Raw genomic sequence first — 230686 nt, 5'->3', positions numbered from 1 at the left:
GATCCGACCGCGTGGGGGCTTTACCGCTTGACCACAGGGGCGATTTGCGAAGCGGTTCCTACGGGAATCGCCGCTGTCAGGGCTTCTTCTAGCTCGGCGCGGCCAAGCCGCTGTTCCAAAATCCGCATCACCTCGCGCCCAAAGTCGTTGGGGTTTTGCCGCCACGCTTGCAGGCACACCTCACCAAAGAAGGAGCCGAGCGGTTCCGGGTTCCACAGCAGCTTTTTCGCCACCCAGGGCAGGTGGATCGCCAGCGGGTCATAGCCCTTTTTCAAAATGCCGTGGTCAAAGGCGTATTGCTCTAGGTGTGTGTGGGGCTGGAGGCCGATGAAGAAAATGGCGGGTTCTACCTTGTCTGCGCCAAAGATGTCTTCTAGAGCGCGATGGTAGGCGATGGTTTGGCGAATCGTGTCAAAGGTTTCGTCGATCACGTTAAAGGAATAGTTGACCGATACCAAGCTGTTAAACCCGGCTGCCTTCAAATCGCGGCAGTTTTGCAGCACCGTCCGCAGGTTATAGCCCATCCGCATTTTGCGGACGAGTTCCTGAGAGCCGCTGGTGATGCCGATTTCAAAGTAGTTCATGCCCGTCTGCACCATTAGCTCGCAGAGGCGTGGGGTCAGGTTGTCGGCGCGAATGTAGGCGGCCCAGTGGATATCGGTCATGCCCGCATCGACGATTTTTTGCAGCAGTTCCTCCGCGTCGTCGATGAATTTGCGAGCAGGAATAAACTGCGCGTCGGTAAACCAGAAGTTGCGAACGCCGCGCCGATAGAGCTGCTGCATTTCTGCCACCACTTCATCCGCCGGGTTAATCCGCACCTGCTTGCCTTCGACGACGGTGTAGATGCAATAGCAACAGTTGTGGGGGCAGCCGCGCTTGGTCTGCACGCCCACGTAAAAATCCTGGTCTTGCAGGTAGTAGCTAAATTCGGGCCAAATCTCGGCGATGTAGTCGTAGTCGCACGCGCCTTTTTCCAGGGGAGCAGGCTGTTCGTGAATCAGGCGATCGCGCGGTTTCGTTTCGCCTACCACGTAGCACCGCTCATCCGAAAAATCCTGCCCCCGCAGCAGCTTTTCTAGCAGCGCCTCACCCTCCCCCACGGAGATAATGCTGCCTTTGGGAAGCATATTGCCCAACTGTTCATAAAACACGCTGACGGCCCCGCCGCCCACCACCAGTCGAACCTCTGGGCAGTAGCGCCGTGCCCGCTTTAGCCCGCGCTTGATCAGACCTTCGTTGCGCCAGAGTTCTGTGAGATAGGACGTGGCCATGCGGAGTCCACCGAGCGCTCCCCGCAGCTTGACCAGCGGGTTGCGAGCATAGTAGAACTCGAAAGCATTTTGCAACGGGTTGCCGCCGCGCCCGCCAACCGGGGCGTAGATTTGAATGTCGCGCCAGGAAAACACCAGCAGCGTTGGGCGAAACTCGTCGATGCAGCGGTCGAGCGCGGGGCCAAAATCCAGCGGTGGCACGGCTCCTAGGTCAAAAATGCGCTGCTGCACGTCGGGAAAGACTTTGTGGACGTGGTCAGACAGGTAGACGACACCGATGGGGAAGATGGGATTGCACGGAAGGCGCACATAAAGTACCCGCTCAGACGAGAGGCGATCGCGGCGGGTGAGCGGTGTCGGTGGAGACATCAACTGCGCTGTCATGCTGATTGATTCCGGTAAATCTGGGGTCGGAAAGCGTCGATTTGTCGGTCTGTCGATCCGTCGATCTGTCGGTCTGGCGATCGCTCTATAAGAAACCACATTTTGGCGAGTACAGGTTGACGCGACCTATATCGATCTGTCGGTCTGGCGATCGCTCTATAAGAAACAGCCCTATAGAAACCGCTCTATACAAACCGATAGAAGGAGAAACCGATAAGAGGCGGGTATCGAATCTGAGACAACTGTTTATATGTCTTTACAATACCATCGACTTTCTTGGCGTGCATCGAAGTTTCGTATCCAGAGAGATTGAAAGCCCCAAAAACACGATAGCCTTCCTGAAGAGCGGTTCTGTTGGCCTGGTTTTATCGAAGGTTTGCGTGGGTTGACGCGACCTCACTCTATACCTGGATGTTCGACGAATATCCGATGGTAGAGCGCTAGCCTGCCAGAATGCTGAAACAGAGCCAGAGGCAGCGTTGGCAGCCGTTGACTTCATGCGGGGATCACACTCCCGTGAATTTTTGCGTACAGATCGTTGGTAGTTGAGTTTACAGCCTTTGGGATCGTGGGATGTTAGGGTTAAAACACCCACGCAATTACACGAGGCTCCTCACGGCTATGGCGCAAATTATCGATCCCGTCCCCACCGATAAGTTGGTTCACATTCTCTGCTGCTACGTGAACGCGACAAGCAAAATCCAGATTGCTCGCATCACCAACGTTCCTGGCTGGTATTTTGAGCGCGTGGTGTTTCCGGGGCAACGGCTCATTTTTGAGGCTGTGCCCGACGCAATGCTAGAAATCCACTGCGGCATGATGGCCAGTGCCATTCTGTCTGACACGATCCCGTGCGATCGCCTCCTGATTGAAGACGAGCTAGACGCGACGTTTGAATCTTCGGAAGCTGGGTTTAACAGCGTTCAAGTTCGCCAAGCCTTCGCAGCGGCCACGTCTGCAGAATAGCTCGGCTGCGTTCGAGCGCTCGGTTGCGGGTTTGATCTCCGAGATTGAGAAGCAAGTTAGGAGGGAGCGCAGACGCTCCCTTTTTTTGCGTCGGGTTTTGTATTCCTGAATGACTGAACCGTTACACCGAACTGTTACAGCGTCAGCGATTGCGCGTCGGTTTCGATCAGCTTGGCCAGGTCTTGGAGGAACGCTGCGGCGTGGGCACCGTAGATAATCCGGTGATCGGCAGTCAGGTTGACCTGCATTTGCGTCCGCACGCCGAATAGTCCGTCTGCGGTCGCCACCACCTGCGGGCGGGATGTGCCGATCGCCAGAATCGCGCCCTGGCCGGGCGGCAAGATAGCATCAAAGCGATCAACGCCGAACATTCCCAGGTTGGAGAGCGTAAACGTTCCTGTGCTGTATTCTGCAGGCTGGAGCTGCTTCGAGCGGGCGCGATCGACCAAGTCCTTCCAGGTGCGCGACAGGGTGTAGATATCCATTTGGTCAGCGGCTTGCAGAACGGGCGTAATCAGTCCGCCATCGTCCATCGCCACCGCCACCGCCACATTGATGCCGCTGTTGTACTGAATGCCTTGGTCGGTGTAGGCCGCGTAGAGTAGCGGATGCTTCTTCAGGGTCACGGCAATTGCCTTAGCCAGCAGTGCTGTCATCGTTACGCCCTTGGATTTGATCTGCTTGTAGAGTTTGTCCAGGTTGTCGGTGGTGATGGTATAGCCGACGTGGAAGGTGGGCACCTCTAGGCTGGCGACCATGTTCCGCACAACGGCATTTTGCAGCGTGGTCAGGGGCACGACCTGGCCGGGTGTGACGGGGGCCGCCGGAGCCGGGGTGGGTTTAGGAGTTGCCGCAGCCGGAGCCGGAGCAGACGCAGCCACCGGAGCAGCAACCGCAGCCGGAGCCGGAGTCACAGCCGGAGTTGCAGGCTCAGACACTCTGCCAACAGCGGCTTCCACATCTTCGGCGACGATGCGTCCGTGGGGACCACTGCCTTTGAGCGTGGCTAGGTCAACCTTGAGTTCTTTGGCCAGCTTGCGAGCGCGGGGCGACACGACGAGCCGCCCAGAACTGCCGTTGCTGCTGGCGATCGCCTCTTCCACGGTCGCAGCGACGGGTTCCGGTTCGGTAGTAGCAGGCGCAGGAGTCGGGGCAGCCGGAGCGGGAGCCGAGGCGCTGGCAGCCTTCTGCTTTGCGGTCTCGATCTCTGCCTCAGTTTCGGCAATCAGGGCGATCGCCTCGCCCACCGGAGCCGTGCTGCCTGCGTCCACAATAATCGTTGCCAAATAGCCTTCATAGAACGACTCCACGTCCATGTCTGCCTTATCGGACTCCACCACCACCACGGTTTCGCCCTTTTCGATTTTGTCGCCCGGTGCTTTTACCCAGGAAACGATTTTTCCCTCGGTCATCGTAGAACTGAGCGCAGGCATGAAAACTTCGTGGATCATGGAGCGGCTTCCCAAATCGTGAGTAAAGGTGAAATGCAGGCTGGGTCGTTCAGTAAACCGTTATGGATTGACTGCTATGAACAGTGACTATCAGTGACTATCGACCCTCAGATCTTTGCAGCCAAGCCCAACCCCAAAACAATGGAGACTCAGCAGATCGAATTGTAACGCGATACGAAGCAGATTTTTGGCGAGGGGGTTAGGGTTTGGAGATGAGGAGGCAGGAATCGATTTTTGGGTTTTGGGTTTTGGATTTTGGGTTTTGGATTTTGGGGAGCATCGGGTCGCTGCCCTCATGCTCCAACTCTCCACCCCGCCTGTCTAAAGCTCTCCCCGAATTTCCTCCACGATGCCGTCCCGCAGCAGCACCTCGATCTGCATTTTGCGGATTAGGTTATCGCCCATTTCGACGCGACAGAAACCTTCCACCAGCCCTTCGCTGACTTCTTGATCCATGTCCAAAAGCTGCACCTGCTGGAGTTGCAGCAACACCTGATTACGCCGCTCCAGGATTTCGCTTTTGCGCTGGTTGACCTGGAGTTGGAAGTTGTTCATTTGCTGGGCGATCGCTGGGTCGTCAGGGCGAATAATTTGCTTTCGCATTTCCGCCATCATGCGCTGCTCTTGGGTTTCAAGCTGCTGCTTTTGTTCATCAAGCTGGTCGATCTGGAGTTGGAGCTGCTGCTGTTTCTCTTCTTTCCAGCGGGGGGTGACCACAGCCTTGACGTTCACAGCGCGTTTGAGGAGCAAATAGGATTGGGAGGGGTCCATGAGGAAGTTGAAATCGTCCATTGAATAAAGGTTTGAAGTGTTTGTGCCACGATCTGGTGCAACACTCTGGCGATCGCCCTCACGCCGCCCCCGAACCATACAACATGCGGGAACGGCCTCAGGCAAACATCGATTCGATCATACTGCTATAGCGTTCCATCACAACGTTGCGGCGCACTTTTAGCGTCTGGGTCAGCAACCCATTGTCCACCGTAAACGGCTCGCTGAGGATGCGGAACGGCCCAACCCGCTCATCGGGGCGGAAGCCCGGTCGATTTTGCACTGCCTGGGTCAATTCCTGACGAATCAAGTCCTGCACGGGCTTCGACCCTAGGTTGATCGTGCCGTCAGCGTTTCGCACCCCATCGCCCTGCGTCGCCGCCCAAGACTCCAGCGTTTCTAGGTTAGGCACCACCAGCGCCCCAATCATCCGCTGATCCTGTCCCACCAGCATCACCTGGTCGATATACACGCTGCGAATGATGGCGTTTTCAATGGGCTGCGGCTCAATGTTTTCGCCATTCGTGAGAACGATCGTGTCCTTGGCGCGGCCGGTAATAATCAGGTCGCCCCACTGCGTCATCCAGCCCAGGTCGCCCGTGTCAAACCAGCCGTCCGGGTCGATTGCCTTGCGGGTGGCTTCGGGGTTCTTGTAATAGCCCTGCATCACCTGGGGACCGCGAATCAGGATCAAGCCTTGCTGTCCCTGGGGCAAATCCTGGCGAGTTTCCGGGTTGACGATGCGCGTCTCGGTGTAGGGTAGCGCCTGCCCATCGGCTCCGCGCATATTATGCCGGACGCGGCGGACATGGGTAATGGGCGAGGTTTCCGTCAGTCCGTAGCCGCCCAAGATTTGAATGCCTGCCATCTCAAAGAAGTCTTCCAGATGCTCGGCAATAGAACCGCCGCCACTGACGACGAACTTGATCTGTCCGCCGATGCCGTCGCGCACCTTTTGGAACACCAGCCGATCCGCCAGCAGGTAGACCGGGGAGGTGATTGCCACTTCGCCCATGGCCTTCAGCTTGTCCAAGGGCGAGGGGTTGAGGTTGTCTAGGTTCAGCCCTTGCAGGGTGCGGTTTGCTTTGACGTAGCGATCGCTCTGCTTGAGCAAGAAATTCACCAGCTTTTGCTTTTTCTCTGGCTGGTCGCGGAACTGTTTCTGAATCCCTTCGTAAATCGACTCCCACAGGCGCGGCACGCCCACCATAAACTGCGGGCGAAACTCCTTCAGGTCTTTCTTAACGAAGCGAATATTGGTGTAAACCTGCGTGCAGCCGTGGGCGAAGATAAAGTATTCAAACGTGCGCTCGTAGCAGTGCCAGATCGGGAGAATGCTGAGGACGCGATCGCCCGGTTGCGGTTCGACCACTGTCGCCGCGCCTTCGACCTGCGACAGCAAGTTGCCGTGGCTCAGCATCACGCCCTTGGGCACGCCAGAAGTTCCTGAGGTATACATCAGCGTGGCCAGTGTGTCACGGGTGCGGTGGGTGGGCGGCTGCACGGCGCGGTTTTTGCCCATCTCCAGCACTTGCGAAAAGTTAAGAATCTTTAGCCCCGGCGCGTCCAGCGTTTCGTCCGTTAGCAGGATCACCGTTTGCAGCGGCAGGTCATCCAGATTGGGCGAGACTTTCTTGAGCGTGGCCGCATCTTCGGTAATCAGCGCCACGGCTTCGCTGTTGTCGAGAATAAACCGCAGCTCGCCCCGGTCTGCCTGGGAGCCACGCACTGCGTCGATGGCCCCGGCGGTCATGATGCCCTGGTCGGCAATCAGCCAGCGGGGGCGATTATCGGAAAACAAGGCGACGCGATCGCCCTCTTGGATGCCCAGCGCCTGCAACCCTGCGGCAAATTGCAATATCTGCTGATATAGCTCGGCGTAGGTCAGCTTGATCTCCGGCGTGCTGTGGGGATCATGCACAGCAGTTAGATTAGCAATCTCCGGTCGCTGGGCGCAGCGGGCAAACAGTTCAGGAACCGCTTGCATCTGGCTAAAGGGCGATTTGCTCAGTGGGGCAGCAGTAGACACGGCAGCAGTCATAGGGGTTCCCTCAGCGCTAGACGGCTCAACAAACGCCCAAAAAACGCCCAATGGGTGTCTCTGGCGTTTTGTTTCTGGCTCTAGTTTATGCAGCATCGTGCCGCGCGACACCCCTCTCCCTGCCACTCGCGCCAAAATCGCTAACTGTCCGCCTCCCTGCCCCCAACCCCTGCCTTGCTTTCAGGTGAATCTTGTGCCGATCTTTAAGATTGGTAAGCTCACGCGCTAGAATTGGCGGTTGGGACTCTTTTACGAGAGTTTCTTTTACAAGAGTTACGAGTTACAGTTCAGGATTTCAGCGTTCCCCAGTTTTCGGCATTATGCTCAGTACTAGTTTTCATTGAAGGTGGAATTCCATCAAAGCCCCGCATCATCAAAGCCCCGCACGGTTTAAGTTATCTGCCCAACTTAGCCCAATTTAACTGCCCGATTCTTAGAGCTAATTTATGAGGCAAATCTTAAGAAGCCTGAAACTCTTGGCACGTGTGGCTTTGAGGTCATGCTTGCCCAGGAAAAGCGGTTTCTCGGAAATCCTTGATTAACAAGGCTTTCAGGCTCCTTTACAAATTAGCTCTTAGCTGCTCGTTCTTCAGCGATCTGTACAACTCCTTGTCAGGTATTAACAGGTATTCATCAGGACAAACCCATGCCCAAAGCAACTTGGAACGGAGCCGTGCTAGCCGAGAGCGATCGCTGCGTGGTGGTCGAAGGCAACCAATACTTCCCGCCCGATGCCATCCAGTCTGAATATTTCCAGCCCAGCGACACCCACACAACCTGCCCTTGGAAAGGCGTTGCCAGCTACTACAACATCGTGGTTGATGGCCGGGTCAACAAAGATGCCGCCTGGTATTACCCGGCGCCGAAGGATGCTGCTAAAGAAATTACAGGGCATATTGCCTTTTGGCGCGGCGTGAAGGTCGAAGTTTAAGTCGAAGCTTAAAATGCGGGCAACCTAAAGTCGAATCCTCCAGTCATAAAGTTCTGGTTGTATCGGTTTGCCCCGATCAATCTGTCCGTCCGAATTTGGGAACCAAAGCGCTGACAGATTGGCGTTTGGGGCAGCCGCAGATGAGTTCACCGCACGAGAAGTAATGCAAGTACCGTAATGCAAGTACAAACCCCGCCCGACCAATCCATTCCCCCTATCTTGGGAACCCTGCCTGACATTGAGGTTCCCGGTGAAACCGTTCCCCGGCGGGCGCGGGTGCAGCTCGACTTGCTGCTGCTGGCGATCGAAGCGCTGGACCTGGGCGGCTCCGAAGCGCTGCTGATCACCGCCAGCGACCTGAATCTGCAAAGCATCGTGAAAAATCGCGTCGGGCTGTGGCGGCTCCGCAGCGCCAACCCGCTGCGACGCTATGGCAGCCAGCGCAAAACGTTGACCCAGGCAGAGGGCAAGGCAATGGTTCTGGTGATTTGCAACCTGGCACGGCGGCTGACGGGCGTGATTCGGCAGCTTCTGCTGGCGCACCAGCAATTGAGCGATCGCAACCTTTCGGTGGAGCATCACTTCCGCTTATCGGAATACCTGGAGCGCTTTCGGGCCCACTTTCGCTCTCGCATGAACCCGCGCCGCGCCGCTGTGCTGCTCTACGACACCGACGAAAAGCTGAATGACCTGGCGCTGGGGCTGCTGCGTCAGCTTCTCTTCTGCACGGGCACGGCTGGCCCCCAGCGACTTTGGACGAGCTTGTTTGATGGAGAAGTGGCATGACGATTCAGCGGCAATATACCCTGCCCAACTGCAAGCTGGTGGTTGAAGGACTGAGCGACGGGGCGACTGCCACAGCACCGCGTCCCGTCGTGTCGATGGTGACCAATGCCGAGTGCCACTTTGCCGGCCAGCCAAAACCAATTAGCGGCGGCCGGGCGTTTTTGGAAGATCTGGCGATTACAGCCAGCAACTATGCCCAGGGGATTCTCAGCGGCGTGCCCCATCCCCACACCCAACCCGGCCAAGGGGAATTGGTGTCTTTGGAGCGAGTTGAGCCGGATCTGCATCGGCTGACGGTCAAGCCAGATTCGTTTGTGGGCGAGGCAAACGGCGGCGGGTCTGCGGCTCCCGTGCAGATTGATTTGCGGACGGTGCAGCTTTTTGACCTAGTGGAGGCGATTGACCAGTTTTTGGCCGATAGTCAGACCTTGCCAGAGTTTGCTCCCCAGCTTGCGCCCGTGTCGCGCCGCTATGCAGTGACCCATGAACCCATGACCAAGCAGGTTGTGCCCGCTGCGATTGGGCTGGTGGGTCTAGCGGCGGCGGCGGCGGCGCTGTTCTTCTTGCCCATTCCGGAGCGTCGTCCTGAGGCTGCGGCTGAGGACGCGACCACGCCCGCACCTTTGGTCAGCCCTGCGTCTCCCGCAGCTAGCCCGCCGACGGATTCGCCCACGCCGCTGGCTTCGCCCAGCCCGGTCGCCAGTCCCAGCCCGGTTCAAAGTCCAGACACCACGGTTTCGGAAAGCCCTACTGCTGAAGATCCCAGCCCTGCCGCTAGCCCTGAAAATGCTCCTCCGGAGACGGGTGGCTCAGTAGGCGAAGCCCTGGTTAATGCAAATGAGATTACCGAGCCAGAGCAACTGGATCGGCTGAAGACCCAACTGCGCGATCGCCTCGATGCTGCCTGGTCGCAGCGGCCAACCTTTACCGAAGATTTGGTTTATCAAGTCTCGGTGGCAGAGAACGGCGACATCTTGGGCTTCCGCTATATGAACAATGCCGCTGTGCAAAACGCCAACCAAACGCCGCTGCCTGACCTGCAATATCAGCAGGCCGATCGCTCCGCAGAACCCAACGCCCTCTTTCGCGTGGTGTTTACGCCGGGCGGCGTGGTGCAGGTGAGTCCCTGGCACGGACGGCCGCCCGAATAGGGTCGTGGCGCTTGATTGGCGCTTGATTGGCGATTAACTGGCGGTTGATAGAGATAACCGCTGGAGCAGTAGAGCCGACTCCTGATCCGCGTTACAGCTTCGGCTTCATGTAGACGATTGCGCTGCGCCAGATGACCGTTTGCTGGTCGTAATGATCGACCACGCAAATGCAGTGCTGATCCTGCCAGCGCATTTTGCCTGTGATCAGGTCATTGGTAATCAGTTTGAGTTCTACTTCGCGCTCTTCGCGGATTAGGGTTTGGATCTGACGGACGCTGGGCAGACCAGTTTCTAGTTCGATGCTCATGGGTTAAAGTCTCAGGGTTTTGGATTTTGGATTTTGGGGTGATTCAGGAAGCGAACAATCCAGACGCGGCGGGTTCTTTCAGTTTAGGCCTCTAGTTTAGGAGATGTCCGGCGGCGATGGGGGCGATCGCCCGCTCCGATAGTCTGTAACAGCTCGCAGCAGCCTGCGACGGTTCGCAAGCGACTGCGATATCTGCGATATTCAGAATGCCCAATCGGAGCCTATGATGATTCAAGCAAGCGGCTCAAAGCATCTTCCCAAGTCCTTGGGTTACTGGCACTGAGTTATTGGCACTGAGTCCCCGTTAGACCTCTCTGACACATCACAACTATGGCGATCGCATTTACGAAATATCACGGGCTGGGCAACGACTTTATCCTGGTAGACAATCGGCAGCAGGCAGAGCCGTGCATTACCCCAGAGCAAGCGGTGGACTGGTGCGATCGCCACTTTGGGATTGGTGCAGACGGCGTGATCTTCGCGCTGCCAGGGCAAGACGGCACCGACTACACTATGCGGATTTTCAACTCTGACGGGTCAGAGCCGGAGATGTGTGGCAATGGCATCCGCTGCCTGGCCCGCTTTATTGCCGACCTAGAAGCTGCCGAAACCGGATCGCCGCGCCCAGTCTACAAAATTCACACGCTAGCGGGACTGATCACGCCACGCCTAGAGGCAGACGGACAGATCACGGTCGATATGGGGCTGCCCCGGCTGCTGGCGGGCGAAATTCCCACAACGCTGGCCGCTCCAGAGGAAAAAGTCGTGAACCTGCCGCTGGAGGTGGCTGGGCAAACCTGGCAGGTCACCTGCGTCAGCATGGGCAATCCCCACTGCATCACGTTTGTAGAGGATGTGGCGACGATTCCGCTGGCGGCGATTGGGCCCCAGTTCGAGCATCATCCCGCTTTCCCCAAGCGGATTAATGCTGAGTTCATTCAGGTGGTGCGCCCGGACTATCTGAAGATGCGGGTGTGGGAGCGGGGCGCGGGTATTACGCTGGCCTGCGGCACAGGGGCCTGTGCGTCGCTGGTGGCGGCGGTGCTAAACGGCAAGAGCGATCGCCGTGCGACGGTGGAGCTTCCTGGCGGGCCGCTGCTGATCGAGTGGTCAGAGGCCGATCGGCACCTCTATATGACCGGGCCCGCGCAGAAAGTGTTTAGCGGCACGGCGCTATAGCGTCTTGGATTAACCTCTCAAAACCTTGAAAATAGGGGCACTGACCCGGCTCACCCAATTTTGCGGCGATCCCTTATCCTTGAGGTTCAACCGCGTAGTGATGGTTTGGCATGAAGCTACTGTGTCTGAGCAATGGTCATGGAGAAGATGCGATCGCCCTCCGCATTCTCCGGGCCCTGCGGCATCGGGCAGACCTAGAAGGCCGTGTGGCAGATATCGTGGCGCTGCCGCTGGTGGGCGAAGGTCATGCCTATTCCCAGAGCGGCATCCCGGTGATTGGCCCAGTCAAACAGCTTCCCTCCGGTGGCTTTGTCTATATGGACGGTCGGCAGTTTGCCAAGGATCTGCGCGGCGGGCTGCTGCAACTCACCCTCAGCCAGCTTCGCGTGGTGCGCGAGTGGGCCAAGCAGGGCGACCTGATTTTGGCCGTGGGTGACTTGGTGCCGCTGCTGTTTGCCTGGTGGAGCGGTGCGCCCTACGCCTTTGTGGGCACGGCCAAATCGGAATATTACTTGCGCGATGAAGCCGGACTCTTGCCCCGCGCCTCCTGGTTTGAGCAGCTAGAAAGCTGGTCAGGATCGGTCTATTTGCCCTGGGAGCGCTGGCTAATGGGGCGGCGGCGCTGTCGGGCGGTGTTTCCTCGCGACAGCCTCACCAGCGAGGTGCTAAGCCGCTGGAAGCTGCCCGTGTATGACCTGGGCAACCCGATGATGGATGATCTGGAACCGATGGGGATTGACTTTGCGATTCCCGACGAGGCGCTGGTGGCCACGCTGCTGCCGGGGTCGCGGGTGCCCGAAGCCTATCGAAATTGGGAAACGCTGCTGGATGCGGCGCAATCGCTGGTGACGGGACTCGATCGCCCCGTGACCTTTCTGGCGGCGATCGCCCCCTATCTTGATTTAGCCTTGCTGCACCAAGCATTGCAGGCTCGCGGCTGGCAGTTGACCAATCCTGCTCCCGTGCCGCCCCTGGCCTATCGCCAAGACCAGGCGACGCTGCTGCTGACCACGGCCTTTAACGGCTGCGTCAACCGGGGCGACGTGGCGATGGCGATGGCGGGCACGGCTACGGAACAGGTGGTGGGATTGGGCAAGCCCGCGCTGATCTTTCCGGGCGAAGGGCCACAGTTTACCTACGCCTTTGCCGAAGCCCAAACGCGCCTGCTGGGGCCGTCGGTGATCCTGGTCGAACAGCCCGACCAGGCAGCCAAAGTCGTGCGATCGCTGCTGAAAGACCCCGATCGCCTGCAAATCATTGCCGAAAACGGTCGCCGCCGCATGGGACTACCTGGTGCGAGCGATCGCATTGCCGCCTGTCTGCTGAGTCAGGGGTGATGTTAGATGTTGGATTTTAGATTTTGGGCAGAAAGTCTATCAATCCTCACCAATCCAAAGTCAAAAATTTCTAGATTTCTAGCTCAATCACCACCAGGCAATGGTCAGACGCTTTGGGATAGCTGCTGCCTACGCCGTTGAACCGCTGGATTGCGGTGCGTTCGGCTCGTTTGGGCAAACCGCGCCGCTCGATGTAGGGAAGCGCTTGGGGATTGGCTTCGGCGAGCGATCGCGACAGCAGGATGTAGTCCAACTGGTGATATTCCTCGCCCCGCGAAAAGAAATGCGTCCAGCGCTGATCAGGACGCAGCCGTTCGATCACGTTCTCCAGCCAGGGCTGGCCGAGCAGCGGCTCTAGCCCCAGCGACGGCAGATAGTCGTTGAAATCGCCCAAAATTACCCAGGTTGCCGCACCCGGATCGGCTCCAAACCGCTCATGCAAAATCTGCACAACGCGCTGGGTCTGGATCTTGCGGATATGCATGGTTTCCTCGCGCCCCTCATGCATAGATTTGAAATGATTAACAAACACCGTCAGCGGCTTGCCGTCGGGCAGTTCGAGGTCTACCTCTAGGCAGTCGCGGGAAAAGATCAGGTGGCCGCTGGGAGCGCGATCGAACTGGTGCGTGCGGATGTGGCGAAAGGGAAAGCGGCTGAGCAATCCCACGTCGATCAATCGGCGATCGTTGCCGTCGATGACCAGCTTGTAGGGATAGTCGGGCATCAGCGAACGAAACTGGCGCACAAACTGCTTCAGCGTGTCCATACTCTCGACTTCTTGCAGTCCGAGAGTATCTGCCCGCAGCGCCCCGATGGCTTCCGCCGTGATCCGATCTTTCCCTTCCGAAAACGGAATGCACTGCGTCACGCTGGCAGTCCACTTTTCGGGAAGCTCATCGTAGGGAAGGTCTTCCTTAAACTGAAACCGGGCAAACAGGTTTTCAGCATTGAACGTACCGATGCGGACGCGCATAAGCCAGGCCAGAGCGACAACCCTGAGACCATTGCAGCGTCGGGGTGACGCAGCAACGTGTCCCTATCATATCGACATAATATCGACTGAGAGGAGCCGCCACAGATCGCGTCCAATACCTGTAGATAAAATCTCGATGATCGGTTCCCAAGATCAGTTCCCAAGATCAGTTCCAAGCGACCTGATCTCGGTTTCCTCGGTTGTCCCGCTTGTCCCGCCTCAATCGCCCAGGAGTGCCTGAAACTCCGGACTATGGCGCACATTGTCAAAGCTGGTATCCGTCTGCGCCATCACGCGGTAGAGATTGGGGCTGAGAACCACGGCCCGATGCAGATTTCTCAGGGTGCGCTCCAGATCGCCCTGGAGGCTGCGGGCGCAGGCTTTGCCATACCAGGCTTCGGGATTGTCGTCTTTGCATTGCAGCGATTGGTCGAAACTGGCGATCGCCTCTTCAAACCGCTCCAGCTTGACCAGAATAATACCGCGATAGCTCCAGGCATAATGGCAGGTGGGCTTAATGGTCACCGCCGTCTCTAGGCTGGTCAGTGCTTCCTCGTAGCGGCGCAGCGCCCCCAGGGCCAGACCCCGGTTATACCAGGCGCGGTAGTTGTTGGGGCGCAGTTCCACCACTTTGTCAAAACTGGCGATCGCCTCTCGATAGCGATACAGCCGATTTTGGGCGTAGCCCCGGTTATACCAGGCCTTGGCATCGGCGGGGTCAAACTTCACCGCTTTGTCAAAACTGGCGATTGCCTCTTCGTAGCGCTCCAGCCGGGCCAGCGCAATGCCCTTGCCGTGCCAGGCCAGCGCGTTTTTGGGCTTGAGCTTCAGGGCCCGCTCAAAACTAGCGATCGCCTCTTCGTCATACTCCAGCGCGTGCAGCGCAAAGCCCCGCTTCATCCACGCCTCCGGATGGTCGGGCTGCTGTTGCAATAAACGGTCAAATCGAGCTACTGCACCCTCATACCGGCCAACCCCGTAGAGTGCCATGCCCTGGTCGAGCCAGGTGCTTAAATCTTGTGTATGCTCTTGAGCCTGATCTGGAATCTCTGGGTCTTGCACTCGGTCTTGAATGTAATCAATCTGATCTTTTGTCTGACTCTCTTTTGTCTGACTCATAGCACTACTTAGTCATCGCGCCACCTGGCAGAGAAGCGAATGAAAAAGCAAAAACCCTGCTTTCTCTAAGTTAATCGAGAATGCAGAACTAGCCACTTATCAACATCCCGTGAGATAGGCGTTTAGTTTCCCGGAGTGTTTCATTCATAATGATGAAGTCCCAATCTCGCCATGCACCCTCCTGAAAGCTAGTATGCCCAGGTTGAATAGGGGTTTCATAGCGGGAAATTACGTGAAACGACGGGTGATATGGCGGATTTTCGGATAGAGCGCGACTCGATGGGAGAAAAGCAGATTCCCAACGCGGTGTATTACGGGATTCAAACCCTGCGGGCGGTCGAAAATTTCCCCATCAGCGGGCTAAAGCCATTGCCAACCTATGTCGATGCTTGCCTGCTGATTAAAAAAGCAACGGCGATCGCCAATGGAGAACTGGGCTGCATTTCTGAAGACCTCAGTCGGGCGATTGTGCAGGCAGCAGACGAGATTCTGGCGGGCAGCCTGCGGGATCAGTTTGTGGTGGATGTGTATCAGGCGGGCGCAGGCACGTCGCACCACATGAACGTGAACGAAGTGTTGGCCAATCGGGCGCTGGAAATTTTGGGCGATGAAAAGGGCAATTACAGCCGCGTCAGCCCGAATGATCACGTCAACTATGGGCAATCGACCAATGATGTGATTCCGACCGCCATTCGCATCGGCGGGCTGCTGGCGCTGGAGCGGACGCTGTATCCTGCCCTGAAGGGGGCGATCGCCGCGCTCCAGGCAAAGGCCGGGGAATATCAAGATGTGGTGAAATCCGGTCGGACGCACCTGCAAGATGCCGTCCCGGTTCGCATGGGCGACACCTTTGGCGCATGGGCGCAGATCTTGGCAGATCATCTAGCGCGGCTCCAGTTTGCCGAAAAAGACCTGACAGTGCTGGGGCTGGGCGGCAGCGCGGCGGGCACAGGTATGAACACGCATCCCAAATACCGCTTCCGGGCAGCAGAGATTCTCTCCACGCTGATCGATAAGCCGCTCACCTCTGCCCCGCATCTGATGGCGGCTATGCAGAGTATGGCTCCTTTTGTGGCAGTCTCCAGCGCAATTCGCAACCTGGCCCAAGACTTGGTGAAGATTTCCCACGACCTGCGGCTGATGGATTCTGGCCCCAAGACGGGGTTCAATGAAATCCAACTTCCGCCGGTGCAGCCCGGTTCCTCCATCATGCCGGGGAAATACAACCCCGTGATGGCGGAGATGATTTCCCAGGTCTGTTTTCAGGTGATGGGCTACGACGCGGCGATCGCCCTGGCCGCCCAGGCAGGACAGCTTGAACTGAACGTGATGATGCCGATGATTGCCTACAGCCTGATCCAGAGCCTTGAAATCTTGGGAAATGCGATCGCCGCGCTGACGGAAAAGGGGCTGAAGGGCATCGTGGTGAATGGCGATCGCTGTCGGCAATACGCTGAAGGCAGCCTCGCCCTGGTAACGGCGCTCAACCCGCACATCGGCTATCTCAACGCGGCAGCGGTGGCCAAAGAATCGCTAGAAACCGGAAAATCCCTGCGGCAAATCGTGCTGGAGAAGGGATTGATGAGCGAAGCAGATCTGGCGAACGTCCTCAATCTGGAGCAAATGAGCGCCATGACCCCGGCCCAGACCGAAGGGTAGCAGTGGGAATTAGCCGTGGGAAGTAGTAGAAAGTAGCAGCGGGAAGCAGCAGGAAGTAGCAGCAGTGGGAAGCTGCTGCGGGAAGTAGCTGTGGGAAGTAGCTGTGGGAAGTAGCTGTGGGAAATGGACGAATTTTTAGTCTTGCCAGGAAAACCGGGCGGGCGATCGCTCACCTAAAGTCTTGAGAAGATTCCTTAAAATCGCGTACCCATTTCCCAGAAACCATCGCAATATTGAAGCATTCGCGCCTTTCGAGACGCAGATTCACCGAACGCCCGCGCACACCCGCATCCCCACTACTGGAAGGTCATGGAATATCAAGAATCCCTCTACACCCAGCTCACGTTTCACTACGTCAACGGCACCAGCGAATCCTTCAACCTGTATGCCCCGATTGAAAGCGATGGCACGCACCAAACCACCCAACTCGAAGTGCGCCATCTGCTGAAAAAAGACTGGTGGATCGTCAACCTGCCAGAGCAAACCGTGTTCATCAACGTAGACAACGTGCTGAAAATGGAGATGAAACCTGCTCTGTCCCAGCTTCAGGGCGAAGATGTCTTCTCCAACGCAGAGCGCGTGACGGCTCTCAATCGTTCTCGATAGCGTTCTCGATAGCGGGTTGAATGCGGTGATGGAGTTGCCAATATTCGACGCTCTGCCACCTTCGTCCTCCCGTCATTTCTGTTCCCATGTCGCTTGGTTCTTCCCCTTCATGACCCTTGAACTCTACCTGATTCGTCACGGACTGGCGGGCGAGCATGGCAGCTATGCCAACGACGACGAACGCCCGCTGACCGAAGAAGGTCAGCGAAAAACCCGGCAGGTGGCCGATCGGCTGCACAAGCTGGACATTCGGTTTGACCATGTGCTGACCAGTCCGCTGGTGCGGGCGCGGCAGACGGCGGAGATTCTCTGTGCTGCAGGGCTGAGCCAGTCGCTCGAAGCGTCGCGCCATCTCGCGTTTGATGGGTCGCTGCTCGACTGGCTGCCCTGGTTTGATCAGTGGCGGCAGACGGGAGCCAAGACGCTGGCGCTGGTGGGGCACGAACCCTGTCTGAGTGAATGGACGGAACGCCTAGTGTGGGGCGATGTGAAGCACCATGTCGTTTTCAAGAAGGCGGGTGTGGTGGGGCTGCTGGTGCCCCAGAGCGGAACGCCCGTGGGCAATAGTCAGATTTTCTGGCTAACGCCGCCGCGATTTTTGATTTAGTGGACTCTATCGCAGCGGGATCTGACTAGGACTGTCGGCGGGCGATCGCCCCTTGCAGCAGCCACAGCAGCCCCAAGCTCAGCGCCCCGCTCAGCAGCCCGAAGCTCACCTGCGGCTTTCCCAAAAACACGCACACCCCGCCCGCGCCCGCCAGCACAATGCCTAGCCCACGCCCCAGATTCAGCATTGTGGCGATGGTTTCTGTGGCGTGCGTATATCTGGCAATCACGTCACCATCGGCGGTCAGCGGCGCAGAGGCTTCTACCAAGTGCTGGAGCGACTGATACTTCGCCAGATCTAGCTGATAATACGTGCCCAATTCGGCATCGCGCAGGCTAGGAACCGAATGTAGCCCAAAATGCTTGGCATGGGCGATCGCCGCTCGAATTTGCCGCTGCGTTGCCACGGGTCCCAGCGCCTCAAAGAGAGAAGCTCGGTAGACCCCCGTTTTGCCCATGTCCAGGATTCGCTGGCTCAGTTCCGCCACCGAAAGCCGCCGGGCGATTTCAGGGCTAGCGCCATGACGAGTTGCGCTTGTCTTTTGCCTTGTCTCTTGCATAGATCTGCCGAAATTGCCAGAATCGAGTTTCTCAGGCAATCCCCAGCATAATACAAGCGAACCAAAGCCGCTGGAATCAGACGCAAACTTTTTGATACTTCGTCCAAGTTCACCCTTCAGCCAGGCTGATTGAAGTCTGTTGTTCCAGGGTCTACTCTTCTGGGCGAGGCACCAGCAGCGTGGCGACGGAAGGCAGCAGGGCCGCAGCGCGATCGCTCGTTTCTCTGGCGATCGCCCCCCAAGCGGCGCTGACCAGGCGACCCGGCTGGAAGTCGTGTTTTACCAGTTCCCAGAGGCGCTGTACGTCGTCGGTGTGGAGGCGATCGTCTTCTGTGAGGGCAAGGATGATTTCGCGGCGGAGAAACGCGCCCTCGTCCGACATGAGGTATTGCAGACCCAGTTGGGCGGTGGGCAGCAGGTCAAAGTTGTTGTCACTGCGGGCGATCGCAATCAGGTTTTCCAGCCGCTTCCAGTTCAGCTTGCCGTCTTTGAACAGAACTTCGAGCAGGCGGCGGCGCAGGGCAGGCGTTTCTCCCTTCAGCAAACGCTGTGCCACGTAGGGATAGGCCACTTCCACAATCTTGAAATCGGGATTGAGGCTGAGAGCCAGCCCTTCTTGGGTAATCAGCGATCGGATAATCAGCGCAAACTTGGCAGGTAGCCGGAACGGATACTCGTACATCAGCGCCGAAAACTCGTCGGTGACGGTTCTAAAGTTAAAGTTGCCCACGCTCGCGCCGACGGCGTTTTGAAACACCGCTTGCAGCGCCGGAATAATCGGGCGGATGTCAGTATCAGGCGTGAGGAACCCCAGCTTTACAAAGTCCCGCGCCATCTCTGCATAGTCTTCGTTGATCAGATGCACCACGGAATCCACCAGCGTTTCCTTAGTGGACTGATCCAGCTGATCCATCATGCCAAAGTCGATATAAGCCATCCGCCCATCGGCCATGGCAAACAGGTTGCCGGGGTGGGGGTCGGCATGGAAAAAGCCAAACTCCAGCAATTGGCGCAGACCCGACGTAACCCCGATTTTGATTACAGCGTCGGGGTCAAGGCTCATGGCGCATAGCCCCGCCTCGTCGTTGAGCTTGCAGCCGTCGATCCACTCCAGCGTCAGCACATGCGGGCTGCTATAACGCCAGTAAATTGAGGGCACTTTGACCGTAGGATCGTCCTGAAAATTGGCGGCAAAGGCTTCGGCGTTGCGCCCTTCGTTGAGGTAGTCGATTTCCTCAAACAGCTTTGTCCCAAATTCATCCACAATCAGCGTCAGATCGTGCCCCAGATTCAGCGGCAGAAACGGCTCCATCCAGCTGGCGGCCCAGCGCATCAGGTACAGATCCAGCGTGATTACGGGCATCAGGCGGGGGCGCTGCACTTTTACTGCAACGGTTTCGCCTGTATAAAGTTTGGCCTTGTAAACCTGACCGAGGCTGGCGGCGGCGACAGGTTCTGACGAGATCTCTTGATACAGCTCGGAAACCGGGCGCTCTAGCTCAGACTCAATGATGCTAAAGGCGATGTCGTTGGAAAACGGCGGCAGCTTGTCTTGCAGCTTGACCAGTTCATCCAGGAAGTCTTTGCGGATCAGGTCAGGGCGAGTCGAGAGGGCCTGTCCAACTTTGATAAAGGTGGGGCCGAGGCGGGTCAAAATGTGGCGAAGCTGGGCGGCACGCCGGGGTTGATGATCCCCAGCCTGTCCACGCCACTGGTCTATTTGCAGACCCAGAAGAAACCCGGCAAACATCCAGACGATGGAAACAGCACGCCAAAGGGACTGCCAGGGGCGAGTGCGGTAATGTTGAGCGATCGCCTCTGGGTCGTAGCGCCGCATCTGACCCAGAGAAGGCTGACGAGAAAGCTGACTCACGCTTGCGTATCCTCTCAAACCAAAGGAGTGCGACTCAAAACCTGCCATTGCCTGCCAGCAACAGGGTTTGGGTGTGAGGTCGCAGGGGGAAGTGGAAAACCCCAACTTCCCAACGGTAGCACTCAGGCAGGTCTGGGCGGGTTTGAGATGGTTCGGGATTAGGATTCCCGATAGAGCATCTAAGGCTGCTCTATTTACCATCGTATAAGAAACTACATCGAATGAAATGGCGATCGCCCATCTCAGTAAACTTTCTGAATATTTTATTCCAATACATTAAATAGATGTTATCGATTTGTAATTCTGAAACCTGCTATTCTCAGCACTTCACGCTGCGTTAAGTGAATGTTAAGCCTTGCGGCTCAAGTGTAAAGAATTTCAAACAGAGTACATACTTCTTAATGAATTTGCGAGGCGTGGGATCAACCCTGGGAGGGGGCGATCGCCCTTCTTGGTACAGTTCAGGCTAAGGGCGATCGCCCTCTATGCATCCTGGCAAAGCTCTTAACCAAACCCTAACCCGCCTAGGGCAAGCCAGCACCGGGCTAAATCTCTAGATTTTTCAAAGGCATTTGATCCAAAGCCTTAACGAAGGCATTACAGACTCTTAATCCAAACTCTGTAGATTTTTAAGCTATGTCAGTTATTTCCTCAGTTTCTCCTCATCCAACGCGCCCTAGTCTGGTTCGCTTGTGTCCCAAGCTCATACTGAATTTCTGATTGATTTCTGACTAGCTGGACTTGACTCGATGGCTCTAGTTTGACGGTTCTAACTTGTCTTAGAAGGGGCGCGATGGAGCAGGCGAGGCTGAGCATACAAACAACTCTGACGATCCAACGCACTTTTTGAGAGAACACTACTGAAATATGAGTCTCAAACGCAGACACTTTCTGATGTTTATGGGTGCAAGTGCTGGCTCTCTGGCGCTGCAACCCTTGGTGCAAAATGGGCAAAAGCTGTCTCCCGCGCTGGAAGGTACGCCCGCCTCAGCGCAGACTGCAACGCTCCCCTTTACCCCGGTCAAGGGGCCTATGCCTGTCGAAACGGACGGCGTTTCGCTGACGAACCAGATCTCCCAATACAGCACCTTCGCTGTGAAAGATGACGTGGTGCTGCCTCCTGGCTATACCTATGACGTGGTAGCTGCCTGGGGCGATCGCGTAGGCGATTCTCGCTTTGGTTACAACAACGACTACATTTCGCTGATCGAGACGGCACCGGGCGAAGGCTTTTTGGTAGTCAACCACGAGTACATTAGCTCTGTGCCCTGGAACGAAACCTTCCAGCAGGTTATTGGCAAGCCTCTGCCCGTTGCAGAAATTCAAGCGGCTCTGGCATCCGCCGGGGATGCTGGCATTAACGCCTTCGCGCTGCCAGATGGCGAACCCCTAAAGGCAACTATTGCTCAGTACTGCGAAGAGGCCATGATTGACCTGGGCATGTCGGTTCTTTCGGTACGGCGAGATGCTAGTGGCAAGTGGGTTCGCACCAACTCTCGCAATGATCGCCGCATCACGGGCGTGTCTGGTCTAAAAGATGGTCGCTACCTGAAGACGACTGGCCCCGCTGTAGCCATTTTCCGGAAGCGCAGCGGACAGGGCTATGTGGATACTCTGGGCGACAAGGTGATCGGCACGTTTAACAACTGCTCCGGTGGAACCACTCCCTGGGGTACGGTATTTAGCGGCGAAGAAAACATTCAGGACTTCGTGCCTGAGGCCGTCTTCGCGGATGGCACTTCTTTTGACCCTGGCAAGAAGGCTTTCATTGTCAATAGCGAGGGCGTAGACGGCACAGGCAATGTGTTTGGACTAGCCGGCAACAAATATGGTTGGGCAGTTGAAGTAGACCCGTCTAACCCCAACGACTATGGCACCAAGCACACTTGGTTGGGTCGCTATCGCCATGAGGGCTTTGGCATCCGGGCTGTTGCAGGACAAAAGCTGGCGGTTTACTCGGGCTGCGATCGCCGGGGTGGACATCTCTACAAGTTTGTAAGTGACGGCACCGTGCGTGATCCCAAGAGCAAGTCCAACTCGCGCCTGATGGAAAACGGGATGCTCTATGCCGCTAAGTTTAACCCCGATGGCACTGGCCGCTGGATTGCGCTGAAGGCAGATACGCCCGTTGATCCCGAACTGCCCAGCGTCCATGTGGGTGGCATGATTAACCTGCCGAATCGTCCTGATGGTGGATTTAGCAAGGTGACCGATGATGGGGCGATCGCCGCTTACAAGTCCCGGTTTAAAACGCTGGGCGACTTATACGTTGGAAATGCCGAGGAAAAGCAGGGTGCAATCCTGATTGACGCACACTATGCTGCCAATGCTGCTGGAGCCACCTGCACCGCTCGTCCCGAAGATACAGATTTGGCCGCCGACGGCACGTTGTTTATCGCCTTCACCTCTGGTTCACCCAGCGGTAGCGATGGCAGCCCCAACAAGTTTGTCTTCAAGGCACCCGCTGGGGAATCTCAGTGGGAGTACGGCTGGATCGTTAAGCTAATGGAAGACGGCAACAACACTGCTTCGATGACGTTCAAGTGGGATGTGATGGCCCTGGGTGGAGAACCCGCTGACGGTGGATTTGGCTTCGCCAACCCCGACAACCTGGAGTTCGATGCGAAGGGCAATCTGTGGATGGTCACGGACATGTCCACCGACAAACACAACAAAGAGGTTGCCAGCCGCATCAAGTCCGATGGTTCCAAAGTGAGCCAGTCTGACCTGCGGGGTCTATACGGCAACAACTCGGTTTGGTACTTCCCCATGTCGGGAGCAAACGTTGGGGAAGCCTATATGTTTGCTTACGGTCCAGTGGAGTGTGAAATGACCGGGCCCTTCGTAACCTCGGATATGAAGAGCTTCTTCCTGTCGGTTCAGCACCCTGGAGAAATTGGAGGGGTTCGTAAGCAAATGAAGTCTGAGACTCGCAGGTTTGCAATGCGAACCACCGATGGTAAGGAGTTTGAGCAAACTCGCGAAGTGCCCATCGGTTCCAATTGGCCGGGAAAACAGCCCAACGATCCGCCCAAGCCCAGTGTGATTGCAATCCGTCGCATCAGTGACGCACCGCTCGTATAGGTTAGGTTCTGAGTTGGCTTGAGTGATCAGAACGCCCCCTCACCTTGACTTTGTTGAGACTCTGTTGAGGTGGGGGGTGTTTTTATGCTCAGCGCTTACTTACTCATTTGCCAGAAGAAGAACTGCTGGGTGGGCTGAATGGCCGCGCCTTTGACTGTATTTTGCACGAAGATGTAGTCCTTGTTCTGCCACAGGGGAATGTAGGGCACATCTTCGACCAGCAGGGTTTGCAGGTCTTTGAACATCTTGGCGCGGGCAGCAGGGTCTTGCTCAGCCCGTTGCTTGGTCACAAGTTCGTTGGCCTTGGGGCTGTAGTAGAAAGATCCATTGCCCTGGCTAGCCCCTCGCTGGCAGAGGGTTTCGGGAGAACCCTGGTCGCAACTTAGGAACGGATGTACAAAGTTGTCGGGATCAAAGAAGTCGGGATACCAGTTCAGCAGCACTGTTTGGTATAGCCCGTTGTCCACGCCCTGGGATAAGGTAGCGCGTTCGGCGCTGTTGACGGTGACGGTGACGAGGCCTGGCAGACCGCGCTCGATGGACTGCTTCATGGTGTTGGCAACGTTGGCGCGGATGGTAGAGGCAGAGGGATACCAGACCTCGAAGTTCAGCGGATTTGCCTCGGAATAGCCAGCGGCGGTGAGGAACTCGCGGGCTTTGTCGAAGTTGCCGTCGCCGTAGGCCTCTTTGAATACGGGGACAGAATCTTCAAAGGCAGGGGGAATGATGGTGTAGAGCGGGGCGGCCTGACCTTGAAAGACGCGCTCGTTGATCAGGTTACGGTCGATCATGGCGGCGATCGCCTTCCGCACGTTCAGATTATTGGTCGGCTCCACCTTCTGATTCAGCGTCATGTAGTTAACGACGGTCGTGCCCGCTTCGATCACTTCCCAGCCGCCGCTGCTGGTTTCCCGCTTGAGGCTGGTAATTTGTTCAGGATCAAGCGTTTGATAGGCGACATCCAGCCCTTTGGTGCGGAAGGTGTTGTAGAGGTTAGCAGGGCTGGCGTAGATCTGGATGTCGATGCCGTCGTTGGCGGGCTTTTCGCCCCAGTAATCGGGGTTTACGTCCAGCTTGATGGAGTCGGGCGTGAGCGAGGCCACTTTGTAGGGGCCGCTGCCGATGAAGCTATCGGGCTTGAATTTGCCTTCTCCAATTTCATAGCTGCTGGGGGAGACGGGCGTGACACCCCAGAATGTGAGCAGGGCGGGAAAGGCGGCAAAAGGCGACTTGAGCTTGATGGTGAGTTCGTAGTCGCCGCTGGCAGTGACAGACTCGACTTGATCGGACAACAGGAAAGACGGGCCGCCGCCATTTTGCATGAAGCGATCGATGGAAAATTTCATCACTTCGGCGTTGAAGTCGGTGCCGTCGTGCAGCTTTACGCCTTGGCGCAGGGGGATTACGTAGGTTAGCCCGTCTTCGCTGACGGTGGGCATTTCGGTAGCAAGCTGGGGCACGATGTCGGTGGTGCCTGGTTCGTAGGTGTAGAGGCGATCGCCCAGGTTATACAGCAAAATGCCGCCGAAAATCGTGTAGGCATCGGCGGGATCGAGGGTTTCGATCTTTTGCGTTGTGCCCATTGCGATGCGGCCACCGGACGTAGAACCCGTCGTCCCTGTTGCGTCGGGAGCGGGTGCGTTGCCCGTCTGCGAGCCACCGCAGCCGACAATGAGCGCCACGCACAGACAAAATAGTGCGGCAAATTGGGCGATTCGCATCCTGCCCCGCTCTGGCATTGTCCATTGCCCGCGACCCCGTTTTACCAATCCCTTCATCATGCGTCCCATTGCGTCCTAAATCTCTCTACTCTTTCAGCAAGCCCGCTTAGCGAGCCGCCAATCGCATTAAAGCCGATCGCATTAAAACTGTAATACACCACCTGCCTTCTTGGCGCAGCAGTCAGAGTTTGAGGATGAATTTGAGGGTGAATTTGGAGGGTGGATTTGAGGGCAGGGCGATCGCCCCTTCGATCCACGCTCTGCCAACGATCTGGTTTTGCCCGTCTTTGCCTCGTTTCATCAAGCAAAAATAAACCCTGTCTCAGTAATATTGCGGATTTCTGGCACTTATGCTTTGCTGAGGATACTCCGTAGATTCACAGAGTTTTAGACCAAAATTTAGACGGGGTTTAACAGGAGTCTGAAGGTATGACTGAGGCGGATTTGGCTTTGGCGAAGGCTTTCCTGCTGTTTTCGGTGGCAGGGTATACGATCACGGCGGTCAATGCTCATCCCCAGCCCTGCTCCGTTTCGCAGGTGGTGGCGGGTTGGGCAGATGCGATGGTGATAGGCATGACGGGCGATCGCACAACCGAGGCTCTGTCATCGGCTACATCATCGATGCCGACCAACCCGCATGGCGATGTTTCCTTATCGTTTCCGCTATACCTGAGTCAGCGCCCTACGCTGTTCTCAGATCGTGTAAGTTTGGCCAGTCCTCCCAAAACGAGTCCGGCAGTCTGGCAGAATGCTGCCCAGTTCACCCAGGGTTTTTCTGGTCTTCGCTCCGACCAGCCGCTGACCTTGCCGCCTGTGCTAACGGAGGCCGGGTTTCAGTTTCAGCTTTAGTACCCCTGGGTTCAGGGCGAACGTTCCGCCGATCTCCCGTGAACGTAAAGGTTTAGACCCCAGGCTAAATCGAGTAATACAAGGGAAATGCCTTGGCATCCTTGGGTTTGACGTAGACGCGCTGGTTGGGCTGAAGCTGTAGCTCATCGAAGCGATCGCGCGTTAGGTGGGCCGTCAGCACTTGCCCGTCGTCCAGCGTCAGTTCTGCCTGAATCTCCCAGCCCAGATGAATGATCCGGCTAACGCGGGCGGGAACCGTCGTGCCATTGGGCTGCACCTCCACCATCACGTCCTGCGGTCGCAGAAACACTTCTGGATGGGGTGAATCGAAGCCGTTGCCCTGAAAAATGTGGGAGGTGCTGGGCAGCACGTTCACCGGGCCGATAAAGCTCATTACAAAGGCGCTGGCGGGATGGTCGTAGATTTCCGCAGGCGTGCCCATCTGCTCTACCCGTCCCTGATTCATGACCACGATTTCATCAGAGACTTCCATCGCCTCTTCCTGGTCGTGCGTGACGAAGACCGTAGTGACGTGAACCTCGTCGTGGAGCCGCCGCAGCCAAGCCCGCAGGTCTTTCCGCACCTTGGCATCCAGTGCCCCAAAAGGCTCATCAAGTAATAGCACCTTGGGTTCCACCGCTAGGGCCCGGGCCAGGGCGACGCGCTGCCGCTGTCCGCCTGAAAGCTGAGATGGGTAGCGATCGCCCAGCCCGTTTAACTGCACCAGATCCAGCAGTTCCTCAACCCGCTTTTTCACCTTGTCTTTGGGGACTTTTTGGAGTTCTAGCCCAAAGGCAATATTCTTCCGCACCGTCATGTGCTTGAACAGAGCGTAGTGCTGAAACACAAAGCCAATGTTGCGGTCCTGCACGCTGGCATAGGTAGCATCTTTGCCCGTTAGCAAGATGCGCCCCGTATCGGGCATTTCCAATCCTGAAATCAGCCGCAGCAGCGTGGACTTCCCAGACCCCGACGGCCCCAGCAGCGCCACCAGCGATCCCGTCTTGATCTCCAAGCTGACCTGATCGACCGCGCAAAAGCTGCCAAAGCGCTTTGATACGTTTTCAACAACAATCCCCATTGTTCAGAAATCCCCAAGAACTGGTGAAGCGGAGTGCAGCCGGGTGGTAGGTTAAGGACGCTGGGCGATCGCCCCATAACTCGTCAGAATATCACCCTAAACGGTGCTTCGGTGAACGTAACTCAATGCTCAACTCAACACTCCTCAACTCAACACCCAATAACGAATGAAAGACGGATGAAAGTCCGGTTTTCAGATGTACTTTCTGTAGATTACAGCACTCCCCGAAAGACTGCAACGATTTTAGGGTGCGATCCCAGCGCAACGGTTCGGTAGACTATATGAACTTTATGAACTTTTCTCGATGGAAAACCGTCTAGGGAAAGCCTGAAAAAATTTTGGGGAGAATCGAATGAACGGATTAAAAATGAACGGATTAAAAATGAACGGACTGAAAAGGATTTTGCGACAGATTCCTTTGGGGGGAATTGCATCTGCCGCGCTGTTGGTAGGGTTGGCAAGTTGCTCAGGTGGGGCTGATCCAACGAATACAGCCCGTGCGCCCGAAGTGGCCGCTGCGGAGGGGCAACCTGCCGCTTCATCGGACTCTAGCCTGACGACCGCTGCCGCATCAGGGCAGGATCTGACAGTTTTGTTTAGTCGGGTGTGGCGGATGACGCAAGCCCCGTCAGAACCTGCACTAGGCAGCATCTATGTATTTCTGGCAAACGGCACCTTTTTGCAGACCTCCTGTGTCGAAACCTATGCCCTGTCGGGCTGGACGATTGATAAAGACGCGCCGAATGTGCTGCGGGTGAGCGAGAATGGACAGGTCGCCCTAACTGCCGAAATCTTGGAACTGACGGACACGACCTTGAGGCTGCGGCAAACCCTGGTTCGCAGTGGAGACACGCAGGAGGTGACGCTGAGTGCGCTGGAGGACGAGTTTATCTGTCCCGATTTGCCCCGATAGCGTCCAAGGGCGATCGCCCCACGATTTAGTCTGGGGCTATGTTTTCTGGGGCTATGTTTTCTGGGGCGACGTTTTCTGGAGCGACGTTTTCTGGGGCGACGTTTTCGGCATTTTCTCAAACCAACCCATGACAAGAGGATTGCTGTGGCTGCCGCTGCTGGCGGTGTTTTGCTGGCTGGCGTGGGCTGGCTGGAATGAGTATCAAAAACTGGAAGCCTACCGCCAGTGGGCGGCTCAGTTTGAGCGAGCAAAGTATGACATTCTGGCGGCCCTGGGGCAGCGGGGCGATGAACTGGTGTGGGGCAAGCCGACGCGCCGGGGCCCCGTGGCGCTGCAAACGGTGAAGCTGAGCGACGTGAGGGCGATCGCCCTACAAGTTGATGACAAGACCCTGCCGCTGGATGCGCCCCCCGAAACGGGACGAAACCTGGCGATCGCCCTGGAATTGCCCAACAGCAAAGTCGCCATTCCCTTTACCGATTTGTCCCTGGCCGTGGAATGGGGACGGTTCCTCCAGCGCCATCAGCAAACCCTGCTGGAGCAATAATCCAGCGCATTCGCCTACCCTGGCTGGCGCTGACCCATTCTCTTAGGCAAATGCGCTGAGACGAATGTGCTGCTCAGAATAGTCTCCATAAAGCCTTAATCTCGTCTTGAGATCCTGTGGCAATTTTGCAAAAACAGGATATACCAGGGAAAGCAGCGGGGTGTATCCCACTTTTGTAACCCTCACCCTAAATCCCTCTCCCAAAGCGGGAGAGGGACTGCCAATCCGGCTCCCCTTCTCCCGCTTTGGGAGAAGGGGTTGGGGGATGAGGGCAAACTTGCATAACTGGGATGCGCCCAAGCAGCGGGGCTTTGCCTGGAATCGGTCTTCATCGGCAGGCCTCAAGTTCAGTGAATTAAGTTTAAGTGAATTAAGTGGCAGGGGTTCACGACCAAGATTCATGGCGGATATTGTTTCAGTCTCACGGACAGAGCTAGCCAATCGGCGCAGGCGGCTGCGGCAACAGCGGCGCTGGCGGGCGTTGCAGGGAATCTGGCGGCTGTCGATGGTGGTGGGCATGGCGGGCGGCGCGGTGTGGCTGCTGAGGCATCCTGCCTGGGTTATCGCGTCACCCCAGCAGGTAGAGGTGGAAGGGAATCGGCTGCTGTCGGATGATACGGTGAAGTCGATGCTGGAGATTGACTATCCCAAAGCGCTGTGGCAGCTTAGCTCCGAGGCGATCGCCCGCCAGCTAGAGTCCCAGGGCATTATTGCTCAGGCATCGGTGACGCGCCACCTGTTTCCGCCCAGCCTGACGCTTGCTGTGCAGGAGCGTGACCCCGTGGCGATCGCCATCTTGGCTCCCCCTATCGCCGGAAACGAGACTGCGATCCCCCATGATTCCACCGCGAACGCACCCAGCCCCTCGCCCACTACTGGGCTGCTGGATGCCACAGGTTTCCTCGTGCCGATGGATGAATACACTGCGCTAGAGGCAGGGCTAACGCTGCCTACGTTGCGGGTCATCGGCTTTCGCGCTGAACAGCAGTTGGAATGGGCCAGCTTCTACCGGGATCTGAGCCAGCACCAGCAGCAGACCCCAGGGTCGATCGCCATTCAGGAAATCAACTGGAGCAACCCATCCAACCTCATCCTCACCACCGAACTGGGATCGGTTCACCTGGGCGGCTACAGTTCTCGCTTTCCGGCCCAACTCCGCGCCCTCGACCAGCTTCGACAACTGCCCACCAAGCTCGATCTCAGCCAGGTCGTCTATATTGATCTGCAAAATCCCGACAATCCCCTCATCCAAACGCGAGACATGCGCCTCCCTAGTCCGTCATCATCCAATCCCGACGATGAGGCTGGCTGGGATCAAGAGACTGGGGCTGGGTCAAACGCTGAGACAGGGAGCTTGACCGATCCGACCAGTCCTGACGCAATTTCCGATCCGGCGATCGCCCCACCCGCCGCCTGGTAGAGTCAGCGCCCCTGCCCCAGTCGGTTCAAATCGGCTCAACGCTCTCACCCAGAACTTTCGTTTGTTTTCCAATCAAGTTGCACTATATTTAGTTAGAATTAGGCCTCACATTCCCTCCTGAGAAATCGTCTAGAAATCTCTTGGATCACGCTAACGGATCACGCTAATAGAACGCCGATAGCGATTGGCTCTGATTTCCACTGGTTTTGAGCGTTCGGCTGGTTTGGGTTTCCATCATGAATAATCGGGGTGTTCTGCGATCGCTCTCGAATGACCAGAGCCACTGCTCATAGCCCCACTCCCAGTCCCGGTCAATTGGATCGTGTCCAAGTTGATAGTTCCAGTCGACCGTTTCAGTGAACCGTTCCAATGAACCGTTCAAGTTGACCGTTCAAACTAAATGTCCAAATCCGCCGAGCCTGAGGCTGCATCAGGCATTTCCGCTGCTCCGTAGCCTCTTTGCGTTAGCGAACGTTAGAGAATTGCCATCAAAGGTGGAATTTGGAGATGTGGATGCGGACTGCGCGTGTAGTATTGATGTAAATATAATGCCTGGGCTTTCCTGCCTGGTTAACGAATTAAGCCACTTTTTTGACCAATGAATAATGCGAACCCTTTTGCCAATGCAGGCGCGAACTCTGGGCTTCATCTAAGCCAGAGCCACGACACGAAACCGTCCCTCTCAGACGACTCTGGATATAGCGACATCGTGCCGAGCAGCCTGGCCCGGATTAAGGTCATTGGCGTAGGGGGAGGCGGCTGCAACGCGATTAACCGCATGATTGCCAGCCAAGTCTCTGGAGTCGAGTTTTGGTCGGTCAATACCGATGCTCAGGCGTTGACCAATGCCGCCACGCCGAACCGCCTCCAGGTTGGCAAGAAGCTGACCCGTGGGCTGGGGGCAGGCGGGCACCCGCCAGTGGGTGAAAAGGCTGCCGAAGAATCGCGGGATGAAATCGCCACCGCGCTGGAAGGCGCTGACCTCGTATTTATCACCGCAGGCATGGGCGGCGGCACGGGCACGGGCGCGGCTCCCATCGTGGCGGAAGTCGCGAAGGAAGTCGGCGCTCTGACGGTCGGCGTAGTGACTCGCCCCTTTACCTTTGAGGGCAAGCGCCGCACCTCCCAGGCAGAAGAGGGCATCGGGGCGTTGCAAAGCCGGGTAGACACGCTCATCGTCATCCCCAATGACAAGCTTTTAACCGTTATCTCAGCCGAAACGCCTGTACAAGATGCCTTTCGTGTAGCAGACGACATCCTGCGCCAGGGCGTTCAGGGCATTTCCGACATCATCACCATTCCCGGTTTAGTGAATGTGGACTTTGCAGACGTGCGGGCGGTGATGGCCGATGCGGGGTCTGCCCTAATGGGCATCGGCATCGGCACGGGCAAGTCGCGGGCGCGGGAGGCGGCTACGGCTGCCATTTCGTCACCGCTGCTGGAGTCCTCCATCGATGGCGCACGCGGCGTAGTGTTCAATATTCGCGGCGGCTCTGACCTGACGCTGCATGAGGTGAATGCGGCGGCCGAAATCATCTACGAAGCGGTTGATCCCAATGCCAACATCATCTTTGGCGCGGTGATTGACGATCGCCTCCAGGGAGAAGTTCAGATTACGGTCATCGCGACGGGCTTTGCGCCAGGGGAAGTGGCGGCATTGCAGTCTAGCCGGGTGGCTCCGCTCAAGCGCACGGTCACTGCTCCACCCATCGGCACGATGCCCACTGCGCCTTCCGCTGATCCGCGCCTGCGGCCGGGGCTGGATATTCCCGAATTCCTACAACGTCGCCGTCCGCCGACCCGCTAGATTTTTGGGGTTCATTTTTGGGTTCACTCATTTTTGGGTTCACTCAATGGACTGTTCTTGGAGCGATCGCCAGCCTGCCTGCCAGAGCGATCGCTCCTTGAGCTGTTTTGCATTAATCCAAAACCGCACGCTGAGATCACACGATGCCACCATTTCAGCGAATACCCACTCGCCTTCATTCTTGCGGTTGACCACCTGAAAATGTCGCCAACCCCAAGTGGTTTGCAGCGAAGTCCACTTAGACCCTACTAAATGGGGAAACTTTTGCTTTTTGGGCATGGCCACCTCCCATGTCGATTCTCGATTTTGGATTTGCGATTTTGGATTTGCTGCGATTTTGGATTGCCCGTCGAGCGTCTACAGGCTTCCAGCAATTCTATTCGCCGCTTTACCCGCTGCTTTATTCGCCGCTTCGCCTCGGAGCATGGATCTCACACCCAAGCAGTCGTCCAAAGCAATTCTGTGGCGCAATTTCTGTGAAAAAACGTTGATATGATAATCCAGATTGCAGACTTGCATCCCTTTTGCTCCGGCCGATGAAATCAAGCAAGCCGATCAGGAATACTCCGTTTCGGAGCTTTTTGAACCATCGATCACGCTCTTTCTGCTGTTCTTTTAGCTGCTCTTTTAACTGTAAACCGCCTGTACCCTGCTGCTAGCATTGCACCTGACCGATGAGCCAAATCTAAAATCTACACCAAGACGCTGCGATCGCCCCTTCTTCCGTAAACCCCCTCTTCCGTAAATACCTGAAAGTCAAGACTAGAAGCCAGACCAAGCCTCAGATCGCCAGGATTGCCAATCTAAAACCGCCAATCCAAAATCCATAGGACTTACGCAGTTGGACGATTTCTCGCGGGCGCAGCCCGCGAGAAATCGTCCAGAACCCAAAGCGCCTATCGCAAGTGCGTAAGTCCTGATCCAAAATCGATACAACTCTAACCCCCAACCCCCCATGTCCCTGACCCTCCGCGTTTACGTCCCCTCCCATCCGCTCATCAAGCACTGGCTCTCGGTTGCCCGCGACGAATCTACGCCTACGGTTCTGTTTCGCAGCGCCATGACCGAGTTGGGGCGCTGGCTAACCTACGAAGCCACCCGCGACTGGCTGCCCACCACTGAAAGCGAAGTGCAAACGCCTCTGGCTCCCTGCCCTGCTACTTTTATTGACCCAGAAGTGCCGATTGTGGTGGTGCCAATTTTGCGGGCGGGTCTGGCGCTGCTGGATGGAGCGCAGGCGTTGCTGCCGCTGGCCTCGATTTATCATGTGGGGCTGGTGCGAAATGAAGAGACCCTGGAAGCCAGTTGCTACCTGAACAAGCTACCAGAACAGATGCCGCCGGGGACGCGGGTGCTGGTGACAGACCCGATGCTGGCCACGGGTGGCTCTAGTCATTCGCTGCTGAAGCTGCTGGTGGAGCGGGGAGTTGACCCAGCGCTGATTCGGATTGTGGCGGTGGTGGCGGCTCCCCAAGCCCTGCAACTGCTGGGGGCAGACTTCCCGGCGCTGTCAATCTTCACGGCGGCCATTGACGAAGGGCTGAACGATCGGGGCTACATTGTGCCGGGGCTGGGCGATGCGGGCGATCGCACGTTTGGCACTTGAGGACGGGCACTGAAAAAACAGTGCTGAAAAAGGGGCGCGTGAGATGGGGACTTGAGAAACCCACAGAGCGATCACACGCCCACGAATCGACTTAACGGTAGACTAAAGGGTATCTGAAATAACCGCTCGTGGCGATCGCGGAGAGAAAGGGTATGAGTCAGCAAGATAACTTCTTTGGCGGGTTTTGGGTCGGCGCAATTGTGGGCGGCGTAGTAGGCGGCGTGCTGGGCGTGCTGGTTGCGCCCCGCCTCTCGCGGCAAGACTCGCTAGAGAGCAAAAAGGGAGACCGTCACTTGCCCCTGTCTGAGCAAAACAGCGAGGATTCTCGTCGGGGGCTAGAGGACAAAATTGCCCAACTCAACGACGCGATCGATGATGTGCGCCAGCAGTTGGGCGGGGTGAACGGCGGCAACCGAGTCGAAGGGATGGAACGGGTGCGGGGCGATCGCCCTTACTAGCCCCCTTGGAAAGCTTGTGAAAAGCCCATCTCTGAAAGGCCCATCTCTGAAAAGCCCCCTCAAAGCCTCATTCAAACTAGCCTCATCCTGTAGAAATCCTGGAAGTCGTTAAGCGCCCGCTGGCTTCCAGGTCGTGTAGGTTAAACTGAGTGTTAAATGAGTTTAGTTCGCCATTATTCATCCAAACGCCCATGAGTGGTTCTACTATGCTGGTTGCCCAGTCCCTCTCCACCTTCATCTCGATCTACACGACAATCCTGATCATCCGCATCCTGCTTACCTGGTTTCCCAGCGTCAACTGGTATAGCCAGCCCTTCGCCGCCCTCAGCCAAATCACCGACCCCTACCTCGACATCTTTCGTCGCGTGATTCCGCCACTGGGGGGCTTTGATTTTTCGCCGATCTTGGCAATTTTTCTCCTGCAATTTTTGGGACGCTTTCTGGAAAGCGCCGCCTATGCCGCCTTCTAAGCCTTCTAAACGGTGACCCAAGCGGCTATCGGCGGACAGTCCCTGCAAATCCTGCTGCCTTGAACTGCTCCAGCTTTAGCGGCGTGGGCTGGTTTTCGGACACGCTGATGCGGAGTTCAAAATCGCTAACACCGGGCGGAACTTCGTCGATTGATCCCAGTCGAGTCCGGTTTTGCATCACCGGATTATCGTTGGCATCGTAAATACGACCGAAAATGTCGGCGTTGTAGATGTCCTTGTTGGTTGGATTTTCGGCTTTGCCCGTAATGATGTAGCAACTCGCGGGCATACTCGTGCCGCCAGGGGTGACAGCGCCTTCGCCCAGTTCTTCTGGGCAGACTTGATAGGACAGGTCAAATAACCGAATCTGCACGAGCGCTAGGGCTGTGGGCGCGTAGAACCAAGGGGCGATCGCCATACAGACGGCCAGGAAAATTACGAAAACGCGCTGGAGGCGGAAGTTAAACCAGTTCATCATTGCAGGGAGTAGCGTAGACAGTAGCAGAATCCAGGTCGAAATCTGGGGAGTAGGCATGGAAAAATTGCTACCCTCAGCGTACCTGAATCTGGGGGCACAGGGGGTTAGCCAGCCTATTTTTCTAGATGACTTCGCAGATGACTCTACAGATGTAGTGGCATAATGCAAAGTTAACTTGCAGAGTTAACGGTTGCGAAGCAGAGTGAACCGCGCATGACCCCTGCCGAGATTGAAGCTGCTTTGAGGGTCGCTTTCGATGCCTGTGATGCCGAAGGCTATCCTCTGAGTTTGGAACAGCAGAGCCTGTTGTTGCAGCTTGTGGCGCAACAGTTAGACAACGGAGATGCATGGTCTACGTCCTACTCTGCTGTCTCTGATAGAGACAAGCCAAGGGACAAGCCAGAGGATAGCCTGAACAATCCGCTGGAGGCGCTCACGATAGATCAGCGGCGGGCGTTTTTGGACTATGTGCAGGAGGCTCAAGCGAGCGGGCGATCGTGGAAGGCGCAGTTGCTCAATGACTGGCTGCGAGGAAATGATTCTGGCCCGGTGCAGTTTGTCCGCGATCAGTTTGGGCTGAATTGGTTAGAACAGGTGCGTCCTATGCATCTGGCGGCCTATGCAGAGGCAGCGCTGCGGCTGAAGGCGGGCGATCGCATCGAGGTGGCGAATAGCCTCTGGGAATGGGTGCAAGACGACGGCCCATGCAGCCGCGAGTGGTTTCCCTGTACCGTTATCTCCGTTAATGAACCAGCCCCGCGAGAATCCGCCAATAGCGAATCTGCCAGCAGTGAACCAGAAACCACAGGCACGTCAGAGGCTTCCGAAACCCGACAGGCAAGCTGCTGCGTCCGATTTGACAACGGCATGGAATACGAAATTCAGGGTATTTATGAGTGGAATCGCTATAACTGGCGCTGGGCTGCAGAAGAATCCCGGTTCTGAGTAGTTTTGACGAAAATCCCGCCCATTCTCCTGCTTTAAGGCGTTCCCGTTATAGAAATCTAAAAGATTTGTGAAGCCTAAGTGGGTATTATTCTCAATAAGCAGGTTTTCTTGCAAATACTCGATTTATTGTGTATCCTTCTCAATAAAGCAACCTTATTGAAAAGGTGCCTATGACTGCCTACACTGCGACCTCACTAAAGGCTGAACTTAACGAGCGGGGCTGGCGTTTGACCCCTCAGCGCGAGACGATCCTGACGATCTTTCAGAACTTGCCCAAGGGCAATCATCTCAGCGCTGAGGACTTGTATAACCTGTTGAACGAGGAGGGGCATCATATTAGCCTCTCGACGATTTATCGCACGCTCAAGCTGATGGCCCGCATGGGCATTCTGCGGGAGCTAGAGCTGGCCGAGGGTCATAAGCACTACGAAATCAACCAGCCCGCGCCTTATCATCACCATCACCTGATCTGCGTCCGCTGCAACAAGACGATTGAGTTCAAGAACGACTCAATCCTGAAAACGGGCAGCCGCACGGCTCAGAAAGAAGGCTATCACCTGCTCGACTGTCAGCTTATTATTCACGCCGTTTGCCCAACCTGTCAGCGATCGCTCCTTCCGATTTAGCTTCTTCTTCGATTTGGTTCAGGGCGGACTGATCTGCCGGTTTTGACGGCTTCTGCTATAGCTCTCCTGATTTAGCTCTCATAAAAGCCAAAAAGCCCAGAGTTGAAAGACTCCGGGCTTTCCTGTTAACGGCTATCGGCGTGACAGATCAGGCTAGAGATTGGACGAAATCTCAGGAGCCTTGAGCAACGCCTGCTTTGAAAGCGTCGCGGTTTCTTTCTCCGCAGCGGCGATCGCAAAGGATTCCTGAAGCTGGGCTGTCACCTGCTCAGTCGTAGAATCATACATCTGCGTAATCAGCTTGGGATAGAACCCGATGCCAATAATCGGGATCAGCAGCGACGCAATGATAAACACTTCGCGAGGTTCGGCATCCACCAGCACCTCATGCTCTACGAGTTCCTGGTTTTCTGGGCCATAGAAAATCTCCCGAAGCATGGACAGCAGATAGATCGGTGTCAGGATCACGCCCACCGCCATTAGCGTAATCACGATAATTTTGAACGTCTGGTCATAGGCATCGCTGGTGGCAAAGCCCACAAATACCATCAGTTCTGCGACGAATCCGCTCATTCCCGGCAGGGCCAGCGAGGCCATCGAGCAGGCTGTAAACATGGCGAAGATCTTGGGCATTTTTTTGCCTACGCCGCCCATCTCGTCCAGGATGAGGGTGTGTGTCCGGTCATAGGTTGCGCCTACTAGGAAGAACAGGCTGGCTCCAATCAGCCCGTGGGACACCATTTGCAGCATGGCTCCGCTCAGGCCCAGGTTGGTGAAGGAGGCTAAGCCAATTAGCACGAAGCCCATGTGGGAAATCGAGGAGTAGGCAATTTTTCGCTTCAGGTTTCGCTGGGCAAAGGAGGTCAGCGCGGCGTAGATAATATTAACCACGCCCAAAATTACCAGAATCGGCGCAAAACGGACATGGGCATCCGGCAGCATCTGCACATTCATCCGCAGCAGCGCGTAGCCGCCCATTTTTAGCAGAATGCCCGCCAGCAGCATGTGAACCGGAGCCGTCGCCTCGCCGTGGGCATCGGGCAGCCAGGTATGGAGCGGAAAAATCGGCAGCTTGACGGCGTAGGCGATCAGGAAGCCTGCGTAGACCAAAAGCTGGAACTTCAGCGGGAAGTCCTTATCCATGAGCGATCGCATGTCAAAGGTGACCGTATCGCCATAGAATGCCATCGCCAGCGCCGCCACCAGGATGAACAGCGACCCACCCGCCGTATACAGAATGAACTTAGTGGCTGCGTAGAGCCGCTTCTTGCCGCCCCAAATAGACAGCAGCAAGTACACCGGGATTAGCTCCAGTTCCCACACCAGGAAGAACAGCAGCATATCCTGCACGGCAAACACCGCAATCTGTCCGCCGTACATCGCCAGCATCAGAAAGTAAAACAGGCGCGGCTTCAGCGTTACGGGCCAGGATGCCAGAATCGCCAGCGTGGTGATAAAGCTGGTCAGTAGAATTAGCGGCATCGAGAGTCCGTCTGCCCCCACTGACCAGCGCAGGTCTAGCGAAGACACCCAGGAATAGCTCTCGACCAGTTGCAACTCAGAACGGCTGAAGTCGTATTGGGTATAGAAGGCGTAGACCGTCAGCGCAAAGTCGATCAGTCCGATGATGAGGGCGTACCAGCGGACGGTTTTTCCGTCTTTATCGGGAAGAACCGGGATCGCTAGTGATGCGAGGACAGGCAATAGGATGATGGTTGTTAGCCAGGGAAATTCAGCAGTATTCATGTAGAAATTTAGATTTCAAACGTTCGGAGCAGGTTTCTGAGTAAGTTTCCTGGAAAAATCTGAAAGAATCTGAAAGGATTAGCTTTTAACTTGCAATCTCGCTTGCAACCCAACTGCGATTAATGATCGAAGATTGGACGATTCACTCAAGTAACTTGGGCGGCTCACTCAGGCGGCAGATTTCCCAAAAAGGGATAAGGCAGAAGCGGAGAGCGATCGCCCTCCGCCCTGTGTCAACTTCAGGTAATCCCGGAAACCAGCACTAGCCCCAGCACCGCGCCAAAGACGATCAGCGCGTAGAACTGCACCCTGCCGCTTTCCAGATATTTCAGCGCTTCGCCCGTGACCAGCGTGACAAAGCCCGTCAGGTTTACCAGCCCATCCACAATCCGCACGTCTACTTCTAGCACCTGCCGGGCCAGACGACGGCTGCCCTGCACGAACACAGCGTTGTAGATGTCGTCGATGTACCACTTATTGAGTGAAAGCTGATAGAGCGGCTGGATCTTGTCGGCGATCGCCGATGGGTCGATTTTCTTGAGCAGGTACATGGCTGTCGCTAGGGCAATGCCGCCGAGGGCGATCGCCACTGAGCTACCGCCCATCGTCAGAAATTCGCCCCAGTCCACTGCCTCGGCTTCGTGGATCACCTCACCAGGGGCATGGATGAATTCCTCGAAGTAATTCTTGAACGGCGTGCCTACCAGCCCGATCAGCATCGACGGAATGGCCAGCACCATCAGCGGCAGCGTCATCGTAATTGGCGACTCGTGCGGCTCGCTGGCGTGGTGTCCGTGGTCGTCGTGAGCCTCGTGATCTTCGGCATGAGTCTCCGCCGTTAGCTCCAGCGGGTTCATTGCACCGGGGCCAAAAGCCAGACCCAGCTTTTGAAGCTGCTCGTTTTTTAGCTTGCGCTTGATCTCCGTGCTAGTACCGCGAAACTCGCCCTCAAAGGTGCTGAAGTACATGCGGAACATGTAGAACGCTGTGATCCCCGCCGTCAGAAATCCAACGGCCCACAGCGCCGGGTTTGCCCGGAAGGTGGCTCCTAGAATTTCGTCCTTTGACCAGAAGCCAGCCAACGGGGGAATTCCGGCGATCGCCAGCGTGCCAATCAAGAAGGTCGTGGCGGTAATCGGCATATACTTCCGCAGACCGCCCATCAGTCGCATATCCTGCGCCAGCACGGGGTCGTGTCCTACCACCCCCTCCATGCCGTGGATCACAGAACCAGAGCCGAGGAACAGCATTGCTTTGAAGTAGGCATGGGTCATCAGGTGAAAGAGTCCGGCTGTGTAGGCTCCCACGCCCATGCCCATGACCATATAGCCAAGCTGGGACATCGTGGAATAAGCCAGACCCTTCTTGATATCGTTTTGCGTGATGGCGATGCTGGCTCCTAAAAATGCCGTGACTGCGCCCGTATAGGCAATCACGTTCATGGCGGTGGGGATATGCTCAAACACGGGGAACATGCGAGCAATCAGGAAGACACCCGCCGCCACCATCGTTGCTGCGTGGATCAGTGCCGAAATGGGGGTGGGGCCTTCCATCGCGTCCGGCAGCCAAACGTGCAGCGGAAACTGGGCCGACTTTGCCACTGGGCCAAGGAACACCAGCACCGCAAACAGCGCTGCGATCGCCCCGCTGAGCGCACCCGACTGGACGAGATCCTGGAGGCGATCGCCAATCACCTCAAACTCAAAGCTGCCTGTCGCCCAGTATAAGCCCAGTATCCCCAGCAGCAGCCCAAAGTCGCCCACCCGGTTCGTCACAAACGCCTTCTGGCAGGCATCGGCAGCCGCTTTACGGTCATACCAGAAGCCGATCAGCAGGTAGGAACACATCCCCACCAGCTCCCAGAAGATGTAAATCTGCACCAAGTTTGGGCTAATCACCAGCCCCAGCATCGACGAGCTAAACAGGCTGAGGTAGGCATAGAACCGGACATAGCCTGGATCATGAGCCATATAGCCATCGGTGTAGATCATCACCAAAAAGGCCACCGTCGTCACAATCACCAGCATCAGCGCCGTCAGGTGATCAACGATATAGCCCATCGATAGGTGAAAATCGCCCGCCGATGCCCACTCAATCGAGCGTTCGTAGGTCGGGTGTCCTTGAATCTGGCTCCACAGCAGGGCAAAGGAGAGAACCATTGCAGTGCCCGTCAGCGAGACAATGAACACCGAACTGGGCTTGCGAAACTGCTTGGCGAAACCGCTGGAAGAAATTAGACCTAGCCCCAAAATCATCGCCCCTGCCAGGGGCAACACTGGGATAAGCCAGGCATATGCGTAGAGGGATTCCATGATGAAGCCTACTTCAAGCTTTTTTTCAAATCGGGCAAAACCGCTTACATTTTGACACAGACTGGCGGAGTGGAGGTGTTTCTGAAGGTTTTGTCAAGAATGGGGCTGCGATGGTGTCAGACTCGATTCCTCACCCAATTCCGAATGAGCTACCTGACTTCGCATCATCCACTGCATTCAGTCACAGTTGCATTCAGTTAATCTCTCGGATAGTCTGTCCAGATCACCTGTCAGAACCTAATCGTCATAGATCACATACTGCCCCATTCTTCCCTGTATTGTTCGACACGCTATTAAAATTTCTCCCGTTTTTATTCGACAGCCGTACGACTTGATGAAGACTGGCTGAAACCTTGCTATAGACGACTCAGAATTGCGAGCGATACAGCGCATTAGGGCAAATTTACAGGTTGGCATGGAATTTTAGGGGCGATCGCCCGTCTGCACGCGCTCAGGCTTCGTTAAATTTCCTCAAAGGATGCTGGAAGATCGGGGGGAACTAGGGTTAAAGTAGCGGAAACCCAGTATATTTGGTGCGGAATATTTGGTGCGGATATATTTTTTCCATTGCGTCTGGTAAATGCATTCGGCTAGGTGGGTCTGAGTCTTCTAAATATGCTCAGTATTCGGTGCTTCTACCCGTTTTGTGCAGGAGTATTAATGAAAACTGTACTGTTCTGAGGCAGGTTTCTCTGAGGTAGGGTGGTTGCAGGACTGGCGCGATCTTAGGGTTGTTGTGTTCTTTGCAACCGACGGCTCTAAGGGCGATCGCCCATGTTGATTTGGAAATTTCTTCAGGTGAGGGCGCATCTGACATAATCTACTGCGTACAAGGTTGTGTGCGTGGCGGGTTGTGTCTAAAAGTTGTATTCAAAACCGCATGGGCTGTGTTTTGTGCATATCGTTGGCACTGACTCAGGGATAGCTTGGCTCGGTGCCTGATTTACTGAAGCTATCTAGTGATTTTTGTTACTCCCAAAATTTTCCAAACGAGCTACCTTTAGATAGATGAAGAAATGGCTTAAATCGTCTACAGCCACTATCCTCGACAGGACTCTGGACTGGGAGCAACTGGATGTATGCAGTGGTATGAGGCAATGCGGTTCGGGGCTGGCTGCCGTCGCCTGCAACCGCAGTCTCGATGAACCCGTCTATAGGGTTTGCCCAAGAAGTTATGGAGGGAGCAGCGTTTTCTGTTTCACCATTCCTGTTTCGCCCTTGTTTTACCCAGGTATTCAACAGGGCACCTCGAAAGATTCAGATCCTCTTGAGAATGGCTACGAGAAAACAAGGGTTTCAGGCTCCTAAAGTTCTCAATAAGGCAATTAATCGAGGTGCCCAACCGTTTGTTCCGGAGGTTTAAGCATCTGTGGTTTAAGCATCTGTCCTGTCTAAGCCAGTCCCAAGCTAAGCCAGACTCCAAACTAAACCAGGCTTCAAAACTGAATTAGCACACGCATCCTGCCGTGCTGGCGAATCCAGCGTGTGGCCGCGTATTGAATCCCTACGCTTTCCTGTCCCCCTCTATCCCGGTTACTGCCCATGCGCCGCTTTTTCAACCGCTCTCGTTTGCTCAATGCCGCTCTTTTTGGTGGAACTGTTGCCGCAGCCGCTACGGTTTCGCTGCTGACCCCCGTGTTCAGTTCGGCTGTGAACGCTACGCTTCAGGACAGCCCCAAGGCCCTGCTTGATGAGGCGTGGCAAATCGTGAATCGGGAGTATGTAGACAGCACGTTTAACCAGGTGGACTGGCTGGCAGTGCGCCACGAACTGCTCAGCGCCTCCTACAGTTCGCGGGAAGAGGCTTACAATGCATTGCGCCGCGCCCTCCAGCGACTACGAGATCCCTATACCCGTTTCATGGACCCGCGCCAGTTTGAAGTGCTAACGAGTCAGACCTCTGGAGAACTGTCAGGTGTGGGCATTCGGCTTCAGGCAGACGAGCAAACGGGCGCGATTACTGTGGTAGAGCCAATCCCCAACTCTCCGGCGGCGCGAGCGGGCATACAGGTGGGCGATCGCATTTTGTCGATTGATGGCGTTTCGACCGAGGGGATGACGCTGGAAGAAGCCTCGAATCGCATTCGGGGTGAGGTCGGCACGCGCATCGTTTTGCGGCTGCAACGACAGTCGGAAGAGGCGACCGACCTGACGCTAACGCGGGCCCGCATTGAGCTTCCCAATGTCCACTACACCTTGAAACAAGAGCAGGGCACTCGCGTAGGGTATATCCGCCTGACTGAATTCAGCGCCCACTCGGCAGAACAAATGCATCGGGCGATTGAGGACTTGCTGAGCCAGCAGGTGCAGGGCTTTGTGCTGGATCTGCGGGGCAATCCAGGAGGGTTGCTGCAGGCCAGTATCGACATCTCGCGTCAGTGGTTGGGCAATGGACTGATTGTCCGCACGGTGGATCGGTACGGGGCGAACGAGCGGATTCGGGCCAATCGCACGGCGCTGACGGACTTGCCGCTGGTCGTGTTGGTGGACGGCAGTTCTGCCAGTTCCAGCGAAATCCTGACGGGGGCGCTGATGGACAATCGGCGGGCCACGATCGTCGGCACCAAGACCTTTGGCAAAGCGCTGGTGCAGTCGGTGCATTCGCTGTCGGATGGGTCTGGTCTGGCGGTGACGATCGCCCATTACTACACCCCCAACGGCACGGACATCAGCCAGCGCGGGATCACGCCCAATGTGCAGGTCAACCTGACCGATAGCCAGCGCCAGCAGCTTGCCGCAAACCCCACCTCGGTTGGCAGCCAGAGCGATCCCCAGTATGTGCGGGCGATCGCCGTTCTCCGGTCTACGATTGCAGCCCAGCCTGCCCGTCCGATTCCCGCTCAGCGGGCCAGTGCCCCCCGCGCCCCCCGCATGAGCAACTAAACGCAGCACCTCGCAAATGCAAAAGGCACGGCGCATCGCGCCGTGCCTCTTATGCGCTTTTATAGGCTGGCTTCAGACCCGCATCAAGCGAACGTCTCTGCGGTCGCAAACGTGGTCACAAAGTCGGTGCGGTTGAGCGCACTGGCTCGCACGCCTAGCAACTCCGCCAGCAGGTCATTACCAGCCCGGATCTGAACACCGCGAGTGGTATCGGTAAAGCGCAGATTGCCGAAGCGCAAATTGCCCGACAGACCGATCTTGTCTACGCCGTCTTTGTAGTCCACGATTGTGTCGAACCCAGCGCCGCGCGTCAGCACAAAGGTATCTGCGCCCGCTCCGCCAATGCAGGTATCGCGGCCTAGCCCGCCAACCAGCACATCTTTGCCAGGGCCACCGTTGAGGCGATCGCCCCCACGTCCACCCTCCAACAAATCGTCGCCCTGCCGCCCGTTTAGCACGTCGGCTCCACCCAGCCCTTGCAGCAGGTCGTTGGCAAATCTGCCGACAAGACGGTTGCGGCCGTTGGTGCCCACAAGCTGAACCCCAAACACGTTGTCGCCTCGAACGCCGAGGTTCTGAATGCGGCGATCGCGCTCTGCGGGCGTGTCTGCCTTGGTAAACGTGCCGCTCTGAGCCAGAAACTCTGCAAACGCATCTTGCTCACTACCTGCATCTGTAAACGTCGCCACCCCATCCGGCAGGCTCACTGGTCCGTCGATCACGCCATTCCGGTTCAGGTCAATACTCGTCTCGCCTAATAAATCCACCCGATTCGCCAGGGTTGGGTTTTCTCGCACAAACCGGAAGAACGGATAGCCATCCCCGCTGGAATCTAGCGAACTCGTTCCCAGCAAAAAGCTGAGCGTCACCAATCGGAAGGTGCGGTTCGGATCGCCCACAAGCTGACCGTTCCGAACAATGATTTGCGTAAAGTTGCCATTGGCATCCGTCAGCGCCGCCGACTGGATGCGCTCTCCGGCCGTGGTCACGGTGCCATCGCTCGCGAGTCGCTGGGCCGTCTTGCTGGCATCGAAGCTAAAGGAGATGCCGCCAATTTGAGGAAACGCGCCAGGGGTTCGTCCCGGCCCAACGCCCGAAACACCATGCTCTAGCACTTCCTTCAACTGTGCCGCTGTGACGGTAATCAGGCTCAAGCCATTGTTAAAGCGCAGCGAATTTTCGATGTCCAGTTGCGACAAATCCCCTTCTTGTTTATTTGCCTCCGGGTTAGCTGGTGGAGGGAGAGTCACGATATCGCTGGGGTCGGTTGCGCCCGGAGTGGGGGACACTGCGCCGATGTTGTCGCGGATGCCGCCGCCATTCTTCAGCGAGATCACCACAGAGGAATCCACCTGCCTTGCTACGAACAAGTTGGCATCCGCCGTCAGGTTGCCCAGGTTCGTCTCCTCCGTCCGCACCGAATTGCGCGTGCCGTTGAGAAATACTGTAGTCTTCCCAAAAATATTGCTGTCTTTGGTGTTGATGATGGTTCGTAGCTTGCCAAGCAAATCCACCACTTCTGGATCGGGTTCACCGGGGTTGACGGCCGTCAGCGCAGCCACGCTGGCTGTATCTGTGGCATAGGCCCCATTGACATTGGGATCGAGCTTTGACAGGTCAATTTTGCCGTCGTTGTCAAATTCCACCACCAGCCGCCCGACATACTTCCAGTTGCTGTCGGTGTTGACCACCAGCACAGGCCCAGTTGGAGAGTCCTCCACCAAGGGGTAAATGCCGCCTGCCGTATCGCCAGGGCGCAGTCGGTCGGTGCTGTCTGCCAGCAGGGTGTGGGAACCCCCCGCAATAATCACGTCTACATCGCGCAGCCGTCTGGCCAGTTCCCGCTCGATGAACAACTGCTGCATGTGCGCCACAATCACAATCTTGTTAATGCCAGCAGCAGTCAACCCATCGACCGATTTTTGAATTTCTACGGCGAGGGCATCTAGCTCAGCCGCACTGGGGTTTGCGCCAAAGGGCTGCGGCAGAATTTCAACATTTGGGCCGGGTGAGGAGATGACCCCTAATGTCGGAGTCGTTGCGCCGACAACCCCAATCCGTTCGCCGTTGACTGTCAACACGGTGCTTTTTGCAATGCTGTTGGGGGCTGCGGGCTGTCCATCCGCAACGACCAAATCTTCTAGCACAAAGTCTTGGCTGGGAGTGCCATCGTCTCCCGGATTGGGATCGGTGAAGTTCAGGTTGCTGCTGAGGTAGGGAAAAACCGTGCCCCGATATTCGCGATCGCGCCGAATTAGAGATACAACGGTCGATTCACCCAGGTCAAATTCGTGGTTGCCCAAGGCAGAAGCCTGAAATCCCATCTGGTTGAGGATTTCAATATCGACGCGCCCGACTCCCTCGCGGAACGTATAGTCATCGCCGGGAGCAGGGGATGAGGTGGTTTTTCGGAGAGCGCGATCGCTCCCAGAAGAGAAGAAGGGGCCAGGAATGTAGTTATCACCCGAAGACAAGATTATGGTGTTGGTGTAGTCATCCTTCAGCGCGTTAATCACTGTAGAGAAATTAACCGCATCGGTGAAAGCCGGGAGACCGCTTTCCATGTCGGAAGCGTGCAGAATTTGCAGTTGAAAAGCCATAGGTTTTGTTGAAGCGATTTGGAGGCGCTCGATGATAAATGAATGCCTCACAAACGATCCCACGGCGAGATTAAGCGAGTTTAATCTCGTTATTAACGTCTCGTAATTGGATGATTAACCTTCCTTAAGGTGACCCTAGACACGACATCTGGGCTTTTTCCTAACAGCCTGTGGGCGACTGTTCGCACGCGCCAATGCTGACCCAACTGGTGGAGCCGTCTGCCCAGTGTTCCTTTTTCCAGATGGGGGCGTTGTGTTTCAGCGTGTCGATGGCGTACTGGCAGGCGGCGAAGGCTTCGGCACGATGGGGACAGCCCACGGCAACCAGCACGCTGATTTCGCCAACGACCAGCTTGCCTGTGCGGTGATGGATGATGACATGACTCACATCGGGCCAGGTGGCGCGAATTTCGGCGGCGATTTGCTGAAACACCTTCAGCGCCATCGGCTCATAGGCCTGGTATTCCAGCGCGATGACGGGCTTACCGTCGGTTTCCTGACGCACCATGCCGCTCATGACCACCACTGCGCCATTGGCCGGGTCATCGGCCAGGTCATAAATCTCTGGCAGCGACAGGGGCGCAAACGTAATTGCGAAGTGGTCGCTGGGGTGGGGAGCGGCGGGGCGGCTGGCAAAGGCACTGGCAGAAGGGGCGATCGCACTCATATTGGCGCACTCATTCAGAAAAGTCACTCAGAAAAGTCGTTTTAGGACAGCCGCCTCAAGAAATTGCAAGCATTACTCGCTATTATGCCGTGGGGCGTTCGCGTCGGGATACATCGCAAACTGGGCGGCGTTTTTGCCCCTGTGCTTAACCTGATACATAAGCTGGTCAGCATAGTGAATCAGCATGGTCTGGGAAGAGGGCGGCTGGGTACAAACTACAACGCCAATACTAACGGTGATAGGGCTTTGCTCTGCCTGCATGGTGATTGCAAGCTGTGTCTGAATTCGGGAAATGGCAGTCTTGGCAGCGCTGAGATCGGTTTCAGGAAGCAGCAGGGCAAATTCGTCCCCGCCGAGTCTGGCAAGCAGGTCGGTCTTGCGGATGCTGTCTCGAACCACCTGAGACACGAGCTTTAGAATGCGATCGCCCTCCAGATGCCCCCCCTGATCGTTGACCTGCTTGAAGTTATCCAGATCGAGATAGGCAATGGCGAACGGGCGAGCATAGCGGCGCGATCGCTCGATTTTCTGCGCCAGCTTCTCGGTAAACACGCGAACATTGATTGCATGGGTTAGCTCGTCCATGCTAGACAGCCAGCGGAGCCGATCCTGTGTTTTGCGAAGTTTCGTGATCAGCGTGCTGGTGACAAGAAAAAACCCGAGTTCCGTGACGCTCCGCCAGAGGGAACTAATTGTTTCAGTGTAGACAAATCCACTGGAATACTCGGCTACAAGGAAGATTACCAGAAAACTAAGTAACGTGGTATAGAGAGCAACGGGTTGCGGCGAACACCAAGCTGCCCAGGCGATGGGAATTAGGTAGAACAGGGACAGCACGATATCTGAACCCAGGAGATGATCTAGCCGACCAATCGTCAGCACGGTCAGCGTGTAAACTGCAACCTGAACCCAGATTGGTTGATGCGCGATCTGCTCAATCCAATTGCCCTGCTCAATTCTCATGGGTTGAGATGTTTTCTGGAGTCATTGTCAAGTCTTTAAGGCAAGTCTCTAAAGCTAGTCCACCGAGTTCAGTTCGGTCAGCAAAGGCGGTCAAGAATGCAAGCAGCTTTCGATTCAACGCATTTAGAACTGTAGGTGGCCACTTCTGTCATCTGGTGTTCGTCGGGTCGTTGCCCTATTGGATCGAGTATTATCTCATTCGGTCAGAGCCTATGCAGAGTAAGTTTGCAATTCCAATTGTGGTGCTGAGCGTGTTGGGAGCGATCGCCTTTGCGGCCCAGTGGACGATCGAGCGGCAGCGGGTCTATTCGCTCACCATTGCCACGGGCAACGCAGACGGAGAATACTACGCCTTTGCTACGGCGCTGTCGAGCGTGGTCGCTGCCCACGAACCCAAGATTCAGATTCGCGTGCTGGAAACCGACGGCTCCCTGCAAAATGCGAAACTGCTGGCTGAGAGCGAAGCGGATTTAGGCATTATCCAAGGCGACACGTCGCTAGACCCGTCTGTGCAGGCGATCGCCTACCTGTTTCCCGAAATCTGCCACCTAATTGCCGCGCCCAGCGCCAACATTCGCCAGTTCACCGACCTGCGCGGCAAGCGGGTCGCTGTTCCGCCCCAGGGCAGCGGCTCCTACCCCATCTTCAAGCACTTCCAGACCCACTACAACCTTATGGACAGCGACTTTCGCCCGCTGCCCATGACTACCGCCGAATCTTACGAAAAGCTGCAAGCGGGCGAGATCGACGCGCTGTTTCGTGTGATTGCATTGGGTAGCCCTTCGGTGCGGGGTCTGCTCCAGCGCACCCAGGCGCAGCTCGTGCCGATCGACCAGGCGGAATCCATGCGGCTGACGCTGCCCGTGCTGGAAGCCAGCGAAATTCCCAAAGGCACCTACGACGGGGCGCTGCCGATTCCTGACGAAGATATTCCCGCTGTGGGGCTGCGAGCGATTTTGGTAACGCGGCGGGATCTGGAACCAGCGATCGCCAAAGTGATTACCCAAACCCTGTTTGAATTTCGCAACGAACTGGTCAGCCAGTATCCCCGTGCTGCGCTCATGCGCCTGCCCGATGCCCGCGAAAATCTGGGTCTGTCGCTGCATCCTGGCGCTCGCGATTATTACAACCAGGACGAACCCGCCTTTTTGGTGGAATATGCCGAGGTCATGGGCTTTCTGCTGTCCTTTGCGGTGCTAGCTGCGTCTAGTCTGTGGCAATTTCGCCGCTGGCTGGATGAACGCCAGAAAAATCGTGCTGATATGTACAACCTCAAGGTGCTGGCGCTGCTCGAAAAAGTAGAACAGGCAAGCACCCCGGAGGAACTGGAATCTCTGCGCCAGGCTCTATTTGAAATGTTTCACAAAGTCGTGACCGACCTTGACACCGACCGCATCTCCCAGGCTTCGTTTCAGTCTTTTACCTTTCCCTGGGATGTGGTCCTCAGCACGATTCGCCATCGAGAATTGTTGATGAGTCGTGCGATGGATTACAAAGATCAGAAACCAGAAATGCGACGATGATAGATTTGGGTGGGAGCGAAGAGCGAAGAACGAAAAAAGAAGAACGAAGAACGAAAAAAGAAGAACGAAGAACGAAAAAAGAAGAACGAAAAAAGAAGAACGAAGAGCGATAAAAGAGACTCTGATGAATACTTTTCGTGTTGGTATTGCTGGCCCTGTGGGTTCTGGAAAGACGGCTTTGGTTGATCGCTTGTGTAAGGCGATGCGGGAGACGTATAGCCTAGCGGTGGTGACGAATGATATCTATACGAAGGAAGACGCGCAGTTTTTGGTGCGGAGTGAGGCGCTGACGGGCGATCGCATCGTGGGCGTGGAAACGGGCGGCTGTCCCCACACGGCGATTCGCGAAGATGCCTCGATTAACTTGGTGGCGATCGAACAGCTAGAGCGGCAGTTTCAGCCTGATTTAATCTTTGTGGAAAGCGGCGGCGACAACCTCGCGTCTACCTTCAGCCCGGAACTGGTGGATTTGACGATCTACGTGATCGATGTGGCCGCTGGGGACAAGATTCCCCGAAAGGGCGGCCCGGGCATTACGAAATCTGACCTGCTGGTGATTAACAAAATCGACCTAGCTCCGCTGGTGGGGGCAGACTTGGGCGTGATGGAGCGCGATGCCCGCAAGATGCGCGGCAACAAGCCGTTTGTCTTTACAAATCTGAAGATCAATCAGGAGCTAGAAACTATTGTGCAGTTTATTGAGCTGCACATGGGCAAACCGTCTTTGCAACCGTCGGCTTGAACGGAATGAGGATGAGGGCGATCGCTCCCCAAGAACGGAATTTGAACCAGAATTCCGCAATAATAGCAACAAGCAGAAGGCACTGTATCTCGAACGCAAGCAAGAACGTGGTGACAAGTCTCAAAGCAGATCTCAAAAACTCGCAAAAAGATGCGCTCCGGTAAACCAGCGAAATTCCTATCAGCGATCTGCGGAATCCTTCTGGCGATGACAGGGATGACCTGTTCCACCCAGCCGCCAGAGCAACTGCCAGCGACGATCGTTCAGCAAGAGGCAACGCTTCAACCCGTCTTTCTAAATCCTGAGAAAATCATCGACGGACAGACGGTTTATGTTCCGGTCTATTCGCACATCTATCATCATAACAACCCGCGCAATGCGGTCAACCTGTCGGCCACGCTGAGCATTCGCAATACCGATGCAGAACACGCCATTATCATTACTGCCGTGCGCTACTTCGACTCTGAGGGTGAGATGATTCGTCAGGATATTACGGAGCCATCGAAACTGGGGCCGCTGGCTTCGGTCAGCTTTTTTGTGGCAGCAAACGATGTGAGCGGCGGCGCGGGCGCAAACTTTTTGGTGGACTGGGTAGCAGAAACGGCTGTTTCAGAACCCGTGATTGAAGCGGTCATGATCAGCACTTCGTCTTCTCAGGGCATTTCTTTTGTCAGCCCTGGGCGAGTGGTGAAACAGCGGGACGTTGCGCCGTAGTGCTAATTCGGCTGCCGCAATGCTGCATCAAACGAAGCCGTTTCTTCTTAAGATTATCTTTGGGATTGATGAGACTTACGCACTTGCAATAAGCTTTCTGGGGTCTGGACAATTTCTCGCGGGCTACGCCCGCGAGAAATTGTCCAACTGCGTAAGTCCTAATTAAGAATGCCCTAGAATCGATAGCGTTCCTCAATCAAGCGCATGGGCAACCCAAACCGTATCCTTGATCTTGTTTGGGCGATCGCCGCCATGCCTACGAACTCATCCGCAACAGCGTAGACGTGATCCAGCGGGAAACCTTTAGCTCCGCACTAGATCTGGGTGTAGAAGCGCTCAAACTGATGGGCGTGCGCTCCTATCGGGCGCATCGGACCGCGAAAATTTTCAAACAGCACGATGAAGAGGTGCTGCGTGATGTAGCTGCGATGGAAGACGATGACACCGCTCTGATTGCGCGATCGCGCCAGTTGGCCCAAGACCTGGAGCGCATTTTGCAGGCAGACGCAGAAGATCGACGAGCCGAGGGCGATCGCGCCTGGGACATTTCCAACCTTAGAAAAGAAGCGGTCGAAAAAGACGCATAAAGCTGGCTAGAACTAGACTAAAGCGGTCTAAAGAGGTCTAGAGAGGCAAAGCTCGCCGCGCCAACTCAGCCAAACGCCAACTCAGCCAAACGACAGGGATGACTCCGCCAAAGTGCAGAAATAAGGTCTGAAAGCAGATTTATAAAAACTTAAGAACTTTAGTTTTGTAGCCTAAAGCACAAATGACAAGGGTCTACAGACCTAACATCACACCCTAGTATGATTAATCGTTCATTTCGCCCCCTCGCGATGAGGAGACGTGTTGCATGACAAGGCTATTTGGTCGTCGGAAATTTATGGTCTATGGCTCCGCCGCACTCGGAGCTAGCATGTTGCTCAAGGCCTGTGCTCCCTCTACTACCACTACGGCAAGTTCCCCTGCTGCGGATGCATCTTCGCCAACGACTCCTGCTTCAGGGGATGGCATCAAGGTGGGTGTCCTCCACTCGCTCAGCGGCACGATGGCCATCTCTGAGAAGTCGGTGGTCGATTCTACGCTGCTTGCCATCGATGAAATTAACGCATCAGGCGGCGTGCTGGGTAAGCAGATTATCCCTATCGTTGAAGACGGCGCGTCGGATTGGCCCACCTTTGCCGAAAAAGCCCGCAAGCTGATTGATCAAGATCAGGTCGTCGTTATCTTTGGCTGCTGGACTTCTGCTAGCCGCAAAGCGGTGCTGCCCGTGTTTGAAGAAAAGAACCACATGCTGTTCTACCCGGTGCAGTATGAAGGGCAGGAATGCTCCAAGAACATTTTCTATACGGGTGCTGCGCCTAACCAGCAAATCGAGCCGTCGGTGGACTGGCTGCTGGAAAACAAGGGCAAGGAATTCTATCTGGTCGGCTCGGACTACGTGTTCCCCCGTACCGCCAACACGATTATCAAAGCCCAAGTGGCTGCCAAGGGCGGCACGGTGGTTGGCGAAGACTACCTACCCCTGGGCAACACTGAAGTTGCGCCGATTATCGCCAAGATTCGTTCGGCTCTGCCCAACGGCGGTGTCATCTACAACACGCTGAACGGCGACAGCAACGTGGCCTTCTTCAAGCAACTGCAAGGCGCAGGCCTCACACCGGACAAGTATCCCACCATGTCGGTGAGTATCGCAGAAGAAGAAGTGCAGGCCATCGGCAAGGAATACTTGCTTGGCCATGCTGCTGCCTGGAACTACTTTATGACGGTCGATTCGCCCGAAAACAAGAAGTTTGTGGATGCCTTCAAAGCCAAGTATGGCGACAATCGTGTGACCAACGACCCGATGGAAGCGGGCTACATCTCTGTCAACATCTGGAAGCAGGCAGTTGAAAAAGCTGGCGCAGAGGGCACACCGACTGACCTAGAAGCAGTGCGCTCTGCTGCCTACGGTCAAGAATTTGCCGCGCCCCACGGCCCGGTGAAGATGTTCCCCAATCACCACATTTCCAAGACGGTTCGGATTGGTGAAGTGCGGGATGACGGCCTGTTTGAAATTGTCTATTCCACGCCCGCCCCGGTCGATCCGGTGCCTTGGAACCAATACGTTGCAGAAACCAAGGGCTTTGCCTGCGATTGGACGAGAACCGATGTCAGCGATCCGGGCAAGTTCCAGATCTAGAGATAGGTCACTGGTTTCTTAGATTTCTCGCGGGCGTGGCCCGCGAGAGTTTCTTTACCTAGCTCGGCTATAGCTGAGCTATAGGTAACGGGTTGCCTATTGCTGACTCATTGGGAGAGGGCCTGTGGTTGCGAGTATTTTGGACGGTATTTTTAACGGAGTCAGCATTGGCTCGATCCTGCTGCTGGCGGCGCTGGGGCTGGCAATCGTGTTTGGCTTGATGGGCGTGATCAACATGGCCCACGGCGAGCTGATGATGCTTGGCGCTTATACGACCTTCGTGGTGCAGAATGCGTTCAGGGCAATCGGTGGGCCGCTGTTTGAGGCTTATATCTTTTTTGCGCTGATAGCGGCGTTTATTGTCGCGGCGCTGGTGGGGCTGCTGCTGGAGCGGGGCGTGATTCGCTATCTCTACGGGCGACCGCTAGAAACGCTCCTGGCAACTTGGGGCGTGAGCCTGATTTTGCAGCAGTTCGTCCGCAGTGTGAACTGGGTACTGGTGTTTGGTCTAATTCTGTTTTGTGTTTTGTATTTTGGCGGACAGTGGATTGCCAAGCGTCGTCCTGATTTTGAGCGGATTCAGGGCTGGGCAACGGCTCTGCTGCTGGCGCTGTCGGGGGCGATCGCCCTTGTCGCGAGCAACCTCCTTGCCAGAACCTACGGGCTAGCCGTGACACAACCCTGGTTTGGCGCACAAAACAAAGACGTGACCGCACCCGCTTGGCTGCGCGGTGGTATTCCCCTGGGCAACTACCAGCTTCCCTACACACGCCTATTCATCATGGTGCTGACGGTGCTGTGTGTGCTGGGGGTCTACTGGTTTCTGAACCGCACGGCTTGGGGGCTGCGGATTCGCGCTGTCACCCAAAACCGCAACATGAGCGCCTGTCTGGGCATTCCCACCCGCACTGTGGACGCGCTCACGTTTGCCTTGGGGTCGGGGCTGGCGGGTATCGCTGGGTGCGCCCTCAGCCTGCTGGGTTCTGTTGGCCCCAACACGGGGCAAAACTACATCGTGAATACGTTCATGGTGGTGGTTGTGGGCGGCGTAGGCAAGCTGATTGGCACGATTGTCGGCGCGATGGCAATTGGCATTACGGACTACATTATTGGCACGGGGATGCTGGCAAACTTGACCAATATCCCGTTTATCAAGGACTTTTTCACCTTTTTCGCCACCACCAGCATGGCAAAGGTAATGGTGTTTGCGCTAATCGTCCTGTTTCTCCAGTTTCGTCCGGCAGGGATGTTCCCGCAGAAAGGACGCACGGTGGATGCCTAGCCATGCAATCTGGTCTGGCTCTGCACCAATTCTCGTTGCCGTTACCTGAGCAATGTTTGTCTGCCTCTGCACCGATTCTTGTTGCCGTTACCTGAGCAATCCTCATGGCCGTTGACACTTTTGTTCCCAATCGCACCGTAAACCTGGCAAAGCGGCGATCGCTCTTGATAGAAATTGCCATCGTCGCGGCGATCGCCCTGTTCCTCATCTTCGCGCTGCCGTGGATGATTTCTGCCTTTCGCCTTAACCTGATGGGTCGATTCTTGGCGCTGGCGATTGTTGCCCTCGGTATTGACCTAATCTGGGGCTTCACCGGGCTGCTCAGCTTGGGTCACGGCATTTTCTTCACGCTGGGCGGCTATGCCCTGGCCATGCACCTAAAGCTGCCCCAGCCGCCAGGAAGCGGGCTTCCAGATTTCATGTCGCTTTACGGAGTCAGCGAGTTGCCCTGGTTCTGGCGACCGTTTTACTCTGCGCCTTTTTCCATGATGGCGATCGCCGTCATTCCCGCCATCATTGCCGGACTGCTGGGCTACGTCATCTTCCGAAACCGGATTCGCGGCGTGTATTTTTCCATCCTGACGCAAGCCGCCACGATTATCTTTTTCAACTTCTTCAACGGTCAGCAAAAGCTGTTCAACGGAACCAACGGCTTGACCGATTTTCGGTCGGTTTTTGGATTGCCTGTGAAGGACAACCGGACGCAGTACATTCTCTACATCATCACCATCCTGTTCGTTGTGGCGGCCTACGCCCTGTGTCGATGGCTGACCAGCGGCCGGTTTGGTCGCCTTCTGGTGGCCATCCGTGACGATGAAAGTCGCGTTCGATTTACGGGCTATAACCCAACGGGGTTCAAGATCCTGGTGTTTGCTGTGTCTGGTGCGCTGGCCGGAATCGCGGGTGCTCTGTTCACGCTGCAATCGGGCATTGTGTCGCCAAACACGATGAACATTGCCTTCTCGATTGAAATGGTGATTTGGGTCGCAGTCGGCGGCCGCGCAACGCTGGTGGGCGCAATTTTGGGCGCAGTGGTTGTGAACCTAGCCAAAAGCCTGCTGAGCGAAAAGTTTCCCGATTTTTGGCTATTTTTCCAGGGCGGTTTGTTTTTGCTGGTGGTGCTGCTGTTGCCCAGCGGCATTATCGGCTGGCTCCGCACCAGCGGCGTGAACCTTTACAAGCAGCTCACCGGGCAAACTCGCCTATCTACCTACCCAAGCCTAGAGGAAGACCCAGAGGTTGAATATGAACGAAAAAATCTTGGAGATTGACGACCTTACCGTTAGCTTCGACGGCTTTAAGGCACTCAATCATCTTAACTTCAGCCTCGACAAGGGCGAACTGCGCGTCATCATCGGCCCTAACGGTGCAGGCAAGACGACCTTTCTCGACATCATTACGGGAAAAACCAAGCCCACCGAAGGACAGGTGCGCTTCAAAGGTCGGAATCTGCGTCCCTACGCTGAGCATGAAATCGCGCAAATGGGCGTGGGGCGGAAGTTTCAAACGCCACGAGTGTACCTGAACCTGTCCACCCGCGAAAACCTAGAGCTAGCCGCCAACCGCCAAAAGTCCGTCATTCACACCCTGTTTCGCAAGACGCTAAACGTTGAGCGGCGAACGGTCGCGGAACTGCTGGAAACCATTGGCCTGTCACACAAAGCGGATATGAAAGCGAATCTGCTGTCGCACGGCGAAAAGCAGTGGCTAGAAATTGGCATGTTGGTGGCTCAATCCCCCGATTTGCTGCTAGTAGACGAACCCGTGGCCGGGCTGACGGACGAAGAAACGGAACGCACGGGTGAACTGCTGCTGTCCTTGGCCGAGAGCCATTCGATCATCGTAATCGAACATGACATGGAATTCGTTCGCCAAATTGCCAGAGGCACAGTCACCGTGCTGCACCAGGGTTCCGTCCTCTGTGAAGGCACCATCGACGAAGTGCAGTCTGACCCCCGCGTGATCGAAGTTTATCTGGGTCAAGAAATCCATGCCGATGGCCCCATCAGCCTGCAAGACACCGAAGAACTGCTAGAAGTCGTCGAAGGCGTGTAGGGCAGGAATCAGGCCTCCGAAGTCAGAAATGCGGCTCGGAATCTGCCCTGTTCCACCACACCAATCCGCCATCGCGCCAATACTCCCTTATCCCTTTCCCTCTGCCATCATGAGCCAAACCAACTCTGCTGTCGCCTACGAAGCGCCTGCCGTTTCCGATGACGCTATGCTCCGCGTATCGGGGCTGAATGTGTATTATGGCGAGAGCCACATCTTGCGGAATGTGGATCTCACCGTGCCACGGGGACAGATGGTGTGCTTGATTGGGCGCAACGGCGTGGGCAAGACGACCCTGCTGAAGACCATCATGGGCCTGCTAAAGCCGCGCAGTGGGAATATCACATTCGATGGGCGATCGCTCTTAGAACGGACTCCTGACCAGCGGGCGCGACTGGGCATTGGCTACGTTCCGCAGGGGCGCGAGGTGATTCCCCGGTTGACGGTGCAGGAAAACCTGCTGCTGGGGCGCGAAGCAAGGGCAGAAAAAGCTGGGCGCAGTACCAACCAGGTTCCCGACTATATCTACGATCTGTTTCCTGTGCTAAAGACCATGCTGGATCGGATGGGCGGCGACCTGTCAGGCGGGCAGCAGCAACAGTTGGCGATCGCCCGCGCCCTCATGGGTAAGCCCAAACTCCTGGTGCTGGACGAACCCACCGAAGGCATTCAGCCCTCTATCATCCTGGATATCGAAAACGCCGTGCGCCAGATCGTTGCCTCCACAGGGATTTCGGTTCTTTTAGTGGAGCAGCATTTGCATTTTGTGCGTCAGGCCGACCGCTACTACGCCATGCAAAAGGGCGGCATCGTCGCCTCTGGCCCGACTAGCGAACTGAGCAACGACGTGATCCAGCAATTCCTGGCCGTGTAATGGCGTGTCGTGTCACGGCGCGATGTCTAACGTTCAATCTGCCGCCATCCCCCAACCCCTGCTCCCAGGTCGGGAGGCGGGGAGCAAGAGGGGCTGGAAGTCCCTACGCAAACCCAAACGCTCAGCGGCTAATCGACTCGCTCTAGCTGCCAGAGAATCTGGTTCCCTTCGCGGCGCACGCGAGAGACGACCCAGTTGCGCCAGACCCAGTGATCGCCCCGCCCGGTAACAGCGCTGGCGTTGACATCCATCAGGTCGGCCAGTTCGGCGCTGGTAATCAGATATCCACTGCTGGCGATCGCATCGGCCATTTGCAGCGTTTCGACAGTATTGCGAAGCTGAGCAACCCGCACCTCGCGGGGCAAATTGTCGCTGGTATCTACGCTGGAGGAAATCGACGAAAGATTAGAGTCCACGGTGAGTTCAGCGGAATGCGTTAGGACAGCCAACATGCACAGCAAAGCAACAGTTCAATTCACAGCACAACAGTTCAATTCACAGCAATTCACAGATTCATTAAAGCACTCTCCTAGAAAAACAGATTGCAAACTGTAATGCAATGTTGAGTTTCGCTGCGAATCTAGAATACAAACCTTCAGAAAAGCGTCCCATCTAGAGAAAGCATCCCATCCAGAGCCACACATCGAGCGATTTCGAGCCAAAAAGCAGATGCCAGATTCCTTTACACTCCGTAGCAAATTTCTGCTTGCGCCGATCAGGGGTATCCACTACAATCGCCCATCAAGCTGTGATTTTTCCAACTTCCGCAGCTTGCTTCACTCCCCGAAAATTTGGCCGGTTCGTCGTTTACGGCATTGGTAGATGTTGACGCACCTACCAACGCCTGACCCCAGGACAGTAGGGGCTGTCTCAGGGCTTTGCCTATTGTATGGCCGCCTTGAAACCTGCTTTGCGTCGTTTGGGCGGCCATCTTTTCGGGGTTTCCCTACCTCGTTTCCTGGAGGAAACCCCAAATGCTGACAATTCAATACACCTGGTCGTCCCCATTCTCGGAGGCGACCCAGTTTTCGCTGCCCCCGCTCACCTGCGAACTGCCCCACCGTCGCCGTCTGCGCCACTGCATCATCGGCCTGCCCGAAGATGCCCAGATGGCGATTGACCGTCTGCACCTGCTCCGCTACGCCGAACGCTTCGAGTGGACTCGTGCCCTCGACCTTCCACCCCACGGCATCGTCCTCGACGGTCGCCCCGGCGAAGTGCTGCGCTACCTCCACCGTGAAGTACGGAGCAATTCTGGCGCAAACGAGTAAGAACAGGTAAGGAGGATTTTGGGTTTTGGATTTTAGCAGGGTATCTCCTCAATCCAAAATCCAAAATCCCCAATCTAAAATTCCCCCATTCGATGGCGCGATGGATCTAATAAGCCTAATAAGCGTCCATCGGCAGGCAGGAGCAGACTAAGTTGCGATCGCCATAGGCGTTGTCAATCCGTCCTACTGCGGGCCAGAACTTGTTCTCCCGTGTCCAGGCGGTGGGGTAGGCAGCCCGCTCCCGCGAGTAGGGGCGGTTCCATTCGTCGCTGAGCAAGATGGCAGCGGGGTGGGGCGCGTTTTTCAGCAGGTTATTGTCTTGGGGAACCTTGCCGTCTTCAATCTCGCGGATTTCTTCGCGGATAGCGATCATCGCATCGCAGAAGCGATCCAGTTCCGCCAGCGACTCGCTCTCGGTCGGCTCTACCATGATCGTCCCCCCCACGGGCCAGGACATGGTGGGCGGGTGAAACCCGTAGTCGATCAGCCGCTTGGCAACGTCTTCCACCTCCACGCCAGCCGTCTTCTTGAACTGGCGCAGGTCAAGGATGCACTCGTGGGCCACCAGCCCGTTTTCGCCCTTATACAGCACGGAGTAATGTCCCTCCAGCCGCTTGGCGATGTAGTTGGCGCTGAGGATGGCGACCTGGGTGGCGCGAGTCAAGCCAGCCGTGCCCATCAGGCGGATATAGACCCAGGAAATGGGCAGGATGCTGCTGCTGCCCCAGGGTGCGGCGGAAACCGAACCGACGCTGCTGGAGCCACCCATCGGCACGACGGGATGGCTGGGCAAGAAAGGAACCAGATGCGCCGCTACGCCAATCGGGCCCATGCCGGGGCCGCCGCCGCCGTGGGGAATGCAGAAGGTCTTGTGCAGGTTCAAATGGCATACGTCTGCGCCAAAGTCGGCTGGACGGCACAATCCCACCTGGGCGTTCATGTTGGCTCCGTCCATGTAGACCTGGCCGCCGTAGGCATGAACAATGTCGCAGATTTCCCGAATCGCCGCCTCAAAGACCCCGTGGGTAGAGGGATACGTCACCATCAGCGCTGCCAGATCGGCCTGGTGCTTCTCTGCCTTGGTTCGCAAATCCGCCACGTCGATGTTGCCTTCGCTGTCGCAGGCGACGGGCACCACCTTCATGCCAGACATGACGGCGCTGGCGGGGTTGGTGCCGTGGGCCGATTCGGGAATCAGGCAGACCGTGCGATGTGCATCTCCCCGGCTGAGGTGATATTGGCGAATGACTAGCAGCCCTGCATATTCGCCTTGGGACCCAGCGTTGGGCTGGAGTGAGATGCCCGCAAAACCCGTAATTTCCTTGAGCATGTCCTCAAGCTGCTGGAACAGGACTTGATAGCCCTGGGCCTGATCCAGCGGCACAAAGGGATGAAGCTGGCCAAACTCCGCCCAGGTGACGGGCAGCATTTCGGAGGTGGCGTTCAGCTTCATGGTGCAGGAGCCGAGGGGAATCATCGCCGTGGCTAGGGACAAGTCCTTGAGCTGGAGGCGATACATATAACGGAGGAGTTCGGTTTCGGAGTGGTAGCGGTGGAAAACGGGATGGGTGAGGTAAGGGCTGGTGCGGGAGAGGGGGCTGGGGATCTGAGGGTTTTGCTCCGCAGCGCTGACGTGAGGGGGATTCGGCAGGGAAGGTGTTGGGGAACTGGGGGCGAAGACTTGGAGGAGATCCTGGAGGTCGGCGGGGGTGGTGGTTTCGTCGAGGCTGATGCCGAGGGTGGTGGGGTCGATGCGGCGGAGGTTAATCCGGTGGGCGATCGCCCTTTCCAGAATCACTCCAGCATCCGGCACCGTCACCCGCAGCGTGTCGAAAAAGGGTTCGCTGCCCAGTTCATAGCCCTGTGCTTTCAGACCTTCTGCTAACGCAGCGGTGAACTGGTGAATGCGCGTGGCGATACGCTTCAGTCCGTCGGGGCCGTGGTAGACGGCGTACATGCTGGCAATGATGGCCAGCAGCACTTGGGCAGTGCAGATGTTGCTGGTGGCTTTGTCGCGGCGGATATGCTGCTCGCGGGTTTGCAGGGCGAGACGCAGGGCGGGCTGGCCCGTCGCGTCTTTGGATACGCCGACGAGACGACCCGGAATCTGCCGCTTGAAGGCTTCTTTGGTGGCGAAGTAGGCCGCGTGGGGGCCGCCATAGCCGAGGGGCACACCAAAGCGCTGGGTGCTGCCGACGGCGATATCTGCGCCAAATTCTCCCGGCGGTTTCAGCAGCGTCAGGCTGAGCAGGTCGGCGGCCACAGTGGCGATCGCCCCTTCTGCGTGGGCCCGCTCAATAAACGCTGTGTAGTCGTAAATCGCGCCGTCCGTCGCCGGATATTGCAGCAGCACGCCAAAGACGGGTGTGGAGAAATCGAACGTGCGGTGGTCGCCCACCAAAACGTCGATGCCCAGCGGCCGGGCGCGGGTCTGCACCACTTCAATCGTCTGGGGATGGCAGGCTTGCGACACCCAAAATGTCTTGCTCTTGCCCTTGTGCTGCCCATAGCTGAGGGTCATCGCCTCGGCAGCGGCCGTGCCCTCATCCAGCAGCGAGGCATTGGCAATTTCCAGCCCCGTCAGGTCGATCACCATTGTCTGAAAGTTCAGCAGCGCCTCCAGGCGACCCTGGGCAATTTCGGGCTGGTAGGGCGTGTATTGCGTATACCAGCCGGGGTTTTCCAGAATATTGCGCTGAATGACTGGCGGCGTGATGGTGTTGGCATAGCCCATGCCGATGAAGGAGCGGAAAAGCTGATTTTGAGCGGCGATCGCCCTCAGTTCCTTTAGCAACTCGTACTCGCTCTGCCCTGCGCCCAGGTTCAGCGGCTGCTGGAGCCGGATAGCTGTGGGTACGGCCCGATCGATTAGTTCTTCCAAAGACCCCAAGCCCAGCGTCGCCAGCATGGATTGCACCTCTGTGTCCGACGGCCCAATATGCCGCTGCACAAAGTCATCCGCAGCCGTAAACCCATCGACCTCTGCGTTCCCCGCACGATTCGCGAAGCGATCCCTGCGGAAATCGCCCGATTGCCCGCCATCTGCCTCTGCTCTGTTCTCAATCCCTGTGGACAGAGTTCCGGCGACCTCGCCGTTGGAAATTGAGCCAGCGTTATCCATCGACACTTGAGAATTGGTCAAAGTTTCAGGCGACATAGACAGCAGCAGAGGGTGAGTTTGAGGATAAAAATCGAAGAGAGCTTGGGAAAACAGACTAGATAAACAGACCGACAGACCTTACCGATTCGTTCAGGAGGATTCAGAAGCGCCGCCTCATGGATAGACAGTCGATAGATAGTCGCCCGAAGACAGTTGCCTAGAGACAGCCGCCTAGAGACAGTCGCCTAAAGACAGTCACCTGAAGACAGCCGCCCAAACAGACGAGGCACTGGGGTTATGACGCTGCTACTTATGACGCTGCTACTCCTGAGTTCCCATTTCTCTAAGACGTATTCTAGTAATCTTAAGGGATGTTAAGAAAATCGCCCATCGCTCCGTCGGGTCGCGGCCTGGTTCATCCGGCCTCTGGCTCTGGGTCATCCGATCGGATGATGTATTTTTCCTGGACTTGCCGATTAAATCGGTTTGGGTGAACATAGGAAGAATTCATAGGAAGAACTCACAACCTCAAGTCAGGAAAGCCGAACTCTGGCTGGCTCTTTCTAGTCGGCTGATATCACATAGGCTGATATCGTACTGGCTGATGTCGCATTGGTCGATGTCGCACCAAAGCAGCAGACATAAGGGCCCGTCAGCACTAGGTTATGAGGCACTTGGAGCAAACTGTGAACATGGCAAGTGAACATGGCAAATAGACGGGCAAGCGGGCAATTCCCCCAGGCATGGCTTCGCGAATCGCACTGGATGGGTGTTGGTGCAAAAGCAGGGTTGAGCGTGGGTCTGGTTGCAGGGTTGATGGGTGGGGCGATCGCCGTCCATGCAGTTCCCCAGTCCGACGCGCCCGCAGCAACCCGCACAGCAGCGGCCGCCTCCGACGACATGACCCGTCTGCTGCTGAGCGAACCCCCGGATTTATCGCTAGCGCAACCGGGCGCGATTTTGCCCGATCCGGAAATGATTACCGCAAACACCATTTCCCAAGAAGGACTGACGCTGCCTAGCCTGTGGTGGGTGCGTGACCAGTTTGGAGAACAGCTTTTGGAAACTTGGTTGGTCTATCCTGCCCGCGAAGACTCGCCCCAGCGAGTGGAGCTAGTCGTTAACCCGCAAGTGTGGAGCATCTATAACTATATGGAGCGCTACACGTTTGTAAACCAATTTGGCGCGTCTGCCAGCACCTATGGCTACAGCACCCGCGTCTTTGACCGCCAGGGTAACCTGCTGGCGGCTTATCTGTGCGATTTTTCGGGTGTGGCATTGGGCCAGGCAGAGGGACGGCGAGACTGCGACATCATGCTGCGCTCCGACGGGATTGCTGGGCTGACGGGTCGGCCCACGCCTGCCGCGGCAACGCCGACCACGCCTGCCGAAATTGGGCAGCGCTAGCGGGCGACAGCGGCAAGAGAAATTCGCTTTTCTGCAAAATGGACTCGGCAGGCAGCCGTAGCTCACGGTTTCGCAAGTCCGCAGGCAAGTCCGACGCATCTAGCGCAAAAATGGGCGATGCAGCGGCCGTTTGCAGCGACAGGCGGGTTGCGGTTTCTGGCTGCCAGCAAAAGTCGATCCACTGGGCCAGTGCAGATTCGGCGATCGCCCCCGGATCGGACTCTGTGGAGGGCGATCGCGCCGGACGCACCCACAAATCGCTAAACAGCATCGTGCCCGACGCGGGAATCACCGCCCCAATGCGCGGGTCGCCCTGCATCACGGGCAGAATGTCGGTCGTCCAGCCCACGGCGGCCCAGGTGTCGTCGATCAGCAGCGGCTGCAAATAATCGGTAGAACTGTAGAACTTGGTCTGGTCATCGAGGGCAGCCAGTTCATTCTGCAAATTCGGAACAGCCGCTAGGTTTGCTTCATTGACCGATCGACCCAGTTTCTTTAGCACCAGCCCCAGCACCGTGCGGGGGCTATCGGGCAGCGACAGCATTCCGGCTAGCTCTGGCCGCCATAGGTCTGCCCAGTCTCGCGGTTGCCAGCCCAGGGGGTCTAGCTTGTCCCTGCGAAAGGCGATCGCCACGCTGCCCCAGCGGTAGGGCGCACCCCACACCAGACCCGCAGCGCTCAGCGCACCCTGGCGATCGCGGGTTACCAAATCCTGCCAGGGCTTGGGCACTCGCTCCCAGCCAGGAATGGACGACACCTCCAGCGGCTGAATCAGCTTTTGCTGAATGGCCTCCGTCAGCCACGCATCACCCAGCGTCACCAGGTCGGCCGTCTGCGGCGACTCCGCCGTTTGCCAGGTTTCCAACTGCTCAACAATGCTGGCAAGCTGGGGGCGCGGCACAAAGCTCAGCGGTAGGGGCTGGCTGAGGGCGCTGCGGAATGCCTTCAAGACCTGCGGCGGCACCGAGTCTTCGAGAAACAACACCCGCAGCCCGTTGTCGCGGCGGCGGCATCCGCCCACTAGGGCCGCAAGCGCTACACTGCTGGAGCCAATGAGGAGCGATCGCCGCTTCATGCTAATCAGGGGTAAGAGGATAGAGAGAGGGTTGGACTCAGGGTACCAGTTGTTTCAGGATGTTAGCAGAATGTTAGGTCTCGTCGCTTCTCCACAAGTCAGAGAGCGATCGCCCCTTTTATCGTGTTGAGCAAGGATTGCAGCCCACCGCTGCCAATGTAGCGTTCCGAGTAGCGTTCCGACAGCGCTAATTCTTATAAATCTGGTTATGAATCTGGCAGAATCTTGCAGGCAATTCTTAGACATCAGGTGGACTGCAAAACACAAGTCAGATCAATCCTCCCGATTGCGCCAATAGATAAAATAGAAAGGAGTAGGGAATAAGAAAAGGACAGTCTTGAATTTCGGAGGAATGCCTGCGTCCTCTAAACCAACTGGCGTACCTTTTACTTATACGTTTCATAAGATTTCCATCCTTCTATTCTCTTGCGTTAGATGGATGATTCGTAGACGATTGCGGCCTTTCATTTCGGGAACAAAATGTAAGTTTATTCGTCTTTTGGTAAGACTTTTAAGCTGTCAGTTTTAGTTGTTTATATCTTTGAATAGATGCACCTAACTGATGGTCGCAAGGCTTGGAAGCTAATTTTCGTTTGGCGATCGCGCTCAGACTTGTGACAGTTTAATTAGCGAAACATAGATGGGGCGATCGCTCATTTTCTGGTTTTATAACTAAGATAGTTCAGACGCTAAAGGATTCTTTCTAAGTCTAAGGAACTTTTAAGACACAGACGAATTCTTTAAACCAGAACCTGCAATTCACCTGCTCTTGATGCCATCAGACTGAGATTGAAAGAGGTACAAAAGCGCCTTTTTGAGAAATCTTTCATCTCACGTTCTATGGTCGAGCATGAAGCGACTCTGATTCGATTACCTGGTCTGAATTCACCATAAGTGCAGTTTGCATTTATGCCGGATTGTTGCGCTCTCTTGTACGTTTTTGGGATGGAAAAACCTATGAAACTCTCTCTGAAATCGATTGCTACCGTTTCTGCTCTGTCGGCTGTTGCTGCGGTTCCCATGCTGCTCTCTGCCAGCCCTGCTTCGGCCCAAATGGCTGGCAACTACATCGGCGCGGGTATTGCTGCGGGCGTGACCGAAGATGCCGCTGGCGACACCTCCTTCGGGGCAAACGTTCAAGGACGCTTTGACGTGCCTGTAGCGCCTATCTCGGTGCGTGGTGCAGCGCTGATCAGTGATTCTGTGGCGCTCATGCCCCTGGTGACGTATGACATCGGCATTGCTCCTGGCGCTAACCTCTACGTCGGCGGCGGCTACTCTTTCGTGACGGATGAGGGCCGGTCTACCCCGCTGGGCGATCGCAGCGCTCCGGTGGCCACGGTGGGCGTGGAAGCCGCGATTCGTCGCAACATCGTCCTCTACGGTGACGCGAAGGTAGGCTTTGATGCATATCGAAACAGCAATGACGCTGCTGTCAGCCTGCAAGTTGGTGCAGCTTATCGGTTCTAGACTGCTGCATCGGGCACCGCTTGATTTGTAGCGTTGCAGCGACTAAGGCTAGAAACCATGACGCAGTGTGATGTTTAGGTTGAGATCTTAAGGTTGAGATCTAGTTGAGATCTAGCGGGATAGCTAGCAGTATTAGCGAACCGTGTCTGGTCGGGATCTCGCCTGAAGCTGAACTAAATCCTCCGGATATCCCCCCGAATTCCTATCGCACTGGGAAACGGGGGAATTTTCTTAATCATTGACACCCTCTCCGGCTTAAGTAAAGATCAAAAGGGTGTTCGTAAATCTTTGTGAAGGCTTCCCTCATGTCGCTTGAGCTGTTATCGCTAGAGGCCCTGGAAAATCTTGCACATGAGTATGGCTATTGGGTCGTGTTTTTGGGCATCATGCTCGAAAATACAGGTGTGCCGCTGCCAGGGGAGACAATTACGCTGGTGGGCGGGTTTTTGGCAGGCAGCGATGAGCTAAATTACTGGCTGGTCTTGGCCAGCGCAACGGCCGGGGCTGTGCTAGGCGACAATTTTGGCTACTGGATTGGATATTTTGGGGGCTGGCCGCTGCTGGTGCGGGCGGGTCGCGTGTTTCGCATTGAGGAATCCAGGCTGCTAGCAGTCCGCACGCAGTTTAGCGAGAATGCCGCTAGAGCCGTGATCTTTGGGCGATTTCTGGCGCTGCTGCGAATTTTTGCCGGGCCCCTAGCAGGCATTGCACAAATGCCCTATCCCCAGTTTTTGCTGTGCAACCTGATCGGGGCGCTGTCCTGGGCTTCGGTGATGGTGACGCTGGCTTTCTTTGTGGGGAAGCTGATTCCCCTGGAGCAATTGGTAACCATAGTGGGGCAGTTTGCGGTGGTGGCGCTGCTGCTGTTCTGTGCGGCGATCGCCCTCCCCATCTGGCTAGAACACCGCGCCAACCAGGAGCTTGAAGGCTAAGCCCAATCCATTCAGCCAGGTTTGGATTAGACAAGCCTGGATTAGACAAGTTTGGATCAGACAAGCCTGGATTAGACAAGCCTGGGTTAAAACAGTCTGGATTAGACATGCCTGAAGCTAGCTTGCAGAGCCGACGCTTTGCCGCGCCCAGGCCGACTGGACTAGCGACATCAGCACATCGGCCGTCAGCGGTTTAACCAGAAACCCATCAAAGCCCGGATTTTCTTCTTGATGTAGCCAACTGGGTGCGTGGTGATCGGTCAGCGTGACGATGGTGGTGTGGCGGGCGTTGGCGTTGTTGCGGAGTTGTTTCACCAACACTTCAGACCAGCGGCGATCGCCCCCCACCAAAATCACCAGAGACGGCGGCGATTGGCTGACCCGTAGCATCATCTGCACGGCTGAGTTCGTCACCACAACGGGACAGTGCAACCGAGCAAGCTGAGATTCCAGTCTGCGGAGTTCGTCGGACGGCTTATCCAACACCAAGACATAGCTCTGGTTGAGTTGCAGTTGCATGATTTTCCTCGGATACCCAAGCTTGGGATATCGGGTGTTGTCAAGTAACTATACTCCAGACTACAGTTCACGCAAAATCAGGCTCAAGCTCTTACCAGCAGGACGATGTAGTGATTAGTTTCTATCAGCGGCCTTCAATTTTTTTTAGGCTTTGACAATAGAAACTTGGCGATAGTTTTCAAGCCTTAACACAGCATTATCAAAAGACTTACAAGTTAACACCGATTTGACTACAGCGTTTTTGAAGCTAGTGAGGCATGAGATGGGGCAAAAGTCCTCGCCTGTCTGAGTTAGCACAGGCCTCACATCGCAAGAAAATGCTGTAACGGAGCTTTGAAGGGGATTAGATGAACGTCTTAGAGAGAATTTTAGGCGCTTTTTGTCTTGTTTCAAAGAGAGTTTCCTTAAAGGAAAATAGCAAAAGAAAAATGGTAATGATTCCTTCGCAATATTCTCCAAGAGTTGAATGATTTCTCACCCGTTTTATGGCGTTAGCCCCTTAGACGATTTCTCGCGAGACGATTTCTCGCGGACGCAGCCCAGGAGAAATCGTCTAGAACCCAGAGAGGTTATTGCAAGTGCGTATTGCAAGTTCGTATTGCAAGTGCGTAAGTCCCGGCCCGTTTTAATGACAAGCGTGCTTGGGCTCAGAGGGCGGCACGTCCAGCGCTGGGTTGCAATCAAAAAAGCCGACGGGCTTTAGCATAAAGCCAGAGTAGGCCGTGGGCATGACGGGCCAATCTTCAGGGCGGGGAATGTGGTGGTGTCCAAAGTTATACCAAACCACCACGTCGGTATTTTCGATCGAGCGATTGGCCTGCGTCCATTGGGGCAAGCCCTGGCTGCCGGGGTGCTGGTTGGGATAGTCGCCAGCGGGATAGCGCTCGGCCGGGTCGTAGGGCGTGACCCACAGGTGCTTGCCCATAAAGCCAGCCCGCTTCATGATAGGCGAGTCAGGATGGGCAAAGGGCAGCACGTTTTCTCCGGGCGCAAGCTTAAAGCCGACGGGTTGCCCCAGGCGGTTTGTGACGTTGGGGTTCACCACTTTCCAGTAGCGGGCAGTGAAGGGGTCGATCAGGCGTTGGGCCTGCTGCTCGGTTGCCAGCAGCGTTGAGACAGCATAGAACGCATTGCCCATTGGATTTTCGGGGCCCATCGGCTCGGCTTCGGTGTTGACTTCGTAAACAGAGTTGGCTGTGCCATCCAGGTCAAAGTCCAGCCGCATACAGAAAAAGTGCTGATGGTTGGTAGCGTTTAGCTCTGGGGCAACCAGCGTGCCATATTTCGGGGTATTCGCCAGCGCCGCGCAAAGCAGAATGCCCGTTAGCTTGACCTCAAACTGAATGCTGCCGTCCTGATAGAAGTACCAGAAAAAGGCGTATTCGTAGTTGTCTACCGTGGCGATGAAGGAAATGGCCAGACGGCGCGATCGCCGCACTTCCACGCTCTCCCTCCGCCAGTCGGTATGCTTCCAGAGCATTCCAAAGTCTTCTTCGTGCAAGCAGATGGCGTTTTCAATCACCGACACCTCGCCCCGGCTATTGGTCAGCACGCCGTCAAAATAGTAAATCTCGCCCACACAGTCGCAGCCCAGCTTGAGGGAATTGGCCAGCAGTCCCACGCCATGTTCGCCCACGTCAAAGGCGTTTTTGCGATAGTGCTGCGGGCGCGGGTCGCCATAGGGCACAACCATTTCTGCCATCGAAGCGCGATGGAGAATCGGCCGCAGCCGCCCCTGATCTTCGTAGCTGACGCAATACAGCACCAGCCCCTCGCGGGGGGTAAAGCCAATGCGAAAGTCCCATTTTTGCCAGCGGATGTGGTGCCCGTTGACCTGAAAGCTGGGCCCTTCGGGCTGAGTAATGTGCAGCGGCTTAATATCTTTGCGAAACTCTGGCATGAAGCGGGCTTCGTATTCCCCCGGCTCTGGCGGCACAGACACCACGCCCAGATCCTCGATGCGGATTAGCGCCATCTTGTTCAAATCCACCACGGGAATTAGCCCATCGATGGGGCGGGCGTAGGCATTGCTGTCGGGTGTGGCGCGGAGATAGCAGATGCAGCGTGAAAAGCGGATGCCCTTTTCGTGTTCAAAGCCAAAGTTGCCCGGTGCCCACGGATCGACCATCACCAGATCCAAGTCAGTGATGCCCCGCTTTGCCAGCGCTGCGTGAAAGTCGGGATGGGCCTTGACCACCGCTTCGCACTCCACCAGTTCGTCGGCCATGATGTTAGGCTGCACTCCCGGCACCTGCCTCCAGGAGGTGACATGCCCCTGGGTGAGGGAAACGATGGCCTCGTAGGTTTGCCCCGTGGCATTGTCCAGCAAGATAACGGCGACTTCTCGCTCAAAGCGATCGCCCGGTTGATAGGCCTGCACCAACGCCTTGGGCGGTTCATGTAGCGTCACCGAGGGAAACCGAAAACCGTCGCCCACGTTTTTTTGCTGCCGAAGCAGGGAAACCGCCTGGTTAATTTCAGCAGCGGTCAGCGGTTCTAAGGGATGCAATGCCCCTGCCTGAGGGTTAGGAGAAGTCAGCGTTTCGCGGGTTGTCGTCATACAAAGTTTGAAAGGGATTGAGAGTTCTAGATAGGGCTTTTCGCCTGAGCAAGCCATTGCTCGATAGCTCTATGGAAAGAAAGCGGCGGAAAGGACGCGCCTGGATGGCTATGCTCAATCTCTGAAGATAGCGAATCTGATTGAACCTTGTGGTGTGCGTTGTTGCGGAGCAGGGGGAGGTTTTGGGTTGGGGTCAATTCTTGAGCCACACGCCCCATACCCTCCAAAATTGCCAATCCAAACTCTAAAATCCAAAATCTAAAATCCCTCCAATGCGGCGGACAAAAATGCAAAAGAGCCAGACTGATGCAGGTCAACTGGCTCTTTTCGGAAGGTGAGGAATTGCTGAGTCTGGCTATCGGCTTCGCTTTTCGCGGTCTTGGCGACGGCGATCGCGCCATTCCACAGCCGTCAAATAAATCACCCCGCCCGTCACGCCGACCAGCAGCAGCGCCGCTAGCACCGCCAACACATTTAGCGGGGACAAACTCAGGGCAGACAGATCAAGCGTATCAAGGGTCATTGCAAAAATTGCAAAAATTGTGAATCTGGACGGAAGTCCTGGTCAATCCGGTTAGACCAGTTAGAAACCGTTGCGCCCCCAAACCACCAGCGAGATTGAAAACGTGAATAGAACCAGCAAAGAAACCCATCCCAACGTCAAAATATCCATAGCAAAATCTCAAACACAGCGGGTGCAAATGATTTCAAGCTCCTATTTTACGGCAAAAGGCCAGCATTCCTGAAGCCCCCTGCCAGCCAGGATGCAATCGGAAATTGGGGCGGTAACGGTCTGAACAGCGATTCCCCGTTCTCGATCGTGCTGCGTGATCTAGAAAAATTGGGTATTTCTGCGGAAAAAAGCCGTCAGATCGGCCGCATCCTGTGGTTTGATTACAGTAACTCGCAGATTTACAGGGCTTGCGCCTGGGCGGGGTGAGGAGCAGCATGAGCCGACTAAGGCGCTATCGGTCGCGGGTGATGACGCGCCAACGCAAGCATTTGGTCTTATACGTCACGGCGGCGGCGGCGTTTCATGCGGGTGCGGTGACCGCAGGCTGGGTCGCGTGGCAACTGCCGGAGCCGCCACAGGTCGAGCCGCCCAGCCCTGCCCAGCCGATCGAGTTTGTTTACCTGGATGCTCCTGAAACGGGAGCGGTAGAAGCTGCGCTGCGCCGCGCCCAAGTGTCTCAGAAAGCGACTGGCGAAAAGGTGGACGTTTTACCTACCAATGCGGGCAAGGCTGTGGAGTTTCAGAAGGATGCGGTGACGCTGGCAGGCAGCAAGGGGACTGCGCTGGATGAAGGAACTGCGGCGATCGCCCCCGCGGAAGATCAGTCCGAAAAAGCCCTGCTGCAACCCGCTGCCCATGCCAGCCGCCCAGCGATCGCTCCTGCCGCGCCTGCCCCGGCTCCCAGCCCGATTCGTGAAGCGATCCCTGCGGAAATTGCCCCATCCGCTGCTCCGGCTCCCCGCCCGCCCACCCCTCCCCCGCCCGTTGCCTCTCCCAGCCCTGCGGCTACGCCAGTGGCGGCGACTCCGGCGGCTCCGCCCCCCAACGGTTTGCCCGCGCTGAGTCCGGCTCCCTTTGTGCCGCCAGAACCGATTCCCGCGCCCCTGGCCCGGCCGCCATTGCCGCCACCCCAGCCGCTCTGGGAAGCCGCACTGCCGCCCCCGCCAGACTTTTCGCCTGTCTCGCCTCAGCCGCCCCAGCCCTTGCCGGAAGTGGTCGTTGCTGGCAACCCTGCGGCTGCACCGCCTCCACCAGGTCAGGGACTAGACGGCATCGCCAACCCAGACCGCACGACGGCCAATCCGCTTGCCAATCCGCCCGGACTCTCCGCCCAGCGCGACCCTGCGTGGGGCGAGTACGTTAACCAACTCAACCGGGACGTGCAGGAAGTTTGGCAGCAAGTGCCCATCGATCGCCCCTACCGCGTGATTGTTCGGCTCACCCTAGATCGCGCAGGCAACCTGCTCGACTTGCAGCTTGCGGAACCCTCTGGCTTTGCCGATGCCGATGCTGCTGCGATCGCCGCTGTGCAGCAGTCCGCCCCGTTTGAGCCGTTTCCTGTCACCGCCACGCGCGATCGCATCCGCGTCAACCTCACGTTTAACTACAATTTGGTGGAACCAGGAGCGGCGGCCCGCGATCCAGGCGCTAAAGAATGAGTCTATTTGCCGCCTGAAGCCCGAAAGCCGCCGCCTAAAAACCTAAAAACCTGACACTCGCTAAGATTCAAAGCATGAATCCTAAATCGCTGCGGGTGACGACCGCGATTAAATCCGAGCATCTGGAAGGGGCGATCGCCGATCTGGCGGGGCGCTATTTGCGGGCGACCAAAAGTGGGGCGCGAGTGGTGACGCAGCCGACGGAGTTTCCCGTTTCGTCCTACTGTGTGCCACTGTTGGACGATTGGCACAGCGGCAAGGTGGGCTATACGCCAGGCAGCATCACGCTGGTCTTTAGCGGCGGAAGGCTAGACGAGGCAGCCGACCTGCTGATTTACAAGCCGGAGGGGGGCGATCGCCTGCTCTATGGCAACCCGTCTGCCAGCCGCCGCGAGTCGCAATTGCCGCTGCCACTGGGCAGTGTGACTGACAACCCCGCACAAGCCAGTGCAGGAAAGGGCGATCGCCCCCGATCGGGAGCAGCCTCCGATGACCTGGGACGGCAAGTGCAGGCCCTCAGCGATATTTTGGTGGAATTGACCGAACATCAGCGGGCGGTAGAAAGTCGCTTGCGGGAGAGGGCAGGCAGCGTCGTAGACAGCGCTTCAAACAGTGCTTCAAACAGTGCTTCAAACAGTGTTTCAAACAGCGCTTCAAACGGTTCCGCCGACGGACTTTCTGCCTCGCAAATTCAAAAACTGCTGGAGGCCCAGGCAGCCAGCTTTGCCCAGATGCTTGCTAGCCAGATAGCCGCCACCACGCGCCACATTGGGCAACGGCTCGACCAGATTCAGACGCAGCTTGAGCAAATCCAGGCCCAGCTTGACCTGCCCGAAGAGTTGGCCGACCCGCAGACCGAGGCAGACTGGCAGCAGCGCATCCAGGTGACTTGGGGCACAGTGGGTGACTATGAGCAATACAGCGCTAGCCACCGTGAAGCCAACGCCGAAACGCCCCTGTTCCACACGCCGGATTGGGTAGCGTTGTGCGAGTTGGACTGGGCTCGGCGGCTGCATCCCGTGTTGGCACAACTGCACCAGATGATCCACGGTGAGGAGGGCATTGGCTATGCTGGGGCGGACGTGTTGCAGCAGTTTGGCTGTCATGTTGATGCACGCACGGGCGATCGCTATTACATCTACAAGCTGGGCGGGTTCAGCGCCTACGACGCGCTCTGGCAAACGGCGACACACCCCCAGCAATCCTGGCTGCCCGCATTGCAGCGCCTCCGCAAAAAAGCCGCCCGCTTCCCCGATGTGTTTCACTTGTTTGGCTGGGAACCAGAGGCGATCGCCGCCCTCGATACCGTGGTCGAGCGGCTGTTGCGAGAAAAACAGTCGGCGGGGCAACACTCGGCCGGTTCGAGCTATGGCAGTCCCAACTATGCCAAGCGCCCCGGCAACACGATTCCTGACTATTTAGCGCTGCTGAATCTGGGCCCGTTTACGCCGCTCACCCCCGAATCGCTCAAACGCGCCTACAAACAGGCGATGAAAACGGCACACCCCGACACGGGGGGCAGCAAGGAACTGGCCCAGCGGGTGAATGAAGCCTACGAAGCGGTGCTGCGGCATTACTTTCCTAGTGCTTGAACCCGGTGTTAGAGGTATTTACCTGTTGCATTCGGAGTGCCCGTTGGGAGAATTGGCCTGGCTCCGTTGGGCGAAATTGCTGACACGCTCTAGATCCTTGATAATTGGGAATAGTCTCCAGCCCTGAGCCGCAATTGATCCAAGCTGAAACCCTCAATCTGTTGGAATGGCCGCGCCTGTGCCAGCATCTCGCCACCTTTGCGGCGACGAAGTTGGGCGCGAGAGTCGCGCAAGATCTGCGAATTCCCGATACCCTGGTCGAGAGTGAGGCGCTGCTGGCGCAAACCCGCGAGGTCTATCAGCTTGAAACCACGCTGCCAGTTTCGCTCAGCTTTGAGGGCATTCAGGACATTGGCGACGCGCTGGAGCGGGCTGCACTGCAAGGCATCTTGAGCGGAGACGACTTGTTGGCGATCGCCACTACGCTTTCTGGCGCACGCACCCTCCGCCGCACGATTGACCAATATCCCGACCTGACCACGCTCAATGCCCTGGTTGCAGACCTCCGCACCTATCCCGAACTGGAGCAGGACATCCACCGCTGCATCGACGAGCGCGGCCGGGTTATGGACCGCGCCAGTGCCAAATTGGGCGGCATCCGCGAGCAGCTTAAGCAGCAGCGCGATCGCATTTATCAAATCTTGCAAGGCATTTTGCAGCGCCACGGCAACGCCGTGCAGGAAGCGCTGATTACTCAGCGGGGCGATCGCTTTGTGCTGCCTGTCAAATCCTCCCACAAGGACATCATCCCCGGCATCGTCCACGACACCTCCACCAGCGGCGCAACGCTTTATGTAGAGCCAAACGCCATCGTCAGCCACGGCAACCAGCTTCGGCAGCTTCTTAAACAAGAGCAGGTGGAAGAAGAAGCCGTCCGCCGCGCCCTCAGCGAACAGGTTGCAGACGTTCACGAAGATTTAGAAAGACTGCTGGCGATCGCCACCACCCTTGACCTGGCCACCGCCCGCACCCGCTATTCCCTCTGGCTCGGCGCAAATCCCCCGCGTTTTGTGGAATTCGGGAGCCAGGAATCTGGGGCCTCCGCCAACGGCTCTGCGTCTGCGGTTGCCCCAATTACCCTCCGCCAACTCCGCCACCCGCTCCTCATCTGGCAGCATCAGCACGAGCAGGGGCCGGCCGTCGTGCCGATCGATCTGGTCATTCAGCCCCAGATCCGCGTCGTCGCCATCACCGGCCCCAACACGGGCGGCAAAACCGTGACGCTGAAAACGCTCGGACTGGCGGCGCTGATGGCAAAAGTGGGGCTATTCGTTCCTGCCCGCGAACCCGTGGAATTGCCCTGGTTTCACCAAGTCTTGGCCGACATCGGCGACGAACAATCGCTTCAGCAGAGCCTTTCGACCTTTTCCGGACACATTCGCCGGATTGGGCGGATTCTGGCGGCGTTGCAGCAGGATGAGGCGGAGAGCGATGGTGGGATAACGCCGTTGAGTGAGGACGAGCCGTTCCCCCATGCCCCAACGCCCTCCCTCGTCCTCCTCGACGAAGTGGGCGCAGGGACTGACCCCTCAGAAGGCAGCGCGCTGGCGATCGCCCTCCTCCGCTACTTAGCCGATCACGCCGCCTTAACCGTTGCCACGACCCACTACGGCGAACTGAAGGCGCTGAAGTATCAAGACGAGCGCTTCGAGAATGCCTCGGTGGAATTTGACGATGTGACGCTATCTCCCACCTATCGGCTGCTGTGGGGCATTCCTGGTCGTTCAAATGCACTGGCGATCGCCCAGCGGCTCGGCCTCAACCCGGCAATCGTGGAGGCGGCCCGGGCGCAGATCGGCGCAGGCTCCGAGAGCGACGTAAACCGCGTGATTGCCGGACTGGAGCAGCAGCGCCGCCAGCAGGAGGAAAAGACCCAATCCGCAGAGCAACTGATTCGGGAAACCGAGCGGCTGCACCAGGAGATCTTGCGGCGGGCGGAGACGCTGCGGCAGCGCGAACGGGAACTGCAACAGCAGCAGGAAGAGGCAGTGCAGGCGGCGATCGCCCAGGCTAAAGCTGAAATTGCTAGGGTAATTCGCCAACTCCAGCGCGGCCCCGAAACGGCCCAGACCGCCCAGCAGGCCACCGAAGCCCTGAACGAGCTGGCCGAGCGTCACTTGCCCTCGCGTCAGGCCCCGCCCAAGCCGAAGCCTGGGTTTCGCCCCAAGGTGGGCGATCGCGTCCGCATTCCCCGGTTGGGCCAGGTTGCCGAAGTGCTGACCCATCCCGACGACAGCGGCGAATTCACCGTCCGCTTTGGGCTGATGAAGATGACCGTTTCTCTGGCGGATGTGGAATCGCTGCAAGGGGAAAAAGCAGAACTGCCCGCCAGGGAGCAGGGGGCGGCCGCCAAGGCCCAGAGCGCAGAAAAGAAGCGACCGCCAGAGAAATCTGCGGAAGAAAAGCCGACCGAAGCCCCCGCGATTCGCACGTCAAAGAACACCCTCGACCTGCGGGGCAGCCGGGTGGCAGATGCAGAAATTGAGCTAGAACGGGCGATCGCCAGCGCCCAGCCGGGCCCCCTGTGGATTATCCACGGCCACGGCACGGGCAAGCTGCGGCAGGGGGTTCATGCATTTCTGAAAGAGCATCCCCAGGTGTCGCGCTTTGAGGCGGCAGAGCAGGCAGACGGCGGCTCTGGCGTGACGGTCGCCTATATAGAATGAAGACGAGCCTGGAACTCACTGAACGCCAAGGAGTTGCCGATGTCTCTGACGGTGAAAGACCTAGAAGCCTTACAAGCCAAACTGGGCAGTGACTATCGGATGGAGCTTGTAGACGGGAAGATTACGGTCATGAGTCCGTCGGGCTATGAGTCGGATGAAGTTGCCTTTCGGTTTGGTCGTCGTCTGGCAGATTGGGTAGAGCCAAATCGCCTAGGTCGGGTGACGGGTTCTAGCGCTGGGTTTACGCTGCCCGATTCCAACACCCGCGCCCCGGATGTGTCGTTTGTCAGGGCTGAGCGACTGCGCCGTGCCCCGCGCAACTTTGCCCCGGTTGCCCCTGACCTAATGGTAGAGGTCAAGTCACCCAGCGATACGGTGGAAGAGTTGGAACGTAAGATTGCAAATTTTTTGGCCCAGGGAACGCAGGTTGGAATTTTGATTAACCCTGAAGACTCGACGGTGAGGGTGTTTCAGTCTGGCAAGGAGCCGATAATCCTGCGGAATGGAGATGTGCTGACGCTGCCAGATTTGCTGCCGGGATGGTCGGTGGCGATCGCCGAACTCTGGTCGCCCGTGTTTGACGAGGAACCGTAGCGGTGCCGATTTTGCTAATATGACCCAATGCGATCGCCCTTTGCCTTGCTACAACACCTTTTCCAGCCCATAGACCAGTGACTTCAACTCCAGCACCTTGCGGATACAGAGCAGCACACCGGGCATATAGGACGCGCGATCGCTCGTGTCGTGGCGCAGGGTATAAAGCTGGCCGGGTGCGCCAAAGATGACTTCTTGATGGGCAATTAAACCGGGGAGCCGGACGCTGTGGATGCGGATGCCGTCTTCGGTTTGACTGCCGCGTGCGCCGGGCAGTTTCTCGGTTTCATCAACAGTTGGCGGATTGAAGGCTTTGCCAAATTCTGCTAAAAGCTGCGCCGTTTGAATCGCTGTGCCGCTGGGCGCGTCGGCTTTTTGGTTGTGATGCAGCTCGATAATTTCCACATGGTCGAAATAGCGCGATGCCTGCACGGCCGCCTGCTGCATCAGCACCACCCCAATCGAGAAATTGGGAATCACCAGACAGCCGATGCTGGCTTTGTCGGCAAAGTCTGCCAGATCGTTAAGTTGCTCCACGCTCAGCCCCGTCGTGCCAATTACCGGACGCACCCCGTAGGCGATCGCCGCCCGCGCATTTTCGTACACCACATCAGGATGGGTAAAATCCACCATCACAGCGGGCTGCTTTTCCTGCGATGCCAGTGCCAGCGTCCCCTGCATGTCGTTGAGAATTGGCACCTCCAGCGGGCCGCAGCCTGCCACCTCGCCCACGTCCTGCCCAATCCGGTCTGGGTTGCGGGCCAGCGCCCCCACCAGGGTCATGTCTTTGCTAGCGGCGATCGCCTTGATGGTTTCGCGCCCCATCTTGCCCGTCGCGCCATTTACCACGACCGGAATCGGAGCCTGTGTCATCGGAGCCTGCGTCATAGCCAAACGGTTCTCTGCTCAACATTTGGCATTGTATAGCGGTTAGGGATTTCTCGCTGCGGTGCGCGTTGACTCTGGGGCAACGAATGACTGTCTTAGCGGAATCTGAATTAAGAAAGTTGTGCCCTGCCCTGTGTCGGACTGGCAAATCAGTTGCCCACGATGTTTTTCTGTGACGATTTGATGGCTAATGGCCAACCCCAGTCCGGTTCCTTTGCCGAGTGGCTTGGTGGTATAAAACGCTTCATAAATTTGGGCTTGCACCGCTTTGGGAATGCCGGGGCCATTGTCCGCAATGCAGATTTCAACCTGCTTCGCAGCATTGTCCGGTTCAATCAGGCGTGTGCAGATCTTGATGACAGGTGCTTTGTCTTGAAGCGTTCGCTCTAGCGTGCTTGATTGATTGGCTTGATGAGTCTCATAGACTTCTTCTAGCGCGTCGATTGCGTTGCTCAAGATGTTCATAAACACTTGATTGAGCTGTCCCGCATAGCATTCCACTTTGGGCAGATCGCCATACTCGCGCACCACCTGAATGCAGGGGCGATCGCCCTTTGGTTTGAGGCGATGCTGCAAGATCATCAGCGTACTGTCGATGCCGTCGTGAAGATTCACGGGCTTCATTTCCGCTTCGTCTACGCGAGAAAAGTTCCGCAGCGACAGCACAATCTGGCGAATCCGGTCTGCGCCAATCTGCATCGAGGAAAGGGTCTTGGGCAGGTCGCCCTCGATAAACTCCAGATCGCTCTCGGCTAAGACCTCTGCCACAGCGGGCGCAGGTTGGGGAACCGTTTCTCGATACAGCGCCAGCAAATTGAGCAATTCCTGCGTATAGCTGCTGACGTGATTGATGTTGCCGTAGATAAAATTAACGGGATTGTTGATTTCGTGAGCAATGCCCGACACAAGCTGTCCGAGGTTAGAAAGCTTTTCCGCCTGGATGAGGCGCGACTGGGTACTCTGAAGCTCTCGCAGCGCCCGTTCTAGCTCTCGATTCGCCGCTTCTAGCTTGGCTGGACTGGGCAGCGCCAACGCCTGAGGAATCAGCGGCACTAGCTCTATCGCCGTATAAATCGAAATGATAGCCGTGAACGCTTTCACCACACCCGACAGCCAGTAGTTTGGATGCCAAATCGTCCAGATATCCATCAGATGTCCTATGCCGCAAGCGATGATGAACGCTCCAAACAACACAAACATCCAGTTAAACGGAACATCTCTGCGCTTGGCGATGAAGTAAAGGAGCAAGGCGGGAATCGAGAAATAAGCTAGGGCGATCGCCGCATTCGACGCAACATGTAACCACACCAGCCAGGGTTGCCACAGATAACAGTGCCCGTGGGGAATATAGCCCTGCGAACCGAAAAGCGTATGCATCAGGTTGGTCATACGTTTGGATGATTGGGTCAGGTGAGAGGCGAAGTTTGAAGCAATCTTCAAGAGCGCTACTTGAGAATGCCCACCCCTCCATCTGAGCTAACATCCTGTCGTTATCAGGGCAAAACATGAATTTACCCTGTCTGAGAGGGATTTCTGCTTTGGGATTGCACTGCTTTGGGATTGCACGGAGGGGGCGATCGCCATCTCAAAAGCAAGGCTACAAAACACGACTGGTTGCAGAATTGCGCTCGTGACCTACAGGAACCTCATTGAAAGAGGGTCGGAGTTGTGACTCACCCCCGACCCTCTAGTTCAAGCTTGTGATCTCCTAGGCCCTGTTTTAAAGCTTTTTAGGTCATTGATTGCTCTGAGTCGATCCCCCTCCTTAAAAAGGGGGACTTCCGGAGTGGCTCGGTTCGGTTCCCCCCTTGTTAAGGGGGGCTAGGGGGGATCAAAGGGTTTTAAAACTGGGTCTGGAAGACTCTCTGTACGATGTCTGGGAGCCTCCGACCCTCCAGTTCAAGCGTGTGATCTCCTAGCTCATCTCTCTTAGCGCATCTGTAGATCACCTGCTGTGCGTATCCTCTACTCGCTGGTCGACTTTTAATCGGCGACCCGGAGCAAGCCCATTTGCAGGCGATCCAGCACGATGCGGATATGACGGAGATCTTCCATGCCCAGATACAGATCCGACATCATCACCTGATGCAGCATTTGCTCGTCTTCACGGGTGATTTTGCCCGTCGCCACAATCCGGTTGGCAACATCCCCAATCCCATGTTCTGTGGAGAACCCTGCTTGCGTCTTCATGGAAACTCAACAAAAGTAACTACATTTAGGGTCATAAATTTACAAAGGTTTCGCCATCCCCCGATGGCATCACCCAATGGTTCCAGCGTTCAACCGCTGGACTGAATTCGGCCTGCAAGTCGCAAAACCCGAATCTGGATGTCCATCGGCGGTGTATCGTGCCATTTCGCTCCTAAATCGCTGCGGAAAATGCGGAATCAAACACCTGGTTCAGCGCTCTATGAGGGGCGATCGCCCAAGTTTCGCATCCGGTTTCGAGGGCTGTCAAAGGCGTGCCAAATCAAGCGTTTTGGCAAAAAGCTGCTTTTAGCTTTCCCAGAAACTTAAAGGAAATATAAAAATCTCATAAAAATTTCATGACATTTCTGCGGACTGGAAAAAGCACTGAAAAAGCTCAGTATCCTTACACAGGAGGTTTCTGCGCTCAGTCCATCCTGTTTCTGACTTGCCTTACTCTGGCTTGCCGTACTGTGATGAGTTCGATGAATTCCATGAATTCGTATGTCCAATGTCATCGGATTGCTGCCTGCTGGCGGACAGGCGACCCGGCTTTCGCCCCTGCCGATGAGTAAAGAGCTTTACCCTTTGGGCTTTCGCACAAGTGCCGATGGGCGCACTGTTCCCAAAGTCGTCAGCCACTATCTGCTGGAGAAAATGCAGCGGGCGGGGATTGCCAAAGCCTTTTTTATCTTGCGGCCGGGCAAGTGGGATATTCCCGCCTACTATGGCGACGGCGCACTGGTGCAGATGCGTCTGGGCTATCTGACGGTGCATGTGCCCTACGGCGTGCCCTACACGCTGGATCAGGCTTACCCGTTTTTGCAGGGGGCAACCGTGGCGATTGGGTTTCCCGACATCCTGTTTCAGCCGGAAAACGCCTACGCCGCACTGCTAGAGCGGCTGGCGCGAGGGGGCGCGGATGTGGTGCTGGGGCTATTTCCGACCAAAAACTTTCGCAAAGCGGGCATGGTGCAGTTTGATGAAATCGGGCGTGTGCAGCAAATTGTTGAAAAACCCCAGCAGACAGACTTGACCTATATGTGGGCGATCGCCGTTTGGTCGCCCCGCTTTACCGAGTTTTTGCACGAGTTCGCCAGCGGCCCCATTCCCGAAACAGAAGTTCCCATCGGCGATGTAATCCAGGCTGGAATCAATGCGGGGTTGCGAGTGGAAGCAGAAGCCTTTCCCGACGGCTCCTATCTGGATGTCGGCACGCCAGACGACTTGGCACGGGCGATTCGGCAACTTACGCCGCCGGAGGGATAGTGCTGAAGATGGAAGACGGAAGATGGAAGATTGAAGATGGAAAACTGAAGACTGAAGGCTAGAGAGCATTGGGGTCAATGCCGAGTGATCGTAGGCGCTCTGCCAGTTTTTCGGCCCGTTCGCGTTTCGACTCAGCTCGTTCGCGTTCGGCTTCGGCTTGCTGCTGCACTTGCTGGAGTTGCTCTTGCGTGAGGGCGATCGCCCCCACACGCTGTCCCCCCGTGACGCTGCTCCCACAATCCTTGTATCCTGTGAAATGCCACAGCAAGTAAAAAATACGGCGGGGAAAAACGGTGCTGGATATCAAGCAAATTCGGGAGAATCCGGAGCAGGTGCAGGCAAAGCTGGATCTGCGGGGCGGCGGGTATGACCTGAAACCAATTTTGGCGCTAGACCAGCAGCAGCGTGAGCTAGAAGTGGGGCGATCGCAGCTTCAGGCCCGCAGCAACGAAATCGGCAAGCTAGTCGGGCAAAAGATGAAATCGGGAGCCAAGCCTGATGATTCTGAAGTGCTGGCGCTCAAGGAAGAGGGCAACCAGATCAAGGCGCAACTGAGCGATTTGGAGCCGAAAGAGAAGGAGATCAAAGAACAACTGCAAGCGCTCTTGCTCACGTTTCCTAACCTGCCCAGCGAGGAAACCCCGATTGGCAAAAGCGAAGATGAAAACGTCGAAATTCGCCGCTGGGGAGACGAGTATATTCCCACCAATCCCGACATTCTGCCGCACTATGAAATTGGCGAGAAGCTAGGGATTTTGAACTTTGAGCGATCGGTGAAAATTGCCCAGAGTCGCTTTGTGACGTTGCTGGGAGCGGGCGCAGCGCTGGAGCGGGCGCTAATCCAGTTCATGCTCGATCGCCACACCCAGGCGGGCTTTGTGGAGGTGCTGCCGCCGATTTTGATTAACACGGCCTCGCTGACGGCTTCGGGGCAACTGCCGAAGTTTGCGGATGAAAGCTTTAAGTGCGATCGCGACGATCTCTGGCTCACGCCCACGGCCGAAGTGCCCATCACCAGCCTCTATCGCGACGAAATCCTAGAAGCCGACGCACTGCCGATTTATCACTGTGCCTACACGCCCTGCTTCCGACGCGAGGCAGGCAGCTACGGGCGAGATACACGGGGGCTAATCCGCCTGCACCAGTTCAACAAGGTGGAAATGTTCAAGTTTGTGCATCCAGATACCTCGATGGATGAACTGGAGAGCCTCACCCAGGCGGCCGAGGGGGTGCTGCAAGCGCTGAAGCTGCCCTATCGCGTGATTGCCCTCTGCACGGGCGATCTGGGCTTTGCCTCGGTAAAAACCTACGATCTGGAAGTGTGGCTGCCCAGCCAGGGCAAATATCGGGAAATCTCAAGCTGCTCAAACTGCACCGATTTTCAGGCTCGTCGTGCCAGCCTCCGCTTCAAAGAAGCCGGTAAGAAAGGAACCCAGTTTCTCCACACGTTGAACGGCTCTGGGCTTGCCGTGGGGCGCACCATGGCTGCCATTCTGGAAAACTATCAGCAGCCGGATGGAACCGTTGCCATTCCCGAAGCGCTGCGACCTTATCTAGGACGCGACGTGCTGTAGCGCAAATCGCTGCCCTATATCAGCCCTATATCAGTCCTACATCAGCCCTGATCTCTGGCTCTGGGCAATCGGGGCTGGGAACTCAGTGCTGGAAACTCAGGACTGGAGATTTTTCAGGCTGGAGTTTCAGATTTGCAGTCAACTTGTGGCTAAGCTCTGGCTAAATTCTTCAGATTTGCAGTCAACTTGTGGCTAAATTCTTCAGATTTGCAGTCAACTTGTGGCTAAACTCTGGCTAAATTCTCCTGATGGGCGGGCGATCGCCTGCAAGTAGGAAAAAGGTACTGTGCAGGATGATTGAGCCATGAGTGAGTTGCTGTTGCTGGCGGCAGGGCTACTGAGTCGAGCAAATGCGGGATCGCTGCCCACTGCAAACCTGCTGCCCGTGCTGCCACCGCCTGCCGATGCGGCAGGAGTGCCCGACGCAAAAGCCGCTGTTGTTCCCGTGCAGGCTGCGACAGATCAGGTGGTGCAGCCAGAATTTAGCCAGCCTTCGCAGCGGGCCTCGGCGGAAAACCTGCGGACTGCTGAAACGGGGGGAGCCTGGACGGGCAGACGGCGATCGCTCCGAATCTCGCGCCTGCCCCGGCTCCAGCGGACAGCCCAGGCGCAGCCTGTTACTGCACAGCCTGTTACCGCACAGCCTTCCACCCCAGCGCCCAGGTTCAACACGCTGCAAACCACTGCTCAGAACGCTGCTTCCCAGAGCGATGGGTCTCAAGCCCGCCCACCCCAAGCCAGCGCCGTTCGGAGCATGACAGCAGGGCGATCGCCCGTACAGGTTGCCGTTGCGTCATCCTCTGCGCCTGCGCCAACGCTGACAGCCCCAACACTGACAGCCCCAGTCCTGACAGACGTTGTGCCGACTAGCCGCGTCCGTCCCCAAAGCGGGGCCCAGCAGTATCAGCAGCGGTGGGCGGCGCTGCGGCAGGGGCGAACCTACACGCGCATTGCGGCCGACAGTTTTGCAGAGCAGTGGATCAACGCGACCGAACAGCCAACCTATGAACAGTGGGTCACTCTGCTGGGCTACGAAGCGCGGGCGATGGCCGCAGGCCAGGGCAACAACCGACTGTCGGTGCTGGTGGGCGATTCCATTAGCCAGTGGTTTCCCGTAGAGCAACTCAGCCGCGATCGCTTCTGGCTGAATCAGGGAATTTCGGGCGACACCACGGCGGGCGTGCTGCGGCGGCTGTCGCTGTTTCAAGACACGCGCCCAGCAGATATTCATGTGATGGTCGGTATCAACGACCTGCGGCGCGGCGTGTCCAATGCCGAGGTGTTGAATAACCTTAGCCAAATTATGCAAAACCTCCGCCAGACGCACCCCCAGGCCCGCATTTGGATTTATTCCATCTTGCCGACGCGGCTGCCTGCCCTGCCGCCAGAGCGAATCTTTGCGCTAAACCAAAACCTGGAGGCGATCGCCCGCCAGCAACAAGTCGCCTATGTTGATCTCCAGCGCTTCTTTGCCGAGGAGCCTTCGGGCATTTTGCGCCGCGACCTGACCACCGACGGCATTCACCTCAGCCGCACGGGCTACGCGCTCTGGCAGTGGGCGATTGGCTATTTGATTTGATTGATTTGAGGCATGAGCGTCCGCTGCTGTACAACTGCTGCAAAACGTCGAGGTTAGCCGTCAGCACTCCGATTCTGTCAGCTTTTAAGCTAAGTGAGCGATCGCCCAAGATGCCTGTGCCGTGGGGAATAAGAACGCTCGCTGGAAAATAAGGGCGATCGCCCCTCAGGAAGCAAGTTAGTGATCTGGTGATCAGTGATCTAGTGATTTAAGACTTTATCTTAGCTCGTCCAGTAGACAAGATCTGATTGTAATACGCTTCTAGCATTGGGTTATCGCCTCGCAGCCCGTTGATGATTTTTTCTGTCCAGTCTAGATATTCCAGTCGTCGTTCCAGCGTCCAATGGGTTGGCGGTGTTTCGGTGACAGAGCGGACGTTGGAGATTTTGTCGGCAATCTTGACCTGCTTGGCCCGCTCGGAAAGGTACGGCGCGCGTTCAATCTGGCGCTGTTTGCGTTCCGGCTTGGGCAGTTGTCGGTCATCGGTGACTTCTTCCACGACCTGCCGCACTTCTACGCCAAAGGCTGCGTCCAGTTCTGCTGGCGTGGTTTCAGTATCTTCCAGCGTGTCGTGCAGGATTGCCGCTTGCAGGGTAATTACGTCGCTCACGCCGCCAACCCGTGCCAAAATTTCTGCCACTTCGATCGGGTGGTTGATGTAGGGCGAAGTGTCCACGTCTTTACGGCGCTGATCGCGGTGCTTATTTGCCGCAAAGTGGATTGCTGAGAGCAGCGCGGCCGCTGGGTTTTGTTCTTTCATCTACAAGTCTCCCTGGTTGTAATCAGTCACGGTCAATTAGTCACGGTCAGTCAGTCACGGTCAATCAGTCACGGTCAATCAGTCACGGTCAATCAGTCACGGTCAATTAGTCACGGTCAATCAGTCAGAGTAAAACACGCTTCCTTCCACAGAATGCCCAGCTTTTTGGGTCAGGCTGCATGGGCATCAGGGCGATCGCCCAACGGCTCAACTCAGCGAAACCAGGCATCCTGCATGACTCGTTACTTGGCAGCGCCGTGTTCAGTCGGTATTATTTCCTCACTAGAACACTTCACTGGAACACTTCGCCAGGATTGCTCGGGTTTGGGCGAGATTTAAACTACGGTTCTTCGGTCGGGTTTGTGGACAATTCGGCAAGATTCCCGGTATTCTGGAGAATTGGGAGGGAAAATGTCAACCAGGTTTCTGCAAACTGCGCGGCGATTTAGTAAACTCTCACTTTAACGAATAGGACTTACGCAGTTGGACGATTTCTCGCGGCCTGCGCCCGCGAGAAATCGTCCAAAACCCAGAAACCCTATCGCAAGTGCGTAAATCCTGCGAAAGTCAAAAAGCTAAAGTGAGGGCGCTTTGAGTGCCTTGCAGCCGAACCGATCCCCCTGAAGTTCCCTTAATAAGGGGGGACTGCCGGACAGTAGAGACTTCATTTCCGTTCAAGAGTGCTATGAACCTTGCCGATCGCCCACTTCATCTTGCCCCTGAGTCCGTTGAACCCTCATTTCTATACTTTGCCTACGGCTCTTGCATGTGTCCGGTGGACTTGAAGCGATCGCTTGGTGAGCCGACGCACGCCTACGTCATGGGTCATGCCACGCTGCGGGGCTATCGACTGGGCTTTTTCTGCTATTCCAAGTTTCGCGACTGCGGCGTGCTGGATGTTGTACCCGATGAGCAGTCGTCGGTCGAAGGCGTGCTGTATCGGCTGCCGCTGCGGTTGAGCGATCGCCTCGATGCCCGCGAGGTCAGCTATCGCCACGAAATCATCACCGTGCAGGCTAACGGGCGCACCTACGACAACGTTCGCACCTACACCGCGCTGCACAAGCTGCCCGAAGAAAAAGCCCCCAACGACTGGTACTTTAATGTAGTGCTGCGCGGAGCCGTGACCTGTCGCCTGCCCGAAGCGTACTGCTGGCACCTCTGCCACCACATGCACCAGCTTCAGGAATTTGGACGGGGCGATCGCCTCAAAACGGCCTAATCTCGCTGCTAAAAAGTCTGGTCAGAACTGTTTTCAAAAGCCCCGTCTAAAACGCTCCAAAAGTCAAGAAAACTGAGCACCAAATTCCACCTTTATGGGCAAATAAAAATGGCTCAACCTTGAGGAAATAGTATGGAAACCCTAGAGTTTATCAAAAGCTTTTAGGGTTTCTTCGTGGTTTGCATTTTGTCCCCATGTTTCTGTAGGCTTAAGAGTAGACGTGATGGGTGTCGTGTTTGTAATTCAGCACCTCACCTAAGCCAACACATCACTTCAGATACACTGATAGGCAAAATAAGCTGACTCAAACTATCAGTCGAGAGTCATCTTAGAGTTTGCCTGTCCTCTTTGAAGGCTTCAGATTCTGTATCCTTCGGAGATTTTTAATCAAGTATGAAGGTGGACTGAATATGCCATTCACAATTGATTCCGCTCGTGGGATCTTCTCAAATACCCTGGCCGCTGATGTCGTTCCGGCAACCATTGCCCGATTCAATCAGCTCAGCACCGAAGACCAGCTTGCCTGGATCTGGTTTGCCTATTTGGAAATGGGAAAAACCGTCACCGTTGCGGCTCCTGGTGCTGCCCGGATGCAGTTTGCAGAACCAACCCTGAATGAGATTCGCCAGATGAGTTTTGCAGAGCAAACTCAGGTGATGTTCGATCTGGCAAATCATGCAGATACGCCAATCTGCCGCACCTATGCATCCTGGTCGCCCAACATCAAGCTGGGTTTTTGGTATCAGTTGGGTGAGTGGATGGAGCAGGGCGTGGTTGCCCCGATTCCGCCTAATTATGAGTTGTCGGCTAACGCATCAGCAGTGCTGCAAACGCTACGAGAACTCGATTCGGGACAGCAAATTACCATTCTGCGAAATGCAGTGGTGGATATGGGCTTTGATCCCAATAAATTGGGAGAGTACGAGCGGGTTGCTGAACCCCTAGAGGTTCCCAAAGAAGCATCTCAACGCACCAAAGTCAGCATTGAGGGCGTTGACAACCCGACCGTTCTTGCTTATATGGACAACCTGAATGCGAATGATTTTGGGTCGCTGATTGCGCTGTTTGTTCCCGATGGTGCGTTGCAGCCGCCATTCCAGCGTCCGATTGTAGGCCGAGATGCAATTCTGCGGTTCTTTCGAGAAGAATGCCAAAACCTGGTTCTGATGCCAGAGCGGGGTATTTCTGAACCTGCCGAAGACGGCTATACCCAGGTCAAAGTGACGGGCAAAGTGCAAACGCCTTGGTTTGGTGCGAGCGTCGGTATGAATATTGCATGGCGCTTTTTGCTGAATCCTGAAAACAAGATTTTCTTCGTGGCGATTGATCTTTTGGCTTCTCCAAAAGAGTTGCTCAATCTCGCTCGATGAGTCTATCTAGGTGAAATGGGTTCATGGAACAGGGTTAGTTTGCACTGAGTGGACAGAGCGCATCCCAGTTCTGCAAATTTGCCCTCATCCCCCAGCCCCTTCTCCCAAAGAGGGAGAAGGGGAGCCGGATCGGAAGGGAAGCATCCCACTTTCGCGAAAACAGTGCGAAGGGTGAGAATGGGAGGGTAGCCCCAGGGATGACTCACCATGACACCTGAAGACCAAAAGCGATTGGAAGCTTGTACAGCAGAGATCGCCGAGATTTTGTATCGCAATAGCAACCGAGAGGGCTCGATAGTCTAGAAGGCATCGAGCAGACTGTACGACGGCAAATGCTAGAGGAGGTGAGCCCTCGAGTTGCCCTTTTTTTGTCAACCAGAAAGCCTACCCCGCCCGAGGCCGGGTTCGCCGATTGAAGAGTTTGGTAGGGGTCCTTGAGATTCGTCAAAGTCAGGCAGAACGGTTAGGCGTAAAGGCTTACAGCCGTCTCAGTGGTGGCCTAGAGAAAGCCAACCTACGCTTAAGTGCCAACGAATCGTTTCAAGATGCAGAGGATGACATCGTAGCCCTGACCGGGATGCGGGTCGGGCACTCGACCCAACAACGTCTGGTGGGGCGTCAGTCGTTCGAGTCTGCCGAGGCTAAACAAGGCGTCAGTGAGGTCAGCATTGATGGCGGCAAAGTCCGTCTGCGTGACCTGCTAGAGTCCGATAGCCCGTGGCGAGACTACAAAGCGGTGCGGGTGGAGGGGATTGATTACAACGCCTTCTTCCAAGACAATGACAGCTTGATTGATTATCTCAGCGCTCAACGCTTGCTCTCCCCACTGGTCTGTCTGGGCGATGGTCACGCTGGGGTGTGGAATCTGTTTGCTCAACTCACCACCGTTGAGACCCGTTGGGAAATCCTCGATTGGTACCATCTCAAAGAAAACCTCTACAAAGTCGGTGGGTCGCTCAAGCGCTTAGCAGCGGCGGAAATGCTGTTATGGCAAGGTCAAGTGGAAGCCGCCAGGGCCCTCTTTGCCGACTGTCGGCGCAAGCAAGCCCGCAATTTTGAAGCCTATCTGAGCACCCATCGCTCTCGCATCGTGAATTATGGGTTCTACCAGGCTGAGCAACTCTGTTCTATTGGATCAGGAGCCGTAGAATCGGCTGTCAAACAGATTGGGCGACGCCTCCAAATTTCGGGTGCTCGCTGGAATACGGCCTCCGTTAATGCCATGTTGAGTCTGCGCTGTGCCTACCTCAATGGACAGCTCGCCAGTTGACTGTTTCATCGAAAGTGGGATGCTCCTGATCGGAAGTCTCTCTCCCAAGGCGGGAGAGGAATTTAGGGTGAGGGTTACAAAAGTGGGATGCATCTAGTGGATAGGCATCATTAAACGGCTCTGAGCCTGCGATTTTTAGTGCGCTCTCTTCGACAGAGGGCGCTTTTCGGTATGGGCGATTTTTAGAGTGGTTATCGCACTGTGACTGGGATATTTCTTGCGGCTGTGATTTTCGCAGGCTGGGTCGTCAGTTTGCTTTTGTTTCTATCAGTAGACTCTGCCAGTTTTTCGGTTTCCGGCGTTATTTTCGCAGTTCTCCTTCGCACGTTTTTGCACACGGGTCTGTTTGTAATTGGCCACGATGCCATGCATCAGAATCTGCTGCCCAATCACCGACGCATCAATCACTGGATAGGGGCGATCGCCGTTGGGTTATACGCCGCTATTTCCTACTCAAGCTGCTGTGCAAATCATCATCAGCATCATCGCTATCCCGAACAAACACGCGATCCTGACTTTCATGACGGTACGCACACCCATCCCTTCTGCTGGTATGTGAAATTTATTCGGGAATATATCGCGGTTTCGTCGATTTTGGGATTGCTGGGCGGCTGGGGACTGCTGCTTTGGGGGATGAGCCAAGTGGTTCCGATGGCTTGGAGCTGGGTCGTTCTGTTCGTGCTGCTGCCGTTTGTGCTGAGTTCGGTGCAACTGTTCGTATTTGGCACCTATCTTCCCCATCGTGGCAAGCTGGGGCCTCAAGTGCCGGAGTTGCTGCGGCCGGGCGATCGCACTCTCAATCCTTCACAAACCCAGTGGGGGCAGTGGCTCTGGTCGTTTTTCACCTGCTATCACTTTGGGCAGTATCACCCACGACATCATCGGTTTCCCAGGGTTCCGTGGTATCGGTTGCCAAGCTTCAGAGAAAAATGCTGATCTCAACCTAATGGAACCTAATGGATGAAATTTTGGCAAACTGCCTCCCCGAATTCTGAGAATTTATGAGATTATACGTACCATAGGTTTACATTATGATACGTGTCGCATTAAGAATTGCTGCATAGGTTCTTGCTGCTGCGGGGGGTTTGGCTTTTAAGATGCAAGCTACTGATATCCAATGGTCTAAGGCTGAGAAAGAGATAGCGCGGGCAGCCTTCGAGCGAGCCTATGAGCGTGAAATTCAGGCGTTGGTGAAGGAAGTGCGAGAGCGGGCCCACAGGGTCGGCGAAGTGGATGACCTGTGGACGCTTCATGACTTCCTCAGTGCGCGACGACACGCCCTGGAAGGGAAGTATGACTATCGGTATTCAGTGTTGATTTTTGTGTTTGCCCAGTTGGTTCAAGAGGGTTGGCTAGAACTGCACGAGCTAGAAGGGCTTGCGACAGACAAGTTGACCAAAGTTTCAGCGCTAACGCGAATGGGCTGTCATTTCTAAGCTGTCATTTCTAAACGGGTTGCAAAAAACCAAGAGGCGGGTAAGCGGTCACTTCTCAGATTTCATACTGCTGCCACTCGTTTCTCATTTATGTCTCATTTATGGGACGGATGTGGAACTGTTATGGGGCTGGAATGAGGCGATAGCGCTAGACGGGATGGGTGAGTTGGCGTTTCTCGTCTGCTGTTTCGTCGAGCCATCATTTGGTTACTCTATGCTTTGCACAAAGTCGTAGAGCCGATGCGCCATTAGGAGTTTGCTGCATGGCGCGATCGCCCTTTTTCTGCCCGTCTTATCCAGAAACACGGCCTGATTGTGGTCGCTGCCAAAGCCGCTATCTGGCAGATCGATGGGGTTAGCGACGATCGCATCTAACCGCTTGCGCTCCAGTTTTTCGACCGCTGGGGTTACGATGTCACCCGTTTGCGCGGCGAACCCAATCAATCGCTGGCTGGGCTGTTTGCGCTGGCCCAGGTCGGCGGCGATGTCGGGCGCGGGAACCAGGGGCAGGGCAGCGGGCAAGTCGGCTTTGGGCAGTTTGTGGGGATAGGTGGTGGCGGGCTGCACATCGGCAACGGCGGCAGACAGCAGAATCCAGTCGGCGGTGGGCAGTTCTTGCAGCATGACCTGGTGCATTTCGGCGGCGCTGGTGACGGCAATGCGGCGATCGCCCGCATCTAGCTTCAGCAAATCCGCGCTCATTGGCCCATGAACCAGCGTCACCGTTGCGCCCCGATGCTGAGCCGCTTGGGCCAGCGCCAGCCCCATTTTTCCCGTCGAGGGATTGCCGATAAACCGCACCGGATCAAGAAATTCCCGCGTGCCGCCCGTGTTGATTAGCACCTGCTTTCCTGCCAGGTCGCGCTGTCCCTGGGTATGCCGCAGCGATTCCAACTGAGCGACCAGATCGGGGGGTTCCGCCATGCGCCCCGCACCTAAGCGATCGCACGCCAGTCTTCCTGCCCCTGGCCCCGCCGTGTGAAATCGTGAGTCTTCCTGCACCAAGCGCCAGTTGCGCTGCACAGACGGCTGCTCCCACATGTCGGTATTCATTGCCGGAGCTAGCAGCACGGGACAGGTCGAGGCCAGCACCGTGTTGGTGAGCAAATTGTCCGCCAGTCCGTAGGCTAGCTTGCCCAGCGTGTTGGCCGTCAGTGGCGCAATCAGCATCACATCGGCCCATTCGCCTAGTTCGATATGCAAGGGTCGTCCGTGGCTGGGCTGCCAAAAGTCGGCATCGGTGTAGGCGGCATGGCGGGCCAAGGTTGCAAAAGTAAGCGGTGTCACAAACTGCTGTGCGCCGTCCGTCAGCACCACGCGCACCGCCGCGCCAGATTTTGCCAGCGTGGACACCACCTCGCACACTTTGTAGGCTGCAATGCCGCCGCCTATGCCAATGAGAATTTTGGGAGCGTCCATCTATCGATTTTGGATTTTGGATTTGCGATTTTGGATTTTGGATTTGCGGTTTTGGGCAACTCGTCAGGCGGTTGGAGAGCTTCCAGCGCGTTGATTCATCGTGGCACTCAGGAGATGGTGGCACTCAGGAGGCTTGAGATAGCCGCTGATAGGCTTGGGCGACGGCGGTGCGATCGCCCACGTTGCCGGGAAACAGCACCACGGGCAGATTGGGAAACTGGGGATGGTCGGGCGGGGTGCGAACTACGGACACACCGGGGAGAATCTGGCCTAGGAGGCGGGCGCTAGTGAGGGCAAGGCCGTCGCTCAGCGTGTCGTTGGAGGTGATGCCGCCCTTGCTGATCAAGAAGCCCACGTCGGCGGGCAGCCCCCGTACAATGTCCATCAGCAGCCGCGACACCGCCATGCCAAAGTCTAGCCGGGTCTGCGCGTCGGCGAAGGTCAACTCTTGGCGACTGGTGAACACAACGGGGGTCTGTCCTGCTGTGTGGGCTGCGTGAACTTGGTGCAGCAGGTTGGCCAGCAGCACGTCGCGGGACATTGGGGAATCGGGCAATAACTTGGCGACATCCACCTCGACGGGCACAACTCCCGGCGCTTGCAGCAACACCTCAAGCTGCTCTGTCGTTTTTTTCACATGGGAGCCAACGATGATTGCGCCGGGTTTGCCGTCGCGCACGTAGGTTGCCATGTCTGCCGGGGCAACGGGCTGGGGCGGCAGGTTGGCCAGGGCCGTCAGCAAACTGGCCGCGCTGCGAAACAGGAAGCGTTTGCCCTGGGAGGCAGCCGCCAGCACATCTGCCGCAAAGCGGTTCAAGTCGTCCTGGGTTTCGGCATCCACCACGCCGCAGGTGTTTCCGCTCAGCGCCAGCAGCCGCGCCGCCACGCCCGCCCGCACGTCCGCCAGCAAGAACCGCTCGACCTGTTCGGCGGCAATCCGCCCCTGGGTCTTTTCTTCGACGTAATCGGGCAGGTAGCTGTGGTGATAGGCAAACACCGAATCGCGGGCAAATTCCGTTTCGTGAACGGGAGTGGGCACGCCGTTGATGACCAGATAGTGAACGCTGTCGCGGGTGAAGCGGCCGCCCTCGAAAAAAGCAGGCGTAAGGAAGTGGGCATCGAAGGGGCCCAACACTTCGGCGATCGCATCGGTTTCCACGGGATAATGCCCGCGCAGCGTCGAGTCCGAACGGCTGACGATGAGAAAATCCTGAAGGCCCTCTAGGGCGATCGCCTGTTTTAGATTGCGACACACCTCCCGCGTCACCGCATCCGCTTGGGTCGGTGTCAGGGCGCGGGTGTTGGTTAGCACAAAGAAAATGGGCGACTCGTCCGCCAGCCCCAGCCTCAGCGTGTCTACGTCCCATCGCGTCAGCAGCAGACAGGAGTGAACCGTTTGCGACCCGGTGGGGTCGTCGTCGAGGACGATGATCTTGGGCTGCATGGGGGATTGGAAATTTGGGGTCAGGGGATGATTTTCTCAGATTTTGGTGCGCGATCGCCCTGCTGCGGGTACACTCAATCAGGCCGAATTCATACGCATTTCTCCAGAGCGATCGCCCCTTTTTACAGCACTTTCGTAAAATTTGGGCTAACCTCTGAGAGCAGGGCAGTGCATCGTAGCCGCCATCTTACCAAGCCTGGGGTCGCAAACCGATGGGGGAATTGGAACATCAGCCTGATCAGGGCAGCGAAATGTCAAACACCGAGACCAACCCTGGAAACGGAACGCCTCATTCCAAAGGGGTGGAACAGATTTTGCAGGACGTGACGCAGGATTTGCGATCGCTCCAGCAGGATGTGGTGTCTAGCCTGAGTCAGGATATTTCGCGTCTCCAGGCAGAGCGATCGCGCCTGCAAAACGAAATTGAAAAGCTGCAAAGCCAGCAGCAAACCCTGCAAAGCCAGCACCAGATTTTCTTGACCCAGCAGCAGATCGCTCAGCAAAAACTCTGGGCCAAGCAGCTTGCCCAAACAATGGCGGGCTATCTCTATAACCTGCTGGCTCAACGGCTTAGCCAGCTTCCGGGCGAGGCGGCCGCCCCCAACTTGCCGCCTGCTGCCCAATCTGCTAACTCGCAGCAGGCCTTGTCCCTGCTCGACGCGACGCTGAGCCAAACGCTAGCCTCACTGCAAAGCGACTTAAATGTCTATCACAGCGGGCTGTTGCAGCAAATCGACCGGATGCAAACCCTGGAGCAGCAAGGCGAGGCGCTGCTTGAGGCCCTAGTCAGCCGCCTGAATCAGCAGCTTCAAGCCGTGGGAACCGTTTCGCCGAGCCAGCCTGCTGCCTATTCCACGCTCACGTCGGAACCCGTTGCGCCGCCTGCCCGCCCAGGCTTGCCAGAACCGAGCCTGTTCAGTCCACCCGCTCCATCCCCCAGCGGCTCGACGGCTACGGGTGGCGAGTCTGCTCCGAATGGTTATGCTAGGCGAGGGTTCGAGCCGCCAGCGCCGCTGAATGTATCGCCTGATCCTGTATCGCTTGATAACGGTTCTCCCCCGACTGCGCCGACTCCCCGGCCCACGCCAACGGTTACCGTTTCGTCAAGTTCCTTTAGCGTCTCGACGCTGGCAGGGATTGTGCTGGCAGGGCTGCTGATTTTGGCGGGTGTGGCCATGCTGGGCAAGCTGATTGCGGCGCTGCTGGGCGGCGGCACGGGACTGTCGGTGGGAACCATGCCGCTGCTGCTGTTGACGCTGGCGGCGGGGCTGTCCTACTGGGTCTGGCAACAGGGCAGAGCGCCCCGACGACTTTCTGGACGAGCTGCTGGGCGATTTTCAAAGGGATCGCTACGCGAATCGCCCGCGTCTGGTTCTCCCGCAGGCGGACTGCCCAATCTGGCACAGCCGCAGGTGGGGCTGGTGCTAATTTTGCTCTCAACGCTTGCCCTGTCTCTACACAACGTGGTGGTGGGCATCATCGGCGGACAGACTAGTATTTTTGGGCTATTTAGCCTGCCGCGCTCGATCACGCTGGACAGCTTCAACGACTCGCTGCTGGTGTTGTGGCTGCGGATGGTGGTGGTGGTGCCTGTGATGGTGGCGATCGCCCGCTGGCTCTATCCCAACGCCTGGCGCGATATTCGCAGCTTTGCCCTGAGCCGCGATCGCGCTCTGCAAGGCTATGTTGTGGGTAGCGGAGCCTGTCTGTTTCTCTCGCAGGTGTTTATCTACATTGCGATCGCCGCGACGGGGCCAGGGGTCGCCGTGACGATTTTGTTCATGTATCCGCTGATCCTAGTGCCGCTGGCGTGGCTGCTATTCCGCGATCGCCCCACGCCGCTGCGGTGGGTGGTGTTGTTTGGGATTTTGTCGGGGGTCGTGCTGACGGCGCTGCCTCGGTTGATGCAGGCTACCAACGTGTCCACCAATGGCATTTTCTTTGCCATTTTGTCGGGCATCTTTTTCGCGCTGTACCTGATTACGATGCAGATCAGCTTTGGCAAAAAGCTCCATCCAGTGCCCGTCAGTGTCGTGCAGTTCTTCACGATCTTTGTGCTGGCGAATATCATGCTGCTGATGATGGGCGTTGAGGAGCCGCCGGATCATCTGATGGGGCTGCTGCTGGGCGGGCTGGTGCTGGGCACGCTCACGCTGCTGGGGTATCTGCTCAATAACCTGGGTGTGCGCCTGCTGGGGGCCGCCCGCGCCTCGATTATTTCTGCCAGCGGCCCGGTGGTGACGGCGCTGCTGGCCTATCTGATTACGCCGAGCGAACGCACCCAGCTTCAGCCTGTGCAGTGGATTGGCATTGTGGTCGTGACGCTGGGCGTGCTGGGCCTCAGCTTCGAGCGGATGCGGATGCAGAATAAAACCACCTCCGCTGCGAAGTAGCGCTCAGCGGCAGGAAGCCAGATGCCAGAAGCCCAAATAGCCAAAGAATTAAGGACTGAGAGCTAATTTGTAAAGGAGCCTGAAAGCCTTGTTAATCAAGGATTTCCGAGAAACCGCTTTTCCTGGGCAAGCATGACCTCAAAGCCACACATGCCAAGAGTTTCAGGCTTCTTAAGATTTGCTTCATAAATTAGCTCTGAGGCCGAGTAATTCGGATTCAACCACGGAGAACGGAGAGAGAGGGATTCGAACCCTCGTTAGAGTTACCCCTAAACAGCATTTCCAGTGCTGCGCCTTCAACCACTCGGCCATCTCTCCATACGCTTGCTGATTCGGCTTACTTGCTGCCAAGTCTCAACATAATTTTCAGCCCAACGGCCGCCAGTGATGAATGGAGAATTCATCCACAGAATCTCTATATTACCAGACCTTGGCACCAGTTAATCCCGAAACATGATTCTAACCCGACGAACTGCCTGATTCCTGCGACCCAATCCCTACCCGAATCTTTGGCAAGGAGGGGGCGATCGCCGTATGATCTCCAAGGCAGTCGCGTCCTACTTCCATCACCCAATATGCCTCGTTCCCATACGGTTCACATCTGCGATCGCCAGACTGGCACCCAGCACACCGTCGAAGTGCCTGAAGATCGCTACATCCTGCACACCGCCGAACAGCAAGGCGTACGTCTGCCCTTTGCCTGCCGCAACGGAGCCTGCACCACCTGCGCCGTCCGCGTGCGATCGGGCGATATCTACCAGCCCGAAGCAATGGGCCTGTCGCCCGAACTCCGCGCCCAGGGCTACGCGCTCCTCTGCGTCAGCTATCCCCTCACCGATCTGGAAGTGGAAACCCAGGATGAAGATGAGGTCTATGAACTCCAGTTCGGTCGCTACTTTGGCAAAGGTCGCGTCCGCCGCGCCCTGCCGCTAGAGGAGGACTAGGGTCTGGCTTGCAACGCCTGCTGTGCTAGCCTGACACCCTCGAAAAACTCGAAACATTCGTGCTTTCGGCTCTTTCGGCTCTTTCGGTTCGGCTCTTTCGGTTCGGCGCTTTCGGCTAGTTTTGAAGCCAGCGCTGACCCCCTGCCCTTTCAATTCCTAATCTCCAACATGCCTGACCTCCAACTGTTTCTCGACATCGCCACCGAAGCCGCCCTCGCAGCCGGAGCCGTCCTCCAAAGCTACTGGGGCAAGCTGGATTCGGTGCAGGAAAAGGGGCGACCCGGCGACCTGTTGACCGAGGCAGACAAGGCTTCGGAGGCGGTGGTGCTGGAGATTTTGACGCGGCATTTTCCGAATCACGGCATTCTGGCGGAAGAGTCGGGAAACGTCGGCCTGAGCGAAAGCGAGTTTCTCTGGGCGATCGACCCGCTGGACGGCACGACCAACTATGCCCATCAATACCCCATGTATTCAGTCTCCATTGGGCTACTGATCCAGGGACAGCCGCAGGTCGGCGTGGTCTATTGCCCTTTCTTTAACGAACTGTTTCGGGCGGCGAAAGGACTGGGGGCAACGCGCGATCGCCAGCCCATTCGCGTTTCCCACACAGCGGAACTGTCAAAAAGCCTCCTGGTCACAGGCTTTGCCTACGATCGCCGCGAAACCATCGACACCAACTACGCCGAGTTTTGCCAACTGACCCATCTCACCCAGGGCGTGCGTCGGGGCGGTTCTGCCTCGGTCGATCTGGCCTATGTCGCCTGCGGACGACTGGATGGCTACTGGGAGCGGGGGCTGAGTCCGTGGGATTTGGCAGCGGGCATCGTGCTAGTGGAAGAAGCGGGCGGACGGGTGACCGCCTACGACGGTGGCCCTTTCGACTTTGCCAGCGGGCGAATCCTGGCGACCAACGGACGGGTTCACACGGCCCTCAGTCAGGCCTTGCAAACCGTTCGCCCCCTACCAGAATTTGACCCGGCCACCTGGCAGGCTTAGCCGTTTTCTTGCAAACAATTTCCTTGCAAACATCTGGTAAACCATGACCCACCTGGAGAGCAATGCAGCTACACTAGAGGGAACTTTGGCTAGGGAATGAGTTGAGAAGCGCTGATGTCGTTTAACCTCGAATCGGGCTTGTTTGGCTTGGGTTGCTCAGATTACCACGCGGTGCTGGGTGTACCTGTGGATGCTGACCCAAAAGACATTCGCAAAAAGTACCTGCGGCTGGCGCAGCGCCTCCACCCAGATAGCTCAGGTCGCGAGTCAGAGGAGGATCGCAAACGAGCGGCAGAGTTTTTGTCCAAGCTGGTGAATCCAGCCTACGAAGAGCTTTCAAAAGAAAAGAAGTTCAACGAGCATTTGGTGGTGCTGAAGCTGAAGGGGCAGCAGGCGCTGAACCAGCAGGAAACGATCTTGCTGCAAAGTGACGCGGCCCGCAGCCTGGCCAGCGCCTACGGTGAATTAGACAGTGCCTATCGTCAGGCAATCAAGCGGCTGGCCGACGAGCAATACGCCCATCTGGATAAAACTGAAGAGATCACTGGGCAGATTAGTGAGCTAAATCTGGTGTATTTAATGCGGAAGGCAGGCAAGGGCGAGTTCCCCACGCCCGCCACCAGTCCAGCAAAATCTGCGGCAGCCAGCACCCCCGCAGCCAGCCCCACCCCCGCAGCCAGCTCTACCCCCGCTACGGGCGCTCGTCCGACCCCGACACCTCCCGCCGCCAAAGCGCCGCCCAGTCGGGAATCGGTCTTGGCCTCCTATTTGCGACGGGCGGAGGAGTTTGAAACCAAGCAAGATTATCCCAGCGCGGTCAAAGAGTTGCGGGATGCGCTCCAGATTGCCCCGAAGAACGGCAGCATTCACAGCCGACTGGGGGCAGTGTATCTGCGGGCAAACCAGCCCACGATGGCCAAGATTCATTTCCGCAAGGCGCTGGAGCTAAATCCAAAAGATGCCGCAGCGGAGGAGGGGTTGCGCCGAGTGGACCCTGCGTTTGCCGCTGCGAACGCCCAAGCTGCAAAAGCCGATGCCAAAGCCGCCAAGCCCACGCCGGGCAAGCCTGCGCCCAAGGGCAAGCCTGCTCCCAAGGGCAAGCCTGAGTCGGGCGGCGGGTTGTTTGGTCTGTTTGGTGGTAAGAAGAAATAGGCGGCAACCGGGATTTGACCCAGATGTTCCGCCGATCACCCACTCATTACAAATTCATCGATGGTGTACCAACCCCCCACAGGAGCCAGGGATCTGTTTCCGCTGGACGTGGCTCAGAAGCGCTGGATTGAGGATCGGGTGCAGCAGGTGTTTCACCGCTGGGGCTATCATCGCATCATTACCTCGACCCTGGAACGAATCGACACGCTGATGGCAGGCGGCGCGGTGCAGCGTTCGACCGTGATTTTGGTGCAGGATCGCGACGAGGAAGAACTGGGACTGCGCCCAGAGTTAACGGCCTCCATTGCCCGTGCTGCGGCCACGCGCCTAGCCGGAATGACCTATCCGCAGCGGCTCTACTACAATGCCAATGTCTTTCGGCGATCGCCCCGCAGCGGCATGGGCAGCCAGCACGAGTTCTATCAGGCAGGTGTGGAACTGCTGGGGGCAGGCGGTAGCGCAGCGGATGCTGAGGTGCTGCTGCTGCTGAGTGACTGCGTTGCCAATTTGGGACTGACAGACTGGCACCTGATCCTGGGCGAGGCGGGGCTGACGCGATCGCTCCTTTCGGTGTTTCCAGACTCCGTGCGAGAATCGGTGCGACGGGCGATCGCCTATCTCGACCGACTCCAACTGGAGTCTCTACCCCTCAGCCCAGACCTGCGGGAGCGGGCGCTGCTGCTGCTAGATCTGCGGGGCCGGCCTGCGGACGTGATTCAGCGGGTGTCTGCGCTGGATCTGGACAACCAGCAGCGCGATACCGTGAACGCGCTCAAGTCCTTGCTGGAACTGCTGCACGACAGCTTTAGCCGCGAACACCGCTCGCCCCCCAATCTGGTGCTAGACCTCAGCCTGGTGCAGACCTTTGACTATTACACGGGCATCGTGTTTGAAGTCGTCAGCAGCGGCGACAGCGGCCAGCGGGTGCTGGGGCAGGGCGGCCGCTATGACCAACTGTTGTCGCTTTATCATCCCCAGCAGCAGACCTGCCCGGGTATTGGCTTCACCTTCAACATCGAAGACCTGCATCAAGTCCTATTGCCCACTGGGCAACTGCCCGCCCAAACGCCGCCCAGCGATTGGCTCGTTGTGCCCAAAACTCCAGAGGCGATCGCCGCTGCCTTTGCCTATGCCCAGATGATCCGCGACTCGACCCATCTGGTGCGCGTGGAGGTAGACCTGATGCCCCGCGACAGCCTGGAGGCAACCCGCCACTATGCCCGCGATCGCCGCATTGGGCAAATCGCCTGGATCGCCGCCGACGGCACGCCAGAGGTTGAGCCGCTATTGGGGCGATCGCCCTAAAAACAACCTGATAGGCCTTACGCAGTTGGACACTTTCTCGCGGGCGCAACCCGTGAGAAAGTGTCCAAAACCCACAAAGCTGATCGCAAGTGCGTAAGTCCTGCCTGAGAAATAACCTGTACAATGGTGCTGTAAAGTCTTGCCAGATCTGGCTTTCATGACCTGGGATGAATTCCCTGAATCAGCCAAAGCGAGATCATAAAGGCGAGATTGTAATTCTATTGGGCCACTCAGTTAGACCTAAATGCTAGCCTCAAGCCCACCTGCCTGCGATCTGTCTGAGAGGAGAACACTGTGCCGCATACGATTGTGACCCACGTCTGCGAAGGCGTTGCTGACTGTGTAGATGCCTGCCCTGTTGCCTGCATCAACCCTGGCCCCGGCAAAAACAACAAGGGAACTGAATGGTACTGGATTGACTTTAGTACCTGCATCGACTGCGGCATTTGTCTGCAAGTGTGCCCCGTGGAAGGGGCAATCGTGCCTGAAGAAAGGCCCGATCTCCAGGAAACTCCTTGATTCTCCCCTGGTTCCCTTGATGTTTGCGTTGCAGCGTCTTAAACGCTAACCCCCAAGAAAACAAAAAAACAAGCCCCATGTCCACGGCTCCCTTGCTCACCGTCGAATCGGTCTATGCAGGCTACATCCAGGATCTCGATATTCTCCAGGGCGTAAATTTTCGTGTATACCCTGGCGAAATCGTGGTGGTCGTGGGCCCCAACGGCGCAGGCAAATCGACCCTAGCAAAGGCCATCTTTGGGCTGCTAACGCCCCATAGCGGTCGGATTCACTTTCGCAACGAAGACATCACTGGGCTGAAATCGGATCAGATTGTGCAACGTGGCATGTGCTACGTGCCGCAAATCGCCAATGTGTTTCCGTCGCTGACGATTGAGGAAAACCTGGAGATGGGCGCGTTCACGCGCTCCGGCTCGGTGCAAAACCTGAAGCAGAAAATTTTTGACGCATTCCCCAGGCTGGCTGAGCGGCGGCGACAACGGGCAGGAACGCTATCGGGTGGAGAACGGCAAATGCTGGCGATGGGGCGGGCGCTGATGCTCGATCCGGAGCTGCTGATCTTGGATGAGCCGTCGGCGGCGCTCTCGCCTATTCTGGTGAATGACGTGTTTGAGCGCATTCGGCAGATTAACCAAATGGGCATGGCGATTATGCTGGTGGAGCAAAATGCCCGCAAAGCCCTGGCAATGGCCCATCGGGGTTACGTGCTGGATACTGGGCGCGATCGCATCGAAGGACCGGGTCCCGAACTGCTCAATAATCCTCGTGTCAGCGAACTCTATCTCGGCGTGCGCCCCGCGTCCTGAACCGATCTGCAACCGTTATCTGTCTGAAAACTTCTCGCGGAGGAAATCTCATGGCCCCGAAACCCGGCATCCTGCTCACTACGGCCAGCCAAATCGGTGACCTCCAGATTGTCGATCATCTCGGCATTGTCAGCGGGGAGGCCATTTTGGGCGCGAATATCTTCAAGGACTTCTTTGCGGGCATCCGCGACATTGTGGGTGGGCGATCGGCCGCCTACGAGCGATCGCTCCGCGAAGCCAAAGACACCGCTATGCGCGAAATGGTGGAACAGGCTGAGCGCTTGGGTGCAAACGCCGTGATCGCCATTGATATCGACTACGAAACCATCGCCATCAGCAACGGTGGCAGTATGCTGATGGTCGCCGTCAGCGGCACAGCCGTCCGCTACGTCTAGTTAACGCCCAGCAGCCTGCGGCCTCAGTCAATTTGGCAACGCGCCCCCCCATGATGAAACGTCGCGTTGTCAAGGACGACCCACTGCCCAGAGCGCAGTTGGGGAATCTAGCAGGTTGCGAGCCAAACTGCAAACACGGTTCGATTGCACGCCCCTTCAATCGTGTTCTTGAGCTGGTTGCCTGACACAAGTCCCGAAAGCCCAGAAAATTCGTTGTCTTGGGATCGAAGCCCATAGCTCCTGAGTTGGAGCCGGAGGGCTTGGTCAGAGGAGCTTTTGGGCCAGCGTCCCCTACGAGAAATCAGGGGTTTCCAGAGATGTGTCAGGCAGTCAGGTTCTTGAGTCCATTCAGATCGATCGGCTGCATCACTTTTTACCGAAAGTCATCGCTGCAAGGTTTAGCCATTGTATTGCCAGGGGAAGACGCATCAGCATTTCTCTAGGCTATGTCTTAACCTGCCCGAATGCAGCTATGACACCAGCGCAATCTGCTGCTATTCTCGCAAACCTAGGACTTACGCAGTTGGACGATTTCTCGCGAGCGCAGCCCGCGAGAAATCGTTCAAAACCCAGAAAACTTGTTGCAAGTACACAAGTCCTGAAACCGTTCAAGATTGCTATTGCAAGAGAAATAAAGAGAGCTTAAAGAAGTATTAGTTGTATTTAAAGAGATTGAGTTTAAAGAGGTCGAATCTAGGCAGGTTCAATGGTTGGCTGACTCTGTAATTTAACGTAAAGCCTAAGCTGTTTTTTCTCTGCCTTTACTAGAGCTTTATTAGAAGTTCAGAAAACCAGGGAGGCACTGTTAAGACGCGATAAAGATAGATATTTTTACTAGCGTAATTGCCACAAGCCAATGAATTATGAGGATATTCAGAGGTGGGGTGAGAGTTTCCGGACGGCTTGGATGAGGCTTGGTTAAAGTCAGTCTCCTGAGCATCTACAGGTGAGCTTTAGGCAAGCTCTAGCAGACTCGAAAGGGTGAGTGTCGCGCCCCTGATGTCTGGTTTCTGAGGAATAGATGCTCTCTGACAGCAGGTGACTTTGCGCTCAGCGGACATTTAGGAGTGGGACGGTTTCTAGTCAGAACTTCGGTCTTTGTAGAAGGTACTTTTTTATGTCTCTAGCTTCCCAAGACTATTACGAGGAAATAGATTTTCAGAAGTATTGGAACGTGTTGAAACGGCGCTGGCTGCCAGCGACCACTGTGTTCCTGACGCTTACTGCGCTGTCTACGGCGATCGCCCTACGTCAAAAACCTTCCTACGAGGCCGAGACCTTGCTTCAAGTCCGGTCGAGCGCCGCCTCAAGGCTGACAGGCGTGGGCGAAGGGCTGGGCGAACTGGAAAGGTTGACCCTACAGAGCAACCCGGTCGATAGTCAGGCGCAAATTATCCAATCTGCTCCCATCGTTTCTGAGGTTATTCAGTCGCTCGACCTCCGCGACGAAAACGGGGACCCCATGCTGGTCAAAGACGTGGTCAGCAAATTGACTGCCCGATCAATCCCAGCGACCGATCTGTTGCGAGTCACCTATGCTTCTGATGACCCCGAGGAGGCCGCAGCCGTACTCAACCGCTTGGTCGAGGTTTATACCAAGAACAACGTTCTGGTGAACCGTGCTGAGGCAGCCGCCGCTCGAGAATTTATCGCCAAAGAGCTACCCAAAACCGAAGCTGCTGTGAGGGCTGCCGACTCTGACCTGCGTCGCTTTAAGGAAGAGAATGGGGTAGTGTTGCTGGAAAGCGAGGCACAAGAAGCTGTCAATATCATCTCCAAGCTTGAAGATCAGGTGACCCAGGCGCGGGCTGAACTCTCGGACACTTCTGCGCGTCTTGCCCAGTTGCAGGGGCGCGTCGGCGCAGATCCCCGCCGAGCAACCGTAATTGCTGCTCTAAGCCAGTCTGCCGGTGTCCAGGAAGCACTGACTCAGTTGCAGGCGGCTCAGCAAGAATTGGCTGTTGAGCGGACTCGCTACACCGAAGACCACCCGGCGATCGCCAATCTCCAGCGCCGGGTGCAATCCCTGGAAGAGCTATTAAGGAATCGAGCCGTCAGTGTTGCTCGATCCGACTGGAATAACATTCGGAATGATCTCCAGGCAGGGGCACTTCAGCAGGATTTGATTGGTGAACTAGTCAGACTGGAAGTGCAGCGCCAGGGGATTGTGCTTCGCCTAGAAACTCTGGCACAAGCCAGCAATGCTTATCGGCAACGAGCAGGGGCACTGCCTCGCCTAGAGCAGCAGCAGCGTGAGCTAGAGCGTCGCCTCAATGCTGCCCAAACGACCTACGAAGCCCTATTGGTCAGGCTCCAAGAAATTCAGGTTGCAGAGAACCAGAATGTCGGCAATGTCCGCGTTGTGTCATCTGCTACCATACCCGACGAGCCACTTCCCTCCAAGAAGAAGCTTTTCCTGGTTGCCGGCGCGCTCTCAGGAATGCTCTTAGGAGTTGCGACGGCCTTCGGCATCGACCTATTTGATCGCTCAATCAAGACCGTGAAGGAGGCCAGAGAAGCCCTTGGCTATACCCTCCTGGGCGTGATTCCTGTCTTTCCCCGATCTGGCAAGTCCAGTTCAGCCCTGGGTGCTTTGGATCATCCTGCACCCCGCGTTGTGGTTCAGGATATGCCGCAGTCTCCAATTGCTGCGTCCTACCAAATGCTGCAAGCCAATCTCAAGTTTTTGAGTTCTGACAAAGCAGTGCGATCGTTCGTCATTACTAGCTCAGTCGCTCAAGAAGGGAAATCCGAAATCGCGGCCAATCTGGCAGCAACGCTGGCTCAGCTAGGTCGCAAGGTACTTTTGGTCGATGCTGACCTGCGCCGACCTGCACAGCACCATACCTGGAATCTAGTCAATGCTGCGGGCTTGAGTAATCTCCTGGTTGATCAGGTTTCCAGCGATTCGGTGATTCAGGAAGTCATGCCGAATCTATATGTCCTGCCCAGCGGCGTTGTACCTCCTAACCCAGTTGCGCTATTAGACTCCAAACGTATGGCCGCCCTGGTTGACGACTTCCTCAAAGAGTATGACTTTGTTCTCTTTGACACGCCTCCCCTTGCAGGCATCGCCGATGCAGCAGTTCTTGGGAAGATGACTGATGGCATGGTTTTAGTCGTTCGCCCAGGAGTTGTCGATTCATCGCGTGCCCTTGCAGCCAGGGAATTTCTGAAGCAGTCTGGTCAGCAAGTTTTGGGCATGGTACTCAACTGCGTTGATGTTCGCAATGAGCCTGATAGCTACTTCTACTATGCAGGCAGCCAGTACCACTTCAGCACTTCTTCTACGGCTCTATCTGGAGCTACCCAGATCGGCGCTGGAGTTGGATCTTCCTCTGCAAAGTCGCAATAAAGTTGAAAAAGCGTCTATCTTATTTGATTCATTGAGATAGACGCTCTTCGGGATGTTGCTAGCCAGTTATCTGGTTGCCTTTATTTATCGCCCGTGTTTATAGAATTTACATCAGGAGTGGTTGAAGCAATGCAATACCATATCGTACTTAGTGGGACGCGCTGGGCACAGACCAATGAAGAGATAAAGCTCGGCAAGCGTCCGCGAAACTACATTGCGCTGCTTCAGGAAGAACTGGGTGCCTGTATAGACATGCCTAATGTAGAAGCAAGCAGTGCAGATAAAGTGCGATCGAAGCTATTCGCAGGGCGGCCAGAAAACTGGGCTTTGGCCAGACAGCTTGTTAAACAGCTCACTTCTGATGATGTTGTCTTCTGCAGTGCCGAAGATTCATCCATACCCTTCTCTGCTTACTGTGTTGGCAAGAAGGATCGCCCTAAGGTTGTTTCGCTGTTTCAGAACTTTGATCGCCCACGGAACCGGCTCACAGCTAGATGGCTGAGGATTGCTAAATCTACAGATCTGTTTGTAGTCGGTTCTAAGTTCCAGCAGGATCTGGTTTGCAGGGATCTCAATCTCCCGAAATCTAGAGTGCTGTATCTGCCACAGTTCGTGGATACAAACTTCTTCACGCCGGGACTCCCTTCTCCAGATAAGAAACGTCCTATTATCGCCAGTGCAGGTCTAGAAAATCGAGATTATCGCCTGGTTGCGGCAGCAACTCAGGATATGGATTTAGATGTCAAGGTGTGTGATGCGTCTCGGTTTGCAAAGCGCTTGAAGAAGTCTTTCCCAGATGTGGTTCCTGCCAACATGGAATTTCGCTATTACGAGATGGGAGAGTTGGTTCAGCTTTATCGAGATGCAGATATTTTTGTAATGAGCGTGTTTGAGAGCGATTATCATGCTGGCTCTACCTCATTGATTGAGGCAATGGCCTGCAAGCGCCCCATCATTGCAACTGCCACAAAAGGACTGTCTTCTTATCTCGATCCAGATGCAATCCTCACAGTCCGTCCGGGCGACGCTGAAGGTTTGCGGAACGCAATATCCTATTTATTCAACAACCCCGACGAAGCAAAGAAACGAGCGGAGCGAGCCTATCAGATTGTGATGGAGCGCCATTCTTTGGAAGTCTATGCAAACACAATTGCTGCCCGCATGAGGGAACTTGGAGGGGGCGATCGCCCTGATGAAAGCATCATCATCGAGCCTGCAAGGCAGCCTGCAAACTTGGTGTAGACAGTGTTGTTCGCCTAAAGGACTCTCAACGCAGAATCAGGCTCAAGGTTTCTACTGGATGTAAGCGGCATAGACATGAAACATCGACGTAAGCTACTCAGCAACTCAGCCTCAATGCTCGTTAATCGAGTTGTGCAAAGTGTTGCGACTTTTGTGCTATCTGCATCCATTTCGCGATTTCTGGGTGCTGATGAACTAGGAAGATATCTGCTTGCCTTCAGCTTTTACTACATTTTTGTCGGGATTGCATCTCACGGACTAAAAAACCTGATGATCCGGATGATTGCTCAAGGAGCAGAGTCCACCAGAAATGAGTCATTTTATTTGCTGAACTGCACGATTCTTCAGCTAATCATTAGCATCTTGGGCTATATTTGCCTGCTTGCAATTGTCACCATCCTTCCATACGAGCCTGGAACGAAACTGACCTGTTACATCATTGGTGCCGCTGTTATCCCCTTCTCTCTTTCCAACATGACTGAGGCCTTCTTTCAGTCACAAGAAAGAATGCATCTAATTGCTACTGCAAACGTACCTGTTTACGTTTCTCGCATCTTGGCAATGATTGCGGCAATGCAGCAGGGCTATGGAGTGAACACGATTGCTTTGCTGTTTGTAGTTTCAGAAACGCTGATTTTTCTGATTCAGTGGGTTCTGTTGACACGAGAGATGCAGATGGACTGGAGGCTTGACCCAAGTTTCATGGTTGCAAAGTTCAAGTCTGCTGCCAGCTTCTTCGCAATTGATAGTCTGGGAATTGTTAACGCCAAGCTCGAATTCTTGATTCTATCTGTGGCAGGGAGTGAGCTTCTCGTCGGGCTGTATGGTGGTATTATCCAGCTCATGCAGCCTTTTTTAATTATGACAGATAGCCTGATGCAGGCGGCCTATCCAGGCATGGTCAAGTCTGTTCAGGAGGGGACAGATAAGCAGCGCAAGATTGCTCAAAGTATGGTTGGAATTCTCCTGTCAATTGCGCTGCCAACCTGTGTCGGCTTCTTCTTTTTTGGAGGAGATTTGCTACAGTTCGTCTACGGTGACGAGCGATTTCGAGATGCAGCTATCATCCTGACTGTGTATTCCTTTTCAAGAGTCTTGGCATCGTTTAACCGACCGTTTGGATTTGTCTTGATGGCAAACGGATTGGAAAGAATCAATATGCGCGAGGGTTCTGTAACAATGGCTGTCAAAGCCTTGTTTGGATTTTTCCTGGTGCCAAGATACCAACTCGCTGGCGCAGTTTCGGTTGCGCTCTTGGTCAGTGTTTCGACATTCTTACAATTTCTGTTTGCTCTTCGTCGTTTGTTCTCAATCAACTTTCTGGAAGTGTTCTATTATCCAGGCTTGATTTGCGCCCTGATGATTCCTATTTTCGTAGGTCTTCAAAGGCTCAATCCAGGCTTCATGATTGTGCTAACCGTCTCTACGCTGATCTATTTCATTATTGTGGGACTGCTTGGTGTCTACGCACTGGGAGGACCAAGGTACGTTTGGTCTAAAGTCGCCAACCGCAGTTCTGGCTAGCTAGTCCCCCGCAGGATGTGTCTATAGACTGATCGTTTTACATTCTGACTCGAATCTTGACGAAGGAGTAAGTGCTGTGAAGGGGCTGTGGCGATTCCTTGAGCTTGCATTTGTTATCGCTTATCTAACTCTTTATGCTGGCGGCATTCTTGCGCTTTTCCTGTCGGGAGGCTTTAGCGAGGGGGATGCAGGTTCTCTGAGGGATGTCGATTTTGCCTTGATTCGACAATTGCTTCTTGTAAACTATGGCATTTCCTTCCTGCTTTTACTATGGCGATGGAAGTATGTTGTTCAACGGCTATTTAGGAGTCCGTTCCTCCTGATTCTCCTGGGGCTTGTGGTGTGTTCAGTTCTCTGGTCTGCTCAGCCAAGCCTTACGCAGACAAGGGCGATCGCGCTTCTTGGCACCACGCTATTTGGAGTCTATTTTGGAACGCGATTTAGTCCGAAAGAGCAACTCAACCTTTTAGCAATTACATTTGGCATCATTTTATTTCTGAACCTTGCCTTTGTGATAGCCCTTCCTCAATATGGCAGGATGAGTGGTATTCATGCGGGCGCATGGCGGGGAGTTTTTATTCATAAAAATCCCTTCGGCCAAATGATGGTTTTGAGTTCTCTGATCTTTCTATCTCTATCTTCTACAAAAGGTAGAAACTCGTGGATGCCAATGCTGGGGCTTGCTGTTTCAGCGCTCATGATTGTCATGTCTGCCTCTAGCTCCTCACTGATTAACTTTGTTACGTTAATCCTGATTTTTATGGTCATCAAGGTCGCGCTTTGGCCAGACCGAATCATGATTCCGGTCATTTGCACTCTTTCGGCGGTCGGTTCTTTAGCTTCCCTCTTCTTGGTAGATTTGCTGGAACTAGTCGTTGGTTCTGTGGGCAAGGATCTAACCCTGACTGGGCGAGCAGATATTTGGCCAATTGTCATTCGTCAGGGTTTGCAACAACCGATCTTGGGCTATGGGTATAGCGGATTTTGGGGGGACTGGAATAGTCCTGGTGCAGCCGTCTGGAAGGATTATGGATGGCTTGCTCCCAATGCCCACAATGGATTCATTGATCTCTGGATTCAGCTTGGATTTGTGGGTGCCGCAATTTTCTTGGTTTGTTTCTTGCAAATGTTTGTACGAGGCGTTCAGCTATCTAGAGGTGCGGAACCCTCGCTGTACTTGTGGTCAGTTATTTATCTTATCTTTACATGCTTGATTAATTCTACGGAATCATCGTTGATGGTCAATAACAGCTTAAATTGGGTTCTTTTTGTCTCACTTAACATGTCTCTACAGCCCAACAGGTTGCGATCGCGACAAACTGAAGAACCTGTTGAGGTTTATATGGGAGCGCTAACACCTTCTGTTGAATAGCTAAGTATTCTGGTGGGATCATTGGGGGAGCATAATTATGAAGATTCTAATGCTGGGAGAAGGACTTTCGAGGAAGGGAGGAATAGTCTCAGTCCAGCAGTTGATCTTGGAGCAGGCTGATGATTCGGGCGTAGAGATTGAGCATATTGCAACGCTGGTTGACGGTTCTTCAATAGAGAAGCTTCGAGCATTTTTCAAAGCTCTCTTTGACTTATCAGGTAGGCTACTTTTTGGCAATATTGACCTGATCCATATTCATGTTTCTGAAAGAGGTAGTGCCTTTCGACAGTCCGTCACCACACTAGTATCCAAGTTATTTGGAAAGCCCGTGGTGATGCATACTCATGGCTCGGAGTTTCATGAGTTTTATGATCATTTACCCATCTTTTTAAGAGCCGCTCTAGGTTGGGTTTATCGTCAGTGCGATCGCTTCATTGTGCTGTCTGAAAGTTGGCAGCAATTTTATGTGGAAGCGCTGAATCTTAAGGAGCAGAACGTATCGGTACTGCCCAACGCAGTCAGAATTCCCAATCAAGTTCCTCGGCGAACTGACGGTCAGGAGGGAGAGGTTCTATTCGTCTTCTTTGGACGTATTGGCCAGCGGAAAGGTGCGTTTGATTTGGTGCGATCGCTGCTTCATCTTTCTGAGCGCGATCGCACTCGATTGCGGCTCGTAATGGCTGGTGATGGCGAAACAGAAAAACTACGTGAGCTTGTTTCAGAACTTGGGCTAGATCACATTGTCACTGTCAGAGATTGGGTCAGCCCTCAAGAACGCGAAGCCCTTTCCAGAGAAGCCAGCGTTTTTATCCTCCCTTCCTATAACGAGGGTCTGCCTATGGCCTTGCTGGAGGCTATGAGCTGGGGACTGGCAATCATTACTACCCCTGTAGGGGGTATTCCTGGACTCATCAAGCATAAAGAGAACGGAATTTTAGTGGAACCTGGAGATATCTATCAAATTGCGGATGCAATTCGGTTGCTGATTGAGAATAACGCCCTCCGAACTAGCCTTGGACATGCTGCTCGCGAGAGTGTGCTTCCATTTGGCGCAGATAGCTATTGGAAAGCGCTAACCGATATTTATTCGTCTACTGCCACAAAGCGTACTGCCACAAAGCGGTGATCATCATGGTTCTTAGCAATACTCTATTCGAGGAGATTCGCATCTTCGGCACAAAGTTTCACAAGATTACAGTTTGTGATCTTCTCAACTCCATTGTTGAATATGCAAAGCAAGATAGGAAGACGGTCATTGGCAACGTTAATACTCGTGGTATGAATTTTGCCTATGACCTGCCTTGGTATCGTGATTTTATTAATCGTTCAGAGCTGGTTTTTTGCGATGGATTTGGGGTTCTTTTAGGCGCAAAGATGCTGGGCTATTCTGTTAAGAGCAGTCACCGCATGACTTGTCCAGACTATATCGAAAGCCTGGTTCTTTTGTGTGAACAGCACAATCTTTCGCTGTATCTTCTTGCAGGAAAGCCAGGGGTAGTGGACAAGGCGATGGCTCAGATGAAGGCGATCGCCCCCAACCTCCGAGTTGCAGGTCATCATGGGCACTTTGCGAAGACTGGCCCAGAAAATGATGCAGTCATTGCAGACATCAACCGATTCCAGCCAGACGTGTTTTATGTGGGCTTCGGAATGCCGCTGCAAGAGAGATGGATTGTAGATAACTTTGACCGCATCGATGCGCGAGTTTTCTTACCGTTGGGAGCCTGTCTGGACTTCTATACGGGAACCGTCTATCGAGGCCCTCAATGGATGACCGATCGCGGGCTGGAATGGCTATCTAGGCTGCTGGTGGAACCGGGGCGGTTGTGGAGGCGATACATTGTAGGCAACCCACTGTTCTTTTACCGAATCTTCAAGCAGCGCATCCAGCAACGTTTCAAGGCTCTGAAACGGTAGCGTTGACCTTTCAGCCCTAGGGAATTATGGCAATAGGGAATTATGGCAATACAATCCCGGCTCGGTCGTCGCCGATTGCTGCAAATCGGAATTGGGGCAGCGATTGCGGGCTGTTCGTCGATTCGGCAAAGGAGTCGCCAGGGCTTTGGCTCTCACAGTCTATCGCCCAGCGCTTTGGCTACAGCAGGCTTCAACTCTCTGGCACAGGTTGCATCCCGGAAAGGGTTTTTCTATGGAGCAGCTTCAGACTATGCCATGCTGTCCTCGGATGCTCAGTTTGCTGCGAGATATGTTGAGAATTGCAGAATTCTTGTTCCAGAAAATGGTCTGAAGTGGCGAGCTTTGCGTCCTTCTCCAACTGAGTTTGACTTTACTAAAACCGACTGGCTATTTGATTTTGCAGTAAAATACAGCTTACAAATGCGTGGCCATACATTGGTATGGCACTTGTCTCTGCCTCGATGGTTTTCAGAAACGGTGAATTCGCGCAATGCGGAGCGCCATCTGGTTCATCATATCGAGTCTGTTGCCGGCCGCTATGCCGGAAAGGTGCATTCTTGGGATGTGGTGAATGAGGCAATCGAAGTTCCAGACGGCCGCCCCGATGGGCTTCGCAAGAGTCCGTGGCTTGAGTTCTTAGGCGAAGAATATATCGATCTGTCATTTCGTGTTGCGGCCCAAGCCGACCCAGAGGCTTTACGGGTCTACAACGATTATGGGCTACAGTATGACACGTCTAGCCATGCGGCAAAACGTCACGCTGCCTTGCGCTTGCTAGAACGGCTACAGGCAAAAGGGACACCGATTCAAGCATTTGGTATTCAGTCTCATTTACGAGCGAGTGAAACTCGATTTAACGCCGAAAAGCTAAGGCAATTTTTGCGGGATATTGCCAGTATGGGCCTTAAAATCCTGATCACAGAACTAGACGTGAGCGATCAGGGTTTGCCTGCTGATATTGAACAGCGCGATCGCCTAGTGGCGGATGCCTATCGAGAATATCTGGATGTGGTGCTGGATGAACCAGCCGTCATTGCAGTGCTGACTTGGGGGCTGAGCGATCGCTATACCTGGCTGTCGGAGTTCAAGCCCCGCGAAGACGGGCTACCTGTCCGTCCTCTACCGCTGGACGAAAACCTGGAGCGCAAGCCTGCATGGTGGGCGATCGCCCAAGCCTTTGATAATGCTCCCCTTCGCTAGATCCTGCCCGCTACTAGCGAGGTATCTCGCAGCGAGGCACTTCATAGTGACTTCATAGCTACACTTCCTTCATAGCTAAACTTCGTAGCTATCGATGATGAACATAGCTATCGGTGACGAATATATTCGTACACACCCAAGTAGGCCGCGCCTGGATCTTTCCACGAGTAATCATAGGCCATGCCTTGCAGGACGAGCTTCTCAAACTCTTCAGGATAATAGCGCCACAGCCCGATCGCCCGATCCATCGCCGACTCTAGCGCCTGAAAATCGGTATGTTGAAAAACGTAGCCGTTGCGCTTTTCGGGCGGGTGGTTTTCGTCATAGTCCCGGTCAAACACGGTGTTCACCAAGCCACCCACGCCGCGCACAATGGGAACCGTGCCGTACTTCAGACCAATCATCTGGGTCAGCCCACAGGGTTCAAAGTTGCTGGGAACGACGATCATGTCTGCCCCTGCGTAGATGAGGTGAGAGAGTTCTTCGTTAAAGCCAAGCTCCAGGTGAGCGTCTGGATTGCTGTAGAGGAAGTTCTTTTCGTGCCAGAACCAGTCGTTGATACCGCGCTCGGTGGCCGACCCCAGCAGCACAAACTGGACACCCCGCAGCAGCGCATGATAAATCGCATGGTGAACTAGATGCACGCCCTTTTGCTCATCCAGCCGACCAATGTAGCAGATGAGGGGCTTTTCAGGGTCATGGCGCAAACCCAGGCGATCGCGCAGTGCTTTTTTATTCTTAACCTTGTTCTCTAGCGTTTCGGCGGTATATTTTGCCGGAATGTATTTGTCAATTTCTGGGTTCCAAATGTCGTAATCCACACCGTTTAGGATGCCACTGAACTTGTAGCTGTGGGTGTGCAGCGTGTGTCCCAAACCATAGCCCTCGCTGCCATAGTGGGCTTCCCAGGCATGGTGAGGCGAAACCGTGTTGACATGATTGGCGTAGACGATGCCACCCTTCATGAAGTTGAGGACGAAAGGATTGAAGTTATCTTGCAGGCGATCGTACTGAAAGTAATATTCCTCGTTGTTTAGCCCCGTCGCCCAGAGAATATCTACGCCGCCAATGCCCTGGTGCTTAAAGTTGTGGATGGTGAACAGCACGCGCTGATTAGCCATGCCGTGCCATTTGTAAATCTCATACAGCATGACGGGCACTAGCCCAGTCTGCCAGTCGTGACAGTGAATCACGTCGGGGCGCTTGTTGGTGCGAAGCAGAAATTCCAGCGCTGCCTTGCTAAAGAAGGCAAAGCGCATGTTGTCATCCGATGCACCGTAGTAAATGCCCCGGTTGAAAAAATTATCCTGGGATTTGGGCTGAATGAAGAAGCAGAGGCGACCATGCACCCAGCCGCAAAACACATCGCACCTGATCGCTGCGCCGTACCAGGGCACCGACAAATCTCGATAGGCCTCGTGCAGCCCCCAGATGTGGTCGTACCTCATGCAGTCATACATGGGCAGGATGATTTCGACCGTGTTGCCGCGAATCTCTAGCTCGCGGCTCAGCCCGTAGACCACATCGCCCAGTCCCCCAGCTTTGATCACTGGCGCACACTCAGAGGCAACTTGCACAATATACATGGACGGCTCCTTGCTGAAGGGAAACTGGCTAATGGCTACGTTGGACGCTGGGCTGGATGCCCCTCAGAAACGCTCTGAGAAACATCTAAAAGCACTTTGAAGGCACTTTCAGAAGAGACACATCAAGAGAGAGCAGCTTAGCTAACGCTTCACATGCGATGCTTCACAAAAGTATAAAACCATATTTTGGGGGACTCGTGGGTAGTCTGGGGCGATCGCCCTCAAGAGATTTTCCCAAAGCCAGACTCGACCGTCAGCCTGACTCTTCTTTTTGAGCAGCGTCCCGCCAGAAACCCTTTGATCGCTCTTGTGACCAAGACTTTCGTAATGTAGGTGTAATTGTAGTGTAGGTGTAATGCAGGGCTGATGCCGTCAGACGCACGCTCGCCCATCAGGAATGAAGCGAAGGAGACAGACTACAGACGAGCAGCAGCAGCCCGAACAGATCGGCGTTCATATTGGGCAAAGCGCGGCGAGACGATCGGGGACAGGCCGCCCGTTCCAAATCTTGCTCAGCGGCATGGGCTAGCTCAGTGGCCACGCGAGCAGCATAGGGGCGAATAAACGACCAGATCAGCGGCGACAGCCAGCCCTTGAGCGTGACAGAATAGGACACTCGCGTACCGCAGAGCGTAGATTCAACGCGATAGGTGACTCGCTCCTCTATCCCCGGCAGCGCTAGGATACGGACGCTCAGCAACTCGCGGGGCGACACCCGCTCAACAAAAATCCGAATCGGAATCGGCAGAAACAGGCGCGAAACCGCTTGATAAATCAGTCCTGGTTTGGGGATGAGTCCTTTGGGAACGTTGGTGCGGGCAATTAGCGGATGCCAGGAAACGTCAGCCAGGTTAATGACTCGCTGCCAGAGAGCATCCACCGAAGCAGAGCTAAGGGCCTGATAGGTTTCCACGAGGGGCTGCACCCATTCTTCCGCACCACGGCGTGAATGCCGACCCCAAAAATCCAACATTTTTCGTCTCCTCGAACACCGAGTCGTTGATCAAACTAAACCAATTTTCGGACTAAATTTTGACCTCATCTAGGGGCTTGCTTCGCGCTAAGCCAGCCTCTAAAAATCTACGAATTCAACGAGGCTCCGGTTCTATCCGCCATTTTTAGTTTTATACCAGGGTTTATCCATCGCTTTATGTAGTCCTGATCCATTCTAAAGGTCTGCTTTTCGTTTCGTTTGTTAAGCCTGGTTTACAAAAAAGCTGGGAGAGCATTCCGCCTGATCGCAAACCGCCCAATAGGACTCTAACGGGACTCTAAAGGCGGCCCTGGGGCAAAAAATGGCGTATTGGGGCGTATTGACCAGTATTGACCAGTTCAACAGGAGATCAGCAGGATATCGTCCCTAGCAGAAACCCGCCAGCAACCCATCAGCAACCCATCAGCGCTAGAGTTAGATAGGAGACACTCGGTTCCACAAATAGCAATGCAGCAGGCTGATCGGAAAGGCACGCAGGAATGGTTTCAGAGGAACCATTGGTTGGAGATACTCTGGTTAGAGATACTCCGACCCGTCGTAACTCGGTGGCGGGTGGCCGGGTGGGTGGTGGTTGGATGCTGGATTGGGGCGATCGCGCTGCTGCCGCAAGGGGCGATCGCCGGGCCTGTTGATCCCTATGTGGCGCGGTTTCTGGATGCCTCCGAGCCAGTGGAACTGCCGCTCGATGCAGACACGACTCGACCGTTCTCGGCGATCGACCTGACCGCAGGCAAGCGCCTGTTTGAAGAAAACTGCAAAAACTGTCATGTCGGCGGTTCGACCCTGCCCAACCCGACCGTGCCGCTGTCTCTTGCAGCGCTGAAGGGCGCAACCCCGCCCCGCGATACCATTAATCGCCTGGTTGCCTTTCTGAGGGCCCCTACAACCTACGACGGCTCTGAAGAGGCGCTGGAGTGTCGTCGCGTTTCGGAGGACTGGATGAACCAGACGCAGGTCGAAAACCTATCCGCCTTCATTCTGCGATCGGCTCAGAAAGCACCTGGCTGGGGCACGGCTGACTTCTAGCCGCTTCCTAAACGTTGCTCTAGGGTTCGACCGGATGAGCTGACTGCCTGACGGAAATGGGCGAAAGCTTAGAGGCTAACCTGTTGCCACGCGCCATTAACGTGTATCAAACGAGCGTACCAAACGAGCATGGAGGGATTCGAACCCCCGACCCTCAGAACCGGAATCTGATGCTCTATCCACTGAGCTACATGCCCTCGGCTTTCTAGCGAACTCTTAAGCAGACTCTTAGAGTAGTAAACTTTAGAGCGATCGCCAATCACCACTCAGAGAGTATAGCACTTTAAACCTGGAACTGGAGACATGCCCTACAAGCTGCTGTTTGTTTGCCTTGGCAACATCTGTCGATCGCCCTCTGCGGAAAATATTATGAACCTGCTGATCCGACAAAACGGGCTAGACGGGCAGATTATTTGCGATTCGGCGGGTACGGGTGCATGGCACATTGGCAACCCGCCCGATCGCCGCATGAACGCCGCTGCTCAGGCGAAGCTGGGCATTACGCTAGAGGGAACCGCCCGCCAGTTTCATCCCGATGATTTTGAGGAATTTGACCTGATCCTGGCAATGGACAAAGAGAATTACGAAAATATTCTGCGCCTCGACCGCAGCGGGCAATATCGCCACAAGGTCAAGCTGATGTGCGACTATTGCCAAACCTATGGCGATCGCGAAGTGCCCGACCCCTACTACGGCGGCACAGAGGGATTTAACTACGTGATTGACCTGCTGATGGATGCCTGCGGCGGATTGCTGACAGAGTTGAAGGCGAGTGGGGCGATCGCCCAATAGAGGCCAGGTTGCCGTTCTCCGCTCACCTGCCTTCTCTCCCGCTCTCTCTCCCGCCTTCTGCAAGGTTGGATGCAAGTTGAAGAATGCGAGTTGAATGTGATGTTGAATGCGACGGAGGCACTCCGCAGGGTGCTTATTCTGGCTGAAGCGGCAGCGTGACGGTGAATTGCACCTGTCCGTCAGCACAGTCTAGCTCCAGCGTCCCTTGCAGACACATCACCAGCTTTTTCACCAGCGCCAGCCCTAGCCCCGTGCCGCCATATTTCCAGGGGTCGTTGTTGGGAATGCGGTAGAACTTTTCAAAAATGCGATCGCGCTCAACGAGCGGGATTTCAGTGCCCGTATTGATGACGCGAATCTGGAGCTTTGGAATGACAAGACCTTGGAAAGGAGGCTCTTCCCTGTCCTCCCACCCAACTCCGTTCTCCTGCCCTTGCCCCCCAGCCTCCAGCCGCCTCTTTCGTTCTTCCCTCTTCGTTCTTCCCTCTTCGTTCTTCCCTCTTCGTTCTTCGTTCTTCCCTCTTCCCTCTTCCCCCTCCTCCTGCCTTTGCCCCCCCGCTTCCAGCCGCTTCACCTCGACCCAGATTTCGCCGCCCGCAGGGGTGTATTTGCAGGCATTGGTCAGCAGTTCTGTAACCACGCGCTCTAGCTTGGCCAAGTCGGTGATCAGAGGTGGCAGACTGTCTGCGTCTAGGCGAATTTGCAGGGATTGCTGGTGATTGCGGGTGCGTTCCTCAAACGGGCGCAGCAGCGGAATCAGCCAGCCTGCTAGGTTAATGCTGCTGAGGTGTAGCGCATCTGCGCCCGCGTCGAGCCGCGACAGGTCAAGCAGGTCGTTGATCAGGCTGATTTCGCGCTGAGACTCTTCCCGCAGGATTTTGAAGTATCGGTTGACCCGGTTTGGCTCTGGCTCGGTGGTGCTGTCTAAAATGCCCGTCTGCCGGAGGATTAGCTCTAGCATTTGAATGGCCATTTTGATGTTGGACATGGGCGTTCGCAGCTCGTGGGAGACGGTGCTGAGGAAGTCGTCTTTGAGCTGGTTGAGTTTTTCCAGCTCTCGTACCTGGGCCTGGGCAGCTTGAAACAGCCGGGCCTGGCGGAGGGCGATCGCACACTGGTTGGCCACCTGCTGCGCCATGCGCAAGTCCTGTTCGCCAAAGGCATAGAAGGCGTGGTTGATCATCCACAAATCGCCCAGCACGCCCTGGTCGTCCATAATGGGCGTTGCCAGCATGGACACGCGCCCGCGCACCGGGTTGGGCACCAGAGAACAGAATTGTAGACTCTGCCCGTTGAGCAATGGGCCGTAGATCTCTGGGAAGGCCGCTAGATCGGCGGTGCGTCCTTGGTAAGGCGAGACGGTGGTGGTGTATTCATAGCGGACGGTGGAAGTGCCCTCTTCCAGGTCATAGAGGGCGGCATTGCAGCAGCTAATCTCGGTGGCGATCGCCAATTCCTGCACTGCCGTTTGCAAAATCTGATCTTCGTCGAGGCTGTCGCGCACCTTGTCGGTAATGCGTTTGAGCGTCGCTTCAAAGTTCGACGCTAGCCGCAGTTCGGCCGTGCGGGCCTGAATCTGCCGCTCCAGATCAACATTCAGGCGCTGCACCTGCTGATAAAGTTCCGATTGGGCAATAGCCAGGTCTAACTGACCCGCAAGTTGGGTAATCAGGTCAATTTCCCACTTCTGCCAGGTGCGATCGCCCAAACACTGATGCACCACCAACCAGCCCCACAGCCTATCCTGCTGCATCATCGGCACGACCAGCATGGCGCGAACGCCCAGCCGTCGCAAAACACTGCGAGAATGCTCTGAAAGGGATTCCGTTTCTAGGCTGCTGAGGCTGTAGACCCAGCCTGCGCTGCTAGTCGAGCGATCGGCAATCGGGAAGATGCTCTCTGGCGGCGGATGCCCGGAAATCGTGGGACACCCTTCGGCGAGTGCATCCACGATGATGCTGCCTGTGCCATTTTCAAACAGGCGGTAGATCAGCACCCGATCTGCCTGAAAGATTTGCTGAACCTGATCTACAGCCGTATTCAGGATGTCTTTCAAATCCAAAGACTGACTCAGCATCCGGGCAAAGTGGGTGGCTTGTTTGGAAACCAGCCCCATCTGCTGCTCGACCAAGGACGTTGGCTGGGCGGTAGAGTCTGTTTGCTTTTGGTGGGTAATATCAGTCAAAAGGCCCAACCGCTGCCAGGGCAGTCCATCGGGCGTGTGAGACAACAGGCGATCGCGCGATCGCAGCCAGCGCCACTCGCCGTTGCTCTGCCGCAGACGAAATTCCACCTCATGCTCATCGCTCGACTCGCCCAACATCTGAGCCAGATACGTCTGCACCCGTGCCCAGTCTTCTGAATGAACCCGTGCAGAGAGGGCGGCGATACTAGGCGACTGTAGTCCCTCTAGGCAATCCCCCAACACTGCCACTATCTGATCGTCGTTGATCAGCATGAGGCGGTGCGCCACCCGGTCATAGACATAAACCAGGTCAGAAATCAGCGTGAGCAGCGGTTGAATGAACGGCAGCAGCGCATCTGAGAAATCCGCCAGGCTGCTAGCTTTCAGGCTGCTAGCTTCCAGGCTGCTAATTTCCAGGCTGTCAAACTTGAGCAGGGATTGAGCGATTGCAGACGATGAAGCAGCGGAACCGTCGATCGGTGGCGCAGGAGAAGAGTGCGATCGCGCATGACTGTTGCTCAAATGGGAACCGCCTGACAAAGATTCGGGCCCAGTGCTGTGTCTATTCTCGCAGTTCCGTTCAGAATTCTCCGCCGACTGACAAGAAGATGCCGGAGCAGGGCGCTCGGAAAGGGGCGCATTTCCCGACTGCGGTTCCTCCGAGTTGGATTGGGGCGGGGTCTTTTTCGACCGAGATTTTAGGCTCATGGGCGGGCTTCCTGACAAGCAATGCGGCTTGCCGCTGATCAAGACACCGAATTTGCCTAATCCATCGAACCAAAACGAACACAAGGGCATGAGGGGTTTAACAGTCTCACACGACGCATCCTCAATCTGCCTCACGGTAGGCGTGATCTCTGCGCTCAGTCATTTTTGCAGCTAATCTCTCAATTGACTTTTGTGATAGACATCTATGCTGTGAACCCCTGAGGCAAGATGGGCGATCGCCCTTTTATGTTTTGCTTCGGAAAGTTAGGTTACTTCACGGCTCTAAACAGATGGCTTTGCACCTGATTCAACTCGTGTATTAACTCAAGCGAGTGGTTTTAAGATGCCCACAATCTGGGACAGTCTCACGGTTCGTTCAAAATTCGTGAGTTGTTTGAGTCTCCTAAACTGGAACTTCCCAAATTGATCATTCGCAGCGCACCCGACGCTCCCCAGAAATCACGAGAACAAACCCCAGAACAGCAATAGGATTCAACCCTTGCTGAAACTCAAACCCTGGGCAATTTCTGGTGCGTTCTGGGCACTTTTGCGGTCAAAAATCCGTCCTGCTGAACCAAACTCTAATAGTCCGGCTTCGCGGGTTAAGTTTTCTCACGTTTGTTTGGCAAATCTTCATGATTAATTGTCAGGCTTGGTGTTGATTTAACCCAGCAGTTCGCAATCTCCGCAACGATCCCCCCCACTCACCTTTCACGGTTCCATCCATGCTGCTTAAACCAGGAAGATTTTGCAAAATCTGCGAATTTTCTCTCAAATAAGCCCTTTCCGAAATCGTAGTACCATAAGCTGTATCGCTTATGAGTAAACCCTTGTAGAGCTTGGCGATCGCCCCTCTCGTTCCTTCGTCCTCTCATTTATCCATCCCCGCAATCATTCACCCCCCGATTACCTGCCCCAAATCACCTTAGGACTGACGCAATTGGACGATTTCTCGCGGGTTGCGCCCGCAAGAAATCGTCCAAAACCCAGAAAACTCATCGCAAGTGTGTCAGTCCTGCACCTGTAAGAAATCCTGTAAAACAAAGGTCACACCGCTATGGAATCCCTCGCCTATCTCCACACCGCCCTCCTCTACGAAAGCACCGAGCCAGCGCCCGAATTGCGCGACCTGAGCGAGCTATTGCCCTCGCCCACCAGCGCAGCGTGGCTCTCGGCGCAGATCTTGGCAGCGGCTCTGGTTGTCGGCACGGCGGGGTCTGCAATGGCCGCTACGGGCACTGTGCAGACCAATGGCAACCCGTTGAACGTCCGCAGCACCCCAGGCGGACCAGTGGTCAGCAGCTTGCCCAACGGCGCACGGGTTGAGCTAACGGGTCGCCGCAGCGGCAACTATCTAGAACTGGCCAACGGCACCTGGGTTTCCGCCGACTGGGTTGCGGTGGGCAATACCAGCCCGACCCAGCCCCCCAGCGGCACCGACCGAGCAGTAGGCTTTGTGAATACTTCGGGAGAGCCGTTGAATGTCCGCAGTGCGCCTGGTGGGGCAATTGTAGGCACGCTGCCCAACGGCACGCGAGTCGAACTGACGGGTCGTTCCAGCAACGGCTTTTTGGAACGCACCAACAGCACCTGGGTCGATGGCCGCTACATTACCTACAGCCAGCCGCCCGTCACGACTCCTCCGCCCAGCCCCACCCCCAGCCCCGGTGTGGGCGCAGGTAGCAGCACCGCCTTTGTGCGGACTAATGGCAGCCCGCTGAACGTGCGAAATGCCCCCGGCGGCGCAGTTGTTGGATCAATCGCCAACGGCAGCCGGGTGGATCTGACGGGTCGGCGCAGCGGTGAATGGGCTGAGCGCACCAACGGCACCTGGATTTCGAGTAATTGGATTACGACCAATCCGGGAACTACGCCCCAGCCGCCCACGCCGCAACCCCCTACCCCGCAGCCGCCCATCGGAGGCGATCAGGGTACTAAATTTGTCGCAACCAACGGCAGCCCGCTGAATGTCCGCAATGCGCCCGGCGGCACCATTATTGGGGCGATCGCCAACGGCAGTCGGGTCGAACTCACAGGTCGCCGCAGCGGCGAATGGGTTGAGCGCACCAACGGCACCTGGGTATCTAATAATTGGCTGGTTGATAATCCCTCTGGAAATGTGGGCGGCGATATTTCCTTCGGGCGAGTCCGCACCAACGGCAGCTCGCTGAATGTCCGCAATAGCCCCGGTGGGCAGGTCGTGGGAACGATTCCTAACGGTAGCCGGGTAGCGCTGACGGGGCGACGTAGCGGCGGCTGGGTGCAGCTAGAGCGGGGCGAGTGGGTGTCGGGCGATTGGATTGTGATGGAATAGTCCGATTTTGGATTTTAGATTGGTGATTTTAGATTGCCAGTCTAAAACTAGTCGCAAACATCCAGTCGCAAAGTTAGTGCTAGGCGGCGCAGATCCACTCGACGGCGGCGGCCAGGTTTTCGGCCACATAGTCGGGTTGGGTCTGGTGCTGGTAGGCTCCGGCCAGGACGCGATCGCCATAGCCCGTTTGCACCAGAATGCCTTTGCACCCGGCATTGTGGGCCAGATCTACGTCCGTCGCCTTGTCGCCCACCATGAAGCTGCGGCGAATGTCCAGATGATGCTCCCAGGCGGCGGCGACGAGCATTCCGGTATTGGGCTTGCGCCAGGTTGTCCAGCGGGAAAATTCGGCAACCGTGCCGCCTTCGGGCGGGCTGAGGTCAGGGCAATAGTAAATTGCGTCGAGCCATGCGCCCGCCTCTTCGTGTAGTAGGCGACAGAGGCGTTCGTGCAAGTTATCAACGTGCGATCGGGGATAGTAGCCCCGCGCCGGGCCCGACTGGTTGGACACTAGACAGCAGAACAGACCGCGATCGTTCAGCCGCCGCACTGCCTGCGCCACGCCGGGAATCAGGTTCAGGTTTTCCAGTTTGTAAATGTAGCCCGCTTCGATATTCAGCACGCCGTCGCGGTCGAGGAACACGGCCGGGTGACCATGTTGCAGATCGTTTTGCAGATCGCGCTGTGGGTTTTGCGGTGGATTCTGATCCAAGTTCATGGCGCTTGCTCCCCGTTGCTAAGGTTCCCATGCTACAGGCCCCAAAACCGAATGCGATCGCCCAGCCAGCCCGTTTCCCTAAGCCGCAGGACGGTCTGATTTACCCGCTGCCGCAGGCTCTGATAGCGATGTCCCCTCGGCATGGCGATCGCCAGCGGTTCCCCCGATAGCCGCTCTGGTAAGACCTGGTAATTGGGGTTGCCCTGGGCCCAGCCAATCAGAACGCTGGCATCGGCGGCAAAGGCAGCGACCTGGCCTGCTTCCATGAGCGTCAGCGCCTCTTGATAGGAACTTACGCCGACCAACTGTGCCTGGGGCAAGCGCGATCGCACGACGGCAATCGTGCTGGAATGGGCAAGAACGGCGATCGCCCGACGGCGCAGGTGGGCCATGCGCTGAATCGTGCTGTCGCGGGTGATCAGCGCGGTTCCATCCAGATAATAGATCTCGCTGAAGTCCACCAGCCGTGCCCGCGAGGCCGTCAGCGTCATGCGGGCGATGACCAGATCCACGTCATCTGCCAGCAGCGCCGCCACTCGCTCTTGATTTGCCACAGGGCGCAGTTCCACCGCGTCGGGACGGCCCAGCAACTCCGTTGCAAGCTGTCGCGCTAGGTCAATTTCCAGCCCTTGCAGCGTGCCTGACGGGTCCTGAAAGCCCAGCGGCGGCAGGTTGTCCTTCACCGCCACAATTAAGTAGCCGCGCCGCCGAATCGTGTCCAGATCCGCCCCATGAGCGAACGGGGGCACAGCACACTGCACCCCCGCCCAAATTCCTAAGATCAAACTCGCAACTCGCAGCTTGATCAAGCGCTTACCTAACCCTTTGCTTTGCTTGCCACTTCGATGACCTTGCCAAAGCCCGCCGGATCGAGAATCGCCATCTGCGCCAGCATCTTGCGGTTGATTTCGATGTTGGCTTTGTGCAGGCTGCCGATGAGCTGGCTATAGCTCATGCCGTGCTGACGGGCGGCGGCGTTGATGCGGGTGATCCAGAGGCGGCGAAAATCGCGCTTCCGCTTGCGGCGATCGCGGTAGGCGTTCCGCAGTGCCTTCATCACCTGTTGGTTTGCAGTGCGAAACAGGGTGGAGTGTGACCCCCGAAAGCCCTTCGCCAGCTTCAAAATCTTCTTCCGGCGCTTCCGCGCCACGTTTCCGCGCTTTACACGAGTCATAATTCAGTCCCTACACTTGGTTAAAAGTTGAGTCGGTCATTGGGCAGCCGCAGGCGGTAGGTGATTCCAGGCCATGCGCCCAACCCTTTGAAAAGAAGCCCAGGTGAAAAGAAGCCCAAGAATAGTGAGTCTCAGGAGATTTGCAAAGTTGGGCGATCGCCCAATTTACCCTCCATCCTTTCTATTCCCTGGCGTTCCATTCCTTAGAGATAAGGCAGCATCAGTTCCACATTTTCTGCGTCGCGCTCATGCACGTCGGCCTTTTGACCTAGGCGGCGCTTGCGGGTTGCGGTCTTGTGCTGCAACAGGTGATTGCGATAGGCCTTGCGGCGGCGGATCTTGCCGCTGCCAGTGCGCTCAAAGCGCTTAGCAGCCGCTTTCCGAGTTTTTAGCTTGGGCATGGTCGTCCTGCCATAAATTTCACACAGTCTACAATTCTACACGGCGAAGCCACCCACTCGCAATTTTTGAGCGTGTTTCGATCCAAAACACATTGCTTCAAGCATTGCGCTTCAAGCATCGTCTACGATCCTGCAATGGTTCAAACGCCGCAAAGTCTCGTTTCCCAGAACCGAAATTCCGCGATACGCTACGCTATTTACTAGGACTTACACTAGGACATCTAAGTTTAAAGTCTAAATAAGGGTGTCATACGGCAGTTCGTAGCTTCATACCCAACTCTTCCAGTCGCGATTGTGTGAATCCCATGAGCCAGACTGTTACCCCGCCCCAGCCCAATCTGGAGAGGTTGCGCCCGAATGGAGGCGCAGCGGCGATCGCCCCTGCCTCTTCCCCGCTCAGCGACTTTCTTCAAGAAACGACCGCGTTGACCAAGCGGCTGTTTATCCAGCTCCAGCGCCGCCCCACAACGCTAATCGCCGGATTGATTCAGCCCGTCATGTGGCTGGTGCTATTTGGGGCGCTGTTTCAAAACGTGCCGCCGGGTCTGTTTGGCGGCAGCGCAAACTATGGGCAGTTCCTTGGTGCAGGCGTAATGGTGTTTACTGCCTTTGGGGGAGCGCTGAATGCGGGCTTGCCCGTCATGTTCGACCGGGAGTTTGGCTTTCTGAATCGGCTGCTGGTGGCTCCGTTGGTGTCGCGGTTTTCCATTGTGGCGGCCTCCGCCATCTTCATCACCACGCTGAGCGTACTGCAAACGGCAGTCATTATCGCCATGAGTGCGTTTCTGGGCGCGGGTTTCCCTGGTGTGGGCGGGCTGGCGCTGGTGGCGGCGATTATCCTGCTGCTGGTGGTGGCGGTGACGGCAATTAGCCTGGGGTTGGCCTTTGCGCTACCGGGGCATATTGAACTAATTGCTGTAATCTTTGTAACCAATCTGCCGCTGCTGTTTGCCAGCACGGCCCTCGCGCCGCTCAGCTTTATGCCGCGCTGGTTGCAGTGGGTGGCTTCGCTAAACCCGCTGAGCTACGCTATCGAACCCATTCGCTACGTGTATAACCACGCGGACTGGTCGCTGGGCAGCGTGGTGATGAATGCGCCGTTTGGCGATGTGACGATGGGCGGAGCGCTGCTAGTGCTGGCGGGCTTTGGCGTGGTGGCGTTGCTGGGCGTGCGATCGCTCCTCAGCCGCAGCTTTGCCTGAGCAGGATGAGGTTCAGCGATACTGTTGATCCTGGTTACGTTAATTCCGGTTAGGGTTTGTTATGATGCCAGGGAGCATTTTCGCCAGGTGTTGCGTCTGAAGTATTCAGTTCTTGAAGGTTTGGTTCTAGAGACGCATCCGAAACCATTGAAAGAAACCATCGAACGAAGACCTATCACCCGCAGGTGTGAAATCTGGAGTAGCAAGTCATGAATTCATTCGTCACCCGCTTAATCTGGCAAGCCGCCTTGGGAACCGCTAGCGCAGCCGTTGTGGTGGCACTGGGCACGAGTCTTGCGTCTGCTCAATCCACTGCTGGCGATCTTGTCACGCCGTCGCAGACTGAAAGCCGAGATCTCTTTTCAGATCGCAACGACAATCCGATGAGCGGTATTCACGACCTGATTCATCAGCTTAACTACGGCTCGATTCGCTCTCCAGAGGAGTTTCGTCGTCAGCAGCAGCAAAATATCAACTCCGCCGCTGAGCAATTTCGGGCACGCCAGCGAGCTATTTTAGAACAGCAGCAGCAACAAGCCCAGCCAGACGCTTTGCCTCCTGCGCCCGCTGCCGCCGAAACGCCAGTTCCTTAGCTGCGGCGTGTGCCCTGGCTGAGCATCTCATTCGCTAGTTTCCCAACTCCAGTCACAGAAGCTTCATAGCAGGTCAATCGCGTGTGAAAGTTCTGTAGGGGCGAGTCCGACAGGCTTTTGGGCGAAAAGAAAACTGAGAACATGAAACTATCCTGACGCACAGACATAGCTTTGATACAGCCGTGTGTGGGTAATTTGCGTATTCTCTGGCATTCCAACCTCGCCGTTTATCGCCTTCTATATGAATCCTGCTGCGGAATCCTGCTATGGCTCGCACTGACGTGCTGGCACGGGGAGTCAACCTGGCCAACTGGTTCTGGTATCCCGATCGAGCGAACCCCAATCCCTATGGCAAGCGCGACTTCGCCCTAATGAGGCGGATGGGTATCACCTACGTGCGGATTCCCATCGACTTTTCGGTGCTGTATAGCGACACCGCACCCAATCGGCTCAATCCTCAGGCTCTCATCCGGCTGAATCGGGCGATCGCCCAGGCGCAGGCGCAAAAGCTCGGCGTAGTGGTCGATTTGCACAGCACGCCGCTGATCGACGGCAGCCAGAATAATTACTCCGCCAGTTTAGAAAATCCGCAATTTCGGCGGATGTTTACGGCATTTTGGCGATCGCTCGCCGCCCATCTACACAAGACGACGAATCCTGACCTGACGTTCATCCAGCCGATGAACGAACCCGTCTTTCGCAGCGATCCCAAAGCCTGGGAGCTGATTCAGCAGGCCCTCTTTCGCAGCATCCGCGAGGTCGCCCCCCAGCACACGCTGATTGCCGTCAGCGCCTTCTGGCAAAATATCTCGACGCTGGTGCAGTTGCAGCCGCTGCCCGACCCAAACGTCATTTACGACTTCCACTTCTACGAGCCATTTATCTTCACGCATCAGGGTGCATCGTGGATTGGCGATGCCTTTGAGAGCAGACTGCGGAATGTCCCCTATCCCGCCAGCCCCAATACCGTGCAATTCCTAGCACAGCAGGTCGGCGACCCGGTAGCGCGGGCGGCGATTTTGGACTATGGGCAACAGCAGTGGGATATTCACAAACTGCGATCGCGCATTGGCGAAGCCGCGCAGTGGGCCCGGCAGAACGGCGTGACGCTGATTTGCACCGAGTTTGGCGTATACGCCGCCAACGTGTCTGCCCTGGATCGCACACGCTGGCTGCGAGACACGCGCACCGTGCTGGAGGAATTTGGCATCGGCTGGGCCTCCTGGGGCTACGTAGACAGCAACTTTGGCTTTGCGGAATGGCAGGGCAACCAGCCGATTCTCGATCGAGAAATCGTCAGAGCCTTGAGCTTGCGGCTGCCGCCTCGTCTGGCAAAAACCGACGTGCTGCTGGGCACTCGATTGGGCAACGTGCTGGTGGGCGACTTCCGCAGCAATCGACTGGACGGGCGCGGCGGCAACGATATCCTGAACGGCATAGGCGACAGCACCGGGCGCAACAGCGTAGACGTGCTGATTGGCGGAACCGGGCGCGATCGCTTTTGGCTAGGCGATGCCACGATGGCGTTTTATGACGACGGCAAGCCCGACCAGCCAGGACTGAGGGACTACGCCCTGCTCAAAGATTTCAAACCTGGCGAAGATACGATCCAACTCCACGGCAACCGTAGCCAATATCTGCTGGGCGCGTCGCCGATTCGCCGCTTTCGGGGCACGGGCATCTTTTTGGACACCAACGGCAACGGTGCGCTGGATCGCCAGGACGAGTTAATTGCTATTGTGGAGGGAACGCAACGGCTCAATTTGGGAGCCAGCTACTTCAGCTACACCGGAACAGGATGACGACAGTTCCCCACGTTTCGCAAATTTTCATCTATCCGATTAAGTCCCTGGATGGCGTGGGCATTCAGTCTGCGGAGGTGCTGAGGAGTGGCGCGTTGAAGGGCGATCGCCAGTTTGCCCTGTTCGACCAAGCAGGGCAGTTTGTGAACGGCAAGCGACACGCAAAAATACACGCTCTCCGGGCCGAGTTTGACCTTGCTGCGAACACGGTTTCGTTCCGAAACTCGGATACAGCATTGAACGGAAATATCTCGTCCAGCACCTTCCCGCTTGAACCAGAGCAGAAAGATCTAGAAGCATGGCTGAGTGAATACTTTGGCTTTCCGGTTTACCTCCGCCAAAACCTGGAGATGGGTTTTCCAGACGATACGCAGTCGCCGGGCCCAACGATTGTGAGTCTGGCCACGCTGGAGGCGATCGCCACTTGGTATCCCGCCTTAACCCCCGCCCTAACCGTAGAGGAAGTTCGCGCCCGCTTCCGCACCAATCTTGAAATTGCAGGTGTGCCCGCCTTTTGGGAAGATCGGCTCTTTGCCCAGGCCGATCAGGCTGTCGCGTTTCAGATTGGCAGCATCCGGCTGCTGGGGGTAAACCCGTGCCAGCGCTGCGTAGTGCCCACGCGCAACTCCAAAACAGGCATTGCCGATCCCGGCTTTCAAAAAATCTTTGTGGCAAAGCGGCAAGAAACGCTGCCAGCCTGGGCCGAGCGATCGCGCTTCAACCATTTCTATCGGCTGACTGTCAACACCCGACTTGCGGAGCCTCACACCGGGGGCGCTGTCTTCACTGGAGATCTGGTTTCACTCGGATAGTGACCTGCATCAGTGACCCGCATCAATGGCTGCTTGCCCTGCGCTAGCGGCTATTTTCCAAAGTTCTGCATCAGACAAGGTACTGCATCATCCATGTCAACTGCATCATCAGTATCAGAAGATAGTCTCTAGATGATCGAGGGCATCCTAGTTGAGGTATGTCCAGCGATGTTTCTGTAGTCAGTCTGTAATTAAGGCATGGCAAAAAGAAAGGTGTAATGAGTTGAGGTGTAATGCTTGACTGATTGATCACATCTGAGATTTCCTCTGAACTTCCCTACCCCAAGCTCTATCCCGGTTCCTCTGCTCCCGTCCTACTACGACGGGGGCGGGGCGAGGGACTTTGTACCCCGGCTCTCAGTCTAGAGTTCTTTTCCCCTGCTGGGAGAAGAAACTTAGGGATAAAGGAAAAAGACTAGTCAATCAGCCAAGCATGTTGAAGAAAGTATATGTTGCACACATTCCGAGCGTGTTTGGCACTGCTCACGAGCGAGAATGAGCAAATGTTGCTAAATCAAATGCTGAATCTAGGTTTCCGCTCTGCCCAGTCTCATCACTGCGCTTGATTACTAAACGTGGAATCTCGTACAGCATTTTCTTGCAAGGCGAGGCATGTGCTAGCTCGAAAAGACAAGGGCTTTTTGTCCCATCTCATCCCTCCTCACTAGCTTCAAAAAATGCGGTATCCAGGCTAAACCCTTACAGCAACTTCAAAAGAATTTTGGCAAGATTTTGGCAGAAACTTTGGCGCTCACTGGCGCTCACTGGCGCTCACTGGCGCTCAATGAAATCTCACATCTAGGCTAAACCCTCACAGCATCAAACCTCCACTATGCCCACACGCTTGTCAAAGTTCTCGATTGCTGGCCAAGGCCGCCGTCAAGGGATTCCCCTAAAGCTCGTGCTAGTCTTGCCCTTTGTGCTGCAAACTTGTGGCGCTGCTGTGCTCATCGGCTACATTGCGCTTAGAAATGAGCAACAGACGGTCAGCAACTTGGTAGCGCAGGTTGCAAACCAAGTTAGTCAGAATGTCGATGCTCAGCTCAGCAGGTACCTCTCTACACCGATGCGGTTGATGCAGATTAACGCACGGGCGATCGCCAACGGTGAGGTTCGGCTAGACGACCCTGCTGCTAGCGGGCGCTACTTTTGGCGACAGGCAAAGACGTTTCCCTCGATTCTCTACACCGGTTTTGCCCGTCTCGATGGTAGCGAGATTGGCGTGAGGCGCTCTGGGCAGGCATTGCTGCTCTATGAAAACAGCCCCCAAGGAACCGCGGCTTTCTACACAGTAGATCTTCAGGGCAACCGCGCTATGCAATTGCAGCAGATGCAATTTAACCCGTTACGCAAGTCTTGGTATTTAGAGGCGATCGCTGCCGGAAAGCCCGTCTGGAGCGGCATCGATTATGCAGACGATCATCCCCTCCCTCTGGACGCTACCGCCGACCAATCTCTTGACGATGAAGCTAACCAAGCCTTTGATCAAAGGGTCAGTTCTCAAGCTCATGAGAAAAACCATTATCCTGCTATGAGTTTAAGCGCGCCTGTATATGATGACAGCCGCAACTTGCTGGGAGTCGCTCACATCGATCTAGACTTAGCGGGAATCAGCGAATTCCTTGGAAGCATCAAGGCCAGTCCATCGGGCCAAATCTTCGTCGTAGAGCGAAACGGTCTGCTAATTGGAAGTTCTAGCCAGGCTCCCATCTTATTAACTAACGGTAGTCAGCCACCACGGCGCATCAATAGCCTAAGCAGTCCAGATCCGAAGATTCGGGCAGTGAGCCAGGCCATCCAGTCACAGCTTGGCAATCTATATGCCATCCGTTCAGCAACTCAAATTGAAGTTGTTGACAACCAGCGCCAGTTTGTCTACGTCAGACCCTGGAGCAATGCCCACGGGCTAGATTGGCTGATGGTGATCGTCCTGCCAAAGTCTGACTTTATGGCAGAAATCAATGCCGAAACTCAACGCAACATTTTTATATGCACCGTTGTACTGTTCATTTCATTGATAATGGGGCTATTAACTTCTCGCTGGATTGCTCGCCCTATTGACTGCCTCAGTCAGGCTAGCCAGCGCATGGCGAGAGGCGATCTCTCCCACCAAGTCGATGCCACCAGCTCGATTTCGATTCAAGAGTTCACCGCGCTGGGTGAGTCGTTTAACTACATGACCAAGCAGATTGCTTCTCTAGTTGGTCATTTAGAACATGCTAATGCGGAACTAGAGTGCATTAACGCTGATCTTGAAAATCGGGTAGAAGAGCGCACCGCAGCGCTTCAGCAAACGCTGGCCGAACTGGAGCAAACCCAGGCACAGGTGGTGCAAAGCGAAAAGATGTCTAGCCTAGGGCAGTTGGTGGCTGGCGTGGCCCATGAGATCAATAATCCGGTGAATTTTATCCACGGCAACCTGTCGCCGCTCAAAGAATCGGTTAGCGACCTGCTGAACCTAGTTCAGCTTTACCAGCGTCACTACCCCACGCCACCCCGCGAAATTCAAGAAACCTCCGACGCAATCGACCTAGAATTTTTGCAGCAGGATTTGCCCAACCTGCTGGTCTCTTTGCGGGTTGGGACAGACCGGATTCGGCAGATTGTCCTGTCTTTGCGGAATTTTGCCCGCATGGACGAAGCAGAGTTCAAAACGGTGGATATCCATGAGGGCATTGACAGCACGCTGTTGATTTTGGAGCATCGCCTCAAGGCAAAGGGAAATCGACCCGCCATCCAGGTGATCAAGCATTATGCCGACTTGCCAGATGTGGAATGCTATCCAGGTTCCTTGAATCAGGTCTTAATGAATATTTTGGCGAACGCCATTGATGCTCTAGAAGCCAAGGATGCAGACCGGACAAAGGAAGAAATACAGCAAGATCCTAGCCGTATTGAGGTTTCTACGGCGCTGGTCGATGCTGACTGGGTGGAAATTGCGATCGCCGATAATGGCGACGGCATTCCTCAGGAGGTTCAGCGCCAGATTTTTGATCCGTTTTTTACGACCAAGCCTGTGGGCAAAGGAACTGGGATGGGCCTATCGATTAGCTATCAGATCATTACCGGAAAGCACCGGGGCGCACTGGAATGCTTCTCGACTCCGGGGGAAGGCACTCGCTTTGTGATTCGCATTCCCCGTTCTCAGCAAAGCCCTGAACCGAACGGCTCAGCAGGGATGCTGCAAGCCGAGCCAGTGGCAGGATAGGGAAGAATGGCGGCTGCTCAATAATGCTTGCGCCTGCATGATTTCCTGCGTCTATAGGATGAATTCCTGGGTCTATATGCCAAATTACCTACCCGACGACAACAGGGAGTAAAAATGCCCGACAGGCCCCTGCCCGTGCCCGATGCGGAGGGAGTGCTGGAGCGCATGGGTGACATAATCCTTTGCGTGCTGCACAGCAGAAAACAGGTCACGACCGAGGGCAAGATTTGCGGCGATCGCCGCCGATAGGGTGCAGCCTGTACCGTGGGTGTCGGTGGTGTGGACGGTCTGGGTTTGCAGCACCGCCAACTGCGTCCCGTCGGCAAACACATCCACACCGCGCAACTCGCCCGTCATGCCGCCGCCCTTGACCAGCACTGCACCGGGCTGGTGCGTTTGCAAGATGCGCTCGGCGGCCTGCTTCATATCGTCCAGCGTGTGAATTTCCAGGTCGGCCAGAATTTGCGCTTCGTAGCGGTTGGGCGTGGTCAGGCGGGCTTTGGGCAAGAGGTCGGTGCAAAGAAGGGCGATCGCCTCGTCGGCAATCAACTGCGCCCCCGTGCGAGACACCATCACCGGATCGACCACCAGATTCGGCAATGGCAACTCTTCGGCTTGCTGCGCTACGGCGGCAATGATCTCGCGGTTCAGCAGCATCCCCGTTTTCACAGCCTGTACACCAATATCCCCCGCTACTGCGGCAATTTGGGCGACCACAGCCTCCGGAGGCAGCGCGTCCACCCGCGTCACGCCCTGCGTATTTTGGGCCGTGATGCAGGTCAAGGCGCTGGTGCCGTGGACTTGGTGGAACGCGAAGGTTCGTAAATCAGCCTGAATTCCTGCGCCGCCCCCGCTGTCTGAGCCAGCAATCGTCAGGGCAATGGGGATGGAGAGATCGGGGACTGTAGACATTCGAGACGTAAGTCGAAGACGATTGGGAGGAACTGTAGGAGCAAATTGCTGGGGCAGCCTCTGTTACCTCACTGCCCCGCGACTTTCTCGCCTCATCCCATCATCTCATTCTCTCCCGCACCCTGCGATAGATCAGTATCGAACCAACACCTGCGCTGCTGCCTGGTTTACACAGCAGATTGCAAATTTATCGACCCAGCCGCCTGCTCAAGATCCCTCATAAAAAGATCCCTCATAAAATGGGGGAAATCGAGTGTTAAGCCCTATGCCTGCGGACTTTACTGATCCTTCTGCTCACCGCGCCTCAGACCGTTCCCCCTCAGACCGATCCCCTTCAGACGCTTCTCTAGACAGCGCCATGCCGCTCCACGCCGACCCCGATGTCATCTGGGTGGTCACAGAAGCGCCTGCCTCGCCTAATATCCAAACCGACGGGCAGCGCGGCGGCTGGGGCAACAATCCCTTTGGCGAACCTGGTTTTGCAGGACGCACTCAGCGCACGCCCGTTTCCACAGACGCGCTGGAGCAAAATATGTCGAGCTTCTTGTCGCGTATGGGGCGCGTGCTGAGTCGGGCCCGCCAGAGCGCAACAGAGGTGGCAGGCATGGAGCTAGAGGAAATTGTGCTGTCGGTGGAGGTGAGTGGCGAGGGCCAGGTGAACCTGCTGGGCACGGGTGGACGGCTGGGTACTAGCGGCGGCATCACGCTGACCTTTCGAGCAAAGCTCTCTGCCTGAGATTTGCCGGACTTGGCTGAACGGGTCGGGTTTGGATTGGGCGGACGAAGGGCGATTGCCCCAATCATCCCGCTAAACTGCACGCCAATCAAAACTGCGGCCAAAAATTTCTGGAATCTCTAAGATTCGCTATGTTATCTACAAGGGATCTTGCGACCAGTTTGAAGCCCGGAAGCAGCCATCAGAGATCAAAAAAGTAGGGCTATGGGGCTATTTGGGGCTGATTTGCGGCTTCATCGGCGGGCATATCCTGAGTTTCGATTTTTGCTTTTGACTCAATTCGCCTTGGTTTTTCTCTAGTCTTTCAAGCTAGTCTTTCAAGGTTCTCCGGAGTTCGCCTTTCTCCCGCTCATCCTTTTATAACTGCGTTGCTCTGTCAGGAACGTCAACGTGACTCAATCGCCGCCGCCCACACCACCCAAGACCCTGCTCACGACGATTACGCGGGCAGTGCAGCAAGCTAGGGTGAATTTTTCTCGGCTGAAGCTGAAGCCCAATGCGCGAGTGCCGGAACTGTGGGTGCAAGACCCAGAGAGCGGCAGCCCTAATCCTGAGACCTATCCTCTGCTGGGCGATCGCTACCTGCTGGGGCGCAGTTCTCGTTCTTGCGACATAGTGGTGCGAAACCCGGTCGTCAGCCAGATGCACCTGTCCCTGACCCGCGACAGCCGCCGGGGCAAATATGCCTTCGTGCTGAAGGATGAAAACTCCACCAACGGCATCTATCGGGGCAAGCGACGGCTGACGAAGATACCCCTACGGCATGGCGATGTGTTTACGCTGGGGCCGCCAGATCTAGCCGCTGCGGTGCGGATTCAGTATGTCGATCCGCCGCCTGTCTATGTCAAAGCAGCCCGCTACGGCATGTATGGCTTTACAGGGCTAACGGCGCTGACGGCGCTGTGGATTGGGCTGGAGTGGCAGAAGTTTTCGGTGCGTCCATTGCCTGCCTCGGTGCAGGGGCCGGTCATGGTGATGGCTCGCGATGGGGTAACACCGCTCACGCCGACTCGCGCCCGCGCCCACACGACGGGCGATCGCCTCTCCGATTTTTCACGCTATCTGCCCGACGCGCTCATCGCTTCCGAAGATAGCCGCTATTACTGGCATCTGGGCATCGACCCAATCGGCATCCTGCGGGCCCTGGTCACCAACATCCTCGGCGGCGGCATCCGCGAAGGCGGCAGCACCCTCACCCAGCAGCTTGCCCGCAATATCTTTCGGGATTACGTCGGCACGTCCGATTCTGCCGGACGCAAGCTGCGGGAAGCTGTCGTCGCCCTCAAGCTGGAGACGTTCTACAGCAAAGACTTTTTGATGCTGGAATATCTCAACCGGGTCTATCTGGGCAACGGCACCTACGGCTTTGAAGATGCCTCACAGTATTACTTTGGTAAGCCCGCCAAGGAACTGACGCTTTCGGAAGCGGCGACGCTGGTAGGGATCTTGCCCGCGCCAAACAGCTTTAACCCAGTGCAGGACTACGAAACGGCGGTGCAATTGCGCGATCGCGTCATCAACCGCATGGCCGCCCAAGGCAAAATCAGCCTAGAAGAGGCAGAACGGGCCCGGCGATCGCGCATCGAAATCAACCCCGAAACCCTGGAAGAACTTCGCAGCAGTATCGCCCCCTACTTTACCAGCTATGTCTTCAGCGAGCTAGAGGAACTCCTCGGCAGCCAGTTGGCCCAGGAGGGCAACTTTGTGGTCGAAAGCAGCCTCGATCCGGGCTATCAGCGCGAAGCCGAACGGCTCCTCCGCAGCACGGTCGAATCCGTTGGCGCAGGCTCCGGCTTTTCCCAGGGCGCACTGGTTACGCTGGACAGCCGCACGGGCGAAGTGCTGGCGCTGGTGGGCGGTGTAGACTTTCAAGAGAGCCAGTTCAACCGAGCCACCCAGGCGCTACGACAGCCAGGGTCTACCTTCAAAGCCTTCGCCTATACCGCCGCCCTGGAGCAAGGCATTTCGCCCTACACCGCCTTTTCTTGCGAACCGATGACCTGGCAGGGGCAATCCTTTCGCGGCTGCGAACGCACCAGCAGCGGCAGTGCGGACATGTATACGGGCATGGCGCTGTCGGAAAATGTGATCGCGCTGCGGGTGGGGCGCGAGGCCGGACTGAATAACATCGTGGAGACGGCCCGCCGCATGGGCATCACCTCGCCGCTGAACCCTGTGCCTGGCCTGGTGCTGGGGCAGAGCGAAGTGACGCTCCTGGAGCTAACTGGGGCCTACGCTGTGCTGGCAAATCAGGGCGTTCGCAATCGCCCCCATGCGGTGCAGCGCATCCTCGACAGTAGCGATTGCACTGATCCCAACGATGTGCAAAGCTGCCGCGTGATTTACGATGCCAGCAAAACGCCCCAGACGAATACAGCCGTGCTGCCTGCCGACATTGCTCGCACCATGACCGACCTGCTGCAAGGCGTGGTGTCCAACGGCACGGGTCGTGCGGCCTATCTGGGACTGGGCGAAGCGGGGAAAACGGGCACAAACAACGACAACCGCGACCTCTGGTTTGTGGGCTATGTGCCCAGCCGCCAGATCACCACCGGAATTTGGTTTGGCAACGACGACAACTCGCCTACCGGGGGCAGCAGCGGTCAGGCCGCCCAGCTTTGGGGTGACTATATGGGGCGGATTATTCGATAGGCAGGAGTCGAGTCCGCCTGCTGGGGGCAAAAAGCTGGATATCCTGGTAATGGAGACCAGCGAGGACGCAGCTATGACAGAGGAAGGGCAGGGGAGCGCATCGGGAATGCCTGAGACGCTCACGATCGCCGTGGTGGGAGATGTGCATGACCAGTGGGACGCGCAGGACGAGCGGGCGCTGCGGCGGCTGGGGGTGGATCTGGTGCTGCTGGTGGGGGATTTTGGCAACGAGGCGGTGGGCATTGTGCGGGCGATCGCCGCGATGTCGATTCCCAAAGCCGTCATCCTCGGCAACCACGATGCCTGGTACACCGCCACCGACTGGGGCCGCAGCAAGTGCCCCTACGATCCTAAGGTAGAAGACCGCGTGCAGCAGCAGCTAGACCTGCTGGGCGAAACCCATGTGGGCTACGGCTATTTGGACTTTCCTGGGCTGGGGCTATCGGTCGTCGGCGGGCGACCCTTTAGCTGGGGCGGTTCCCAGTGGAAAAATGAAGATTTCTATGCCAGCCGCTACGGGGTTCGCAGTTTCCAGGAATCTACCGAGCGCATTGTTGCTGCGGCGCAGGCTGCGGCCCATGACACCATTCTGTTCATTGGTCACTGTGGCCCTCTGGGATTGGGCAGCGCCCCAGAAGATCCCTGCGGCAAAGACTGGAAACCCATCGGCGGCGACCACGGTGATCCGGATCTGGCAGCGGCGATCGCCCACACCCGCACCCTCGGCAAGTCCGTTCCCTTGGTCGCCTTTGGGCACATGCACCACTCCCTGCGCCACACCAAAACCCAGCTTCGCCGCCCGCTGCATGTTGACCCGGCTGGCACGGTCTACCTGAATGCCGCCTGCGTGCCCCGGATCGTGTCTACAGAAGAGGATTGCCTGCGAAACTTTTCGCTGGTTACGCTGCGGCGCGGCGAAGTCTTCCAGACCTCGCTAGTTTGGCTCAATCAGGACTGCGCGATTCATTCTAAGCAGGTGTTTTATCAGCAAAACGCCCCTGCCATTGAAGAACGAGAAGAATCGGAGGCGATCGCCTGACGGCCCAAACCCCGCTCACCTGGCCCCTCAAGAGAAAGATTTCAGCCCTGAAACTGGACTCCTGAACCCTGATTTCTAAACCTCTATGTCTCGCGCTCAGCCCATCCCCACCGACCAAATCTGGCGCTTTAGCCGCAGCGGCCTTGCCCAGGTTCAATCGATCGATCGCCAAATCGAGATACAGGTGGGCGATCGCTGGATTCAGCACCAGGCGCATCAAAATCGCTATCGCGGTCGGGTGATGGTGCGGTTTGCCAGTGCAGATGGCGCAAAAGCGGCGATCGCCCCGGCGATTGGACTGGTGCTAGAAGACGCGTTTCCGGTGCGTGGTTCAGTGCTATCGCAACTGCCAGACCCCAATCCCGACTTCGCGGGCGGCATTTTGGTGCAGCTAGAGGTGCCCGTGGTGGCCTGGGGCCAGGCGATCGCCCCCGATCATCACCTGCTCGTTACTTGGTACGTCTCCGAAGACCCCGCCTATCGCACCAATCCGCTCTACCAGATCTTTCTCCAGGCAAATCACGAAGCCACCGCCCAGAGTCAAGATCTCCTGCGCCCCCGCCCCCGTCCACCCGCCTGCGAAGGCTGCATCCACTACCACGGCTATGCCTACGAGGGCAGCACAGGCATCCACTGGCTCTGCTGCGGTCTGCATCCCAGCGGGCCAGCGGGTGGGGTGTGTGGGGATTGGTGTGGGGACAAGGGGAAAGAGGGCGTGAAGGCGTGAGATCAGTGGGAGACCGGTTGCGCTGTTGTCCCATCACGCCCGCGGCGGCTGAAACTGGTACAAATCCTCAATGACCCGTGTCCAACTTTGCACCAGAGATTCCAGGATGCGATCGCCCTTTTCCCGCGTCGCAGCGGTGGGGTCGCCGAGGGTACCGCTCTGGCTGAGGTCGCGAGTGACCCAAGAAAAGGGGAGGTCGCCCTCCATGCTCAGCAGGCTGTTTTGGGGTAAATTGGCAGGGTATTCCGGCACCGCCCGGTCAAGCTGCACCTGGTCAGGCAACAGCGACAGCAGCAGGCTGGTTTCGGCATCGCCCGCGTGAATGCCGTATTCCAACTCCTTGGGCGTGAGCAGGTCGGGCGCAACATTAGGCACCCGCCAGACAAACAGGGGAAACACCCAAAAGTCGCCATACTTCTGGTGTAGATCCCGCGCCACGATCTCGATGACCTGGGGCTGCCCGCCGTGGGCATTGACGATCGCCCATTTACGGAAGCCTGCCCGATACACACTCTCGCCGACCTCCGTCAGCACGGCAATCAGCGTTTGGGCGCTGAGGGTGATCGTGCCCGGAAAGTGCCAGTGTTCGTTAGACTTGCCATAATAGAGAGTCGGCAGTGCATAGGCTGGAATGCTGGGCGACAGTTGCGAAAGCGCCTTGCCCACAACGGCAGTGGCGATCGCTGCATCCACCACTAGCGGCAAATGCGGTCCGTGCTGCTCGATCGCCCCAATTGGCTGCAAAATCACCGCTTGCTCTGGATGGGGCATTTGCTGAATATCTGTCCAGGTGAGGTATGGGAAAAAGCGGTCTGGCGGAATGTAGCTATGCATAGGAGTCAAGTTGCAGAGTCAAGTTGCAGAATCAAGTTGCAGAATTAGGAGTCAATAGATTCCGTCTAGGATAAAAAGATACGTACTGAAGGAAAAAGCCCCAGAGAATCCACAGGTGGGCGATCGCCCATTTGCCTGAAATCAGGCAAACCCGATTGAATGGTGTAAAAGCGATTTTAGGAAAAGCGATTTCAGGATCAGTGCCGCCGATCAGAGTTGGTTTTCAGAGCCAGTTTTTTAGAGCCAGTCTTTCAAAACGCACTCTGCAACTTACGGAAGTCTCTCTGCAATCTATAAAGCCGACATCGACGGTTGATCTAAGATTGCCTTAAATTAGGTTAAGTCGGGGGCATCTTCAGTCATCTCTACACTCTCAACCCATTTGCCCTCGAGGTAAATTTGCGCCAAACGTCTCAGATGCTAGGTCGGGCGATGTCTCCGGCAGTTAAAAACTTCGTCAGACCAGTGAGCCTGCGCGTAAAGCTACTGGTGGGTTTTAGCGTGGTGTTTAGCCTGGTGTTTGCTGGAGCCTTCTACTGGTTCTATTCCTACACAACCGAAAAGGTCGTTGCTCGCCTGCGGGCCGACATGCGCTCTACGCTCATCGGGGCCCTATCGGGCGTAAACCCAGATGACTTGCTGGGCCTCTACGCCGAGGGAGAGCGCAATGCTGAGGGCTTTTCGGACGACCCCCGCTACCTAAGCCAGCTTGCCTGGTTTGAGACAGTTCAAAATATCGAGCCGAGGGTCTGGCTCTACTCTTACATTATTGGCAATGCCGACACCAATCGCCGCGTTGGCCTACCCGCCGTTGGCCCTGGCGAGAGAGAAATTATTTATCTGGTAGACCTCTGGGCGCTGAATGACCCCACCAAGGCAGCCAAGTTTCTAGAATCTGACCACGTAGGGCTACTGGCTCGGCGTATCGAGCTGCAAGGCGGCATTCAGGAAAGCGACAAAATCTACACCGACCGATGGGGCACCTGGATTTCTGCTGCTGCCCCGGTCAAGAGCCAGCAGAACGACGTGATTGTCGTTGTAGGGCTAGATATCGACGCTCAATACGTCCGGCTGCTGCAACAGGCCATTCGCAACCGCATGTTATTTGCCTTTATCATCACCTATGCAGTCTTTTTTGTGCTGATTTACATGCTGTCGGGCATATTGACTCGGCAACTGGCTAGCCTGACCCAGTCTGCCCAGCAAATTGCCAGCGGCGACTATAGCCTAGACCTGTCCTTTGCCGAAAAAAATCCTTTTCCCGATGAGATGACGACGCTGGCGGAAGTGTTCAAAAGCATGGTGAACAGCATCCGCATCCGCGAACAGATGATTCGGGAAGGCAAGCGCACCGAAGATGAAATTCGACTGGCGCTCAAAGAAGAGCGAGAGCTGAGTGAGCTAAAGTCGCGATTTGTGTCGATGGTGTCGCACGAACTGCGAACGCCCCTCACCGTCTTACGTACGTCGCTGGAACTGCTGGAACGATACGGGCATGTTGCGCCTGAGGAAAAGCGCGAGAAATATTTCCAGCGGAGCCGTGCCGCCATTACCACAATGAATCAACTGATTGAGGATGTGTTGGTTAGCGCCAAGGCGGAGGCCGGTCGGCTGGAGTTTAGCCCCAGTTGGATCGATCTGAAGTTGTTTTGTCACGATGTCGTGGAAGAGATGCGGATGAGCATTGGCGCATCCCATAAGATCGTGCTGAATTGCTACGGCTCCTGCGAACTGGTGTATCTCGATCCCAAGCTCCTCAGATCCATTCTGAGCAATTTGATCTCCAACGCGGTGAAATATTCCCTGGCGGGCGGAGTGGTGGAATTTGACCTGTCCTGTTTTGATCAGGTGGCGACGTTTGAAATTCGTGACTATGGCATTGGCATCCCAGATGAAGATCAGCCCCGCTTGTTTCGGCTGTTTCACCGGGCCAGCAATGTGAACGCCATTCGCGGCACGGGTCTGGGGCTGGCGATTGTGTATCAATGTGTGTTGCAGCACCAGGGCGAAATCTACTTTACCAGTTGCGAGGGCGTGGGCACGTCGTTTGTGGTGAAGCTGCCGTTGACGCTGGGCAGCCGCACCGAGCACCTGTCGCCGGAGTCGGTATAGCGAATGTTTGAGTGATGCAAACCAAGCCAGACCTGCGATCGCCCGCTAATCGTGCCCTAGACCTGTCTCGCGCCTTTTGGTGGGTGGGCTTGCTGAGTGTGCTGCTGCAAATGGGGTTGGGTGCGGCGGCGGTGGCGGCACTGGTGTCTGCGTCCCGGTCTAATCTGGTGCTGGATGAGCCGCCCGTGCGGGGCATTGGTATTGGCATTTTTTGGGCGGTGTGTGGCTGTGTGCTGCTGCTGGTGGCGATCGCCAATGCCTTTCGCTACATTCGCATTTCCCAGCGTCTCCGCCGACTCGACCTGGAACAACACCCCAAAACCATTACCCTAGTCAGACTGCTGCGTGTGGGCATTGTGCTGGGCTTGGTCGGAGCGCTGGTCACGCTGGTTGGCGCAGAGGTCAGCATCGCAACGCTGATGACCCAGGCTGAAACCTCATCTGCTTTGGCAAACACTCAGGGATTTGTGCGAATCCTCAACCTGCAAGTAGTAGCGGCAAACCTGCACCTAGTCGCCGCCCATTTTGCCGGGCTGACCCTCTCCCTAGGACTCTACGACTGGTTCCGGCGACAGTAGATCCGGACAGGGTAGGTTTCGGATGCAGTAGATTCGGACAGAAGAATCTACTAACCAATCGTCACCAATAACCAATCGTCACCCAAATCTGCTGGTGCAAACGCCTAATGTAGGCCTAATACAAATCCGCCTCAATACAAATCCGCCTCAAGCTGTCCTACAGGAATAAAGCACTCCTGCGGCAACAGAATGGGCTTCCCAGAAAAAATCAGCTTGCCCCGGTGCGTAAAGCGGTCAATCGCAATGCCAATCGGACGCTGCACCTGATCGGGATGCACTTCGTAGTAGGTGCGATAGATGTGGCGGGCGGCTTGCAGCAGCGAAGGGTCGAGCAGTGCCGAAAAGTCAATCTGTTCGGGGCGATCGGCAACCCGCGTGTCTACAAAAGGCGTGCTAGAAGGCGTGCTGCGAGTAGAGGACTGTTGCGACGTGTACACCAAAACTTTCTCCCGGTGGTTTTCTGAATTTTCCCTGAGCAGTGGGCAAGCTAAAAGCGAATAGGACGGGAACAGGTGGATTGAACCAATGGCTTATCACGGTTCATCACGGCTTATTACGGACAGCTTGATATGGGTTCAATATAGTTCACCTATATTACCTTGAGCAAGGGAGGAACTGCGTGCCCATTGTGCTACTTGCGTGCCCATTGCGTGCCCATAAGGATAGCGAAAAATCTTTGAACACGACGCACTGAATAAAACTCGATAAAACGCGCTCTGCTGAATGTGCTGATTTTGAATGTGCTGATTTCCGTCGCGCTTGGTTGCTGCAATAGAAATTTACGCAGCCCCCGACGGAGGATCACCGGAATATCCCTTCATCGCAATGTAGTCAGTTCCAGAACCCAGGGTGTGAATCGTTTCCTCAGCTACCATTCCTTTTGGACACAGTTTTGGTCGGATGATAGTCCCGGTTGCTGCTTGACTGACAAAACAGGTTAAAGCTGGAACGAAAGCCATGCGGGAAGCAGAGCATGATTTAGGCTGAGAAGTAACCACACAAACCAGTCAAATCAATGTCACCGACTTCCCGTCTTTATGATGCGTTGAATGATTTTCTGCGTCAATGCGACATTCAGTGGCAGGATGCTCGCCATCTGCAAACACTGTGCTGGATGATCATTGGCATGATTGGAAGCCAAAACGTTCATCTCAATGGATTTGGGGTGTATGTGAGGAGTCGCGCTCAAATGGCTCAATCCCACCAACGCCGGTTTCGCCGCTGGTTGTCGAATCGGCGGATCAATGTCGCGTCCGCTCATCATGCGCTGATTGGGCAGGCTCTGTCCAACTGGCAGACCCAACGACTCTACTTAAGCCTCGATACAACGGTCGTATGGAATTGTTTCTGCATCGTCTGGGTCGCAGTGGTGTACCGAGGAAGAACGGTTCCGGTCGCTTGGAAAGTGGTGGCGCAATCAAGCAGCACCGTCAGGTTGTGGACGATTCAACGGGTACTGCGGCAAGCGCAACGGCTGATGCCCGAGGGTGTCGCGATTGTCCTTTTGGCAGACCGAGGGTTTGCCGATGGCAAGTTGATGAAATACCTCCGGGAGAATCTGGGTTGGCATTTCCGCATCCGCATCAAACGCTCCTTCCAATTTCAGCACCAAGGGCAGTGGCGCCAGGTATCGTCGGTTCAATTGCAACCAGGACAAGCTTACTTTACGCCTGCAGTGTCGGTGGGTAGAACAAAGCCCTACGACAATGTTTACCTTGCCTTTGCCCACGACAAACTCAGCAGGGAGAATTGGACAATTGTGAGTGATGAGCCGACGAACTTGCAGACGTTTGCCCAATATCGACTGAGATTTCAGGTGGAGGAGTCGTTTTTGGATTTGAAGTCCAACGGGTTTAATCTCGAAGCCTCCAGACTCAGAGACAAGGTTGCCCTTTCCCAGTTGTGTGGGGTAATCGCCTTGACGATGCTGTTCTTAGTTCTCCAAGGGGTGCAAGTGGTCGCATCCGGCAAGCGTCGCCAAGTCGATGCTCACTGGAAGCGCGGCATGAGTTATCTCAAGCTGGGCTGGAATTGGATTCGGCTGGCTATCACTCACCAGTGGAAGATTCACGTTTATCAGTTCCTCTCCTGTTCACCTGACCCTCAACCTGCCATCGCATCAAGGCGACAACACGATGACTCCCTAAAGCGTGAATTCACTGTCCTCAGCCGTATTCCAGCTTCTTAGTTTTGTCAGTCAAGCAGGTCCCGGTTGTTGTGCGATGTTATGCAATCGCCTCGAAACCGCTCTACTCGCTTCGCAAGGGGTTACTGAAGGTTTCTTAGGTTTCTTTCCAGGGATGGAGTGTTCTGGATATCTCTCAGGTCTGCAACCCAGCCATCAGCAGCAAGAATAGGTAAACCGCTTGGGTCAATAGGGCTTTATAAGCTCCTACAGCCACGCAATGGACTTCATGTGCATCGGCTCAATCCCTCAGTCAAGATTTCTAGTTAACACTTCTGGCGATTAAAGTCTTCAAGGTTTTTGGCTTTAAACCATCTCTTGCTTCGCAGTTTCTCGCCTTGCAATTTCTCACTTCACAGTTTTTCCGGAGAGCTTAACCTATGCCGTTTATTATCTTAGCGCTGCTGTTCCTTGGTGCGATTTTAAGTATTGTTGGTGGACTTTGGGGATTGGTGTTGGCGTTCAGCGATCATTTTCTCTGGGGACTTGCTTATCTGCTCGTGCCGTTTGCGTCGCTGGCGTTTTTCATCATGCGCTGGGGGCGAAAGTCGGTTCGGCAGGCCTTTTGGCTATGGTTGTCCGGGTTTGGCATGGTGCTGCTGAGCCTATTGCTGAGTGCCCTGATTGGGCAAAGCCTGCCGTCTCCAACCTCATCTGGATTTGGCGATGATCTATCGCAACTGCCGGAGGGCACTGTACCTGAAGCAGCAACAGGACAGCCCTCAGCCGCTCTGGAACCCTCTGGTGTCCTCCGCCCTCAAAATGGCGAATAGAGTACCGAGAAGTAGATGCCGCTTTCCTGGAGCGAGTCGCCTGACCCGGATAGCTCCACCAGCGGAATGCCCCAATCGACTCTGACAGACAGGCGATCGCCCTGTTGCCACAGCAGCCCAAGCCCAACGCCGACCAGTGTATCTGGCTGATTGTCGTTGCGCTGGCTGCTGTCGGCGTTCCAGACCGTGCCCGCATCGATAAAGGGAGCCAATTGCAGCAGTCCGTCAATTTCGGGAACCCGCAGAATCGGTAGCCGCACCTCCGCCGACAGTAGCGCTCCGCTATCGGTCAGCAGGGCATCCTGGCGATAGCCGCGCACACTCTCGGCTCCGCCCAGCCCAAACTGTTCCAGCGCAAGCAGCGAGTCGCCTGTCAACTGCACATCGCCCCGCAGCAAGAACAGGGTATCGGTCGCCAGCAGCCGCACCCACTGCCCCTGGCCGCGCCAGGCAAAAAATCGACTATCGGGTTCGCCGTCGTTTACCGTTGCGTCCAGCCAATCCAGCCCCAGGCTGAACTGTGAGCGAGCAGCGAGAACCTGCTGGCGATTGCGCCGGGTCCATTCCTGCACAAACCGGAGGGCAGTGACGCGGGTGCGCCCCTGATCATCGGCTCCGGGCGAGGGAAAGCCCTGCTCGTCAGGAATTTCAAAGGTGGTGCGGCTGCGCTGGTGGGAGAGGGTAAGGCCGAGGGCAAATTCTTCGTTGGGCGATCGCCCCACAGGCTGTCGTAGCGAAAGTTCGGCATAGGGCGATCGCGAGGCAATATTCAGTTGATCAAACGGCTCCTCGACCACGTCGCTGCGGGTGGTTCCGGCGGCGATTCGCAGTGTGCCGTCCTGCGGGTTTAGCGGAATCGTATAGCTGCCCGAAAATTCGTTACTGCCGCTGGTGCGCGTATAGCCCACACTCAGCCCATCGCCATAGCCCAGAAAATTGGCGTGGTTGAACTGCGCCCGCTGCCGAAAGCTGCCCACGCTGGGCGATCGCCCATTATCCAGCGTCAAGTCCAGGCTTACCGGGTCGGCTTCTTGCACGACGACTTGCAGCACATTGGTTCCGGTGCGCGTCCCCGCTTGCAGATCAGCAGACACGCTGCGAATCAGTGGGTCAAGCTGGAGCAGTTGCAGCCCCTCCAGCAGACTGTTGACGTTGAGCGGAGTGCCCGCCGCCCGCCGCAGCCGACTGCGGACGTAGCCCGCATCCAGCCGAGCTAGCCCCGCCACGTTGATGGCTTCTAGGCGACCCTCGATGACCTGAATCGTAACCACGTAGCCGTCGGGCGTTTGCGGCAAGACCTGATCTGCCGGGACGATCGCCCCCGAACTGATATAGCCACAGTCGATGTAAAGCTGGGTGATGGCCGCCCGCGCCTGAAGCACCTGGGCAAAAGTGAGCGGTTGTGCGATTAAAACATCCGGCGAGTCTACACTGCGGGAACAGCGATCGCCCCCATTCTCTGCCACAGTTCCCGACACGCCGCCCACCACAGACTGCTTCGCCACCGTCGCCAGCTTTTCGGCGCTAAACGCCGTGCCGCCCTGCACCACAAATCGGGCGATCGGCAGCGCCTCAGGGATTTCCGCAGGCAGGTCTTGCGATGGCGGCTCTAGATCGACTGGCGGCAGCAGTTCTTCTGGCGGCGGCAGGGGCCGCAGCGGCTCCGCGGGCAACGGTGGCTGGGGCGGCGCAGGCGGCTGAGGCAGCAGCTCCGCTGGCAGGCGTGGCACCGGCGGCTGGGGGCGACGAGGGTCAAGCGACTGGGCGATCGCCCCTGGCATCTTAAAATAGCCGCCCAATAAAGACAGCCCCAGTCCCAGCAGTAGCGTCCCTACACGATCCATCGGATACTTTCCCAGAGCCTCCCCCGGCTGAAAAAGTTGGTAGCATCCTACCACTCAGCCCTCCAGCTTGGGGAATTCCCCCTCAGGGGGATTAAATCAGGGGGATTAAACCAGACACCAGATCCCAAAACGGCTCAGCACTAACCTCACAAAACAACTCACCCACCCGAAACACTACGTTTTTCCTTCTTCGTTCTTCCCTTTTCCCAAAGCAAATCGCCCAGCAGAAACACTACCGGGCGATCGCACTTTATTTGTCTAAGCCGTAAAAAAGAAATTAGAACCTAGTAGGTCTCAACGTGCCAGCGTTCCTTAATTGAGCGCTGATAGTCCTTCCAGGTCACGCCTTCCTTCGCCGCAGCCTCGGCCATTGCAGCATCAATGCCGTCCTCCATGCCCTTCAGACCGCAGATGTAGACATGGGTCTTCTCATCCTTGACCAATGCCCAGATTTCATCTGCATGTTCTGCCACCCGATCCTGGATATACATCCGGCCGCCTTTCGCGTTCTGCTGCTCACGGCTGATGGCGTAGGTCAGGCGGAAGTTCTCAGGATACTTGGCCTGGATTTCCTCCAGTTCTTCCTTATAAAGAATGTTCGGGGTCACCGGAATCCCAAAGATCAGCCAGGCCAGCCCCTTGAACTGGTAGTCTGGGTTCGCCGCCCGCTCGTTGTCCTTGAACATGCGCCACAGGAACGCCCGGAACGGCGCAATGCCTGTACCCGTCGCCATCATGATGATTTTGGCATCAGGGTCGTCCGGCAGCAGCATTTCCTTGCCAACGGGGCCGGTGATCTTCACATCTGCACCCGGCTCTAGATTGCACAGATAAGTGGAGCAAACGCCGTAAACCGTTTCACCCGTTTCGGGATGCTTGTATTCCAACTGGCGGACGCACAGCGACACAGTCTTGTCGTCCATGTTGTCGCCGTGGCGGGTTGAAGCAATGGAATATAGGCGAAGCTTGTGGGGCTTGCCTTTGTCATCTGTGCCTTCAGGGATAATGCCGATGCTCTGACCTTCCAAATAGTGCAGGTCGCCACCCGACAGATCAAACGTGATGTGATTCACCGTGCCAATGCCGCCCTCGCGCACCAGCTTTTCGTTTGAAATGCACTTGCCAATAAACGGGGCATTGGGACGGTAAATGTTAACCGGAATCGTAGACTTTTCTTTTTCTTTAGCCTGGGTCATGGGTTTCTTCCCTTCCGCTTCAGGAGTTGGCGACTCGGCCACAGCAGCAGGGGTCGCTGCGGCGGGAGGGGCTTCAGGGGCAGGAGCGGCCTTGCCGTTGGTCTTGCCATCAATAGTCAGGGGACGAATGCTAACAATCTTGCCCCCCAAGCGGGTAATCCGCTGCATTTCCTGATTCATGCGAGAGTAGGGCACGGTGATAAACACGCTGCCGCTCCGACGAATAGGAAAGTCTTGTCTATCGGTTTCTTGATTTTGGCGTAGACCTTCGACCTCATAGAGGAAAAGGCGACTCCCGGATGGTGAGTTGGCAGCGCCACCTGCTGCGCTAGGGTTATACATCGTTATGTCAATGCTCTCTGAACCAACAATGGATGAGGAACGTTGAGCGCGAGCGCGGATGAGCGTTGACGATCTGGCGGTTGCTTCCAGGCTTGTCAATTCCGGCATCTGCGAACCCGCATCCCAGGCGATTCCCAGTTTGCTATATAGCGTAGCATTGCAGGGGTTGCCTCGCTCACTGAAGCCCCAGACAGGAATAGACCCTGTCCGATCTGCTCTAACCATAGACGAGCCGCCCAGATGCAGATTGTTAAGGCCGTTTCAATTTCACAGCAATTTCATATTCCCAGGTGTCCCCATTCCCCTTAGCATAGAGATTAGGAACTTGGGCATAACCCGCTTACCTTGTAGGTTGCGGGGATTCTCTGGTAAGATTTCTAGTATCGCTAGTAGTAAATACTTAGTTGGCGACTAGTTAGCGCTTGAGAGCCGGGTATCCAACTGGATGTTTCACCGGTCTGGTGTGCCATCAGTATTCAGCGGGCGCATGGTGCCAGCGGTCTTGCTAGCGGCGTAATGTGCTTGAACAGGCGACGTGCCTGAGAAGTCATGTGCAGTCATTCTACAGGTGTTACTTAAACTCAGAACCTATGGTGCTTGTTAGGCGGACAGGTGCTTTTAGCGTTTTGGGTATTGCCTGGAGTGATTGAGCCGGACTTGTAGGCAGGTGGGAGTCGTGGGCAGTTAAGAGGACAGTTAAGAGGACGTTTGTTTTAGAGGAAAGCTATGACCAATAAGCCAGACCGTGTAGTTTTAATTGGCGTTGCCGGTGATTCTGGGTGCGGCAAATCCACCTTTTTGCGCCGCTTAGCAGATCTTTTCGGCGAACACATGATGACCGTCATCTGCTTAGACGACTATCACAGTCTGGATCGTAAGCAGCGTAAAGAAGTGGGCGTGACGGCGCTGAACCCCAAGGCGAATAACTTCGACTTGATGTACGAGCAGATTAAGGCTCTGAAGGAAGGCAAGTCGATTGAGAAGCCGATTTATAACCATGAAACGGGGATGATTGACCCGCCGGAGACGGTTCATCCCAACCATATTGTGGTGATTGAGGGGCTGCACCCGATGTATGATGAGCGAGTGCGATCGCTCCTCGATTTCAGCGTCTATCTCGACATCGACGACGAGGTGAAAATTGCCTGGAAAATCCAGCGCGACATGGCAGAGCGCGGCCACACTTACGAAGACGTGCTGGCTGCCATCAACTCCCGCCGTCCCGACTTTGAAGCTTACATCGACCCGCAAAAGCAGTACGCCGATGTGGTCATTCAGATCCTGCCGACCAAGCTCATCCCCAACGACACGGAGCGTAAGGTGCTACGGGTTCGTCTGGTTCAGAAGGAAGGTGTGGAAGGATTTGAGCCTGCCTATCTGTTTGATGAAGGCTCGACCATCGACTGGATTCCCTGCGGCCGCAAGCTGACCTGCTCCTATCCGGGGATTCGCCTGTTCTACGGCCCCGATAGCTACTACGGCAATCCGGTGTCGGTGCTGGAGGTGGATGGCCAGTTTGATCGCCTAGATGAGGTGATCTACATCGAAAGCCACCTGAGCAATCTGTCCACCAAATATTACGGGGAACTGACTGAACTGCTGCTGAAGCACCGCGAGTATCCGGGGTCGGCAAACGGCAGCGGTCTGTTCCAGGTGTTGGTAGGGCTGAAGATGCGGGCCACCTACGAGAAGCTGACCTCGCCCGATGCGATGCTGGCGGCAAAAGCTGGCTCCAATTAGGCGATGAGGCTTGACTTTTGAGTTTAGCGGTTGGCGTTCCTAGACTGAGGTCTAGGGACGCTGATTTTTTGGAGTTCGGGATTTTGGATTTTGGAGCGACTATGGCGCTGGCAGAAACGCTGTGGCAGGAAAACCAGGATTTGGCGATCGCCTGTTTGAACCATCCTTTTGTGCAGGGCATTGGCGACGGCTCTCTAGACAAGGCAAAATTTAGCTATTACGTTGGGCAGGATGCCTTTTTTCTAGAAGCCTTTGCCCGCGCCTACAGCATTGCTGCTGCCAAAGCCCCTGACTGGCAGGGATTTCAGGTATTTCACACTCTGGCGGGCGGTGTGTTGCATGAGTTAAACTTACACGAAAGCTATGCAATACAGTGGGGAGTGGATTTGCGGTCGGTGCAGCCGGGAGCCGCCACGCGACGCTATACCGACTTTTTGCTGGCCACGGCCTGGAGCCAAACGGTCGGGGTTACAGCGGTGGCTATGCTGCCCTGCATGAAGCTCTACGCATTTTTGGGGCAGGCACTAGCAGCGTCGGGCATTCCCACCCATGCCTATGCCGACTGGATTCGCACCTACAGTAGTGCTGAGTTTGAGCCGCTGACGGAGCAGCTTGCCGACTTGTCGGAGCAATATGCCACGCTTACGCCGCTCGTGCAGACCACCTACCGTTATGCGATGCAGTGTGAGCTAGATTTCTTTGAATCAGCTTGGGCAGACCACTAGGCTTGCTGAGATTAGGAACATCAAAGTCTATGGAAATTGTTTTAACAAGGGCAGTTTGGGGCATCTTAAAATTCTAGGTAGGTTTATGTTATGCCTAAGTTATGACTGTTGACGGAGTGGCAGCAAGAGACTGCGTTGGGTTACGGGTAACTTAGGGGGCAGTCGTCCTGAATCTGGTCACTGCATCTGTTAACGCATCTGTCGGTAAGCGTCATCCGGTTAACTGTATGCTGTCCCAACCCTCTGATGATTTTCCCCACGTTGACTTGTCGGACAATGAGGTCTGTCGGGATAAGTCGCTACTGCCCCAGCCGCTCATCTCTCAGGCTGGTGGGCTGAGATCGCGCGATCGCCCTGCCCTAGAGAACGAAATAGAAGACGAAACGACCGCATTATCCTACCTCCGCGCCTTCTTTGAGGAGGTGGTGGACGCAATGGCGATCGCCGACGACAGCGGCCACTACATTGATGCTAATCCCGCTGCCTGTGAGTTATTTGGTGTTTCTTTAGACGATTTGCTCGGTCGCTGCATTGCCGATTTTTCCCAAATCGAGTTTGATTTTCCAAGCGCCTGGCAGCAGTTTCTAGAAAAGGGGCGGGAGCGGGGAGAATTTACCCTGGTGCGTCCCGATGGTACGGTGCGCGAGGTGGAATACGCCGCCACCGCCCACTTTGTGCCTCATCGACATTTATCGGTGCTGCGGGATATGACCGAGCGTCGCCAGCTAGAGCGCCAGGTGCAAGCCCTGAACCAAGATCTGGAGCAACAGGTTCAACAGCGCACGGCAGACTTGCTGGCAGCCAACGCCATGCTGCAAGCCACCAATCAACGACTGCAAGCCGAGATCCGACAGCGAGAGCGGGCAGAAATTGCGCTGGAGTGCGCTGAAGACGGCGTGTGGGACTGGCATATTCCAACTGGAACGTTGTGGTTGTCTGGCGCATGGAAGCAGATGCTGGGCTACGATGACAGAACAGACGAAATTGGGGATCGCTTGCAGGAATGGAGTCGTCGGCTCCATCCTGACGATCGAAACCGGGTTCTGTGGGAAACGGAAATTCATCTGGCTGGGCACACGCCTCTGTTCCGCAGCGAATATCGACTGCGGGATAAACATGGAGCTTGGAGATGGATTCTCGACCGGGGGAAGGTGGTGGAGCGCGATGCGACGGGTGCGCCATTGCGGATGATCGGCACCCATGTAGACATTACCGAGCGTAAGCACTTAGAAGAATCCCTCCGAGAGAGCCAGCAGAAGTATCAAACCCTGTTTGAAATCTTGCCTGTGGGGGTATCGATTACCGATGCAGCGGGCAGGGTGATTGAGGTGAATCCTGCCTCTGAGAAAATTTTGGGGATTTCGGCTAGAGAACATACGCGACGGACTTGTGATGGAACGACATGGAACGTTCTTCACGCCGACGGCAGCCCAATGCCGCCGGACAGGTATGCTTCGGTCAAAGCGTTGCGAGAAGGACAAACCATCCTGGGGCAAGAGCAGGGAGTTCGGCGGCCGGATGGATCGGTGTGCTGGGTAAGTGTCAGCGCTGCGCCGATTCCGCTGGAGCATTATGGAGTGGCGATCGCCTACGTCGATATCAGCAATCGCAAAGCCGCCGAAATTGCCCTCCGCCAAAGCGAACTGCGGCTTCTAGAAATTTCCAACTCGTCCCCTGCCAATATCTATATTTTGGTGCTGCGACAGGATGGCTCCTTGTATATAGAACACATGAGTCGGGCAATTGAAGAGATTCTTGAGTATTCCGTGGCTGAGGTGATTGCAAACCCCAACCTGCTCGTCGAATGCATTCACCCTGATGATCGAGCAACGTATGAAGCCGCTGTGCAGCGTAGTCTTGTTGGGCTAGAACCATTCTATTGCGAGTGGCGCGTTATGACTCCTTCGGGTCAGGTGAAATGGCTGAAGGGCAGTTCTCGCCCCAAGCAGCGCGACAATGGGGACGTTGCCTGGTATGGCGTGGTGCTGGATATTAGCGATCTCAAAGCCGCCGAAACTGCCCTCCAGCGCCAAGCTTATCAAGAGCGAATGCTCAGTGAGGTGGTGCGGGCGATTCGCAGTTCCCTCGACTTGAACACGATTTTCACAATTTCTGCTGCCCATATTGCTGAGTTTTTGCAGGGAGAAGTGGCAATTGTGCAATATCTGCCCGCAGAACGCTGCTGGCGACATCTGGTGGTTCACAATCAGCTACCCAATACCCCCGACAAGCTGGCGTTTGACATTCCGGATACGGATAATCCCTTTGCGGAACAGCTCAAGCGCTTGCAGATAGTGCAGATTGACAACACGACAACGATTCAAGATCCGATAAATCGACGGCTAGCAGAGGTGTTTCCGGGAGCATGGCTGCTAGTGCCCATCAGTGCAAATGGCGAAGTTTGGGGCAGTTTGACCCTATCTAGGGCGGGTTCTGAGGTGGCTTGGCAGGCTGAGGAAAAGAAATTGGCAAAGCGTGTTGCTGATCAGTTGGCGATCGCCATTCAGCAATCTAACTTGCATCAGCAGGTGCAGCGATGGGCCGCCACGCTAGAACAGCAGGTGCGGGAGCGCACCGCCGAACTCCAGCAAGCGCTAGAGTTTGAGGCGGTGCTCAAGCGCATTACAGACAAAGTGCGCGATAGCCTGGACGAACGCAAGATTTTGCAAGCCGTGGTTCAAGAACTGGGGCAAACGCTGCGGGTGCTGTGCTGCGACACAGCCCTTTATGATTTGGAGCATCGCACATCTACCATCTATTGCGAATATGCAGCGGCAGATCAGTCGGCAGCCGGCCTGGTTCTCCCGATGGAGGATCATCCTCAACTTTACACACAGCTTTTGCAGGGTGTGGGTCAGCAGTTTTGCCACCGCTGCCTCGAGGTTCAAGTCAGTCGGCAGTTGATGCATGATTCAGCGATTCTCACACAGCCGATTCGAGATGATCAGGGCAGTTTGGGCGATATCTGGCTGCTGCGGCCGCGCGAGCAGTGGTTTAGCGAACCCGAAATTCGGCTGGTGCAGCAGGTGGCTAATCAGTGCGCGATCGCCCTCCGCCAGTCTCGGCTCTACCAAGCTGCCCAAGCCCAAGTGACAGAGCTACAGCGACTGAATCGACTCAAAGATGATTTTCTCAGCACCGTGTCCCACGAACTCCGCACGCCCATGGCCAGCATCAAGCTAGCCACCGACTTGCTCGAAGTTTACCTCCGGCAATTGGGGCTGTTGCCAGAGCCAGGCCAATCTACCCCCACGCTACTGTCCCAATATTTTCAAATCCTCGAGGACGAGGGCCAGCGCGAGATTAGCCTAATTAATGACCTGCTTGATCTAACCCGCCTCGATGCAGACGCAGAACCACTGATCCTCAGTCCCCTCACTCTGCAAGATTGGTTGCCCCATGTGCTGGAGCCGTTTTGGGAGCGGGCCCAGCGCCAACAGCAGCAGCTAACCCTGTCTATAACGCCCGATTTGCCACCGATTGTCACCGATGCGTCGCTGCTCCAGCGGGTGCTGCGCGAACTGCTGACCAATGCCTGCAAATATACACCCACAGGCGAGGCAATTGAGGTTTCAGCTACGGCGACAGCGACGCTCCTGAACCTGTGCGTGGCGAATACGGGGGTAGACGTGCCTGCGACCGAGTGCGATCGCATCTTTGATCGGTTCTACCGCATTCCTAACCTCGATCCCTGGAAACACGGCGGCACGGGGCTGGGGCTGGCGTTGGTCAAAAAACGGGTGGAATATCTGGGCGGCATGATTTGGGCCGAATGCGAGTCTCGGCGGCTTAGCCTGAGGATTCAACTGCCCCTAGAGCGATCGCCCCAATGCCAAAACCCCCAAGCCCTGCGCGAAAACTTCCAGGACTGATGCACTGAAGACGCTCTCTCGCGTTTAGATTTCAGGTTAAGCTTTCAGGCTTAGCTTTCGGGCTTAGCTTTCGGAGGCTTCGTCCTCGGCATCTGGGTCTTCCGCTTCACCAGAGGGCGGCACCAGCGCCACATCGGCGATCGCATCGTCCTCATCCAATCGCTGCACACGCACCCCCGTCGCCGCCCGCGACTGACAGGAAATCGCATTCACCACCTGGCGGATGATAATGCCACGGCTCGTCACCAAAATCATTTCATCATCTTCGTTTACCACGCGCAGCGCCGCCAGTTCATCGCCCGCCTTGCGGAAGCGAATTGCCCGCAGCCCCATGCCAGCCCGCTTTTGCAGCCGGAACTGATTTACCGGAACGCGCTTGCCCAGCCCACCTGTGGTGATGACCAGCACCCACGGCCCTTGCGCCGTGCTGCACTCCTCCTCTGCCAGATCGCCATCGCTATCGGTGTCGTCGCCCTCGGCAATGGTTTGCACCACCTGGCTGGGTAAGATATCCATGCTCATCAGCTCATCGCCCTCGCGCAGGCTCATGGCCCGCACGCCGCGGGTTGGGCGACCCAGGGGACGCAGTTGCTCATGATCCGTGCGGAAATGGATTGTCATGCCCTTGCGAGAGCCGATGATGATGCTGTCGTCTGCGGTGGTCAGTCGTACCCAGCGCAACTGGTCGCCGTCTTCCAGAGAGATCGCAATCAGCCCGTTGGTGCGGATGTTGCCGAAGGCCGAAAGCTGCGTCTTTTTAATGAAGCCCTTCTGGGTCAACATCACCAGATAAAGATCATCGGTGAATTCGGTCACCGCAACGACCGAGGTAATCTTCTCCTCCACAGGAATCGGCAGCAGTTGCACGATGGGCACACCGCGAGACGTGCGGGACCCCGTGGGCACCTGATAGGCCCGCAGACAATAGGCCACGCCGCGATCGCTAAAAAATAAGATATTGTCGTGGTCGTTGCAGGTCAGGAAGTGATCAATGCCATCATCTTCCTTCATGCGAGTGCCGGACTTTCCCCGCGTCGCCCGGTTTTGCGCCTCGAAAGTGCTAACAGGCATCCGCTTGATGTAGCCCTGCTCCGTTACGAGAATGATGGCCCGTTCGTTAGCAATTAGGTCAATATCGCCCAATTCACCATCGAGGGGTTCGATTACTGTGCGACGCGGGGTGGCGTGGGCCGCTTTTAGCTCCACTGCTTCGTCCCGAATAATTTGTAAAATGCGCTCCCGGTTGGCCAGGATGTCTTGCAGGTCGGCAATTTTGACTTGCAGTTCATCGTGTTCTGCCTGAATTTTGCCCGCCTCTAGCGCGGTGAGGCGGCGCAGTTGCATTTGCAGAATCGCGTCGGCCTGCGCTTCTGACAAGCTGTAGCGCTCCATCAGCTCTTGCTTTGCAGTAGGCGTGTCCGCTGCGCCCCGAATGAGCGCGATGATCTCATCCAGATTCGCCAGGGCAATCAGATAGCCCTGCAAAATGTGATCGCGTTCCTCTGCTTTTCGCAGCTCATAGCGCGTGCGGCGCGTAATCGTTTCAATGCGAAAATCGAGGAACACTTGGAGGGATTCTTTTAATCCCAAAAGCTGCGGTTCGCCGTTCACCAGAGCGAGGGTGTTGACTCCAAAATTGGCTTGCAGCGGCGTTTGTTTGTAGAGGTTATTGAGGACGACGCGGGGATAGGCATCGCGGCGTAATTCAATCACGATTCGCATTCCGTCGCGATCGCTCTCATCGCGGATATCGGCAATACCTTCCAGCCTGCGCTCGTTCACCATTTCGGCGATTTTCTCGATCAGCGCGGCCTTGTTGGTTTGGTAGGGCAATTCGGTAATGATGATGGCTTCGCGATCCGGTGCGCCGCGCCGCTCGATGGTTTCAATGGTGGCCACGCCGCGCATGGTGATGGAACCACGCCCGGTGGCGTAGGCTTCGCGGATGCCGCTGGTGCCCAGGATGATGCCGCCTGTGGGAAAGTCGGGGCCGGGGATGATTTGCATCAGTTCGGCATCGGTCATGTCTGGGTTAGCGATTAGCGCCACCAGCCCGTCTAGCAGTTCACCCAGGTTGTGGGGTGGGATGTTGGTGGCCATGCCGACTGCGATGCCGGAGGAGCCGTTGAGCAGCAATTGGGGGATACGAGCAGGCAGCACCAAGGGTTCCTGCTGCGACCCGTCGTAGTTGGGGACAAAGTCTACTGTTTCCGACTCGATGTCTTGCAGCAGCGCGTTGGTGGTGATGGCCCGCAGACGACACTCGGTATATCGCATGGCGGCGGGCGGGTCGTTGTCCACAGAACCGAAGTTGCCGTGCCCATCGACGAGGGGCGATCGCATCGAAAAATCTTGCGCCATTCGCACCAGCGCGTCATACACTGCCGTATCGCCGTGGGGATGGTATTTACCAATCACGTCGCCCACCACGCGGGCGCATTTGCGAAAGGGGCGATCGGGCGCGAGGCCCAGTTCGTGCATAGCGTAGAGAATACGACGATGAACAGGTTTAAGACCGTCTCGCGCATCGGGAAGCGCCCGCCCTACGATCACGCTCATGGCGTATTCCAGGTATGACCGGGACATTTCCGTGCGGAGGTCTGTGGGCACGATCCGGTCTTGGGGCGACTCCGAGGAGAAGGTCATAGATTGAAATGCTCCGAAAAGGGTGAGAAGGGGACTAGAAGCCGAGCTTTACGACCTGCGCTCTGCATTACCGTTGTGGATTGCAGTTTTGCATTGCAGTCTAGATCAAGTTCTGGGTTGATACCGTCAACCCGCGTCTAGAGAGATAAGCCTACATATTTCTTTACAGACACAGCATCGCTCTGCTTCCGACCGCATCAAACAGGCTGACTTGATTCTAAATGAGGACTTGAAAAGTACCCAAAAAGCTTGAAAATCAAGCATTTCAGCATATCAAATTATAGCACACCCCCTCGTCTTGCCGGAGCCTGAGCTGGGGCACTGGGCGATCGCCCCAAAGCCCTGCCCTCCAACCTGTTCACCCAATTCCCTGCGCCAGATTGCCCCGCTCTGCTAGCCAGATTGCCCCGCTCTGCCAGGAATCCCTCCGGGAGGGATTTGTTGCAAATCGACACTTTTTTATTTGGCATCTCCGGAGAAAATTGTGACACCACTGTAGTCACCTGTGCCAGTTGCCCAAAGCGTTCTGCATCCCCCGCAGACGCTTGCTCCGGGTAAAAGCTGTCCGAGCGCAGCATAGACGATATAGGACGATATAGACGCTGCAAGCGGTTCAGCAAGTTTTCTGGGGTCGCGGCTGGCATCCAACACCTGTCATCACAAAGGGCGCAACTATGGCGATTATTCAGCTAACCGCGAAAGTTCGAGATTTTCGAGCTGACCATCCCGATTTTGAAAATAAGCGGACACCGCTAGAAACAGGACTGGTGCTGCCCATTTTAGGTGAGGATAATAAGCCCGTCTTTAATGAAGGGCGATCGCCCCGCAGTCATACTATTACCAGCAAAAATACCTTTGACCAATGGTTTCGCAGCGTTCCGGGTGTGAACGCCGAAACTGAGATTCCGCTAGAGCTAGACAACGGCGTTGGGCAACCCGGCGGCAACTATCGCTATCATCGCGAAAGCTTTTTCCCAATCGACGATCGGCTGTTTGGCAATCTGGATAAGGAACTTTTTCTCCTCGATCAAAACGGGATGCCGGGTAATACGCTGTCTCCCATTGGCGAACGCCTAAGAGCCAAAAAGAACCAGAATTCCAATCCTGACGATCGATTTAACCTGACCACGCCCGGAGCCTATCGCCACCCCGACGATGGCAAGTTTCATAACTACCACTTCACGCTAGAAACTTCGGCCAAGTTTACCTACCAGGGCACAGAGGAGTTTGTTTTTGAAGGCGACGATGACCTGTGGGTGTTCATTGGCAATCAGTCCATCGGCGGTGGCCGCACCGGAGCCTTGCTCGCTATTGATATCGGCGGGGTGCATGGCAAAGAGCGCCGCAAGCTCGACCTCCGCCTCAACAATCCCCAAAATCAGGCCGCCGACCCCAGCCGCCATCTGAAGCTCAACCTGCGTCAGCATTTGGGGCTGAACCTCAGCGATGCCTACGCGCCGCTGAATCTGGAGCTAACCGTCGGCGAAACCTACGAGTTTTTCTTCTTTTTTGCCGAACGCCATACCCATCGCTGCACCTTTCGGATTGAAACGTCGCTGCTGCTCAAGCCGCTGCCCCGTGTCCGAATTGAGGCGACTCAGCCCAATGCAGTAGAGCCGACTCCCTACGCGGCGGCTGTGCCCGGACAGTTTCGCATCAGCTTGGTCGATGGGGCAACGGCTCCGGCCGGTGGGCTGTGGGTGCGCTATCGGCTGAAGGATCTGCCTGCGCCGCGCATGGCGATCGCCCATCAAGACTTTGTCCTCTCGTCGCCGGCCATGCCGCCCAGCAGCGATCGCGTGCTGATTCCCGCCGGGCAAACCAGCGTGCTGCTGACCGTCACGCCGCTGGACGACAACAACCCCGACGAGGGCCGCGAAGAGGTATGCGTAGAGCTATTGGGCTACGAAAACGGTGGCTATCAATTGGGCGATCGCACGGAAGATACCGTGTTCATTGCCAACTACGCGCCGCCCCTCGCCACCGTACAAAAGCTGCGAGATGCCGTGGAGCCGCGCCCCGGCGAAACCATGACCGAAACCCATGTTGGTTTGTTTGAAATCTCGCTAGCGGGCGACCTGCCGCTGGAAAATACGCCCGTGCGCTATCGGGTCATCGAAACACCGGGCCTGCCCGCCGCCACCCCAGGCTCGGACTATGAACCCCTCAGCGGCACGGTGACGATCAATCGCGCCACTCGCACAGCCCAAATTCGCGTTGTTGCCAGAGCCGATGTCGCGGGTAACGAAGGGGTGGAATACGTCTCTATTGAGCTATTGCCCCAGGTCGATTACCGCCTTCCCGCCGTAGGCGCAGCCGGACGCAGTGCCATGCTGTCGATTACAGACCCAGCGTTGCCGCCGCCGCCGCCCCCCCTCGTCCGCATTTACGCCGTGCGCGAGGCGCTCGAACCCCGCCCCAGTGAAGCCCTGACCGAATTCCATGTGGGATTGTTTGAGGTCAGCCTGGAAGGACCGATTTTGCAAGACCAGACAACGGTGCGCTATCGAGTGGTCATGCCTGCCGACGTGCGAAACGCCACGCCCGGTCAGGATTATGAACCCTTGAGCGGGGTCGTGACGGTGAACCGCGCTGCTGGCAATGCCCAGATTCGCGTCGTCGCTAGGGCCGATGTCGCGGGTGATGAAGTAAACCCGCAGGAGCATGTGGTGCTGGAACTGGTGCCAGATGTCACCTATCGTCTGCCCGCTGTGGGTGAACCAGGTCGCAGCGCCCGCATCCGCATTCTCGATCGCCCAGTGCCGCCGCCGCTGCCCATTGCCCGGATTCGCACCCTGCGAAATGCCAGGGAACCCTTACCCGGAGAGGCGATCGCCGAGAGACATACCGCCCTATTCGAGGTCAGCTTAGAAGACGTGGCTCCCCAGGGACAAACCACCGTTCGCTATCGCGTCATCACGCCGCCCGGTCTACATCACGCCACCTTTGGTCAGGATTATGACCCCCTGAGCGGTGTTGTGCAGATCGATCCCAGCAGCCGCAAAGCCCATATCCCCGTGTTCGCCCGTGCAGATGTTCCCGGCGACGAAGCCGCTACGCCAGAGCATGTCGTTCTGGAACTGCTGCCCGATGCGGCCTATCGAGTGCCCAATCCGGGTGAACCCGGACGCACGGCAGCCATTGTGATTACGGATATGCCAATCGCCACGCTCCAAGCCACCCAGCGCTGGACGAAGGAACCCAAGGATGCTCAGGCGCAGAGAACCATGCGCCCTGCGGACAAGGGCAAGTTTGTGGTCACGATGCGCCCCAAACCGCCCGCGCCAATGTTTGTGAACTATGTGGTGAATCGCAATGCCCGCAAAGCCGCGCAGCCCCGGGACTATACCCTCGACCCGCCGCAGCGCGTCCGCATCGATCCCCAAACGGGTCAGGGCATTATCTGGGTCACCCCCCATGCTGATAACCAAGACGAGGACAACGAGCGCGTGGTGCTGCAACTGCGTCCGGGCGACGGCTACCTTCCCCATTGGGAATTACCCCAAATCACTGATGTGGTGGTGATTCAGGATACCCGCCCCCGCAACCCAGTAGACTCCAACCCTGATCCGGGCGATATTTTCTTCCCGCAGCCCACCTAGTTTGCTGATCCCCCATTCTTCAGAAATCATGCATCTTCCTTTCCCCAAAACGCTTCCTGCTCTGAAATTCAGCGGTCTGCTGCTGGCAACGATCGGACTGGTGGCCCAGCCCAAAGGGGCGATCGCCCAATCTACTCTCCCAGAAGGCGACCCGATGGCCCAGGTCACTTCCGTCAGCGAGTTTGCCGACGTTAGCCCAGGCGACTGGGCCTACGAAGCGTTGGCTTATCTGGCGAATAGTGAACAGCAGGGCGGATTGGACTGTTTAGAGGGCTACCCAGACGGCTCTTTTCGCGGGCGACAAGCCCTAACCCGCTACGAATTTGCCGCAGGTCTGGCTTCCTGTCTGGATGCCGTCGTTGGGCGGCTGGAGAATCTTGACCCGGAAGCCCTAGCGCGAATCGAAGCCTTGCAGCGAGAATTTGCCCGCGAGTTGGCGGATTTGCGGGGTCGCGTGGATTTGCTGGAAGACCGGACAGCGGAACTGGAAGCCAACCAGTTTTCGACCACGACGCGGCTGGCAGGCGAGGGGATCTTCGACATCAACGATCTATTCGGCGATCAGCTGGAGGCAGTGGGCAACACTACGGTGTTTCAATATCGCGCCCGCTTGAATTTTCAAACCAGCTTCAGCGGCGATGATTTGCTGCAAACTCGGCTGACCGCAGGCAACCGAACCCCCCGCACAGTCGTCAGCAGTTTGGGTCGTTCCAACCTGGTTCCAAACGTTGTGCCCCGTGGCACCGCAGAAGGACTGCTGATTACGGCCCTTGGGGGCGACACCAGCAACAATGTCCAGGTGGATCGATTGACCTATGGCTTTAACCTGGGTCAGCGCCTCAGTGCCTACGTCGCGGCGATTGGCGGCACGCATCAAGCCTACGTCCACAGCACCCTCAGCCCCTTCTTCAACGATGCCGATGGCGGCAATGGTTCCCTGTCGCCCTTCAGCCAATACAGCCCGATCTATCGCATCGGCGGCGGCACGGGGTTTGGGTTCAACTATCGCTTTGACAACGAGGGCACGCTGGCGCTGTCGCTTGGCTACCTGGCCGACAACGCCGCCAATCCTGGCGAAGACAGCGGCTTTTTTAACGGTGACTATGCCGCGCTGGGACAACTCACCTTCGCCCCCCGTCAGGATTTCAACATCGGACTAACCTATGTCCACGGCTACCATACGGAAGTTGCCACGAGCGGCATTTCCACACCCAACGCCATCTTTGATCTGGGGCTGGGCAGCAGCCGGTTTTTTACAGGCACGGTTCCTGCCAACGCGCTGCACGGGGCGCTGGGCGTGCCCGCTGTCACCAATTCCTATGGTCTAGAACTGTCGTGGCGCATCAGTTCCGGCATCAGCCTCAGTGCTTTTGGTGGCTATACCAACCTGACACTGCTGGAAACCGGGCGCGGCGATATCTGGTATTACGGGCTGGGGCTGGCTTTTCCTGACCTGTTTGGCGCAGGAAACTTGGGCGGTATTATGGTGGGCGTGGAACCCTACCTGACCGGGTTAAGAGGTCAATATACCCTTGCCAGTCTGGAGCTAGAGAATGATACCTCGCTGCATATCGAGGCTTTCTACCGCATTCGCGTCACGGATAATATTTCGATTACCCCCGGCGTGATTGTGGTTACGGCCCCAGAGCAAAACCGCGATTTGTTTGATGCGTTTGTCATCGGCACGCTGCGGACGACGTTTCAGTTCTAAGTAGGTGGACATAAATAAACATAAAATCAAGAACCCTGCGCCGCCCGCCGCGCGGGCGGCGCAGGGTTTGGAATCTGTTTTTTAATTTGGTCTACCTACTTATTGGTCTACCTACTTAGAAGAAGCGGATGAACGATATAGAAAACCTAAATCCGCCTGCGGTGCTGGCGGCAATCTTGGCAGACACGAGCGCACTCGATTTTCAGATGCTCTCGGAACCCCTGACGGGGGCCCTGCTGCGATCGCTCTGTGCCAGCAAACCGGGCGGGCGCTTTCTGGAACTGGGCACGGGCACGGGTGCGGCGACGGCCTGGATGTTGGACGGCATGGATGCCCAGTCTACGCTGTGGACGGTGGATTGCGAGGCAGGGCTGGTGGCGATCGCCCAGGCTCACCTTGCCGCCGATCCGCGTGTGTCTTTTTTCGTGCAAGACGGGGGTCAATTTCTAGAATCACTGGCGCAGCAGGGCGAGTCCTTTGACCTGATCTTTGCCGACACCTGGCCTGGCAAATACACCCATCTGGATCTGGCGCTTTCGCTGGTGAAACCGGGCGGGCTGTACCTCATCGACGATATGCTGCCCCAGGCAAACTGGCCCGAGGGGCACGCCCCCAAAGTAGACGCGCTGATTGCCGATTTGGAACAGCGGAGCGAGTGGGCGATCGCCAAACTGGCCTGGGCTAGTGGTATCCTCCTAGCGACTCGCCGCTCGCGTTTGTCAGTCAATCCCTAGCGGTGTTGAGATAGAGCTTACGTGCGTGCGATCAGTTTTCTGAATTTTGGATAATTTCTCGCGAGTGCAGCCCATGAGGAGTCATCCAACTGTGTAAGTCCTACGCGATTTAGGTGTTTTTCAACTGCACAAAAACCGCGCCACGCTGGACTTTGGTATCGCTGCCGTAGCTGGTGATGGTCAGCGATCGCAGATGGTCGAAAAACGGCTTGCCCACCAGTTCTGCCAGCTTGAGGGCGGGGATGCGCTGCTCCAGCGGCTTGCGGACGCTCTCCCAGTCGAGATAGAGATAGCCATCGTTGTAGGGCGCGAGGGGGGCGATCGCCTCCTGAAACGATTGGGCAGTCCTCAGCGACTTCTGGGGATGCTTCAGAATTTCGTCCATCGCCTCGACCGAAGTTGTGAAAATTTCGTACTTATCGAGCATGGTGTGAGCGCCCTGCACATTGGCCTGGAGTTCTGCGCCCCGCCGTTTGCTGCTGGGCAAAAGCTGCGTCCAAGTGTAGACACGGCGATCCTCCAGAGTAATCGGGCCGACCGTGAGGCCGCGTCGTTGGGCGATCGCATTCAGCTTCTCGATCCCCGCAGCGGTTTCCGGCGATTTCTCTGCCACAAAGACCCACTCCGGTTCGCGGCCCGGCGGCGACACCAGCCCCAGCGCAAACTCCCGGTTTACCCAGGGCACGAGGTCTTCCTCAAAAGTCACGCCCCACTGATCTTCTAGAGCGGCGATCGGCTGCCCCAGCAGGGCCGACAGCACACCATAGTCCTGCAAGCCTTCGGTCAGTTGCCCCCAAAGCTGGCTCAAGTCCGTCCCCGATGCGGAAAAAGGCGTAGCAGGGGGAATAAACTGCAACGCGCCGACGGGTTCCGTCAGGGCTGGCTTGTGAGCCGTCAGCGGTTGCCCCGGAGCCGCCAGCAGCGCCGTCTCTGCCAAAAGTCCCTGCCGCGCCAGTTCAATACCCGCCACCAGGCTCTCAAATTGGCGATTCTTGTCGCTGCTCAGCCTGCCCAGCGGACTCTGACTGCCTAGCCACGCGCCCAGTTGCGGCAGGTTCACAAACGTCAGCCCGATCTGGCTCTCTGGCAGGGCCGCCAGCGCATCCTGATATTTTTGGCTGCTTTTCAGGCTTAGGTCTGGCGCTTGCACGTTGTTGATGGCATCGCGCAGAACTTTGGGATAGTTGGCAAACAATACGAAGCGATCGCCCACCACTGCGCTAGCCAGCGTCGGGGTCGGCGTGCCTGTGTCTGCCGATGTTGCCCCTGTCCCCTGCTCGTAAATAACTTTGACACCGGAATATTGCTCAAATACCAAATTGCTGCCGGCGATCGCCCGCTTCTGCCAAAAAAGCTGCACAAACTCCTTCGCTTGCTGCGGGTTTTCGGTTTCCAGCGCCAGCAAGTAGCCCGGTTGCTGCCCGTTGGCGGGGGTGCGGTCGATGTCGGGACTGGTAACCGCCAGGGTGATTTCGCTCCCCAGCCAGGGCTTAATATCCGCGTCGTAGCTCAGTCCGCGACTGGTCAGCAGCGTCCGCTCCAGCGCCTCCAGTTCCTCCCGCGCTTTGCGGCGATCGCCCAGCGACGATACCGCCAGCCGAAACGCCCGCAGTTGCTCCGGTTTCACCAGCAGCGACACCATTGCCGGAGCCTGTTTAGGCACAAACATCGCCGCCTCCGGACTCGCAACTCGTCCCCCTTGCAGCAGCCGCAGCGGACTTTGCCCCACCAGCCAGTAAAAGCCTGCGATCGCCAGCAGCAGCAGCGTCAGCGCCACCGAACCCAGCGCCAGGTAAAACGAGCGAGCCTTCATGAACCCATACCAGCGAAAGTTTTGCCAAAAGTCATGCCAAAACTTAGTGTAGTACCGCAGGGGGATCGCGGATTGGCGAATCCTGGGAAAGTCGCCCCTGAACAGCTTTTCCCGCACAAAATCGCCACAATTTCTGTTGAACTCTCTCGTGAACTTGCCTAAATTCCAACCTCAATGACAGAATCAATGCCCCTTTCAGACAACGCCAAACCCTCCAGTCCAGGCGACATTGGCGACGGCGATATGGCAAACGTTGACATGGCAAACAGTGACAGCACAGATATTGGCATCGCGAACAGTGACATGGCAAACACTGACACCACGGATATTGACACCACAGATGTTGCAGACATTGCGATTGATATTGCGATTGTCGGCGCTGGGTTATCCGGCCTCGTCTGCACCCAGCGCTTGCATCGGGCAGGCTATCAGGCTGTGGTTCTAGAAAAATCGCGGGGACTGGGCGGGCGTATGGCGACGCGGCGATTGCCCGACACTTGCGCTGACCACGGGCTGCGCTGGCTAGAAGCCCAGGGGCCCCAGTCGCAGCAGTTGATTCAGGCGATGCTGGGGCGTGGATTGGAGCCGTGGGCAGGGACGGTGTATCGCTGGCAGCCCGACGAGTTCATTCCTCTGCCTGCCCCTCCCCGCTATGTGGCAGCCGACGGCATCACCGCTGTCGCAAAACAGCTAGGTGCGGGGCTGGAGATCTGGCGGGGGCAGCGGGTAGTGGCGATTTCTTCAGCCTCCCAGGGCTGGGCACTGACCCTTGAGTCGCTGGCGGGCGATCGGCAAGCGCTGTCTGCAAAAGCCTTGGTGATGGCGATCCCGGCTCCCCAGGCGCTCGATTTGCTGCAACCGCTCGGTTCCGTTCTGGAGGCAGACTTGCTAGAAGCGCTGGCTGCGGTGCAGTTTCATCCCTGCATCACGGCGATCGCCTGCTTTTCGGAGGCTGAGCGGGCGCTGTTTGAAGCGTTACCCTGGGCGGCGGTGCAGTGTCCTCCAGAGGCTCCCGCAGTCTGGATTTCGCAGGAAAGTTCTAAGGGGCGTAATCCTGATTGTCCCGCGCTGGTGGTTCAGAGCAGCGCTGCCTTTGCCACAGCACACCTTGATGAGACTGACCTGACAGCCGCAGGAACGGCGCTGCTGGACTATGCAAAAATGCACCTGCTGTCGGGACTGCCTGCGCCGCAGATCCTGCCCCAAGTCTTGCAAGTGCATCGCTGGCGATATGCAACCGTGCGATCGCCCTACTCCCAAACTTATTTGTCGGCATCCCAACCCGCGCCCTTGGTGCTGGCGGGCGACTGGTGTAGCCCTGACAAAACCCCGAACCCTGGCATTGAGCAGGCGCTAGAGTCCGGCATTGCGGCTGCCGACGCGATTAATGCCCTGCTAGACAGCCGCCCATTGCCAGGGGTGGACTATTCTGCGCCTTCTTCTGCGCCCGTGCCGCTCCGGTTTTGATCGGTTTCTTCATCCATCTGAGATCCGCCAAAGCCCGGACGACGACGACCAAAGCGTCCGGTATTGGTGCGCTTGCGGAACTTGCGGGCATAGGCCTGGTTGCGGAGAGCTTTTTCTTTTTTCTGGTTGCGGCGCTTAGCCATTCTTGACCTCGTTTTGTAAGGATTGACTGAGTTCAGTGATCAGGAGCGGATTGTGAAAAAATCTGACCTGTGGGCAAAGTCAGGCGCAGCGCAATGCAAAATAATAGCCTCTCTGCAATGCGCAATTCCTGAGATGCTAAATGCACAGAATCTCAATTCTATCATGCTTAGGAGTCAGGCAACCTCTGCAATGAGATAGTCGAGCGATCGCTGCATATGGCGCTGGACTTGTTCGTAGCAGGCATTGACATAGGCGCGATCGCCCGCTGCTTCTGCTCCATATCGCGGAAACCAGACGGGTTTGCACACCCGCGTATGAATCGTCATCGGGAGTGGTAGGTTTGGCAACGGCCCCAGCCCCACACCCCACGGCAGCCCCAGGTAAACCGGAAATACGCCCGGATTTACGCCATTGATCCAGGGAAATAGCCCCCACCGATGCAACTGTTCCACCAGCGGATAGGCATCACCCAGCACGATCAGCGTGTCGTGGGCCCCGTGAGAAATGACCGGGATAATCGGCAACTCGTAGCGCAGCGCCAGCTTGACAAACGCCTGGTTGTTGAACAAACAAATGCGATCGCGCAAATGATGGGGACGAAATAAATCCCGCACGCCGCCGGGATAGACCAATACACTGGCGCCCTGATCTAAAGCGGCGATCGCCATTTTGGGATGAGCCACCACTGCGCCCAGCTTTGCTGCCGATTCCGACAAAGATGGGTGCAACTTCCACGCATTGGCATCCATCAGCCCATAGGCAGGACGCTCCACACCAAATCGCCGAAACCAGTCCAGCATCATCATGAACATATCGGGCGCTGCGAACCCGCCGTTGTGTGCCCCTACTATCAACACCTGCCCAGATGCGGGAATATGTTCCCAGCCGGCGGTCTGCACCCGAAAGTAATGGTGATAGGCCCACTCCCACCAGGGCAAACAGGCGCGAATAAAGCCGGGATCGCGCCTGCTCAGACACCAGCCTGGGGAAGAGGGCGGCACGGGGTTTTTGTCAGACTCATCGGAGGTCGAGCCAGGATTGTGTTGGGGATGGGCGATCGCGTCGGTTAAACCTGCTTCGGTCGAACTAGCTTCGGTCGAACTAGCTTCGGTCGAACTAGCTTCGGTCGAACTAGTCGAGGTAATCGGGCGTTGGGACATACAACTGCCAGGGTGACTGCCAAAGTGCTAAGAAACGCCCGTCGCATAGTTTTCCAGAACGCATCGCAGATGGGCTGAACTTCACCCTATCATTGCTGGCTGTATTATTGCTGGCTGCAAATGCCTATCGCCCGACTGCCCATAAAATCCGCCTAAACCCTCCCCACGCGAAAAAGCGCCCCCCGCAGGAGGCGCTCAGAGACTAGCTAATCAGACAGACTCAGCAAACGCTAAGCAGACGCCAAGGCACAGCCAGAATTAGCCATTGATTTGGGGCGCAACCAGAGCCACAGGAGCAGCTTCGCCAGCAGCCAAGTCGAGGGGGAAGTTGTGAGCGTTGCGCTCGTGCATCACTTCCATACCCAGGTTGGCGCGGTTCAGGATGTCTGCCCAGGTGTTCACCACGCGACCCTGAGAGTCGATGATGGACTGGTTGAAGTTGAACCCGTTCAGGTTGAACGCCATCGTGCTGATGCCCAGCGCCGTGAACCAGATGCCGATCACAGGCCATGCACCCAGGAAGAAGTGCAGCGAGCGGCTGTTGTTGAAGCTGGCGTATTGGAAGATCAACCGACCAAAGTAGCCGTGGGCAGCAACGATGTTGTAGGTTTCTTCTTCTTGTCCGAACTTGTAGCCGTAGTTCTGCGATTCAACTTCGGTGGTCTCGCGCACTAGGGAGGAAGTCACCAACGAACCGTGCATGGCGGAGAACAGGGAGCCGCCGAACACGCCTGCTACGCCCAGCATGTGGAAGGGGTGCATCAGGATGTTGTGCTCTGCTTGGAACACGAACATGAAGTTGAAGGTGCCGGAGATGCCCAGGGGCATACCGTCGGAGAAGGAACCTTGTCCGATGGGGTAGATCAGGAACACTGCGGTCGCAGCGGCTACGGGGGCGCTGTAGGCGACGCAGATCCAGGGACGCATACCCAGGCGGTAGCTCAGTTCCCATTCACGTCCCATGTAGCAGAATACGCCGATCAGGAAGTGGAAGACGACGAGCTGGTAGGGACCACCGTTGTACAGCCACTCGTCTAGAGAGGCGGCTTCCCAGATGGGGTAGAAGTGCAGACCGATGGCGTTGCTGGAGGGAACCACTGCGCCGGTGATGATGTTGTTGCCGTACAGCAGGGAGCCTGCGACGGGTTCACGGATGCCGTCGATGTCCACGGGGGGAGCAGCGATGAAGGCGATGATGAAGCAAGCGGTGGCAGTCAGCAGGGTGGGGATCATCAGTACGCCGAACCAGCCTACGTACAGGCGGTTCTCGGTGCTGGTTACCCAGTTGCAAAACTGTTCCCATACGCTTGCACGTTCGGTGCGTTGTAGGGTCGTTGTCATTGCTAATGAGTCCGTAAAACTACAAGTGTGTTTGTAGAAAATGAAACGGCTAGGTTTGATTGCCTAACCTGTGTATAATCCTAAACTTTTGGTTGCGTTTTGTAAAGCAGATCTTGGATTTACTTAAGATTTCTAACGGCGAAGACGGGGTATCGCGCTTTTGTTAGGACGATTATGACGCAATATCAAGGGTTTCAAGAATCTGGGTGGGCGATCGCCCTCAATCTCGGTCTGTTACAAACCTTCGTTACATTGTCTGGAAGCGCCTCAAACTGCCCGTCACTGGCAGATCTACCGGGCGGCCGCGAGTTGATAGACTTTTGGATGAGCCGTGGTCGTCACTACGGGAGATAACAAAAACTAGGCGTTTGGCGGATTTTGACTGTCTGCGCCAGATGAGAAACTTTTGGGAGGATTATGAACATTGCGGTGGTGGGCCTGAGTCATAAAACAGCCCCAGTAGAAGTTCGAGAAAAGCTGAGCATCCCCACGCCCCAAACCGAAGCGGCGATCGCCCAGCTTTGCAGCTATCCTCACGTCGAAGAGGTGGCCATCCTCAGCACCTGCAATCGGCTGGAAATCTACATCGTTGCCAGCGAAACCGATAACGGCATCCGCGAGGTCACTCAGTTTCTATCGGAATACGGCAAGGTTCCCCTGCAACATCTGCGCCAGCATTTGTTTGTGTTGCTGCACCAAGACGCGGTGATGCACCTGATGCGGGTGTCGTCGGGGCTGGATAGCCTGGTGCTGGGCGAGGGGCAGATTTTGTCGCAAGTAAAGCACACCCACAAGCTGGGGCAGCAGTGCAACGGCATTGGGCGCGTGCTGAATCATCTATTCAAAAAGTCGGTGGAGGCGGGCAAGCGCGTCCGCAGCGAAACCAGCATTGGTACAGGCGCGGTATCCATCAGTTCCGCCGCGGTTGAACTGGCGCAGATCAAAGCGCAAAACCTGGCCGCCAGCCGAGTTGCGATTCTGGGCGCAGGCAAAATGGCGCGACTGCTGGTGCAGCATCTGCTGTCCAAAGGGGCACATCGAATCGCCATTGTGAACCGTTCGCTGGCAGGCGCGGAAGAGTTGGCTAAGCAATTCCCCGATGCACACCTGCAACTGCATACGCTCGATCAAATGGGCGCAGTAATTGCCGACTCTGACATTGTGTTCACCAGCACGGCCGCCACAGAACCCCTGCTAGATCGCGCCAAGCTAGAAGCGATCTTGCAACCGGGTCAGCATTTGATGCTGTTCGACATTTCCGTGCCGCGCAATGTGGATTCAGATGTCAACGATTTGCCCCATGTCCATGTCTTTAATGTGGACGACCTGAAGGCAGTGGTGGCGCAAAATCAGGAAAGCCGCCGTCAGATGGCGCTGGAAGCTGAAGCGCTGCTGGACGAGGAGATTGAAGCCTTTAATAACTGGGTGCGATCGCTCGAAACCGTTTCCACCATCAAGTGCCTGCAAGACAAGATGGAGAGCATCCGCACCCAGGAGCTTGAGAAGGCGCTGTCTCGCTTAGGCCCAGAGTTTGCCGACAAGCACCAGGGCATTATTGAGGCATTGACTAAAGGGATTGTTAACAAAATCCTGCATGACCCAATGGTGCAACTGCGGGCGCAGCAAGACATTGAGGCGCGGCGGCGGGCTATGGAAACCCTCTGCACTCTGTTCAACTTGGAGTCGGAAGGGCAGTCGAGCCAGCAGTTTAGCTAAGCGCCCTTCACTAGGGCCAGTCGCCCGGAGTGCCGCCCAAGTTGCGGGCGATCGCCCTAGTATTGGCCACCATCATGTCTATATAGCTGTCTGCGCCGCTGCCCGGCCCGCCAATGGAGTCGGCGTAGAGTTCTGCGTCTGCCAGGGGCACGCCTGCCTCCTCTGCAACGGTATTGATCAGCCGGGGATTAATCGCAGTCTCAGCAAAAATCGCGGGCACGTTTGCCGCTTTTACTGCGTCTGCCAGCCGTTGCAAGGTTTGGGCGCTGGGCTGTTCTTCGGTGCTGATGCCGATTAGCGTGCCCAGCACCGTCAGCCCGTAGGCTCTGGCGTAATACTGAAAGGCATCGTGCGTCGTCACGAGCTGGCGCTGGCTGGGCGGAATGGTCTGGATTTGCTGCGTGATCCAGCCGTCCAGTCGTTCCAGCGTAGCAACCAGATCGGCGGCATTTTGCGTAAAGGTGGCTGCGTCCTCCGGCGACAGGCGAATTAGCTCATCTCGAATCGCGTTCACCATGTGGATGGCATTTTGTGCGTCGCCCCAAACGTGCGGATCGGGTACGGTGCTGCCTTCTTCCGCTAGCTCCAGCGGGGGCACGACTTCGCCCACTGCAACCCTACGCCCCCGCACGCCGACCGACTCCGCCAGCCGGATCAGCCCCGGTTCCAGGTTATAGCCGTTGTATAAAATCAAGTCTGCGTCTTCTAGCCGCTGCGTGTCGAGGGGCACGGGTTCGTAAACATGGGGATCATCTCCGGGCTTGAGGATGCTGACTAGGGCGATCGCCTCGCCGCCGACCTGCTGCGTCAAATCTGCCAGGATCGTGTTGGTCGCCACAACGGTTGGTTTTTCAGAATTCCCCGTTTGCACTGGGGTCGTGCGGCAACTGTTTGCCAGCCAGCCGAGGGCGATCGCCCCCAAAACGGTCGCCGCTGCCCGCCGCCCCAGTGTCCAGGAAAAAATCTGCGTCCCAGAGTTTTGCATCACTCGCTACAGTGCTTTCATAGTCTTTTCATTTTTCACTCTACCCAATTTCATAATTGATTCATAATTTCGGGTATGATGGTTCCAGAGACTTTTCATAATTGCCTCATAATTTCGTATCTAATACGGGATGTGCAACTTTGCCGCTCTCCCTCACCCTTTTCCTGCTGGTGTGCCGAGGGCTTCAAGCCCTTTCCCGCTCTCGGATAGGAACTTCAAACCTCTCTTGCTCCCCTTCTCCCGGCTTGGGCTACCGTGTACACACATTTCGATGGTTTGCGTCAGGCTCCGAAAGATCCCCCTAAATCCCCCTTGATAAGGGGGACTTCCGAGCCAGTTCTCCCTGCTTCGCTTCTCCCGGCTTAGGCTACTGTGTGTAGACCTCTCGATGGTTTGCGTCAGGCTCCGAAAGATCCCCCTAAATCCCCCTTGATAAGGGGGACTTCCGAGCCAGTTCTCCCTGCTTCGCTTCTCCCGGCTTGGGCTACCGTGTACACACATTTCGATGGTTTGCGTCAGGCTCCGAAAGATCCCCCTAAATCCCCCTTGATAAGGGGGACTTCCGAGCCAGTTCTCCCTGCTTCGCTTCTCCCGGCTTAGGCTACTGTGTGTAGACCTCTCGATGGTTTGCGTCAGGCTCCGAAAGATCCCCCTAAATCCCCCTTGATAAGGGGGACTTCCGAGCCAGTTCTCCCTGCTTTGGGTCACTCCGGGATCAGTTCCCCCCTTGTTTAAGGGGGGCAGGGGGGATTACCCCCCTTGTTCAAGGGGGGTTAAGGGGGGATCACAGCATCGCTGCTCAAGCCTAGAAGATTTTGTCGTACACAGTAGCCCGACTTGGGAGAAGGGTTCGGGGATGAGGGCAGATGGAAAATCGCACATCGCGTATTCATCCCTTTCGGGAATATTTGCCCAAATTGCCCAAATTACCCAAGTCTATGAACCCTTCAAACTCCAACTCCTGACTCCTATGACTCGCCTCACCATCGACCATCTCACCGTGAACTACCGCGACACCCAGGCCTTGCGGAACATCAACTTGACGCTGGAATCGGGGCAACTGGTAGGCATCTTTGGCCCCAACGGCGCGGGCAAAAGTACGTTCATCAAAGCTGCGCTGGGGCTGATTCCGACGGTCACCGGGCGCGTGCTGTGGGGCGATTCGAGTAGCGATGCTTCTGGGAATCGCCCGCTCACCCACCAGCTCGATCGTGTCGCCTACGTGCCGCAGCGATCGCAGATCGACTGGAGCTTTCCGGCGACAGTGTGGGACGTGGTGATGATGGGCCGAACCCAAAAAACGGGCTGGTTTCAGCGCTATTCTGCGGTTAGCCGCCGCATTGCTGCCGCTGCACTGGAGCGCGTGGGCATGGCCGCCTATGGCGATCGCCGAATCGGATCTCTTTCCGGTGGGCAACAGCAGCGCGTGTTTCTGGCAAGAGCGCTGGCCCAAGAAGCCGACCTATTTTGCTTCGACGAACCCTTCGTCGGCGTGGATCAAACGACGGAAGCAGTGCTGTTCCGCATCTTTGGCGAACTTGCAGCCGACAGTAAGCTTGTCCTAGTGGTCAACCATGACCTGGGCGAATCGATCGCAAACTTTGACCAACTCGTCCTGCTCAACCGTGACCTGATCGCCGCCGGCCCGCGATCGCACGTCCTCACCCCCGAAAATATGCGCCGCGCCTACGGAACCTCGGTTCAGTTCTTCTCGCAAGCCGCATAATTGGCCCCATCATCGTGTGCTGCATCTGCCTTGCGATCTCGCCGTTACGCACGAGATGCCGTTACGCACGAGCGATGGATGCGTCTTCACTCCTAAACCCCATCACCTGCCCCCTTTCACCTGCCCCCTTTCAAATGTGGGATCTCCTGCTCGACCCGCTCAGCTATAGCTTCATGCAGCGATCGCTCTTGGTGGCGGTCATCGTCGGGGTCATTTGCTCGGTGGTGGGCAGCTACCTGATGGTGCAGCGGCTGTCGCTGTTGGGCGATGCCATTAGCCACTCGCTGTTGCCCGGATTGGCGATCGCCTTTTGGCTAGGCATGAACATCTATGTGGGTGCGTTTGTGGCAGGAGTGCTGAGTACGGTGCTGATTGCCTGGATTCATCGGCGATCGCCCATCAAAGAAGACGCAGCGATGGGAATCGTCCTATCGTCCTTTTTTGCGCTCGGCATCACGCTGATTACGCTAATCCAAAAAGAAAACAAGATTGACTTAAACCATTTTCTATTTGGCAATATTCTCAGCGTTACGCCAGGAGAAGTCCGCGACACAGCCCTGATAGCCGTGCTAGTGCTGGCCTGCGTGGTGCTGCTTTACAAAGAGCTACTGTTCTACAGCTTTGACCCCCTGGGGGCGCAGGCGGCAGGACTGCCTGTTAACTTGCTCAACCTGGGGCTGATGCTGCTGATCGCGCTGACGGTGGTAGCCAGCATGAAGGCCGTCGGCGTAGTGCTGGTGCTGGCGCTGCTGATCACACCAGGGGCGACGGCCTATCTCCTCGTACCGCGATTTCATCAGGTCATGGGGCTGGGCGCTGTGCTGGGCGTTGTTTCCAGCATCAGCGGCATGTACCTCAGCTACTATTTCAACCTGCCCTCTGGCCCGGCGATTGTGCTGGTGGCCTCGGTGCTGTTTTTCCTGGCGCTGCTATTTAGCCCCAGCCAGGGCATTTTCACCCGGCCGCGAACGGGGACAGGGGGCGAGTCGGGCCTGTGGCGTGAGATAAAAGCACTGTGGAGTGGGCTAAAGTCTCGATAATTAGCAACCTCGATAATTAGCAGCACTAGTTATCAGTACGTCTGTTCATCCAGTTCGGGCAACTGACTCCTGGCTTTCAGCCCAAACCGCAGATCCAGCCTAGAAAATTGGTGAAAATTGGTGCTGCGGATCGGTTTTTCCCAAGACAGTTTTGGAAAGTGTCTGGCTGGATAAAATCTGCTGCATCAGCCCTCTTACGATGCTGTTCAAGAACCTGAATCGTAAGGAGAGAACAGCAATGACGAAGGCAAAGGATTTGATGGTTTCCCCCACGCACAGTTCTGCCTGGGTGGTTCAAACGTGGGCAGCATTTATCATCTCGCTGGGAGCGACGAGTCTGGGGATTTGCTACTTACCTGTCAATGGCTGGGTGAAGGCCTACTTTGGCATGGGGTTGGCCTTTACGGTCGGGTCTACCATCAGCCTGTCGAAAACGACCCGCGATATTCACGAAGCGCAAAAACTGGCGGCACGGGTCGATGAGGCACGGGTAGAGCGGCTGCTGGCGGAGCATCATCCGCTGAAATAATCCGTCAGGAACTGTCTGCTCGGTGAAAGGCAAACTGGGTGAAAGGCAAACTGGGCGAAAAGCAACCCACAAGTGTAAAGCCCGGAGCGAGGCGAAAGGATCTTGCTCCGGGCTAGATTTTTGTCTTGATAGGCAATTTCGATGATTCGCGGACTATTCGCGGCCGATTCCGATAATCCAGGTGCCAATGTAGCGACGGAGAGGCACGTCTCCAGTTGCTCGAACCAGCGCGTTGAAATAGAACGTGCCGCCGTTTCGGGGATTTCGCACGTTTGACAGAACAATCTCGACGCGGGAACCCGCCGGAACTGGCTCGGTGGGGTAAATCGTAATTTCACGAGTTTCGCGATTCCAGATCACTTCGTTCAGCGGAACCGAGTTTCCTCGCACCCGTAGTTCAATCCGATTCTCGTCGAACGTGCCCTGGTAGGTATCGGGATAGGTCACCGTAAACTCGTACACGTCTGAGCGCATCTTTTGGCGAGAAATCCGCAGGCGGTATCGATCCGTCTGAAAGGGTCTGCCATTAAAGTCCAACCGATAGTTCAGTTGATTTTCACGCTCTACACCGCTGAAAATCACCAGGCCCGGCAGTCCTTGGGCGTGAACCACAGGAGCTAGTCCCGCTGCTACACATCCAGACACCGCCACTGCCGAAAGCATTCGGAGAATTGAGGACTTAGACACCATAGCTCTGCGTTTGAGTAACATGATTTCTCGAACCATCACTAAACTTTACCGTTTAATGCTCCTCTCAGGATACACTACGCTTCTCGGATTCAGAGGCGGAGGCATCAGGATGCAGGGCATCAGGCAGTGTGGACGAACCAGTTCCTAAAAAGTGCCCTGGCAAAGGAGGCGCGTTATTTCTTAGGACAATAGGTTTTCAGGAGGGGTTTAGCTGGTTGCCTGACACAAGTTCCAAAAGCCGCGAAAATGCGCTGTCTTGGAGTCGAAATCCCTGGATTGGAGCCAGAGGGGTTGGACGAAGGAGCTTTTGGGCCAGCGTTCTCTACGAGAAATCGGGGGTTCGCAGAGATGTGTCAGGCAGCTTAGTATCAGGCAGTCAGGTGTCAGGCTTCTTTGCAAATCAGCTCTGTAAGGTTGTTTTTTCGTTTTTCGCTTTTTGTTCCTTCCCAAGCGTTTCAGTCCCCTTGCGGGGAAATGGGTTTGAAAGTTGATGCAAGATCGGCCGCAGGGGTAGCCGATCTTGCATTGTTTCAGTCCCCTTGCGGGGAAATGGGTTTGAAAGTCTCTATGTCACCGATGTAGAGGGAAATCAGACCGATGGGATGTTTCAGTCTCCTTGCGGGGAAATGGGTTTGAAAGCGGCAGATTGGTGGAAACACAAACTGCGCGGGTTCAGTTTGTTTCAGTCCCCTTGCGGGGAAATGGGTTTGAAAGACGGCGAGATCATTGGTTTAGATCCTCGCACCAACTCCCGTTTCAGTCCCCTTGCGGGGAAATGGGTTTGAAAGCTGTTCGAGGATGGCGGAGTGAGCAAGCTGACGATGGATGAAGTCGTTTCAGTCCCCTTGCGGGGAAATGGGTTTGAAAGTGGGAGGAACTGCGGTTTGAAGTAGTTTTAAGTGAGGTTTCAGTCCCCTTGCGGGGAAATGGGTTTGAAAGGCTGGAGCCCAGCTCCAGAACCAAATTTTGAAACTCTCTAGTTTCAGTCCCCTTGCGGGGAAATGGGTTTGAAAGAGTGGCAAATGGATTCCGGATAACAGGTTCCATCACCGTAAGTTTCAGTCCCCTTGCGGGGAAATGGGTTTGAAAGAATACCGGTATCTGTCTGCATACGCTCGGCGCGTTTCAGTCCCCTTGCGGGGAAATGGGTTTGAAAGAGTACAACACCCGCTTCTGCTCAGCACAGGGAGGTTTCAGTCCCCTTGCGGGGAAATGGGTTTGAAAGTTTGTAGCTTCCATACTCCTCTGTATCTTTAATTTCCCGGTTTCAGTCCCCTTGCGGGGAAATGGGTTTGAAAGTCTAGACGAAAAGCTGCCCCTGATACTAGCTCAGGCGGGTTTCAGTCCCCTTGCGGGGAAATGGGTTTGAAAGTGGCTTCATCTGCCGACTCTTTGCCAATGTCACAAGGTTTCAGTCCCCTTGCGGGGAAATGGGTTTGAAAGGTAATTTCGTTTGAAGGCAAACCAAAGTGTGTAATCTGTTTCAGTCCCCTTGCGGGGAAATGGGTTTGAAAGCGGACAAACCCATCGGAGGCAGTCCAGATTGACTGCACCCAAAGTTTCAGTCCCCTTGCGGGGAAATGGGTTTGAAAGCGACTTCACGAAGCGGTAGCGCCCCGTCACGCCACGAAGTTTCAGTCCCCTTGCGGGGAAATGGGTTTGAAAGTTGAACCGCCGGAGATGCGGCATTTTAGGTATTTGGGGTTCAGTCCCCTTGCGGGGAAATGGGTTTGAAAGAGTGCTGTCTGAAACCCGCTCCTGGCAATGGCTCGTAAGCGAAAATCGACGGTAATCATTTTGGAACCCCAAAAATGATTTTTCTCCCTTAAAACCTTGAATCTCTAGCGCCTGAAGTACCTACTGAATAAGGCATCGACACGATTCAACGGAATTATGCGGCTTTCAAGGTTTGGACAGATCGTGGAGGTGGCTTATCTCTGGGTATAGGATAGAAGACCTGCGCCAAAGAAGTCAATGGAAGAAAAAGTTAAGGGGAAGAGGGGAGAGGGAAGAGGGGAGAGGGAAGAGAGAAGAGAGAAGAGGGAAGGGGGGAGGGGGGAGGGGGTTGGTTGTCTGACGAAAGTTCTGAAAGCTTTGAAATGCGTTGTTTTGGGGTTGAAGCTTGTAGTCTTTGGGTTGGAGTTTGGAGGGGTTGGCTGAAGGGTTTTGGGTCAGCGTCCTCTAGGAGAAACTAGGGGGTTCCCAGAGATGTGTCAGGTGGTTAGGGGGTTTAGGGTATGCTTTGGGCGATCGCCCTCGACTGACTTCCTAAATATTGTTTAATCCAGATATGTTCAAATTTTTCAAAAAATATTTCAAAATACATCCAGATGTTTACATTCTTTCCGGAACCCCTGGAGTTTTTATAGGCTAGAGGGTGAGTGCTTCTTGGCGATTGTGTTTGGGTTGATGATTTGAGTAATCACAAACTGAGTAATCACGAACATTGAGTCATTCTTATGAGGGGAAAATTTCATCGTTCATAAGCGATCCATAAATTAACCTGAAGATGAGCCAGTTCTAGTTCAGAAGCTTGTAGGATGCGAATTGAAGCTTGGTGAGTTGCGAGTCAGTAAGTTTGTCAGTAAGTTTTAGGGCACTAGACTCATTGCAAAACGCTAAAAGTGCTAGTTGCCAAGCTGCTAGTTGAAAGGTGCCAATCGAAAGTCCCCAATCGAAAGGTGTCCGTTTGTGGATATAAGGTCGGTACAGTCCTGATTAGGTGCTGCCAAGCTGTTCGGAGTGGCGCAGCACAATTTCAGGTTGAGCAAGGGATTGAGGCGATCCAAACTACCTGTACAAAACTACCTGTACAGCGTTATCTTTGCAATGTTTATGAACTGTGTAGTTTGTGTGGATTGCCTTGTTGCTGTTAGAGTTTGTGTCCCAAGTTTTAAGTCATGCTTCCAGTCTTGAAGTCTGATTAAAAACCAGTCATTAAAATTACAGAATTTCATTCTGAAAATTGCAGTCTGATTGCACGGAGGGGTTGCGTCTGAGTTTTTAATTCAGCGCATTTTTTGTGAGGTTTTCAGAATAAACAGTGGTTACTGAATCGTGTCATCCAGGAGAATGAATGAAGATAGCAGTTGCAAAGGAAATTGAAGTTGGAGAACGTCGAGTTGCGCTTGTGCCCGATGTGGTTGGGAAACTGGTGAAACAGGGCTTGGAAGTGTGGGTCGAAGCGGGAGCAGGCGACCTATCTTATTTTTCTGATGCAGCCTATGAGTCTGCCGGAGCGCAGGTTTTGAACGATGGGGCGCGGCTGTGGGGCGAAGCAGACGTGGTGCTAAAGGTGAGTCCGCCGCGAGAGCGAGAAGATGGACAATCCGAAATCGACCGATTGCGTCCGGGTGCAGTGCTGATTAGCTTTTTGAACCCGTTGGGGGAGCCGTCCCGCATTCAGCGGCTTGCTGAGCGAGGGGTCACAGCAATCAGTATGGAGATGATCCCCCGCACAAGCCGTGCCCAGAGTATGGATGCGCTGTCGTCGCAGGCGGGTGTGGCGGGGTATCAGGCGGCGCTGCTGGGTGCGGCGGCGCTACCCAAGTTTTTCCCGATGCTGACGACGGCGGCGGGGACGATTCCACCCGCGAAGGTGTTTGTGATGGGGGCGGGCGTAGCAGGTTTGCAGGCGATCGCCACCTGTCGCCGTCTGGGTGCTGTGGTAGAAGCCTTCGACATTCGTCCAGCGGTGAAGGAAGAAGTGCAAAGCCTGGGGGCGAAGTTCGTTGAGGTGAATCTGGAAGAGGATACCGTGGCCGAGGGCGGCTATGCCAAGGAGATTTCGGAAGCGGCCAAAGCGCGATCGCGCCAGATCATCACCGAACACGTTAAACAAGCTGATGTGATTATCACCACGGCTCAAGTGCCGGGTAAAGCTGCGCCCATCCTGCTGACCGAAGAAATGGTCGCCCAGATGAAACCTGGCTCCGTAGTGGTCGATCTGGCTGCTGAGCAGGGCGGCAACTGCGCCTGCACCGAACCGGGCAAAGACGTGGTGAAAAACGGCGTGACCATTATGGGCCCAATTAACCTGCCGTCGTCGCTGCCCATTCACGCCAGCCAGATGTATGCCAAAAACCTCACCTCGCTGTTGCAACTGATTGTGAAGGACGGCGAACTGGCGCTCAACTTTGAGGACGATATCATTGCCAGCGCCTGCGTTGCCCACGGGGGCGAGATTCGCAATGAGCGCGTGAAGGCAGCGCTGGCGGCGGCGTGTGAGGGCGTAAGGGGATGAGGGGGGAGGGGACGGCAGAAAGAAGAAAGAAGAACGAAAAACGAAAAACGGAACCTCTTCCCTCTTCGTTCTTCCCTCTTCGTTCTTCGCTCTTATTTCTTCCCTCTTCTCTCGCTCTGAAGATTTTTTAATACGGGAGAAAAACATGGCAGACAGTCTCATTATTGGACTGGTGGTGTTTGTGTTGGCTTCGTTTGTCGGGTTTGAAGTGATTAATAAAGTGCCGCCGACGCTGCACACGCCGCTGATGTCGGGTTCCAACGCGATTTCTGGCATTGCGGTGGTGGGGGCGCTGCTGGTGGCGGGCAGCGGCAACGGAACGGTGACGACGGTGCTGGGGGTGGTGGCGATCGCCCTGGCCACCGTCAACGTGGTCGGCGGGTTTCTGGTGACCGACCGGATGCTGCAAATGTTCAAGAAAAAAGAGGCACGGAGCTAATGAACAACACCCTCGATAGCTTATTGCTCAATGGCATCCAGCTTGCTTATTTAGCAGCCGCCTCGCTGTTTATTGTGGGTTTGAAACAACTGGGATCGCCCGCCACAGCCCGACGGGGGAATGTGCTGGCGGCGGTGGGGATGCTGGTGGCGATCGCCGCCACGCTTCTAGATCGCGGCATTATCGACTACACGCTGATTGCAGTGGGCATCCTGATCGGCTCGGCCGTGGGCGTGGTGATGGCGCAGAAGGTAGAAATGACCGCCATGCCCCAGATGGTGGGCTTGCTCAACGGCCTGGGCGGTGGCGCATCGACCTTGGTGGCGATCGCAGAATTTTGGCGACTGACGGGCACAGGCCAGGCGCTGCCGTTGGGAAGCGTGCTGACGATTATCCTTAGCGTCTTTATCGGTGGCATCACGCTCACGGGCAGCTTGGTCGCTTTTGCCAAGCTGCAAGAGTTGTTGAGCGGCGTGCCGATTATCTTTCCGCTCCAGCGGTTTGTCAGCCTGGGCCTAATTGGTCTGTTTTTGGTGGGTAGCGTGCTGCTGATTGCAGAACCAAACGATCCCACAATCTTTTTGGTGCTGGTCGCCATTTCGCTGATTCTGGGCGTGCTGTTTGCAATTCCCATCGGCGGCGCAGATATGCCCGTGGCAATCTCGCTGTTGAACTCCTTTTCGGGGCTGGCCGCCAGCGCGGCTGGGTTCGTTTTGTTCAACAACATGCTGATCATCTCTGGCGCACTGGTGGGCGCGTCGGGGATCATCCTGACGCAGATTATGTGCAAAGCAATGAACCGATCGCTGCCCAACGTCCTCTTCAGCGCCTTTAGCAAGGCAAAGGAAAAAGCGGCGGGTGGTGCAGCAGGGGCGATCGCCGACAAGACGGTTCACTCGGTCGATACCGAAGAAGCGGCGATGATGCTGGGCTATGCGCGATCGGTCGTCATCGTTCCTGGCTATGGCATGGCGGTGGCCCAGGCGCAGCACGCCGTTCGGGAACTGGCTGACCAGCTAGAGCGGCTGGGCGTGGATGTAAAATATGCCATTCACCCCGTTGCCGGACGGATGCCCGGTCACATGAACGTGCTGCTGGCAGAGGCCAATGTGCCCTATCCCCAGCTTTACGACATGGACGCGATCAACCCTGAATTCGAGCATACCGACGTGGCCCTGGTGATCGGCGCGAACGACGTGGTGAACCCCGCCGCTGCCCACGACACGGAAAGCCCAATTTACGGAATGCCGATTTTGGAAGTGGAAAAGGCAAACCACACCATCGTGATCAAACGCGGCATGAATAAAGGGTTCGCGGGTGTCGAAAACGAACTGTTTTATCAAGACAAAACGCTAATGCTGTTTGGCAGCGCAAAGGATGTCGTGACGCAACTCGTTGCTGGGGTAAAGGAACTCTAGTTAGGGCTGTAGGGCCAGGGACTCAGGTCTTGGAAAGCTGAGAGTGGCTATGTTTTAGCCTGTCGCCCTTTGCTTTTGTCTTGAATCACTCAACCCAGTGTGGGAAGCTAAACCACGGCCCTCCCACATTTTTATTTGCTCTATAACTACTTTTCTTGCGCTACAACCTTTTTGCTCTATAACCGCTGCTAGCCAGCCCAATTGCCTCGATGCCCTTTAGCCTTGATCGCTTTTACAACGCGCTTCCGGCGATCGCCCATGCCAACGTTTCCAGTCCCCCAGACCTAGCGGGGCTGAACGTCCAGGTCTACGAGGTGCTGGATTCCACGAACCGGGCCGCTTGGGCGCATCTGGCCCAGCATCCCGCAGATGAGGTCGTGGTCATTGCCGAACAGCAGCGGGCAGGGCGGGGACAGTGGGGGCGGCAGTGGCAGTCGCATCTGGGTGGCTTGTATCTGTCCTGGGGCTTTCGTCCGTCGCTGCGGGCAGAACACGCGCCCCAGATTACCCTGTGGAGCGCTTGGGGTGTGGCGATCGCCCTGCGTCAGGCGGGTGTACCTGTTCAGCTTAAGTGGCTGAATGACTTGGTGGTGTTGGGTTGCAAGCTGGGGGGCGTGCTGACGGAAACGCGGGTGCAGCAGGGGCACATTAGGCAGGCTGTGGTGGGCGTGGGGCTGAATTGGGCGAATCCTGTACCGGAACCGGGTATTAATCTGAACACGCTGCAAGACCAGGGATATGCCCTGAAAATTTCGTCCCTAGAAGATCTGGGGGCGATCGCCCTGCAAGGGCTGCGGTTAGGATACGCATCCTGGCAGCAGCGTGGCATCGAGGCACTGCGAATAGAATACGAAGCGCTGCTGAGCAACTGCGGGCAGACAATTACCCTGGTGGGGGATGCTGAAACCCCTGGCGAAACTGTAGAAATCGTAGGGATTGGCTTAGATGGGCAACTGCGCGTCCAAGCGAACCACGCCTCTGGGCTTTCAGAGCATCTCTTGCCCCCTGGCAGCATCCGGTTGGGCTATCCAGCGGGAACTTGTTCTGAAGGCTGACGGTCTAAGGCGGCGGGGTGATTCCCGCAGGGATCGCTTCGCGCATCGCCCGACTTTTCCTGAGCAATTGCTCTGGCGGGTGAAGAATCTCCAGGATGCCGTGGCTTTGGCGGTCTTCAGCGGTGATTCGCGCCGCTTATCAGATAGATGTTTATTAGAAAAGTGAGCAACCTGTATAGGCGGCACTGGGAAATTACATAGATTTCGCTGTGGGGATTGGCGGAGTGAAGCAATCTGAAGCTGGGTCAGGCAATACGCAGGAATTCTGGCACGCCCAGCCGTCTGTAAAGCATCCCGACGACAGCCAGTCTGCTCTGCTCTATGTTAAGAAAGGACAATATTGGTTTCCTTGATGCGAAATTTATATGAATTGATGAAGTCGTCATCAAGCTCAGTTTTACTTCCATGAGGATCACGGATTGTTGGTTAGGATTGTTTACGAAGTCGTGCAGAGAACCGCAGGTTTAGACTGCTGAGCGTCGCCCTCGCGCACCACGGCGCAAAAATTGGCGGAAACTGCTGATTTCTCAAGGCTTGTTTTGTCAGGACTCGGTTGGCGCGGAATCAGCGGAATCATTTGTCAGGACTCGCATTTGTCAGGACTCGTTTGTTAGGAATGGTGATGACTCAGAATCGGAACACTACCTCTGCAAAGAACTCTTCCGCGAAAGTGGATAGCGTGCGCCGCTCCCTGTCGGTGGTTTTAGGACTAAGCATTATGGGCAGCACCGGAATCTTGCCAAGCGCAGTGGCGATCGCCCAAACGGCAGACAGTGCCGATGAGGTTCCCAGCGCCCAAGAGTTGCTCTCGCCGCCCCCGCCCCCGGCTTCACCAGAGTCCGCCTCGCCCGCCCGCGTTCCCCGGCTGAATCGAGAAACGCCCGCGCCCCAGTCTCCGGTTGCCCAGCCTGCGCCGCTGCCCCAGCCCGTGGTTGAGCGCCCCGCTCCAGAGCGATCGCCCGCCCCGGTTCTGCCCCGCGCCACTGGCACAAGCGATGCTAGCAGCGAATCGCCCGTTAGCGCCGAGAGTCGGCCTGCGGCGAACCAGCCCTCCCTCAATCCACAGGATTACACCAACGTTTACATCGACAACACGCCATACGACCTTGGTTCGACCCGCAGTGGACAAGCGCCCGTCGTCCTCTCGGAGCGGTCTACGGGCTGCCAGGTCGTGCTGCAACCCGGCGCAGGCGTACCCAACAGCGTGTGCGCTCCTGGCATGGGTGCAAGCGGGGTCACAACTGTCCAAATTGACCCAGAGACGGGCAAACCGATTGTGGGCACAGAGGTGATCGCCCCTGGTAGTGTCCCTGGAACTGTGGCAGCCAGTGCCCCCACGGGCGGCGGTCGCGCCCTCAGCCTGTCGGTTGCCTCGCTGCAATCCTTCTACAACCGCACGATTCGTCCCCTGGCGCTGCGCGGCAATGGCAACACCAGCCTGATGTTCCCATTGTCTATTCCTGCCGCCATTTCCTCAGCCTTTGGCTGGCGGGTGCATCCGGTCATGGGAGATGCACGCTTCCACTACGGCACCGACCTGGCCGCCCCGACGGGAACTCCGGTGCTGGCTGCCTTTTCGGGGCGCGTGGAAACGGCTGATTATTTGCGCGGCTATGGCCTGACGGTTGTGCTGAATCACAACAACGGTCGTGAGCAGACGCTCTATGCCCACATGTCGGAACTCTTCGTCCGGGCGGGGCAAACGGTCGAGCAGGGCGAAGTGATTGGCCGGGTTGGCAGCACGGGCCTATCCACCGGGCCGCACCTCCACTTCGAGTTCCGCGAGCTGACCCCGCAGGGCTGGGTGGCGCTGGATGCGGGCCAGGTGCTGCAAGCGGCGCTGAATAACTTGTTTAACGGCGTTCAGCTTGCTCTGGCGGCTCCGGCAACCAAGGTTGAAAAGTCGGAGTCCGAATTTTCGGTAAAGGGACTCCAGGATTTTGGCAAGCTGGCGGAACGGGCCACGCCCCAGGTTGAGGCCGCAGCGGCATCCAATGCGCCTGAGGATCAGGCAGCGTTGCCGACTGTTACGGTTCCTAAGCAAGCGCCGGGAGCAGAATAGCTCCTGTTAGTCCGCTAAGTGGTGCAGTTAAGGGTTACGAAGGGGCCGTTGGCGAATAACCCTAACCCTTGCTACATCGGCTGAATTAGCTGAACTATAGGTACTCGTGGCTGAGGAAAGGCAGTGGAACCAGTGTCCCCACTACGTCGCTTGCTTGCACTGTCCCCAACCCTGCCTCGATTGCCTTCGTGCGGATGTAGGCCAGCCCCAGTGCCCCCGACTCGGTTTCTACCACGCTAGTCACATGCCCCACTTTATCTTCGCCGGAGGTTAGCACCGTCTCCTGCGGCGTGGCGGCACTGAATTGTACGCCCCATAATTGCTGCTTGACCCCGCGATAGGTGTGCAGACGGGCAATGGTTTCCTGCCCAATGTAGCAGCCTTTATTCAGCGAAATGGTGTGCCAAAGTCCTGCTTCTAGCGGGTTGTAGTCTTCCGTCAGTTCGTGGTCGGGCATCGGCCGTCCCTGCTCGATTCGCAGTCGCTCCCAGGCAGCCGCTTCTATCTGCGTCGCGCCTGCCGCCTGTACCGCTGCCCGGAGAGGCTCTGCTGCTGCGACTGGAGCCATGAGCGTGTAGCCTGGTAGCCCCAGCCCGCTGCCTACCGCCACCCGCACCGCTGCTCCTGCGATGGGATAGAGGGCATGGCTACCGTAGGGCTGTCCCGCGCGATCGCCCGCTCCCAGCGCTTCAATCAGGCGATCGCTCTCTGGGCCAATCAGCACCAGTGCGGTAGTCTCTGCGGTCACGTCCGCCAGCTTCACCTTGTCAGCAAAGAAAATAAACCGATCTAGCCAATCCATCAAAAACTCGCGGCGGATAGGCGACACCAGCAGCAGCACGGAATCATCTTGCACGTAGGCTGTTGCCAGATCGATTGTCCGCCCCGTCGAGGTGACAAACACGGTATCGCAGCCCTCTCCTGGCTGACGAGTCTGGAAGGTGTTCGTCGTCTGATTGTGCAAAAATCGCAGGCGATCGCCATCTGACACCACAATGCGCCCCCACTCCGAGGCATCGTATACTACGACGCTGCTGCGGGCTGCCGTTACTTGGTCGCCAATCGAAACCTGAGTTGAATCAAACCCCGCACTCATTCCAAACCCCGTCCTGTCAAATGTTTACTGAATACCCTTGTTTATTCAATACTCTACGTCGGAATTCGGTCAGTCGGAATTCGGTCGAAGTCTTCGGAATTCGAGGTTAGTGCTTCACTCCTGCTTCCCGTCCGCTAGCGCTGCGGAGCCATTCCCAAATCCCTGCCCCTTGTTCCCTTACAATAAATTGCAATGCTTCAAAATGCGATCGCCCATGACTCATTCGACCGACCTCACCGCCCTGGCCCGCTGGATGGCTGCCGACTTTAGCAACCAAGAACAAGCCTTCGAGAACCCGCCTTTTTTTGCCCATATCCGGGTCTGTATGCGGCCGCTGCCCGTGGAACTGCTGTCGGGCATTAGCCTGTTTGTGGAGCAAGCCTACGACTATGCGCTAAATGATCCCTATCGGCTGCGGGTGCTGAAGCTAGTGAACGCAGGCGACCATATCGAGATTGAAAACTACACCGTCAAGGACGAGACAGAGTTTTATGGTGCATCTCGCGACCTGACTCAGTTGAGCAAGCTGACGGGCGATCGCCTAGAAAAACTACCAGGCTGCAACATGATTGTGGAATGGACGGGGCACAGCTTTCGCGGCAAGGTGGAACCTGGCAAAGGCTGCATGGTGACTCGTCGTGGCAAGGAAACCTATCTAGACAGCGAGTTTGAAATCGACGACCAGATTTTTATCAGCCTCGATCGGGGCCGCGATCCCGAAACAGACGAGCATATCTGGGGTTCCGTCGCGGGGCCGTTTCACTTTGTGCGCTGGGCTAGCTTCGCGGATGAGATCCGCGCCTAGATCGCTATTCCAATCACGCTTCCAATCGTGCTTTCGGCGGTAGCGATTGCGCCAAAGCTGCAACTTGCGCTGACAAGGCAGGCAGGTGAGCCGCTTGAACCCCGGTGTGAAACTTGGGCTGGGAGGCGATCGCCGCTACGATAGCTTCTAGATCGGCGTTGCCCGCCCGCGCTCCCAGCCCATTCACCGAACATTCCACCTGGCGCACACCGACCGTCAGGGCCGCCAAGGAGTTTTCGTCCGCCAGCCCCAGGTCATTGTGACAGTGAACCGCCAGCGTTGCCTGGTCAATATTCGGAACGCGATCGCCCACAGATTTGACCAACGCGACAAACTCAGATGGCCTTGCCACTCCCATACTGTCGGGAATCGTGATGATGCTGGCTCCGCTGCAAATGGCCGTTTCCACCGCGCGACACACCACGTCGAGAGGGCAGCGCGTCGCGTCAAACGCAGACCATTCCACCTCTCCGCTATAGCGTCTGGCTAGGGACACCCCCTGCCGAATAGCGGCGATCGCCTCTGACTCAGCCCCCGCCGACGGGACGCGAATCGGCGTGAACACATTGATCCGGCTCCGCTCAGCGGGTTTCAGCGCTGCTGCCACCGCCTCAATTTCTTCCGGCTGACTGCTGGCAAGTCCGCAGATCGTTGCCTGCTTGACCTGGGCTGCCACCTCCAGCAGGTCGTCCCTATCTTTGCGAAACGCGCCCGGATAGCCCACTTCGATCACGTCTACACCCGCCGCCTCCAGCATCAGCGCCAGTTGCAGCTTTTGAGCAAGGGTAAATTTTTGCGTCAGCGCCAGTTCACCGTCGCGCAGCGTCGTGTCAAAGATGGTAGCTTGAACCGTTTCATCTGGCTGCCTCATCGCTCTACGCTCCCTTCCGCCAGATATTCCACCAAATATCGGGTAAACGCCACGCCGTTAAAATCCACCGCTTCAGTGTCGTATAGACGGAAGCCGAATTTCTGAAACAGCCCCAGGCTAAACTCGCTGGCTTCTGCATAGAGCCGCGTGACAGGTTTCGCGGCTGCGTCGTCCAAAAGCGCTTGCAGCAGCATAGACCCGATACCCTGATGGAGGCGATCGCCCCGCACATAGGTCGAGCGAATGTGGCCATTGATCTCGATACCTGCAAATCCCACAATTCCGGTTTCATCAGTCGCCACATAGGTCGTCGCGTCAAATATAAAGTGGCGAAAGAGGTCCAGATTTTCGGCAAAGGATGCCCAAGTCTGCGTTTGAACGAGGCTGTAATGCTGCGGCCCGTGCTGCAAGACGGTGTGCTGATACAGCGCCGCCAGTTCAGCCAGATCTGATTCTTCATCGAGTCGAATATTCATAGTCCCTATCCCGCCGCTTCCACTCCCTGAACTTTGCCCATCTCTTTTTTTCTCATCTCATCTCTTTAAGGGTCGCGAAACCTGTAAAAGATTTTTTCACGATGCTGATTTTATGCGTTATCCTAGACAAGGCACAAATCTCTAACACAGCTTGCAGATTGTCTTTGAAAGTTCTGTCTGCAACTTGCTAGACAGCTTGTGTTGATTGGTTTATAATTTGAAATTGTCGCCAAAATCGGGCCGTGCGTGTTTACGAGTGCCTTCCCGGCAGGAATAGTGCCCGGAAGCCCTTACGGATACTGGGTGGTTGATCTGCTCAAGTCCCGGCGACTCAGGCAGAAGCCATTTATTTGAGCTAGTAAGTCTGTCTGCAAGATTGTAGAACATCTGTGAATCTGTGCGCCTTTGGGCTGACAGCAGATTGATTATGTTCGACAGAAACAGCTTGGTGTCTTATGAAGTTTGCGAGGCAAATTTTGTCTGGCACTCTTGCAGCGTGTAAATAGGGGGACGATTAACCGTGTCTGTTGGAATTCTTGGCACCAAACTGGGGATGACCCAGGTTTTTGATGAGGCAGGGAAGGCTATTCCTGTAACCGTCGTCCAGGCTGGCCCCTGCACAGTCACGCAAATTAAAACAGCAGAGGTGGATGGCTACAGTGCTGTCCAAGTTGGCTTTGGCGAGGTTACCGAAAAGGCGTTGAACAAGCCTGAACTCGGACACCTCAAAAAAGCTGAAGCGTCTCCCCTCCGCCACTTAAAGGAATATCGCCTCGACAGTCCTGCTGATTATCAGTTAGGGCAGCAGTTGACGGCGGATATCTTTACGCCAGGGCAGCAGGTGGACGTAATTGGAACGAGCATCGGACGCGGCTTTGCGGGCTACCAAAAGCGCCACAACTTCAAGCGGGGGCCGATGGCTCACGGTTCCAAGAACCACCGTCTTCCCGGTTCTACGGGTGCAGGCACTACGCCAGGTCGCGTTTATCCTGGCAAGCGCATGGCAGGTCGTCTGGGTGGCACGAGAACCACGATCAAGAAGCTGACAATTGTGCGGGTGGATGGCGATCGCAACTTGCTCCTGATCAAAGGGGCAATCCCTGGAAAGCCGGGTGCCTTGGTCAATATTGTTCCTGCCAAACAGGTCGGAAAAACGAACTAAAAATTTGCTGAGCGTTTGGATTTTGCGATTTTGGTGATTGGAGCAGTGAGCCAGCACCCCGACGAGGAGAAACAGACCCATGGTTGAGTGTGTAGTTAAAAATTGGCAGGGTGAAAGCGCTGGCACCGCCTCGCTAGATCTGCGCGTCGCTAACGAAGACAATGCGCCCCATATCGTTCATCGGGCCTTGGTGCGCCAGTTGAATAATGCTCGACAGGGCACTGCCTCTACCAAGACTCGTTCTGAGGTTAGAGGTGGTGGACGTAAGCCTTGGCGGCAAAAGGGCACAGGTCGCGCCCGTGCGGGTTCGATTCGCTCTCCCCTATGGCGCGGCGGCGGCGTTATCTTTGGCCCCAAACCCAGGGACTACTCCGTCAAGATGAACCGCAAGGAGAGGCGCTTGGCGCTCAGAACCGCGCTGCAAAGCCGTGCTGAAGACCTGATTGTGGTTCAAGATTTCGCAAATGAGTTGCCCCGTCCCAAAACCAAGGAACTGGCGCAGGCGCTGACTCGCTGGGGTGTAGGGGAAAACGAAACGGCTCTCCTAATTGTTTCTGAGCGAGACGAGATGGTTTATCTGTCGGCTCGAAACATTAGCTCCATCAAGCTAATTTCTGCTGGCAATCTCAACATCTTTGATTTGCTGGCGGCTGACAAGATCGTGGCAACTGCGTCTGCCCTAGAAAAAGTGCAGGAGGTATACGGTGACTAAGTTTGATTCGCGCAACCTGGCAGATCTGATTCGCCGTCCCCTAGTGACTGAAAAGGCAACTCAGCTTCTTGAGGAAAACAAGTACGTCTTTGAAGTGGTTCCCAGCGCAACAAAGCCGCAGATCAAGGCAGCTATTGAATCTTTGTTTGAGGTGAAGGTGGTTGGTGTGAACACCAGCAAGCCCCCGAAGAAGCATCGTCGAGTCGGTCGATTTGCTGGACACAAGCCCCAATACAAGCGGGCAGTTGTGACCCTGGCAACAGGTGATTCCATCGTCCTGTTCCCCGAAGTGTAACGTCTGAAAGCCATCCCCTTAAGAGATTGAAGCCATGGGCATTCGTACATACCGACCTTATACACCTGGCACGCGAGAGCGCTCCGTTGCTGACTTTGCTGAGATCACTCGTAGTGAACCAGAAAAGTCCCTGACTCGCTCGGTGCATCGTCCCAAGGGACGCAACAATCGGGGCGTAATCACCTGTCGCCATCGGGGTGGCGGGCACAAGCGACTGTATCGGATAATTGACTTTCGCCGCGACAAGCGAAACATTCCCGCTAAAGTAGCAGCAATCGAGTATGATCCCAACCGCAACGCCCGGATTGCGCTTCTATATTATCAGGATGGCGAGAAGCGCTACATCCTTTGTCCGGCTGGCTTGACGGTCGGTACAACTGTGATCGCAGGTGAAGACTCTCCTTTTGAGGTCGGAAACGCTTTACCACTGGGCAGTATGCCGCTAGGTACGACGGTTCACAATGTGGAATTAGTCCCTGGCAAGGGTGGACAGATTGTTCGCGCAGCAGGCGCTTCGGCGCAAATTGTAGCGAAAGAGGGTGATTTTGTGACACTCCGCCTGCCATCCACAGAGGTGCGGATGGTTCGCCGCGAGTGCTATGCCACGATTGGTGCGGTGGGTAATGCCGAGTCTCGCAACATTAGCCTAGGCAAGGCAGGACGCAAGCGTTGGTTGGGCCGTCGTCCGGAAGTTCGCGGTAGTGTCATGAACCCAGTCGATCACCCCCACGGCGGCGGTGAAGGACGTGCGCCGATCGGTCGTTCTGGCCCTGTGACCCCCTGGGGTAAGCCAGCCTTGGGCATGAAGACTCGGAAGAAGAAGAAGGCAAGTAATGCGTTGATTGTTCGTCGCCGCCGCCGCACGTCCAAGCGCGGTCGCGGAGGTCGTGAGTCTTAAGGTTCCGAATCTTTTTACAGGGTTTATGGTTCGTTGACTATCACACGTTTGGTCAATTGGTAGAGGTAAGTCGGTTATGTCTCGCTCACTCAAAAAAGGTCCTTTCGTGGCTGATCACCTTCTAAAAAAGGTTGAAGCGTTGAATGTGAAGGGCGATAAGCAGGTAATCAAAACCTGGTCTCGTGCCTCAACGATTCTGCCTCAGATGATTGGACATACGATTGCCGTTCATAACGGTCGTCAGCATGTTCCGGTTTATGTAACGGAGCAAATGGTGGGACACAAGTTGGGTGAGTTTGCGCCGACTCGTACCTTCCGGGGACATGCCAAGAGCGACAAGAAGTCTCGTCGTTAGGTTGAGTCAGGTTTATTTCAGGACGTTCGCAGTAGTTCACAGATACTTGGATTTAGTGCTTGCTGTTGCTCAAACTCTAAAAGCTCTCTGCAAGACACTTGAGAGGAAATCATCATGGCAGTTACGACCGCAGACGAAGTAAAAGCTGTTGCCCGTTATATCCGCATGTCGCCCCACAAGGTGCGTCGGGTTCTGGATCAGATCCGGGGGCGTTCTTACCGAGAGGCACTGATTATCCTGGAGTTTATGCCCTACCGCGCTTGCGATCCTGTGCTTAAGGTGCTGCGGTCTGCGGTTGCCAATGCTGAGCATAACGAGGGCTACGCCCCTGCTGATCTCGTAGTGACGACTGCCTATGCTGATCAGGGCCCCGTGCTGAAGCGGTTTCGTCCCCGCGCTCAGGGTCGGGCCTATCAAATCCGCAAACCGACTTGTCACATCACGATTGCGGTTGCGCTGGGTGCTGAAGACTAAGTTACGACCCTGTTTGGGCGTTTTGAATGGCGATCGCTCCTTGTTTTATACCCTTCACTCAAATTTTTGCCTTTTCTGAGGACGCATTGTGGGACAGAAGATTCATCCAGTTGGTTTCCGCCTCGGCATCACCCAGGAGCATCGCTCTCTCTGGTTTGCTGACTCCAGCCGCTATCCCAAGCTGCTGCAAGAGGACTACAAAATCCGCAAATATGTTGCCAAAGAGTTGAGCAGTGCAGGTATCTCTGAGGTTCGCATTGAGCGCAAGGCCGATCAAATCGACCTCCAAGTTCTGACGGCCCGCCCTGGCGTGGTTGTGGGTCGTGGCGGCGCGGGGATCGAAAAGCTGCGCGAGGGTCTTCAAAAAGAGTTGGGAGACACCAGCCGTCAGATTCGGATCAACGTGGTTGAGGTTGCTCGTGTGGATGCTGATGCTGCGCTGATTGCTGAATACGTGCAGCAGCAGCTCGAAAAGCGGGTTTCGTTCCGTCGGGTTGTGCGTCAGGCGATTACTCGCGCTCAGAAATCAGGGGTGCAGGGTATCAAAATCCAGGTGAGTGGTCGGCTAAACGGCGCAGAAATTGCCCGTACTGAATACACTCGCGAAGGCAAGGTGCCGCTCCACACGCTGCGGGCAGATATTGACTATGCCTACACCACTGCCCAGACGATCTACGGCATTTTGGGGATCAAGGTGTGGGTGTTCAAAGGCGAGATTATTCCTGGGCAGGAACGAGTAACGCAAGAAGCCGCTCCCAATAATGTGCCGCCCCGTCGCCGTCAGCAGCGCCGCCGCCAGTTTGAGGATCGTTCTAACGAAGGATAGGGAAGGCGGGCTGAAGGGCGAAAGCTGAATCAGACCAGTGCTTCCATCCCCACCCTGACCCTAGCTTCAATTTCAAGGTAGTGAGCCATGTTAAGTCCAAGACGAACTAAATTCCGCAAGCAGCAGCGCGGCCGCATGAAAGGGCGGGCAACTCGCGGCAACAATATTGACTTTGGTGATTTTGGGCTTCAGGCAATGGAGCCGTCCTGGATTACCTCCCGTCAGATTGAGGCTAGCCGTCGAGCCATGACTCGATACATCCGTCGGGGTGGCAAGATCTGGATTCGTATTTTCCCGGATAAGCCTGTTACCATGCGTCCAGCCGAAACCCGGATGGGTTCGGGTAAGGGCAACCCTGAGTTTTGGGTGGCAGTGGTAAAGCCGGGTCGAATCTTGTTTGAGATTGCTGGAGTACCGGAAGAGACAGCCCGCGAGGCAATGCGACTGGCGCAGTACAAACTCCCAATCAAGACCAAGTTCATTGTTAAGGAACAACAAGAGCAAGCAGTGGAGGAGTCGTAGAGATGGCTCTGCCTAAGATTTCAGAGATTCGTGATCTCAGTGATCAAGAACTCAGTGAGCAGATTGTAGCTGCCAAGAAGCAGTTATTTGACTTGCGCTTCCAAAAGGCGACGCGGCAACTGGATAAGACGCATCAGTTTGGGCATGTCCGCCACCGGCTGGCGCAACTGATGACTGTGGAGCGGGAGCGACAATTGGCAGCTGCACAAGCGGATGCAGAGAAGGAGTAAGGGGCAATGGCAGTCAAAGAGCGAGTTGGAGTCGTGGTGAGCGACAAGATGGAAAAGACGGTCGTCGTCGCGGTGGAGAACCGTGCCCCTCACCCGAAGTATCGCAAGATTATGGTGCGAACCAAGCGTTATAAGGTTCACGACGAAGAAAACAAGTGCAAAACGGGCGATCGCGTTCGGATTCAAGAAACCCGTCCGCTCAGCCGCACAAAGCGTTGGATCGTTGTGGACATCCTAAATCAGACTTCAGAGAGCTAGTCCACCCCGGAGGAGAGACACCATGATTCAACAGGAAACTTATCTCAGCGTGGCGGACAACAGCGGCGCTCGCAAGCTGATGTGCATTCGAGTGTTGGGTGGCAACCGCCGCTATGCCGGTGTGGGGGATGTGATCATCGCTGTGGTTAAGGATGCCATTCCGAATATGGCAGTCAAGAAGTCTGATGTGGTACGGGCAGTGGTTGTGCGAACCAAGAAGGGTCTGCGCCGAGACAGCGGCATGAGCATTCGGTTTGACGATAATGCCGCTGTGATCATCAACAACGATGGCAACCCTAGAGGAACTCGCGTGTTTGGCCCGGTTGCGCGGGAGTTGCGCGATAAGAACTTTACTAAGATTGTCTCGCTGGCTCCGGAGGTGCTGTGATGGGCAAGCTGCGCTACAAAATGCATGTGAAGAAGGGCGACACCGTCCAGGTTATTTCAGGAAGCGATAAGGGCAAAGTCGGCGAGATCTTGCGTGTTTATCCTGAAACCAGCAAGGTGGTGGTCAAGGGCGTTAACGTGCGGACGAAGCATGTTAAGCCTCAGCAAGAAGGGGAGTCTGGTCAGATTCAGACCTTTGAGGCTCCGATTCATAGCTCCAATGTCCTTCCCTACTCTACCAAGCAGAAGGTTGCGAGCCGAATTTCTTATACCTTCAATGCGGATGGCCGAAAAGTCAGAATGCTGAAGAAAACCGGTGAGATTATCGACTAGCGTTTCAGATTCACGTTTCATGTTTCATTCCTGACCAAGCCCAGGAATATATCAGGAGAGTGTTATGGCAAGTCCCAGGTTAAAAACCTACTATCAGGAGACCGTAGTTCCGAAGCTGGTTGAGCAGTTTAACTACGAAAACGTTCATCAGGTTCCTAAAGTGGTCAAGGTGACCGTGAACCGGGGGATGGGCGAAGCGGCTCAGAATGCAAAAGCGCTGGAGGCTTCTCTGGCAGAGATTGCGGTAATCACTGGACAAAAGCCAGTGGTGACGAGGGCTAAGAAGGCGATCGCCGGTTTCAAGATCCGTAAAGGAATGCCAGTGGGTATCATGGTCACCCTGCGCTCGGAGCGCATGTATGCCTTTCTGGATCGCCTTATAAACTTGGTGCTGCCTCGGATTCGAGATTTTCGCGGCATCAGCCCCAAGAGCTTTGATGGTCGTGGCAACTATACTCTGGGGCTTCGTGAACAGCTCATTTTCCCCGAAATCGAGTACGACAACATTGATCAAATTCGGGGCATGGACATTTCGATCATCACCACGGCAACCACAGATGAAGAGGGACGTGCCCTGTTAAAGGAACTGGGAATGCCCTTTCGCGATAACTGAGGCAGGCTGACAAAGAGGAAATTATGGCGTCTAACGACACAATTGCAGACATGCTGACCCGCATTCGCAACGCGAATCTCGCCCGGCATCAAACGACCGAAGTCCCGTCTACCAAGATGACGCGCAACATCGCTCGTGTGCTCTTGGAAGAAGGATTCATTAGCGAGTTTTCTGAGACAGGCGAAGGAGCGCAGAAGCGACTGGTAATTGCTCTGAAATATAAGGGCAAAGGCCGCCGTCCGATTATCAATGCGCTACAGCGGGTCAGCAAACCTGGACTGCGAGTTTACTCAAACTGCCGCGATCTGCCTCGCGTGTTGGGTGGCATTGGAATTGCCATTGTTTCAACCTCCAGCGGCATCATGACGGATCGGGATGCCCGTCGTCAGGGTGTGGGAGGAGAAGTTCTCTGCTACGTCTGGTAAGGATTTTTCTCGATCTGGCTTTGTCTGAGCGGATGGCTGCTTGGGTCAAAGCTAAATCTAGCCTTTCATTTTATTTGTGTTTGCTTTGTGTTTGCCTGGTGGCGCTTGTGTCGTAAGCGCATCGCTTGAAGGCCAGCAAGATCGTCCAGGAGTGACTTGTCATGTCTCGCATTGGAAAACGTCCTATTAGTGTTCCTCAGAAGGTGACCGTTACCCTTGACGGTCAAACTCTGGTTGTTAAAGGCCCCAAGGGAGAACTCTCGCGCACGCTTCCGCCAGAGGTTGAGGTTCTGCAAGAGGGCGATACGTTAACGGTGAATCGTCGCAACGAGTCCCGTGCTGCCCGTCAGCGCCACGGGTTGTGCCGAACGCTGGTTGCCAATATGGTGGAGGGCGTATCTCAGGGATTCCAGCGCAAGCTTGAAATCCAGGGGGTGGGTTATCGGGCTCAGATTCAAGGGCGAAATCTGAACCTGATTGTAGGCTATAGCCATCCAGTTTTGATCGAGCCGCCTGATGGAGTTCAATTTGCTGTTGAGAATAACACCAACATTCTGGTCAGCGGAATTGATAAAGAAATTGTCGGTAATATTGCGGCTCAGGTTCGCGCAGTTCGTCCGCCAGAACCCTACAAGGGCAAGGGCATTCGCTATGCTGGCGAGGTTGTCAGACGTAAGGCCGGTAAGGCAGGGAAGAAATAACCTATGAAACTGACTCGTAAAGAAGCGACTCAGCGTCGTCACGTCCGCATCCGCCAGACAGTTTCTGGCACGTCTGAACGTCCTCGTCTGGCTATATTTCGCTCTAATCAGCATATCTACGCCCAGGTCATTGATGACACGCAGCATCGAACGCTTGCTGCTGCATCGACGCTAGAGCCTGCGCTGCGCGAAAAGCTCACTTCAGGTGCTAACTGCGATGCGTCTGTAGAAGTCGGTAAGCTGATCGCAGCGCGATCGCTCGAAAAGGGGATTACGCAAGTCGTGTTTGACCGGGGCGGCAAGCTGTATCACGGCCGCGTCAAGGCTTTGGCAGATGCCGCTCGTGAAGGTGGTCTAAGCTTCTAGCCTTTCAGATTCATCTTTAGGACAAGCACACTATCCAGGACAAGCAAGCTATGGCGAAGAAAACCAAGACAAGTCGCGTCAAAGAAAAAGAAACTGAGTGGCAGGAGCGTGTTGTTCAAATCCGCCGCGTTACCAAAGTGGTTAAGGGGGGTAAGAAGCTTAGCTTCCGGGCGATCGTGATCGTCGGCAACGAACGGGGTCAGGTTGGGGTTGGGGTTGGCAAGGCCGCTGACGTAATCGGTGCAGTGAAGAAAGGCGTTGCTGACGGCAAGAAGCACTTGGTCGAGGTTCCCCTGACTAAATCTGACTCCATTCCTCACCCAACCAACGGCGCAGGCGGCGGCGCGAAGGTGATGATTCGTCCTGCAGCTCCGGGAACTGGTGTAATTGCAGGTGGTTCCGTGCGTACCGTGCTAGAACTGGCGGGTGTGAAGAACGTTCTGGCGAAACAGTTGGGTTCGGGTAACCCGCTCAATAATGCCAGGGCCGCTGCAAATGCACTTTCTGCCCTCCGCACCTTCTCTGAGGTAGCAGAAGAACGCGATGTTCCCATTGAAAAACTCTATTCTTGACGAACTATGAGACTTTCAGACACATTTCCAAAACCGGGTTCTCAGAAGCGTCGTCGCCGGGTTGGCCGGGGCATTTCCGCCGGGCAGGGTGCAAGCGGCGGCTTCGGAATGCGGGGACAAAAGTCGCGCTCTGGACGCAGCACCCGACCGGGTTTTGAGGGTGGGCAGTTGCCTCTCTATCGCCGGATTCCGAAGCTGAAGCATTTTCCGCTGATCAACCGGATGTCCTACACCATCGTGAACGTCGGAGACTTGGCTGAACTGCCTAAGGGGACAGAGGTCAGCCTCGATTCGCTGATGGAATTGGGAATTGTGACGCAAAACGATGGCCCGTTGAAGATTTTGGGCGACGGTGAACTGAGTGTTGCGCTTCAAGTGACGGCTGCGGCCTTTACTGAATCGGCGAAGCGTAAGATTGAGGGCGCAGGCGGAAGCTTCAACCTGCTAGATTAAGATATGGAGCGACTTTGCAGCAAGGCAGAGCGGTGAGTGGTTGGCTCTCCTGCTCTGCTTAGTTTTATAGAGGGAGAGGTACTGAGACTATGGTGCGCGATAAGACACCCACGGCGCAGGAAACTTTCTTGCAGATGGCCCAAGCGGCCGGACTGCGAGGACGACTTTTGCTGACTTTGGGAATGTTGATTCTGGTACGGTTGGGTGTCTTTATCCCGATCCCTGGCATTAATCGACAGGCCTTTCAGGCGGCCACAGAGACCGGCGCTTTATCGGCCATCATTGGCTTTTTAGATGTGTTTACGGGTCGAGGACTTTCGACGCTGGGTATTTTTGCACTGGGTATTTTGCCTTATATTAATGCGTCTATTATTCTGCAACTGCTGACGGCTGCGCTCCCCAGTCTTGAGAAGCTGCAAAAAGAAGAGGGAGAAGCGGGACGCCGAAAGATTGCTCAAATTACGCGCTACGTTGCACTGGGTTGGGGCATTATTCAAAGCCTGGGTCTAGCGATTTTTGTGAACCAGTTTGCTGAGTCGCCGGGGCCGCTGTTCATTGCACAGATGGTGCTGGCTCTAACGGCTGGCTCGATGTTTGTGATGTGGGTGGGTGAGCTGATTACGGAGCGGGGTGTGGGCAATGGTGCGTCGCTGCTAATTTTCGTCAGCATTGTGTCAACTTTGCCGCGATCGCTCGGACAAACTATCGACCTTGCCCAGAGTGGCGATCGCAGCGTGGTTAGCGGCGTGATCATTCTGCTTCTAGTGTTCCTGGCAATGATCGTCGGCATCGTCTTTGTTCAAGAGGGAACCCGGCGTATTCCCATCATCTCTGCCCGTCGCCAGGTCGGGCGCAGGCTCTACCTTGAGAAGAGCAGCTATCTGCCGCTGCGCCTCAATCAGGGCGGCGTAATGCCGATTATTTTTGCTACAGCGGTTCTGTCTCTCCCGATCTACCTCTCGCAGTTTTTTGGGGATAACGAGATGGTGACGCGGGTGCTGTCTTATCTGCGTCCGGGCACTTGGGTCTACGTGCTGCTGCTGCTGCTGCTGATCTTGTTTTTCAGCTACTTCTATGCCTCGCTAGTGGTCAATCCAGTAGACATGTCCCAGAACCTGAAGAAGATGGGCGCAAGCGTGCCGGGGATTCGTCCTGGTAAGGCAACGAGTGACTATCTTGAGCGGGTGCTGAACCGACTGACCTTTTTGGGTGCGATTTTTCTGGGATTGGTTGCGATTGTTCCGGCTGCCGTTGAAGGCGCGACCCGCGTGACGACCTTTCAGGGCTTGGGTGCTACGTCACTGCTAATTCTAGTGGGCGTCGCAATCGACACGGCAAAGCAGATTCAGACCTATGTAATTTCGCAGCGCTATGAAGGGATGGTGAAGCAATAGTGGCACGACTGATATTTTTAGGACCGCCCGGAGCGGGCAAAGGAACTCAGGCGGCCGAACTAGCGGCTAGCTCTTCGATTCCTCATGTTTCTACAGGAGATATTTTGCGGGCTGCTGTGGCAAGCGGAACCGAGCTTGGGCAAAAGGCTCAGTCCTACATGGATCGCGGGGAACTGGTGCCGGATGCTTTGATTCTGGACTTGGTGCGCGATCGCCTCAGCCAGCCAGATGCCCAAGGAGGCTGGATTTTGGACGGCTTTCCTCGCAATGTTGAGCAGGCCAAGTTTCTCGATGAGCTATTGGCAGAAATTGAACAGTCCTGCGATTGTGTCGTTAATTTGGAAGTGCCCGATGAGGTTTTGGTGGCCCGCCTCCTGGGTCGAGGGCGGACAGACGATAACGAGGAAGTGATTCGTACTCGTCTGGCGGTATACCGCAATCAAACTGCGCCGCTGATTGACTTTTATCGCGATCGCCAGCAGCTTGTTTCAATCGATGGCAATCAATCCATTGAACATGTGGGGGCGGCGCTACGCCAGTTGATTAGCAGCTAAGCAGCGTAGCTTGGCTTGAAAAAAACATGTATAGATAGACCGTCCCAAGCTCATTGGTCGTGCCGCGGATAACAACACACGCAGGTTCTTGGAGTATTTGTTAATCTAATAGATGGCGCATTTTTTATAGATGGCGCATTTTTTAGGTGTTTAGGGTACTCAACGGTTCCCTGGGGTATGAAAGCGGTTTGCTTCAAGACCCTTTGTGATGGATATGTTTGGAATACCCGCTTGGAACATCAGAGAGGCAGGATCGCTCTAGGCTGTAAATTGGCACGCTGCAAAGCGCTATGGGGTCTGGATCAATGGTCTGAGTCACTGGTTTGAATCGTTTGTAGTTTAGGAGGATGCATTGTCTAAACAGGATCTGATTGAAATGGAAGGAACGGTAACGGATTCGTTGCCCAACGCCATGTTTCGCGTGGACTTAGACAACGGATTTAACGTCTTGGCCCATATTTCGGGCAAGATTCGCCGAAATTACATCAAAATTTTGCCGGGCGATCGCGTCAAGGTTGAGCTAACACCCTACGACCTGACAAAAGGGCGAATTACCTATCGCCTCCGAAATAAGAAGTAGGAGACGCACTGCATTCAAGTGTTAGTAGCTGTTAATGGCGTTTAGCGCGATCGCCTGCCCACAGGCGGCATATTTAATCTGAGACTTTTCCTTGACATTCTATCTAAAAAGTTGATAAGATACTGGGTTTGTAGTCAGTACTCAAATTTGGGACATTTCGGGGCATGAAAGTCCGAGCATCCGTCAAGAAAATCTGTGAGAAGTGTCGCGTCATCCGTCGCCGCGGCCGAGTTATGGTGATTTGTTCTAACCCCAAGCATAAGCAACGGCAGGGTTAGTACGTTGAGTGGTTGAATCGACCTAATCTTAGGTCAGTTTGAAGTTGAGTTCATTGCTGAGCGGCAGAAGTAGGAGTACAAAGCGTGGCACGAATTGCCGGAGTGGATCTTCCTCGCGATAAGCGTGTTGAAATCGGTTTGACCTATATCTATGGCATCGGGCTGACCCGATCCAAAGCAATCCTTGCGAAGACGGGTGTGAACCCCGATACTCGCGTTAAGGATCTGAGCGACGCAGATGTTGCAGCCCTGCGCGAAACGGTGGAGTCTGACTATGAGGTCGAGGGTGACCTCAGACGTTTGGAATCCCTGAACATTAAGCGCCTGATGGACATCGGCACCTACCGCGGCCGGCGGCACCGGATGGGTCTACCCGTTCGCGGACAGCGGACTCGCACGAATGCTCGAACCCGTCGCGGCGGTCGGCGCACGGTGGCTGGCAAGAAGAAGGCTCCTGGCAAGAAGTAGACGATAGGTTGAGGGTGGTGCTAGCGGACTTGTGTGAACCAGTGCGTGGTTCTTTGTCAGGCCGCTTTTGCCAGAAGTGAATTAGCGCGTTGGTTTTGTTCCCTCTTTGGTGTGGTTGTATCTGATTGCTTGACCTACTTGCCTCAGCGATCGAGATAGTTGCGGGCGGGAAGGCTTTTAGTCCTGGCTCTAAGGCTGTTTGAGTGCGATCGCCCTTCTACTTTCCTCTCAAGTGCTGCCAGTCCAATCTTCCACGCCTATTCACCCCATCCCTCTGAATCTATTTCCCTGTCCTAACAGTTTGACTACCCTTGGTTTGACAAAGTAAACCCTATTCCTAGACTTAGCGAAGAGAAATGGCTCGACAACCCACGAAACGAACTGGCCCCAAGAAGCAAAAGAAGAACATCCCCAGCGGCGTTGCCCATATCCAGTCCACATTCAACAACACGATCGTGACGATCACGGACGCAAACGGAGAGGCGATTTCTTGGGCCTCTGCTGGCTCCAGCGGCTTCAAAGGGGCCAAGAAAGGAACCCCTTTTGCGGCTCAGACTGCTGCTGAAAATGCGGCTCGTCGTGCCATGGATCAGGGAATGCGTCAGATTGAGGTGATGGTCAGTGGGCCCGGGTCAGGACGGGAGACTGCCATTCGAGCGCTCCAGGGCGCTGGACTGGAAATCACACTAATCCGCGACGTAACGCCTATCCCACACAACGGCTGTCGTCCTCCCAAGCGGCGTCGAGTCTAGTTTTTCCTGCTTTGTTGGGGCAAGGACTGCCGGAAGCTCAGCAAGCAGGGAGTCGAGCGGATTCAGTTGAGGGATAAAGCGCTGGTTTTTGTTTCGACGGTTGATATCTTTGCTAGGCTGACCAGTCAGGTTTTGTTTCTCCAGAGCAAGGGGATAGAGCGCTGGCAGACGAGAACATTGAAAACATAAGAAGGTTGCCTGCCTTCTGTGGCTAAGGAGAAGAGAGGTTGGTCTATGGCACATTTCAAGGTTGAGTGCATAGAGTCCGAAACAGGGAAAAACCAGAGTCTATACAGCAAGTTTGTTCTTGAGCCTTTGGAGCGGGGTCAGGGTACGACGGTCGGAAATGCACTCCGACGTGTGCTGCTGTCGAACCTAGAGGGGGCTGCGGTTACGGCAGTCCGCATTGCAGGGGTGACGCATGAGTTTATGACCGTGCCGGGTGTGAAAGAGGATGCCCTCGACATCCTGCTGAACATGAAGGAAGTCGTGCTGAAGAGTTACTCTTCTCAGCCCCAGATTGGACGGCTTCGGGTGGAGGGCCCGCTGGAGGTCACCTCTGCTTACTTCGATCTTCCATCTGATGTCGAAGTGGTGGATGAGACTCAGCACATCGCGACAGTTTCCGCAGGTTCTGTGCTGGAGATGGAGTTTAAGATCGAGAAGGGCATCGGCTATCGAGCCATTGATCGGAGCCGGGATGACTCTTCGGCGGTTGATTATTTGCAGATCGACTCAATTTTCATGCCTGTGCGTAAGGTGAATTACACCGTTGAGGATGCACGGGTTGGCGGATCTCTAGAAAAAGATCGCCTAATCATGGAAGTGTGGACGAATGGTAGCATCACTCCTCAAGATGCCCTGAGTCAGGCTGCCAGTATTCTGGTGGATCTATTTACCCCGCTGAAAGACATCACGATTGATGACATTGGGCCCATCTTCCCGGATGATGAAGATCCCCACAACCAGATCTTGATTGAGGAACTGAATCTTTCGGTTCGCGCCTACAACTGTCTGAAACGGGCCCAGATCAATACAGTGGCGGATTTACTGGAGTACTCCCAAGAAGATTTGTTAGAAATCAAAAACTTTGGTGCTAAGTCTGCCGAAGAGGTGATCGAGGCGCTTCAAACTCGCATGGGGATTACCTTGCCCCATGAAAAGCCTGCCAAGACTGGTTAAGGTCGTTGGGGTTCTAGCTTGCTGTGCCGTATTGGGGCTGGGCAAGGGTTAAGGACTTTGGGTGGGGACTTTACCGTGCTGCTTTCGTTTTGCTGTTTAGTTTAATTTCTAAGTGATATGCGTCACCGTCGTCGTGTTCCACAACTGGGTAAGCCCGCAGATCAGCGGCGCGCTCTCCTCAGAGCGCTGACTACCGAGCTCATTCGTCACGGTCGCATCACAACGACCAAGGTGCGGGCCAAGGCAGTTCGTTCCGAAGCAGAGCGAATGATTACGCTTGCAAAGGACGGCTCTCTGGCTGCTCGACGTGAGGTTCTGGGCTACCTTTATGACAAGCAGCTTGTTCACGCCCTGTTTGAGGGTGCGAAGGAGCGCTATGGCGATCGCAATGGGGGCTACACTCGCATTCAGCGAACCGTAAGCCGCCGGGGCGATAATGCTGAAATGGCGATTATCGAACTGACTTGAGGATGTAGGCATCTGGCTATGGCGATCGCGCTGCCAACGCTAAAGGAGTCTGCTAGTTCAGGGGAAGCCTGCTCGGTAGACTCACAACGGGTTGCCTTGGTCATTCAATACCTAGGCACTCGGTTTCACGGCTGGCAGCGGCAGGCGCAGCATCGCACCGTCCAGGAAGAAATTGAGCGGGCGATCGCCGCTGTGCTGGGGCATTCTGTGACGCTGCATGGCGCAGGGCGAACCGATTCTGGCGTTCACGCAGCCGCTCAGGTGGCTCATTTTGATGCGGCGACCCTGATACCGCCCTACCGCTGGCGCGATATTCTCAATAGCCGCCTGCCAGAAGACGTGCTGATTCGGGCTTCGGCCCCGGTGGATCGTTCCTGGCACGCTCGGTTTTCAGCGATTTGGCGACGCTATCGCTATACGCTCTACACCGACGCTTGCCCCAATTTGTTTGTCCGCCCCTTTAGTTGGCACTATTACCATGCGCCGCTGGATGTTGAAGCCATGCAGAAAGCGCTGACCCCATTGCTGGGGCGACAGCATTTGGCGGCATTTCACCGGGCTGGCTCGAAGCGGGCTCATTCCTGGGTCGATGTGCAGGCGGTAGAGTGCGTCCGACGCGGGCCCTTTGTGCAGCTAGAGATTCAGGCGAGTGGGTTCCTCTACGGCATGGTGCGTCTGCTGGTGGGAATGCTGGTTGACGTGGGACGGGGAGAGCGATCGCCCACCGAGTTTACCCGCCTCTGGCAAGAGCAGCGCCGGGACGAGGTAAAGTATGCCGCTCCGCCGCAGGGACTCTGCTTGCTGCGCGTAGGCTATCCTGATTCGCCCTTTGAGCCGAGCCTCTGGTATGACACGCAGCCCCAGTTCCTCTTGCCGCTGACCGAGCCAGCGATCGCCGTTGCCTCGTCTAGCTAGTGCGTCGTCAAGCCTTTTTCCTCTTTTGCCTAAGCCTCCTACTCTGAGCCTCCTACGAGCCTTTCCTGACCCTTTGACCCTCCTGGAACCCGATAGAACATCATGAACAAGACCTATCTTCCTCCCACAACCGAAATTGAGCGTAAGTGGTACGTCGTCGATGCGACCGATCAGCGCCTCGGACGGCTGGCCAGCGAAGTCGCCAATGTGCTGCGCGGCAAAAACAAGCCGGCCTTTACGCCGCATCTGGACACGGGTGATTTCGTAATCATCGTGAATGCTGAGAAAGTAGACGTGACGGGCAAAAAGCGCACTCAAAAGCTCTACCGTCGTCATTCTGGGCGGCCCGGCGGCATGAAGGTGGAGAACTTTACCAAGCTCCAGTCTCGCCTGCCAGAACGGATTGTAGAACAAGCCGTGAAGGGGATGTTGCCGAAGAACTCTTTGGGTCGCCAGTTGTTTACTAAGCTCAAGGTCTACGCGGGTCCGACCCATCCTCATGCGGCTCAGCAGCCCGAAGTTTTGACAATTAAAACGATTCCTGGAGAGAATTAAGAATGCAAGCTACTGAGAAGTCTGGTCGTGTTGTGTATTGGGGGACGGGTCGTCGCAAGTCGGCGATCGCCCGCGTTCGGCTGGTGCCTGGTACGGGTAAGCTGATCGTGAATGGCCGCCCCGGAGAAGAGTATCTCCAGTTCAACCCATCCTATTTGGCGATCGCCAAAGCGCCGCTGGAAACCCTGGGACTGGAAAATGAATACGACGTGTTGGTGAATGCAACGGGTGGCGGACTGACCGGACAGGCAGACTCAATCCGCCTGGGTGTAGCGCGAGCGCTCTGCGAGCTAGACCCTGAGAACCGCAAGCCGCTGAAAATTGAAGGCTACTTGACCCGCGATCCCCGTGCTAAGGAGCGGAAGAAGTACGGTCTGCACAAGGCCCGCAAGGCTCCCCAATACTCGAAGCGCTAGACTGGCTGTAGGGGCGATGTAGGCTGCACCTTGCCCGATTGCCTGCATTGACCGTTTGACAATCCTTGACAACCCTTGAAAAGCAACAGACTTGAGACTGCTATGCCGAAGCCTGACATCCATCCTACTTGGTATCCTGAAGCCAAGGTCTACTGCAACGGTGAATTGGTCACGACCGTTGGTTCCACTAAGCCCGAACTGCACGTCGATGTGTGGTCTGGAAACCATCCCTTCTACACGGGCACTCAGAAGATTATCGACACTGAGGGTCGCGTGGAGCGCTTCTTGCGGAAGTATGGGATGACCGACTCGCGCACAGGCGATGGCGCAGCGGCGGATAAGAAGAAGTAGCGATAGGAAAATTGGCGATCGCCTCCATTTTCTGAATTTTGACCCTCACGGGTGGCGAACCCTTCGCCTCACCTATCGTTCTTTCCCACTCCCACCGTTATGGCAGAAGCCTATCTTCTCGACAAGCTGAATTCTGTAGAGCAAACCTTTCACGAACTGACGCGGCGGCTAGCTGATCCCGATATTGCAACCGATCCCACGGAGTTCCAGAAGCTTGCTAAAACTCGGTCGTCACTAGAAGAAACGGTGACGACCTTTGACGCATGGAAAAAAGCCCAAAGCGACCTAGAAGGGGCGCGACAGATTCTGAAAGACGCGGGTGGCGACGCAGAACTGCGGGAAATGGCGGCGCTGGAAGTGGACGAGCTAGAAGAAAAAATCGCGCACCTGGAAAATCGGCTAAAGGTGCTGCTGCTGCCGCGAGATCCCAACGATGACAAGAACATCATGCTGGAGATCCGGGCGGGTGCAGGTGGCGACGAGGCTAGCATTTGGGCGGGTGACCTGCTGCGAATGTATTCCCGATACGCCGAAAGCCAAAACTGGCGGGTCAAGATGGTCAGCGAGTCGCTGGCGGATATGGGCGGCTTTAAAGAAGCCATTTTGGAAATTCAGGGCGACCAGGTATACAGCAAGCTCAAGTTCGAGGCTGGCGTTCATCGAGTGCAGCGAGTCCCCGTGACGGAAGCAGGCGGGCGGGTTCACACCTCGACGGCGACGGTCGCTATCATGCCGGAAGTCGATGATGTGGAAGTGGAAATCGATCCAAAGGATATTGAGCTAAAAACAGCGCGATCGGGTGGCGCAGGCGGGCAGAACGTGAACAAGGTGGAAACCGCTGTTGACCTGATCCACAAGCCAACAGGCATTCGCGTATTTTGCACCGAAGAGCGATCGCAGCTTCAAAACCGCGAACGTGCCATGCAAATCTTGCGAGCCAAGCTCTACGAAATCAAGCTGCGAGAACAGCAAGAAGCCGTCACCTCAATGCGCCGCTCTCAGGTTGGTACGGGTGAACGCTCCGAAAAAATTCGGACTTACAACTACAAGGACAATCGTGTCACCGACCATCGCTTAAACCAAAACTTTAGTCTCAACGCCGTCCTTGAAGGCGATTTAGAAGACCTGATTCAATCTTGCATTTCCAAAGACCAGCAAGAGCGACTGGAGGAAATGGCTGCGTCTTCTTGATGCAAGCCCGGCCGATGCATGTCAAGCCTGCATCAAGTCTTCGTGAAGCTCGATACCTCTACTCCGTCCGTTTTAGCAGGACACTAGAGTCAAGAGAGGCCTATTACTCTTTGGGCGGATTTAGGGGATGCTGACTGGGTGGTGGAGCATTAGGATCGATTAATTCGCTCAGGGCTTCGGTCAGTGCCTTCGGGTCCATGAACACAATTTTGGAGTTTGGGCTGTCGCCGAGTCGATAGCTGGCATCGACGTATCGTTGTGCGACCAGATATTTCATAATCTCCCGGCTATTGGGCTGAGACTTTAGCGCATCCGCAATCATCTTCATGGACTGCACTGCACCCTCGGCTTCTTCAATTGCCGCCTGTTTTTTGCCCTGCGCTTCAGAAATAGCCGCCTTCTTTTTACTTTCGGCAGCACGTTCTAGCTCCATTGCCCGCAGCACATCTGGGGCAGGCTCAATGCTCTGCACCTCCACCCGCGTCACCTTCACGCCCCAGGTTGCAGTTGCTTCGTCAAGCTGGTGCAGCAAGGCCTGGTTGATCTCGTTTCTAGAGGAAAAAGTCTGAGCCAGACTCATTCGCCCAATTTCGGAACGGAGCGTCGTCGTCACTAGGCTCTCCAGCGCTTCCTCAATATTTTCCACGGCATAGAACGTGCGCTCTAGCTGCAAAATTCGCCAGTAGACTACCGCGTCTACGTCAGCCGATACGTTGTCCCCGGTAATCGCCTTTTGCTTGTCGATATCCAGCACGCGCTCCCGGGTGGATTCTTCTAGAACAATCGTGTCGAGGAACGGCACCACAAAATTCAGCCCTGCCGTGAGCTTGCGGTGAAACTTCCCGAGTCGCTCTACTAGCGCCTCGGTGCCCTGATTGATGATTCTGACGGAGCCGACAGTGTAACCCACAATTAGGAGAGCAAGGGCAGCAACGATGGACTCCATAGGGTGCGATTCTCCAAAGCAGCGTTAGAGAGAAGAGAGTAGGGAGAAAGACTATAGAGAAGAGACTGTTCCTCTAATGTATCCTTTGTGGCGGGATTTGGTACGGATGAACCGTGATAGGGTGATGAGGTGATGGAGGCGGCCAGTAGAACCTTTTCTTAACAACTCTTTATTATGAGGTTAACCTCTACCATTGTCTGTCTCCATGCTGAGCCAAATTAAAGATCTTGCTGCGAGCCTTGCCCCCCGACTGGTTGAAATTCGCCGCCATCTGCATAGCCATCCTGAACTGAGCGGACAGGAATACCAGACGGCTGCTTATGTTTCAGGTGTGGTGTCGTCTTGTGGACTGCATGTGCAGGAACTAGTCGGCAAGACAGGCGTAGTGGCAGAACTGCGCGGCACAGACAGAGACTCCCGAATGTTGGCAATTCGCACGGATATGGATGCGCTGCCAATTCAGGAGCGTACAGGCCTGGAATTTGCTTCGCGGCAGCCGGGAATTATGCACGCCTGCGGTCATGATGTGCATACCACTGTGGGGCTGGGGACAGCGATGGTGCTGGCGCAGTTGGGGATTCAGTTTCCAGGCACGATTCGGTTCTTGTTTCAGCCTGCGGAGGAAACGGCGCAGGGCGCAGGCTGGATGATTCGTGATGGGGTGATGGAGGGCGTGACGGCTATCTTTGGGGTTCACACGTTTCCGACGATTCCGGGGGGATCGGTGGGGATTCGCTATGGGGCGCTGACGGCGGCGGCGGACGATTTGGAACTGGTGATTATGGGCGAATCGGGGCATGGGGCGCGACCGCATGAGGCGATCGACGCGATCTGGATTGCATCGCAGGTGGTGACGACGCTGCAACAGGCGATTAGTAGGACGCAAAACCCGCTGCGGCCAGTGGTGCTAACGATTGGGCAAATCCAGGGCGGGCGGGCACCGAATGTGATTGCGGATCAGGTGCGGATGCTGGGGACTGTGCGATCGCTCCATCCTGAAACCAGCGCCAGTCTGCCGGTCTGGATCGAGCAAATCGTGGCGAATGTCTGTCAGAGCTATGGGGCAAAGTACACGATGAACTATCGCCGGGGTGTGCCTTCGGTACAAAATGACCCAGCGTTGACGCAGATTATGGAGTCGGCGGCATCGGAAGCTTGGGGGGGCGATCGCGTCCAAATTCTTTTAGAACCCTCCCTCGGTGCTGAGGACTTCTCACTGTATCTGCAACATGCTCCTGGCACTATGTTTCGCCTGGGTGTAGCCTTTGCTGACAAGCCCAACTATCCGCTGCACCATCCCCAGTTTCATGTAGACGAAACGGCGATCGTGACGGGTGTGGTGACGATGGCCTACGCAGCGTATAAATATTGGCAGCAGTAATCGGAGGGTTGGGGCGTGGAGGATAAGAGCCGCCCTGGACTTGCTGCGGCACACTTGCTCTTGCTGGCAGTAATCGGAGGGTTGGGGTGTGGAGGATGAGGGCAGGATCGCTGGGCCATTCCATTACAAATGTCCATCATAAATGTCCCCCACAAATTTCCGTACCTGGGTGTCTAGAAATCCCACCCGGTTAACCACCTCGCTAAACCGCTATGCTGAATAGTATTGACCACTGGAAAAACGCCAGACGGCTGCGTAGTCTTTCGGCAATACTCGGAAAGATTTCACGTACTTTTGTGCGTTTGTCTGGTTAACTTCTAACGCAATATTGCAATGTTGAAACTTCGTGATATTGCAACATTTGCAACATCTAGACCCTTGGCAGAGGAGCCACATCGCTATGGCAGGCTTTGGAGATCTGGTTCAAAAGGCATTTTATCTGGGAGTTGGACTAGCATCCTACGCGGGTGAAAAAGCGGGCAGCACGCTGGCAGATTTGCGGGTGCAGGTGCAAAAGCTGGCAGATGAAATGGTTGCTCGTGGCGAAATCAGCGCCGAAGAAGCCCGCCGCATGGTGGAAGAGATGATGAACCGCGCTCAGCAGCCTGCGGGGGGTGAACCTGAAAAACCCGCAGAGCCGCGTCGCATCGAAATTCTGACGGATGAGGAAGAGCCGACGCAATCTGCTGGCCAGCCGACCGCCGAAAGCTCTGCAACATCGAGCCAGTCGCCTAGCCAGCCAACGGCAGATGATCTGCGTCAGCAAGTTGCCAAGCTGCAAGAGGAACTGAGACGGCTGAAACGGGATTAGGGACTGGGGATTCGGAATTGGGGATGAGGAGCGGTAGAGTGTCTGCTTGACAGGGCTGCGATCGCGCTGATTCTAGGTTCCGTATTGATCCCAACCTTTGCCCTTGGTATTGCTGCTCGACCCCGACCTTTAAAACTTGATCCCCAACCCCTGAGACCTATGTTTGAGACGATCGCCCAGCAAGTAGAACAGTTCCTGGAAGAGATTAACCGCGATGTGAATGAGGCGGTGGATGCAATTTTTGAATGGTCGGACGAAGTAGCAGAGCGGCTGAATGAGGCGATCGCCCCTGATCTCGATCAGATTGATCGCCAGATGGAAGAATGGCTGGCTCCCTTTATCAATGCGGTGACGGGCGTAGAAAGCACCATCCAGGAAACCGTACAGCCCTTTAACCAAACCGTTGACCCCATTCTCAACCGTCATCCCGCCTGCGTCGGCTGCCGCAACTACCACGGCCAGGTCTACGGCGGCACGATGCTGGTCTGCGGAATGCACCCGTTTGGCTGGGAAGGGGAGCATTGCCCCGATTTTGAGTCGGTCTGGAAAGGTGGAGATAAAGTCTAAAGTAAATGCCTAAAGTAAACGCTGGCATCCTTGTTGACTGTTTACTGCTGATTGTTTACCTTTACGTTCGGCCTTTCCGTTTACTCTCGCTACTCTAGCTCTCGCCTGCCCTCTAGCGCTCGCGCCAGCGTCACCTCGTCGGCGTATTCCAGGTCGCCCCCCATCGGCAGCCCAAAAGCAATGCGGGTGACCTTGGTAAACGGCTTTAGCAGTTGCCCAACATAAAGCGTGGTGGTGTCGCCTTCTACACTTGGGCTGATGGCCATGATGACTTCCTCAACGCCCTGCTGGGCTACGCGCTTAACCAGGGGCGAAATATGGAGATGGTCGGGGCCGATGCCTTCCATCGGAGAAATCAAGCCGCCCAAAACGTGGTATTTGCCCTTGTATTCGCGAGTTTTTTCTAGGGCGATGACATCGCGAGAATCGGCCACCACGCAGATGAGCTGCGGATCGCGGCTGGGATTTTTGCAAATGTCGCAGACGGGTTCGGCCGACAGGTGAAAACAAACGGAACACAGTCCGACTTGCTGTTTTGCCTCTAGCAGCGCCTGTGCTAAGGCTTTCACTTCTTCTTCTGGCCGCTTAAGAATGTGCAGCGCCAGCCGCTGAGCCGATTTGGGCCCAACGCCAGGAAGCCGTTGTAACTGTTCAATAAGGCGGGCGAGGGGACGAGTGTAGACCAGGGTTCCTCCAGGGGCCGCGAGGCGCAAAAGGGGTATAGATTTTCGATCATAGAGGATGGTTGCAGGATTAGGGCTGCTCAGCAGTTGCATCCTGGCTACGAATTTGAGGACACCTGCGATTCCGCTTTAGAATCGTAGAATTGAGCGTAATTTTTGTTAGTTAGAAAACCTATGGTGAGGCTCTTTAAGCCGTCGTTTCGCAAGCAGATTGCCCGGATTGAGGTGGCGGGGGCGATCGCCAGTGACACTCGTAAGCGCGTTCTGGAAGCCCTCAAGCAAGTCGAGGAGCGGAAGTTTCCTGCACTGTTGCTACGAATCGACAGCCCTGGTGGAACGGTGGGCGATTCTCAGGAAATCTATCAAGCGCTAAAGCGGCTGGGTGAAAAAATCAAAATCGTCGCCAGCTTTGGCAATATCTCAGCCTCTGGCGGTGTTTATATTGGCATGGGCGCACAGCATATTGTGGCAAACCCTGGCACGGTGACGGGCAGTATTGGTGTCATTCTGCGGGGCAATAATCTGGAGCGCCTGCTGGAGCGAATTGGCGTGTCCTTCAAGGTGATTAAATCTGGCCCGTATAAAGACATTCTGGCCTTTGACCGAGAACTGACAGAGCCAGAGCAACATATTCTGCAAGAGCTGATTGACACGAGCTACGGTCAGTTTGTGCAAACGGTGGCTGAAGCTAGGAACCTAGCGGTTGAAACCGTCCGGGGCTTTGCCGATGGACGGATTTTCACTGGGCAACAAGCGCTGGAACTGGGTGTGGTGGATCGCCTGGGGACTGAGGAAGATGCCCGTCGCTGGACCTGCGAACTGGCTGGCCTCGATCCAGAAAAGACTCGCACGTTTAACATCGAGGAGAAAAAGAGCTTGCTCCGTCGATTGCGAACGGGGAGTGAAATGCAGGGCGATCGCCTTGGCAGTTTGCTTGCCCACAGGCTATCTTCGGCTACAGACTGGATCGAGTTTGAACTGGCGACGAGCGGCGTGCCGCTGTGGATGTATCGGCCATAGGCGGTGTGATGGAGTCACGAAGTGATGGCATGGCGGGGCAGTAACCCTTCTCCCAATCCCAATCCTTCTACGCTCCATTCCCCAAATACTCAAAACGGGAGGACAAATCTGTGGGTTGGCGAGTTCGGGCAATTCGGGGCGCAACGACGGTTGCAGAGAATACAGAAGGGGCGATCGCCGAAGCGGTAATCGAGTTATTGGAAGAATTAGAACGGCTCAACCCCGGAGTCCTCGACCCGGACGAAATCGTGAACCTGATTTTCTCCGTTACGCCAGACCTGGATGCTGTCTTTCCGGCCAAAATTGCCCGCCAGCGCCCTGGTTGGAACGATGTGCCGCTGCTGGATTTGCAGCAAATGGCAGTGAAAGGGAGCCTACCGCGCTGCATCCGCCTGCTGCTGCAAATCAACTTACCCGCTGAGGTGCGCGTCCGCCATGCCTACCTGCGAGAGGCGGCAGAGCTGCGTCCGGATTGGCAGTATGCGCCGATGACGCTCCAGTAGGAGCATTACTTCACCGCGCCTTCCCATAGCCAGCCCAATTGCAAAACCAGCCCTGGCAGAACGGGTTCACCGGACAGGCTGGCGGGCGCGTCTAGCACTTCTACGGGCTGGTCGGGTCGATAAATTTCGGCTTGCTGTTCCTCTGGATTCAGCATCCAACCGAGCTTTACGCCACAGGAAAGGTATTCCTGCATCTTGGCGCGAATGGTTTGGGGATTGTCGCTGGGGGAGAGAAGCTCCAGCACAAAGTCGGGGCAAATGGGCGGAAACTTGCGACGGAAATCGGGCGGCAGGGCTTCCCAGCGAGCCTTTTCAACCCAGGCTACGTCAGGAGAGCGATCGCCCCCACCCGGCAACCGAAAACAGGTAGACGAATCGAACACAACGCCTAGATCTGTACTTTCATTCCAGATAACGAAGCGAGCAGTCAATTTTGCATTATCTTTTCCAGTTTCTCCGCCGCTGGGAGCCATGATGACGAGTTCTCCGTTGGGGGTGCGCTCAAACTTGATGTCGGGATTGTTGGCACAGAGCGCGTCAAACTGAGCTTCAGTCAGCACAGTAATGGCACTCAGATCAATAGTGAAGTGGGTCATTGGACGGTGGCTCCTTGCGCCGACGTTAACTCTAGAATAGGCTCTATGGCAAGGATTGGAGGTCAAGGAGTAGAGTTCAGGGCTGAACGCTAGAAAATTTTGAGACTTTGAGATACGAGATTTTGAAACATGAGACTTTGAGATATGAAATTTTGAGACTATTTACAGACTCGAAGATGTCCCAAAGATCTTGATGCGCCATTTGCCTGCTATACACTGAAATGTGTGGCCGAGTAGCAATTCAAATGTTCTACTCTAAGATTCTAGCCCCTGATAGTTGAGCCATCAGGGTGATCCATACTTTGATCCCCATATATTTTGATCTCCATATCTTGATCCAGGTGTTCTCTTTGCCCCTCCTATGTTAATTTCTCTCAACATTGAGAACTTTGCCCTGGTCGATCGCCTAGAGATTCGGTTTGGCCAAGGCTTGAATGTGCTGACGGGGGAAACGGGCGCGGGTAAATCGATTATTCTCGACGCGCTGGATGCGGCACTGGGCGGCAAGGTATCGGGGCGGGCGGTGCGAACAGGGGCGGATTCGGCGCGAATCGAGGCGACTTTTGCGATGGAGCCTGTGCTGCAAGACTGGCTGGCGGCGCAGGATCTTGAGCCGCTAGAGGATGAAACGCTAGTGTGTAGCCGCGAGATGACGCTGGGGCAGGGCAGCGTCCGCAGCCGTTCGCGGGTGAATGGGGTGGTGGTGAACAAGCAGCAGATGGAAGACCTGCGCGATCGCCTCGTGGAAATTACCGCCCAGGGGCAAACCGTGCAACTAGGGCAGCCCAGCCTCCAGCGCGACTGGCTCGATAGCTTTGGTGGCGCTGCCCTAATGCAGCAGCGAGAAGTCGTCGCAGCCGCCTATGCCGCGTTTCAGCAGGCGGCACAAGCGCTAGAAAAACGCCGCCAGATGGAGCAACAACGCCAGCAGCAGCTTGATTTGTTTGAATATCAGGCAAAGGAACTGTCGGCGGCAAATCTCAGCGATCCGCAAGAGTTGGAGCAGTTGGAGCAGGAACGCCAGCGCCTCAGCCATACGGTGGAGCTACAGCAACAGAGCTATCAGGTGTATCAGGCGCTTTACCAGAACGACACGGGCGGCAATGCAGCGGCAGATCTGTTGGGCAAAGCGGAAAATTGGTTGACGGATATGGTGCGCTATGACCGAGATCTGGAGCCAGTGTTGGATATGGTGGCGGAAGCGTTGGCGCGGGTACAGGAGGCGGGTCGGCAAATCAACACCTACGGTGAGGGGTTGGAAACGGACCCGGAGCGCCTGGAAGCCGTGGAGCAGCGAATTATTCAGCTTAAGCAGATTTGCAAGAAGTATGGCCCGACTCTTGCCGAGGCGATCGCCTACGCGCAGCGGGTGCAGGCGGATGTGGACGCGCTCAGCGATGGCGGACAATCGCTAGAAGCGCTGGAAGCCCAGTATGCCCAGCGTCAGCAAGAACTCGCCGCCGCCTGTGCCCAGCTTACGGAACTGCGTCGCGCTGCCGCCCACACGCTGGAAGCTCGAATAATTGAGGAACTGAAGCCACTGGCAATGGAAAAGGTGCAGTTTCAGGTGGAGATTATGCCGGTGAATCCAACAGCGGCCGGGGGCGATCGCATCACGTTTCTGTTTAGCCCCAATCCTGGCGAACCGCTGCAACCGCTGACGGCGATCGCCTCTGGTGGGGAAATGAGCCGCTTTTTGCTGGCGCTGAAGGTGTGCTTTTCGCAGGTCGATCCGATCGGCACAATGGTCTTTGACGAAATTGACGTGGGGGTGTCGGGGCGCGTGGCCCAGGCGATTGCCGATAAGCTGCACCAGCTTGGCAGCCGCCATCAGGTACTCTGCGTGACGCACCAGCCGCTCGTTGCCGCCATGGCCCATACCCACTTTCGGGTCGATAAGCAGGTGATTGACCCAGCCGCAGAATCCACCAGCAAAAATGACCGCAGGAAGGCTAAAGCAACCCCTGAGCCAGTAGATCCTGAGCCAGTAGATACAGATTTGCTGGAGGGATCTGAAGACGTGCGAACGGTGGTGCGCGTATCCCAACTGAGCGATGAGCAGCGCCGCCATGAGCTGGCTCAGCTCGTGGGTGGGAATGAAGAGGCGATCGCCTTTGCCGATTCGCTGCTGACTCAGGCCGCATCCCGTCAGCAGGACTCTGGAACTAAAACTGTAGCCAAGCCTAGGCGAAATCGGGGTTGAAGGCTTGCAAAAACTGTATCTTTGGGCTACCTGCAAGAATGACAACTGTCATGAGCTTGCAAGAATGACAACTGCCCTGAGCAGCCCTATCCTCTTTCGACTTTAGTTTGGACTAACTGGCATCACAATAATGCTCAACAGGATGCCATAAAGAATCTGCTCAACCGTTCATAACAGTTGAACTTAAGGAATTGGATACAATCCTGCTCGCAGTTAAGCTGCTGTTGCAACCGGACTGTTCAGGGATTGTTCGGATGTCTTGCGTTTCGAGGCTCGTTTTTTGACCATCGGATAGCAGGGACGAGGAGTTGGCTTGTGCCCCTTGCCTCGTCCTGGCGATTTACCACGAGGTTTAGGCGCAGGAGCAGGGGTGCCAATCGCTGCCAAAATGCCTGCAAACGCTTGTGCGACCCGACCCGGAGTCAACGTTTCTTGCGGTGCCTGCCAGGGCAAGGGGTGGTCAGTACAGTCCTTTCGCGCTAACCACAACTGCCAACTGAGCAACGGCATCAGGCTGCTCCACTGTTCGGTTGCCGATACAGAACTGAACTGGGGATGTGTCCAATATAGCCTCTGCTTGGCAAAGCGATACCAGTGTTCAATGGCAAAGCGACGGAGGTAGTGCAACCACAGGGTTTCTAACGGAGGCATCTGCTCACCCAGCCAAACTAACCACAAAGGAGCCAAGCGTCGCGTGCTGCTCTGTGTCTCCAGCACCTCCACGCGCAACACTTCCATTGCCCGTTTGGGGGATTTGCGGAAATGGTATGCACTCCAACGACTGACCCGCACTCGTCCCCAGTTGGGATCATCGACTTCAACGGTTTCGACCGGGACACTCCAAGTGTCAGGGTCATTGAGTTTCATCTTATGTCCATGCTTGGCAGGTGCGCCTCGCCCTCGATACGCTGGGGGCGCGCCATAGACACATCGATTGGATGTAACCCGCAGCAGCAAGTCTGCCTCAATCCCTGCCGTTTGGTTGACAAAACTGGCATTGCCGTACCCTCGGTCGTAGATCGCCAACGGACGCACCGCTAACTGCCGAGTCACTTGTTTGAGTTGGAATGCCGCTTTACTGGCGGGTGTTTCAAAGCTGGTGATGCGCTCATGCCGCAATGGTAATGCCCAACTGCCCCTGTCTTCAGCAATCCAGGCTAAGGTACTGTAGTTTTGTCCGGCTATCGGGGCATGTCCTGTTCTGCCTGATAAGGTGCGGTCTTTCAAACGCCTGGCAGCAGGACGGTTCCACCGACTCGCATCACCTGCCAACAACGGTTGCTGCTGAGTCGGTATCTGCTGCACCAACAGCTTCAGCACCTTTGATCGGGGTAGGCGGCTATCGCGCAACGCTTCATAGGTGCTCGACCACTGGCGACGAAAGACAGGACTCTGCGATAGCCTCACAAACGACACGATGCACGCACTCACTAACACGGCATCCATCAGATCAAACAGGGCATCTCTGGCGTTTCCCAAGCTGGCATACAACGTTTGGCGAAATTGCTGAAGTTCGTTGAAAATCATGGGGTCAATGTTGGTTGTACTTCATTGACCTTACGGCAGTCGGTGCTTCTCATTGACTGCCTTCCTCTTCACCATTAGTCCAAACTAAAGTTTCGAGGAATTCTTCCAGAAATAACTTCCCCAGCCTTCCTAATTAAGACAATAAGAAAAAATTTTTTCAGATGTCTTCATTAAGCAGACTGGGGAGATCAAAATGGAATCCACCAGTGCTTTAATTTGATGAGCCTGGGAGTCAGCAGGCTTGCTACGCAGAGAGCGTCCGACGCTTGGTGATCAGGCGATAGACTTCAATGATGTCACCTTCCTGCCAATCCTTGAAGTTGTCTACGCCGATGCCGCATTCGTAGCCTGCGCTGACTTCCTTCGCGTCTTCCTTCATCCGCTTCAGCGAGTCGAGGTTGCCCTCGAAGATGACCTCGCCGCCGCGACGCACGCGCAGTTTGCTGTTGCGGATGACCTTGCCTTCCTTGACATAGCAGCCTGCAACGGCTCCCTTGCCCACGGTAAACACAGCGCGGACTTCTACCTGGCCCAGCGGCTCTTCCACCAGTTCAGGTTCCAGCAGACCTTCCATTGCGCCTTGGATGTCATCCAGCAAAGCATAAATCACGGTATAGTCGCGCACATCTACATCGGCCTGGTCGGCTGCCTGACGCGCCCCACTTGCAAAGGTTGTGTTGAACCCGATGATTACGGCGCTGCTGGCGGCCGCTAGGTCTACGTCAGTTTCGGTGATCTCGCCCGGAGCCGCCAGCAGCACCCGCACCTGCACTTCTTTTTGGGGAAGCTGTTGCAGCGCTGCCAGAATAGCTTCGACCGAACCCTGTACGTCTGCCTTCAGAATCAGGTTCAGCTCCTTCAGGTCGCCCTCTTGGGCCTGGCTGGAAATCGTATTCAGGCTGACGCGACGAGAGGACATGGCCTGCTGCAAGCGAGAGAGACGCTGCTGATCAGTGCGGTTGCTGGCGATCGCCCGCGCTTCTTTCTCATCCAGATAGACATCGAACTCGTCACCCGCAGCGGGCACATCGCTCAGACCCAGCACCTCGACCGCAAAGGATGGCTTACCCTCTTCCACCCGCTTGCCGCGATCGTCCACCATTGCGCGGACTTTGCCGAAGACCGAGCCGGCCACCAGGATATCGCCAACACGCAGCGTGCCGTTCTGAATAAGCAGCGTCGCCACCGGGCCTTTCGCCTTGTCCAGATGTGCTTCGATCACTGTACCCTTGGCAGGGCGATCGGGGTTGGCGTAGAGGTCTTCCACCTCAGACACCAGCAGGATCATTTCCAGCAGGGTGTCCAGGTTCTCTCCTGTCAGAGCGCTAACGGGCACCATAATGGTGTCGCCGCCCCACTCTTCAGCCACCAGCCCATATTCAGTTAGCTCTTGCTTCACGCGATCGGGCTGGGCTTCTTCCTTGTCTACTTTGTTAATGGCGACCACGATGGGAACTTCAGCCGCCTTGGCGTGGCTAATTGCCTCGATGGTTTGGGGACGCACCCCGTCATCCGCCGCCACCACCAAAATAGCGATATCCGTCACCCGCGCACCCCGTGCCCGCATGGCGGTAAAGGCTTCGTGACCCGGCGTATCCAGGAAAACGACCTGCTGCGTCTCGCCGTTATGTTCCACATCAACGTGATACGCGCCGATGTGCTGCGTGATGCCCCCTGCCTCGCCCTGAGCCACCTTGGTCTTGCGGATCGAGTCGAGTAGGGTCGTCTTGCCGTGGTCTACGTGACCCATGATGGTCACCACAGGCGGACGGCGCTGGAGATTTTCTAGATCTCCCGCATCCAGCATTTCTGTGACTTTCTTCGCCTCTGCTTCAGGCGCTTCGGTATCCACCAGAATGCCCATCTCTTCCGCCACCATTGTCGCGGTGGGGATGTCGAGAACCTGGTTTACCGTGGTCATGATGCCCTTCATAAACAGGGCGCGGATGACTTCGGTTTCGGGAACAACCAGCATATCAGCGAGTTCTGCCACCGTCAGGCTGCCCGTGAGGGTAATGATTTCGGGGCGCTGGCGAGTTTCCTGCTGTTCGCGGCGATCGCGCCGACTAAAGCGCTCGTTGCTAGAACCCCCGCGCCGCCGCTGCGTCGGTGCAGCCACCGCCACGGGCTTTGCTGGAGCTTTTTGGCTCTTGGGCTTGGGCGGGCGCATCAGCGAAATACTGAGGGCGGTCGGGGCCGAATCATCTCCGTCGGCTCCATCCAGCACCTCATCCAGATCGATGTCTTCGTCGTCGTCCAAAACGTTGGGCGATCGCCGCTTGGACTTCACACCGGCCTTAGCCACCTTGTTGGGATTTTCCTCGTCTTCCTCCTCCCAATCCTTGCCGCGCTTTGCCACCTTGGTTGGTGGCGTGGGCTTTGGCTTGAGCGTGGGTGGCTCTGCCAGGATAGGCATACCGCCTGCGCTGCGGGTGTCGGCTGCGCCAGACTCTTCGGATGCGCTCGGAGCCATCGGACGAACGGGCTTGCGACGTAGCTCCAGCACTGGCTTGGCGCGCAGTACAGGTGGTTCAGAAGTTTCTGTAATACCAATGCGGCGGGGGGCAGACTCACTGGCTTCTCCAGAGCGGGACTCTGGGCGAGCAGCGGTGGGCGATCGCCGAAGCCCTTGGTCATCGCCTCCCACTCGCATGACCACCTGATCACTGCGATCGCTCGCCTTCTTCAGAACTGGGCGGCTCACGGAACTCACAGACTCTGTCTGCACAGGCTTAGAAGGCGGCCCCATTAAAGAGGGCTGTTCTTCGGGCAATGGTGCAGACTCAGCCACTTCAGGGCGCACAGGAGGCGGCTGGGGCGCGTCAACTGGAGGAGACTCTACTTCTTTAGGTGCTTGCGACTTGGGTGCTTCCGAAACGGGAGTCGCAGGCTTTTGCACAGCAGGAGGAGTGGCAATTGGCCGAGGCTCAACTGTCCGTACCTCAGCAGGCTCTGCTGCTGGACGATCCGGACGCACCGGCGCAGATGAGGTGGGCTGCGGGGCTGGAGCAGGCTGAGCTTCTGGCCGCTTAGGTGGCTCTACCGCAGGGCGATGGCGACGGACTTCAAGAATTTGCTGCTTTTTAACAGGCGGCTGCACGGCGCTCTGTTTTCGTTGAGGCATAGAAGAAGGCGTTGAAGTAGGCCGGTGAACAGGAGGGGTATGGGATGCAGAAGGGCTATGGGCAAGCCGCTCGGCCGCTGAGCGGATGCGGGCTGCCTCAGCTTCGGAAATAGTGCTGCTGTGGCTCTTGACCGGAATATTCAATTGTTCGCAAACGTCCAAAATCTCTCTATTATCCAGATTCAATTCCTTTGACAACTCGTAAATTCTCACCTTACCGTTCATCCACTCTCCCCTTCTTAGCCAACTGAGATTTTCACATAATGTTGCTTCGCTTTCCTAACGAGACGACGTGACAAGACGACGTTTACAATGCTCGACAGTTAAAGCCCAGACAAAAACAGCTTTAGGCTTGCTGCGTTGACTTTTGTTTCTAGTCCTTGTTCTAGCACTAAGGCTTCGAGAATTCACTGCCCATCAGGTTGAGGTTCTACAAATGTCTCTTGCCGCATCTGCAATGAAACCCCGAACTAGAGCAGAACACAAAACTAAAACAAAGCTCTCCTGGGTTGAAGGCACGCCCTTATCTGGCCGAGGCTGCCCAAAATGCTTAGTGGTTGAAGGCTCGTTCTCCCTTAAAGTCAACACAACGTAGAGTCTGGCACCTAAAGTCTGGCATCCAGCCGATTTGATCAGTTGTAAGTGTCTCCGTGTCGGTCATTGAATCTCTGTGGCTTTTACCTGGCCCATACCTAACTTGAGCGTCTGACAATGGGATTGCGACAGACCACTCCCCTAGAGTAACAACTCTCAGAAAGTTCCCAGGACAATCATTGGGTTTGCCCCAGCGAGTCTAGCTCCTGAGTGGAGTCCACAGCGATACGCTGCCGCAGCGTTTGATAAACGGCTTCAGGTACAGACACTTTTAATGACTTCCCTAGCCTATCTTTCCTTTGGGCTGCCTGCAAGCAGCTAGCCGTCGGGCACAGGTAAGCCGATCGACCCATCCCATAATCTAATTGTATCGTCTGAGACGGATATACCCGCACGATTCGCCAGAACTCTGTCTTGGGTGCAAGTCTTCGGCAACTGAGACAGCGACGATAGTTAGGCGGTGACATGACCGTTTTCAGAAAATGGCTCAGGCGGGATTTGAACCTGCGACCTTGGGCTTATGAGTCCCCTGCTCTAACCACTGAGCTACTGAGCCAGCAAAGCTGCAACTGAACGCCTTGAGCCAGTTTTAACTAGCAAGCTTGATTCTACCTGCTTGGTTTTACCAGACTGATAGCGTTCTAAATTTTAGCCTTTATTAAGATAGCATATCTGACTGGTGGATTAGGGCGATCGCCCGCTAGAAAATTTCTGCAATTTGCTCGGAACCCACAGCAGAACTGGGGCGATCGCCCATCCTGCGCCGCTTAAAACTCTCCCTCTAGGGCGGGAATGCAGCGTTCGCAGAGCAGCGGATGCTCAGCAGACTCGCCAACGTGAGTGGAATAATTCCAGCAGCGATCGCACTTTTTGCCTTCGGCATCGACTACGCCAATGCTGAGGCTGCCTGCTTCGGCGCTATATTTCAGATCGGCCAAGATGCCAGGGGAATCGAGCAAGTCCACCTGAGAAGCCAGGAAAAGATAACGCAACTCGTCTACGCCGTTGCCGCTGAGGCTGCTGGTGGGGTTGAGCGCCTCAAGCTGTTGCCGAAAATCGACATCTGCTGCGTAGAGCAGCACCTTGGCCTCCAGCGACGAGCCGATTGCCTTGTCGTTCCGGGCTTGCTCCAGCACCTTGTTCACTTCGGTTCTCAAATCACGCAATTTTTCCCACTTCATCGCCAGTTCGGGATTTTCCCAAGATGCTTCCAGCTTGACCCAGCCGGACTCAAAGACGGACAGGTAGGGGGTTTTGTAGGGCAGAAATTGCCAGATGTCCTCCGCTAGGTGAGAGAGGACGGGGGCGATCGCCCGTGCCAGATTTTCGATTGCGACGGCCAGCACGGTCTGGCAACTGCAGCGGCGGGGCGCATCGGCGGCGCTGATGTAGAGCCGATCCTTGGCAATGTCGAGGTAAAAATTCGACAAGTCCACTACGCAGAAGTTCTGCACCGTCTGGAAAAAGCGGAAAAACTCGTAGGTCTTGAAGGCATCCGTGATGTCGGCAAACACTTCCGTCATTCGGTGCAGCATATAGCGATCGAGTTCGGGAAGCTCGTCATAGGGCACGGCATGAGTCGCTGGGTCAAAGTCATGCAGGTTGCCCAACAGGAATCGGGCCGTGTTGCGGATCTTGCGATACACGTCTGCCATCTGCTTCAGGATGTTTTTGCCCAGCGGCACATCCGAGGTATAGTCTACCGACGACACCCACAGCCGCAGCACATCCGCGCCATAGGCTGGCTCCTCCTTCTGGTTTTTGCCGCCTTCAATGACGATGGCCGGATCGACCACGTTTCCTAGAGATTTGCTCATCTTGCGCCCCTGTTCGTCTAGCGCAAAGCCGTGGGTCAGCACGGTCTTGTAGGGCGCGTGACCATTCACAGCAACGCTGGTCAAAAGGCTGGACTGAAACCAGCCCCGGTGCTGGTCTGAGCCTTCTAGGTACATTTCCACGGGATAGTGCAAACCCTCTCGCTGCTGGGCCACTGCTGCCCAAGACGAGCCAGAGTCAAACCACACGTCCATCGTGTCGAAGCCCTTGCGGTAGCTGCGCCCGTTGCTGCGATAGGGTTCAGGCAGCAACTCTTCGACCGACATCTCCCACCAGGCATCGGAACCGTGTTCAGCAAAGATTTTCTGCACATGGCTGATGGTGTCGGCATTCAGCAGCGGCTCGTTGGTTTCCTCGTCATAGAAAACGGGGATTGGCACGCCCCAACTGCGCTGGCGCGAGATGCACCAATCCGAGCGATCGCCCACCATCGCCGTAATCCGGTTTTCGCCCTGTGCAGGAATCCACTCCACTTCTTTGATAGCCCGCAGCGCCTCTTCGCGGAAGCCTTCGACCGACGCAAACCACTGCTCCGTTGCCCGGAAGATTGTCGGCTTCTTGGTGCGCCAATCGTAGGGATAGCGGTGGCCGTAATCCTCTTCCTTCAGCAGGGCCCCAGCCTCCCGCAGCGCCTTGATCACGGCAGCATTGGCATCGCCCAGCACGTTCAACCCAGCAAAGGGCCCCGCCTCCGCCGTAAAGTTGCCCTCGTCGTCCACAGGTGACAGCACGGGCAGCCCATAGCGCTGTCCCACGATAAAGTCATCCTGACCGTGCCCCGGAGCCGTATGCACCAGCCCCGTGCCGGATTCTGTAGTGACGTAATCGCCGCCAATGACAATCGGACTCTCCCGATCAAACAGCGGATGGCGATAGGTGGAAACCTCCAGCGCCTTGCCCGAAATTTCTGCCTGCACGCTCAGCGATGTGCCCAGCACTTGCGTCAGTCGCTCCACCAGATCCTTGGCCACGATGAGGTGTGCAAAGGGGGTTCCCAGTTCACCCTTGAGCTTGCTGCCCTCATCTTTGACGACAGCGTAGGTCAGTTCGGGGTTAACGGCTACGGCCAGATTTGCGGGAATTGTCCAGGGCGTGGTCGTCCACACCGCAACACCCAGGTCGCTCAAATAAGGTTGCAGTGCCGTTGCCCCATCGCCCAAGCTGATCACCGGAAAGGCGGCATAGATGCTGCGAGAAACGTGGCCTTCGGGATATTCCAACTCGGCTTCGGCCAGCGCAGTGCGGGAACTGGGACTCCAGTGGACAGGCTTGAAGCCGCGATAGATATAGCCTTTCAGCACCATCTGCCCAAACACGCCGATCTGCGCGGCTTCGTAGTCGGGGGTGAGGGTCAGATAGGGATGCTCCCAGTCACCCCATACGCCGTAGCGCATAAAGCTGGCGCATTGCTGCTGCTGTTGTTCTAGGGCCCAGGCTTTGGCGCGGCGACGCAGTTCAATCGGGGTCAAGCTGCGCCGCTCTTCGGGCTTCATTGCTTGCAAGACTTTGACCTCAATGGGCAGCCCGTGACAGTCCCAACCAGGGATATAGCGAACTTTTCGCCCGTTCAGGAGCTGGAACTTGTTGATGGTGTCCTTCAAAATTTTGTTCATGGCGTGCCCGATGTGCAGCGCCCCGTTGGAGTAAGGCGGGCCATCATGCAGCACAAAGGGTTCGCCGGGGTTGGATTGCGACAGCTTTTCGTAAATTCGGTTGTCGGCCCAAAATTTCTGAATTTCTGGCTCACGCTTGGTGGCGTTGGCCCGCATGTCGAATTGGGTTTTGGGTAGGCTGACCGTATCTTTGTAGCTTCCGGGTTCTGTCGCTGTCACGGCGGTTGCAGGGTGAAAAGAACTGTGGTTTATCGAAACTATTATCAACCAGGGTTGAGCAACTGGGGGGCATTTTTGCAAATCTCCCCTGGCCGGGTAAGGAGGGATGGAGGGCGATAGAGTGCTTCTCGGTAAATTTCACGGGATTGGGCTATCTTACAAGGCATATCCTCAGGCTTGCATCTGCGATCGCCCCTATGGACGGCTTTTTCCCGACCTCTTCGCTATTGGGCAAGCGCCCGTCCACGGTTGGACTTCCTGCTGGAGGGTCAGCTTTCCTGGCAGGAAGTGCTTTAGGGCGATCGCCCTCGTCTCAGCCATTGTCTCAGGGCCGTTCTATCCGGGATCGTCCAATCAAACTCCGAGCATCGTTGGGGATGGTCAACCCCGGCGGGGGGAGTCCTGGGGTCATCAGTCCCGATGTGCGCCTGCCGAGGCGATCGCAGCTGAACCAACCCCCCGCGCCGCCCCTAAAGCTCAACGACACGGTACGAGGCCACCTCACCCTGCAAGATTGGCGAAATCTGCTGCGAGGCGGTCGCTTTGCCAAGGACTTTGTGATTGTGGGTGGCAAGACCGAGCGGCGCGTGGAGATTCGGCTGCGATCCCAGGCGTTTGATGCTTACCTGGAGCTAATCAGCGATCGCACGGGCCAGCCTCTTCTATTTGGCGACGACCTGAGTACGCGCAACACCAATGCTCGTATGGTGTTTACCCCGAAGGCGGGCGATCGCTACCGGGTGCGCGTAAGCAGCGCGTCTGGTGGGGCAGTGGGTGGCTATACGCTGATCAGCACAGTGACCAGCCGCACGCCGTCTGCGGACGGATTCAACTTCTACTATGGCTATGGCCGGGTGAACGCAGCGGTGGCGGTCGCGCGGGTCTTGGGGGCGTTGCCAGGGGCGGTGAAGCGGGAGGGCGATCGCCCCTGGCTCACCCCCAGCTACAGTCCCACCGCAGGCAACCAAAACATTCTGGGACAGGGCATCACGGTTGCCGTGATTGACGACGGGGTGGATTTGTCTCACCCGGCACTGGCAGACAATCGCTGGGCAAATCCGGGCGAAATTGCCGACAACGGCATCGACGACGACGGCAACGGGCTAGTTGATGATGTCTCTGGCTGGAGCTTTGTGGAGGGCAACAGCCAGTTTGCCCGCTATAGTGGCGAACCCCCTGGATTGGACCATAGCGAACACGGCACCCACGTCGCCGGAATTATCGCCGCCAAGGGAGATGGGGGTGCTATTTCTGGTGTTGCCCCGGCTGCAAAAATTATGGCGCTGCGGGCGATCGCCAGCCACACCAACACGGGCAGTCCCCAGTTTGACGACTCCATTGCCGCCAGCATCATCTATGCCGTCAACCACGGCGCACGAGTGATCAACCTCAGCCTGGGCAATTACATTGGTGATCCTGTCATGAGCAAAACGGTTGCGGCGCTGCGGTTTGCTGCTCAGCAGGGCGTGGTCGTGATTGCGGCGGCGGGCAATGAGCGCGAAACCCTGGGTGCTGTGCTGCCGATCGAACCCGCGCTGTATGCCAGAGAGGGACTGGCGATCGCCGTGGGGGCGCTGGCGGGCGATCGCCGCATGGCCACCTTCTCGAACCCAGCGGGCGATCGCCCTTATCCGTTTTTGGTCGCTCCCGGTGCAAATATCTACTCCACCGGGCTGAGAGGCGGGTATGTCTACAAATCCGGCACATCAATGGCGGCTCCCTATGTCGCGGGCGTAGCGGCACTCATGCTCAGCGCCAACCCCAGCCTGACTCCCGCATCAGTAGCGGCAATTCTAGCGGAAACGGCTGATGCGTCAGGAATTGAAGTCGTTTAAAGCCCGACTTACTCCAGCAAATCTGGCTCTTCCCACACGATTTTGTCATAGAGCGACTGGAAGCAAAACCAGCCCATAAAATGCGTCCCGACCTGGCTGTAGGTGAGGCTGGCGACTTCGTGGGGAATAGCGACAGGTTTGCCGACGGCTTCGGCCATCAGTTGCGCCTGACAGGTGCGATCCATCGTGATGAACCACCACGCCGCTTCATCGACCGAGTGCCCAACGGTCAGCAGCCCGTGGTTGCGGAGAATCACCGCTTTGCGATCGCCCAGCACTCGCCCAATCCGCTGCCCTTCCGACAAGTCCAGCACCACGCCCGTATAGTCATCAAACAGCGCATGGTCGTCATAAAACGAGCAGGCATCCTGCGTCAGCGGGTCGAGCAGGCGGCCAAGGGAGGCCCAGGCCTTGCCATAGAGCGAATGGGCATGGGCAGCAGCCACCACATCAGGACGTGCCTGATGAACCTGCGAGTGAATCGCAAAGGCGGCCGCGTTGACAGGGCGGCTTCCCTCTACCACCTCGCCCTTATGGTTCACCAGCAGCAGATCCGATACGCGAATGTGCCCGAAATACATCCCAAATGGATTCACCCAGAAGTGATCGGGATGCTCCGGATCGCGGGCAGTAATGTGTCCTGCCACGCCCTCATCGAAGCCGTAGCGGGCAAACAGACGAAAGGCGGCCGCGAGGCGCTGCTTGCGGTGTAGGCGTTCGTCCTCAACACGCTCGAATGTAGGCGGCTGCGGCAGGTTGGGTTGGATCATGGTCAGGCATTTGAATTCAGAATTTCCCTTCCCAGTATGCCTAAAGGTCGGATACGTGGCCCTGTGCTGTCAATTGGGCTTAGGATAACGCCTAAAACCACGCCTAAAACCACGCCTTAAAACGCTGTAAATAGCTGCTGTAAATAGCTATAGCGGTAATCACAAGCGGTCATCATAATCAATAAAGCGAGCCTGTGGCACGGTTCTCCCTACCCCCAAGCTCGCTACTGTGTTCTATTGCGTAACCTGCCTAAACTGCTGTGACCCCCGCCATCGCAGCTTAGGTCGTTACATCAAACGCTCACACCACCACGAAATCGCGTCCTAGCAGCACATTGGTCGTATCGCGTACCACCGCAATCAGGTCGTTGCCACGATAGATCAGCGTGTCTAGGGCTGCCCCACCTTCCAGGCTGCGGGTCTTGTCCAGTCGATACTGGCTCAGCGCACCCTTGACCTGGAACTTGTCCAACTGGAACGCGCTGAAGTCGGTGATGCTGGCGTAGGAGTTGCCCACCGTGTTCAGATAGTAGGAACCCGCGCTGTTGCCCAGTTCAAACGTGTCTGCCCCCAATCCACCGGTCATGATGTCCCGTTCACCTGCATTGTTAGCCGTCGTACCGCCGCGCAGTCGATCGTTGCCGTCGCCGCCCAGCAGCGTATCCGACCCAGATCCGCCTACTAGGGTATCGTTGCCGCCCAGACCGCTCAGCACGTTATTGCCGCTGTTGCCGTTGATCACGTTGTCTCGGAAATTGCCTGTGCCGTTGATATTGGCAACACCACTCAGGTTCAGGTTCTCAAGGTTGGCAGAGAGCGTGTGGCTGACGGAGGCAATCACTAGGTCGATACCGCCTGCCACCTCAGCCGCCACGTCGCCCAGTGAATCGACGATGTAGGTGTCGTCGCCAAAGCCGCCGTTCATGGTGTCATTCCCCAGACCACCACTCAGCAAGTCGTTACCATCCCCACCGTTGAGCGTGTCGTTACCTGCCAGACCAAACAGGAAGTTGTTGCCAGCGTTGCCGTTGATCACGTTGTTCAGATCATTGCCCGTGCCGTTGATATTGGCAGCACCCAGCAGCGTTAGGTTTTCGACGTTGGCAGACAGGGTATGGCTGACGAAGGAGCGGACTTCATCAATCCCTTGCCCGGCCAGTTCAACCACCACGTCTGAGGCAGAATCGACGATGTAGGTGTCGTTGCCAGCGCCGCCGCGCAAGGTGTCGATGCCCACACCGCCATCGAGATAGTCGTTGCCAGCGCCGCCGTTGATGATGTCGTTGCCTGCCAGACCAAACAGGAAGTTGTTTCCTGCGTTGCCGTTGATGATGTTATTCAGTGTGTTGCCCGTGCCGTTGATATTGGCAGCACCCAGCAGCGTCAGGTTTTCAACGTTGGCAGAGAGGGTATGGCTGACGAAGGAGCGGACTTCATCAATCCCTTGCCCGGCGAGTTCAACCACCACGTCTGAGGCAGAATCGACAATGTAGGTGTCGTTGCCAGCGCCGCCGCGCAAGGTGTCGATGCCCGCGCCGCCATCGAGATAGTCGTTGCCAGCGCCGCCGTTGATGGTGTCATTGCCTGCCAGACCAAACAGGAAGTTGTTGCCTGCGTTGCCGTTGATGATGTTATCTTTGGCGTTGCCTGTGCCGTTGATATTCGCAACACCACTCAGGTTCAGGTTTTCCAGGTTGAGGGAGAGCGTATGGCTGACGGAGGCAATCACTAGGTCGATACCGCCCGCCACTTCACCCGCCACGTCGCCTGCCGAGTCTACGATGTAGGTGTCATCTCCAAAACCACCATTCATCGTGTCATTACCTGTCCCGCCATCGAGGTAGTCATTCCCATCGCCGCCGTTGAGTGTGTCGTTGCCTGCTAGGCCAAACAGGAAGTTGTTGCCGCTGTTGCCGTTGATGACGTTGTTCAGGGCGTTGCCTGTGCCGTTGATGTTGGCAGTGCCCAGCAGCATCAGGTTTTCGACGTTTAGGGGGAGGGTGTAGCTAATAGAGGAGCGGACTTCATCAATGCCTTGTCCGGCTAATTCAATCACAACATCGCCGGGCGCATCGACGATGTAGGTATCATTTCCAATACCGCCGCGCATGGTGTCGTTGCCTGTGCCGCCGTCGAGTAGATCGTTACCTGCAAGTCCTTCTAAGATATCGTTGCCTGCTAATCCAAAGATGGAATCGTTAAGTAGGGTGCCGACTAAACGCCGTCTGAAAATTAGAGGAATCCCGTTGACGGTGTCGTTGTCATTGAATTGAGAGCCGATGATAGTGGCCATGTTGAAATTCTCCTTTTGAGGACGCAATATCCGGGCGTCTTTGGTATGGGAGGTTTGGCTGTGGGGTGAAGCCCCCTGTTTAACCTCTGAGGAGTTATCGGAGTGGGTGCGGGGAATTACGCAGGTTGTGCGAATTTTTACAAAAAGAAATCCCTCGCTTGAGTGAAACGAGGGATGAGTGATTCAGATTAAGTATTGAGAGACGAGGTGTTCGAGCTATTCTAGTCCTAATTCTCGCTTGAGCAAACTGATGGATTTTTCACCAATGTAGTTTTCACAGCATTCGATTTTGGGTGGACGAATGATGTGGTCGCGGGAAAGCTGGATGGCGGCTTTGACGCTGGGCAGGCTGGCCTGGTCGCAGATGATGACCTGGGCGCTGCGAACCATTGCGCCCAGCTTGTAAGCATCGTCTGCCTTGGCGGTCATGATCAGCAGTTCTTCGCCCCGCAGGCTGTGAATGATGACTTCGGCTGCTCGCAGAATGCCGGAACTAAGGCTGACGAAGCCGATGCAGGTGTCTTTTGGGAGTCCTTTCATCAGCTTTAGCTCTTTGCCGTAGTCGTAGATATCGACCGGGATGACGCGGACGGATTTGGGAGAGGCGATCGCCTCTGCTTCGCCAATGAAATAGCGACTGGTGACCACTGTGCCGCCCCGCGCCTGATCCAGCACACTTGCCAACTCCTCCATCGGCACCAGTTGGACAGGGATTTGCAGCGCCTGCTGGAGTTCGCGCACCATGAGTTCCCCCGCGCCGATGTCGTAGCCCGGAGCCGTGACCAGCACCCGCGCACTGCACCGCAGCCGCCAGTCGATTTCTGCCAGAAATAGCTCCCGCGCCTGACTGAGGGAACAGCCCTGGTTGAGCAGTTCATCCAGGCTTTTTTGCACCAGCTTGTAGGCCTGGGGATGTTTGGCTAGCACGGGCGATTGGTTGCCTTTGGTGTGGCCTTCGTCGCCTTGGGATTTAACAAAGATGCCCGCACCCGCCTTGGCATCTACAATGCCGTCGTCCTCCAGCATCCGGTAGACCTTGCTGATGGTGTTGCGGTGTAGCCCGGTCTGCATGGCCAGGGCGCGGGTGCTGGGGAGCCGCTGTCCGGGGGGAAACTGGCGGGAGGCGATCGCAAAGCGGATCTGGTTGTAAAGCTGGGTAGAGGCGGGGATTTCGCCGTCGGGCTGGATATGAAACTCGACCATAACCATCTCCAGGGGAGTGTTGAGAGGCTTGAGACAGAGGCAGGGGCGATCGCACCAAGACGTGCACTCGAATACACGCTCAGCAACTTTAGCAAAACAGGCTTAGAAAACAGGCCTAAGAAAAGGCTCAGGAAGCCGCTTTAGAATCGCGCCTGTTAAACATGCCATTGAGACCTGTCTAATCTACGTTACGAAAAGTGTCTACATACCGGATGTGACAGTTTCCAGAATACACAGCCTGAGAAAGTTTGAACCTTTTGCCAAATATTTTTTGAGGGAGCCGCTTCAAAGAGATGCCCCAAGCAGCGCATGAATCCCTCGCCGCCTCTATGAACACGCATCCCAGGCTTGCCGCTAATCGGAGATAGCTGCCCATCGAAGACAATAGAAGGAATGCGCTAGGCTAGGTCGCAAGCCTGGGCACCTTCCATCTGGGTCAACCTCCTTGCCATGTTGCCGCTGCTGACTGTCACGCTGTTTGTCATTTGTGGTTCTGCGCTTTGTTCTTGCACCGAGGCAGCCCTGCTGTCGATGCCGATCCTCAAAGTGCGGCAACTGGCGCAGTCTTCTAACCGGGCTTCTGCCAAGGCGCTGCTGGCGATTCGAGAGAAGATGAATCGGCCGATCGCCACGCTGGTGATTTTCAACAACCTGTTCAACATTCTGGGAAGCATCGTCATCGGCTCACTGGCTGCGTCTGTGCTGAACAGCGCAATGATTGGCGTTTTTTCTGGCGTTTTAACGTTTCTGATCATCATTTTTGGGGAAATCTTGCCGAAAACCATCGGCGAGCGCAACGCCGAAAGCATTTCCCTGCTGGTTGCCATTCCGCTCACCTTGCTGACGCGCGTGTTTACGCCCGTGGTGCTGCTGCTGGAGAAGGTGACGGCTCCGTTTGTCAGTGGCAACCATCGCCCCACAACCAATGAAGCGGAAATTCAGCTTTTGACCACCATTGGCCGCGACGAAGGCGTGATCGAAGACGACGAAGCCGAGATGATTCGCCGTGTGTTTGCGCTCAATGATGCCACGGCGGGCAAGCTGATGACCCCCCGCGTGGCGATTACGTATCTGGAAGGAGAGCAGACGCTCGAAGCCTGTAAGCCCGATATTATTGACTCGCAGCACAACCGTCTGCTGGTGATTGGGGAGACGATTGACGATGTGCTGGGGATTGCGCTGCGGCATGAACTGCTGACGGCGCTGATTGAGGGGCGGGGCGATCGCCCCATTTCTTCCTTTGTCCGCAAAGCCTGGTTTGTGCCGACGAGCCTGCGGGCCGATCGCCTGCTGCGGTCATTTCAAAC

Annotated in this window: 200 protein-coding genes, 3 tRNA genes, 3 pseudogenes and 1 CRISPR repeat array (1 of these 207 only partly in view); of the genes and pseudogenes, 136 read left to right on the top strand and 70 right to left on the bottom strand. The window is 55.9% G+C overall.

Annotated elements, in window-relative coordinates:
- Positions 1–20 precede the first annotated feature (20 nt).
- Positions 21–1643: a photosystem II high light acclimation radical SAM protein gene (locus tag HPC62_RS22235; protein WP_172359119.1), complete on the bottom strand. Its 1623-nt coding sequence runs from the start codon at positions 1641–1643 to the stop codon at positions 21–23.
- 636 nt (positions 1644–2279) lie between these two features.
- On the opposite strand from HPC62_RS22235, the gene HPC62_RS22230 reads away from it, so the two are divergent.
- On the top strand, positions 2280–2624 hold the full coding sequence (locus HPC62_RS22230) for a DUF1830 domain-containing protein (RefSeq protein ID WP_172358568.1): 345 nt from the start codon (positions 2280–2282) through the stop codon (positions 2622–2624).
- Between the two features lie 134 nt (positions 2625–2758).
- Here HPC62_RS22230 and HPC62_RS22225 read toward each other — a convergent pair whose 3' ends face one another.
- The 3 genes from HPC62_RS22225 to HPC62_RS22215 form a co-directional block, all read right to left on the bottom strand.
- Positions 2759–4075 carry a dihydrolipoamide acetyltransferase family protein gene (locus HPC62_RS22225; protein ID WP_172358567.1) on the bottom strand — a complete coding sequence of 439 codons (1317 nt, stop codon included), beginning with the start codon at positions 4073–4075 and terminating at the stop codon, positions 2759–2761.
- Between the two features lie 321 nt (positions 4076–4396).
- Positions 4397–4846, bottom strand: a complete 450-nt coding sequence (locus tag HPC62_RS22220) for a YlqD family protein (RefSeq protein ID WP_068516377.1) — start codon at positions 4844–4846, stop codon at positions 4397–4399.
- 118 nt (positions 4847–4964) lie between these two features.
- Complete coding sequence (locus HPC62_RS22215; protein WP_172358566.1) at positions 4965–6887, bottom strand: AMP-dependent synthetase/ligase; 1923 nt, start codon at positions 6885–6887, stop codon at positions 4965–4967.
- A gap of 646 nt (positions 6888–7533) precedes the next feature.
- Between HPC62_RS22215 and HPC62_RS22210 the strand changes: the two genes are divergently transcribed.
- From HPC62_RS22210 to HPC62_RS22200, 3 genes are all read left to right on the top strand, one after another.
- Positions 7534–7818, top strand: coding sequence for a DUF427 domain-containing protein (locus tag HPC62_RS22210; protein ID WP_172358565.1), 285 nt, complete (start codon positions 7534–7536; stop codon positions 7816–7818).
- Positions 7819–7995: 177 nt separating this feature from the next.
- Entirely contained in the window at positions 7996–8604 is a 609-nt protein-coding gene (locus tag HPC62_RS22205; RefSeq protein WP_172358564.1) for a DUF3038 domain-containing protein, read from the top strand.
- Positions 8601–9755, top strand: coding sequence for a DUF4335 domain-containing protein (locus tag HPC62_RS22200; RefSeq protein WP_172358563.1), 1155 nt, complete (start codon positions 8601–8603; stop codon positions 9753–9755). The genes HPC62_RS22205 and HPC62_RS22200 overlap by 4 nt, the downstream gene beginning before the upstream one ends.
- A 91-nt stretch (positions 9756–9846) precedes the next feature.
- On the opposite strand, the gene HPC62_RS22195 is transcribed toward HPC62_RS22200, so the two are convergent.
- Complete coding sequence (locus HPC62_RS22195) at positions 9847–10062, bottom strand: Hfq-related RNA-binding protein (protein ID WP_172358562.1); 216 nt, start codon at positions 10060–10062, stop codon at positions 9847–9849.
- 330 nt (positions 10063–10392) lie between these two features.
- On the opposite strand from HPC62_RS22195, the gene dapF reads away from it, so the two are divergent.
- A complete protein-coding gene (gene dapF, locus HPC62_RS22190; RefSeq protein WP_172358561.1) occupies positions 10393–11241 on the top strand; it encodes a diaminopimelate epimerase in 849 nt (282 codons plus the stop codon).
- Between the two features lie 110 nt (positions 11242–11351).
- Complete coding sequence (locus HPC62_RS22185) at positions 11352–12578, top strand: lipid-A-disaccharide synthase-related protein (RefSeq protein ID WP_172358560.1); 1227 nt, start codon at positions 11352–11354, stop codon at positions 12576–12578.
- A gap of 70 nt (positions 12579–12648) precedes the next feature.
- Here HPC62_RS22185 and HPC62_RS22180 read toward each other — a convergent pair whose 3' ends face one another.
- Together HPC62_RS22180 and HPC62_RS22175 are read right to left on the bottom strand one after the other, a co-directional pair.
- Entirely contained in the window at positions 12649–13551 is a 903-nt protein-coding gene (locus HPC62_RS22180; protein WP_172358559.1) for an endonuclease/exonuclease/phosphatase family protein, read from the bottom strand.
- A gap of 219 nt (positions 13552–13770) precedes the next feature.
- On the bottom strand, positions 13771–14670 hold the full coding sequence (locus tag HPC62_RS22175; RefSeq protein ID WP_172358558.1) for a tetratricopeptide repeat protein: 900 nt from the start codon (positions 14668–14670) through the stop codon (positions 13771–13773).
- Positions 14671–14919: 249 nt separating this feature from the next.
- Between HPC62_RS22175 and HPC62_RS22170 the strand changes: the two genes are divergently transcribed.
- From HPC62_RS22170 to sixA, 3 genes are all read left to right on the top strand, one after another.
- A complete protein-coding gene (locus tag HPC62_RS22170) occupies positions 14920–16329 on the top strand; it encodes an aspartate ammonia-lyase (protein ID WP_172358557.1) in 1410 nt (469 codons plus the stop codon).
- 309 nt (positions 16330–16638) lie between these two features.
- Positions 16639–16935, top strand: a complete 297-nt coding sequence (locus HPC62_RS22165; RefSeq protein WP_172358556.1) for a hypothetical protein — start codon at positions 16639–16641, stop codon at positions 16933–16935.
- Between the two features lie 109 nt (positions 16936–17044).
- The gene (sixA, locus tag HPC62_RS22160) at positions 17045–17542 is read left to right on the top strand and encodes a phosphohistidine phosphatase SixA (RefSeq protein WP_172358555.1); all 498 of its coding nucleotides are present in this window, start codon (positions 17045–17047) and stop codon (positions 17540–17542) included.
- Positions 17543–17567: 25 nt separating this feature from the next.
- On the opposite strand, the gene HPC62_RS22155 is transcribed toward sixA, so the two are convergent.
- Both HPC62_RS22155 and HPC62_RS22150 read right to left on the bottom strand, forming a co-directional pair.
- Positions 17568–18101 (bottom strand): hypothetical protein, encoded by a 534-nt coding sequence (locus HPC62_RS22155; protein WP_225906796.1) that lies wholly within the window; start codon positions 18099–18101, stop codon positions 17568–17570.
- A gap of 151 nt (positions 18102–18252) precedes the next feature.
- The gene (locus tag HPC62_RS22150) at positions 18253–19938 is read right to left on the bottom strand and encodes an ABC1 kinase family protein (RefSeq protein ID WP_172359117.1); all 1686 of its coding nucleotides are present in this window, start codon (positions 19936–19938) and stop codon (positions 18253–18255) included.
- 903 nt (positions 19939–20841) lie between these two features.
- Between HPC62_RS22150 and HPC62_RS22145 the strand changes: the two genes are divergently transcribed.
- Positions 20842–23058: a PhoX family protein gene (locus HPC62_RS22145; protein ID WP_172358554.1), complete on the top strand. Its 2217-nt coding sequence runs from the start codon at positions 20842–20844 to the stop codon at positions 23056–23058.
- 95 nt (positions 23059–23153) lie between these two features.
- Here HPC62_RS22145 and HPC62_RS22140 read toward each other — a convergent pair whose 3' ends face one another.
- Positions 23154–24848 (bottom strand): ABC transporter substrate-binding protein, encoded by a 1695-nt coding sequence (locus HPC62_RS22140; protein ID WP_228721670.1) that lies wholly within the window; start codon positions 24846–24848, stop codon positions 23154–23156.
- Between the two features lie 360 nt (positions 24849–25208).
- On the opposite strand from HPC62_RS22140, the gene HPC62_RS22135 reads away from it, so the two are divergent.
- Positions 25209–25628 (top strand): hypothetical protein, encoded by a 420-nt coding sequence (locus HPC62_RS22135; RefSeq protein ID WP_172358553.1) that lies wholly within the window; start codon positions 25209–25211, stop codon positions 25626–25628.
- A gap of 64 nt (positions 25629–25692) precedes the next feature.
- Here the strand turns inward: HPC62_RS22135 and HPC62_RS22130 are convergent, their stop codons facing one another.
- Complete coding sequence (locus tag HPC62_RS22130) at positions 25693–26709, bottom strand: sulfate/molybdate ABC transporter ATP-binding protein (protein WP_172358552.1); 1017 nt, start codon at positions 26707–26709, stop codon at positions 25693–25695.
- Between the two features lie 454 nt (positions 26710–27163).
- On the opposite strand from HPC62_RS22130, the gene HPC62_RS22125 reads away from it, so the two are divergent.
- The 4 genes from HPC62_RS22125 to HPC62_RS22110 all read left to right on the top strand — a co-directional run bounded on the left by HPC62_RS22125 (position 27164) and on the right by HPC62_RS22110 (position 29589).
- Positions 27164–27622, top strand: coding sequence for a hypothetical protein (locus tag HPC62_RS22125; protein WP_172358551.1), 459 nt, complete (start codon positions 27164–27166; stop codon positions 27620–27622).
- Positions 27623–27660: 38 nt separating this feature from the next.
- Positions 27661–27753 carry a pentapeptide repeat-containing protein gene (locus HPC62_RS24340; protein WP_172358550.1) on the top strand — a complete coding sequence of 31 codons (93 nt, stop codon included), beginning with the start codon at positions 27661–27663 and terminating at the stop codon, positions 27751–27753.
- Positions 27750–28169 (top strand): hypothetical protein, encoded by a 420-nt coding sequence (locus tag HPC62_RS22115; protein ID WP_172358549.1) that lies wholly within the window; start codon positions 27750–27752, stop codon positions 28167–28169. Before HPC62_RS24340 ends, HPC62_RS22115 begins: the two co-directional genes overlap by 4 nt.
- A 400-nt stretch (positions 28170–28569) precedes the next feature.
- A complete protein-coding gene (locus tag HPC62_RS22110) occupies positions 28570–29589 on the top strand; it encodes a cell division protein FtsQ/DivIB (RefSeq protein ID WP_172358548.1) in 1020 nt (339 codons plus the stop codon).
- Positions 29590–29752: 163 nt separating this feature from the next.
- Here the strand turns inward: HPC62_RS22110 and HPC62_RS22105 are convergent, their stop codons facing one another.
- Entirely contained in the window at positions 29753–29971 is a 219-nt protein-coding gene (locus HPC62_RS22105; RefSeq protein WP_172358547.1) for a hypothetical protein, read from the bottom strand.
- Between the two features lie 216 nt (positions 29972–30187).
- Between HPC62_RS22105 and ftsZ the strand changes: the two genes are divergently transcribed.
- Positions 30188–31396: a cell division protein FtsZ gene (ftsZ, locus tag HPC62_RS22100; RefSeq protein WP_172358546.1), complete on the top strand. Its 1209-nt coding sequence runs from the start codon at positions 30188–30190 to the stop codon at positions 31394–31396.
- 39 nt (positions 31397–31435) lie between these two features.
- Here ftsZ and HPC62_RS22095 read toward each other — a convergent pair whose 3' ends face one another.
- Entirely contained in the window at positions 31436–31675 is a 240-nt protein-coding gene (locus HPC62_RS22095) for a TIGR02450 family Trp-rich protein (protein ID WP_172358545.1), read from the bottom strand.
- A 676-nt stretch (positions 31676–32351) separates the two neighbouring features.
- Between HPC62_RS22095 and upp the strand changes: the two genes are divergently transcribed.
- From upp to HPC62_RS22080, 3 genes are all read left to right on the top strand, one after another.
- On the top strand, positions 32352–33002 hold the full coding sequence (gene upp / locus HPC62_RS22090) for a uracil phosphoribosyltransferase (RefSeq protein WP_068510184.1): 651 nt from the start codon (positions 32352–32354) through the stop codon (positions 33000–33002).
- A gap of 152 nt (positions 33003–33154) precedes the next feature.
- A complete protein-coding gene (locus HPC62_RS22085) occupies positions 33155–33460 on the top strand; it encodes a hypothetical protein (RefSeq protein ID WP_068510187.1) in 306 nt (101 codons plus the stop codon).
- 191 nt (positions 33461–33651) lie between these two features.
- A complete protein-coding gene (locus tag HPC62_RS22080) occupies positions 33652–33930 on the top strand; it encodes a YggT family protein (protein ID WP_172358544.1) in 279 nt (92 codons plus the stop codon).
- Positions 33931–33955: 25 nt separating this feature from the next.
- Here HPC62_RS22080 and HPC62_RS22075 read toward each other — a convergent pair whose 3' ends face one another.
- Complete coding sequence (locus HPC62_RS22075) at positions 33956–34348, bottom strand: hypothetical protein (RefSeq protein WP_172359115.1); 393 nt, start codon at positions 34346–34348, stop codon at positions 33956–33958.
- Positions 34349–34621: 273 nt separating this feature from the next.
- Here HPC62_RS22075 and HPC62_RS22070 point away from each other — a divergent pair, with 273 nt between their 5' ends.
- Both HPC62_RS22070 and HPC62_RS22065 read left to right on the top strand, forming a co-directional pair.
- The gene (locus HPC62_RS22070) at positions 34622–35353 is read left to right on the top strand and encodes a hypothetical protein (RefSeq protein WP_172358543.1); all 732 of its coding nucleotides are present in this window, start codon (positions 34622–34624) and stop codon (positions 35351–35353) included.
- A gap of 173 nt (positions 35354–35526) precedes the next feature.
- Positions 35527–35982 carry a Fur family transcriptional regulator gene (locus tag HPC62_RS22065; RefSeq protein ID WP_172358542.1) on the top strand — a complete coding sequence of 152 codons (456 nt, stop codon included), beginning with the start codon at positions 35527–35529 and terminating at the stop codon, positions 35980–35982.
- Positions 35983–36135: 153 nt separating this feature from the next.
- On the opposite strand, the gene ndhD1 is transcribed toward HPC62_RS22065, so the two are convergent.
- On the bottom strand, positions 36136–37728 hold the full coding sequence (gene ndhD1, locus HPC62_RS22060; RefSeq protein WP_172358541.1) for a photosynthetic/respiratory NAD(P)H-quinone oxidoreductase subunit D1: 1593 nt from the start codon (positions 37726–37728) through the stop codon (positions 36136–36138).
- Positions 37729–37967: 239 nt separating this feature from the next.
- Complete coding sequence (locus HPC62_RS22055) at positions 37968–40040, bottom strand: NAD(P)H-quinone oxidoreductase subunit 5 (RefSeq protein ID WP_172358540.1); 2073 nt, start codon at positions 40038–40040, stop codon at positions 37968–37970.
- Positions 40041–41582: 1542 nt separating this feature from the next.
- Between HPC62_RS22055 and ctpB the strand changes: the two genes are divergently transcribed.
- Positions 41583–42923 (top strand): carboxyl-terminal processing protease CtpB, encoded by a 1341-nt coding sequence (gene ctpB / locus HPC62_RS22050; protein ID WP_172358539.1) that lies wholly within the window; start codon positions 41583–41585, stop codon positions 42921–42923.
- Positions 42924–43006: 83 nt separating this feature from the next.
- On the opposite strand, the gene HPC62_RS22045 is transcribed toward ctpB, so the two are convergent.
- The 3 genes from HPC62_RS22045 to HPC62_RS22035 all read right to left on the bottom strand — a co-directional run bounded on the left by HPC62_RS22045 (position 43007) and on the right by HPC62_RS22035 (position 47153).
- Positions 43007–45523 (bottom strand): 5'-nucleotidase C-terminal domain-containing protein, encoded by a 2517-nt coding sequence (locus HPC62_RS22045; RefSeq protein WP_172358538.1) that lies wholly within the window; start codon positions 45521–45523, stop codon positions 43007–43009.
- A gap of 160 nt (positions 45524–45683) precedes the next feature.
- On the bottom strand, positions 45684–46190 hold the full coding sequence (locus HPC62_RS22040) for a molybdenum cofactor biosynthesis protein MoaE (protein WP_172359114.1): 507 nt from the start codon (positions 46188–46190) through the stop codon (positions 45684–45686).
- 72 nt (positions 46191–46262) lie between these two features.
- On the bottom strand, positions 46263–47153 hold the full coding sequence (locus HPC62_RS22035; RefSeq protein ID WP_172358537.1) for a GGDEF domain-containing protein: 891 nt from the start codon (positions 47151–47153) through the stop codon (positions 46263–46265).
- A 212-nt stretch (positions 47154–47365) separates the two neighbouring features.
- Between HPC62_RS22035 and HPC62_RS22030 the strand changes: the two genes are divergently transcribed.
- The 9 genes from HPC62_RS22030 to urtE all read left to right on the top strand — a co-directional run bounded on the left by HPC62_RS22030 (position 47366) and on the right by urtE (position 56522).
- Positions 47366–48676 carry a TAXI family TRAP transporter solute-binding subunit gene (locus HPC62_RS22030; protein ID WP_172358536.1) on the top strand — a complete coding sequence of 437 codons (1311 nt, stop codon included), beginning with the start codon at positions 47366–47368 and terminating at the stop codon, positions 48674–48676.
- A gap of 124 nt (positions 48677–48800) precedes the next feature.
- On the top strand, positions 48801–49418 hold the full coding sequence (ureG, locus tag HPC62_RS22025) for an urease accessory protein UreG (protein WP_172358535.1): 618 nt from the start codon (positions 48801–48803) through the stop codon (positions 49416–49418).
- A gap of 216 nt (positions 49419–49634) precedes the next feature.
- Complete coding sequence (locus HPC62_RS22020) at positions 49635–50132, top strand: DUF3124 domain-containing protein (RefSeq protein WP_205370952.1); 498 nt, start codon at positions 49635–49637, stop codon at positions 50130–50132.
- Positions 50133–50368: 236 nt separating this feature from the next.
- A complete protein-coding gene (locus tag HPC62_RS22015) occupies positions 50369–50719 on the top strand; it encodes a hypothetical protein (protein ID WP_172358533.1) in 351 nt (116 codons plus the stop codon).
- 266 nt (positions 50720–50985) lie between these two features.
- Positions 50986–52314: an urea ABC transporter substrate-binding protein gene (gene urtA / locus HPC62_RS22010; protein ID WP_172358532.1), complete on the top strand. Its 1329-nt coding sequence runs from the start codon at positions 50986–50988 to the stop codon at positions 52312–52314.
- 124 nt (positions 52315–52438) lie between these two features.
- Positions 52439–53596: an urea ABC transporter permease subunit UrtB gene (urtB, locus tag HPC62_RS22005; RefSeq protein WP_172358531.1), complete on the top strand. Its 1158-nt coding sequence runs from the start codon at positions 52439–52441 to the stop codon at positions 53594–53596.
- Between the two features lie 104 nt (positions 53597–53700).
- Positions 53701–54867 carry an urea ABC transporter permease subunit UrtC gene (urtC, locus tag HPC62_RS22000; protein WP_172358530.1) on the top strand — a complete coding sequence of 389 codons (1167 nt, stop codon included), beginning with the start codon at positions 53701–53703 and terminating at the stop codon, positions 54865–54867.
- Positions 54842–55651, top strand: a complete 810-nt coding sequence (gene urtD / locus HPC62_RS21995; RefSeq protein ID WP_172358529.1) for an urea ABC transporter ATP-binding protein UrtD — start codon at positions 54842–54844, stop codon at positions 55649–55651. The genes urtC and urtD overlap by 26 nt, the downstream gene beginning before the upstream one ends.
- Before the next feature lie 166 nt (positions 55652–55817).
- Positions 55818–56522 carry an urea ABC transporter ATP-binding subunit UrtE gene (urtE, locus tag HPC62_RS21990; protein WP_172359113.1) on the top strand — a complete coding sequence of 235 codons (705 nt, stop codon included), beginning with the start codon at positions 55818–55820 and terminating at the stop codon, positions 56520–56522.
- A gap of 128 nt (positions 56523–56650) precedes the next feature.
- Here urtE and HPC62_RS21985 read toward each other — a convergent pair.
- Positions 56651–56893 (bottom strand): annotated as a pseudogene (locus HPC62_RS21985) (hypothetical protein); the annotation flags it as partial.
- Positions 56894–57496: 603 nt separating this feature from the next.
- On the opposite strand from HPC62_RS21985, the gene HPC62_RS21980 reads away from it, so the two are divergent.
- Positions 57497–57793 (top strand): hypothetical protein, encoded by a 297-nt coding sequence (locus HPC62_RS21980; RefSeq protein ID WP_225906797.1) that lies wholly within the window; start codon positions 57497–57499, stop codon positions 57791–57793.
- A 115-nt stretch (positions 57794–57908) separates the two neighbouring features.
- Here HPC62_RS21980 and gcvP read toward each other — a convergent pair whose 3' ends face one another.
- A complete protein-coding gene (gene gcvP, locus HPC62_RS21975; protein ID WP_225906798.1) occupies positions 57909–60935 on the bottom strand; it encodes an aminomethyl-transferring glycine dehydrogenase in 3027 nt (1008 codons plus the stop codon).
- A gap of 663 nt (positions 60936–61598) precedes the next feature.
- Here gcvP and HPC62_RS21970 point away from each other — a divergent pair.
- Positions 61599–62300: a hypothetical protein gene (locus HPC62_RS21970; protein WP_172358527.1), complete on the top strand. Its 702-nt coding sequence runs from the start codon at positions 61599–61601 to the stop codon at positions 62298–62300.
- Here HPC62_RS21970 and HPC62_RS21965 read toward each other — a convergent pair.
- Complete coding sequence (locus HPC62_RS21965; protein WP_172358526.1) at positions 62206–63375, bottom strand: extracellular solute-binding protein; 1170 nt, start codon at positions 63373–63375, stop codon at positions 62206–62208. The two genes, HPC62_RS21970 and HPC62_RS21965, sit on opposite strands and share 95 nt — an antisense overlap.
- Positions 63376–64332: 957 nt before the next feature.
- On the opposite strand from HPC62_RS21965, the gene HPC62_RS21960 reads away from it, so the two are divergent.
- Both HPC62_RS21960 and HPC62_RS21955 read left to right on the top strand, forming a co-directional pair.
- Positions 64333–64845: a porin family protein gene (locus HPC62_RS21960; protein ID WP_172358525.1), complete on the top strand. Its 513-nt coding sequence runs from the start codon at positions 64333–64335 to the stop codon at positions 64843–64845.
- Between the two features lie 305 nt (positions 64846–65150).
- Entirely contained in the window at positions 65151–65777 is a 627-nt protein-coding gene (locus HPC62_RS21955) for a DedA family protein (protein WP_172358524.1), read from the top strand.
- A 117-nt stretch (positions 65778–65894) separates the two neighbouring features.
- On the opposite strand, the gene HPC62_RS21945 is transcribed toward HPC62_RS21955, so the two are convergent.
- From HPC62_RS21945 to petN, 4 genes are all read right to left on the bottom strand, one after another.
- The gene (locus tag HPC62_RS21945) at positions 65895–66296 is read right to left on the bottom strand and encodes a response regulator (RefSeq protein ID WP_068510234.1); all 402 of its coding nucleotides are present in this window, start codon (positions 66294–66296) and stop codon (positions 65895–65897) included.
- Positions 66297–66921: 625 nt separating this feature from the next.
- Positions 66922–68856, bottom strand: coding sequence for a primary-amine oxidase (locus HPC62_RS21940; RefSeq protein ID WP_172358523.1), 1935 nt, complete (start codon positions 68854–68856; stop codon positions 66922–66924).
- Positions 68857–69211: 355 nt separating this feature from the next.
- On the bottom strand, positions 69212–69379 hold the full coding sequence (locus tag HPC62_RS21935) for a hypothetical protein (protein ID WP_172358522.1): 168 nt from the start codon (positions 69377–69379) through the stop codon (positions 69212–69214).
- A 60-nt stretch (positions 69380–69439) separates the two neighbouring features.
- Positions 69440–69529 carry a cytochrome b6-f complex subunit PetN gene (petN, locus tag HPC62_RS21930; RefSeq protein ID WP_068510235.1) on the bottom strand — a complete coding sequence of 30 codons (90 nt, stop codon included), beginning with the start codon at positions 69527–69529 and terminating at the stop codon, positions 69440–69442.
- 275 nt (positions 69530–69804) lie between these two features.
- Between petN and HPC62_RS21925 the strand changes: the two genes are divergently transcribed.
- The 4 genes from HPC62_RS21925 to HPC62_RS21910 all read left to right on the top strand — a co-directional run bounded on the left by HPC62_RS21925 (position 69805) and on the right by HPC62_RS21910 (position 75880).
- Complete coding sequence (locus tag HPC62_RS21925) at positions 69805–71028, top strand: TonB family protein (protein ID WP_172358521.1); 1224 nt, start codon at positions 69805–69807, stop codon at positions 71026–71028.
- Positions 71029–71102: 74 nt separating this feature from the next.
- Complete coding sequence (locus tag HPC62_RS21920) at positions 71103–72620, top strand: J domain-containing protein (RefSeq protein ID WP_172358520.1); 1518 nt, start codon at positions 71103–71105, stop codon at positions 72618–72620.
- Positions 72621–72754: 134 nt separating this feature from the next.
- Positions 72755–75286 carry an endonuclease MutS2 gene (locus HPC62_RS21915; RefSeq protein WP_172358519.1) on the top strand — a complete coding sequence of 844 codons (2532 nt, stop codon included), beginning with the start codon at positions 72755–72757 and terminating at the stop codon, positions 75284–75286.
- Positions 75287–75325: 39 nt separating this feature from the next.
- On the top strand, positions 75326–75880 hold the full coding sequence (locus HPC62_RS21910) for a Uma2 family endonuclease (RefSeq protein ID WP_172358518.1): 555 nt from the start codon (positions 75326–75328) through the stop codon (positions 75878–75880).
- Positions 75881–75928: 48 nt separating this feature from the next.
- Here the strand turns inward: HPC62_RS21910 and dapB are convergent, their stop codons facing one another.
- From dapB to HPC62_RS21895, 3 genes are all read right to left on the bottom strand, one after another.
- Positions 75929–76768 carry a 4-hydroxy-tetrahydrodipicolinate reductase gene (gene dapB, locus HPC62_RS21905; protein ID WP_225906799.1) on the bottom strand — a complete coding sequence of 280 codons (840 nt, stop codon included), beginning with the start codon at positions 76766–76768 and terminating at the stop codon, positions 75929–75931.
- Positions 76769–76810: 42 nt separating this feature from the next.
- On the bottom strand, positions 76811–78157 hold the full coding sequence (locus HPC62_RS21900; RefSeq protein ID WP_172358517.1) for a sensor histidine kinase: 1347 nt from the start codon (positions 78155–78157) through the stop codon (positions 76811–76813).
- Positions 78158–78751: 594 nt separating this feature from the next.
- Positions 78752–78958 (bottom strand): hypothetical protein, encoded by a 207-nt coding sequence (locus tag HPC62_RS21895; protein WP_172358516.1) that lies wholly within the window; start codon positions 78956–78958, stop codon positions 78752–78754.
- Between the two features lie 501 nt (positions 78959–79459).
- On the opposite strand from HPC62_RS21895, the gene HPC62_RS21890 reads away from it, so the two are divergent.
- A complete protein-coding gene (locus tag HPC62_RS21890; RefSeq protein ID WP_172358515.1) occupies positions 79460–80224 on the top strand; it encodes a nucleotidyltransferase family protein in 765 nt (254 codons plus the stop codon).
- 58 nt (positions 80225–80282) lie between these two features.
- On the opposite strand, the gene HPC62_RS21885 is transcribed toward HPC62_RS21890, so the two are convergent.
- A complete protein-coding gene (locus HPC62_RS21885) occupies positions 80283–80492 on the bottom strand; it encodes a hypothetical protein (protein ID WP_172358514.1) in 210 nt (69 codons plus the stop codon).
- 25 nt (positions 80493–80517) lie between these two features.
- On the opposite strand from HPC62_RS21885, the gene serS reads away from it, so the two are divergent.
- Positions 80518–81798: a serine--tRNA ligase gene (gene serS, locus HPC62_RS21880; protein WP_172358513.1), complete on the top strand. Its 1281-nt coding sequence runs from the start codon at positions 80518–80520 to the stop codon at positions 81796–81798.
- 304 nt (positions 81799–82102) lie between these two features.
- Positions 82103–83377 (top strand): GDSL-type esterase/lipase family protein, encoded by a 1275-nt coding sequence (locus tag HPC62_RS21875; protein ID WP_172358512.1) that lies wholly within the window; start codon positions 82103–82105, stop codon positions 83375–83377.
- 208 nt (positions 83378–83585) lie between these two features.
- On the opposite strand, the gene HPC62_RS21870 is transcribed toward HPC62_RS21875, so the two are convergent.
- Complete coding sequence (locus tag HPC62_RS21870; RefSeq protein WP_172358511.1) at positions 83586–84137, bottom strand: HD domain-containing protein; 552 nt, start codon at positions 84135–84137, stop codon at positions 83586–83588.
- A 685-nt stretch (positions 84138–84822) separates the two neighbouring features.
- Between HPC62_RS21870 and HPC62_RS21865 the strand changes: the two genes are divergently transcribed.
- The 5 genes and pseudogenes from HPC62_RS21865 (at position 84823) to HPC62_RS21845 (ending at position 89435) form a co-directional block, all read left to right on the top strand.
- Positions 84823–85359 carry a gamma-glutamylcyclotransferase gene (locus tag HPC62_RS21865; RefSeq protein ID WP_172358510.1) on the top strand — a complete coding sequence of 179 codons (537 nt, stop codon included), beginning with the start codon at positions 84823–84825 and terminating at the stop codon, positions 85357–85359.
- A 410-nt stretch (positions 85360–85769) separates the two neighbouring features.
- The gene (locus tag HPC62_RS21860; RefSeq protein WP_172358509.1) at positions 85770–86729 is read left to right on the top strand and encodes an orange carotenoid-binding protein; all 960 of its coding nucleotides are present in this window, start codon (positions 85770–85772) and stop codon (positions 86727–86729) included.
- Between the two features lie 207 nt (positions 86730–86936).
- Positions 86937–87999 (top strand): annotated as a pseudogene (locus HPC62_RS21855) (ISKra4 family transposase).
- Positions 88000–88224: 225 nt separating this feature from the next.
- Positions 88225–88935, top strand: coding sequence for a fatty acid desaturase (locus HPC62_RS21850; RefSeq protein WP_172358508.1), 711 nt, complete (start codon positions 88225–88227; stop codon positions 88933–88935).
- Between the two features lie 161 nt (positions 88936–89096).
- Positions 89097–89435 (top strand): hypothetical protein, encoded by a 339-nt coding sequence (locus HPC62_RS21845; protein ID WP_172358507.1) that lies wholly within the window; start codon positions 89097–89099, stop codon positions 89433–89435.
- Positions 89436–89642: 207 nt separating this feature from the next.
- Here the strand turns inward: HPC62_RS21845 and coaBC are convergent, their stop codons facing one another.
- Positions 89643–90854 (bottom strand): bifunctional phosphopantothenoylcysteine decarboxylase/phosphopantothenate--cysteine ligase CoaBC, encoded by a 1212-nt coding sequence (gene coaBC, locus HPC62_RS21840; protein WP_172358506.1) that lies wholly within the window; start codon positions 90852–90854, stop codon positions 89643–89645.
- Positions 90855–90978: 124 nt separating this feature from the next.
- Complete coding sequence (locus HPC62_RS21835) at positions 90979–92298, bottom strand: four-carbon acid sugar kinase family protein (RefSeq protein WP_172358505.1); 1320 nt, start codon at positions 92296–92298, stop codon at positions 90979–90981.
- A 251-nt stretch (positions 92299–92549) separates the two neighbouring features.
- On the opposite strand from HPC62_RS21835, the gene HPC62_RS21830 reads away from it, so the two are divergent.
- Entirely contained in the window at positions 92550–94691 is a 2142-nt protein-coding gene (locus HPC62_RS21830; protein ID WP_225906800.1) for an EamA family transporter, read from the top strand.
- A gap of 231 nt (positions 94692–94922) precedes the next feature.
- On the opposite strand, the gene HPC62_RS21825 is transcribed toward HPC62_RS21830, so the two are convergent.
- A tRNA-Ser gene (locus HPC62_RS21825) sits at positions 94923–95009 on the bottom strand.
- A 257-nt stretch (positions 95010–95266) separates the two neighbouring features.
- Here HPC62_RS21825 and HPC62_RS21820 point away from each other — a divergent pair.
- The 14 genes from HPC62_RS21820 to HPC62_RS21755 all read left to right on the top strand — a co-directional run bounded on the left by HPC62_RS21820 (position 95267) and on the right by HPC62_RS21755 (position 111418).
- Entirely contained in the window at positions 95267–95635 is a 369-nt protein-coding gene (locus HPC62_RS21820) for a 2Fe-2S iron-sulfur cluster-binding protein (RefSeq protein WP_068510268.1), read from the top strand.
- Positions 95636–95803: 168 nt separating this feature from the next.
- Complete coding sequence (locus HPC62_RS21815; RefSeq protein WP_172358504.1) at positions 95804–96631, top strand: inositol monophosphatase family protein; 828 nt, start codon at positions 95804–95806, stop codon at positions 96629–96631.
- Between the two features lie 114 nt (positions 96632–96745).
- Positions 96746–97783, top strand: a complete 1038-nt coding sequence (locus HPC62_RS21810; protein ID WP_172358503.1) for a J domain-containing protein — start codon at positions 96746–96748, stop codon at positions 97781–97783.
- A gap of 60 nt (positions 97784–97843) precedes the next feature.
- Positions 97844–99088 carry an ATP phosphoribosyltransferase regulatory subunit gene (locus HPC62_RS21805; protein WP_172358502.1) on the top strand — a complete coding sequence of 415 codons (1245 nt, stop codon included), beginning with the start codon at positions 97844–97846 and terminating at the stop codon, positions 99086–99088.
- A gap of 294 nt (positions 99089–99382) precedes the next feature.
- Positions 99383–99607 (top strand): indolepyruvate ferredoxin oxidoreductase subunit alpha, encoded by a 225-nt coding sequence (locus HPC62_RS21800; RefSeq protein WP_172358501.1) that lies wholly within the window; start codon positions 99383–99385, stop codon positions 99605–99607.
- Between the two features lie 77 nt (positions 99608–99684).
- Positions 99685–100413, top strand: coding sequence for an ABC transporter ATP-binding protein (locus HPC62_RS21795; RefSeq protein ID WP_172358500.1), 729 nt, complete (start codon positions 99685–99687; stop codon positions 100411–100413).
- Between the two features lie 68 nt (positions 100414–100481).
- Complete coding sequence (locus tag HPC62_RS21790) at positions 100482–100808, top strand: heavy metal-binding domain-containing protein (protein ID WP_172359107.1); 327 nt, start codon at positions 100482–100484, stop codon at positions 100806–100808.
- Between the two features lie 1117 nt (positions 100809–101925).
- Positions 101926–104163: a GumC family protein gene (locus HPC62_RS21785; RefSeq protein WP_172358499.1), complete on the top strand. Its 2238-nt coding sequence runs from the start codon at positions 101926–101928 to the stop codon at positions 104161–104163.
- A gap of 129 nt (positions 104164–104292) precedes the next feature.
- A complete protein-coding gene (locus tag HPC62_RS21780; RefSeq protein WP_172358498.1) occupies positions 104293–105405 on the top strand; it encodes a glycosyltransferase family 4 protein in 1113 nt (370 codons plus the stop codon).
- Positions 105406–105480: 75 nt separating this feature from the next.
- On the top strand, positions 105481–106929 hold the full coding sequence (locus tag HPC62_RS21775; RefSeq protein ID WP_172358497.1) for an oligosaccharide flippase family protein: 1449 nt from the start codon (positions 105481–105483) through the stop codon (positions 106927–106929).
- A gap of 76 nt (positions 106930–107005) precedes the next feature.
- Positions 107006–108301: an O-antigen ligase family protein gene (locus HPC62_RS21770; RefSeq protein WP_172358496.1), complete on the top strand. Its 1296-nt coding sequence runs from the start codon at positions 107006–107008 to the stop codon at positions 108299–108301.
- A gap of 37 nt (positions 108302–108338) precedes the next feature.
- Positions 108339–109427, top strand: coding sequence for a glycosyltransferase family 4 protein (locus HPC62_RS21765; protein WP_172358495.1), 1089 nt, complete (start codon positions 108339–108341; stop codon positions 109425–109427).
- Positions 109428–109432: 5 nt separating this feature from the next.
- Positions 109433–110218, top strand: a complete 786-nt coding sequence (locus HPC62_RS21760) for a WecB/TagA/CpsF family glycosyltransferase (RefSeq protein WP_172358494.1) — start codon at positions 109433–109435, stop codon at positions 110216–110218.
- A gap of 42 nt (positions 110219–110260) precedes the next feature.
- Entirely contained in the window at positions 110261–111418 is a 1158-nt protein-coding gene (locus tag HPC62_RS21755) for an endo-1,4-beta-xylanase (RefSeq protein WP_172358493.1), read from the top strand.
- A gap of 107 nt (positions 111419–111525) precedes the next feature.
- Here the strand turns inward: HPC62_RS21755 and glgA are convergent, their stop codons facing one another.
- Both glgA and HPC62_RS21745 read right to left on the bottom strand, forming a co-directional pair.
- Entirely contained in the window at positions 111526–113004 is a 1479-nt protein-coding gene (gene glgA / locus HPC62_RS21750; RefSeq protein ID WP_172358492.1) for a glycogen synthase GlgA, read from the bottom strand.
- 391 nt (positions 113005–113395) lie between these two features.
- On the bottom strand, positions 113396–113977 hold the full coding sequence (locus HPC62_RS21745) for an SRPBCC family protein (RefSeq protein WP_225906801.1): 582 nt from the start codon (positions 113975–113977) through the stop codon (positions 113396–113398).
- Between the two features lie 528 nt (positions 113978–114505).
- On the opposite strand from HPC62_RS21745, the gene psbV2 reads away from it, so the two are divergent.
- Positions 114506–115024: a photosystem II cytochrome PsbV2 gene (gene psbV2 / locus HPC62_RS21740; RefSeq protein WP_390820393.1), complete on the top strand. Its 519-nt coding sequence runs from the start codon at positions 114506–114508 to the stop codon at positions 115022–115024.
- 124 nt (positions 115025–115148) lie between these two features.
- On the opposite strand, the gene HPC62_RS21735 is transcribed toward psbV2, so the two are convergent.
- Positions 115149–115221: transfer RNA gene (locus HPC62_RS21735), tRNA-Arg, on the bottom strand.
- Positions 115222–115327: 106 nt separating this feature from the next.
- Between HPC62_RS21735 and HPC62_RS21730 the strand changes: the two genes are divergently transcribed.
- Positions 115328–115816 (top strand): low molecular weight protein-tyrosine-phosphatase, encoded by a 489-nt coding sequence (locus HPC62_RS21730; RefSeq protein ID WP_172358490.1) that lies wholly within the window; start codon positions 115328–115330, stop codon positions 115814–115816.
- Between the two features lie 133 nt (positions 115817–115949).
- Here HPC62_RS21730 and HPC62_RS21725 read toward each other — a convergent pair whose 3' ends face one another.
- On the bottom strand, positions 115950–118709 hold the full coding sequence (locus HPC62_RS21725; RefSeq protein WP_172358489.1) for a GAF domain-containing protein: 2760 nt from the start codon (positions 118707–118709) through the stop codon (positions 115950–115952).
- 1057 nt (positions 118710–119766) lie between these two features.
- On the opposite strand from HPC62_RS21725, the gene HPC62_RS21720 reads away from it, so the two are divergent.
- A complete protein-coding gene (locus HPC62_RS21720; protein ID WP_172358488.1) occupies positions 119767–121023 on the top strand; it encodes an SH3 domain-containing protein in 1257 nt (418 codons plus the stop codon).
- 79 nt (positions 121024–121102) lie between these two features.
- On the opposite strand, the gene HPC62_RS21715 is transcribed toward HPC62_RS21720, so the two are convergent.
- The 4 genes from HPC62_RS21715 to rpmI form a co-directional block, all read right to left on the bottom strand.
- The gene (locus HPC62_RS21715) at positions 121103–121741 is read right to left on the bottom strand and encodes a D-glycero-alpha-D-manno-heptose-1,7-bisphosphate 7-phosphatase (protein WP_172358487.1); all 639 of its coding nucleotides are present in this window, start codon (positions 121739–121741) and stop codon (positions 121103–121105) included.
- A gap of 32 nt (positions 121742–121773) precedes the next feature.
- A complete protein-coding gene (locus HPC62_RS21710; RefSeq protein WP_225910585.1) occupies positions 121774–122490 on the bottom strand; it encodes a transporter substrate-binding domain-containing protein in 717 nt (238 codons plus the stop codon).
- A gap of 68 nt (positions 122491–122558) precedes the next feature.
- Entirely contained in the window at positions 122559–122915 is a 357-nt protein-coding gene (gene rplT, locus HPC62_RS21705; RefSeq protein WP_068510159.1) for a 50S ribosomal protein L20, read from the bottom strand.
- A gap of 203 nt (positions 122916–123118) precedes the next feature.
- Complete coding sequence (gene rpmI / locus HPC62_RS21700; RefSeq protein WP_172358485.1) at positions 123119–123316, bottom strand: 50S ribosomal protein L35; 198 nt, start codon at positions 123314–123316, stop codon at positions 123119–123121.
- Between the two features lie 305 nt (positions 123317–123621).
- Between rpmI and HPC62_RS21695 the strand changes: the two genes are divergently transcribed.
- The 5 genes and pseudogenes from HPC62_RS21695 to HPC62_RS21675 all read left to right on the top strand — a co-directional run.
- A complete protein-coding gene (locus HPC62_RS21695; RefSeq protein ID WP_172358484.1) occupies positions 123622–124518 on the top strand; it encodes an ABC transporter permease in 897 nt (298 codons plus the stop codon).
- Positions 124519–124727: 209 nt separating this feature from the next.
- Positions 124728–125111, top strand: coding sequence for a hypothetical protein (locus HPC62_RS21690; protein ID WP_172358483.1), 384 nt, complete (start codon positions 124728–124730; stop codon positions 125109–125111).
- A gap of 266 nt (positions 125112–125377) precedes the next feature.
- Positions 125378–126913: a cellulase family glycosylhydrolase gene (locus HPC62_RS21685; RefSeq protein WP_172358482.1), complete on the top strand. Its 1536-nt coding sequence runs from the start codon at positions 125378–125380 to the stop codon at positions 126911–126913.
- Positions 126910–127725, top strand: a complete 816-nt coding sequence (locus tag HPC62_RS21680; RefSeq protein ID WP_172358481.1) for an MOSC domain-containing protein — start codon at positions 126910–126912, stop codon at positions 127723–127725. Before HPC62_RS21685 ends, HPC62_RS21680 begins: the two co-directional genes overlap by 4 nt.
- 832 nt (positions 127726–128557) lie before the next feature.
- Positions 128558–130810 (top strand): annotated as a pseudogene (locus HPC62_RS21675) (ATP-binding protein); the annotation flags it as partial.
- Between the two features lie 207 nt (positions 130811–131017).
- On the opposite strand, the gene thiD reads toward HPC62_RS21675, so the two are convergent.
- Complete coding sequence (gene thiD / locus HPC62_RS21670; RefSeq protein WP_172358479.1) at positions 131018–131845, bottom strand: bifunctional hydroxymethylpyrimidine kinase/phosphomethylpyrimidine kinase; 828 nt, start codon at positions 131843–131845, stop codon at positions 131018–131020.
- Between the two features lie 358 nt (positions 131846–132203).
- Between thiD and HPC62_RS21665 the strand changes: the two genes are divergently transcribed.
- The 4 genes from HPC62_RS21665 (at position 132204) to HPC62_RS21650 (ending at position 136999) form a co-directional block, all read left to right on the top strand.
- Positions 132204–132581 (top strand): Pepco domain-containing protein, encoded by a 378-nt coding sequence (locus tag HPC62_RS21665; RefSeq protein WP_172358478.1) that lies wholly within the window; start codon positions 132204–132206, stop codon positions 132579–132581.
- Between the two features lie 390 nt (positions 132582–132971).
- Positions 132972–135233, top strand: coding sequence for a PBP1A family penicillin-binding protein (locus HPC62_RS21660; RefSeq protein ID WP_172358477.1), 2262 nt, complete (start codon positions 132972–132974; stop codon positions 135231–135233).
- Between the two features lie 73 nt (positions 135234–135306).
- The gene (locus HPC62_RS21655) at positions 135307–136272 is read left to right on the top strand and encodes a TIGR04168 family protein (RefSeq protein ID WP_172358476.1); all 966 of its coding nucleotides are present in this window, start codon (positions 135307–135309) and stop codon (positions 136270–136272) included.
- Between the two features lie 85 nt (positions 136273–136357).
- Entirely contained in the window at positions 136358–136999 is a 642-nt protein-coding gene (locus tag HPC62_RS21650) for a hypothetical protein (RefSeq protein WP_172358475.1), read from the top strand.
- Positions 137000–137032: 33 nt separating this feature from the next.
- Here HPC62_RS21650 and HPC62_RS21645 read toward each other — a convergent pair whose 3' ends face one another.
- Positions 137033–137833, bottom strand: coding sequence for a creatininase family protein (locus tag HPC62_RS21645; RefSeq protein WP_172358474.1), 801 nt, complete (start codon positions 137831–137833; stop codon positions 137033–137035).
- 432 nt (positions 137834–138265) lie between these two features.
- Here HPC62_RS21645 and HPC62_RS21640 point away from each other — a divergent pair, with 432 nt between their 5' ends.
- Both HPC62_RS21640 and HPC62_RS21635 read left to right on the top strand, forming a co-directional pair.
- Positions 138266–139945: a sensor histidine kinase gene (locus tag HPC62_RS21640; RefSeq protein WP_172358473.1), complete on the top strand. Its 1680-nt coding sequence runs from the start codon at positions 138266–138268 to the stop codon at positions 139943–139945.
- Positions 139946–139959: 14 nt separating this feature from the next.
- On the top strand, positions 139960–140523 hold the full coding sequence (locus HPC62_RS21635; RefSeq protein ID WP_172358472.1) for a DUF3611 family protein: 564 nt from the start codon (positions 139960–139962) through the stop codon (positions 140521–140523).
- Between the two features lie 131 nt (positions 140524–140654).
- On the opposite strand, the gene HPC62_RS21630 is transcribed toward HPC62_RS21635, so the two are convergent.
- The gene (locus tag HPC62_RS21630; protein ID WP_068516326.1) at positions 140655–140873 is read right to left on the bottom strand and encodes a hypothetical protein; all 219 of its coding nucleotides are present in this window, start codon (positions 140871–140873) and stop codon (positions 140655–140657) included.
- Positions 140874–141538: 665 nt separating this feature from the next.
- Here HPC62_RS21630 and HPC62_RS21625 point away from each other — a divergent pair.
- Both HPC62_RS21625 and HPC62_RS21620 read left to right on the top strand, forming a co-directional pair.
- A complete protein-coding gene (locus HPC62_RS21625) occupies positions 141539–142711 on the top strand; it encodes a transposase (RefSeq protein WP_172358471.1) in 1173 nt (390 codons plus the stop codon).
- Positions 142712–143088: 377 nt separating this feature from the next.
- The gene (locus tag HPC62_RS21620; RefSeq protein ID WP_172358470.1) at positions 143089–143481 is read left to right on the top strand and encodes a hypothetical protein; all 393 of its coding nucleotides are present in this window, start codon (positions 143089–143091) and stop codon (positions 143479–143481) included.
- Here HPC62_RS21620 and HPC62_RS21615 read toward each other — a convergent pair.
- Both HPC62_RS21615 and petH read right to left on the bottom strand, forming a co-directional pair.
- Positions 143466–145325 carry a ShlB/FhaC/HecB family hemolysin secretion/activation protein gene (locus tag HPC62_RS21615; RefSeq protein ID WP_205370995.1) on the bottom strand — a complete coding sequence of 620 codons (1860 nt, stop codon included), beginning with the start codon at positions 145323–145325 and terminating at the stop codon, positions 143466–143468. The genes HPC62_RS21620 and HPC62_RS21615 overlap by 16 nt on opposite strands.
- Positions 145326–145609: 284 nt before the next feature.
- On the bottom strand, positions 145610–146863 hold the full coding sequence (gene petH / locus HPC62_RS21610; RefSeq protein WP_172358469.1) for a ferredoxin--NADP reductase: 1254 nt from the start codon (positions 146861–146863) through the stop codon (positions 145610–145612).
- A 726-nt stretch (positions 146864–147589) separates the two neighbouring features.
- On the opposite strand from petH, the gene HPC62_RS21605 reads away from it, so the two are divergent.
- The 3 genes from HPC62_RS21605 (at position 147590) to HPC62_RS21595 (ending at position 153200) form a co-directional block, all read left to right on the top strand.
- Positions 147590–148603: a phosphoribulokinase gene (locus HPC62_RS21605; protein ID WP_172358468.1), complete on the top strand. Its 1014-nt coding sequence runs from the start codon at positions 147590–147592 to the stop codon at positions 148601–148603.
- 101 nt (positions 148604–148704) lie between these two features.
- Entirely contained in the window at positions 148705–149328 is a 624-nt protein-coding gene (locus tag HPC62_RS21600) for a TenA family protein (RefSeq protein ID WP_172358467.1), read from the top strand.
- 227 nt (positions 149329–149555) lie between these two features.
- Positions 149556–153200, top strand: a complete 3645-nt coding sequence (locus HPC62_RS21595) for a sensor histidine kinase (protein WP_172358466.1) — start codon at positions 149556–149558, stop codon at positions 153198–153200.
- 63 nt (positions 153201–153263) lie between these two features.
- On the opposite strand, the gene gyrA is transcribed toward HPC62_RS21595, so the two are convergent.
- Positions 153264–155846, bottom strand: a complete 2583-nt coding sequence (gyrA, locus tag HPC62_RS21590) for a DNA gyrase subunit A (protein WP_172358465.1) — start codon at positions 155844–155846, stop codon at positions 153264–153266.
- A gap of 278 nt (positions 155847–156124) precedes the next feature.
- A complete protein-coding gene (locus HPC62_RS21585; RefSeq protein WP_172358464.1) occupies positions 156125–156490 on the bottom strand; it encodes a hypothetical protein in 366 nt (121 codons plus the stop codon).
- Between the two features lie 30 nt (positions 156491–156520).
- Between HPC62_RS21585 and HPC62_RS21580 the strand changes: the two genes are divergently transcribed.
- The 3 genes from HPC62_RS21580 to HPC62_RS21570 all read left to right on the top strand — a co-directional run bounded on the left by HPC62_RS21580 (position 156521) and on the right by HPC62_RS21570 (position 161893).
- Positions 156521–159448, top strand: a complete 2928-nt coding sequence (locus HPC62_RS21580) for a fibro-slime domain-containing protein (RefSeq protein WP_172358463.1) — start codon at positions 156521–156523, stop codon at positions 159446–159448.
- 28 nt (positions 159449–159476) lie between these two features.
- Entirely contained in the window at positions 159477–161159 is a 1683-nt protein-coding gene (locus tag HPC62_RS21575) for an iron uptake porin (protein ID WP_172358462.1), read from the top strand.
- A 128-nt stretch (positions 161160–161287) separates the two neighbouring features.
- Positions 161288–161893 carry an O-methyltransferase gene (locus tag HPC62_RS21570; protein WP_172358461.1) on the top strand — a complete coding sequence of 202 codons (606 nt, stop codon included), beginning with the start codon at positions 161288–161290 and terminating at the stop codon, positions 161891–161893.
- Between the two features lie 109 nt (positions 161894–162002).
- Here HPC62_RS21570 and HPC62_RS21565 read toward each other — a convergent pair whose 3' ends face one another.
- A complete protein-coding gene (locus HPC62_RS21565; RefSeq protein ID WP_172358460.1) occupies positions 162003–163706 on the bottom strand; it encodes a DUF3352 domain-containing protein in 1704 nt (567 codons plus the stop codon).
- Positions 163707–163892: 186 nt separating this feature from the next.
- Between HPC62_RS21565 and HPC62_RS21560 the strand changes: the two genes are divergently transcribed.
- The gene (locus tag HPC62_RS21560; protein ID WP_205370997.1) at positions 163893–165173 is read left to right on the top strand and encodes an NAD(P)/FAD-dependent oxidoreductase; all 1281 of its coding nucleotides are present in this window, start codon (positions 163893–163895) and stop codon (positions 165171–165173) included.
- On the opposite strand, the gene HPC62_RS21555 is transcribed toward HPC62_RS21560, so the two are convergent.
- The 3 genes from HPC62_RS21555 to psbA form a co-directional block, all read right to left on the bottom strand.
- The gene (locus tag HPC62_RS21555; RefSeq protein ID WP_172358459.1) at positions 165131–165316 is read right to left on the bottom strand and encodes a hypothetical protein; all 186 of its coding nucleotides are present in this window, start codon (positions 165314–165316) and stop codon (positions 165131–165133) included. The two genes, HPC62_RS21560 and HPC62_RS21555, sit on opposite strands and share 43 nt — an antisense overlap.
- Positions 165317–165490: 174 nt before the next feature.
- A complete protein-coding gene (locus HPC62_RS21550; RefSeq protein WP_225906804.1) occupies positions 165491–166477 on the bottom strand; it encodes a 1-acyl-sn-glycerol-3-phosphate acyltransferase in 987 nt (328 codons plus the stop codon).
- 258 nt (positions 166478–166735) lie between these two features.
- Entirely contained in the window at positions 166736–167818 is a 1083-nt protein-coding gene (gene psbA / locus HPC62_RS21545; RefSeq protein ID WP_068510112.1) for a photosystem II q(b) protein, read from the bottom strand.
- A 417-nt stretch (positions 167819–168235) separates the two neighbouring features.
- Here psbA and HPC62_RS21540 point away from each other — a divergent pair, with 417 nt between their 5' ends.
- The gene (locus HPC62_RS21540; protein ID WP_172358458.1) at positions 168236–169534 is read left to right on the top strand and encodes a glutamyl-tRNA reductase; all 1299 of its coding nucleotides are present in this window, start codon (positions 168236–168238) and stop codon (positions 169532–169534) included.
- Between the two features lie 10 nt (positions 169535–169544).
- Here HPC62_RS21540 and HPC62_RS21535 read toward each other — a convergent pair whose 3' ends face one another.
- Complete coding sequence (locus HPC62_RS21535; RefSeq protein WP_172358457.1) at positions 169545–170519, bottom strand: metal ABC transporter solute-binding protein, Zn/Mn family; 975 nt, start codon at positions 170517–170519, stop codon at positions 169545–169547.
- Positions 170520–171489: 970 nt separating this feature from the next.
- On the opposite strand from HPC62_RS21535, the gene HPC62_RS21530 reads away from it, so the two are divergent.
- The 3 genes from HPC62_RS21530 (at position 171490) to HPC62_RS21520 (ending at position 173814) form a co-directional block, all read left to right on the top strand.
- Positions 171490–172245 (top strand): metal ABC transporter ATP-binding protein, encoded by a 756-nt coding sequence (locus tag HPC62_RS21530; protein ID WP_172358456.1) that lies wholly within the window; start codon positions 171490–171492, stop codon positions 172243–172245.
- Between the two features lie 134 nt (positions 172246–172379).
- The gene (locus HPC62_RS21525; RefSeq protein ID WP_172358455.1) at positions 172380–173285 is read left to right on the top strand and encodes a metal ABC transporter permease; all 906 of its coding nucleotides are present in this window, start codon (positions 172380–172382) and stop codon (positions 173283–173285) included.
- Between the two features lie 238 nt (positions 173286–173523).
- Complete coding sequence (locus HPC62_RS21520) at positions 173524–173814, top strand: YiaA/YiaB family inner membrane protein (RefSeq protein ID WP_172358454.1); 291 nt, start codon at positions 173524–173526, stop codon at positions 173812–173814.
- Positions 173815–173967: 153 nt separating this feature from the next.
- Here HPC62_RS21520 and HPC62_RS21515 read toward each other — a convergent pair whose 3' ends face one another.
- Complete coding sequence (locus HPC62_RS21515; protein WP_084782448.1) at positions 173968–174504, bottom strand: DUF2808 domain-containing protein; 537 nt, start codon at positions 174502–174504, stop codon at positions 173968–173970.
- Between the two features lie 452 nt (positions 174505–174956).
- Positions 174957–176241: a CRISPR direct-repeat array (repeat unit 35 nt; unit sequence GTTTCAGTCCCCTTGCGGGGAAATGGGTTTGAAAG).
- 237 nt (positions 176242–176478) lie between these two features.
- Here HPC62_RS21515 and HPC62_RS21510 point away from each other — a divergent pair.
- The 6 genes from HPC62_RS21510 (at position 176479) to HPC62_RS24030 (ending at position 182012) form a co-directional block, all read left to right on the top strand.
- Positions 176479–176664, top strand: a complete 186-nt coding sequence (locus HPC62_RS21510) for a hypothetical protein (protein WP_172358453.1) — start codon at positions 176479–176481, stop codon at positions 176662–176664.
- 916 nt (positions 176665–177580) lie between these two features.
- Positions 177581–178747, top strand: coding sequence for a Re/Si-specific NAD(P)(+) transhydrogenase subunit alpha (locus HPC62_RS21505; protein WP_172358452.1), 1167 nt, complete (start codon positions 177581–177583; stop codon positions 178745–178747).
- Positions 178748–178892: 145 nt separating this feature from the next.
- Positions 178893–179186 (top strand): NAD(P) transhydrogenase subunit alpha, encoded by a 294-nt coding sequence (locus HPC62_RS21500; RefSeq protein ID WP_172358451.1) that lies wholly within the window; start codon positions 178893–178895, stop codon positions 179184–179186.
- Positions 179186–180604, top strand: a complete 1419-nt coding sequence (locus HPC62_RS21495; RefSeq protein ID WP_172358450.1) for an NAD(P)(+) transhydrogenase (Re/Si-specific) subunit beta — start codon at positions 179186–179188, stop codon at positions 180602–180604. Before HPC62_RS21500 ends, HPC62_RS21495 begins: the two co-directional genes overlap by 1 nt.
- A 209-nt stretch (positions 180605–180813) precedes the next feature.
- Positions 180814–181659, top strand: a complete 846-nt coding sequence (locus HPC62_RS21490; RefSeq protein ID WP_172358449.1) for a biotin--[acetyl-CoA-carboxylase] ligase — start codon at positions 180814–180816, stop codon at positions 181657–181659.
- Positions 181660–181883: 224 nt separating this feature from the next.
- Positions 181884–182012 (top strand): hypothetical protein, encoded by a 129-nt coding sequence (locus HPC62_RS24030; RefSeq protein ID WP_255548897.1) that lies wholly within the window; start codon positions 181884–181886, stop codon positions 182010–182012.
- Positions 182013–182095: 83 nt separating this feature from the next.
- Here HPC62_RS24030 and HPC62_RS21485 read toward each other — a convergent pair whose 3' ends face one another.
- Positions 182096–182236: a hypothetical protein gene (locus HPC62_RS21485; protein ID WP_172358448.1), complete on the bottom strand. Its 141-nt coding sequence runs from the start codon at positions 182234–182236 to the stop codon at positions 182096–182098.
- Positions 182237–182356: 120 nt separating this feature from the next.
- Here HPC62_RS21485 and HPC62_RS23605 point away from each other — a divergent pair, with 120 nt between their 5' ends.
- Entirely contained in the window at positions 182357–183721 is a 1365-nt protein-coding gene (locus HPC62_RS23605) for a peptidoglycan DD-metalloendopeptidase family protein (RefSeq protein WP_225910584.1), read from the top strand.
- A 94-nt stretch (positions 183722–183815) separates the two neighbouring features.
- Here the strand turns inward: HPC62_RS23605 and ygfZ are convergent, their stop codons facing one another.
- Complete coding sequence (gene ygfZ, locus HPC62_RS21475; RefSeq protein ID WP_172358446.1) at positions 183816–184817, bottom strand: CAF17-like 4Fe-4S cluster assembly/insertion protein YgfZ; 1002 nt, start codon at positions 184815–184817, stop codon at positions 183816–183818.
- A 214-nt stretch (positions 184818–185031) separates the two neighbouring features.
- Here ygfZ and HPC62_RS21470 point away from each other — a divergent pair, with 214 nt between their 5' ends.
- The gene (locus HPC62_RS21470; protein WP_172358445.1) at positions 185032–185622 is read left to right on the top strand and encodes a chromophore lyase CpcT/CpeT; all 591 of its coding nucleotides are present in this window, start codon (positions 185032–185034) and stop codon (positions 185620–185622) included.
- A gap of 13 nt (positions 185623–185635) precedes the next feature.
- Here the strand turns inward: HPC62_RS21470 and HPC62_RS21465 are convergent, their stop codons facing one another.
- A complete protein-coding gene (locus tag HPC62_RS21465) occupies positions 185636–186493 on the bottom strand; it encodes a beta/alpha barrel domain-containing protein (protein WP_172358444.1) in 858 nt (285 codons plus the stop codon).
- A complete protein-coding gene (locus HPC62_RS21460) occupies positions 186490–186969 on the bottom strand; it encodes a GNAT family N-acetyltransferase (RefSeq protein WP_172358443.1) in 480 nt (159 codons plus the stop codon). Before HPC62_RS21460 ends, HPC62_RS21465 begins: the two co-directional genes overlap by 4 nt.
- 520 nt (positions 186970–187489) lie before the next feature.
- Between HPC62_RS21460 and rplC the strand changes: the two genes are divergently transcribed.
- From rplC to prfA, 31 genes are all read left to right on the top strand, one after another.
- Positions 187490–188131 (top strand): 50S ribosomal protein L3, encoded by a 642-nt coding sequence (gene rplC, locus HPC62_RS21455; protein WP_172358442.1) that lies wholly within the window; start codon positions 187490–187492, stop codon positions 188129–188131.
- Positions 188132–188210: 79 nt separating this feature from the next.
- Positions 188211–188843, top strand: coding sequence for a 50S ribosomal protein L4 (gene rplD, locus HPC62_RS21450; protein ID WP_172358441.1), 633 nt, complete (start codon positions 188211–188213; stop codon positions 188841–188843).
- A complete protein-coding gene (locus HPC62_RS21445; RefSeq protein WP_068510083.1) occupies positions 188836–189138 on the top strand; it encodes a 50S ribosomal protein L23 in 303 nt (100 codons plus the stop codon). Before rplD ends, HPC62_RS21445 begins: the two co-directional genes overlap by 8 nt.
- Before the next feature lie 34 nt (positions 189139–189172).
- Entirely contained in the window at positions 189173–190036 is an 864-nt protein-coding gene (gene rplB / locus HPC62_RS21440; protein ID WP_172358440.1) for a 50S ribosomal protein L2, read from the top strand.
- Between the two features lie 76 nt (positions 190037–190112).
- On the top strand, positions 190113–190391 hold the full coding sequence (gene rpsS / locus HPC62_RS21435; RefSeq protein WP_068510079.1) for a 30S ribosomal protein S19: 279 nt from the start codon (positions 190113–190115) through the stop codon (positions 190389–190391).
- A 114-nt stretch (positions 190392–190505) separates the two neighbouring features.
- The gene (gene rplV / locus HPC62_RS21430; protein ID WP_172358439.1) at positions 190506–190865 is read left to right on the top strand and encodes a 50S ribosomal protein L22; all 360 of its coding nucleotides are present in this window, start codon (positions 190506–190508) and stop codon (positions 190863–190865) included.
- An 88-nt stretch (positions 190866–190953) separates the two neighbouring features.
- Positions 190954–191691: a 30S ribosomal protein S3 gene (rpsC, locus tag HPC62_RS21425; protein WP_172358438.1), complete on the top strand. Its 738-nt coding sequence runs from the start codon at positions 190954–190956 to the stop codon at positions 191689–191691.
- Between the two features lie 87 nt (positions 191692–191778).
- Positions 191779–192213: a 50S ribosomal protein L16 gene (gene rplP, locus HPC62_RS21420; RefSeq protein WP_068510074.1), complete on the top strand. Its 435-nt coding sequence runs from the start codon at positions 191779–191781 to the stop codon at positions 192211–192213.
- A gap of 2 nt (positions 192214–192215) precedes the next feature.
- Complete coding sequence (gene rpmC / locus HPC62_RS21415; protein ID WP_172358437.1) at positions 192216–192443, top strand: 50S ribosomal protein L29; 228 nt, start codon at positions 192216–192218, stop codon at positions 192441–192443.
- Between the two features lie 6 nt (positions 192444–192449).
- The gene (gene rpsQ / locus HPC62_RS21410; RefSeq protein ID WP_172358436.1) at positions 192450–192701 is read left to right on the top strand and encodes a 30S ribosomal protein S17; all 252 of its coding nucleotides are present in this window, start codon (positions 192450–192452) and stop codon (positions 192699–192701) included.
- 22 nt (positions 192702–192723) lie between these two features.
- Positions 192724–193089 carry a 50S ribosomal protein L14 gene (rplN, locus tag HPC62_RS21405; RefSeq protein ID WP_172358435.1) on the top strand — a complete coding sequence of 122 codons (366 nt, stop codon included), beginning with the start codon at positions 192724–192726 and terminating at the stop codon, positions 193087–193089.
- A complete protein-coding gene (gene rplX / locus HPC62_RS21400; protein WP_068510066.1) occupies positions 193089–193421 on the top strand; it encodes a 50S ribosomal protein L24 in 333 nt (110 codons plus the stop codon). Before rplN ends, rplX begins: the two co-directional genes overlap by 1 nt.
- 64 nt (positions 193422–193485) lie before the next feature.
- Positions 193486–194034 (top strand): 50S ribosomal protein L5, encoded by a 549-nt coding sequence (gene rplE, locus HPC62_RS21395; protein ID WP_068510065.1) that lies wholly within the window; start codon positions 193486–193488, stop codon positions 194032–194034.
- A 23-nt stretch (positions 194035–194057) separates the two neighbouring features.
- Positions 194058–194459, top strand: a complete 402-nt coding sequence (gene rpsH / locus HPC62_RS21390; protein ID WP_068510063.1) for a 30S ribosomal protein S8 — start codon at positions 194058–194060, stop codon at positions 194457–194459.
- Positions 194460–194620: 161 nt separating this feature from the next.
- Complete coding sequence (gene rplF, locus HPC62_RS21385; protein WP_172358434.1) at positions 194621–195160, top strand: 50S ribosomal protein L6; 540 nt, start codon at positions 194621–194623, stop codon at positions 195158–195160.
- A gap of 3 nt (positions 195161–195163) precedes the next feature.
- The gene (rplR, locus tag HPC62_RS21380) at positions 195164–195526 is read left to right on the top strand and encodes a 50S ribosomal protein L18 (RefSeq protein WP_172358433.1); all 363 of its coding nucleotides are present in this window, start codon (positions 195164–195166) and stop codon (positions 195524–195526) included.
- Positions 195527–195576: 50 nt separating this feature from the next.
- Positions 195577–196098, top strand: a complete 522-nt coding sequence (gene rpsE, locus HPC62_RS21375; RefSeq protein ID WP_172358432.1) for a 30S ribosomal protein S5 — start codon at positions 195577–195579, stop codon at positions 196096–196098.
- A 6-nt stretch (positions 196099–196104) separates the two neighbouring features.
- Positions 196105–196551 carry a 50S ribosomal protein L15 gene (gene rplO / locus HPC62_RS21370; protein WP_172358431.1) on the top strand — a complete coding sequence of 149 codons (447 nt, stop codon included), beginning with the start codon at positions 196105–196107 and terminating at the stop codon, positions 196549–196551.
- Between the two features lie 89 nt (positions 196552–196640).
- Entirely contained in the window at positions 196641–197945 is a 1305-nt protein-coding gene (gene secY / locus HPC62_RS21365; RefSeq protein ID WP_172358430.1) for a preprotein translocase subunit SecY, read from the top strand.
- Positions 197945–198499 carry an adenylate kinase gene (locus HPC62_RS21360; protein WP_172358429.1) on the top strand — a complete coding sequence of 185 codons (555 nt, stop codon included), beginning with the start codon at positions 197945–197947 and terminating at the stop codon, positions 198497–198499. The genes secY and HPC62_RS21360 overlap by 1 nt, the downstream gene beginning before the upstream one ends.
- A 352-nt stretch (positions 198500–198851) precedes the next feature.
- Positions 198852–199079: a translation initiation factor IF-1 gene (gene infA, locus HPC62_RS21355; protein ID WP_058881950.1), complete on the top strand. Its 228-nt coding sequence runs from the start codon at positions 198852–198854 to the stop codon at positions 199077–199079.
- Between the two features lie 164 nt (positions 199080–199243).
- A complete protein-coding gene (gene rpmJ, locus HPC62_RS21350; RefSeq protein ID WP_006618079.1) occupies positions 199244–199357 on the top strand; it encodes a 50S ribosomal protein L36 in 114 nt (37 codons plus the stop codon).
- Between the two features lie 84 nt (positions 199358–199441).
- On the top strand, positions 199442–199825 hold the full coding sequence (rpsM, locus tag HPC62_RS21345; RefSeq protein ID WP_068510050.1) for a 30S ribosomal protein S13: 384 nt from the start codon (positions 199442–199444) through the stop codon (positions 199823–199825).
- Between the two features lie 356 nt (positions 199826–200181).
- Positions 200182–200577 (top strand): 30S ribosomal protein S11, encoded by a 396-nt coding sequence (gene rpsK, locus HPC62_RS21340; RefSeq protein ID WP_068510048.1) that lies wholly within the window; start codon positions 200182–200184, stop codon positions 200575–200577.
- A gap of 234 nt (positions 200578–200811) precedes the next feature.
- Complete coding sequence (locus HPC62_RS21335; protein ID WP_172358428.1) at positions 200812–201759, top strand: DNA-directed RNA polymerase subunit alpha; 948 nt, start codon at positions 200812–200814, stop codon at positions 201757–201759.
- Between the two features lie 117 nt (positions 201760–201876).
- Positions 201877–202227 carry a 50S ribosomal protein L17 gene (rplQ, locus tag HPC62_RS21330; protein ID WP_172358427.1) on the top strand — a complete coding sequence of 117 codons (351 nt, stop codon included), beginning with the start codon at positions 201877–201879 and terminating at the stop codon, positions 202225–202227.
- A gap of 18 nt (positions 202228–202245) precedes the next feature.
- Positions 202246–203142 carry a tRNA pseudouridine(38-40) synthase TruA gene (gene truA / locus HPC62_RS21325; protein ID WP_172358426.1) on the top strand — a complete coding sequence of 299 codons (897 nt, stop codon included), beginning with the start codon at positions 202246–202248 and terminating at the stop codon, positions 203140–203142.
- A gap of 102 nt (positions 203143–203244) precedes the next feature.
- Positions 203245–203697, top strand: coding sequence for a 50S ribosomal protein L13 (gene rplM / locus HPC62_RS21320; protein ID WP_172358425.1), 453 nt, complete (start codon positions 203245–203247; stop codon positions 203695–203697).
- Positions 203698–203699: 2 nt separating this feature from the next.
- Positions 203700–204113, top strand: coding sequence for a 30S ribosomal protein S9 (gene rpsI / locus HPC62_RS21315; protein ID WP_068510037.1), 414 nt, complete (start codon positions 203700–203702; stop codon positions 204111–204113).
- 102 nt (positions 204114–204215) lie between these two features.
- Positions 204216–204464: a 50S ribosomal protein L31 gene (gene rpmE / locus HPC62_RS21310; RefSeq protein WP_172358424.1), complete on the top strand. Its 249-nt coding sequence runs from the start codon at positions 204216–204218 to the stop codon at positions 204462–204464.
- A 99-nt stretch (positions 204465–204563) separates the two neighbouring features.
- On the top strand, positions 204564–205655 hold the full coding sequence (prfA, locus tag HPC62_RS21305) for a peptide chain release factor 1 (protein ID WP_172358423.1): 1092 nt from the start codon (positions 204564–204566) through the stop codon (positions 205653–205655).
- Between the two features lie 103 nt (positions 205656–205758).
- Here the strand turns inward: prfA and HPC62_RS21300 are convergent, their stop codons facing one another.
- The gene (locus HPC62_RS21300) at positions 205759–206601 is read right to left on the bottom strand and encodes an SPFH domain-containing protein (protein WP_172358422.1); all 843 of its coding nucleotides are present in this window, start codon (positions 206599–206601) and stop codon (positions 205759–205761) included.
- Between the two features lie 205 nt (positions 206602–206806).
- Here HPC62_RS21300 and HPC62_RS21295 point away from each other — a divergent pair, with 205 nt between their 5' ends.
- The 3 genes from HPC62_RS21295 (at position 206807) to HPC62_RS21285 (ending at position 209360) form a co-directional block, all read left to right on the top strand.
- A complete protein-coding gene (locus HPC62_RS21295) occupies positions 206807–207982 on the top strand; it encodes a M20 family metallopeptidase (RefSeq protein WP_172358421.1) in 1176 nt (391 codons plus the stop codon).
- 400 nt (positions 207983–208382) lie between these two features.
- The gene (locus HPC62_RS21290; RefSeq protein WP_172358420.1) at positions 208383–208793 is read left to right on the top strand and encodes a phasin family protein; all 411 of its coding nucleotides are present in this window, start codon (positions 208383–208385) and stop codon (positions 208791–208793) included.
- A 159-nt stretch (positions 208794–208952) separates the two neighbouring features.
- The gene (locus HPC62_RS21285; RefSeq protein ID WP_172358419.1) at positions 208953–209360 is read left to right on the top strand and encodes a hypothetical protein; all 408 of its coding nucleotides are present in this window, start codon (positions 208953–208955) and stop codon (positions 209358–209360) included.
- Positions 209361–209449: 89 nt separating this feature from the next.
- Here the strand turns inward: HPC62_RS21285 and recR are convergent, their stop codons facing one another.
- Entirely contained in the window at positions 209450–210046 is a 597-nt protein-coding gene (gene recR, locus HPC62_RS21280) for a recombination mediator RecR (protein WP_225906847.1), read from the bottom strand.
- 171 nt (positions 210047–210217) lie between these two features.
- Here recR and sppA point away from each other — a divergent pair, with 171 nt between their 5' ends.
- Entirely contained in the window at positions 210218–211063 is an 846-nt protein-coding gene (gene sppA, locus HPC62_RS21275; protein ID WP_172358417.1) for a signal peptide peptidase SppA, read from the top strand.
- A 110-nt stretch (positions 211064–211173) separates the two neighbouring features.
- Complete coding sequence (gene aroH, locus HPC62_RS21270) at positions 211174–211566, top strand: chorismate mutase (protein ID WP_172358416.1); 393 nt, start codon at positions 211174–211176, stop codon at positions 211564–211566.
- Positions 211567–211571: 5 nt separating this feature from the next.
- Here aroH and HPC62_RS21265 read toward each other — a convergent pair whose 3' ends face one another.
- On the bottom strand, positions 211572–212162 hold the full coding sequence (locus tag HPC62_RS21265) for a Uma2 family endonuclease (protein ID WP_172358415.1): 591 nt from the start codon (positions 212160–212162) through the stop codon (positions 211572–211574).
- 361 nt (positions 212163–212523) lie between these two features.
- Between HPC62_RS21265 and recN the strand changes: the two genes are divergently transcribed.
- Positions 212524–214365, top strand: a complete 1842-nt coding sequence (gene recN / locus HPC62_RS21260) for a DNA repair protein RecN (RefSeq protein ID WP_172358414.1) — start codon at positions 212524–212526, stop codon at positions 214363–214365.
- A gap of 213 nt (positions 214366–214578) precedes the next feature.
- On the opposite strand, the gene HPC62_RS21255 is transcribed toward recN, so the two are convergent.
- The 5 genes from HPC62_RS21255 to ileS form a co-directional block, all read right to left on the bottom strand.
- A complete protein-coding gene (locus HPC62_RS21255) occupies positions 214579–215892 on the bottom strand; it encodes an NF041680 family putative transposase (RefSeq protein ID WP_172353244.1) in 1314 nt (437 codons plus the stop codon).
- A gap of 244 nt (positions 215893–216136) precedes the next feature.
- The gene (gene infB, locus HPC62_RS21250) at positions 216137–219241 is read right to left on the bottom strand and encodes a translation initiation factor IF-2 (RefSeq protein WP_172358413.1); all 3105 of its coding nucleotides are present in this window, start codon (positions 219239–219241) and stop codon (positions 216137–216139) included.
- Between the two features lie 545 nt (positions 219242–219786).
- Positions 219787–220077, bottom strand: coding sequence for a YlxR family protein (locus tag HPC62_RS21245; protein WP_172358412.1), 291 nt, complete (start codon positions 220075–220077; stop codon positions 219787–219789).
- 16 nt (positions 220078–220093) lie between these two features.
- Positions 220094–220166, bottom strand: a tRNA-Met gene (locus tag HPC62_RS21240).
- Positions 220167–220377: 211 nt separating this feature from the next.
- The gene (gene ileS / locus HPC62_RS21235; RefSeq protein ID WP_216655387.1) at positions 220378–223215 is read right to left on the bottom strand and encodes an isoleucine--tRNA ligase; all 2838 of its coding nucleotides are present in this window, start codon (positions 223213–223215) and stop codon (positions 220378–220380) included.
- A gap of 440 nt (positions 223216–223655) precedes the next feature.
- Here ileS and HPC62_RS21230 point away from each other — a divergent pair, with 440 nt between their 5' ends.
- Positions 223656–225113 (top strand): S8 family peptidase, encoded by a 1458-nt coding sequence (locus HPC62_RS21230; protein WP_172358410.1) that lies wholly within the window; start codon positions 223656–223658, stop codon positions 225111–225113.
- A gap of 8 nt (positions 225114–225121) precedes the next feature.
- Here the strand turns inward: HPC62_RS21230 and HPC62_RS21225 are convergent, their stop codons facing one another.
- From HPC62_RS21225 to HPC62_RS21215, 3 genes are all read right to left on the bottom strand, one after another.
- Positions 225122–225883 carry a class II aldolase/adducin family protein gene (locus HPC62_RS21225; RefSeq protein WP_172358409.1) on the bottom strand — a complete coding sequence of 254 codons (762 nt, stop codon included), beginning with the start codon at positions 225881–225883 and terminating at the stop codon, positions 225122–225124.
- 301 nt (positions 225884–226184) lie between these two features.
- Complete coding sequence (locus tag HPC62_RS21220) at positions 226185–228176, bottom strand: calcium-binding protein (protein WP_172358408.1); 1992 nt, start codon at positions 228174–228176, stop codon at positions 226185–226187.
- Between the two features lie 216 nt (positions 228177–228392).
- The gene (locus tag HPC62_RS21215) at positions 228393–229379 is read right to left on the bottom strand and encodes a GntR family transcriptional regulator (protein WP_172358407.1); all 987 of its coding nucleotides are present in this window, start codon (positions 229377–229379) and stop codon (positions 228393–228395) included.
- A 450-nt stretch (positions 229380–229829) separates the two neighbouring features.
- Between HPC62_RS21215 and HPC62_RS21210 the strand changes: the two genes are divergently transcribed.
- A protein-coding gene (locus HPC62_RS21210) for a hemolysin family protein (RefSeq protein ID WP_172358406.1) crosses the window boundary here: on the top strand, positions 229830–230686 show its 5' portion. 190 nt of this gene lie beyond the right edge of the window; the window shows 857 of its 1047 coding nt (coding positions 1–857); its start codon is at positions 229830–229832; its stop codon lies off the right edge, out of view.

The organism is Thermoleptolyngbya sichuanensis A183 (assembly GCF_013177315.1).
Classification (GTDB): domain Bacteria; phylum Cyanobacteriota; class Cyanobacteriia; order Elainellales; family Elainellaceae; genus Thermoleptolyngbya; species Thermoleptolyngbya sichuanensis.
Note: the sequence above shows the minus strand (reverse complement) of the source record. Positions and strands in the feature narration are given on the sequence as shown.

Excerpts from the sequence above, each read along its gene's own strand:
- rpsI (WP_068510037.1), top strand. The coding sequence starts at position 203,700 with ATGCAAGCTACTGAGAAGTCTGGTCGTGTTGTGTATTGGGGGACGGGT.
- HPC62_RS22130 (WP_172358552.1), bottom strand. The coding sequence starts at position 26,709 with ATGGGGATTGTTGTTGAAAACGTATCAAAGCGCTTTGGCAGCTTTTGC.
- petH (WP_172358469.1), bottom strand. The coding sequence starts at position 146,863 with ATGTATAACCCTAGCGCAGCAGGTGGCGCTGCCAACTCACCATCCGGG.
- HPC62_RS21290 (WP_172358420.1), top strand. The coding sequence starts at position 208,383 with ATGGCAGGCTTTGGAGATCTGGTTCAAAAGGCATTTTATCTGGGAGTT.
- ileS (WP_216655387.1), bottom strand. The coding sequence starts at position 223,215 with ATGCGGGCCAACGCCACCAAGCGTGAGCCAGAAATTCAGAAATTTTGG.
- recN (WP_172358414.1), top strand. The coding sequence starts at position 212,524 with ATGTTAATTTCTCTCAACATTGAGAACTTTGCCCTGGTCGATCGCCTA.
- rplR (WP_172358433.1), top strand. The coding sequence starts at position 195,164 with ATGAAACTGACTCGTAAAGAAGCGACTCAGCGTCGTCACGTCCGCATC.
- HPC62_RS21580 (WP_172358463.1), top strand. The coding sequence starts at position 156,521 with ATGGCGATTATTCAGCTAACCGCGAAAGTTCGAGATTTTCGAGCTGAC.
- HPC62_RS21605 (WP_172358468.1), top strand. The coding sequence starts at position 147,590 with ATGACCAATAAGCCAGACCGTGTAGTTTTAATTGGCGTTGCCGGTGAT.
- rplQ (WP_172358427.1), top strand. The coding sequence starts at position 201,877 with ATGCGTCACCGTCGTCGTGTTCCACAACTGGGTAAGCCCGCAGATCAG.
- prfA (WP_172358423.1), top strand. The coding sequence starts at position 204,564 with ATGGCAGAAGCCTATCTTCTCGACAAGCTGAATTCTGTAGAGCAAACC.
- HPC62_RS22215 (WP_172358566.1), bottom strand. The coding sequence starts at position 6,887 with ATGACTGCTGCCGTGTCTACTGCTGCCCCACTGAGCAAATCGCCCTTT.
- truA (WP_172358426.1), top strand. The coding sequence starts at position 202,246 with ATGGCGATCGCGCTGCCAACGCTAAAGGAGTCTGCTAGTTCAGGGGAA.
- HPC62_RS21460 (WP_172358443.1), bottom strand. The coding sequence starts at position 186,969 with ATGAATATTCGACTCGATGAAGAATCAGATCTGGCTGAACTGGCGGCG.
- HPC62_RS21875 (WP_172358512.1), top strand. The coding sequence starts at position 82,103 with ATGAGTGAGTTGCTGTTGCTGGCGGCAGGGCTACTGAGTCGAGCAAAT.
- glgA (WP_172358492.1), bottom strand. The coding sequence starts at position 113,004 with ATGTATATTGTGCAAGTTGCCTCTGAGTGTGCGCCAGTGATCAAAGCT.
- rpsH (WP_068510063.1), top strand. The coding sequence starts at position 194,058 with ATGGCGTCTAACGACACAATTGCAGACATGCTGACCCGCATTCGCAAC.
- HPC62_RS22115 (WP_172358549.1), top strand. The coding sequence starts at position 27,750 with ATGACAAGAGGATTGCTGTGGCTGCCGCTGCTGGCGGTGTTTTGCTGG.
- HPC62_RS21655 (WP_172358476.1), top strand. The coding sequence starts at position 135,307 with ATGACAGAGGAAGGGCAGGGGAGCGCATCGGGAATGCCTGAGACGCTC.
- HPC62_RS21550 (WP_225906804.1), bottom strand. The coding sequence starts at position 166,477 with ATGTCCCAACGCCCGATTACCTCGACTAGTTCGACCGAAGCTAGTTCG.
- HPC62_RS22195 (WP_172358562.1), bottom strand. The coding sequence starts at position 10,062 with ATGAGCATCGAACTAGAAACTGGTCTGCCCAGCGTCCGTCAGATCCAA.
- HPC62_RS21910 (WP_172358518.1), top strand. The coding sequence starts at position 75,326 with ATGTCTCTGACGGTGAAAGACCTAGAAGCCTTACAAGCCAAACTGGGC.
- HPC62_RS22075 (WP_172359115.1), bottom strand. The coding sequence starts at position 34,348 with ATGGCGATCGCCCCTTGGTTCTACGCGCCCACAGCCCTAGCGCTCGTG.
- HPC62_RS21725 (WP_172358489.1), bottom strand. The coding sequence starts at position 118,709 with ATGAGCCTAAAATCTCGGTCGAAAAAGACCCCGCCCCAATCCAACTCG.
- HPC62_RS21960 (WP_172358525.1), top strand. The coding sequence starts at position 64,333 with ATGAAACTCTCTCTGAAATCGATTGCTACCGTTTCTGCTCTGTCGGCT.
- rpsK (WP_068510048.1), top strand. The coding sequence starts at position 200,182 with ATGGCTCGACAACCCACGAAACGAACTGGCCCCAAGAAGCAAAAGAAG.
- HPC62_RS22155 (WP_225906796.1), bottom strand. The coding sequence starts at position 18,101 with ATGCAAGAGACAAGGCAAAAGACAAGCGCAACTCGTCATGGCGCTAGC.
- HPC62_RS21865 (WP_172358510.1), top strand. The coding sequence starts at position 84,823 with ATGAACCTTGCCGATCGCCCACTTCATCTTGCCCCTGAGTCCGTTGAA.
- HPC62_RS21465 (WP_172358444.1), bottom strand. The coding sequence starts at position 186,493 with ATGAGGCAGCCAGATGAAACGGTTCAAGCTACCATCTTTGACACGACG.
- HPC62_RS21920 (WP_172358520.1), top strand. The coding sequence starts at position 71,103 with ATGAATCCTAAATCGCTGCGGGTGACGACCGCGATTAAATCCGAGCAT.
- gyrA (WP_172358465.1), bottom strand. The coding sequence starts at position 155,846 with ATGACCTTCTCCTCGGAGTCGCCCCAAGACCGGATCGTGCCCACAGAC.
- HPC62_RS21720 (WP_172358488.1), top strand. The coding sequence starts at position 119,767 with ATGGAATCCCTCGCCTATCTCCACACCGCCCTCCTCTACGAAAGCACC.
- rplE (WP_068510065.1), top strand. The coding sequence starts at position 193,486 with ATGGCAAGTCCCAGGTTAAAAACCTACTATCAGGAGACCGTAGTTCCG.
- HPC62_RS21890 (WP_172358515.1), top strand. The coding sequence starts at position 79,460 with ATGTCCAATGTCATCGGATTGCTGCCTGCTGGCGGACAGGCGACCCGG.
- HPC62_RS21695 (WP_172358484.1), top strand. The coding sequence starts at position 123,622 with ATGAGCCAGACTGTTACCCCGCCCCAGCCCAATCTGGAGAGGTTGCGC.
- HPC62_RS22180 (WP_172358559.1), bottom strand. The coding sequence starts at position 13,551 with ATGCGCGTCCGCATCGGTACGTTCAATGCTGAAAACCTGTTTGCCCGG.
- HPC62_RS22040 (WP_172359114.1), bottom strand. The coding sequence starts at position 46,190 with ATGAGTGCGATCGCCCCTTCTGCCAGTGCCTTTGCCAGCCGCCCCGCC.
- psbA (WP_068510112.1), bottom strand. The coding sequence starts at position 167,818 with ATGACAACGACCCTACAACGCACCGAACGTGCAAGCGTATGGGAACAG.
- HPC62_RS21765 (WP_172358495.1), top strand. The coding sequence starts at position 108,339 with ATGAAGATTCTAATGCTGGGAGAAGGACTTTCGAGGAAGGGAGGAATA.
- HPC62_RS21505 (WP_172358452.1), top strand. The coding sequence starts at position 177,581 with ATGAAGATAGCAGTTGCAAAGGAAATTGAAGTTGGAGAACGTCGAGTT.
- rpmI (WP_172358485.1), bottom strand. The coding sequence starts at position 123,316 with ATGCCCAAGCTAAAAACTCGGAAAGCGGCTGCTAAGCGCTTTGAGCGC.
- HPC62_RS22085 (WP_068510187.1), top strand. The coding sequence starts at position 33,155 with ATGAGTCAGCAAGATAACTTCTTTGGCGGGTTTTGGGTCGGCGCAATT.
- upp (WP_068510184.1), top strand. The coding sequence starts at position 32,352 with ATGTCCCTGACCCTCCGCGTTTACGTCCCCTCCCATCCGCTCATCAAG.
- HPC62_RS21845 (WP_172358507.1), top strand. The coding sequence starts at position 89,097 with ATGCAAGCTACTGATATCCAATGGTCTAAGGCTGAGAAAGAGATAGCG.
- HPC62_RS22135 (WP_172358553.1), top strand. The coding sequence starts at position 25,209 with ATGACTGAGGCGGATTTGGCTTTGGCGAAGGCTTTCCTGCTGTTTTCG.
- rplN (WP_172358435.1), top strand. The coding sequence starts at position 192,724 with ATGATTCAACAGGAAACTTATCTCAGCGTGGCGGACAACAGCGGCGCT.
- HPC62_RS21715 (WP_172358487.1), bottom strand. The coding sequence starts at position 121,741 with ATGAACTTGGATCAGAATCCACCGCAAAACCCACAGCGCGATCTGCAA.
- HPC62_RS21860 (WP_172358509.1), top strand. The coding sequence starts at position 85,770 with ATGCCATTCACAATTGATTCCGCTCGTGGGATCTTCTCAAATACCCTG.
- HPC62_RS21535 (WP_172358457.1), bottom strand. The coding sequence starts at position 170,519 with ATGCAAAACTCTGGGACGCAGATTTTTTCCTGGACACTGGGGCGGCGG.
- HPC62_RS21335 (WP_172358428.1), top strand. The coding sequence starts at position 200,812 with ATGGCACATTTCAAGGTTGAGTGCATAGAGTCCGAAACAGGGAAAAAC.
- HPC62_RS21485 (WP_172358448.1), bottom strand. The coding sequence starts at position 182,236 with ATGATTCCGCTGATTCCGCGCCAACCGAGTCCTGACAAAACAAGCCTT.
- HPC62_RS21600 (WP_172358467.1), top strand. The coding sequence starts at position 148,705 with ATGGCGCTGGCAGAAACGCTGTGGCAGGAAAACCAGGATTTGGCGATC.
- HPC62_RS21810 (WP_172358503.1), top strand. The coding sequence starts at position 96,746 with ATGTCGTTTAACCTCGAATCGGGCTTGTTTGGCTTGGGTTGCTCAGAT.
- HPC62_RS21730 (WP_172358490.1), top strand. The coding sequence starts at position 115,328 with ATGCCCTACAAGCTGCTGTTTGTTTGCCTTGGCAACATCTGTCGATCG.
- HPC62_RS21585 (WP_172358464.1), bottom strand. The coding sequence starts at position 156,490 with ATGCCAGCCGCGACCCCAGAAAACTTGCTGAACCGCTTGCAGCGTCTA.
- HPC62_RS22205 (WP_172358564.1), top strand. The coding sequence starts at position 7,996 with ATGCAAGTACAAACCCCGCCCGACCAATCCATTCCCCCTATCTTGGGA.
- ftsZ (WP_172358546.1), top strand. The coding sequence starts at position 30,188 with ATGAATAATGCGAACCCTTTTGCCAATGCAGGCGCGAACTCTGGGCTT.
- HPC62_RS21965 (WP_172358526.1), bottom strand. The coding sequence starts at position 63,375 with ATGAAGCGGCGATCGCTCCTCATTGGCTCCAGCAGTGTAGCGCTTGCG.
- rplP (WP_068510074.1), top strand. The coding sequence starts at position 191,779 with ATGTTAAGTCCAAGACGAACTAAATTCCGCAAGCAGCAGCGCGGCCGC.
- HPC62_RS21685 (WP_172358482.1), top strand. The coding sequence starts at position 125,378 with ATGGCTCGCACTGACGTGCTGGCACGGGGAGTCAACCTGGCCAACTGG.
- HPC62_RS22030 (WP_172358536.1), top strand. The coding sequence starts at position 47,366 with ATGCAGAGTAAGTTTGCAATTCCAATTGTGGTGCTGAGCGTGTTGGGA.
- HPC62_RS21645 (WP_172358474.1), bottom strand. The coding sequence starts at position 137,833 with ATGCATAGCTACATTCCGCCAGACCGCTTTTTCCCATACCTCACCTGG.
- HPC62_RS22140 (WP_228721670.1), bottom strand. The coding sequence starts at position 24,848 with ATGGGACGCATGATGAAGGGATTGGTAAAACGGGGTCGCGGGCAATGG.
- HPC62_RS21220 (WP_172358408.1), bottom strand. The coding sequence starts at position 228,176 with ATGGCCACTATCATCGGCTCTCAATTCAATGACAACGACACCGTCAAC.
- HPC62_RS21780 (WP_172358498.1), top strand. The coding sequence starts at position 104,293 with ATGCAATACCATATCGTACTTAGTGGGACGCGCTGGGCACAGACCAAT.
- rpsS (WP_068510079.1), top strand. The coding sequence starts at position 190,113 with ATGTCTCGCTCACTCAAAAAAGGTCCTTTCGTGGCTGATCACCTTCTA.
- HPC62_RS21680 (WP_172358481.1), top strand. The coding sequence starts at position 126,910 with ATGACGACAGTTCCCCACGTTTCGCAAATTTTCATCTATCCGATTAAG.
- HPC62_RS21255 (WP_172353244.1), bottom strand. The coding sequence starts at position 215,892 with ATGATTTTCAACGAACTTCAGCAATTTCGCCAAACGTTGTATGCCAGC.
- HPC62_RS21285 (WP_172358419.1), top strand. The coding sequence starts at position 208,953 with ATGTTTGAGACGATCGCCCAGCAAGTAGAACAGTTCCTGGAAGAGATT.
- HPC62_RS22175 (WP_172358558.1), bottom strand. The coding sequence starts at position 14,670 with ATGAGTCAGACAAAAGAGAGTCAGACAAAAGATCAGATTGATTACATT.
- ygfZ (WP_172358446.1), bottom strand. The coding sequence starts at position 184,817 with ATGAGTGCGGGGTTTGATTCAACTCAGGTTTCGATTGGCGACCAAGTA.
- HPC62_RS22170 (WP_172358557.1), top strand. The coding sequence starts at position 14,920 with ATGGCGGATTTTCGGATAGAGCGCGACTCGATGGGAGAAAAGCAGATT.
- HPC62_RS21830 (WP_225906800.1), top strand. The coding sequence starts at position 92,550 with ATGTCAAACACCGAGACCAACCCTGGAAACGGAACGCCTCATTCCAAA.
- HPC62_RS21895 (WP_172358516.1), bottom strand. The coding sequence starts at position 78,958 with ATGAAGACGCAAGCAGGGTTCTCCACAGAACATGGGATTGGGGATGTT.
- sixA (WP_172358555.1), top strand. The coding sequence starts at position 17,045 with ATGACCCTTGAACTCTACCTGATTCGTCACGGACTGGCGGGCGAGCAT.
- HPC62_RS21935 (WP_172358522.1), bottom strand. The coding sequence starts at position 69,379 with ATGACCCTTGATACGCTTGATCTGTCTGCCCTGAGTTTGTCCCCGCTA.
- rpsQ (WP_172358436.1), top strand. The coding sequence starts at position 192,450 with ATGGCAGTCAAAGAGCGAGTTGGAGTCGTGGTGAGCGACAAGATGGAA.
- HPC62_RS21300 (WP_172358422.1), bottom strand. The coding sequence starts at position 206,601 with ATGGAGTCCATCGTTGCTGCCCTTGCTCTCCTAATTGTGGGTTACACT.
- HPC62_RS21615 (WP_205370995.1), bottom strand. The coding sequence starts at position 145,325 with ATGGATCGTGTAGGGACGCTACTGCTGGGACTGGGGCTGTCTTTATTG.
- HPC62_RS22235 (WP_172359119.1), bottom strand. The coding sequence starts at position 1,643 with ATGTCTCCACCGACACCGCTCACCCGCCGCGATCGCCTCTCGTCTGAG.
- HPC62_RS21565 (WP_172358460.1), bottom strand. The coding sequence starts at position 163,706 with ATGAAGGCTCGCTCGTTTTACCTGGCGCTGGGTTCGGTGGCGCTGACG.
- rplD (WP_172358441.1), top strand. The coding sequence starts at position 188,211 with ATGGTTGAGTGTGTAGTTAAAAATTGGCAGGGTGAAAGCGCTGGCACC.
- HPC62_RS21785 (WP_172358499.1), top strand. The coding sequence starts at position 101,926 with ATGTCTCTAGCTTCCCAAGACTATTACGAGGAAATAGATTTTCAGAAG.
- rplT (WP_068510159.1), bottom strand. The coding sequence starts at position 122,915 with ATGACTCGTGTAAAGCGCGGAAACGTGGCGCGGAAGCGCCGGAAGAAG.
- HPC62_RS22210 (WP_172358565.1), top strand. The coding sequence starts at position 7,534 with ATGCCCAAAGCAACTTGGAACGGAGCCGTGCTAGCCGAGAGCGATCGC.
- HPC62_RS21225 (WP_172358409.1), bottom strand. The coding sequence starts at position 225,883 with ATGATCCAACCCAACCTGCCGCAGCCGCCTACATTCGAGCGTGTTGAG.
- HPC62_RS21570 (WP_172358461.1), top strand. The coding sequence starts at position 161,288 with ATGAACGATATAGAAAACCTAAATCCGCCTGCGGTGCTGGCGGCAATC.
- infB (WP_172358413.1), bottom strand. The coding sequence starts at position 219,241 with ATGAACGGTAAGGTGAGAATTTACGAGTTGTCAAAGGAATTGAATCTG.
- HPC62_RS21635 (WP_172358472.1), top strand. The coding sequence starts at position 139,960 with ATGCAAACCAAGCCAGACCTGCGATCGCCCGCTAATCGTGCCCTAGAC.
- ndhD1 (WP_172358541.1), bottom strand. The coding sequence starts at position 37,728 with ATGAATACTGCTGAATTTCCCTGGCTAACAACCATCATCCTATTGCCT.
- urtC (WP_172358530.1), top strand. The coding sequence starts at position 53,701 with ATGGCCGTTGACACTTTTGTTCCCAATCGCACCGTAAACCTGGCAAAG.
- HPC62_RS21500 (WP_172358451.1), top strand. The coding sequence starts at position 178,893 with ATGGCAGACAGTCTCATTATTGGACTGGTGGTGTTTGTGTTGGCTTCG.
- secY (WP_172358430.1), top strand. The coding sequence starts at position 196,641 with ATGGTGCGCGATAAGACACCCACGGCGCAGGAAACTTTCTTGCAGATG.
- HPC62_RS24340 (WP_172358550.1), top strand. The coding sequence starts at position 27,661 with ATGTTTTCTGGGGCTATGTTTTCTGGGGCGACGTTTTCTGGAGCGACG.
- rpsE (WP_172358432.1), top strand. The coding sequence starts at position 195,577 with ATGGCGAAGAAAACCAAGACAAGTCGCGTCAAAGAAAAAGAAACTGAG.
- ctpB (WP_172358539.1), top strand. The coding sequence starts at position 41,583 with ATGCGCCGCTTTTTCAACCGCTCTCGTTTGCTCAATGCCGCTCTTTTT.
- rplX (WP_068510066.1), top strand. The coding sequence starts at position 193,089 with ATGGGCAAGCTGCGCTACAAAATGCATGTGAAGAAGGGCGACACCGTC.
- HPC62_RS21510 (WP_172358453.1), top strand. The coding sequence starts at position 176,479 with ATGGAAGAAAAAGTTAAGGGGAAGAGGGGAGAGGGAAGAGGGGAGAGG.
- HPC62_RS21690 (WP_172358483.1), top strand. The coding sequence starts at position 124,728 with ATGAATTCATTCGTCACCCGCTTAATCTGGCAAGCCGCCTTGGGAACC.
- sppA (WP_172358417.1), top strand. The coding sequence starts at position 210,218 with ATGGTGAGGCTCTTTAAGCCGTCGTTTCGCAAGCAGATTGCCCGGATT.
- rpmJ (WP_006618079.1), top strand. The coding sequence starts at position 199,244 with ATGAAAGTCCGAGCATCCGTCAAGAAAATCTGTGAGAAGTGTCGCGTC.
- HPC62_RS22150 (WP_172359117.1), bottom strand. The coding sequence starts at position 19,938 with ATGCGGCGCTACGACCCAGAGGCGATCGCTCAACATTACCGCACTCGC.
- HPC62_RS21665 (WP_172358478.1), top strand. The coding sequence starts at position 132,204 with ATGCCGCTCCACGCCGACCCCGATGTCATCTGGGTGGTCACAGAAGCG.
- rplM (WP_172358425.1), top strand. The coding sequence starts at position 203,245 with ATGAACAAGACCTATCTTCCTCCCACAACCGAAATTGAGCGTAAGTGG.
- HPC62_RS22225 (WP_172358567.1), bottom strand. The coding sequence starts at position 4,075 with ATGATCCACGAAGTTTTCATGCCTGCGCTCAGTTCTACGATGACCGAG.
- HPC62_RS21620 (WP_172358470.1), top strand. The coding sequence starts at position 143,089 with ATGCCGTTTATTATCTTAGCGCTGCTGTTCCTTGGTGCGATTTTAAGT.
- HPC62_RS22110 (WP_172358548.1), top strand. The coding sequence starts at position 28,570 with ATGGCGGATATTGTTTCAGTCTCACGGACAGAGCTAGCCAATCGGCGC.
- HPC62_RS21215 (WP_172358407.1), bottom strand. The coding sequence starts at position 229,379 with ATGGTCGAGTTTCATATCCAGCCCGACGGCGAAATCCCCGCCTCTACC.
- HPC62_RS21495 (WP_172358450.1), top strand. The coding sequence starts at position 179,186 with ATGAACAACACCCTCGATAGCTTATTGCTCAATGGCATCCAGCTTGCT.
- HPC62_RS21230 (WP_172358410.1), top strand. The coding sequence starts at position 223,656 with ATGGTCAACCCCGGCGGGGGGAGTCCTGGGGTCATCAGTCCCGATGTG.
- HPC62_RS21820 (WP_068510268.1), top strand. The coding sequence starts at position 95,267 with ATGCCTCGTTCCCATACGGTTCACATCTGCGATCGCCAGACTGGCACC.
- coaBC (WP_172358506.1), bottom strand. The coding sequence starts at position 90,854 with ATGGACGCTCCCAAAATTCTCATTGGCATAGGCGGCGGCATTGCAGCC.
- HPC62_RS21955 (WP_172358524.1), top strand. The coding sequence starts at position 65,151 with ATGTCGCTTGAGCTGTTATCGCTAGAGGCCCTGGAAAATCTTGCACAT.
- HPC62_RS21530 (WP_172358456.1), top strand. The coding sequence starts at position 171,490 with ATGACTCGCCTCACCATCGACCATCTCACCGTGAACTACCGCGACACC.
- HPC62_RS21595 (WP_172358466.1), top strand. The coding sequence starts at position 149,556 with ATGCTGTCCCAACCCTCTGATGATTTTCCCCACGTTGACTTGTCGGAC.
- HPC62_RS21265 (WP_172358415.1), bottom strand. The coding sequence starts at position 212,162 with ATGACCCACTTCACTATTGATCTGAGTGCCATTACTGTGCTGACTGAA.
- HPC62_RS21980 (WP_225906797.1), top strand. The coding sequence starts at position 57,497 with ATGCTGACAATTCAATACACCTGGTCGTCCCCATTCTCGGAGGCGACC.
- rplB (WP_172358440.1), top strand. The coding sequence starts at position 189,173 with ATGGGCATTCGTACATACCGACCTTATACACCTGGCACGCGAGAGCGC.
- HPC62_RS21815 (WP_172358504.1), top strand. The coding sequence starts at position 95,804 with ATGCCTGACCTCCAACTGTTTCTCGACATCGCCACCGAAGCCGCCCTC.
- petN (WP_068510235.1), bottom strand. The coding sequence starts at position 69,529 with ATGGATATTTTGACGTTGGGATGGGTTTCTTTGCTGGTTCTATTCACG.
- HPC62_RS22055 (WP_172358540.1), bottom strand. The coding sequence starts at position 40,040 with ATGGAATCCCTCTACGCATATGCCTGGCTTATCCCAGTGTTGCCCCTG.
- dapF (WP_172358561.1), top strand. The coding sequence starts at position 10,393 with ATGGCGATCGCATTTACGAAATATCACGGGCTGGGCAACGACTTTATC.
- HPC62_RS21575 (WP_172358462.1), top strand. The coding sequence starts at position 159,477 with ATGCATCTTCCTTTCCCCAAAACGCTTCCTGCTCTGAAATTCAGCGGT.
- HPC62_RS22065 (WP_172358542.1), top strand. The coding sequence starts at position 35,527 with ATGACTGCCTACACTGCGACCTCACTAAAGGCTGAACTTAACGAGCGG.
- HPC62_RS21525 (WP_172358455.1), top strand. The coding sequence starts at position 172,380 with ATGTGGGATCTCCTGCTCGACCCGCTCAGCTATAGCTTCATGCAGCGA.
- HPC62_RS21925 (WP_172358521.1), top strand. The coding sequence starts at position 69,805 with ATGAGCCGACTAAGGCGCTATCGGTCGCGGGTGATGACGCGCCAACGC.
- HPC62_RS22185 (WP_172358560.1), top strand. The coding sequence starts at position 11,352 with ATGAAGCTACTGTGTCTGAGCAATGGTCATGGAGAAGATGCGATCGCC.
- HPC62_RS21760 (WP_172358494.1), top strand. The coding sequence starts at position 109,433 with ATGGTTCTTAGCAATACTCTATTCGAGGAGATTCGCATCTTCGGCACA.
- ureG (WP_172358535.1), top strand. The coding sequence starts at position 48,801 with ATGAATACTTTTCGTGTTGGTATTGCTGGCCCTGTGGGTTCTGGAAAG.
- HPC62_RS22145 (WP_172358554.1), top strand. The coding sequence starts at position 20,842 with ATGAGTCTCAAACGCAGACACTTTCTGATGTTTATGGGTGCAAGTGCT.
- HPC62_RS21945 (WP_068510234.1), bottom strand. The coding sequence starts at position 66,296 with ATGCAACTGCAACTCAACCAGAGCTATGTCTTGGTGTTGGATAAGCCG.
- HPC62_RS22035 (WP_172358537.1), bottom strand. The coding sequence starts at position 47,153 with ATGAGAATTGAGCAGGGCAATTGGATTGAGCAGATCGCGCATCAACCA.
- HPC62_RS22165 (WP_172358556.1), top strand. The coding sequence starts at position 16,639 with ATGGAATATCAAGAATCCCTCTACACCCAGCTCACGTTTCACTACGTC.
- dapB (WP_225906799.1), bottom strand. The coding sequence starts at position 76,768 with ATGACGCAGGCTCCGATGACACAGGCTCCGATTCCGGTCGTGGTAAAT.
- HPC62_RS22200 (WP_172358563.1), top strand. The coding sequence starts at position 8,601 with ATGACGATTCAGCGGCAATATACCCTGCCCAACTGCAAGCTGGTGGTT.
- rpmC (WP_172358437.1), top strand. The coding sequence starts at position 192,216 with ATGGCTCTGCCTAAGATTTCAGAGATTCGTGATCTCAGTGATCAAGAA.
- HPC62_RS21755 (WP_172358493.1), top strand. The coding sequence starts at position 110,261 with ATGGCAATACAATCCCGGCTCGGTCGTCGCCGATTGCTGCAAATCGGA.
- HPC62_RS21520 (WP_172358454.1), top strand. The coding sequence starts at position 173,524 with ATGACGAAGGCAAAGGATTTGATGGTTTCCCCCACGCACAGTTCTGCC.
- HPC62_RS22095 (WP_172358545.1), bottom strand. The coding sequence starts at position 31,675 with ATGCCCAAAAAGCAAAAGTTTCCCCATTTAGTAGGGTCTAAGTGGACT.
- HPC62_RS21970 (WP_172358527.1), top strand. The coding sequence starts at position 61,599 with ATGGCAAATAGACGGGCAAGCGGGCAATTCCCCCAGGCATGGCTTCGC.
- HPC62_RS21745 (WP_225906801.1), bottom strand. The coding sequence starts at position 113,977 with ATGTTGGATTTTTGGGGTCGGCATTCACGCCGTGGTGCGGAAGAATGG.
- HPC62_RS21795 (WP_172358500.1), top strand. The coding sequence starts at position 99,685 with ATGTCCACGGCTCCCTTGCTCACCGTCGAATCGGTCTATGCAGGCTAC.
- rplO (WP_172358431.1), top strand. The coding sequence starts at position 196,105 with ATGAGACTTTCAGACACATTTCCAAAACCGGGTTCTCAGAAGCGTCGT.
- HPC62_RS22070 (WP_172358543.1), top strand. The coding sequence starts at position 34,622 with ATGACCCCTGCCGAGATTGAAGCTGCTTTGAGGGTCGCTTTCGATGCC.
- HPC62_RS21490 (WP_172358449.1), top strand. The coding sequence starts at position 180,814 with ATGCCCTTTAGCCTTGATCGCTTTTACAACGCGCTTCCGGCGATCGCC.
- HPC62_RS22220 (WP_068516377.1), bottom strand. The coding sequence starts at position 4,846 with ATGGACCCCTCCCAATCCTATTTGCTCCTCAAACGCGCTGTGAACGTC.
- HPC62_RS21470 (WP_172358445.1), top strand. The coding sequence starts at position 185,032 with ATGACTCATTCGACCGACCTCACCGCCCTGGCCCGCTGGATGGCTGCC.
- HPC62_RS22045 (WP_172358538.1), bottom strand. The coding sequence starts at position 45,523 with ATGGCTTTTCAACTGCAAATTCTGCACGCTTCCGACATGGAAAGCGGT.
- HPC62_RS21295 (WP_172358421.1), top strand. The coding sequence starts at position 206,807 with ATGCTGAGCCAAATTAAAGATCTTGCTGCGAGCCTTGCCCCCCGACTG.
- HPC62_RS21940 (WP_172358523.1), bottom strand. The coding sequence starts at position 68,856 with ATGACGACAACCCGCGAAACGCTGACTTCTCCTAACCCTCAGGCAGGG.
- HPC62_RS21555 (WP_172358459.1), bottom strand. The coding sequence starts at position 165,316 with ATGGCTAAGCGCCGCAACCAGAAAAAAGAAAAAGCTCTCCGCAACCAG.
- HPC62_RS21775 (WP_172358497.1), top strand. The coding sequence starts at position 105,481 with ATGAAACATCGACGTAAGCTACTCAGCAACTCAGCCTCAATGCTCGTT.
- HPC62_RS21835 (WP_172358505.1), bottom strand. The coding sequence starts at position 92,298 with ATGCAGCCCAAGATCATCGTCCTCGACGACGACCCCACCGGGTCGCAA.
- rplV (WP_172358439.1), top strand. The coding sequence starts at position 190,506 with ATGGCAGTTACGACCGCAGACGAAGTAAAAGCTGTTGCCCGTTATATC.
- HPC62_RS21870 (WP_172358511.1), bottom strand. The coding sequence starts at position 84,137 with ATGAAAGAACAAAACCCAGCGGCCGCGCTGCTCTCAGCAATCCACTTT.
- urtE (WP_172359113.1), top strand. The coding sequence starts at position 55,818 with ATGCTCCGCGTATCGGGGCTGAATGTGTATTATGGCGAGAGCCACATC.
- HPC62_RS21640 (WP_172358473.1), top strand. The coding sequence starts at position 138,266 with ATGTCTCCGGCAGTTAAAAACTTCGTCAGACCAGTGAGCCTGCGCGTA.
- HPC62_RS21650 (WP_172358475.1), top strand. The coding sequence starts at position 136,358 with ATGTCTCGCGCTCAGCCCATCCCCACCGACCAAATCTGGCGCTTTAGC.
- urtD (WP_172358529.1), top strand. The coding sequence starts at position 54,842 with ATGAACGAAAAAATCTTGGAGATTGACGACCTTACCGTTAGCTTCGAC.
- HPC62_RS22230 (WP_172358568.1), top strand. The coding sequence starts at position 2,280 with ATGGCGCAAATTATCGATCCCGTCCCCACCGATAAGTTGGTTCACATT.
- HPC62_RS21560 (WP_205370997.1), top strand. The coding sequence starts at position 163,893 with ATGCCCCTTTCAGACAACGCCAAACCCTCCAGTCCAGGCGACATTGGC.
- rpmE (WP_172358424.1), top strand. The coding sequence starts at position 204,216 with ATGCCGAAGCCTGACATCCATCCTACTTGGTATCCTGAAGCCAAGGTC.
- HPC62_RS21625 (WP_172358471.1), top strand. The coding sequence starts at position 141,539 with ATGTCACCGACTTCCCGTCTTTATGATGCGTTGAATGATTTTCTGCGT.
- HPC62_RS21900 (WP_172358517.1), bottom strand. The coding sequence starts at position 78,157 with ATGACCAACCTGATGCATACGCTTTTCGGTTCGCAGGGCTATATTCCC.
- HPC62_RS21540 (WP_172358458.1), top strand. The coding sequence starts at position 168,236 with ATGAACATTGCGGTGGTGGGCCTGAGTCATAAAACAGCCCCAGTAGAA.
- thiD (WP_172358479.1), bottom strand. The coding sequence starts at position 131,845 with ATGTCTACAGTCCCCGATCTCTCCATCCCCATTGCCCTGACGATTGCT.
- rplF (WP_172358434.1), top strand. The coding sequence starts at position 194,621 with ATGTCTCGCATTGGAAAACGTCCTATTAGTGTTCCTCAGAAGGTGACC.
- HPC62_RS22020 (WP_205370952.1), top strand. The coding sequence starts at position 49,635 with ATGACCTGTTCCACCCAGCCGCCAGAGCAACTGCCAGCGACGATCGTT.
- HPC62_RS21805 (WP_172358502.1), top strand. The coding sequence starts at position 97,844 with ATGGTGTACCAACCCCCCACAGGAGCCAGGGATCTGTTTCCGCTGGAC.
- urtA (WP_172358532.1), top strand. The coding sequence starts at position 50,986 with ATGACAAGGCTATTTGGTCGTCGGAAATTTATGGTCTATGGCTCCGCC.
- HPC62_RS21245 (WP_172358412.1), bottom strand. The coding sequence starts at position 220,077 with ATGTCACCGCCTAACTATCGTCGCTGTCTCAGTTGCCGAAGACTTGCA.
- HPC62_RS22080 (WP_172358544.1), top strand. The coding sequence starts at position 33,652 with ATGAGTGGTTCTACTATGCTGGTTGCCCAGTCCCTCTCCACCTTCATC.
- HPC62_RS21515 (WP_084782448.1), bottom strand. The coding sequence starts at position 174,504 with ATGGTGTCTAAGTCCTCAATTCTCCGAATGCTTTCGGCAGTGGCGGTG.